199 protein-coding genes, 1 tRNA gene, 2 other RNA genes and 1 pseudogene are annotated in these 224,915 nt (G+C 62.0%); 132 read left to right on the top strand and 71 right to left on the bottom strand.

Annotation, left to right across the window (positions count from 1 at the left end; translation table 11 throughout):
- The 7 genes from JAB6_RS18255 to JAB6_RS18225 form a co-directional block, all read left to right on the top strand.
- Positions 1 to 710 (top strand): amidohydrolase (locus tag JAB6_RS18255; RefSeq protein ID WP_083292792.1); only part of this gene is annotated, 710 nt, incomplete at its 5' end.
- Between the two features lie 84 nt (positions 711 to 794).
- Positions 795 to 1,124 carry an L-rhamnose mutarotase gene (locus tag JAB6_RS18250; RefSeq protein ID WP_070303988.1) on the top strand — a complete coding sequence of 110 codons (330 nt, stop codon included), beginning with the start codon at positions 795 to 797 and terminating at the stop codon, positions 1,122 to 1,124.
- 76 nt (positions 1,125 to 1,200) lie between these two features.
- Entirely contained in the window at positions 1,201 to 1,956 is a 756-nt protein-coding gene (locus JAB6_RS18245) for an SDR family oxidoreductase (RefSeq protein WP_070303987.1), read from the top strand.
- Positions 1,957 to 1,977: 21 nt separating this feature from the next.
- The gene (locus JAB6_RS18240) at positions 1,978 to 2,844 is read left to right on the top strand and encodes a fumarylacetoacetate hydrolase family protein (RefSeq protein ID WP_070303986.1); all 867 of its coding nucleotides are present in this window, start codon (positions 1,978 to 1,980) and stop codon (positions 2,842 to 2,844) included.
- An 81-nt stretch (positions 2,845 to 2,925) separates the two neighbouring features.
- A complete protein-coding gene (locus JAB6_RS18235) occupies positions 2,926 to 4,437 on the top strand; it encodes a sugar ABC transporter ATP-binding protein (RefSeq protein WP_254671678.1) in 1,512 nt (503 codons plus the stop codon).
- Between the two features lie 20 nt (positions 4,438 to 4,457).
- On the top strand, positions 4,458 to 5,432 hold the full coding sequence (locus JAB6_RS18230; protein ID WP_034759656.1) for an ABC transporter permease: 975 nt from the start codon (positions 4,458 to 4,460) through the stop codon (positions 5,430 to 5,432).
- 80 nt (positions 5,433 to 5,512) lie between these two features.
- Positions 5,513 to 6,448, top strand: coding sequence for an ABC transporter substrate-binding protein (locus JAB6_RS18225; RefSeq protein ID WP_070304000.1), 936 nt, complete (start codon positions 5,513 to 5,515; stop codon positions 6,446 to 6,448).
- A 15-nt stretch (positions 6,449 to 6,463) separates the two neighbouring features.
- Here the strand turns inward: JAB6_RS18225 and JAB6_RS18220 are convergent, their stop codons facing one another.
- Positions 6,464 to 7,363: a LysR family transcriptional regulator gene (locus JAB6_RS18220; protein ID WP_070303984.1), complete on the bottom strand. Its 900-nt coding sequence runs from the start codon at positions 7,361 to 7,363 to the stop codon at positions 6,464 to 6,466.
- Positions 7,364 to 7,461: 98 nt separating this feature from the next.
- Between JAB6_RS18220 and JAB6_RS18215 the strand changes: the two genes are divergently transcribed.
- Positions 7,462 to 8,529: an SDR family oxidoreductase gene (locus tag JAB6_RS18215; protein ID WP_070303983.1), complete on the top strand. Its 1,068-nt coding sequence runs from the start codon at positions 7,462 to 7,464 to the stop codon at positions 8,527 to 8,529.
- 121 nt (positions 8,530 to 8,650) lie between these two features.
- On the opposite strand, the gene JAB6_RS18210 is transcribed toward JAB6_RS18215, so the two are convergent.
- Complete coding sequence (locus tag JAB6_RS18210; RefSeq protein WP_175444569.1) at positions 8,651 to 9,595, bottom strand: SMP-30/gluconolactonase/LRE family protein; 945 nt, start codon at positions 9,593 to 9,595, stop codon at positions 8,651 to 8,653.
- Between the two features lie 63 nt (positions 9,596 to 9,658).
- Positions 9,659 to 9,901: a hypothetical protein gene (locus JAB6_RS18205; RefSeq protein ID WP_070303982.1), complete on the bottom strand. Its 243-nt coding sequence runs from the start codon at positions 9,899 to 9,901 to the stop codon at positions 9,659 to 9,661.
- 249 nt (positions 9,902 to 10,150) lie between these two features.
- Here JAB6_RS18205 and JAB6_RS18200 point away from each other — a divergent pair, with 249 nt between their 5' ends.
- The gene (locus tag JAB6_RS18200; RefSeq protein ID WP_070303981.1) at positions 10,151 to 10,393 is read left to right on the top strand and encodes a hypothetical protein; all 243 of its coding nucleotides are present in this window, start codon (positions 10,151 to 10,153) and stop codon (positions 10,391 to 10,393) included.
- 47 nt (positions 10,394 to 10,440) lie between these two features.
- On the opposite strand, the gene JAB6_RS18195 is transcribed toward JAB6_RS18200, so the two are convergent.
- The 3 genes from JAB6_RS18195 to JAB6_RS18185 form a co-directional block, all read right to left on the bottom strand.
- Positions 10,441 to 11,595 carry a sensor histidine kinase KdpD gene (locus tag JAB6_RS18195; protein ID WP_070303980.1) on the bottom strand — a complete coding sequence of 385 codons (1,155 nt, stop codon included), beginning with the start codon at positions 11,593 to 11,595 and terminating at the stop codon, positions 10,441 to 10,443.
- A gap of 181 nt (positions 11,596 to 11,776) precedes the next feature.
- Positions 11,777 to 12,133, bottom strand: coding sequence for a hypothetical protein (locus JAB6_RS18190; protein WP_139143434.1), 357 nt, complete (start codon positions 12,131 to 12,133; stop codon positions 11,777 to 11,779).
- Positions 12,134 to 12,156: 23 nt separating this feature from the next.
- Positions 12,157 to 12,669, bottom strand: coding sequence for a penicillin-insensitive murein endopeptidase (locus tag JAB6_RS18185; RefSeq protein ID WP_175444568.1), 513 nt, complete (start codon positions 12,667 to 12,669; stop codon positions 12,157 to 12,159).
- A gap of 212 nt (positions 12,670 to 12,881) precedes the next feature.
- On the opposite strand from JAB6_RS18185, the gene JAB6_RS18180 reads away from it, so the two are divergent.
- From JAB6_RS18180 to JAB6_RS18170, 3 genes are all read left to right on the top strand, one after another.
- On the top strand, positions 12,882 to 14,486 hold the full coding sequence (locus JAB6_RS18180) for a sensor domain-containing diguanylate cyclase (protein ID WP_070303977.1): 1,605 nt from the start codon (positions 12,882 to 12,884) through the stop codon (positions 14,484 to 14,486).
- Positions 14,487 to 14,620: 134 nt separating this feature from the next.
- Complete coding sequence (locus JAB6_RS18175) at positions 14,621 to 15,466, top strand: hypothetical protein (RefSeq protein ID WP_139143432.1); 846 nt, start codon at positions 14,621 to 14,623, stop codon at positions 15,464 to 15,466.
- Positions 15,463 to 15,912 carry an HD domain-containing protein gene (locus tag JAB6_RS18170; protein ID WP_070303975.1) on the top strand — a complete coding sequence of 150 codons (450 nt, stop codon included), beginning with the start codon at positions 15,463 to 15,465 and terminating at the stop codon, positions 15,910 to 15,912. Before JAB6_RS18175 ends, JAB6_RS18170 begins: the two co-directional genes overlap by 4 nt.
- Positions 15,913 to 16,093: 181 nt before the next feature.
- Here the strand turns inward: JAB6_RS18170 and JAB6_RS18165 are convergent, their stop codons facing one another.
- From JAB6_RS18165 to JAB6_RS29015, 10 genes are all read right to left on the bottom strand, one after another.
- Positions 16,094 to 16,615 carry a GNAT family N-acetyltransferase gene (locus tag JAB6_RS18165; protein ID WP_070303974.1) on the bottom strand — a complete coding sequence of 174 codons (522 nt, stop codon included), beginning with the start codon at positions 16,613 to 16,615 and terminating at the stop codon, positions 16,094 to 16,096.
- A 567-nt stretch (positions 16,616 to 17,182) separates the two neighbouring features.
- On the bottom strand, positions 17,183 to 18,649 hold the full coding sequence (locus JAB6_RS28545; protein ID WP_083292784.1) for a hypothetical protein: 1,467 nt from the start codon (positions 18,647 to 18,649) through the stop codon (positions 17,183 to 17,185).
- On the bottom strand, positions 18,646 to 20,013 hold the full coding sequence (locus tag JAB6_RS28540; RefSeq protein WP_175444567.1) for an AAA family ATPase: 1,368 nt from the start codon (positions 20,011 to 20,013) through the stop codon (positions 18,646 to 18,648). Before JAB6_RS28540 ends, JAB6_RS28545 begins: the two co-directional genes overlap by 4 nt.
- Positions 20,014 to 20,015: 2 nt before the next feature.
- Positions 20,016 to 20,417 (bottom strand): HEPN domain-containing protein, encoded by a 402-nt coding sequence (locus JAB6_RS29020; RefSeq protein ID WP_175444566.1) that lies wholly within the window; start codon positions 20,415 to 20,417, stop codon positions 20,016 to 20,018.
- 510 nt (positions 20,418 to 20,927) lie between these two features.
- Positions 20,928 to 21,288: a transfer-messenger RNA gene (ssrA, locus tag JAB6_RS18155) on the bottom strand.
- Positions 21,289 to 21,455: 167 nt separating this feature from the next.
- Positions 21,456 to 21,784, bottom strand: a transfer-messenger RNA (tmRNA) gene (gene ssrA, locus JAB6_RS18150).
- Positions 21,785 to 22,096: 312 nt separating this feature from the next.
- A complete protein-coding gene (locus JAB6_RS18145) occupies positions 22,097 to 22,801 on the bottom strand; it encodes an HAD family hydrolase (RefSeq protein ID WP_070303972.1) in 705 nt (234 codons plus the stop codon).
- A 68-nt stretch (positions 22,802 to 22,869) separates the two neighbouring features.
- Positions 22,870 to 23,565, bottom strand: a complete 696-nt coding sequence (gene ubiG / locus JAB6_RS18140) for a bifunctional 2-polyprenyl-6-hydroxyphenol methylase/3-demethylubiquinol 3-O-methyltransferase UbiG (protein ID WP_034751812.1) — start codon at positions 23,563 to 23,565, stop codon at positions 22,870 to 22,872.
- 127 nt (positions 23,566 to 23,692) lie between these two features.
- Positions 23,693 to 24,403 (bottom strand): outer membrane protein OmpA, encoded by a 711-nt coding sequence (gene ompA / locus JAB6_RS18135; protein WP_034751810.1) that lies wholly within the window; start codon positions 24,401 to 24,403, stop codon positions 23,693 to 23,695.
- Positions 24,404 to 24,567: 164 nt separating this feature from the next.
- A complete protein-coding gene (locus JAB6_RS29015; protein ID WP_139143430.1) occupies positions 24,568 to 24,921 on the bottom strand; it encodes a hypothetical protein in 354 nt (117 codons plus the stop codon).
- Positions 24,922 to 25,059: 138 nt separating this feature from the next.
- On the opposite strand from JAB6_RS29015, the gene gyrA reads away from it, so the two are divergent.
- The 15 genes from gyrA to JAB6_RS18060 all read left to right on the top strand — a co-directional run bounded on the left by gyrA (position 25,060) and on the right by JAB6_RS18060 (position 42,357).
- A complete protein-coding gene (gyrA, locus tag JAB6_RS18130; protein ID WP_070303971.1) occupies positions 25,060 to 27,738 on the top strand; it encodes a DNA gyrase subunit A in 2,679 nt (892 codons plus the stop codon).
- Between the two features lie 151 nt (positions 27,739 to 27,889).
- Entirely contained in the window at positions 27,890 to 28,474 is a 585-nt protein-coding gene (locus JAB6_RS18125) for a DUF2059 domain-containing protein (protein WP_070303970.1), read from the top strand.
- Positions 28,475 to 28,502: 28 nt separating this feature from the next.
- Complete coding sequence (gene serC / locus JAB6_RS18120) at positions 28,503 to 29,594, top strand: 3-phosphoserine/phosphohydroxythreonine transaminase (protein WP_070303969.1); 1,092 nt, start codon at positions 28,503 to 28,505, stop codon at positions 29,592 to 29,594.
- 179 nt (positions 29,595 to 29,773) lie between these two features.
- Positions 29,774 to 30,844: a prephenate dehydratase gene (gene pheA, locus JAB6_RS18115; RefSeq protein WP_070303998.1), complete on the top strand. Its 1,071-nt coding sequence runs from the start codon at positions 29,774 to 29,776 to the stop codon at positions 30,842 to 30,844.
- Positions 30,845 to 30,993: 149 nt separating this feature from the next.
- Complete coding sequence (gene hisC / locus JAB6_RS18110) at positions 30,994 to 32,100, top strand: histidinol-phosphate transaminase (RefSeq protein ID WP_034751805.1); 1,107 nt, start codon at positions 30,994 to 30,996, stop codon at positions 32,098 to 32,100.
- Between the two features lie 4 nt (positions 32,101 to 32,104).
- Entirely contained in the window at positions 32,105 to 33,013 is a 909-nt protein-coding gene (locus JAB6_RS18105) for a prephenate dehydrogenase/arogenate dehydrogenase family protein (RefSeq protein ID WP_070303968.1), read from the top strand.
- An 18-nt stretch (positions 33,014 to 33,031) separates the two neighbouring features.
- Positions 33,032 to 34,387 (top strand): 3-phosphoshikimate 1-carboxyvinyltransferase, encoded by a 1,356-nt coding sequence (gene aroA, locus JAB6_RS18100; RefSeq protein WP_070303967.1) that lies wholly within the window; start codon positions 33,032 to 33,034, stop codon positions 34,385 to 34,387.
- Positions 34,388 to 34,470: 83 nt separating this feature from the next.
- Positions 34,471 to 35,139 (top strand): (d)CMP kinase, encoded by a 669-nt coding sequence (cmk, locus tag JAB6_RS18095; protein WP_046682679.1) that lies wholly within the window; start codon positions 34,471 to 34,473, stop codon positions 35,137 to 35,139.
- A 118-nt stretch (positions 35,140 to 35,257) separates the two neighbouring features.
- Positions 35,258 to 36,970: a 30S ribosomal protein S1 gene (gene rpsA / locus JAB6_RS18090; protein ID WP_071650172.1), complete on the top strand. Its 1,713-nt coding sequence runs from the start codon at positions 35,258 to 35,260 to the stop codon at positions 36,968 to 36,970.
- A gap of 20 nt (positions 36,971 to 36,990) precedes the next feature.
- On the top strand, positions 36,991 to 37,296 hold the full coding sequence (locus JAB6_RS18085; RefSeq protein ID WP_008446215.1) for an integration host factor subunit beta: 306 nt from the start codon (positions 36,991 to 36,993) through the stop codon (positions 37,294 to 37,296).
- Positions 37,297 to 37,552: 256 nt separating this feature from the next.
- On the top strand, positions 37,553 to 37,855 hold the full coding sequence (locus JAB6_RS18080) for a lipopolysaccharide assembly LapA domain-containing protein (protein WP_034751796.1): 303 nt from the start codon (positions 37,553 to 37,555) through the stop codon (positions 37,853 to 37,855).
- A gap of 46 nt (positions 37,856 to 37,901) precedes the next feature.
- Complete coding sequence (gene lapB, locus JAB6_RS18075; RefSeq protein WP_034751794.1) at positions 37,902 to 39,077, top strand: lipopolysaccharide assembly protein LapB; 1,176 nt, start codon at positions 37,902 to 37,904, stop codon at positions 39,075 to 39,077.
- A 79-nt stretch (positions 39,078 to 39,156) separates the two neighbouring features.
- The gene (locus JAB6_RS18070) at positions 39,157 to 40,524 is read left to right on the top strand and encodes a UDP-glucose/GDP-mannose dehydrogenase family protein (protein ID WP_070303966.1); all 1,368 of its coding nucleotides are present in this window, start codon (positions 39,157 to 39,159) and stop codon (positions 40,522 to 40,524) included.
- On the top strand, positions 40,521 to 41,474 hold the full coding sequence (rfaE1, locus tag JAB6_RS18065) for a D-glycero-beta-D-manno-heptose-7-phosphate kinase (protein ID WP_051991229.1): 954 nt from the start codon (positions 40,521 to 40,523) through the stop codon (positions 41,472 to 41,474). Before JAB6_RS18070 ends, rfaE1 begins: the two co-directional genes overlap by 4 nt.
- Positions 41,475 to 41,652: 178 nt before the next feature.
- Positions 41,653 to 42,357, top strand: coding sequence for a helix-hairpin-helix domain-containing protein (locus JAB6_RS18060; protein WP_070303965.1), 705 nt, complete (start codon positions 41,653 to 41,655; stop codon positions 42,355 to 42,357).
- Positions 42,358 to 42,451: 94 nt separating this feature from the next.
- On the opposite strand, the gene JAB6_RS18055 is transcribed toward JAB6_RS18060, so the two are convergent.
- Positions 42,452 to 44,017: a phospholipase D family protein gene (locus JAB6_RS18055; protein WP_070303964.1), complete on the bottom strand. Its 1,566-nt coding sequence runs from the start codon at positions 44,015 to 44,017 to the stop codon at positions 42,452 to 42,454.
- Between the two features lie 227 nt (positions 44,018 to 44,244).
- On the opposite strand from JAB6_RS18055, the gene JAB6_RS18050 reads away from it, so the two are divergent.
- Positions 44,245 to 45,579, top strand: a complete 1,335-nt coding sequence (locus JAB6_RS18050; RefSeq protein ID WP_254671677.1) for a M20/M25/M40 family metallo-hydrolase — start codon at positions 44,245 to 44,247, stop codon at positions 45,577 to 45,579.
- Here the strand turns inward: JAB6_RS18050 and JAB6_RS18045 are convergent.
- A complete protein-coding gene (locus JAB6_RS18045; RefSeq protein WP_070303962.1) occupies positions 45,576 to 47,333 on the bottom strand; it encodes an FAD-dependent oxidoreductase in 1,758 nt (585 codons plus the stop codon). The genes JAB6_RS18050 and JAB6_RS18045 overlap by 4 nt on opposite strands.
- 252 nt (positions 47,334 to 47,585) lie before the next feature.
- Between JAB6_RS18045 and cysM the strand changes: the two genes are divergently transcribed.
- The gene (cysM, locus tag JAB6_RS18040; protein ID WP_034751785.1) at positions 47,586 to 48,488 is read left to right on the top strand and encodes a cysteine synthase CysM; all 903 of its coding nucleotides are present in this window, start codon (positions 47,586 to 47,588) and stop codon (positions 48,486 to 48,488) included.
- 98 nt (positions 48,489 to 48,586) lie between these two features.
- On the opposite strand, the gene JAB6_RS18035 is transcribed toward cysM, so the two are convergent.
- The 5 genes from JAB6_RS18035 to JAB6_RS18015 all read right to left on the bottom strand — a co-directional run bounded on the left by JAB6_RS18035 (position 48,587) and on the right by JAB6_RS18015 (position 54,457).
- Positions 48,587 to 48,919, bottom strand: a complete 333-nt coding sequence (locus JAB6_RS18035) for a hypothetical protein (protein ID WP_034751784.1) — start codon at positions 48,917 to 48,919, stop codon at positions 48,587 to 48,589.
- Between the two features lie 438 nt (positions 48,920 to 49,357).
- Positions 49,358 to 50,503: a lytic murein transglycosylase B gene (gene mltB / locus JAB6_RS18030; protein ID WP_254671676.1), complete on the bottom strand. Its 1,146-nt coding sequence runs from the start codon at positions 50,501 to 50,503 to the stop codon at positions 49,358 to 49,360.
- Positions 50,504 to 50,511: 8 nt separating this feature from the next.
- Positions 50,512 to 52,533: a DUF3488 and transglutaminase-like domain-containing protein gene (locus JAB6_RS18025; protein WP_070303960.1), complete on the bottom strand. Its 2,022-nt coding sequence runs from the start codon at positions 52,531 to 52,533 to the stop codon at positions 50,512 to 50,514.
- A complete protein-coding gene (locus JAB6_RS18020) occupies positions 52,530 to 53,543 on the bottom strand; it encodes a DUF58 domain-containing protein (RefSeq protein WP_070303959.1) in 1,014 nt (337 codons plus the stop codon). The genes JAB6_RS18025 and JAB6_RS18020 overlap by 4 nt, the downstream gene beginning before the upstream one ends.
- 5 nt (positions 53,544 to 53,548) lie before the next feature.
- Positions 53,549 to 54,457 (bottom strand): MoxR family ATPase, encoded by a 909-nt coding sequence (locus tag JAB6_RS18015; protein ID WP_070303958.1) that lies wholly within the window; start codon positions 54,455 to 54,457, stop codon positions 53,549 to 53,551.
- 211 nt (positions 54,458 to 54,668) lie between these two features.
- Here JAB6_RS18015 and JAB6_RS18010 point away from each other — a divergent pair, with 211 nt between their 5' ends.
- On the top strand, positions 54,669 to 55,595 hold the full coding sequence (locus JAB6_RS18010) for a histone deacetylase family protein (protein ID WP_070303957.1): 927 nt from the start codon (positions 54,669 to 54,671) through the stop codon (positions 55,593 to 55,595).
- A 10-nt stretch (positions 55,596 to 55,605) separates the two neighbouring features.
- On the opposite strand, the gene JAB6_RS18005 is transcribed toward JAB6_RS18010, so the two are convergent.
- Both JAB6_RS18005 and JAB6_RS18000 read right to left on the bottom strand, forming a co-directional pair.
- Positions 55,606 to 55,932: a hypothetical protein gene (locus tag JAB6_RS18005; RefSeq protein WP_070303956.1), complete on the bottom strand. Its 327-nt coding sequence runs from the start codon at positions 55,930 to 55,932 to the stop codon at positions 55,606 to 55,608.
- 162 nt (positions 55,933 to 56,094) lie between these two features.
- Positions 56,095 to 56,880 carry a hypothetical protein gene (locus JAB6_RS18000; protein ID WP_139143429.1) on the bottom strand — a complete coding sequence of 262 codons (786 nt, stop codon included), beginning with the start codon at positions 56,878 to 56,880 and terminating at the stop codon, positions 56,095 to 56,097.
- A gap of 201 nt (positions 56,881 to 57,081) precedes the next feature.
- On the opposite strand from JAB6_RS18000, the gene ylqF reads away from it, so the two are divergent.
- Positions 57,082 to 58,029 (top strand): ribosome biogenesis GTPase YlqF, encoded by a 948-nt coding sequence (gene ylqF, locus JAB6_RS17995; protein ID WP_071650173.1) that lies wholly within the window; start codon positions 57,082 to 57,084, stop codon positions 58,027 to 58,029.
- Between the two features lie 112 nt (positions 58,030 to 58,141).
- Here ylqF and JAB6_RS17990 read toward each other — a convergent pair whose 3' ends face one another.
- A complete protein-coding gene (locus tag JAB6_RS17990; protein WP_070303954.1) occupies positions 58,142 to 58,960 on the bottom strand; it encodes a class III extradiol ring-cleavage dioxygenase in 819 nt (272 codons plus the stop codon).
- 112 nt (positions 58,961 to 59,072) lie between these two features.
- Between JAB6_RS17990 and JAB6_RS17985 the strand changes: the two genes are divergently transcribed.
- Positions 59,073 to 59,963, top strand: coding sequence for a LysR family transcriptional regulator (locus JAB6_RS17985; RefSeq protein WP_070303953.1), 891 nt, complete (start codon positions 59,073 to 59,075; stop codon positions 59,961 to 59,963).
- On the opposite strand, the gene JAB6_RS17980 is transcribed toward JAB6_RS17985, so the two are convergent.
- Both JAB6_RS17980 and JAB6_RS17975 read right to left on the bottom strand, forming a co-directional pair.
- Entirely contained in the window at positions 59,964 to 60,848 is an 885-nt protein-coding gene (locus JAB6_RS17980; RefSeq protein WP_070303952.1) for a hypothetical protein, read from the bottom strand. It lies immediately after the preceding gene.
- Positions 60,845 to 63,097, bottom strand: a complete 2,253-nt coding sequence (locus JAB6_RS17975; RefSeq protein WP_139143428.1) for a M1 family metallopeptidase — start codon at positions 63,095 to 63,097, stop codon at positions 60,845 to 60,847. The genes JAB6_RS17980 and JAB6_RS17975 overlap by 4 nt, the downstream gene beginning before the upstream one ends.
- 230 nt (positions 63,098 to 63,327) lie before the next feature.
- On the opposite strand from JAB6_RS17975, the gene JAB6_RS17970 reads away from it, so the two are divergent.
- From JAB6_RS17970 to JAB6_RS17950, 5 genes are all read left to right on the top strand, one after another.
- Positions 63,328 to 64,863 carry a TonB-dependent receptor gene (locus JAB6_RS17970; RefSeq protein ID WP_070303951.1) on the top strand — a complete coding sequence of 512 codons (1,536 nt, stop codon included), beginning with the start codon at positions 63,328 to 63,330 and terminating at the stop codon, positions 64,861 to 64,863.
- A 146-nt stretch (positions 64,864 to 65,009) separates the two neighbouring features.
- On the top strand, positions 65,010 to 65,681 hold the full coding sequence (locus JAB6_RS17965; protein WP_070303950.1) for a thiol:disulfide interchange protein DsbA/DsbL: 672 nt from the start codon (positions 65,010 to 65,012) through the stop codon (positions 65,679 to 65,681).
- A gap of 11 nt (positions 65,682 to 65,692) precedes the next feature.
- Positions 65,693 to 65,917, top strand: coding sequence for a hypothetical protein (locus JAB6_RS17960; protein ID WP_070303949.1), 225 nt, complete (start codon positions 65,693 to 65,695; stop codon positions 65,915 to 65,917).
- Between the two features lie 81 nt (positions 65,918 to 65,998).
- Complete coding sequence (locus JAB6_RS17955) at positions 65,999 to 66,745, top strand: SDR family oxidoreductase (protein ID WP_070303948.1); 747 nt, start codon at positions 65,999 to 66,001, stop codon at positions 66,743 to 66,745.
- Positions 66,746 to 66,859: 114 nt separating this feature from the next.
- A complete protein-coding gene (locus JAB6_RS17950; protein ID WP_070303947.1) occupies positions 66,860 to 67,390 on the top strand; it encodes an ester cyclase in 531 nt (176 codons plus the stop codon).
- Positions 67,391 to 67,400: 10 nt separating this feature from the next.
- On the opposite strand, the gene JAB6_RS17945 is transcribed toward JAB6_RS17950, so the two are convergent.
- From JAB6_RS17945 to JAB6_RS29375, 7 genes are all read right to left on the bottom strand, one after another.
- Positions 67,401 to 68,318 carry a LysR substrate-binding domain-containing protein gene (locus tag JAB6_RS17945; RefSeq protein WP_070303946.1) on the bottom strand — a complete coding sequence of 306 codons (918 nt, stop codon included), beginning with the start codon at positions 68,316 to 68,318 and terminating at the stop codon, positions 67,401 to 67,403.
- The gene (locus JAB6_RS17940) at positions 68,315 to 69,211 is read right to left on the bottom strand and encodes an efflux RND transporter periplasmic adaptor subunit (RefSeq protein ID WP_070303945.1); all 897 of its coding nucleotides are present in this window, start codon (positions 69,209 to 69,211) and stop codon (positions 68,315 to 68,317) included. Before JAB6_RS17940 ends, JAB6_RS17945 begins: the two co-directional genes overlap by 4 nt.
- 38 nt (positions 69,212 to 69,249) lie before the next feature.
- Positions 69,250 to 69,450 carry a DUF1656 domain-containing protein gene (locus tag JAB6_RS17935; protein WP_034751763.1) on the bottom strand — a complete coding sequence of 67 codons (201 nt, stop codon included), beginning with the start codon at positions 69,448 to 69,450 and terminating at the stop codon, positions 69,250 to 69,252.
- Entirely contained in the window at positions 69,440 to 71,584 is a 2,145-nt protein-coding gene (locus JAB6_RS17930) for an FUSC family protein (RefSeq protein WP_070303944.1), read from the bottom strand. Before JAB6_RS17930 ends, JAB6_RS17935 begins: the two co-directional genes overlap by 11 nt.
- A 10-nt stretch (positions 71,585 to 71,594) precedes the next feature.
- Complete coding sequence (locus JAB6_RS17925) at positions 71,595 to 72,101, bottom strand: MarR family winged helix-turn-helix transcriptional regulator (RefSeq protein WP_034751839.1); 507 nt, start codon at positions 72,099 to 72,101, stop codon at positions 71,595 to 71,597.
- A gap of 73 nt (positions 72,102 to 72,174) precedes the next feature.
- Positions 72,175 to 73,587: an efflux transporter outer membrane subunit gene (locus JAB6_RS17920; protein ID WP_070303943.1), complete on the bottom strand. Its 1,413-nt coding sequence runs from the start codon at positions 73,585 to 73,587 to the stop codon at positions 72,175 to 72,177.
- A 122-nt stretch (positions 73,588 to 73,709) separates the two neighbouring features.
- The gene (locus tag JAB6_RS29375; RefSeq protein ID WP_070303942.1) at positions 73,710 to 74,027 is read right to left on the bottom strand and encodes a DUF4148 domain-containing protein; all 318 of its coding nucleotides are present in this window, start codon (positions 74,025 to 74,027) and stop codon (positions 73,710 to 73,712) included.
- 283 nt (positions 74,028 to 74,310) lie between these two features.
- Between JAB6_RS29375 and JAB6_RS17910 the strand changes: the two genes are divergently transcribed.
- The 3 genes from JAB6_RS17910 (at position 74,311) to JAB6_RS17900 (ending at position 75,624) form a co-directional block, all read left to right on the top strand.
- Complete coding sequence (locus JAB6_RS17910) at positions 74,311 to 74,640, top strand: hypothetical protein (RefSeq protein ID WP_070303941.1); 330 nt, start codon at positions 74,311 to 74,313, stop codon at positions 74,638 to 74,640.
- 115 nt (positions 74,641 to 74,755) lie between these two features.
- Positions 74,756 to 75,073, top strand: coding sequence for a hypothetical protein (locus JAB6_RS17905; RefSeq protein ID WP_034751758.1), 318 nt, complete (start codon positions 74,756 to 74,758; stop codon positions 75,071 to 75,073).
- 74 nt (positions 75,074 to 75,147) lie between these two features.
- Entirely contained in the window at positions 75,148 to 75,624 is a 477-nt protein-coding gene (locus tag JAB6_RS17900) for a DUF2244 domain-containing protein (protein WP_070303940.1), read from the top strand.
- Here JAB6_RS17900 and JAB6_RS17895 read toward each other — a convergent pair.
- The gene (locus JAB6_RS17895; RefSeq protein ID WP_070303939.1) at positions 75,609 to 76,094 is read right to left on the bottom strand and encodes a hypothetical protein; all 486 of its coding nucleotides are present in this window, start codon (positions 76,092 to 76,094) and stop codon (positions 75,609 to 75,611) included. The genes JAB6_RS17900 and JAB6_RS17895 overlap by 16 nt on opposite strands.
- Before the next feature lie 75 nt (positions 76,095 to 76,169).
- Positions 76,170 to 77,210 (bottom strand): L-glyceraldehyde 3-phosphate reductase, encoded by a 1,041-nt coding sequence (gene mgrA, locus JAB6_RS17890; protein ID WP_070303938.1) that lies wholly within the window; start codon positions 77,208 to 77,210, stop codon positions 76,170 to 76,172.
- 121 nt (positions 77,211 to 77,331) lie between these two features.
- On the opposite strand from mgrA, the gene JAB6_RS17885 reads away from it, so the two are divergent.
- The gene (locus tag JAB6_RS17885) at positions 77,332 to 78,921 is read left to right on the top strand and encodes a CYTH and CHAD domain-containing protein (RefSeq protein ID WP_070303937.1); all 1,590 of its coding nucleotides are present in this window, start codon (positions 77,332 to 77,334) and stop codon (positions 78,919 to 78,921) included.
- Between the two features lie 7 nt (positions 78,922 to 78,928).
- On the opposite strand, the gene JAB6_RS17880 is transcribed toward JAB6_RS17885, so the two are convergent.
- The 4 genes from JAB6_RS17880 to JAB6_RS17865 form a co-directional block, all read right to left on the bottom strand.
- The gene (locus tag JAB6_RS17880; protein ID WP_070303936.1) at positions 78,929 to 79,804 is read right to left on the bottom strand and encodes a Kdo hydroxylase family protein; all 876 of its coding nucleotides are present in this window, start codon (positions 79,802 to 79,804) and stop codon (positions 78,929 to 78,931) included.
- Positions 79,805 to 79,939: 135 nt separating this feature from the next.
- Positions 79,940 to 82,912: a sensor histidine kinase gene (locus JAB6_RS17875; RefSeq protein ID WP_070303935.1), complete on the bottom strand. Its 2,973-nt coding sequence runs from the start codon at positions 82,910 to 82,912 to the stop codon at positions 79,940 to 79,942.
- Positions 82,913 to 83,041: 129 nt separating this feature from the next.
- Entirely contained in the window at positions 83,042 to 83,620 is a 579-nt protein-coding gene (locus tag JAB6_RS17870) for a superoxide dismutase (RefSeq protein ID WP_034751750.1), read from the bottom strand.
- Between the two features lie 212 nt (positions 83,621 to 83,832).
- On the bottom strand, positions 83,833 to 84,852 hold the full coding sequence (locus JAB6_RS17865; RefSeq protein ID WP_034751748.1) for a LacI family DNA-binding transcriptional regulator: 1,020 nt from the start codon (positions 84,850 to 84,852) through the stop codon (positions 83,833 to 83,835).
- Positions 84,853 to 85,286: 434 nt separating this feature from the next.
- Between JAB6_RS17865 and JAB6_RS17860 the strand changes: the two genes are divergently transcribed.
- From JAB6_RS17860 to JAB6_RS17835, 6 genes are all read left to right on the top strand, one after another.
- Positions 85,287 to 86,576 (top strand): extracellular solute-binding protein, encoded by a 1,290-nt coding sequence (locus tag JAB6_RS17860; protein ID WP_070303934.1) that lies wholly within the window; start codon positions 85,287 to 85,289, stop codon positions 86,574 to 86,576.
- An 82-nt stretch (positions 86,577 to 86,658) separates the two neighbouring features.
- Positions 86,659 to 87,573 (top strand): carbohydrate ABC transporter permease, encoded by a 915-nt coding sequence (locus tag JAB6_RS17855; protein WP_254671675.1) that lies wholly within the window; start codon positions 86,659 to 86,661, stop codon positions 87,571 to 87,573.
- On the top strand, positions 87,570 to 88,388 hold the full coding sequence (locus tag JAB6_RS17850) for a carbohydrate ABC transporter permease (RefSeq protein WP_070303932.1): 819 nt from the start codon (positions 87,570 to 87,572) through the stop codon (positions 88,386 to 88,388). Before JAB6_RS17855 ends, JAB6_RS17850 begins: the two co-directional genes overlap by 4 nt.
- Positions 88,389 to 88,415: 27 nt before the next feature.
- On the top strand, positions 88,416 to 89,783 hold the full coding sequence (locus tag JAB6_RS17845; protein WP_034751744.1) for a GH1 family beta-glucosidase: 1,368 nt from the start codon (positions 88,416 to 88,418) through the stop codon (positions 89,781 to 89,783).
- A gap of 1 nt (position 89,784) precedes the next feature.
- On the top strand, positions 89,785 to 90,825 hold the full coding sequence (locus JAB6_RS17840; protein ID WP_070303931.1) for an ABC transporter ATP-binding protein: 1,041 nt from the start codon (positions 89,785 to 89,787) through the stop codon (positions 90,823 to 90,825).
- A 107-nt stretch (positions 90,826 to 90,932) separates the two neighbouring features.
- Positions 90,933 to 93,383: a TonB-dependent receptor gene (locus JAB6_RS17835; protein WP_070303930.1), complete on the top strand. Its 2,451-nt coding sequence runs from the start codon at positions 90,933 to 90,935 to the stop codon at positions 93,381 to 93,383.
- Positions 93,384 to 93,477: 94 nt separating this feature from the next.
- On the opposite strand, the gene xseA is transcribed toward JAB6_RS17835, so the two are convergent.
- Positions 93,478 to 94,839, bottom strand: coding sequence for an exodeoxyribonuclease VII large subunit (xseA, locus tag JAB6_RS17830; protein ID WP_070303929.1), 1,362 nt, complete (start codon positions 94,837 to 94,839; stop codon positions 93,478 to 93,480).
- Between the two features lie 334 nt (positions 94,840 to 95,173).
- Here xseA and JAB6_RS29010 point away from each other — a divergent pair, with 334 nt between their 5' ends.
- The 10 genes from JAB6_RS29010 to JAB6_RS17790 all read left to right on the top strand — a co-directional run bounded on the left by JAB6_RS29010 (position 95,174) and on the right by JAB6_RS17790 (position 103,565).
- Positions 95,174 to 95,848 carry a hypothetical protein gene (locus JAB6_RS29010; RefSeq protein ID WP_139143424.1) on the top strand — a complete coding sequence of 225 codons (675 nt, stop codon included), beginning with the start codon at positions 95,174 to 95,176 and terminating at the stop codon, positions 95,846 to 95,848.
- Between the two features lie 308 nt (positions 95,849 to 96,156).
- On the top strand, positions 96,157 to 96,762 hold the full coding sequence (locus tag JAB6_RS17825; RefSeq protein WP_070303928.1) for a MotA/TolQ/ExbB proton channel family protein: 606 nt from the start codon (positions 96,157 to 96,159) through the stop codon (positions 96,760 to 96,762).
- Complete coding sequence (locus JAB6_RS17820) at positions 96,759 to 97,199, top strand: biopolymer transporter ExbD (RefSeq protein ID WP_070303927.1); 441 nt, start codon at positions 96,759 to 96,761, stop codon at positions 97,197 to 97,199. The genes JAB6_RS17825 and JAB6_RS17820 overlap by 4 nt, the downstream gene beginning before the upstream one ends.
- A 74-nt stretch (positions 97,200 to 97,273) precedes the next feature.
- Positions 97,274 to 98,329, top strand: a complete 1,056-nt coding sequence (lpxK, locus tag JAB6_RS17815) for a tetraacyldisaccharide 4'-kinase (protein WP_070303926.1) — start codon at positions 97,274 to 97,276, stop codon at positions 98,327 to 98,329.
- A complete protein-coding gene (locus tag JAB6_RS28530) occupies positions 98,310 to 98,486 on the top strand; it encodes a Trm112 family protein (protein ID WP_010395789.1) in 177 nt (58 codons plus the stop codon). The genes lpxK and JAB6_RS28530 overlap by 20 nt, the downstream gene beginning before the upstream one ends.
- Positions 98,487 to 98,488: 2 nt before the next feature.
- Positions 98,489 to 99,244: a 3-deoxy-manno-octulosonate cytidylyltransferase gene (gene kdsB / locus JAB6_RS17810; protein ID WP_070303925.1), complete on the top strand. Its 756-nt coding sequence runs from the start codon at positions 98,489 to 98,491 to the stop codon at positions 99,242 to 99,244.
- Positions 99,245 to 99,490: 246 nt separating this feature from the next.
- Complete coding sequence (gene adk, locus JAB6_RS17805) at positions 99,491 to 100,147, top strand: adenylate kinase (protein ID WP_034751729.1); 657 nt, start codon at positions 99,491 to 99,493, stop codon at positions 100,145 to 100,147.
- 179 nt (positions 100,148 to 100,326) lie between these two features.
- Positions 100,327 to 102,450 (top strand): sodium-translocating pyrophosphatase, encoded by a 2,124-nt coding sequence (locus JAB6_RS17800; protein ID WP_070303924.1) that lies wholly within the window; start codon positions 100,327 to 100,329, stop codon positions 102,448 to 102,450.
- A 177-nt stretch (positions 102,451 to 102,627) separates the two neighbouring features.
- Entirely contained in the window at positions 102,628 to 103,050 is a 423-nt protein-coding gene (locus JAB6_RS17795) for a hypothetical protein (protein WP_083292778.1), read from the top strand.
- 14 nt (positions 103,051 to 103,064) lie between these two features.
- The gene (locus JAB6_RS17790; RefSeq protein ID WP_070303923.1) at positions 103,065 to 103,565 is read left to right on the top strand and encodes a glycine zipper family protein; all 501 of its coding nucleotides are present in this window, start codon (positions 103,065 to 103,067) and stop codon (positions 103,563 to 103,565) included.
- On the opposite strand, the gene JAB6_RS17785 is transcribed toward JAB6_RS17790, so the two are convergent.
- Positions 103,562 to 105,631 carry a TonB-dependent receptor gene (locus JAB6_RS17785; protein WP_070303922.1) on the bottom strand — a complete coding sequence of 690 codons (2,070 nt, stop codon included), beginning with the start codon at positions 105,629 to 105,631 and terminating at the stop codon, positions 103,562 to 103,564. The two genes, JAB6_RS17790 and JAB6_RS17785, sit on opposite strands and share 4 nt — an antisense overlap.
- Positions 105,632 to 105,877: 246 nt before the next feature.
- On the opposite strand from JAB6_RS17785, the gene JAB6_RS17780 reads away from it, so the two are divergent.
- From JAB6_RS17780 to JAB6_RS17575, 42 genes are all read left to right on the top strand, one after another.
- A complete protein-coding gene (locus JAB6_RS17780) occupies positions 105,878 to 106,300 on the top strand; it encodes a hypothetical protein (protein ID WP_139143423.1) in 423 nt (140 codons plus the stop codon).
- A 158-nt stretch (positions 106,301 to 106,458) separates the two neighbouring features.
- Complete coding sequence (locus tag JAB6_RS17775; RefSeq protein WP_034751723.1) at positions 106,459 to 107,217, top strand: 3-hydroxyacyl-CoA dehydrogenase; 759 nt, start codon at positions 106,459 to 106,461, stop codon at positions 107,215 to 107,217.
- Positions 107,218 to 107,289: 72 nt separating this feature from the next.
- Positions 107,290 to 109,065, top strand: coding sequence for a gamma-glutamyltransferase (ggt, locus tag JAB6_RS17770; protein WP_070303921.1), 1,776 nt, complete (start codon positions 107,290 to 107,292; stop codon positions 109,063 to 109,065).
- A 206-nt stretch (positions 109,066 to 109,271) separates the two neighbouring features.
- Positions 109,272 to 110,441, top strand: coding sequence for a patatin-like phospholipase family protein (locus JAB6_RS17765; protein WP_034751717.1), 1,170 nt, complete (start codon positions 109,272 to 109,274; stop codon positions 110,439 to 110,441).
- A 119-nt stretch (positions 110,442 to 110,560) separates the two neighbouring features.
- Positions 110,561 to 114,724, top strand: a complete 4,164-nt coding sequence (locus JAB6_RS17760; protein ID WP_254671674.1) for a two-component regulator propeller domain-containing protein — start codon at positions 110,561 to 110,563, stop codon at positions 114,722 to 114,724.
- Between the two features lie 86 nt (positions 114,725 to 114,810).
- Positions 114,811 to 115,521: a response regulator gene (locus tag JAB6_RS17755; protein WP_070303919.1), complete on the top strand. Its 711-nt coding sequence runs from the start codon at positions 114,811 to 114,813 to the stop codon at positions 115,519 to 115,521.
- A 93-nt stretch (positions 115,522 to 115,614) separates the two neighbouring features.
- A complete protein-coding gene (locus tag JAB6_RS17750) occupies positions 115,615 to 117,234 on the top strand; it encodes an AMP-binding protein (RefSeq protein WP_070303918.1) in 1,620 nt (539 codons plus the stop codon).
- Positions 117,231 to 119,612 carry a bifunctional salicylyl-CoA 5-hydroxylase/oxidoreductase gene (locus JAB6_RS17745; protein ID WP_070303917.1) on the top strand — a complete coding sequence of 794 codons (2,382 nt, stop codon included), beginning with the start codon at positions 117,231 to 117,233 and terminating at the stop codon, positions 119,610 to 119,612. The genes JAB6_RS17750 and JAB6_RS17745 overlap by 4 nt, the downstream gene beginning before the upstream one ends.
- Before the next feature lies 1 nt (position 119,613).
- Positions 119,614 to 120,414: an SDR family NAD(P)-dependent oxidoreductase gene (locus tag JAB6_RS17740; protein ID WP_070303916.1), complete on the top strand. Its 801-nt coding sequence runs from the start codon at positions 119,614 to 119,616 to the stop codon at positions 120,412 to 120,414.
- Positions 120,415 to 120,427: 13 nt separating this feature from the next.
- Positions 120,428 to 120,940: a MarR family winged helix-turn-helix transcriptional regulator gene (locus JAB6_RS17735; RefSeq protein WP_034751704.1), complete on the top strand. Its 513-nt coding sequence runs from the start codon at positions 120,428 to 120,430 to the stop codon at positions 120,938 to 120,940.
- A 2-nt stretch (positions 120,941 to 120,942) separates the two neighbouring features.
- Positions 120,943 to 121,797: an enoyl-CoA hydratase family protein gene (locus JAB6_RS17730; protein ID WP_070303914.1), complete on the top strand. Its 855-nt coding sequence runs from the start codon at positions 120,943 to 120,945 to the stop codon at positions 121,795 to 121,797.
- Position 121,798: 1 nt separating this feature from the next.
- The gene (locus JAB6_RS17725) at positions 121,799 to 122,950 is read left to right on the top strand and encodes an acyl-CoA dehydrogenase family protein (protein WP_070303913.1); all 1,152 of its coding nucleotides are present in this window, start codon (positions 121,799 to 121,801) and stop codon (positions 122,948 to 122,950) included.
- 35 nt (positions 122,951 to 122,985) lie between these two features.
- Complete coding sequence (locus JAB6_RS17720) at positions 122,986 to 123,378, top strand: RidA family protein (protein ID WP_070303994.1); 393 nt, start codon at positions 122,986 to 122,988, stop codon at positions 123,376 to 123,378.
- Positions 123,379 to 123,501: 123 nt separating this feature from the next.
- Entirely contained in the window at positions 123,502 to 124,236 is a 735-nt protein-coding gene (locus JAB6_RS17715) for a PEP_CTERM-anchored TLD domain-containing protein (protein ID WP_070303911.1), read from the top strand.
- A gap of 65 nt (positions 124,237 to 124,301) precedes the next feature.
- Positions 124,302 to 124,376: transfer RNA gene (locus JAB6_RS17710), tRNA-Arg, on the top strand.
- Positions 124,377 to 124,548: 172 nt separating this feature from the next.
- Positions 124,549 to 126,441 carry an ATP-binding cassette domain-containing protein gene (locus JAB6_RS17705; RefSeq protein ID WP_070303909.1) on the top strand — a complete coding sequence of 631 codons (1,893 nt, stop codon included), beginning with the start codon at positions 124,549 to 124,551 and terminating at the stop codon, positions 126,439 to 126,441.
- Positions 126,442 to 126,619: 178 nt separating this feature from the next.
- Positions 126,620 to 127,282, top strand: coding sequence for a CAAX prenyl protease-related protein (locus JAB6_RS17700; RefSeq protein ID WP_034751828.1), 663 nt, complete (start codon positions 126,620 to 126,622; stop codon positions 127,280 to 127,282).
- A gap of 88 nt (positions 127,283 to 127,370) precedes the next feature.
- The gene (epsL, locus tag JAB6_RS17695; RefSeq protein WP_070303908.1) at positions 127,371 to 128,594 is read left to right on the top strand and encodes an XrtB/PEP-CTERM-associated polysaccharide biosynthesis outer membrane protein EpsL; all 1,224 of its coding nucleotides are present in this window, start codon (positions 127,371 to 127,373) and stop codon (positions 128,592 to 128,594) included.
- 8 nt (positions 128,595 to 128,602) lie between these two features.
- Complete coding sequence (locus JAB6_RS17690) at positions 128,603 to 129,985, top strand: undecaprenyl-phosphate glucose phosphotransferase (protein WP_034751688.1); 1,383 nt, start codon at positions 128,603 to 128,605, stop codon at positions 129,983 to 129,985.
- Positions 129,986 to 130,604: 619 nt separating this feature from the next.
- Positions 130,605 to 131,579, top strand: coding sequence for an EpsD family peptidyl-prolyl cis-trans isomerase (locus JAB6_RS17685; protein ID WP_368072926.1), 975 nt, complete (start codon positions 130,605 to 130,607; stop codon positions 131,577 to 131,579).
- A 55-nt stretch (positions 131,580 to 131,634) separates the two neighbouring features.
- Positions 131,635 to 132,423, top strand: a complete 789-nt coding sequence (epsE, locus tag JAB6_RS17680) for a polysaccharide export protein EpsE (RefSeq protein WP_034751685.1) — start codon at positions 131,635 to 131,637, stop codon at positions 132,421 to 132,423.
- Between the two features lie 59 nt (positions 132,424 to 132,482).
- Positions 132,483 to 133,892, top strand: a complete 1,410-nt coding sequence (gene epsF / locus JAB6_RS17675; RefSeq protein WP_034751682.1) for a chain length determinant protein EpsF — start codon at positions 132,483 to 132,485, stop codon at positions 133,890 to 133,892.
- A 14-nt stretch (positions 133,893 to 133,906) separates the two neighbouring features.
- Entirely contained in the window at positions 133,907 to 134,779 is an 873-nt protein-coding gene (epsG, locus tag JAB6_RS17670; protein ID WP_070303904.1) for a chain length determinant protein tyrosine kinase EpsG, read from the top strand.
- Positions 134,779 to 135,675, top strand: coding sequence for an exosortase B (xrtB, locus tag JAB6_RS17665; protein ID WP_034751676.1), 897 nt, complete (start codon positions 134,779 to 134,781; stop codon positions 135,673 to 135,675). Before epsG ends, xrtB begins: the two co-directional genes overlap by 1 nt.
- Entirely contained in the window at positions 135,672 to 136,355 is a 684-nt protein-coding gene (epsI, locus tag JAB6_RS17660; protein WP_034751674.1) for an exosortase-associated protein EpsI, B-type, read from the top strand. The genes xrtB and epsI overlap by 4 nt, the downstream gene beginning before the upstream one ends.
- A 118-nt stretch (positions 136,356 to 136,473) precedes the next feature.
- The gene (locus JAB6_RS17655) at positions 136,474 to 138,069 is read left to right on the top strand and encodes a hypothetical protein (protein WP_034751671.1); all 1,596 of its coding nucleotides are present in this window, start codon (positions 136,474 to 136,476) and stop codon (positions 138,067 to 138,069) included.
- On the top strand, positions 138,066 to 139,334 hold the full coding sequence (locus tag JAB6_RS17650; RefSeq protein WP_034751668.1) for a lipopolysaccharide biosynthesis protein: 1,269 nt from the start codon (positions 138,066 to 138,068) through the stop codon (positions 139,332 to 139,334). The genes JAB6_RS17655 and JAB6_RS17650 overlap by 4 nt, the downstream gene beginning before the upstream one ends.
- Positions 139,331 to 140,077, top strand: a complete 747-nt coding sequence (locus JAB6_RS17645; RefSeq protein WP_072454473.1) for a glycosyltransferase family 32 protein — start codon at positions 139,331 to 139,333, stop codon at positions 140,075 to 140,077. The genes JAB6_RS17650 and JAB6_RS17645 overlap by 4 nt, the downstream gene beginning before the upstream one ends.
- A gap of 41 nt (positions 140,078 to 140,118) precedes the next feature.
- Complete coding sequence (locus JAB6_RS17640; RefSeq protein ID WP_034751666.1) at positions 140,119 to 141,312, top strand: acyltransferase; 1,194 nt, start codon at positions 140,119 to 140,121, stop codon at positions 141,310 to 141,312.
- 201 nt (positions 141,313 to 141,513) lie between these two features.
- Complete coding sequence (locus tag JAB6_RS17635; RefSeq protein ID WP_070303902.1) at positions 141,514 to 142,656, top strand: acyltransferase; 1,143 nt, start codon at positions 141,514 to 141,516, stop codon at positions 142,654 to 142,656.
- Between the two features lie 412 nt (positions 142,657 to 143,068).
- Positions 143,069 to 145,327, top strand: a complete 2,259-nt coding sequence (locus JAB6_RS17630) for a DUF4962 domain-containing protein (RefSeq protein ID WP_070303900.1) — start codon at positions 143,069 to 143,071, stop codon at positions 145,325 to 145,327.
- A 264-nt stretch (positions 145,328 to 145,591) separates the two neighbouring features.
- Complete coding sequence (locus JAB6_RS17625; protein WP_161781483.1) at positions 145,592 to 146,815, top strand: glycosyltransferase; 1,224 nt, start codon at positions 145,592 to 145,594, stop codon at positions 146,813 to 146,815.
- A gap of 85 nt (positions 146,816 to 146,900) precedes the next feature.
- Entirely contained in the window at positions 146,901 to 147,890 is a 990-nt protein-coding gene (locus JAB6_RS17620; protein ID WP_139143422.1) for a glycosyltransferase family 4 protein, read from the top strand.
- Between the two features lie 46 nt (positions 147,891 to 147,936).
- Positions 147,937 to 149,286, top strand: coding sequence for a phenylacetate--CoA ligase family protein (locus JAB6_RS17615; RefSeq protein ID WP_139143421.1), 1,350 nt, complete (start codon positions 147,937 to 147,939; stop codon positions 149,284 to 149,286).
- Between the two features lie 44 nt (positions 149,287 to 149,330).
- Entirely contained in the window at positions 149,331 to 150,401 is a 1,071-nt protein-coding gene (locus tag JAB6_RS17610) for a glycosyltransferase family 4 protein (protein ID WP_034751652.1), read from the top strand.
- Positions 150,398 to 152,407, top strand: coding sequence for an alginate lyase family protein (locus JAB6_RS17605; RefSeq protein WP_070303894.1), 2,010 nt, complete (start codon positions 150,398 to 150,400; stop codon positions 152,405 to 152,407). The genes JAB6_RS17610 and JAB6_RS17605 overlap by 4 nt, the downstream gene beginning before the upstream one ends.
- 11 nt (positions 152,408 to 152,418) lie before the next feature.
- Positions 152,419 to 153,729: a nucleotide sugar dehydrogenase gene (locus JAB6_RS17600; protein WP_070303892.1), complete on the top strand. Its 1,311-nt coding sequence runs from the start codon at positions 152,419 to 152,421 to the stop codon at positions 153,727 to 153,729.
- The gene (locus tag JAB6_RS17595; protein ID WP_070303891.1) at positions 153,710 to 154,972 is read left to right on the top strand and encodes a glycosyltransferase family 4 protein; all 1,263 of its coding nucleotides are present in this window, start codon (positions 153,710 to 153,712) and stop codon (positions 154,970 to 154,972) included. Before JAB6_RS17600 ends, JAB6_RS17595 begins: the two co-directional genes overlap by 20 nt.
- A 112-nt stretch (positions 154,973 to 155,084) precedes the next feature.
- Positions 155,085 to 156,539, top strand: coding sequence for a mannose-1-phosphate guanylyltransferase/mannose-6-phosphate isomerase (locus JAB6_RS17590; RefSeq protein WP_070303889.1), 1,455 nt, complete (start codon positions 155,085 to 155,087; stop codon positions 156,537 to 156,539).
- Between the two features lie 180 nt (positions 156,540 to 156,719).
- Positions 156,720 to 157,277: an FxDxF family PEP-CTERM protein gene (locus JAB6_RS17585; protein WP_070303887.1), complete on the top strand. Its 558-nt coding sequence runs from the start codon at positions 156,720 to 156,722 to the stop codon at positions 157,275 to 157,277.
- A gap of 87 nt (positions 157,278 to 157,364) precedes the next feature.
- The gene (locus JAB6_RS17580; RefSeq protein WP_034751637.1) at positions 157,365 to 157,943 is read left to right on the top strand and encodes an FxDxF family PEP-CTERM protein; all 579 of its coding nucleotides are present in this window, start codon (positions 157,365 to 157,367) and stop codon (positions 157,941 to 157,943) included.
- A gap of 138 nt (positions 157,944 to 158,081) precedes the next feature.
- Positions 158,082 to 159,110: a TIGR03790 family protein gene (locus tag JAB6_RS17575; RefSeq protein WP_368072925.1), complete on the top strand. Its 1,029-nt coding sequence runs from the start codon at positions 158,082 to 158,084 to the stop codon at positions 159,108 to 159,110.
- 59 nt (positions 159,111 to 159,169) lie between these two features.
- On the opposite strand, the gene JAB6_RS29735 is transcribed toward JAB6_RS17575, so the two are convergent.
- Entirely contained in the window at positions 159,170 to 159,892 is a 723-nt protein-coding gene (locus tag JAB6_RS29735; RefSeq protein WP_070303884.1) for a PEP-CTERM sorting domain-containing protein, read from the bottom strand.
- A gap of 453 nt (positions 159,893 to 160,345) precedes the next feature.
- Between JAB6_RS29735 and JAB6_RS17565 the strand changes: the two genes are divergently transcribed.
- The 4 genes from JAB6_RS17565 (at position 160,346) to JAB6_RS17550 (ending at position 165,558) form a co-directional block, all read left to right on the top strand.
- Entirely contained in the window at positions 160,346 to 163,339 is a 2,994-nt protein-coding gene (locus JAB6_RS17565) for an ExeM/NucH family extracellular endonuclease (protein WP_070303882.1), read from the top strand.
- A 10-nt stretch (positions 163,340 to 163,349) separates the two neighbouring features.
- The gene (locus tag JAB6_RS17560; RefSeq protein WP_070303880.1) at positions 163,350 to 163,988 is read left to right on the top strand and encodes an NF038129 family PEP-CTERM protein; all 639 of its coding nucleotides are present in this window, start codon (positions 163,350 to 163,352) and stop codon (positions 163,986 to 163,988) included.
- 188 nt (positions 163,989 to 164,176) lie between these two features.
- Positions 164,177 to 164,890, top strand: a complete 714-nt coding sequence (locus tag JAB6_RS17555; protein WP_070303878.1) for a winged helix-turn-helix domain-containing protein — start codon at positions 164,177 to 164,179, stop codon at positions 164,888 to 164,890.
- Positions 164,887 to 165,558 (top strand): LuxR C-terminal-related transcriptional regulator, encoded by a 672-nt coding sequence (locus tag JAB6_RS17550; protein WP_070303876.1) that lies wholly within the window; start codon positions 164,887 to 164,889, stop codon positions 165,556 to 165,558. Before JAB6_RS17555 ends, JAB6_RS17550 begins: the two co-directional genes overlap by 4 nt.
- Here the strand turns inward: JAB6_RS17550 and JAB6_RS17545 are convergent.
- The 3 genes from JAB6_RS17545 to JAB6_RS17535 form a co-directional block, all read right to left on the bottom strand.
- The gene (locus JAB6_RS17545) at positions 165,555 to 165,971 is read right to left on the bottom strand and encodes a protease inhibitor I9 family protein (RefSeq protein WP_070303874.1); all 417 of its coding nucleotides are present in this window, start codon (positions 165,969 to 165,971) and stop codon (positions 165,555 to 165,557) included. The two genes, JAB6_RS17550 and JAB6_RS17545, sit on opposite strands and share 4 nt — an antisense overlap.
- A gap of 76 nt (positions 165,972 to 166,047) precedes the next feature.
- Entirely contained in the window at positions 166,048 to 169,200 is a 3,153-nt protein-coding gene (locus JAB6_RS17540; protein ID WP_070303872.1) for a S8 family serine peptidase, read from the bottom strand.
- Between the two features lie 44 nt (positions 169,201 to 169,244).
- A complete protein-coding gene (locus tag JAB6_RS17535; protein ID WP_070303870.1) occupies positions 169,245 to 170,006 on the bottom strand; it encodes an NF038120 family PEP-CTERM protein in 762 nt (253 codons plus the stop codon).
- 465 nt (positions 170,007 to 170,471) lie between these two features.
- Between JAB6_RS17535 and gspG the strand changes: the two genes are divergently transcribed.
- From gspG to JAB6_RS17475, 12 genes are all read left to right on the top strand, one after another.
- On the top strand, positions 170,472 to 170,915 hold the full coding sequence (gspG, locus tag JAB6_RS17530) for a type II secretion system major pseudopilin GspG (RefSeq protein WP_034751618.1): 444 nt from the start codon (positions 170,472 to 170,474) through the stop codon (positions 170,913 to 170,915).
- 36 nt (positions 170,916 to 170,951) lie between these two features.
- Entirely contained in the window at positions 170,952 to 172,157 is a 1,206-nt protein-coding gene (locus JAB6_RS17525; RefSeq protein WP_070303867.1) for a type II secretion system F family protein, read from the top strand.
- Positions 172,154 to 173,848, top strand: a complete 1,695-nt coding sequence (locus JAB6_RS17520) for a GspE/PulE family protein (protein ID WP_070303865.1) — start codon at positions 172,154 to 172,156, stop codon at positions 173,846 to 173,848. Before JAB6_RS17525 ends, JAB6_RS17520 begins: the two co-directional genes overlap by 4 nt.
- Entirely contained in the window at positions 173,841 to 174,659 is an 819-nt protein-coding gene (locus tag JAB6_RS17515) for a hypothetical protein (RefSeq protein WP_139143420.1), read from the top strand. The genes JAB6_RS17520 and JAB6_RS17515 overlap by 8 nt, the downstream gene beginning before the upstream one ends.
- The gene (locus tag JAB6_RS17510) at positions 174,656 to 175,204 is read left to right on the top strand and encodes a hypothetical protein (protein WP_070303861.1); all 549 of its coding nucleotides are present in this window, start codon (positions 174,656 to 174,658) and stop codon (positions 175,202 to 175,204) included. The genes JAB6_RS17515 and JAB6_RS17510 overlap by 4 nt, the downstream gene beginning before the upstream one ends.
- Positions 175,201 to 175,773: a hypothetical protein gene (locus JAB6_RS17505; RefSeq protein ID WP_070303859.1), complete on the top strand. Its 573-nt coding sequence runs from the start codon at positions 175,201 to 175,203 to the stop codon at positions 175,771 to 175,773. Before JAB6_RS17510 ends, JAB6_RS17505 begins: the two co-directional genes overlap by 4 nt.
- The gene (locus JAB6_RS17500; RefSeq protein ID WP_070303857.1) at positions 175,770 to 176,291 is read left to right on the top strand and encodes a hypothetical protein; all 522 of its coding nucleotides are present in this window, start codon (positions 175,770 to 175,772) and stop codon (positions 176,289 to 176,291) included. Before JAB6_RS17505 ends, JAB6_RS17500 begins: the two co-directional genes overlap by 4 nt.
- A complete protein-coding gene (locus JAB6_RS17495; protein ID WP_070303855.1) occupies positions 176,291 to 178,321 on the top strand; it encodes a secretin N-terminal domain-containing protein in 2,031 nt (676 codons plus the stop codon). Before JAB6_RS17500 ends, JAB6_RS17495 begins: the two co-directional genes overlap by 1 nt.
- Entirely contained in the window at positions 178,318 to 178,809 is a 492-nt protein-coding gene (locus tag JAB6_RS17490; protein ID WP_034751600.1) for a type II secretion system protein, read from the top strand. Before JAB6_RS17495 ends, JAB6_RS17490 begins: the two co-directional genes overlap by 4 nt.
- A gap of 3 nt (positions 178,810 to 178,812) precedes the next feature.
- On the top strand, positions 178,813 to 179,205 hold the full coding sequence (locus tag JAB6_RS17485; RefSeq protein ID WP_070303853.1) for a type II secretion system protein: 393 nt from the start codon (positions 178,813 to 178,815) through the stop codon (positions 179,203 to 179,205).
- A 5-nt stretch (positions 179,206 to 179,210) separates the two neighbouring features.
- The gene (locus JAB6_RS17480; RefSeq protein WP_070303851.1) at positions 179,211 to 179,861 is read left to right on the top strand and encodes a type II secretion system protein; all 651 of its coding nucleotides are present in this window, start codon (positions 179,211 to 179,213) and stop codon (positions 179,859 to 179,861) included.
- Between the two features lie 240 nt (positions 179,862 to 180,101).
- Positions 180,102 to 180,599 carry an FxDxF family PEP-CTERM protein gene (locus JAB6_RS17475; protein WP_051991193.1) on the top strand — a complete coding sequence of 166 codons (498 nt, stop codon included), beginning with the start codon at positions 180,102 to 180,104 and terminating at the stop codon, positions 180,597 to 180,599.
- A gap of 95 nt (positions 180,600 to 180,694) precedes the next feature.
- Here the strand turns inward: JAB6_RS17475 and murJ are convergent, their stop codons facing one another.
- A complete protein-coding gene (gene murJ, locus JAB6_RS17470) occupies positions 180,695 to 182,242 on the bottom strand; it encodes a murein biosynthesis integral membrane protein MurJ (protein WP_070303849.1) in 1,548 nt (515 codons plus the stop codon).
- A 297-nt stretch (positions 182,243 to 182,539) separates the two neighbouring features.
- Between murJ and rpsT the strand changes: the two genes are divergently transcribed.
- The gene (gene rpsT, locus JAB6_RS17465; protein WP_010395935.1) at positions 182,540 to 182,806 is read left to right on the top strand and encodes a 30S ribosomal protein S20; all 267 of its coding nucleotides are present in this window, start codon (positions 182,540 to 182,542) and stop codon (positions 182,804 to 182,806) included.
- Between the two features lie 156 nt (positions 182,807 to 182,962).
- On the opposite strand, the gene JAB6_RS17460 is transcribed toward rpsT, so the two are convergent.
- From JAB6_RS17460 to JAB6_RS17450, 3 genes are all read right to left on the bottom strand, one after another.
- Positions 182,963 to 183,406, bottom strand: a complete 444-nt coding sequence (locus JAB6_RS17460) for a DUF192 domain-containing protein (RefSeq protein ID WP_070303848.1) — start codon at positions 183,404 to 183,406, stop codon at positions 182,963 to 182,965.
- A gap of 130 nt (positions 183,407 to 183,536) precedes the next feature.
- Positions 183,537 to 183,815: a hypothetical protein gene (locus JAB6_RS17455; protein ID WP_070303846.1), complete on the bottom strand. Its 279-nt coding sequence runs from the start codon at positions 183,813 to 183,815 to the stop codon at positions 183,537 to 183,539.
- A gap of 110 nt (positions 183,816 to 183,925) precedes the next feature.
- On the bottom strand, positions 183,926 to 184,489 hold the full coding sequence (locus JAB6_RS17450) for a pseudouridine synthase (RefSeq protein ID WP_046682580.1): 564 nt from the start codon (positions 184,487 to 184,489) through the stop codon (positions 183,926 to 183,928).
- A gap of 280 nt (positions 184,490 to 184,769) precedes the next feature.
- On the opposite strand from JAB6_RS17450, the gene icd reads away from it, so the two are divergent.
- Positions 184,770 to 186,023: an NADP-dependent isocitrate dehydrogenase gene (icd, locus tag JAB6_RS17445; protein ID WP_070303844.1), complete on the top strand. Its 1,254-nt coding sequence runs from the start codon at positions 184,770 to 184,772 to the stop codon at positions 186,021 to 186,023.
- A 91-nt stretch (positions 186,024 to 186,114) separates the two neighbouring features.
- On the opposite strand, the gene JAB6_RS17440 is transcribed toward icd, so the two are convergent.
- Positions 186,115 to 186,318, bottom strand: coding sequence for a cold-shock protein (locus JAB6_RS17440; protein ID WP_010395943.1), 204 nt, complete (start codon positions 186,316 to 186,318; stop codon positions 186,115 to 186,117).
- A 321-nt stretch (positions 186,319 to 186,639) separates the two neighbouring features.
- Between JAB6_RS17440 and clpS the strand changes: the two genes are divergently transcribed.
- The 3 genes from clpS (at position 186,640) to JAB6_RS17425 (ending at position 192,753) form a co-directional block, all read left to right on the top strand.
- Positions 186,640 to 186,942 (top strand): ATP-dependent Clp protease adapter ClpS, encoded by a 303-nt coding sequence (clpS, locus tag JAB6_RS17435; RefSeq protein WP_034751577.1) that lies wholly within the window; start codon positions 186,640 to 186,642, stop codon positions 186,940 to 186,942.
- Positions 186,939 to 189,239 carry an ATP-dependent Clp protease ATP-binding subunit ClpA gene (gene clpA, locus JAB6_RS17430; RefSeq protein WP_034751575.1) on the top strand — a complete coding sequence of 767 codons (2,301 nt, stop codon included), beginning with the start codon at positions 186,939 to 186,941 and terminating at the stop codon, positions 189,237 to 189,239. Before clpS ends, clpA begins: the two co-directional genes overlap by 4 nt.
- Positions 189,240 to 189,342: 103 nt before the next feature.
- Positions 189,343 to 192,753 carry a S41 family peptidase gene (locus JAB6_RS17425; protein ID WP_083292774.1) on the top strand — a complete coding sequence of 1,137 codons (3,411 nt, stop codon included), beginning with the start codon at positions 189,343 to 189,345 and terminating at the stop codon, positions 192,751 to 192,753.
- A gap of 5 nt (positions 192,754 to 192,758) precedes the next feature.
- On the opposite strand, the gene JAB6_RS17420 is transcribed toward JAB6_RS17425, so the two are convergent.
- From JAB6_RS17420 to prpR, 5 genes are all read right to left on the bottom strand, one after another.
- Positions 192,759 to 193,478 carry a LytTR family DNA-binding domain-containing protein gene (locus tag JAB6_RS17420; RefSeq protein WP_070303842.1) on the bottom strand — a complete coding sequence of 240 codons (720 nt, stop codon included), beginning with the start codon at positions 193,476 to 193,478 and terminating at the stop codon, positions 192,759 to 192,761.
- Complete coding sequence (locus JAB6_RS17415; protein ID WP_254671673.1) at positions 193,475 to 194,533, bottom strand: sensor histidine kinase; 1,059 nt, start codon at positions 194,531 to 194,533, stop codon at positions 193,475 to 193,477. Before JAB6_RS17415 ends, JAB6_RS17420 begins: the two co-directional genes overlap by 4 nt.
- Positions 194,534 to 194,536: 3 nt before the next feature.
- The gene (locus JAB6_RS17410) at positions 194,537 to 195,409 is read right to left on the bottom strand and encodes an alpha/beta fold hydrolase (protein WP_070303840.1); all 873 of its coding nucleotides are present in this window, start codon (positions 195,407 to 195,409) and stop codon (positions 194,537 to 194,539) included.
- Positions 195,410 to 195,499: 90 nt separating this feature from the next.
- Positions 195,500 to 196,438, bottom strand: coding sequence for a phytanoyl-CoA dioxygenase family protein (locus tag JAB6_RS17405; RefSeq protein ID WP_070303839.1), 939 nt, complete (start codon positions 196,436 to 196,438; stop codon positions 195,500 to 195,502).
- Between the two features lie 24 nt (positions 196,439 to 196,462).
- Positions 196,463 to 198,088: a propionate catabolism operon regulatory protein PrpR gene (prpR, locus tag JAB6_RS17400; protein ID WP_070303837.1), complete on the bottom strand. Its 1,626-nt coding sequence runs from the start codon at positions 198,086 to 198,088 to the stop codon at positions 196,463 to 196,465.
- A 211-nt stretch (positions 198,089 to 198,299) separates the two neighbouring features.
- Here prpR and JAB6_RS17395 point away from each other — a divergent pair, with 211 nt between their 5' ends.
- Positions 198,300 to 201,959, top strand: coding sequence for a bifunctional diguanylate cyclase/phosphodiesterase (locus JAB6_RS17395; RefSeq protein WP_070303991.1), 3,660 nt, complete (start codon positions 198,300 to 198,302; stop codon positions 201,957 to 201,959).
- An 81-nt stretch (positions 201,960 to 202,040) separates the two neighbouring features.
- Here the strand turns inward: JAB6_RS17395 and xth are convergent, their stop codons facing one another.
- Positions 202,041 to 202,805 (bottom strand): exodeoxyribonuclease III, encoded by a 765-nt coding sequence (gene xth, locus JAB6_RS17390; protein ID WP_034751561.1) that lies wholly within the window; start codon positions 202,803 to 202,805, stop codon positions 202,041 to 202,043.
- A gap of 570 nt (positions 202,806 to 203,375) precedes the next feature.
- Here xth and JAB6_RS17385 point away from each other — a divergent pair.
- The 4 genes from JAB6_RS17385 to JAB6_RS17370 are packed head-to-tail and all read left to right on the top strand — an operon-like array spanning position 203,376 to position 204,986.
- Positions 203,376 to 203,747 carry a hypothetical protein gene (locus JAB6_RS17385; RefSeq protein ID WP_034751548.1) on the top strand — a complete coding sequence of 124 codons (372 nt, stop codon included), beginning with the start codon at positions 203,376 to 203,378 and terminating at the stop codon, positions 203,745 to 203,747.
- A gap of 10 nt (positions 203,748 to 203,757) precedes the next feature.
- Positions 203,758 to 203,946 (top strand): DUF1653 domain-containing protein, encoded by a 189-nt coding sequence (locus tag JAB6_RS17380; protein WP_034751545.1) that lies wholly within the window; start codon positions 203,758 to 203,760, stop codon positions 203,944 to 203,946.
- A 33-nt stretch (positions 203,947 to 203,979) separates the two neighbouring features.
- Positions 203,980 to 204,450: a CreA family protein gene (locus JAB6_RS17375; protein ID WP_070303835.1), complete on the top strand. Its 471-nt coding sequence runs from the start codon at positions 203,980 to 203,982 to the stop codon at positions 204,448 to 204,450.
- Between the two features lie 11 nt (positions 204,451 to 204,461).
- A complete protein-coding gene (locus JAB6_RS17370; RefSeq protein ID WP_070303833.1) occupies positions 204,462 to 204,986 on the top strand; it encodes a hypothetical protein in 525 nt (174 codons plus the stop codon).
- A gap of 102 nt (positions 204,987 to 205,088) precedes the next feature.
- On the opposite strand, the gene JAB6_RS17365 is transcribed toward JAB6_RS17370, so the two are convergent.
- The gene (locus JAB6_RS17365; RefSeq protein WP_070303828.1) at positions 205,089 to 206,582 is read right to left on the bottom strand and encodes a leucyl aminopeptidase; all 1,494 of its coding nucleotides are present in this window, start codon (positions 206,580 to 206,582) and stop codon (positions 205,089 to 205,091) included.
- A 67-nt stretch (positions 206,583 to 206,649) separates the two neighbouring features.
- Between JAB6_RS17365 and lptF the strand changes: the two genes are divergently transcribed.
- The 4 genes from lptF to JAB6_RS17345 are packed head-to-tail and all read left to right on the top strand — an operon-like array spanning position 206,650 to position 210,333.
- On the top strand, positions 206,650 to 207,795 hold the full coding sequence (gene lptF / locus JAB6_RS17360) for an LPS export ABC transporter permease LptF (RefSeq protein WP_034751537.1): 1,146 nt from the start codon (positions 206,650 to 206,652) through the stop codon (positions 207,793 to 207,795).
- Entirely contained in the window at positions 207,792 to 208,961 is a 1,170-nt protein-coding gene (lptG, locus tag JAB6_RS17355) for an LPS export ABC transporter permease LptG (RefSeq protein WP_034751534.1), read from the top strand. Before lptF ends, lptG begins: the two co-directional genes overlap by 4 nt.
- On the top strand, positions 208,961 to 209,368 hold the full coding sequence (locus tag JAB6_RS17350) for a sirohydrochlorin chelatase (RefSeq protein ID WP_070303826.1): 408 nt from the start codon (positions 208,961 to 208,963) through the stop codon (positions 209,366 to 209,368). Before lptG ends, JAB6_RS17350 begins: the two co-directional genes overlap by 1 nt.
- On the top strand, positions 209,365 to 210,333 hold the full coding sequence (locus JAB6_RS17345; protein ID WP_254671672.1) for a Stealth CR1 domain-containing protein: 969 nt from the start codon (positions 209,365 to 209,367) through the stop codon (positions 210,331 to 210,333). Before JAB6_RS17350 ends, JAB6_RS17345 begins: the two co-directional genes overlap by 4 nt.
- Here the strand turns inward: JAB6_RS17345 and JAB6_RS17340 are convergent.
- The 8 genes and pseudogenes from JAB6_RS17340 to JAB6_RS17305 all read right to left on the bottom strand — a co-directional run bounded on the left by JAB6_RS17340 (position 210,330) and on the right by JAB6_RS17305 (position 218,110).
- Positions 210,330 to 210,980 (bottom strand): hypothetical protein, encoded by a 651-nt coding sequence (locus JAB6_RS17340; protein WP_070303824.1) that lies wholly within the window; start codon positions 210,978 to 210,980, stop codon positions 210,330 to 210,332. The genes JAB6_RS17345 and JAB6_RS17340 overlap by 4 nt on opposite strands.
- Positions 210,981 to 211,225: 245 nt before the next feature.
- Entirely contained in the window at positions 211,226 to 211,990 is a 765-nt protein-coding gene (gene cobA, locus JAB6_RS17335) for a uroporphyrinogen-III C-methyltransferase (RefSeq protein WP_070303820.1), read from the bottom strand.
- A 28-nt stretch (positions 211,991 to 212,018) separates the two neighbouring features.
- Positions 212,019 to 213,335 carry a sulfate adenylyltransferase subunit 1 gene (locus JAB6_RS17330; RefSeq protein WP_070303818.1) on the bottom strand — a complete coding sequence of 439 codons (1,317 nt, stop codon included), beginning with the start codon at positions 213,333 to 213,335 and terminating at the stop codon, positions 212,019 to 212,021.
- Positions 213,335 to 214,252, bottom strand: a pseudogene (gene cysD / locus JAB6_RS17325) (sulfate adenylyltransferase subunit CysD); the annotation flags it as partial. The pseudogene cysD and the gene JAB6_RS17330, both read right to left, overlap by 1 nt.
- Before the next feature lie 33 nt (positions 214,253 to 214,285).
- Positions 214,286 to 215,002, bottom strand: coding sequence for a phosphoadenylyl-sulfate reductase (locus tag JAB6_RS17320; RefSeq protein ID WP_070303816.1), 717 nt, complete (start codon positions 215,000 to 215,002; stop codon positions 214,286 to 214,288).
- Between the two features lie 11 nt (positions 215,003 to 215,013).
- Positions 215,014 to 215,574, bottom strand: coding sequence for a DUF934 domain-containing protein (locus JAB6_RS17315; RefSeq protein ID WP_034751513.1), 561 nt, complete (start codon positions 215,572 to 215,574; stop codon positions 215,014 to 215,016).
- Positions 215,567 to 217,255, bottom strand: a complete 1,689-nt coding sequence (locus JAB6_RS17310; protein ID WP_070303814.1) for a nitrite/sulfite reductase — start codon at positions 217,253 to 217,255, stop codon at positions 215,567 to 215,569. The genes JAB6_RS17315 and JAB6_RS17310 overlap by 8 nt, the downstream gene beginning before the upstream one ends.
- Positions 217,256 to 217,336: 81 nt before the next feature.
- The gene (locus JAB6_RS17305) at positions 217,337 to 218,110 is read right to left on the bottom strand and encodes a sulfite exporter TauE/SafE family protein (protein ID WP_058049636.1); all 774 of its coding nucleotides are present in this window, start codon (positions 218,108 to 218,110) and stop codon (positions 217,337 to 217,339) included.
- Positions 218,111 to 218,270: 160 nt separating this feature from the next.
- Here JAB6_RS17305 and JAB6_RS17300 point away from each other — a divergent pair, with 160 nt between their 5' ends.
- The 3 genes from JAB6_RS17300 to JAB6_RS17290 all read left to right on the top strand — a co-directional run bounded on the left by JAB6_RS17300 (position 218,271) and on the right by JAB6_RS17290 (position 221,054).
- Complete coding sequence (locus JAB6_RS17300; protein WP_034751505.1) at positions 218,271 to 219,212, top strand: CysB family HTH-type transcriptional regulator; 942 nt, start codon at positions 218,271 to 218,273, stop codon at positions 219,210 to 219,212.
- A 62-nt stretch (positions 219,213 to 219,274) separates the two neighbouring features.
- Complete coding sequence (locus tag JAB6_RS17295; RefSeq protein ID WP_070303812.1) at positions 219,275 to 219,925, top strand: class I SAM-dependent methyltransferase; 651 nt, start codon at positions 219,275 to 219,277, stop codon at positions 219,923 to 219,925.
- Positions 219,926 to 220,106: 181 nt separating this feature from the next.
- A complete protein-coding gene (locus JAB6_RS17290; RefSeq protein ID WP_051991189.1) occupies positions 220,107 to 221,054 on the top strand; it encodes a porin in 948 nt (315 codons plus the stop codon).
- Positions 221,055 to 221,099: 45 nt separating this feature from the next.
- On the opposite strand, the gene JAB6_RS17285 is transcribed toward JAB6_RS17290, so the two are convergent.
- The 4 genes from JAB6_RS17285 to JAB6_RS29575 form a co-directional block, all read right to left on the bottom strand.
- Positions 221,100 to 222,290 (bottom strand): PAS domain-containing sensor histidine kinase, encoded by a 1,191-nt coding sequence (locus tag JAB6_RS17285; RefSeq protein WP_070303810.1) that lies wholly within the window; start codon positions 222,288 to 222,290, stop codon positions 221,100 to 221,102.
- 160 nt (positions 222,291 to 222,450) lie between these two features.
- Positions 222,451 to 223,209 (bottom strand): LytTR family DNA-binding domain-containing protein, encoded by a 759-nt coding sequence (locus JAB6_RS17280; RefSeq protein WP_034751497.1) that lies wholly within the window; start codon positions 223,207 to 223,209, stop codon positions 222,451 to 222,453.
- Positions 223,210 to 223,277: 68 nt separating this feature from the next.
- Entirely contained in the window at positions 223,278 to 224,570 is a 1,293-nt protein-coding gene (locus tag JAB6_RS17275) for a sensor histidine kinase (protein WP_070303808.1), read from the bottom strand.
- Positions 224,571 to 224,661: 91 nt separating this feature from the next.
- On the bottom strand, positions 224,662 to 224,915 hold a 254-nt coding region (locus JAB6_RS29575; RefSeq protein ID WP_217494639.1), incomplete at its 5' end, for a hypothetical protein.

Below are 224,915 nucleotides of genomic sequence, written 5' to 3'. Positions count from 1 at the left end.
CCCGGGATGCAGGAAGCGCCGGCACGGTGCTGGTGCAGTCGCTGCCGACGGCTGCCGATACCGATTACTTGCTGGCGCTGGCGGCAAAGACCAGCTTCATTCGCGCCGTCGTGGGCTGGACCGATTTGCTGGCACCTGACGCAGCGGCGGTGATTGCTCGCCTGGCATCGTACGGCAAGCTCAAAGGCTTGCGCCCCATGCTGCAGGATATCGATGACGATCAGTGGATCGCCAATCCCGCGCTGGCGCCGGCCCTGGCCGCCATGGTGGAACAGGGCTTGCGGCTGGACGCGCTGGTGCTGCCGCGCCACTTGCCCGCGCTGCTGCATTGCGCCCGTGCTTATCCGCAGTTGGCCATCGTGATCGACCATGCGGCCAAGCCGCCGATCGCCGATGCCGGCTTCGGCGCCTGGCGTGAAGACATGGCGTTGCTGGCCGCGCTGCCGAACGTGCACTGCAAGCTGTCCGGACTGGTGACGGAAGCGCGGCCCGGCTGGAACGTGGACGACCTGCGCCCTTATGCCGCACATGTGCTGGACGTGTTCGGCCCCCGGCGCGTGATCTGGGGCAGCGACTGGCCTGTGGTCGACCTGGCCGGCGGCTATGCGGCGTGGCTGGCCGCCAGCGAGGCGCTGCTGGCGCATTTGGGGCAAGAGGACAGGGACGATATTTTCGGACGCAATGCGTGCCGGTTTTATGGTTTTGAATGAGGTGGCGGGCGTGTCTACGAATCACCGCGATGCCAACTGTAGGTTGGCTTAGCCGGTACGGCGTAAGCCAACAAAGGAGTCGTAATGCAAAGAATGGGCATGGTCATCGGCATCGCGCCGGAGCGCATCGTTGAATACAAAACCCTGCACGCCGCCGTCTGGCCGCAGGTGCTGGCCAGACTGGCTGCCGCGCATGTCGGCAATTATTCGATCTTCCTGCGCGAGCCGGAAAACCTGCTGTTCGGCTACTGGGAATACCACGGCGAGGATTTTGAGGCCGACATGGCGACGATTGCCGCCGACCCGGAAACGCAGCGCTGGTGGACCTTTTGCGCACCGTGCCAGGAGCCGCTGGCTTCGCGTGCCGAGGGCGAGCACTGGGCGATGATGGAACAGGTATTCCACGTCAGTTAGCAAAAATCCGGGGTCAGACCCGCCGGGCCTGACCCCAGCCGTTAAGGTGTTGGGTTAAAAAATAAAAGGAGACAACATGACCGCCAGACTACAAGGCAAAATCGCCCTGCTCACCGCCGCCGGCCAGGGCATCGGCCGCGCCACGGCCGAAGCGTTCGTGCGCGAAGGCGCCACCGTGATCGCCACCGATATCAACCAGGCCCAGCTCGACGCGCTGAAGGAAGCGACGGGCTGCACCATCCGCCGGCTCGACGTGACCGATGGCGCGGCGATCACCGCGCTGGCCGACGAGATCGGCCCCGTTGACATCCTGTTCAACTGCGCCGGCTTCGTCGACGGCGGCACCATCCTCGACTGCGACGATGCGGCCTGGGACCGTTCCTTCGACATCAACGCGCGCTCCATGTACCGGTTGATGCGCGCCGTGCTGCCCGGCATGCTGGCCAGGGGCGCCGGCTCCATCGTCAATATGTCGTCCGTGGCGTCGAGCGTGAAGGGCGCGCCGAACCGCTTTATCTATGGCACCTCGAAGGCGGCCGTGGTGGGCATGACGAAATCGGTAGCGGCGGACTTTGTCACGCGCGGCATCCGCTGCAATGCGATCTGTCCCGGCACCATCGAGTCGCCGTCGCTGAAGGAACGCATTGCGGCGCAGGCGGCAGCGACGGGCGTGAGCATCGATGAAGTGCAGGCTGCGTTTGTCGCCCGCCAGCCGATGGGCAGAGTGGGCAGGGCAGAAGAAATCGCCGCGCTGGCCGTCTACCTGGCTTCCGACGAATCCGCCTTTACCACCGGCATGGTCCACGTCATCGACGGCGGCTGGTCCAATTAATTACAACAACGAGAGACACACATGAAACTGATGCGATATGGCGCCAAGGGCGCTGAAAAACCTGCACTGATCGATGCCGATGGCGTCGTGCGCGACCTGTCCGGCGTGCTGTCCGATATCACGGGCGCGACCCTGGGCAAGGATGGCCTGGCGACTTTGGCCGCCCTCGATATCGCCAGCCTGCCGGTGGTGGCGAATCCTGGCCGCATCGCGCCGCCTTGGAAGGGCGTGGGCAAGTTTTTGTGCGTGGGCCTGAACTATGCCGACCATGCGGCCGAATCGGGCATGGCCGTGCCGGCTGAACCGGTGCTGTTCATGAAAGCCACCAGCGCCATCATCGGCGCCAACGATGCCGTGGTGATGCCGCAGGACTCGAAGAAAAGCGACTGGGAAGTGGAGCTGGGCGTGGTGATCGGCACCACCGCGCGCTATGTGAGCGAAGCCGATGCGCTGTCGCACGTGGCCGGCTATTGCGTGGTGAACGATTTGTCCGAACGCGAGTACCAATTGGAGCGCGGCGGCCAGTGGGACAAGGGCAAGGGCTGCGATACCTTCGGCCCGATCGGTCCCTGGATGGTCACAAGCGACGAAGTGGCGGACCCGCAAAACCTGGGCCTGTGGCTGGAAGTGAACGGCAAGCGCGTCCAGGACGGCAATACCAGAACGATGGTCTTCGGCGTGGCCAATCTGGTCAGCTACATCAGCCGCTTCATGACCTTGTACCCGGGCGACATCATCAGCACCGGCACGCCGCCGGGCGTGGGCATGGGCCAGAAGCCGTCGGCCGTGTATCTGAAGCCGGGCGACACCATGCGCCTGGGGATCAGCGGACTTGGTGAACAGCGACAGACCGTGCATGCGTGGAATCCGGAACTGATCGACAGTTAAACGAGTAGCAGACCGGCGTGCCGCCAAGATGCTCAGACATCGGCGCGCCGGCCTATGACAGTGGAGTGGAGGAGACACACCATGAATGAATCCGAAGAGATACTGGCCCTGAACAAGGTCAGCAAGCGCTTTCCCGGCGTGCTGGCGCTCGATAACGTCAGTTTCAGCCTGCGCAAGGGCGAAGCGCATGCGCTGTGCGGCGAAAACGGCGCCGGCAAGTCCACCCTGATGAAGGTGATGAGCGGCGTGTACCAGGCCGACGAGGGAGAACTGGTCTACAAGGGCAAGGTGTGCAGTTTTTCCTGCAGCGTGGATGCGGAGGCGGCTGGCATTGCCATCATCCACCAGGAGCTGAACCTGATCCCGCACCTGAGCGTGGCCGAGAATATTTTTCTCGCGCGCGAACCCGTGCGCGGCATCTTCATCGACCGCAAGAAGATGCGTGCCGATGCGCAGGCGCTGCTGGACCGGTTGAAGCTGCGCATCGACCCGCGCCAGCTGGTGAAAAACCTGTCCTGTGCGCAGCAGCAGATGGTGGAAATCGCCAAGGCGCTGTCGCTCAATACGGAAGTGCTGATCATGGACGAGCCCACGTCGTCGTTGACGGAAAGCGAGACGGGCCAGCTGTTCGACATCATCAATGAACTCAAGCGCAACGGCGTGAGCGTGGTCTACATCTCGCACCGGCTCGAGGAGATGCAGCACATTATCGACAGGGTGACGGTGCTGCGCGACGGTAAATTCGTCTGCACCGACGATTTTGCCGCCACCAGCCTGGACGCCATCGTGGCGAAGATGGTGGGCCGCACCCTCGATGAAAAATTTCCCGACCGCGTCTCGACGCCGACGGCTGAAGTGCTGCTGCGCGTGACCGATTTGCACCGCAAGGATGTCTTCGGTCCGCTGAGCTTCGACTTGCGGCGCGGCGAGATACTCGGCTTTTCCGGCCTGATGGGGGCAGGGCGCACGGAAGTGGCGCGCGCCATCTTCGGCGCCGATCCGCTCACCAGCGGCGCGATCCACCTGGGCGACGTGGCGGTCACGATCGACAGTCCCATCGACGCCATCGGCCACGGCATCGCCTACCTGTCGGAAGACCGCAAGAGCCACGGCCTGGCGATCCGCATGTCGGTGGCGGCCAATCTCACCTTGACGAATGTGTCGGGGCTGGCGAACCGCTTCGGCTTCATCGATTTTGCCAGGGAAGAGGCGGTGGCGCAGCAGTACATCGCGGCGCTGGGCATCAAGACGCCAACCTCGAAACAGATCGCGCGCAACCTCTCGGGCGGCAACCAGCAAAAGATCGTCATCAGCAAATGGCTGTACCGCGAATCGAAAATCATCTTCTTCGACGAACCCACGCGCGGCATCGACGTGGGCGCCAAGTTCGCCATCTACCAGCTGCTCGACAAGCTGGCGTCGGAAGGCATCGGCGTGGTGCTGATCACGTCCGAGCTGCCCGAGATCATGGGCATGACGGACCGGGTGGCCGTGTTCCATGAAGGACGCATCAGCGGCATCGTCAACACGCGCGAGTCGTCGCAGGAAGAGATCATGCATCTCGCATCGGGCCGCCAGGCAGCAATGCATTAACATCAGAAAGCCACAAGAAAATGAACAAAGAACTGATCCAAAAATTCGCCGCGCTGGGCAGCCTGTCGCTGTTGCTGCTCGTGTTTTCGCTGACCAGCAACGCCTTTTTCTCCGTCAGCAACGGCATGAGCGTGGCCTTGCAAGTGACGTCGATCGCCTACCTGGGCATCGCCGCCACCTGCGTCATCATCACGGGCGGCATCGACTTGAGTTCCGGCTCCGTGCTGGCGCTGGCCGGCGTGGCCGCCGCGCTGCTGGTGAAAAGCGGCGTGCCCGTACCGGTCGCCATGCTGGGCGGCGTCGTGGTGGGCGCCATGTGCGGCGCCGTCAACGGTTTCTGCATCACGCAACTGAAGCTGCCGCCCTTCATCGCCACCCTGGGCATGATGCTGATCGCACGCGGCCTGGCGCTGCAGGTGACGGGGGCGCGCGCCATTTCCGGCCTGGGCGAGTCGTTCGGCGAACTCGGTAACGGCGTGCTGTGGCGCATCGAGCGCGACACGGGCGGCACCTTTCCCGAAGTCGTGTTTCCCGGCATTCCGTATCCGGTGGTGCTGATGGTGGTGATCGCCGTGGCCGTCTCCATCATGCTCAGCCGCACCACCTTTGGCCGGCATATCTATGCCGTCGGCTCGAATGCGGAAGCGGCGCGCCTGTCCGGCGTGAAGGTGGGCCGCGTGACCCTGCTCGTGTACACCCTGTCCGGCGCCTTGTCCGGCCTGACGGGCTGCGTCCTGATGTCGCGCCTGGTGACGGCGCAGCCGAACGAGGGCGTGATGTACGAACTCGATGCGATCGCCAGCGCCGTGATCGGCGGCGCCTCGTTGATCGGCGGCATCGGCACCATTTCCGGCACCGTCATCGGTTCCTTCGTCATCGGCATCCTGCGCAACGGCTTGAACATGAACGGGGTATCGAGCTTTATCCAGCAAATCATTATCGGACTGGTCATCTTGCTGACCGTCTGGATCGATCAGAAGCGCAACCGCGCCTGAAGCAGCAAGCAGCACACATGAAGTCAATCCACCAAATCTATAATTATTAAATGAGGACGACAATGAAAACCATCAAAGCCATGTCGCTGGGTCTGTTGACCGCAGCATTTGCCCTGAGCTCCAGCGCCGCCTTCGCCGCCCCGGGCGAGATCGCCGTGATCGTCAAGACAACCAATTCCAACTACTGGCAGAACGTCAAGAAGGGCGCCACGGCCAGCGCGGCAGATGCCAAGGGCTACAGCCTGACCTTCCAGGGACCGGCTTCGGAATCGGCGATTGCCGACCAGGTCAGCATGGTGGAAAACGCCGTCACGCGCAAGGTGGCCGGCATCGTGCTGGCCGCGTCGGACCCGGACGCGCTGGTACCGGCGCTGAAGAAGGCGTGGGAAGCGAAGATTCCCGTCGTGCTGATCGACTCGCTGGTGGCCGACAGCGGCAAGCGCTATTACCAGTCCTTCCTGTCGACCGACAATGAAGCGGCCGGCGAGCAAAGCGCCAAGGCTCTCATTTCGCAGGTCGGCAAGACAGGCAAGATCGCCGTGATGTCGTACGTGGCGGGCGCTGGTTCCGAGACGGGCAGGGTGGGCGGCTTCAAGCGCTATATCGAAAAGAACTCGCAGCTGCAGATCGTCGGCACGTATTACTCGCAGTCGCAGATGGCCACGGCGTTGAACCAGACGACCGACGTGCTGGCCTCGAATCCGGACTTGAAGGGCATCTTCGGCGCCAATGAGCCAACGGCCGTGGGCATGGGCCGCGCCATCGCGCAGGCGGGCAAGGCCGGCAAGGTGATCGCCGTGGGCTTCGACGGCAATGAAGACCTGAAAAACTTCGTCAAGGACGGCACCCTGTATGCGACCGCCGTGCAGGGTTCGTACTCGATGGGCGCGCTGGGCGTGAAAACCCTCGTCAGCCTGATCGAAGGCAAGAAGGTCGCACCGTTCGTCAACACGGGCGTGGTGATCGTCACCAAGGCCAATGTGGAACTGCCGGAAGCGAAGAACGTTTTGTATTGAGTTCCATATTGCGTATCAGCTGATCGTCAGGCGCTGCTTCAATTCAATGAGCAGCGTGCCGGTCTTGGTGGTCAGCTGGCGCGCCAGCGGCCACGCGAGGGACAGCGGCAAGCCTGGCGTGGCGCAGGCCGGTAGTACTTCGACGATGGCGCCGCTGGCCAGGTGCTCGTGCACGAGCCACGTCGCCTGCTGCGCGATGCCCAGGCCCGCCAGCACGGCGGCCGTTTGCGCCTCGGCGTCCCCCACCGTCAGGCGCGGACTGCCCGTCCGCCGTTCCACCCCGTCTTCGCCAGCAAACAGCCATGGCGCCGCCGTGCCATCGCCCCGGCCGTAGGCGATGCAATCGTGGCCATCGAGATCCGCGATGGCGAGCGGCGTGCCGCGCCGCGCTAGGTAGGCGGGGGCCGCGCAAAAGATCAGGCGCTCTTCGCCCAAGGGCATCTGCCCCAGCGTTGGCGGCCAGCTGCCCGGCGCGCCGATGCGCACGGCGATATCGATGCGCTCTTCGAACAGGTCGGCAAAGCGGTCGCTGAAGGCAATCGACGGCTGCAGCTTCGGATATTTTTCGCACAGATCAATCAGCGCCGGCATCACGCGCATGCGGCCATACGACGCGGGCACGCCGATGCGCACCTTGCCTGCCAGTTCCCCATCCTGCTCGGCCAGCACGTTTTCCGCCTCGACCAGTTCCTGCAGCACGCGCTTGCAGGTGGCGTAATAGGCATGCCCCGCGCTGCTCAACTGCAAACGCCGCGTGCTGCGCTCGAACAGGATCACGCCCAGGCGGGCTTCCAGGCGCGCCACGCTCTTGCTCACGGCCGAGCTGCTCAGGTGCAGTCTCTCGGCCGCCCTGGTGAAACTGCCGGCATCGGCGGTGGCAAGAAAAGGCGCGATGCCTTTCAAGTGTTCGGACATGATTGCAGAATATTTTTCATGAATAAGGTGAAATACTATCGCGGATAAGAATTTCTGTCCGCTATATCATGGCTTTTTACACAGGCATTGGAGCATCCATGAACAAGCACGCATTGATTATCGGCGCCAGCGGCGTTATCGGCAGCAATCTGGCCACGCACTTGCTGGCGCAGGGCTGGCAGGTGACGGGCGTCTCGCGTGGCCGCACGCCGGTTCCCGCCGGTTGCGCATGCCTGCCGCTCGATGCCACGGATGGCACGGCGGTCAGCGCCGCTCTGGCGGGCCTGGACGCCAGCCACGTCTTTTTCACGGTCTGGGCGCGCCAGGCCAACGAGCAGGAAAACATCCGTGTCAATGGCGCCATGGTCGCCAATGTGCTGGCCGCGCTGGGTCCCACCGGCCACTTGCGCCATGCGGCGCTGGTCACTGGCCTCAAGCACTACCTGGGACCGTTTGACGCCTATGGCAAGGGCAGCGTGCCCGTCACGCCGTTCCGCGAAGAGCAGGGCCGGCAAGCGGTCGAGAATTTTTACTATGAGCAGGAAGACCGGCTGTTCGACGCGGCCGCGCGGTATGGTTTTACGTGGAGCGTGCACCGCCCGCACACCATCATCGGCTACGCGCTGGGCAATGCCATGAACATGGGCCTGACCCTGGCCGTGTATGCGAATCTGTGCAAGGCCGGCGGCCAGCCCTTCGTCTTTCCCGGTTCGCCCGCGCAATGGCACGGCTTGTCCGACATGACGGACGCGGGGCAGATCGCACGCCACCTGGCGTGGGCGGCCGACAGTCCCGCCGCGCGCAACGAAGACTTCAATATCGTCAATGGCGACGTGTTCCGCTGGAAGTGGCTGTGGCCGCGCCTGGCCGCTTATTTCGGCGTCGAGGCGGCCGATCTGCCCGAGGCGATGGCGCCGCTGGCCGACCGCATGCAGGACGCCCCCGAGCAGTGGCGCGCCATCGCCGAGCAGCACGGCCTGGTGGAGGCTGATGTCAGCCGCCTCGCCTCCTGGTGGCATACGGATGCCGACCTGGGGCGGCCGATGGAAGTGATGACGGACATGGGCAAAAGCCGCAAGGCGGGCTTCCTCGATTACCAGGATACGCAGGATGCCTTCTTCAATCTGTTCGACAAGCTGAAGGCGGAGCGCATCATTCCGCGCTGACCTGGTTGCGGCCAACCATGTCGTCGGCTTACGCCGTTCCGGCTAAGCCGACCTACCGGGCCGTTGTGGTAGTGCGTAGGTCGGCTTAGCGCGCAAGCGCGTAAGCCGACATCTTCACATGCTATTCGGGCTTGCGCCGTTCTTGCGCCCGCTGCCACTCCAGCCCCGGGCGGTCGACGCGGAACTGCAGCAGCCGTCCCTGCACGACTTCCGTCACGTAGGCCGTACGCCCATCGGGGCCGCCGAAGGTGATGTTGCTGGGCTTGGCGCCGGGTACGCTGATTTCGCGCAGGATGCGTCCCTGTGGCGACAATTTCACCACCGTGCCCTTGCCGTAGCGCGTCACGTACAGGTTGCCGTCGACGTCCACGCGCATGCCGTCCATGCCGAAATCGTCGAACTTGATCAGCAATCGCTTGCCGCTCAGGCTGCCGTCCGCGGCGATGTCGTACATCCAGATATTGCGCTGCACGCTTTCATTCACATACAAGATCTTGCCGTCGGGGTTCACCTCGATGCCGTTGGCCGTGCCCATGGTGTCGAGCGCCAGGGTCACCGTGCCGTCCTGCGCGATGCGCCACACGCGGCCCGTGTTTTCCTTCCAGTTCGGGTCGCTCGCATACAGCACGTCGTCGGCCGTGATGGCGATGTCGTTCGGCTGCGTCATGCGCGGCTCGCGCGCGTGGATGGTGAGCGCGCGCGTGGCCGGGTCGACCAGGTAGATCGTGTGCTCGATGTAGTCGGCCAAATACATCTGCCCCCGGCTGCCGAAGCGGATGCCGTTGGCGATGCTGGTGCCGGGCAGGGTCAGGTACACCTCGCCAGTGCCGCCGGGGCTGACCTTGCCGATGGTTTGCTGGCGCGCAAAGTTGACGGCATAGATATTGCCATCCGCATCCACGGCCGGGCCTTCGATGCCCTTGGTAAAGGAATGCGCGGGCGTGAGCGTGGTGGCGAGGAACAGCGCCTCGTGCGCGGGCTGGCTGGCGCAGGCGGACAGGCTGGCCAGCGCGGCGGCCAGCACGGCCGTGCGCAGCGACGGCAGGGCGTATCGGGTATGGTGCATCGGTGTTCTCTGTATGGCAAAGGTGGCGTATGTTACCCGACGCGCGCCAGCCGGGGCGCCTTGCTAGGCGGCCACGACGACGAGGTCGGGGAAGTCGTCCTGCCAGCCGTCCCATTCGTCTTGCAGGTGGGCATGCATGCCGGCGCGTTCCTGCGCCTGATCAAAGGTGTCCGCGCTGGCCAGCAGGAAGTGGGCGATGGCGCGCAGGGTGGCCGGGTCGGCCTGGATGGTCACGTCGGAACAGCGTTGAGGGCGTTCGGACGGTGTGTCTTGCAGATAGCAGTGCAGCGATAAATGGGTGGTCATGGGTGTCAGTGGTCGATGGGCACCACATATGATGCCATGTGCGCGCAGTATCTGTAAGGTGAACGAGCAGCAATTGACGCCGGACGGGCGGAATGGAAAAAGATGCGCGACAGGACTGCGCAATAGCCGGGTTGAGGCGTATGATGGAAATACAGATGTGGTTGCCGCAAGGCAGTGTGACCGATGCTGGCTACACGTCTTGCCGGTTTTTTTTCGTGGTTTTGGCAGTAGTGACAACGAGGAGACATCATGGACAAACCCGAATTCATCCTGGCCGCCAAGGCCATGGAAACGCTGGAAATGTATCAAACGTTTTACGGCCACTCCAGCGAATACCAGGCGCACCAGCAGGAAGTGCTGAAACTGCTGCGCCACAAGGGCGCCTCCCTGCTCGTTTCCGAGCACGGCCCGGCGAAATTCCTGCTGGCCTTTGCCGATGCGCTGGAAGCGGCCAGCTTGCCGGGCGAGTATGTGCCGCTCAGCCGCAGGTAGGACGAGCCCGTCCCGGCAGGGGATGCAGATATCTGCCGGGATAGGCCTTAGCCGCCGTTTCCCCCGCCGCTCAGCGATACCCTGGGCAGGCGCACGGTAAATATCGTGCCGCTTTCCAGGCTGGACTCGGCACCGATGGTGCCGCCATGCGCGCTGGCGATTTCACGCGCGATAAACAGGCCCAGGCCGATACTGGTGGCATTGGGCGCCTTGTGATCGTCAGAAATGGCCAGCTGGACCAACGGATCGAAAATGCTCTTCAGCGACGCTTCCGGGATCTGGCGGCCGAAATTCTTCACTTGCACCACGGCCGTATCGGCATCGCCGCAGGCCGTGATGGTCACCGGCTGGTCGTCGGTGCGGTATTGCGCGGCATTGTTGAGCAAATTGGAAAACAGCTGGGCCAATCGGGCCGCATCGAAGTCGCCGATCATCTCGCCCGTGGTACTCAGTTCAAACTTGCATTGCGGGTGAGCAGCCGAGGCATCCTCGACGGATGTCTTGCAGATTTCCCCCAGGTCGCCCAAGGTGGGTGAAATGGGCATGTGTCCCCCCAGCTGCGTCCTGGCAAATTCCAGCAGATCGTTCACCATGGTTGTCATGGTGGCCGCGCTACGGGCAACCCGTGCACCGATCTGCACCGTGGAAGCGGAGGTTGCGCTCGGCCTGCTCAGCAGCGCACCGGCCATCGTCATCGTGCTCAGCGGACTGCGCAGGTCGTGGCTGAGGATGGCGAGAAAGGTATTGCGGGTGCGGTCGCTCTGCTGCGAGTAGCGTATGGCCGATTCCTGCAGCGCCTGGTCTATCGCTTCATTGAAGCGCAAGATGTCGTCCGTTGCCGTTTTCGACGTCACCGACACCTGTGCCATCCACAGCCGCAGTACGCTGGCCCGCATCGCGCGAAATTCCGCCGTCAGCTGCGGCAGCGTGAAGCCGATCTGCTGGCGCAGCGAGCCGTGCGTGGCGGCGGCCGTTTCCTTGCCCGTTATTTCCGATACGCCCGTGGTCGATTTCTTTTTTCGCTGCGCCGCGTTCTCGATGACATCCATGTCGCGCACGATGGTTTGCAGCATCTGCTTGGCATGATCGCGCAATTCCGCTTTCGAGATGGCGGCCCCCGGAATGGGCAGCGACCTGGCGAAGAGTTCCCACTCTTCCAGGATCGGCTCCAGATGGCCGGTAATAAAGCGCGATAGTTTCACGGTGGACCAATGCGTTGATGGAAGAGGAGCCAGTGTACGCTGTTGAGCTGAGGGATGGGGGATTGGGTTCTGCTCTGGGTGTCATATGCAGGTAGAGTCGCTCAGGCGGAAGAATTCGGCTGGATGTGCGCCGGTACAAGGAGGAGGGCCCTGGTTGTAGCTGTGCCAGGCAGCGCCCAGGCTAGCAGATTGCTCCATACATCCCTTTTCCCGTAAGCAGGTCGAGTCCGAAATAGCATTGGTATGCCGCCCCTTTTGTATGAACGCAGGTAATATCTCCCCTGCGCCGCTCACGGTAGTCAGCCGAGGAACTGCATGCTTGCTCCTGTTTCACATCGGGGCCGAGCTGGGCAAACAGTTCCCGTGCCAATTCCCCTTTGACCATGATTGCCACTTTCCGGTCGTTTCGCGTGGGTGGCAGCATTTCGGACAGCGTTCCGCCGTAGATCTGATAGTCACCGCGCAAGGGGCGTGGTTCGCCAGTCCATGCCGGCGGCTTGTCTGCGGCTTGCGACGGCGAGAATAGAGCGAGCGCCATGGCGCAGCATGCAAGCCGAGTAGTCATCCATGCTCCCTGATTTCAATATGAAGATGGTCGTCGTGTCCTTTCAGAGACCGCACGCGCCCGGCACCGATCGTCTTTTGTATCTCTTCATCGTTAAAGAAGACCTTGGTGACCATTGGGTGCCGCAGAAACAGCTGTATCAATTTGATAGTGGCGCTCCGGTCATACACGCTATCAAAGCGCGACACGCGTGCGGACTGGCCTTGCAGTTTGTCCTTCCGCAAGGGGCGTAGATCCATTTCAATGCCTTTTCTGTGGCTGACATGCTTGTCGTACGCTAATCCTTCGGCAATGCTGATATTCCCGATACTAAATTTTCTATCATCAATTGCCTGCCATTCACGTTCGATGTAAAAGATCAGGGATAGCAAGCTGGGGTGCGCATATTGGGCCATATGGCCGGAATGTGGCATCCGGTGCAGATTGCCATAGACGTAATACCCGGCATCTTCCGGAGCTTGCGGCAATATAAAAAAACCGCGCTTATCCCTCGGCTGAACTTCAAGCATGGTCAACTCCGCTACGCGAAACGGTGGGGGCGTTGGCATTGTTTCGTATTTTTTTCCATCAGGAATTGCGGTGTCGCAAACTATGGCGAACACGGACCGGATTCATCAATGCCATGGTGGTAACTTTTTTATATCGTGTTTGTGACGATGTGTGAGTATGTTGCCACCTATTTGGTGCACACTTTGCCGGATATCAATGAGGGAGTGTACCCATGACCAGGTCACGCAGCTTGCCGCCACGATTGCTGGGAGCAGGCTTCCGTGGCTTTTCCCTGCTGCCGCTGGCTATCTCATTTGTCGTGCTGGTGTGCCTGTCGCTGCTGGCGATCCAGTTATGGACGACCTTGCGCGCGCGGGAGGGGCAACTGCTTGAAGCGTCCCGTGAAAGTGCCAATCTGGCGCAATCTGTTGCGCAGCATGCCTATGACACCATCAAGGAAGCCGATACGGTGCTGGTCGGACTGGTGGAGAGGGTGGAAACAGACGGTGTTACCGGGCTTGAACTGACCCGTATCCACAAATTGCTGGTCAACCGTGTCGCCGAGTTGCCCCAGTTGCACGGTATCTTCATCTATGCCAACGATGGCAGCTGGCTTGTGAACTCTCAGAAAACGCTGTTGAGCAATCTGAATAATTCCGACCGAGATTATTTCAAATATCATCGAACGCATGCTGATCGGGGGCCGTATGTCGGACCTCCTGTGCGCAGCAAATCGACGGGACACTGGATAGTCACGGTATCGCGGCGGATCAATTTGCCTGACGGAAGTTTCGGCGGCGTGGCGCTGGCGACCATCGACATGAATTATTTCAGGCTGTTTTATGAACGCTTTTCGATAGGAAAAAAAGGCGCTATTTTCATTGCGAATGGAAAAGGCATTCTTTTATTGAGAAGGCCGTTCGATGAGAGTTTGCTGGGGCGCGATATTTCAAAGTTCCCGATATTTCATGATTACCTACCCAAAAGTCCCGTTGGCACGGCCGTGGTCCAGTCGCGGGTCGATGGCGTGACGCGTATCAATAGCTACCGAAGAGTCGAGGAATACCCGCTGGTGGTCTCTGCAGCACTGTCGCAGGATGAGGTCCTTGCTTCATGGCGTCTTGATACGATGATTCAAAATACGGTGGGTGGCGTGCTGGTACTGCTGATCGCCTTCATCGGATACCGCGTGGTGCGGCAGATCGATTTGCGGGCCAAGAGCGAGGCGGGACTGGTCGAGGCGCGCAATGAACTGGAAATGGTCAATGAAACCCTGGCCCGCCTTGCCAGTCAGGATGGATTGACGGGACTGGCGAACCGGCGCCACTTCGACCAGTCGCTGCTTGCCGAGTTCAGCCGTGCCCAGCGTGAAGGCAGCTCACTTGGGCTGGTGCTGATCGATGTCGACTTCTTCAAGCAATACAACGATATCTATGGCCATGTGGCCGGCGACGAGTGCCTGAGAAAAATTGGCAAGGTGGTCGGCTACAGCATGCGCAGGCCGGGCGACCTTGCGGCGCGCTACGGCGGCGAGGAGATGGTCATTTTATTGCCAGGAACGGAGTTGCCGGGGGCATTAGCGGTGGCGGAAAGCGTTCGCCAGGCCGTGCAATCGCTGGGAATCGAGCATAGTGGCAGCCCTCCCGGCGTGGTGACGGCCAGCGTCGGCGTGGCGGCTTTTATACCGATGCATCAGGAAAACCGCCCGGTCGAGCTGGTTGAACTTGCTGACAAGGCACTGTACAAGGCCAAGGTATTGGGGAGAAATCAGGTCTGTTATGAATCTTCTAGCGAAATTGCCGCCGAGCAGGCCGCGACTGCTTTTGCGTTTCGATAGCCATTGTTGAAGACGGATGGGCGGGCGCGGCTTTGCGCTGCGTCCTGTGCGGCGCGTGCGCCAGCCTTGTCCATGTACAATCGGCAACATCCGGATCGACGTATCCGCCCCTCCACTGCGGAGTACGCTAGAGCGTGACACAAACATTGCAAACCTGGCTGCAGGCCTGGCGCGAAGCCTTCACGTGCATCGGCCTGGGACTGCGCGATGCGCGTCATGCGGGCCTGTGGTGGCGCTCCGCGCTGTGGTGCATGGCGGTCGTGGCGCTGTGGCTGGGACTGTATGGCTACTTTGGCCGTTTTTTTGTCGAGCTGAGCGCCATGCTGGCGCTGGTGTCCGTCACCGGCTTGCTGGGCCTGGGCGTGATGGATGGCGTCGGGGCGCTGGCCAGCGGGCCTGCAACGGTGTCGCAGATGGGCAATATCGCTGGCGGCCTGGGCAGCGCCGCCAAGGCCATGCTGTCGATAGGCCAGATCGCCCTGGCGTTGCTGGCGCTGGCTGCTTTTTTCTATGTGATGGTCTTTACCGTCGGCGCCATCGGCACGGCGCGCCTGCCGCTGCGCTGGCTGTTGCTGGAGCGCGCCAAGGCGGTGGTGGCGCGGCGCTATGTCGCGTGGGCGCCGCCGGCCGGCTTGGATGTGTCCGCCACGCGTCCCGCCTGGCGGCGGCGCCTGTTGCTGCTGCTTTCCCTGCTGATTCCGGTGTGGGCCATGTGCGTGCTGATCTCGTATTTTCTGGCCTGGAATGTCCAGATGATCTACGGCGCGGCGGCTGAAGAGGTACTCGGCGCGGAACAGCAAGCGGCCTTGCGCCGCGAACAGCGTCCGGCGATTTTCGCCATGGGACTGCTGCTGTGTTTGCTGATGCTCGTCCCGGTTCTTAATTTACTGCTGCCAGCCTTGCTGTGCAGCAGCGTTTGCCATTTGCAGCGCCGCGGCTGGCGCGCAACGGGAACGTCAACCAACGTGGAGTTCAGATGACTGAAAACGCAAGACGCGGCACCCTCGAGCGCGCGATTGAAATCGCCGCCGCCACCCATGCCGGCCAGACGGACAAGGGCGGCGCGCCATACATATTGCACCCCTTGCGCGTCATGCTGCGCGTCGCCCCCGGCGCCCAGCAGATAGTCGCCGTGCTGCATGACGTGGTGGAAGACAGCGACGGCAAAGTCACCTTCGACGACCTGGCGCGCGAAGGATTTTCCCAGGAAGTCATCGACGGCGTGCGCGCCGTGAGCAAGGTCGAAGGCGAGTCGTATGAGGATTTCATCGCCCGCGCGGCATTGAACCCGGTCGGCAAGGCCGTCAAGCTGGCTGATCTGGCGGAGAATAGCGATTTGTCGAGGATAGATAGGCCGACGCAGAAGGATTTGGAGCGGGGGGAGAAGTATCGGAGGGCGATTCAGCAACTCATGTCAGAGCAATGATTCTTGAATGCCGAGATCGTGTCCGAGCGTGAGACCAGAGGCCGGCATCTGTGAAGACGTTGTCAAAAGGCTGAGGTCTTGCGGAAATGGCGGAACTGATCCTGGTCGCCGACATTTCTCTTTTCCTGTGCGCAGGTTTGTTGATGGTCATACCGGTACGTAGTGAACGCGAGCTGAGGCGTCACTCCATTGGAAGCTGGCATACCATGACCACCATTCCAATGGCTACTTTGTCTGTTTGGAAGGGGATTTCGCCGCGCTCTTGAAAACCGTGTTTTGCGTAGAAGCGGCGAGCATTTAAGTTTGTTTTGAGCACATCTAACCATATCAGGCTCTCCTTACGCTCCATCGCCAGATCATGAATGTAGCTCAAGAGCTGCTTTCCATAACCGCGTCCAGCCTCGGATTTGAGGAAGTATATCTTTTGCAGCTCCAGGCCCACTTCGCCGCTGATAGGCGCCGGTTTCGACAAGTTGACCTTGGCGAAGCCGACGACTTTTCCGCTTTCATCGGAAGCGACAAGCCAGACTTGGTTCAATGAAGTCAGCGAATTCTCAAGCGTGTTGTAAGAAAAATCTTGGTCCAGGAAATCCGATATTCCGGTAGCGGACCAAATATCCGAAAAATGCTCACGGTAGGTCTGGCAGCCGATTTCCTGTAGAGCGCGCACATCTGCCATTCCAGCTTCACGGATATTAATCATATTCTTTCGGTTTGGTCAGAAATGGAGATGCAATGGTATTGTAAATTGCATCATTTCGTTGGGACTTTGTGGGCAGAGTCTTGCAGTGAACGGATTTCATTTTGGTTCTTGATGAGCTGTGGGGCCGAAGGTCAGGTTTGCTATTCGAACGGGCGAGGGTCATCGGGCGAGGGGCAGGTCCGACATTCATACACGACCTGAGCGGTTGATGTTGTCATTAGGAAAAGCTGCCTGCGGCGCAAAAGCTAGCCAGAAGAATCGGAGAGGGTTGCGCTTGCAAGCGTAACCCGGTTTGCGGCACCGAGCTGCGCTCGCCGGAGGCCCCGCAAAACCCCCGCGCCCGTACCGGACGCGGATTCGATGCCCGCGTTCTGCATGCATGGAATAAATAAAAAGGGCCTCCCCGCCAAAACGGGGAAGCCCTTTTTATTTATTCGACGGCGTCAATCAAACTCTTGAATTATTGCCATATAAATCAATTACTTAAAAACCATCTTAGATTTGACTCTTTATAAATACCCCACAAATACCCCCAAAAGCAATTGAAATGGGTAAGGCGTCATAGGACTACACTGGCGTCGTGCCGCCCTTTTTCAACAATCTTGCCGCTACTCTAAATAAGTCCGGCATATCTAACCGTTCATCCTTTCGTCGAAACATAACGCCAATTCGTTCCAAAGCAAGAAACAAATCTTTTTCCGTAGCCTTAGTTCCAGCTGGAAACGGTGGCAAGTAGTTATGCTCTACTGAATCTAAGACCAGCTGCTGTAAGGTTTTCGCAATTTTCCAAACTCTGAAAACTTCAACCTCATCTTGAGGCAAAAGCAACCCAGCTAAGGGAGCTAGGACTCCCTTAATCCAAGGAAATTCTTGATGAAGTTGATCAACTCGCGTCTTGGATGCAGCCCTTAATCCATGTCGAATTCCGTCAGCTGTTATTGATCTGTCATCAGGAGGATTTCCGTGCTTCGCAGCGGAAATCATCAAGCCCAAAAAACTTCGTGGCGTAACCTCATCAAATGCATCAGACAAATGCACAGCGGGCCAGTCGTATGTCTTTCCTTTTTTAAATCCATACTGACCATCAGCCATATATGCTCCGGCTAGCCTTTGCATAATCGTTGCTTGACTAACTTCGTCAAAACTTAGTGGCCAACGTCGCGTCAAAATGGAACTTGTAGTCGGCAAAGCAACCGATTCTTCTCGCAAAAGTTTTCTAAAAGATTGATTAGCGGAAGTCACTTTGGTACGAGCTAATCTCGAAAACAGAAGCCCGTACAAATCTCGGCGAGACCATACAAGTCGAACTGCACCAGTACGAAGCTTTGGCAACTCGACAAACCTGAGGCCGTCATCATCAATCTGATCTGGACGCAGGAACAACTTGAGTTTAATGCCGCGATACGCCCGCATTGCCCAAACCACCTCTAACAATGCCTCAGTTAACATCCTGCGACGAGGCCAACTGGTTGCCATAACGTCCAATGCATCGTAGACAATTAGTAAAGTAACACCATCCTTACGAAATTGCCTTTCGTATCGACTAAGTTCCTTTTCACGATCCTCCCAGTCCGAACACAATTCCATCAACGACGATAGTTTAGACTTTGCTTTCCCGGTCGCATCTTGGGCGGCGCGTAAGATAGTCGCCCACCAAAATAGTTTCGCTACAGATGCGTCGGCATTAGACGGAATACTGCCATTCAATGCGTCTACACCTATCCCATTAGCGCCGCCAACTCCGGTAAATCCAAATTTTACGTCTATGGCATCAAGCCCTAACCGAGGATATGCTTTCGCTGCAACTTGGCGCGTATCATCTTGCCCAAGCACCCCGGACCAAAAACTTTTTCCCGCCCCACGAGGCCCCACAACAATAGGAGTAGCGGGATCAAGGGCTGCGGCATGGTTTTCGGGTGCGTACATGTCCTCCAATCGAGGCACGTAGGCTCCCACTGCATCGTTAGATACGTCTGCGGGGATCTCAGCTATAGCAGAACGAATTGCTCGAAAATCCTTCGGTTCAATATTCAAACAACACCTCCGACATCATTCAACATTACCGTCTCAATCTTCTTTAAAACAGCTTCATAAGCTTTGGTGTACACGGGAAGTGAAAGCAAGTCTCTTCGAGCATTGGGGTTAAATAAGCGGAACTGTTCATCGTGCAATACATAGGTTACATCTACAGCCTTAACCTCATCGTCTACTTCAATTTCTTCAACGGCATCTTCATCTTCCCACGGGACATCATTAAAGGGGCCGGCTGGTATTGGAACCTCATTACTCGACGTCTTGCGTGGAGCAATCAAGTCGGATTTGATAAACAAATCCTGACAATTTTCTACAAAGGACAGTCTCTCCGAGGCATCATCAGAAGCCTTACCTTGCACCATTGAAATAGAATTAATCCATTGCGAGTCACCGCCGTCTTTGATGCTAATCCGACTCAAATGACTAAGTAATGCAGTATAGCCTTGGAAAGTTTGAGGTTCATCTAGACCAAAGAGGAGTACATGGGCACCCAAACCCAAAATTGCCGAGGCAGTAGTTTCATGAAGTCCAGCGCGTGCATCTATTAAAATTACGTCATATCTAGTTAGATCACTAAAGTAATCAACAATGCCTTTTACCTCATCTAGGATCGTAGACGTTGTACCATCCTCATTAATTTTCTCTGCATATGCCCTAGCAATTTTAGATAGGACGTCGCCAGGATTATCTAAAGAACGCCGACCAAAAGCAGGAATAACGTCAATTCTTCCATGACGGTCCGCTAGGGAAGAGGGGCCAACCATATCAGCCATAAATTCATCGTCTAGCTTAGACACACCACTTTCAACCATTGCATCTATCATCCCAAAATCTGGTGTAGTCCCAGAGTCAAGGAGTATCGCACCTAGACCTGGGGCTTCCATATCAAGATCTATCGCTAAAACACGTTTTCCCTGAGCCGCCAAGTCGGCAGCTACGACCGCTAATGTAGTTGTACGGCCTACCCCTCCTTTAAGGCTAGCAAAAACGAATCGCGACGGTGGAGCGGCGGGCATTTCAGGAGGGCGCAACCAGTCCGCACCTACTAATCTCCGATCAATAACCTTCACCGAGATTGTCGCTACGCTGACGTGGAGTGGCGCTTCCTTGAAGAGTGCCGCTACCCCATAGTCATCGATATCTGCGGCAACGCGATCCGTTCGTGCATACGCACATAGGTCTGCCCGCAGTCGAACGGAAAGTTTCTTCACATCCGTTTCAGGCCTGGCTGAATTGAAAAAGAATGCAAGTTTCCCTGTGGTATCGCGGAGTACAAGCCCGTCGACCATAGTCTGCTCATCAAACAGTTCTATAACCGCGTTTACTAAAATTGGAAGACTTTCGTCAAATCGAACATTATTCATTATTAGGTTCCCATCGCCGCAACAGCCTGACGTGCTTGCTCCGCCCAGCTCTTGACCCATTGCGGCTGAATTTCGCTGCCATGAGAATAGCGCATCAAAGTGGACCAATTACTCATGAAGCGGTCGCTATCTATAAACTTCAAAAGCGGCGAACTTCGCCTTCCGCTTAGCGTATCTCGTAGTTGGGTGCGCAGTTCAGGAAAGTGCAGATAGAAGGGATCGTTTCGACGTTCGGAAGGTTCAAGAGGCCTTATACCTGCATCTATCATCATTGCTTTCACTGCGCATTCCGCCGCAATTCCATAAAGGTAGCCAGCTACGTCGGTTCGTGAACCGGAGGAAAGTTCCTCCGCCGCTTCCAGATGACGGTGGGCAGAGCGTTGCAAATTCGGAGGAAAGGCCATTAACAAAACTTTCGAACACAGTAGCTTGCAAGGTTCTAACGAGCTCACTTGCATCAATGAACATGCCAGCTGTCTCACGCTCAAGCAATAGGCACCACACTTCATGTGCACGAAAACCGTTGGAACTGACACTCTCAAAAATATTGTTATTTTAGCGTATGGCTGCTCACAAGACGTCGAAGTAGGCAAATATTTCCTGCCGTTGTTCAAATGAACTTTTTCCCGCTCTACGAGGGAGCGAGGGTCAGGTCCGGCATTCGTACACGGCCTGAGCAGTCGATATTGCCGTTAGGGAAAACCGCCTGCGGCGCAAAAGCTAGCCAGAGGAATCGGAGAGGGTTGCGCTTGCAAGCGTAACCCGGTTTTGCGGCGCCGAGCTGCGCTCGCCGAAGGCCCCGCAAAACCCCCGCGCCCGTACCGGACGCGGATTCGATGCCCGCGTTCTGCATGCATGGAATAAATAAAAAGGGCCTCCCCGCCAAAACGGGGAAGCCCTTTTTATTTATTCGGTGGTGGAGACGGCGGGAATCGAACCCGCGTCCGCAAGCACTCCACAGACAGTTCTACATACTTAGCACTATCATTTAATTTAACTCAGCCAGCACGGATGTGCACGTTATGGGCAAGCGAGTTACCTATTATTTAGTCGGACGCTAAGTAACCCAGCATACGACGAGTCCCTGTAAATGACTCTAGAGCTTTTGACGGCCCACCCCAGGGACGAGGTGTTCTAGAGCTAACAGCGATTAAGCTGCCAGTGCGTACGAGTTATCGTTTGCAGTTAAGTTTTTTCAGGTTGTATTTACGAGGTAGCCCGCCCTCGGTATGCCCTGCGCTGCTTTGCAACCCACGTCGAAACCAGGTCGTCCCCACAGAACCTTCATTGTAGCGCAATCTGCCCACTCTTGCTTGGTGCATTCGCGGTAAGGAACGAGGCATCTTCGAATCGCTTGAGTCAGACGAATCGGAGAGGCTTGCGCCGGCAGGCGCAAGCCGGTTGTGCGGCGCCGGGCTGTGCCCGCCGAAGTCCCGCACAACCCCCGCGTCCGCAAGCACTCTACAGACAGTTCTACATACTTGGCACTATCATTTAATTTGACTCAGCCAGCACGGATGTGCAGGCTATGAGCAAGCGAGTTACCTATTATTTAGTCGGACACCAAATAACCCAGCATCAGACGAGCTCTGTGGTGACTCTGGAGCTTTTGACGGCCCACCCCAGGGACGAGGTGTTCTGGAGCTAACTGCGATCAAGCTGCCAGTGCGTACGAGTTATCGTTTGCAGTTAAGTTTTTTCAGCTTGTATTTACGAGGTAGCCCGCCCTCGGTATGTCCTGCGCTGCTTCGCAACCCACGTCGAAACCAGGTCGTCCCCACGGAAGCTTCTGTGTAGCGCAATCTGCCCACTCTTGCATGGTGCATTCGCGGTAAGGAGCGAGGCAGCTTTGAATCGCTTGAGCCAGACGAATTGGAGGGGCTTGTGCTGGCAGGCGCAAGCCGCGCATCCGCAAGCACTCCACAGACAGTTGTACCACCCTACAGGTAAGTGCTGGGGTCAGTCGCTTCGCGATTGGAATACGCCCCCATTGGGGCGTATTCCCCCGGCGGGTCTGACCCCGGATTTTTGTTGCTGGTCGAAACAGGTGTTTGTGGCGTGCGTGAGTTTTCAGAAGTAAGCCTCAAGCCGCCAACTGCCGCTCTTGCGCCGCCTTCACCACGCCAGTCACCAGCTCCAGCAAGGCCAGCGGCGTATCGAGCAAATGGTCGGCGTTCCAGTGCTGCGGCTCGACGGCGCCGCAGTAGCCCCAGGCGCAGGCGACCGTGCGCATGCCGGCGGCGCGGCCGGCATGGATGTCGCGCAGGTCGTCGCCCACGTACCAGCAGTCTTCCGGCGCCAGATCCAGGCGGCGGGCCGCTTCCAGCAGGGGGGCGGGGTGCGGTTTCGGGTGGGGCATGGTGTCGCCAGAGATCACGCAGCCGGCGGCGCCCAGGCCGATCTGGCCGACCAGCGGGTCCGTGAAGCGGGCGGCCTTGTTGGTGACGACGCCCCAGGCCAGGCCCAGAGCGGTCAAGCCTTCCAGCATGGCGGGGATGCCGTCGAATAAACGGCTTTCCACGGCCAGGGCCGCTTCGTAATTGTTCAGGAAACCGTCTTTCAGGGCTTCGTAGCCGCTTTCGCCAGGAGCTATCCCATACGACGCGCCTATCATGCCGCGCGCGCCGGCCGAGGCCGTGGGGCGCAGGATGTCATACGGGGTCGGCGCCAGGCCGGCGCGCGCGCGCAGCAGGTTGATGGCCGCCGCCAGGTCGGGCGCGGTGTCGGCCAGGGTGCCGTCGAGGTCGAACAGGATGGCGCGCGGGGCTGGCAGATGGTCAGTGATCATGGCGGGCAAAGTGTGTCAAGTGGGAATGAAAAATGGCGGCCGCAGCCGCCTTGTATTGTGCGTGATTGTTACAGCGGCCGGGTGCAGGCCACCAGGTAATTGACGCTGGTATCGCTATTAAGTGAGTAAATCTTGGTCAGCGGATTGTAGCCCATGCCGCGCATGCTGTTGACGTCCAAGCCGGCGCTGCGCAGGTATTGCGACAGCTCGGCCGGGGTGATGAATTTGTCATAGTCGTGCGTGCCTTTCGGCAGCAGACGCAGCAGGTATTCGGCGCCCAAGATGGCGAACAGATACGCTTTCGGGTTGCGGTTCAGGGTCGACAGGAAGACGTGGCCGCCCGGTTTGACCAGCGCGGCGCAAGCCTTGACGATGGCGGCGGGGTCCGGCACGTGCTCGAGCATTTCCATGCACGTCACGACGTCGTACTGGCCCGGCTCTTCCTCGGCCATGGCTTCTGCGGCGATCAGCTTGTAGCGTACCTTGGCGCCTGATTCCAGGCTGTGCAGGTCGGCCACTTTCAAGGCCTTGTCGGACAGGTCGATGCCCGTCACGTCGGCACCCTTGCGGGCCATCGATTCGGCCAGGATGCCGCCGCCGCAGCCGATGTCGATCACGCGCTTGCCGGCCAGCGGCACTTTCGCGTTGATCCATTCCAGGCGCAGGGGGTTAATTTCGTGCAGGGGACGAAACTCGGAAGTGGGGTCCCACCAGCGGTGGGCCAGCTCACTGAATTTTTGGATTTCGAGAGGGTCGGCGTTCATAGGTCGAATAATAGCGGCAATTTTACAATTGGGCAGCCACGGACGAAAAAAAACCCCGCCGTAGCGGGGTTTTTCATGCTGTTCTTGACTTGCGCGATGACTTGCGGCAAGTCCAGGGGTTCAGCAATTACTTGTTGCGGGTACCAACAACTTCGATTTCCACGCGACGGTTTTTCGCACGGCCTTCGGCAGTTTTGTTATCAGCAACAGGTTGTTTTTCGCCTTTGCCTTCGGTGTACACGCGGTTGCTTTCAACGCCTTTGTTGACCAGGTAGGCTTTGACAGCATCAGCACGACGTACCGACAGTTTTTGGTTGTAAGCATCGGTGCCGACGGAGTCGGTGTGACCCACAGCGATGATGACTTCCAGGTTGATGCCACCCAGTTGTGCGGCCAGCTCGTCCAGCTTGGACTTGCCTTCTGGCTTCAGCGTAGCTTTGTCGAAATCGAAGAATGCATCAGCAGCGAAGCTGACTTTTTCCGAGGTAGGAGCAACTACGACTGGCACTGGCACGACTGGTGCTGGTGCTGGAGCAGGTACGACTGGTGCTGGAGGAGCCACGCATTTGCCGTCTTGCAGGGTTTCTGGCTCTACGCACAGTGGTACGTCGCAACCTGGCACTGCGTCAGCAGGTGTCCAGTAGCCGGTACGCCAGCACAGGCCGAATGGGTCACGCACGATTACGCCGCGAGCATCTTGCACATAAGCGCTTTTTGGGCTTGGTGCTTTGATGTCAGTGGTAACTGGCGCGAATGGTGGGGAGGTTGGGGTTTGGGCCGAAGCCGAGCCAGCAATCACTGCGGATGCAGCGAAAAACAGCGTTACAAATTTATTCATTCTTTTTTCCTTTCGGGGGGTGATATCCGCAGAACAACACTGCGCTACTGGTGCTACGTGCCAAGATTTTATCATGTAGACCATATGCGCTCGTTTCAGATTGCGAAACTAGCAATTAACTTCCCAGTCATTTTGCCACACGCATCAGGGGCACACGACCGTGGTTAAATCAAAGCCTGCCCGATTTTAGACCGTGCGTTGTTTTTGCGCAACGAAAATGCCCATTTGTAACGCATCTGTAACAATTGATCGCTTTTTTTGCCTCTTTTAAGGGCAGATGTCTTGAACTGACATTGCCATTGTGCATTATCGACAGGGCAACATGCACGGCTCCGATGCAAACTGCCAATCTTGCCGGTATGGCCAATTTGTACAGGTAGCTGGGCGCGCATGCTAAAATCGTGCGCTTGACTGTTAAGAGTGTCGAGCAAATGCCCACGGCGGCACTGCATGGCCAGCACGTACCCTTGCGGTACGCGTACTGGCCGCGCCGCCAGCCCGCCGATTTGTTCTGGCACTCTGCGACATGGAAGCCGGGCCACGCCAGTAGCGCGCGGCGCGGCGTCCACGACGACAGCCACCCAGGATATGCAGTATTGCGTCATACATTGCGTAACAGATAAGTTAACCACAGCCTGAGATCAGTCGAACCGCCAATGGATCAATTCGCAAAAGAAACAATTCCTATTTCCCTCGAAGAAGAGATGCGCAAGAGCTACCTCGATTACGCCATGAGCGTGATCGTCGGTCGCGCCTTGCCCGATGCGCGCGATGGCTTGAAGCCAGTGCACCGCCGCGTCTTGTTCGCGATGCATGAAATGAATAACGTGTGGAACCGCCCTTACGTCAAGTGCGCCCGCGTGGTCGGCGAAACCATGGGTAAATACCATCCCCACGGCGATGCCTCGATCTACGACACACTGGTGCGCATGGCGCAAGATTTTTCGCTGCGCTACATGCTCGTCGATGGCCAGGGCAACTTCGGTTCCGTCGACGGCGACGGCGCCGCGGCAATGCGTTACACCGAGTGCCGCCTGGACAAGATCGCCAGCGAGCTGCTGGCCGATATCGACAAGGATACCGTCGACTTCCAGCCCAACTACGATGGCAAGGAAAAGGAACCGACGGTCTTGCCGACGCGTATCCCGAATCTGCTGATCAATGGCTCGTCCGGTATCGCGGTCGGCATGGCGACGAACATTCCGCCACATAACATCACCGAAGTCATCGACGGCGCGCTGCACGTGCTGCGCAATCCCGAGTGCACGATCGATGAATTGATCGAGCTGATCCCGGCGCCGGACTTCCCGACGGCCGGCATCATCTATGGCGTGTCCGGCGTGCGCGACGGCTACCGCACGGGCCGTGGCCGCGTCGTCATGCGCGCCAAGACCCACTTCGAAGAATACGGCAAGGATGGCGGCCGCATCGCCATCATCGTCGACGAGCTGCCATTCCAGGTCAACAAGAAATCCTTGCTGGAACGCATCGCTGAAAACGTGCGCGACAAGAAGCTCGACGGCATTTCCGACATCCGCGACGAATCCGACAAGTCGGGCATGCGCGTGGTGATCGAGCTGAAACGGGGCGAAGTGCCGGAAGTGGTGCTGAACAACCTGTACAAGCAGACCCAGTTGCAGGACACCTTCGGCATGAACATGGTGGCACTGGTCGATGGCCAGCCCAAGCTGCTGAACCTCAAGCAGATGCTGCAATGCTTCCTGTCGCACCGCCGCGAAGTGGTGACGCGCCGTACCGTGTTCGAACTGCGCAAGGCGCGCGAACGCGGCCACGTGCTCGAAGGCCTGGCGGTCGCGCTGGCCAACATCGATGACTTCATCGCCATCATCAAGGCCGCGCCGACGCCGCCGATCGCCAAGGTCGAGCTGATGGCCAAGGCCTGGGATTCGTCCGTCGTGCGCGAAATGCTGGCCCGCACGGGCGACGGCACGACGCCGGGCGGCGTGGACGCCTACCGTCCGGAAAACCTGCCGAAGCACTACGGCATGCAGACGGATGGCCTGTACAAGCTGTCGGACGACCAGGCGCAGGAAATTTTGCAGATGCGCCTGCAGCGCCTGACCGGCCTGGAACAGGACAAGATCGTCAACGAGTACAAGGACGTGATGGAACATATCGCCGACTTGCTCGACATCCTGGCCAAGCCGGAACGCGTCACCGTCATCATCACCGATGAAATGACGGCCGCGAAGAACGAATACGGCGCAGGCAACAAGGACGTGCGCCGCTCGCAGATCGAGTTGAATGCGACCGACCTGGAAACGGAAGATCTGATCACACCGCAGGACATGGTCGTGACCCTGTCGCACACCGGCTACATGAAGGCCCAGCCGATCACCGAATACCGCGCGCAGAAGCGCGGCGGCCGCGGCAAGCAGGCGATGGCGACGAAAGAGGAAGACTGGATCGACCAGCTGTTCATCGCCAATACGCACGACTACATCCTGTGCTTCTCGGATCGTGGCCGCATGTACTGGCTGAAGGTGTGGGAAGTGCCGCAAGGCTCGCGCAATTCGCGCGGCAAGCCGATCGTCAACATGTTCCCGCTGCAGGACAACGAAAAGATCACCGTGATCCTGCCGCTGTCGGGCGAGAACCGCACGTTCCCGGAAGACCATTACGTCTTCATGTCGACCAGCCTGGGCACCGTCAAGAAGACGCCGCTGAAGGACTTCAGCAATCCACGCAAGGCCGGCATCATCGCGGTCGACCTGGACGACGGCGACTTCCTGATCGGCGCGGCGCTGACCGACGGCCAGCACGACGTGATGCTGTTCTCCGATTCGGGCAAGGCAGTGCGCTTCGACGAAAACGATGTGCGTCCGATGGGCCGTACGGCGCGCGGCGTGCGCGGCATGAACCTGGAAGAAGGCCAGCACGTGATCGCCCTGCTGGTGGCCGAGAACGAGCAGCAGTCGGTGCTGACGGCAACGGAAAACGGTTACGGCAAGCGTACGCCGATCACCGAGTACACGCGCCATGGCCGTGGCACGAAAGGCATGATTGCCATCCAGACCAGTGAGCGCAACGGTAAAGTGGTTGCCGCGACCCTGGTCGATACCAGCGATGAAATCATGCTGATCACCACCGGTGGCGTCTTGATCCGCACCCGCGTGTCGGAAATCCGCGAGATGGGCCGCGCGACGCAGGGCGTGACCCTGATCGCCGTGGAGGACGGCACCAAGCTGTCCGGCCTGCAGCGCGTGGTGGAAACGGATATCGACGAAGTCGAGCTGACGACGGAGGCGGACGCCGCGCCTGCGCCGGCGGCGGCTGACCCAGCCGATCCTGTCGATCCGGCACAGCCGGAGTAAGATGATTGGGGCTCTTTCGGGAGCCCCAATTGCTATTGGCGCGTGCTTATGCCGCCAGCAGAATTGCGTAGGTCGGCTTAGCCCGTCGGGCGTAAGCCGACAGGTCTTCCGGCCGCCACCCTTTTACCAGTCATTCAAGACCCCGCACGCCATGAGAAAAATCGTCGCCACCTTCTTCGCCGCGTTCTCGCTGGCCTTCCTCGCGACCCTGCCGGCCCTGGCCCAGAGCACGCAAGCCACGCCCGCGCGCCAGGCGGCGCCCAGCCCCGCCATGAAAGTAGCCGTGCGGCGCATGCTCGACGCGATGCAGTTCCCGCAACTGACGCGCAGCATCTTCGACCAGATGCTGCAATCGGTGCCCGCCATGATCCGCCAGTCGGCGCAGCAGCAAATCAACACCAACCCGAAACTGGACGAGCAGCGCAAGGCGCGCGCGCTGGCCAGCGCCGAGGAAGAAATCCCCCTGGCCATCGCCACCCTGACGCAGGTACTGGCCGACCCGACCCTGATCGACGAGCTGGGCGACGAAATGGTGCCCCTGTACGCGCGCTTTTACACGGTGCAGGAAGTCGAGCAGCTGACGGCCTTCTACAAGACGCCGCTGGGCCGCAAGATGCTGGCCACCATGCCGCAACTGTCCGCCGAATCGATGGCCATCAGCCAGCGCGTGCTGATCCCCCGCGTGAATGCCGTGCTTGACCAGGTCATGCGGGCGGCCACGCAGTCGCCCCAATAAGATTTTCATTTTTGCCAAGGATCGTATCGTGACCCATATCTACAATTTTTCAGCCGGCCCCGCCGTCCTGCCCAAGGAGGTGCTGGCGCAAGCGGCCGCCGAGATGCAGGACTGGCATGGCAGTGGCATGTCGGTGATGGAAATGAGCCACCGTGGTCCCGAATTCATCTCCATTTACAAGCAGGCCGTGGCCGATCTGCGCGAACTGCTGGCCGTGCCCGATAACTACAAGATCCTGTTCCTGCAGGGCGGTGGCCTGGGCGAAAACGCCATCATCCCGATGAACCTGGCGGGCCTGGCCGCGCAGCAGCCGGCCACCGTCGACTTCGTGCATACGGGTTCGTGGTCGGGCAAGTCGATCCAGGAAGCGGCCAAGTACGCTAACGTCAACGTGGCCGCGTCGTCCAAGGCCGCCCATTTCGCGGGCGTGCCGCCCGTCTCCGAATGGAAGCTGACGCCAGGCGCCGCCTACCTGCACATCTGCACCAATGAAACCATCGACGGCGTGGAATTCCAGCAGGCGCCGAACGTGCCGGCAGGGACCACCATCGTGGCCGACATGTCCTCGCACATCCTGTCGCGCGTGATCGACGTGTCGCAATATGGCGTCATTTTCGGCGGCGCGCAGAAAAATATCGGCCCGGCCGGCCTGACCCTGGTCATCGTGCGCGAAGACTTGCTGGGCAAGGCGCTGCCGATCTGCCCGTCCGCTTTCGACTGGACCGTCGTGGCCGAACATGAGTCGATGTACAACACGCCGCCCACCTACGGCATCTATATTGCCGGCCTGGTTTTCCAGTGGCTCAAACGCCAGGGTGGCGTTGCGGCCATGGAACAGCGTAATATTGAGAAAGCGGCTCTGCTGTACGCAGCGCTCGATGCGGACGACTTCTACCAGAACCGGGTCGAGCCCGCATACCGCTCGCGCATGACCATCCCGTTCTATCTGCGCGATGAAAGTCTGAACGACGCATTCCTGGCTGGCGCCAAGCAGCGCGGCCTGCTGCAACTGAAGGGCCACAAGTCCGTCGGCGGCATGCGTGCATCGATCTATAACGCGATGCCGATCGAAGGCGTGCAAGCCTTAGTCAATTATTTGAACGAGTTTGCCGGACGCTAGAATGCCTGCCAAAAAGTCCAGGGCGTTGTTGCATTGCCTTGTCGTACATTCGTACTGCCAGCGGCAACGCGCCTAGCCCTGATCATTTTGTCCGGCATTCTCATGAGCAAGCGCGCCGGCCCGCCGCCGGCGCAGGCCGTGCGGCCATGATTGAAGTACAGCTGACGAAACAAACCACCATGACCGATAAATTGAAACCGCTGCGCGAACAGATCGATGCGATCGACGCGCAAATCCTCGAACTGCTGAACCGCCGCGCGCAAATCGCCCAGGAAGTAGGCCACGTGAAGGCCGAAACGCAGGCGCCCGTGTTCCGTCCCGAGCGCGAAGCGCAGGTGCTGCGCGGCGTGGCCGAGCGCAATCCCGGCCCCATGGGCGACCGCGAAGTGCAGACCATCTTCCGTGAAATCATGTCGTCCTGCCGCTCGCTGGAAAAGCGCGTGACCGTGGCGTATCTGGGCCCGGCCGGCACCTTCAGCGAACAGGCCGTGTATCAGCAGTTCGGCAGCGCCGTCGAAGGCTTGCCGTGCGCGTCCATCGACGAGGTATTCCGTTCCGCCGAGGCGGGCACGGCGGACTTCGGCGTCGTGCCGATCGAGAATTCCTCGGAAGGCGCCGTCAACCGCACGCTGGACATGATGCTGCAGACTAGCCTCATCATCAGCGGCGAAGTGGCGATCGCCGTGCACCACAGCCTGATGACGAAGAGCGGCAATATGGAGGGCGTTACGTCCATCTGCGCCCATTCCCAGGCGCTGGCGCAGTGCCAGGTGTGGCTGAACCAGAATTATCCGCACGTGGCGCGCCACGCCGTGGCCTCGAACGCCGAGGCGGCCCGCATGGCCGGCGAAGATGGCACGGTGGCGGCGATTGCCAGCGAACTGGCCGGTGCGCAGTACAAGCTGGGCGTGGTCAAGGGCCATATCCAGGACGACCCGCACAACCGCACGCGCTTTGCCGTCGTGGGCACCTTGCAGACGGCGCCGTCGGGCAAGGACCAGACCTCGCTGGTATTGGCCGTGCCGAACAAGGCGGGCGCCGTGTACCAGTTGCTGGCGCCATTGGCCAAGCACGGCGTGTCGATGACGCGCTTCGAGTCGCGCCCGGCGCGCATGGGCAGCTGGGAGTATTATTTCTATGTCGACGTGGAGGGCCACGTGCATGACGCCGCCGTCGCCCAGGCGCTGGGCGAGCTGCAGAGCAATGCGGCGTTTTTCAAGGTGCTGGGGTCGTATCCGGTCAGTCTGTGACTTCGATTGATGCCTGTGGTGGTGTCGGATTACGCTGCGCTAATCCGGCCTACCCGACATACGGTAAGCTGTAGCTTGGGTTAGCGCAGCGTAACCCAGCAAACCACCTCCATTGACTGCCATTCATTCACCAACTTTTAAAGAACACCATGTCTAAAAATATCGGTCCAGAATACGTCCGCGCCATCGCCCCTTACCAGAGCGGCAAACCGATCGCGGAAGTCGCGCGCGAATTCGGCCTCGACGAGGCAGCCATCGTCAAGCTGGCATCGAATGAAAACCCGTACGGCATGCCGGAGTCGGCGAAGCAGGCGATGATCGCCGCCATCGATGACCTGGGCCGCTATCCGGACGCCAACGGCTTCGACTTGAAAGCCGTGCTGTCCAAGCGCTACGACGTGCCTGCCGACTGGATCACCCTGGGCAATGGCAGCAACGACATCCTGGAAATCGCCGCGCACGCGTTCGTGCAGCATGGCCAATCCGTCGTGTATTCGCAGTATTCGTTCGCCGTGTACGCGCTGGCCACACAAGGCCTGGGCGCGCGTCACATCGTCGTGCCCGCGCAAGCCTACGGCCATGACCTGGACGCGATGGCGGCGGCGATTGCCGACGACACGCGTCTGGTCTTCATCGCCAACCCGAACAACCCGACCGGCACCTTCCTGACGGCCGCGCAGCTGGAAGCGTTCCTGCAAAAAGTGCCGGCGCATGTCGTCGTCGTGCTGGATGAAGCGTACAACGAATTCCTGTCGGCCGACGACCAGTACGAGTCGACGGCGTGGGTGCGCCAGTATCCGAACCTGGTGGTGTCGCGCACCCTGTCGAAGGCCTACGGCCTGGCCGGCCTGCGCATCGGCTTTGCCATCGCCCAGCCCGTGCTGACGGACCTGATGAACCGCATCCGCCAGCCGTTCAACGTCAACTCGCTGGCGCAGGCCGCCGCGATTGCCGCCCTGAACGACAAGGCCTTCCTCGAGCAAAGCGCGCGCAACAACGCGGCCGGCTACCAGCAGTTCACGGAAGCGTTTGCGCAATTGGGCCTGGAATACGTGCCATCGCACGGCAACTTCGTGCTGGTGAAGGTGGGTGACGACGATGAAGCGGGCGCGCGCGTGAACCTGGCGCTGCTCAAGCAAGGGGTGATCGTGCGTCCCGTCGGCAGCTACGGCTTGCCGCAATGGCTGCGCATTTCCATCGGCCTGCCGCAGGAAAACGCCATCTTCATCGCCGCGCTGACGAAAGCGCTGGCCTGACGATATGACGACGCCTGCACTGAACAAGGTAGTGATCTTTGGCGTAGGCCTGATCGGGGGCTCGTTCGCGCGCGCCCTGAAACACGCGGGCGCGGTTCAAACCGTGGTCGGCATGGGCCGCTCGCCGGCCTCGATGGCGCGCGCGCTCGAGCTGGGCATCATCGACGCCATCGGCTGCGACATGGCGCAAGCCTTGCATGGCGCCGACCTGGTGCTGCTGGCCGCGCCCGTGGCGCAGACGGGCGCTATTTTGACGTCCATCGCGCCGCATCTGCAGCCGGGCACCATCGTGACCGATGCGGGCAGCACGAAGAGCGACGTGGTGGCGGCCGCGCGCGCGGCGCTCGGTGGCAAGGTGGGGCAATTCGTGCCCGGCCACCCGATCGCGGGGCGCGAGACGAATGGTCCTGATGCCGCCATCATCGACCTGTATCAAGGCAAGAAAGTGGTGCTCACGCCGCTGGCGGAAAACGCCGCGGACGACGTGGAACGGGTGGCGGCCGCGTGGCGCGCCTGCGGCGCCATCCTGCACACCTTGAGCCCCGAAGAACATGACAAGGTGTTTGCCGCCGTCAGCCATCTGCCGCATCTGCTGGCCTTTGCGCTGGTCGACGACATCGCCAACAAACCGCACGCGGGCCTGCTGTTCCAATACGCGGCCAGCGGCTTTCGCGACTTTACGCGCATCGCCGGTTCATCGCCGGAAATGTGGCGCGACATCAGCCTGGCCAACCAGCCGGCGCTGCTGCACGAACTGGACGCCTACCTGGCGCAGTTGACGACTTTGCGCGCCCACCTGGCCGCGAACGACGGCGCCGCCATCGAGGGTGTGTACGCGAACGCCCAGCACGCGCGGCAGCAATGGATCGAGGCGATTGAAACGGCGGAAGTACCGGCCGCGCCCACACGATAAATACTCAAGGATTCCAGCATGACCCAGACCAAGCACTACCCCCACCATATCGATTTGAAGCCGGTGATGCATGCCGAAGGCACGGTGCGCCTGCCCGGCTCGAAAAGCATTTCCAACCGCGTGCTGCTGCTGGCCGCGCTGGCCAAGGGCACGACGAAGATTATCGACCTGCTCGCCTCCGACGACACCTTCGTCATGCTGACGGCCTTGACGTCGCTGGGCGTCAAATGGACGCAGGATGAATTGACGGGCGACCCGGCCACAGCCCACCAGGTGCACCACGTGGAAGGCTGCGGCGGCGTGTTCCCGCACCATGAGGCGGACCTGTTCATGGGCAACGCCGGCACGGCCATCCGTCCGCTGACGGCGGCGCTGGCCGTCATCGGCGGCGATTACACGCTGCACGGCGTATCGCGCATGCACGAGCGGCCGATCGGCGACCTGGTCGACGCGCTGAACGCCGTCGGCACGCAGATCGAATACACGGGCGAGCAGGGCTTCCCGCCGCTGCGCATCCGCCGCGGCCACATCCACGCGCAGCGCATCGCCGTGCGCGGCAACGTGTCGAGCCAATTCTTGACGGCCTTGCTGATGGTGGCGCCGCTGATGGCGCGCGACCATGCTGTCACCATCGACGTGACGGGCGAGCTGATTTCGAAGCCGTACATCGAGATCACCCTGAACCTGATGCGCCGTTTCGGCGTGACGGTCGAGCATGACGGCTGGCAGTCGTTCACCGTGCAGCCGGGCCAGCAATACCAGAGCCCGGGCACGATCCACGTGGAGGGCGACGCTTCGTCGGCTTCGTATTTCCTGGCGGCCGGCGCCATCGGCGGCGGTCCCGTGCGCGTGGAAGGCGTTGGGCGCGACAGCATCCAGGGCGACGTGCGCTTCGTCGAAGCCTTGCAGCAGATGGGCGCGATCATCACCATGGGCGAGAACTGGATCGAAGCGCGTTCAAACGGCGTGCTGAAAGCCGTCGACATGGATTTCAACCACATTCCCGACGCGGCCATGACGATCGCCGTGGCCGCCCTGTACGCGGACGGCACCAGCACTTTGCGCAATATCGCCAGCTGGCGGGTGAAGGAAACGGACCGCCTGGCCGCCATGGCCACGGAGTTGCGCAAACTCGGTGCCGAAGTGGAAGAGGGCGCGGACTACCTGCGCGTGACGCCGCCGGCCGAAATCCAGGCTGCCACCATCGACACGTATGACGACCACCGCATGGCCATGTGCTTTTCGCTGGCCTCGCTCGATGGCGCCGCGCGCCGCGGCAACGAGATGCGCATCAACGACCCGAAATGCGTGGCCAAGACCTTCCCCGAGTATTTCGCCGCGTTTGCGGGGATTGCCAAAGACAGTCTTATTTAACCGAAGGCAAATTTGGGGTCAGACCCGTCGGGTCTGACCCCAGCTCTTGTTTTTGGGTTTAGTTTTTTTAAAGTGACAAAATAATGCCGACCTCCCACATCCCAGTCATCGCCATCGACGGCCCCACCGCTTCCGGCAAGGGCACGGTGGCGCACCGCGTGGCCGACAAGCTGGGCTTTCATTACCTGGACTCGGGCGCGCTGTACCGCCTGACGGCCTTGAGCGCGCTGCGCCGCGGCACGGACTTGCGCGACGAGCACGCGCTGGCCAAGCTGGCCGAACACTTGCCTTGTCACTTTGCCAATGGCGAGATCCTGCTGGCGCAGGAAAACGTCACCGAGCAGATCCGTGCCGAAGAAGTGGGCAATACGGCGTCGAAGATTGCCGTGTTGCCAACGGTGCGCCAGGCCCTGGTCAGCTTGCAGCTGGGCTTTCGCAAGACGCCGGGCCTGGTGGCCGACGGGCGCGACATGGGCACGGTGATCTTCCCGCACGCCCAGTTGAAGGTGTTCCTGACGGCCAGCGTCGAGGCGCGCGCGCAACGGCGCTACAAGCAATTGATAGACAAGGGTTTTTCTGCTAATATGGAAGACCTTCTGATGGATTTGCAGGCGCGGGACGAACGTGATACTCACCGTGCGATTGCGCCGCTGGTCCCTGCGGAAGGGGCGCATGTCCTCGATACGTCGGAAATGACGGCAGATGTTGCCGTCGAAACCGTGTTGAAATGGTATGCCGCTGCAGCAAAATAGCGTGTTGTTGTGCTATGTGGTGCCCGTTGACGGCTCCTGGCCTGTCCGGGTGTGTCAAAAACCTAACCCAGTTTAAGTCGCATCGTGCGATCTCTGCTGGATAACCTGTGTGAACCCTATGTCTACTGTTACAACTAACGAATCTACCGGTATGGAAAGTTTTGCTGCGCTCTTCGAGGAATCGTTGTCGCGTCAAGATATGCGCTCCGGCGAAGTTATTTCCGCTGAAGTCGTGCGCCTCGACCACAATTTCGTGATCGTGAACGCTGGCCTCAAATCCGAAGCATTCATCCCTGTCGAAGAATTCAAGAACGACCACGGCGAACTGGAAGTCAAAGTTGGTGACTTCGTTTCCGTGGCGATCGAATCGCTGGAAAACGGTTTCGGCGATACCATCCTGTCGCGCGATAAAGCCAAGCGTCTGGCTTCGTGGCTGGCTCTGGAAAAAGCGATGGAATCGGGCGAAATCGTCGTCGGTACCGTCAATGGTAAAGTCAAAGGCGGTCTGACCGTGTTGACCAACGGCATCCGCGCATTCCTGCCGGGCTCGCTGGTTGATACCCGTCCTGTCAAAGACACGACCCCATTCGAAGGCAAAACCCTCGAATTCAAAGTGATCAAGCTGGATCGCAAGCGTAACAACGTGGTTCTGTCCCGCCGCGCCGTCATCGAAGCTTCGATGGGCGAAGAGCGTCAGAAACTGATGGAAACGCTGAAAGAAGGCACGGTCGTGACCGGCGTCGTCAAAAATATCACCGACTACGGCGCGTTCGTGGATCTGGGCGGTATCGATGGCCTGCTGCACATCACCGACCTGGCATGGCGCCGTGTACGTCACCCGTCGGAAGTACTGACGGTTGGCCAGGAAATCACCGCCAAAGTCCTGAAATACGATCAAGAGAAAAACCGTGTTTCGCTGGGCGTGAAACAACTGGGCGACGATCCTTGGACCGGTCTGTCCCGTCGTTACCCACAAAGCACCCGTCTGTTCGGTAAAGTAACGAACCTGACCGACTACGGCGCGTTCGTTGAAGTGGAACAGGGTATCGAAGGTCTGGTACACGTTTCCGAAATGGACTGGACGAACAAAAACGTTGCTCCTAACAAAGTTGTCCAACTGGGCGACGAAGTAGAAGTGATGGTTCTGGAAATCGACGAAGAGCGTCGTCGTATCTCGCTGGGTATGAAACAGTGCAAAGCCAACCCTTGGGATGACTTTGGCGTTACCCACAAGAAGGGCGATAAAGTCCGCGGCGCGATCAAATCGATCACCGACTTCGGCGTGTTCATCGGCCTGGCCGGCAACATCGACGGTCTGGTGCACCTGTCCGACCTGTCCTGGACCGAAACCGGCGAAGAAGCCGTGCGTCGCTTCAAGAAAGGTGACGAACTGGAAGCCATCGTTCTGGCCATCGACGTTGAGCGCGAGCGCGTTTCCCTGGGCGTCAAGCAACTGGAAGGTGACCCATTCAACAACTTCGCAGCCATGAACGACAAAGGCTCGCTGGTAACCGGTACCGTTAAATCGGTTGAGCCTAAAGGCGCCGTGATCCAACTGTCCGAAGAAGTTGAAGGCTACCTGCGCGCTTCCGAAATCTCGCGCGACCGCGTTGAAGATGCTGGTACGCACCTGAAAGTCGGCGACACCGTTGAAGCAATGGTGCTGAACATCGACCGCAAAGCCCGTGGTATCCAACTGTCGATCAAAGCGAAAGACAACGTTGAAACCCAGGAAGCAATGCAGAAGATGGCAGCTACCGACAACAACGCAGCTTCGGGCACCACCAGCCTGGGCGCCTTGTTGAAAGCTAAGTTCGATAACAAGAACTAAGACTTCGCGGATACTGGCAGATGACAAAGTCCGAGCTGATCAACCGCCTCGCTGAGCGTTATTCTCAGCTGGTGGCGAAAGATGCGGAGTATGCCGTCAAGACCATTCTCGATGCGATGACCAACGCCCTGGCGACCGGTCAGCGTATCGAGATCCGCGGTTTTGGCAGTTTTGCCCTGAACAGCAGGCCCCCGCGCATCGGCCGCAACCCGAAATCCGGCGACAAGGTGATGGTTCCCGAAAAACGGGTACCCCACTTCAAGCCGGGCAAACAGTTGCGCGAGCGCGTGGACGCGATGGTCGGGCAACCGATTATCGAGGATTAATCGTCTGCTGGAAGGCGGAAAATAAAGAGCGGCGTCCTTGGATGCCGCTTTTTTTTGTTAATATGCTGTAGAGCACTGCTTAAACCTACTGCGCGGCGCGCTTTGCGGCCGGCGATGCTCACCGTACTTCAGTACGGTTGCGCTTCTCGGCCACAAATCACTGCCGCTCGCTACGGTTTGATCAGCACTCTACGTTTGCGCCATTTGCCATTTGCCATGTCGCACTGGTATTTTTTTGTTCACTCTGGACCTATCGATGAAAATCATCTCCACCATCGTTGGCTGTGTTCTTTTCGTCCTGTTCTTCAGTTTTGCGCTGAAGAATGCGCAGGTTGTCGACCTGCATGTTTTCCTCAATTATGAAATTCGCGGCCCCCTGGTCCTGATGCTGCTGGGCTTTTTTGTCGCTGGCGCGAGCCTGGGCGTACTGGCCCTGACGCCGACCGTGTTCCGTCACCGCCGCGAAGCGACCAAGCAAAAAACCACCATTGCCGCGCTGCAGACCGTTGGCGTGGCCAGCAATGTCCAGCCGCAACCGGACAGCGTGAGCGCGCAGTAAGCGCCGCCGTCGCTCCTATCTCTCTTACTCGAATAAAAACAATCGCATGGATTTTGAACTCTGGTGGCTATTGGGTATCCCGATGTTTTTCGCGCTGGGCTGGATCGCCGCGCGCGTGGACATTCATCAACTGGTGTCCGAATCGCGCAGCCTGCCGCGCAATTATTTCAAGGGCTTGAATTTCCTGCTCAACGAGCAGCATGACAAGGCCATCGACGCCTTCATCGAAGTCGTCAAGCTGGACCCGGAATCGGCCGATATGCACTTCGCGCTGGGCAATCTGTTCCGCCGCCGCGGCGAAACGGAGCGCGCGATTCGCGTGCACCAGAACTTACTGGCGCGCCCGGACTTGCCGCTGGAACAGCAGGGCCACGCCGCCTACGAGCTGGGCATGGATTACCTGAAGGCGGGCTTGCTGGACCGTGCCGAAGAAACCTTCAACAGCCTGATCGACACGCAATATGCGGCCCAGGCGCGCCGCGCGCTGCTGGAAATCTACCAGCGCGAAAAGGAATGGCCACGTGCCATCGAAGCGGCCGTGGGCTTGCAGGAATCGGGCGCCGGTGCGCGCCAGAAAGAAATCGCCCAGTTCTATTGCGAACTGGCGCATGACGCCCTCGTGCACATGAAGCCGGACGACGCCATGCCGCTGCTGGAAAAAGCCCTGCAGACGGACCGCAAGAGCGTGCGCGCCACCATCCTGACGGGCGACGTGCTGCTGGCGCGCGGCGACGTGGAAGGCGCGCTGACCACCTGGCGCCGCGTGGAGCAGCAAAGCGTGCCGCACGTGGCCCTGGTGGCGCAGCGCCTGATGGATGGCTATACCAAGCTGGGCCGTCCACAGGAAGGCGTCAACCTGCTGCGTTCCTACCTGGAAGAAGCGTCGTCGATCGACCTGATCGAAGTCGTCTTCAAGGCCGTCATCGAGCTCGACGGCGTGGAAGCGGCGAAGCAGCTGGTCAGCGCCGAGCTGCGCCGCACGCCGACCCTGCTGGGCCTCGATAAACTGCTGGAAGCGCGCATGATGGATGCGCCGGCCGCGATCTGGTCCGAGCTGTCGATGGTGAAAAACCTCGTGCACGGCTACACGCAGAAGCTGGCCCGCTACCAGTGCAGCCACTGCGGCTTCAAGGCGCGCCAGTTCTACTGGCACTGCCCTGGCTGCAACAAGTGGGAGACTTACCCACCACGCCGCACCGAAGAACTCAATGTCATGAACTGATTCGTACACGTCACCTTGCCCTGAGCAATGTGGCGTGTACTTCTATGTAAGACCTGCTTTTTATCCATACGGTACATCCATGAAAATCACTATTATCGGCACCGGCTATGTTGGCCTCGTGACCGGCGCCTGCCTGGCGGAGCTGGGCAACGACGTCTTTTGCCTCGACCTGGACGCACAGAAGGTCGCCTTGCTCAACAGTGGCGGCATTCCCATCCATGAACCGGGCCTGGAAGAAGTCGTGGCGCGCAACCGCGCCGCCGGGCGCATGACCTTTTCCACCGACATTGAAGCGGCAGCCGCGCACGGCGTGATGCAATTCATCGCCGTCGGCACGCCGCCCGACGAAGACGGCTCGGCCGACCTGCAATACGTGCTGGCCGCCGCGCGCGGCATCGGCAAGTACATGACGGACTTCAAGGTCATCGTCGACAAGTCCACCGTGCCCGTCGGTACGGCCGAAAAAGTACGCGCCGCCATCCAGGGCGAACTCGATGCGCGCGGCGTGGCCGCCACGTTCTCGGTCGCGTCGAACCCGGAATTCCTCAAGGAAGGCGCGGCCGTCGAAGACTTCATGCGCCCCGACCGCATCGTCATCGGCGTTGACGCCACGCCGGAAGGCGAGCGCGCGCGCGAATTGCTGAAAAGCCTGTACGCGCCGTTCAACCGCAACCACGAACGCACTTACTGGATGGACGTGCGCTCGGCCGAATTCACGAAGTATGCGGCCAACGCCATGCTGGCCACGCGCATCTCGTTCATGAATGAACTGGCGAACCTGGCTGACAAGGTCGGCGTCGACATCGAAGCCGTGCGCCACGGCATCGGCTCCGACCCGCGCATCGGCTACAGCTTCCTGTACGCCGGTTGCGGCTATGGCGGTTCGTGCTTCCCGAAAGACGTGCAGGCGCTCGAGCGCACGGCGCGCGGCCACGGCCAGGAATTGCTGATCCTGCGCGCCGTCGAAGCCGTCAACGACCAGCAGAAGCAGGTGCTGGGACGCAAAGTGGTTACTCGCTTCGGCGAAGATCTGACGGGCCGGCATTTCGCCGTGTGGGGACTGGCCTTCAAGCCGAATACGGACGACATGCGCGAAGCGTCGGCCCGCGTGCTGCTGGCCGACTTGCTGGCGCGCGGCGCCACCGTGGCCGTATACGACCCCGTCGCCATGGCCGAAGCGCGCCGCGTGCTGCAACTGGACTTGACGCCGGAGCAATTGGCCAAGGTGCGCTTTGCCGACAGTTCGAAAGATGCGCTGAAGGACGCCGATGCGCTGGTCATCGTGACCGAATGGAAAGCCTTCCGCAGCCCCGACTTCGAGCAGGTCAAGGCGCGCCTGAAGCAGGCCGTGATCTTTGACGGACGCAATCTGTTCGAGCCGGCCGTCATGGCCGAGAACGGCATCGAATACCACGGGATCGGTCGCTCGATCCTGACGCGCGCATGAGCGCCCAAGAGGTGGTCGCCTTGACGGCGCCGGCCGCATTGGCCCAGGTACGCCTGCTGGTGGTGGGCGATGTGATGCTGGACCGCTACTGGTTCGGCGACGTCAGCCGTATTTCGCCGGAAGCGCCCGTGCCCATCGTGCGCATCGAGAAGCGCGAAGAGCGCCTGGGCGGTGCTGCCAACGTGGCGCGCAACGCGGCCGCGCTGGGAGCGAAGACGAGCTTGCTGGGCGTGGTCGGCGACGACGAGGCCGGCAGCCAGGTCGAACGCCTGCTCGAGGGCGGCGGCATCCACAGCTATCTGCAGCGCGATGCGGCCATTTCCACCATCATCAAGCTGCGCGTGATCGGCCGCCAGCAGCAGATGCTGCGCATCGATTTCGAGGATGCGCCCAGCGATACGGTGCTGCGCGACAAGCTGGCGCAGTTCAATGCCCTCTTGCCGCACTACGACGTGGTGATCCTGTCGGACTACGCCAAGGGCAGCCTGGTGAACGTGGCCGAGATGATCAAGGCGGCCCGTGCCGCCGGCAAGATCGTCATGGTCGACCCGAAAGGCGATGATTTCAGCCGCTATACGGGAGCGTCAGTGCTCACTCCGAATAAATCGGAACTGCGCCGCGTGATCGGCAACTGGAGCACGGAAGAGCAACTCACGGAACGCGCGCAGCAGATGCGCGCGCAGCTGGGCCTGGACGCCTTGCTGCTGACCCGTTCCGAAGAAGGCATGAGCTTGTACACGGCCGATGAGGTGCTGCACATGCCCACCGATGCGCGCGAAGTGTTCGACGTCTCGGGCGCCGGCGACACGGTGATCGCCACCATGGCGGCCATGCTGGGCGCCGGCATGGGCCTGGGCGAGGCCGTACGCACGGCCAACCGGGCTGGCGGCATCGTCGTCGGCAAGCTGGGCACGGCCACCGTCACCCGCGACGAGCTGTTCCCGCAGTAACTATGCCGCTGTATTCCGCATCTCACCTGCGCCAGTCTGTTTGATCTGGCGCAGGTTTTCCCGTCCTTCCGCTGTCCCGTCTTGTCAACCGTATCACGCCACAGCCGTTAAAGCCGTTAAGGCGCTGCTCTTCCCTTGCGTTCGAGTCAACTTGAAACCACACCACGGAGAGATACCCATGTTCAAAAAAATACTGCTGGCCATCGCCACCTTGATTGCGACGATGGGCTTTGCCTTTGCCCAGGTCGATGTCAACAAGGCGGACCAGGCGGCACTCGACAGCGTCAAGGGCATCGGCCCCGTCACATCGAAAGCCATCATCGATGAACGTGCCAAGGGCGGCGCCTTCAAGGATTGGGCCGATTTTGAAACCCGCGTGAAGGGCATCGGCCCGAAAAGTTCCGTGAAACTGTCGGAAGCGGGCTTGCAAGTGAATGGCCAGTCCATGTCCGGCGCGCCAGCGGCGCCCGCTCCGGCGCCGAAAGCTGCCGCAGCTAAAAAGGAAGCTGCTGTGAAGGAAGTTGCAGCGAAAGAAGCCGCAGCGAAGCCAGCTGCTGCGACCGACACCGCTGCGGCGCCAGCCAAGACAGCCGCTGAAACGAAGAAAGAAGCTGCTGCCGCGAAGAAAGAAGCCAAGGCCGCCGCTGCCGCCGCGAAAAAAGAAGCAGCCGCCGCCAAGGTCGTCCCTGCCGCCGCCACTGCGCCAGCCGCCGCCGATGCCGCCCCCGTGAAAACGGCTGCCGAAACGAAGAAGGAAGCGGCCGCCGCGAAGAAGGCGGCTACTGCAGCGAAAAAAGAAGCCAAGGCTGCGGAAGCGGCTGCGAAGAAGGAAGCCAAGCTGGCTGCGGCCGATGCGAAGAAGGCCGAAGCCGAGAAAAAGTAAGCGTGTTGCTGTAAGGCGTGCTGCGTGGTGGTGCCGCGCAGCACGAGAAGAAAACCCCGCGTGGTACCGGCCGCGCGGGGTTTTTTTTATGCGGCTACAGCTGCGACTCGATCGGCAGCCAGCGCATCACCGACACCAGCGTGCGGCGCCAGAAGCCCGTTTCCGGGTCCTGCGTCCACACTTTGGCGGGTACTTCGGTGGCATCGGACCAGCGCAGGGCGCCGTTGTCGAGGAATAAACGGTAGCTGGTGTCGCTCGCGGTCGAGTGCAAAAACAGTGTGCGCATGTCCGCCGCCAGCGCGGCATCGTCGAACAGCACGCCCATTTCCGTGTTCAGCTGGGCCGAGCGCGGGTCGAGGTTGAAGGAGCCGACGAAGCCCCGCTGGCCATCGACCACCACGGCCTTGGTATGCAGGCTGGCGCGGCTCGAGCCCATCAGGCTGATGCGCTTGCGGTGCTGGGTCTTCAATTCAAACAGGTCGACGCCGCCGCCCAGCAGCATCTGGCGGTAGCGCGCATAGCCCGCATGGACGAGGGCCACGTCGGTGGCGGCCAGTGAGTTGGTCAGCACCTGGACATTGACGCCGGCGGCGACCTTGCCGGCCAGGGTCTGCGTCAGTTCCGTGCCGGGCACGAAGTATGGCGAGGTCAGCAGCGCTTCCTCGCGTGCGTCCGTCAGCAGGGGCAGCAAGCTGTGCATCAGCCAGTGCTCGCTGCGCTGCAAGCTGGCCACGGGTGCGGCTTTTTCCGGCGGGTCGGACAATACTTGCACTTGGGTACTCCAGTGCAGGCGCACGCGGCCATCGAGGTGGGCCTGCAGCTGGCCCGCATCGGTCAGCTGGCGCAGGTAGGGTGAGGCGCCCAGTTCGCCCGTGAGCGCGTCGAGGCGGGTGCGCACAGCCTGCAGTTCAGCCGCGCCCGCGTCCTTGCCAGCGTGCAAGGCGCCGATGGGGATGACGGCGCGGCTGTTCCAGAAGCGGTCGAAGATGTCGCTCGTCTGCCGCACGGCGGGCCCCACCAGCAGCAAGTCGGCATCCTGGAAATTGACTTGCTCGGCCGCATCGAAGTATTCGTCGCCGATATTGCGCCCGCCGACGAGGGCGACCCTGCCGTCGACGATCCAGGCCTTGTTGTGCATGCGCCGGTTCAGGCTGACGGCGCGCAAGGCCATTTCCACGGCGCGCATCCAGATGCCGTCGCGGTTGCGGCCCGGATTGAAGATGCGCACATCGATCAGCGGGTGGCTGTCGAGCGCGAGGATGGCCGCGTCCTGGCCCCGTGCGTTGATATCGTCGAGCAATACGCGCACGCGCACGCCGCGGTCGGCCGCGCGCAGCAGTTCGCGCACCAGCAGGCGTCCCGTGACGTCGTTATGCCAGATGTAGTATTGCAGGTCGAGACTGCGGCCCGCTTCGCGCGCGCTCAGGGCGCGCAGGGCGAACGCTTCCAGATTGTCGTCGATCAGGGCCGTGCCGCTGTGGTCCGGGCGCTGCGCCAGCTGCGGCGCCAGCACGCGGTCGAGCAGGGTGGCATCGATCGCCACGGGCAAGGCCGTGCCCGGCGCCCCCAGCGAGCGTTCGGCGAAGCGTCCGTAGCTGTACAGGGCGGCGATGCTGAGCACGGCAAACAAGGTGGCCAGCAGCAGCAGTTTGACGAGCATGCGGCGCACCGTCAGCGGACCGCGCGCAGGCTGAGGCTGCGGCTTGCGGGGTGATGGGTGGTCAGGCGCATGCGGTGTCTTTCGTGAGCGGGGCAACAGCCGATTGTAGCAGTTTCTATAATGCACGATTTTCGTCCAGGAACATCCTTGCCCGTCGTCAAAAATGCGAGAATGGCCAGCTCAATCAATCATCGGGGGATGCACGCATGGGACGGATTTTGACGGCAATGACGGCAGCAATGCTGTCGGCGGGCGCGGCGGCGGCGCCGGGCGCCGAACCGGCGCAGCAGCAGATCAGGCAGGTGGTGGCCGACATTTCGCCACAGCGCATCGAGGCGCATGTGCGCAAGCTCGTGGGTTTCCAGACGCGCCACACGATGTCCTATACCGTGTCCGACACGCGCGGCATTGGCGCGGCCCGGCGCTGGATCAAGGCCGAGCTGGAGCGCTGTGGCGCGCAGGCGGGCGGACGGTTGCAGGTGGCGTTCGACAGCCATATCGCGCCCGTGTCGAAACGCATTGCGCGGCCGACGGACATCGTCAACGTGGTGGCGACCTTGCCCGGCACTCAGCCGCAGTCGGCCGGGCGCATCTATGTCGTCAGTGGCCATTACGATTCGCGCGCCACCGACGTGATGGATGCGCAGGGCGACGCGCCCGGCGCCAACGATGACGCGTCCGGTACGGCGGCCGTGATCGAGACGGCTTGCGCCATGGCGCGCTACCAGTTCGACGCCACCATCGTCTTCATGGCCGTGGCGGCCGAGGAACAGGGACTATTGGGTTCCGGCCATTGGGCGCAGCAGGCAAAATTGAAAAATCTCAATATCGCCGGCATGCTCAATAACGACATCATCGGCAGTTCGCGCGCGGAAGACGGCACGGTCGATGGCGGCCAGGTGCGCCTGTTTGCCGAAGGCATCCCGGCCGTGAAGGAGATGAGCGACGGCGTGCGCGCCCTGGTGGCGACGGGCGGCGAAAACGATTCGATTTCGCGCCAGCTGGCGCGCCATGTGAAACAGGTGGGCGAGCGCTATGTGCCCGGCTTTACGGTCAACGTCATCCAGCGCGCCGACCGCTACCTGCGCGGCGGCGACCATATGCCTTTCCTCGCGCAAGGGTACGCGGCGCTGCGTTTCACGGAACCGCACGAAGATTTTGCCCATCAGCACCAGGATGTACGCGTGGAAAACGGCGTGCAGTACGGCGACTTGCCGCAATTCGTCGACTATGACTACGTGGCGAAAGTGGCGCGCGTGAATGCGGCGGCGCTCGCGTCGCTGGCCTTGGCGCCGGCCGCGCCCGCCGGCGTGCAGGTGCGGACGGCCCAGCTGGAAAACGCCACCTCACTGGTCTGGCAGCCGAATACGGAACCGGACCTGGCCGGTTACCGCATCGTCTGGCGCGCCACGACGGCGGACCAGTGGCAGGGCGCGCAGGACGTGGGCAATGTCACCGAGGCCAGGGTGAAGCTGTCGAAAGACAACTATTTCTTTGGCGTCCAGGCCATCGACCGCGACGGCAATGTCAGCGTGGCCACGTATCCCATGCCCTTGCGTTAAGCGCTGTTGACGGGCAGGCGCGCAAGAAAGCCGTGAATCTGGGAAACGACGGCAGCGCCTTCGCCGACGGCGGCGGCCACGCGCTTGGTGGAGCCGGCCCGCACGTCGCCGATGGCAAATACGCCGGGCACGCTCGTTTCCAGCGCGGCCCGGTCGGGCAAGTCTGGCGGATAGATTGCGTGGCCGTGGGCGCGGCATTCGGCGCGCGTGACATCGAAGCCCGTGCGGATAAAGCCCTGTTCGTCGACGGCCACGGCGCAGTCGTGCAGCCAGTCCGTGTTCGGGTCGGCGCCGACGAAAAGAAACACGCGGCGCACGGCGCAATCGGCTTCCTCGCCCGTGCGGTTGTTGCGCCAGCGCACCTCCGTCAAGCCATCGTCGTCGCCTTCGAGGGCGATGATTTCCGTGTGCGTGTGCAAGGTGATGTTGGGCGTGGCGGCGATGCGCTCGATCAGGTAGCTCGACATGCTGGCCGCCAGGCCTTCGCCGCGGATCACCATGTGGACCTTGGCGGCGTGGCCGGATAAAAACACAGCCGCCTGGCCGGCCGAATTGCCGCCGCCAACGAGGATGATCTCTTCCTGCCGGCACAGCTTGGCTTCGATGGGCGAAGCCCAGTAATACACGCCCCGCCCTTCATACGTTTTCAGGTTGGCCAGCGATGGGCGGCGATAGCGCGCGCCGCACGACAGCACGACCGTGCGGGCGCGTACCTGCGTGCCGTCGCACAGATTGACGCGCAGCGGCCAGGTGTCGCACAGCAAGTTGGCGGCGCTGGCCGGCGTGGCGATCTCGACGCCGAATTTTTGCGCCTGCACATAGGCGCGTCCCGCCAGCGCGCGGCCGGAGATGCCGGTGGGAAAACCCAGGTAATTTTCAATGCGCGCGCTGGCGCCTGCCTGGCCGCCGTACGCGCGTTGCTCGAGCGCCAGGACCGATAGCCCTTCGGACGCCGCATACACGGCCGTGGCCAGGCCGGCGGGTCCGGCGCCCACCACCAGCACGTCGAAAATCTTGTCGCCGGACAAATCGGGCAGCATGCCCAGGCAGCGTCCCAGTTCCGCATTGCTGGGATTCTTCATGATCTTGCCGTCAGGGCAGACGACCAGCGGCCATTCCTGCGGCGTGGGCTGGTAGCGTTCGGCCAGCGCGGCGGCGGCCGCATCCGTGGCTGGATCGAGCACCGTGTGCGGGTGGCCATTGCTCGATAAGAAACTTTGCAGGTGGAACAGATTGCCATTGCCGCGCGGTCCCACCAGCACGGGGCCGCCTGAATTCGATTCGATCAGCGCGACGCGGCGCAGGATCAGGGCGCGCACGATGCGTTCGCCCATTTCCGCCTCGGCCACGATCAACGCGCGCAGCGATTCCGAACTGATGTCGAGCAATTCCACGGCGCCGACGGCGCTGCCGTTGACGAGGGTGGGGCGGCCCGACAATTGCGCCACCTCGGCAATAAAGTGACCAACGCCCACTTCGCGCAGCACGGACGCCTGTCCCATCACTTCATGGCGCTTGATGCTGACCCGTCCGGACAGTATCACCAGCATGCCGAAGCTGCTGCTACCCGCCTCGAACAGCGTCTCGCCATCGGCAAAGTGATGGCGCGTGCCATAGCGCTGCAAGCGCTGCAGTTCGGGCGCATTGAAGACGGGCGAGATCTGGTGGCTGCGGCCGTGCAAGTCGAGCGTGGCGAACTGGACGGGATCGTCCTGCGTCGTTTCGGGAATGAATTCAGGTGTGCTGCTGGCCATGGCGAGTCCGTTCGGAGGCTGAATAAGCAAATAACAAAAATAACTAACAGTGACGAGTCTAGCGCATGCGGCGCGCGCCTGCCGCAATACCCCTTGCGCACGCCCGGAAATGGCAGCGCGGCAGGCGCCATGCGGCCAGTGGCGGCGTAGCCGGACGCACAAACGGGCCCGGCGGCTGCCGCCGATCAGCGATACGCCGTCCAGCATCTCATATTAGAATGGGTCTTTGTTGAATCTACTCAAACAGACACGATGGCTTACAAGACACTTGAAGATACGATAGGCAATACCCCGCTGGTGCAGCTGACGCGCTTGCCGGGTGCCGATGCGCTTGCGCGCAACAACGTCATCCTGGGCAAGCTGGAGGGCAATAATCCGGCCGGCTCCGTGAAGGACCGCGCGGCCATGTCCATGCTCAAGCGCGCTGAAGAGCGCGGCGTCATCAAGCCGGGCGACACCCTGATCGAGGCGACCAGCGGCAATACGGGCATCGCGCTGGCCATGGCCGCCGCCTTGCGCGGCTACAAGATGCTGCTCCTGATGCCCGATAACCTGAGCGTGGAGCGCCGCCAGAGCATGGCCGCCTACGGCGCCGACATTTTATTGACGCCGAAGACGGGCGGCATGGAATATGCGCGCGACCTGGCCGAACAGATGCAGAAGGATGGCCGCGGCGTGATCCTTGACCAGTTCGCCAACGAAGACAATTCGCGCGCCCACTATGAAAGCACGGGCCCGGAAATCTGGCGCGATACGGAAGGTCGCGTCACGCACTTCGTCAGCGCCATGGGCACGACGGGCACCATCATGGGCGTGTCGCGCTATTTGAAGGAACAGAATCCCGCCATCCAGATCATCGGCGCCCAGCCTGAGGAAGGTTCGCAGATTCCCGGCATCCGCAAGTGGCCGGAAGCGTACTTGCCGAAAATCTACGACAAGTCGCGCGTGGACCAGGTGGAATACGTGAGCCAGGGCGTGGCCGAGCGCATGGCGCGCAGCCTGGCGGCGGAAGAGGGCTTGTTCTGCGGCATCTCGGCCGCCGGCGCGTGCGAAATCGCGCTGCGCATTTCACAGACGGTGGAAAATGCGACCATCGTGTTTGTCGTGTGCGACCGCGGCGACCGCTATCTCTCGACCGGCGTGTTTCCTGCCTGATAGTTAATACGGGAAATATATCGGCCAGAACGGCCTGAGAACTGCTGGAAATACCCCCTCCCCATGGCGGGGAGGGAAAACCTGCAAAACTGGCAGGATCAGCCTTGTGGCGTTTCGCCTTCTTTTGGCTTGAATTGCTTGTCGCTGATACGGAATTTGTTACGACGGTCACCCATCAGGTAACGCAGGTCGCGGATGCTCAGGTCGCTGACTTCGTGCATGCGGATCAGCAGCGATGCGCCGACCGGCAGGCGGTGGTGGCGGATTTTACTGATGACCGGTGGCGCCACTTCCAGCGCGCGGGACAAGGCTGCGTCGTTTTTCAGGCGCAGGTTTTCGATCAGGGTATCGAGCAGTCTGTTTGGGTTGTACTGAAGCAGATCGTCGGAGTCCGAATCGCTGTTCATATCAATGCCGACTTGGTTTGTCATGATGTTATTGTTCCTTCTGTAGTTGCACTGCAAAGTAAAAAACACTCGGAGCTCGCTCTTGCTGCGTTCATGTTCATTCTTTACTAAAAGGAACGAATTCACACACGGTACGATCCGGGATACAGTTTTTCATGATATATACACAATTGTACAACAGGATTCAATTTCAGGCGGGAAAGCCCAATAATCTTGCTTGGTACAGAACCGGCGTTGTCTAGCTGCAACACCTATTTATTCTTTATTATGCTCTATGATAGAACAAAAATTGTACTTTGACAAAAGTTAAGTATAAAACCATTACTGCATTCCGTGCCGCACAAAGGCTGGCGAGCGAGGCTGGCACATGTTATCGGGCCTACCATAGACCTGTTTGCTGGTCGATTCAATATCCCTTACGCTTTCTTACAAGTAATATTATAACTTTACACTGACTTTCGGTTAGCGTGCGCGCACTTGACTGATGGCTTTGCCCAAGTCGATCACTGACATGGCATAAAAATAACTTCTGTTGTACTGAGTTATAGCAAAGAAGTTATTGGTTGCCAAGTGATACTCAGTTGCTTCTGAACCATTTTGCAAGTCGATCAAGCCGAACAGCATGTTCTGGGGCGTGGACGGGGCGGCACTCACGCTGGCTTCCTGCAATTCCCCCAGCCGGTACTTCGCTTGCAAGCCCTGGCCAATGAACTTTTCCCACGCGCGGCTGGCCGAAACGGTGACGGGATAGGTGCTGATGGCTGGATCATCGCGGCGCCAGCCGTGCTCGACGAGGAAGTGCGCGACGCTGCCGATGGCGTCGGATGTGGAATTGCGCAGGTCGATGTGGCTATCGCCATCGAAATCCACCGCATATTTCATGATGCTGCTAGGCATGAACTGGGGCAAGCCGATGGCGCCCGCATACGAGCCGAGCAGGGTCAGGGGATCGATGCCATCCTTGCGCGCGTACAGCAGCGCGTTTTCCAGCTCTCCCTTGAAAAATTCCATGCGCGCGGCGCGGGTCGGGCTTTCCGGATAGGAAAACGCGAGGGTCGTCAGCGCATCGAGCACGCGGAAACGGCCCGTGTTGCGTCCGTACACGGTTTCCACGCCGATGATGCCGACGATGATCTCGGCCGGCACGCCATATTCGCGTTCGGCGCGTGCCAGCGCTTCCGCGTTCTCTTCCCAGAATTTCACGCCCGCATTGATGCGCACCGGTTCGATGAAGCGGGAGCTGTACGCTTGCCAGTTCTTCGGCTTGCCGGGCGGCGCGGGCTTCATCAGTTGCACGGTTGACTCGACATAGCGCACCTTGCCGATCAGGGTATCGAGTTCGGCGCGGTCAAAGCCGTGTTTGGCGGACATGTCGTCGAGAAAGGCGCGTACTTCCTTCCAGTTGGCATAGTCGACAAATTCGCCTTCGAAGTCGAATTTCGCCGGTGCCTTTTTGGCTGCTGCCTTGGCGGGCGGCGCTTTGGCCGCGCGCACGGCACGGGCGCGGTCGGCAGCGGAAATATTGCTGTTTTCGCCAGCGTGCGCGGTGGCCAGGCACAGGGGAAGGGAGAGGAGCAGGGACAGGGCGGGGTATTTGATCGGTAACAAGGAGCGTCTCATCGGCATTGGGTTAACAGGCGGCGCAAGTGGCGCCGCGCGCGGAGTTGTTCGTCTGGGCTGGCATTACCATACTTCATCGCGGCATAGATTGCCAGAAACTGTGCGATGGCGGCATGCATCTCGGGTGTAGTCTTGCCCGCGGCCAACCGGGCAGCATAACCGTGCGGGCCTTCGTGCGGCGCACGGCTGTACCCGCGCCGCGCCTGTAAATGGCAAAACTGCGCATACAGGGCGTCAAGCGGATCGCCTTGCCGCGCGTGCCGCCACCAGACCAGTGCGCCCGCCACGGCGGACAGCAGGGCCAGCACGGCGCACGCGAGCGCCAGCTTTTTCGCCGGCACGTTTTTCAAGCCATTGAGCATGGTGCGCTGGCGCTGCGGCGTGGTGTCGAGCACCCAGCTGCTCCAGGCGTGCTCGGCCTGCTGCCATTGCTGGCGCCACGCGGCAACCGCCCCTTGCGCGCCGCCATCGAGGCCGGCCAAGGCGCGCCACGCCGTCAGCGGCGACGGGGCCGGCGGCAGGGCGGCGTCGAGGTTGCGCTGCGTGCGCAGGGGGGCGACGGCGCTTGTCGGGTCGACGCGCACCCAGCCCCGGCCCGCCAGCCACACTTCGCTCCACGCATGGGCGTCGGACTGGCGCACCGTCAAGCTGTTGTCCGTACCGTTGCGCACGCCGCCTTGGTAACCGGTGACGACGCGCGCGGGTATGCCCATGGCGCGCATCAGCACGACAAAGCTGCCCGCGTAATGTTCGCAAAAGCCCGTCTGCGTGCCAAACAGGAAGTCGTCGACGCCCTGCTTGCCCAGCAGCGGCGGCTGCAGGGTGTAGCGGAACGGCGCGCGGCGGAAGTGCCCGAGAACGGCGGCGATCGCGCCGGCGGGCGGCAGCGCCCGCGCGCCGCTGCCGCGCAATGCGCGGGCCCAGGCCACGCTGCGCGGGTTGCTGCCAGCGGGCAAGGCCAGCCATGGCTGCTGCTGTTCTGGCGACAGGTTTGCCTGCAGCCGGTAGCGCGGCTGGGAACTGACGCGGTAACGCACGGTCGAAGTAATAGGCTGTATGGTCAGCACTTCCAGCGCGGACGACACGACGTACGGATTGCCGGGCAAGCGTTCGATGCTGCGCGGCACGTCGAGCGCGAAGATGCGCCGCTGGCCGCTTGCTTGCAGGGTGACTTCGTAGTGGCTGGGCTGGCCTTCCAGCGCGATATCTATCCGGCTGTCGCTGGCAGGCGCGCGGCCCTTTGCGCCCCGGCGCGTCCAGGTGGCGCCGTCGAAGTCGCCCAGCACTACGCCGCGCCAATACAGCTGGTCTTGCGGCGGGAGCGGTGTGGAAAAACGGGCCGTGAAGACGGGTTCGCTTGACAGGGCCAGCGAGGCGATGGCGCCCGGCTGCATGCTGTCGGACAAGCCCGTACGTGCCTGCGCGCCTTCCGGTGCCGTTCCCCACAGGGGGCCGTCCGCGCGCGGCAGGGCAAGAAACATCACGGCCGACAGGGGGATGGCCAGCGCCAGCATGCGTCCCAGCAAATTTAACCGTTGCGCCAGGCGGGGCTGCACGGCGCCGTACTGGGCAGACAACAGGCCGGCCAGCAGGACGATGACGGTGGCCAGCATCCAGGCGGCGCTGAGGATGCCTTGCGCATGGAAGAAATTTGCCAGCAGGAGGAAAAAACTGAGGAAAACAAAGACGAAGATGTCGCGCCGGCCATGCATTTCCAGCGATTTCAAGGCCAGCAGCAAGGCCAGCATGGCCACGCCGGGATCGCGTCCCAGCACGGTGCCATAGCTGGCGTAGACGCCGGCGATACCGAGCAAGGCCAGCGGCGCGAGCAGGGCCAGCCGCGGCTGGCGCTTGCCCCGCACGGTGATGACGGCGCGCCACAGCAGAAGGGCTGCTGCGGCGGCCGACAGCCACGGAGGCAGGTGCAGCGCGTGCGGCGCCAGCACCATGGCGGCGGCCAGCAACAGCAGCACGATGTCGGCCTTGTCGCGCGGCAAGTTGCTCAGCCAGGCTTTCATGGCGTCGCCTGAGCTGGCGGAAAATCGTGCCGCCAATCGTGCGGCGAACCGTGTGGCGAACCGTGCAGGGCCAGCGCGCGCAGGCAGGTGTCGCGGTGGCTGGCGCCCAGGGCCGACGCGACAGTCAGCGTGTCCAGGCGCAAGCCATATGGCAGGCCTGTGCGTTCCGCCTGCAGCACCCAGGCGGCCAGGCGCGACAAACGCGCTTCCGGCGCCAGCGCGTGCAGGGAAGCGTGCTCGAGCATGATGCTGCCATGGGCTGCGCCTGCGGGAGAGTCGGCGGCAGGCTGGAATTGCTTGCTGAATACATGCTCGCCATCATGGCGGGCGATCTGGCGCCAGGCCAGGCGGTGCAAGGGGTCGCCGGGCTGGTAGGCGCGCACGCCTGCCAGTTCCAGGGCGCCATCTTGCGTACGTGGCTGCCGTGCCTGCTGTAGCGTGCCGGCAGGCAAGGGCAGCGGCGGCGCATTGTGTTCGGGCTGCGGATACACGAGCACGCGCGCCTCTGGCTGCCAGTGGCACCAGGCAAGGAACAGACCGAGCGGAAAACTGCCGGACAGGCGCACGGGCGGGGCAATCAGCCATCCCCGTTGCTGCGCGGCCACGACGATGTTGACGGCCGTTTCCCCGTGGGCGGCGATGTCGGCCAGGCTGGGCGCTGCCGCCGAATCGCGGATGGCCACGTGGATGGCATGGCGCGGGCGCGCGCTGCGGTTGATCAGGCGCAAGGTGAACGTGGCCTGGCTGCCCGCGAACACGGGGCTGCCCGGCGTGGCGGCCAGGGCCAGGCCCGCCAAATTGCGGCTGGCAAACAGCATGTCGGCGATGGCGCAGGAGGCCGAGAAATACGTGAGCGCATAGCCCAGGCCCAGGCGGTAATTGACGGCGGCGATCCACAGCGCCAGCAGCAGCGCGGCAAACGCCAGGCCCGCGCCCGAGGGACGGATGTGCACGCGCTGCGCGCCCAGCCAGGGGCGCGCCGGAAGCCATTGGATAGTGCGCCAGCGCATGCCGATCAGACGGGGATACTCAACAGCATGTGCTGCAGCAGGCTGCGGCTATCGACGGCCCCTTGCGCGGCATGCAGGCGGTGGGCGCAGACGGGCAGCAGCACGGCTTGCACGTCGTCGGGCGTGACATGGTCGCGGCCTTCCAGGGCGGCCCAGGCGCGCGCCGCCTGCAGCAGGGCCAGCGCGGCGCGCGGGCTCAGGCCATCGGCAAACACACCGGGCGCGCGCGTGGCATGCACGAGGGCCAGCACGTAGTCGACGACGGCAGGCGCGGTGTGGATGGCGCGCAGGCCCGCTTGCGCCTGCAGCAATTCTTCCGCGTTCATGACGGCAGGCAAGGTGTGCAGCATGGCGCGGCGGTCGGCGCCCAGCAGCAGCGCCCGTTCCGCGGCCGCATCGGGATAGCCAAGGGTCACGCACATGAGAAAACGGTCGAGCTGCGATTCGGGCAGGGGGAAGGTGCCCAGCTGGTGCGCGCAGTTCTGCGTGGCGATGACGAAAAACGGCTGCGGCAGCGCGTGCGTGACGCCATCGAGCGTCACTTGCCGCTCTTCCATCGCTTCGAGCAAGCCCGATTGCGTCTTCGGCGTGGCGCGGTTGATCTCGTCGGCCAGCAGCACTTGCGTGAACAGGGGGCCGGGATGAAAGATGAAGCTGCCGCTGCCCCGGTCATACACGCTCATGCCGGCCACGTCGGCGGGCAGCAGGTCGCTCGTGAATTGCTGGCGCTTCCATTGCAGGCCCAGCGAGATGGCCAGCGCGTGGGCCAAAGTCGTCTTGCCCACGCCGGGCACGTCTTCGATCAGCAGGTGGCCGCCGGCCAGCACGCAGGCGAGGGTCTGGCGGATCTGCAAGTGTTTGCCGACGAGAACTTCGCCGATCTGCTGTGCGGCCTGGTGTATTTTCGAAAACATGCTATTTCTATCACAGTAAGACGGATTATTTAATTTACAATCGCTTTGGCCAGGTCAAGCCGTGCCGCCCGCCCGTGCCGTGCACGTGGTAGATTAGTGTAGTAGCGGCACAGACCGGCCAGTGATTTTATGCGAGAACGCGCAGGGCGAACAGGAATGCCATGCAGTGTTCCCGGAGAATGGACAGAGACAGAGGTAACCAGTACAGCGCATGAGCACAGCCATTTATACCCATCCCGATTGCCAGCGCCATGAAATGGGCGACTGGCACCCAGAATCGCCGGCCCGCTTGCAGGCCATCAATGACCAATTGATACTCGCGCACATCAGCGACCTGGTCGAGCACCGCGACGGCGTGCGTGCCCAATTGTCCGATATCGAGCGCAACCACAGCGCCACGGCCATCGGCCTCGTGCGCGATAATGTGCCGCAGGAGGGCGACTACTATCCGCTCGACGGCGACACCTTGCTCAACGCGCACAGCTACGAGGCGGCGCTGGCGGCCGCTGGTTCGGCCGTGGCAGCCACGGACGCCGTCATCGATGGCGAGATCAGCAACGCCTTTTGCGCGATCCGCCCGCCCGGCCACCATGCGCGGCCCAGCGAACCGATGGGTTTTTGTCTGTTCAACAATGTCGCCATCGCCGCCAAGCATGCGCTCGACGTGCGGGGGCTCGAACGGGTCGCCATCGTCGACTTCGACGTGCACCATGGCAATGGCACGGCCGAGTCCGTGGCAAATGATCCGCGCATCCTGATGGTGAGCTTTTTCCAGCACCCGTTTTATCCGTACAGCGACGTGGAATCGTATACGGACACGCGCGTCAACGTGCCCGTGCCGGCCCGCTCGAAAGGCGACGCCGTGCGCCAACTGGTGCTCGACCACTGGCTGCCCGCGCTGCACCGGCAGCAGCCGCAGATGATTTTCATTTCCGCTGGTTTCGATGCCCACCGCGAAGACGACGTGGGCGGCATGGGCCTGGTCGAGGCCGACTATACGTGGATGACGCAGCAGATGATGGCCGTGGCCAGTCAGTACGGCAAGGGCCGCATCGTCAGCTGCCTCGAAGGGGGCTACAACCTGTCGTCTCTGGGCCGCAGCGTGGCGGCGCACGTGAAGGCGCTGGCGGAATTGTAAGGGGCCCGCGCTACAGCAACGTGGGGCGGCTGCTGGAATTCGTGTGGCGGTGCGTCTGATAGTCGAGCGCGTCGCCGGCCATGAAGCGGTGCCAGGCTTGCGTGTAGACGAGCGATGATTTATCCGCATCAAAACTGTCGAGTTGCAACATGTCGCGGTGGTGCTTGATTTCATTGACCAGTTGGTCATACAGCATTTGCAAGCCATAGCTGTCGGCGCTCTGGCGTTTCAGGCGCTCTTCCAGCTGTGCTACTTGCCCCTGCAACTGCCGGCATTCCTTCTTCCAGTCATTGCGCAGCACGCGCTTGGGTGCCTTGCCAGTGTGTTCCATCATCATATCGAGCTATTCCCCATCGCCTATCTCCCCGCATCTGGCGGGAGCCAGCCTGGAAATTATTGCTTTTCATTTAAGAGGCGATATTAGAGCACACTTTTTTATTACTCTCAGTAAATAAAAGAATCCTTGCGGAAATACTTGACCTGGCTTTCAGCGCGTGTATCACTGGCGAAACGCTGCAGCCGGGGCGGCTTGCGCCATGTTGCCGTCATCGGCATACGTGAGGGTCAGCAGGGTGTTGTCGTCCCAGCTCTGGTCGTGCAACGGCGGCACATAGCGCTGGCGGTCTTCCGTGATGCGGACGTCCAGCGTGCGCTCGCCCGAGCGCGCCTGCACGGCAAGCAGCTTGCGGAACACGGGATACGGCACGTGTATCAGCGACGAGTGGCACGGTCCGCCGGCCATGCGGAACAGGTTGCGCCGCACAAATGACAAGTCATCCTGCTCGACAGCCCAGCGTATTTCGCATTCCAGGCGCAAGTCGCCCAGGCGGCGCACGTTCGCGGGCAGACCCGGCGTGTGGATGTCGGCGCGCCAGCGCAGGGTGTCACGCTTCTTGTTGCTGATCAGGTCGGCATTCGCGTCGTAGGCGGTCTTGTCGCGCGTCAAGGTGAAGCCGCCGTCCGCCGCCAGCGGCACGGGGATCGACAGATTGTCGGCCGACAGGTGCAGGGTCACGCCATCGAGCCTGGCCTTCGGCGTGGCGGGGATCAGCATGAAGCGCAGCGGCGCGCCCGGCGCCAGGCGCTGGTGGTCGGCATACGCGTCGAGTCCCTTGAGCATGGTGCGGTAGGGGCGCAGGTCGGGATCGCGTGTGCCTTGCACATCGACAATCTGCTGCATTTCCTGGAGCACTGCATCGCCCGGCGCCGCCGCTTGTTCCTGGGCCATGGCGGGCAAGAGGCAGGCGCAAAGGGGAGTGAGGAGGAAAAAACGGGGAAGATGCATGGAATGCGTGCCAGGTAGAACTTGCAATGGGGAAACCGGCCAGGCTGGACGGACTGCGGATCTTATCATTCGAGTAACTGCTAAATTATCACCAATTGTCTCGTTCGCGTCGCACGGCTGGCGCTGGCGGCGGAAAATGGGACGTCGTGGCGGCAACCACGTAAAATAGCGGATTGACTGAACGATTTTGAAAGCAAGAGCATGGCGATACAATGGTACCCAGGACACATGAACGCGGCCCGCAAGAAAGCGGCCGAAACCATGGAAAACACCGATCTGGTGATTGAAGTGGTGGACGCGCGCCTGCCGGCAGCCAGCTGCAATCCCATGGTGGACGAGCTGCGCCTGTTCCGCCAGCGCCCTTGCCTGAAAATCCTCAACAAGACCGACCTGGCCGACCCTGCCGCGACAGCCGCCTGGGTCGCATATTTCAATGCCCAGGAAGGCGTGACCGCGTATGCGATGACGACCAAGAAGCCGGGCGACGTGGCGCGCATTCCGGACCTGGCCAAGTCGCTGGCGCCGCACCGCGGCGTGCCGACGAAGCCGTTGCGCATCATGATCATGGGCATCCCCAACGTGGGCAAGTCGACCCTGATGAACGCGCTGCTGAAAAAGCGCGTGGCCAAGGTGGGCGACGAGCCGGCCGTGACGAAAATGCAGCAAAAGCTGTACCTGGACAAGAACACCATTCTCGTCGACACGCCCGGCATGCTGTGGCCGAAGATCGCCATCCCCAGCGATGGCCTGATGCTGGCCGCCAGCCACGCCATCGGCTCGAACGCGCTGATCGAAGAGGAAGTGGCCGTCTTCCTGGCCGAGGAGCTGCTCAAGCGTTACCCGGACTTGCTGGCAACCCGCTATGGCACCAAGATCGGCGAAGTCGATGCCATCGGCGTGGTCGAAGGCATCGCCGCCAAGCGCGGCTTCCGCATCAAGGGCGGCGACTATGATTTCGAGAAAGCGTCGCACACCTTGCTGCTCGACTACCGCAGCGGCATCCTGGGACGTATCTCGCTGGAAACGCCGGACACGCGCGCGGCCCTGATGGCCCAGCACGCGGCCGAGATGGCTGAAAAAGCGGCCAAGGCGGCCGAGATCGCTGCCGAGAAGGCGAAGAATGCGGCGCGGGGCAAGCGCGGGACGTAATTCACTAAAAGCCGCTAGTTCGCGGCTTTTTAAAATTCTGGGGTCAGACTCCCGGTGCCGTTGGCGCTGAACCAGCCGTTAGCGGTGTTGAGGGTCTGACCCCGGCTCGTTGCTAATTTCCGCCAGTCGTTCCAAACCGGAAACTCGTCACCGCCAGCGCCCCAAAAAAATCCTCCTCGTGATACGCCACGTGCGCCGCTTCCTGCTCGGCCGCGCCGAGCGCCACCATCAGCGGCAGCAAATGGTCTTCCTGCGGATGGGCCTGGCGTGCGCCCGGTGCCTGGTCCCAGGCCAGCAGCTGCGCCAATCTCTGTTCCGGCGGCAAGGCCATCGTCTGGCGCAGCCAGGCGTCGAACTGGTGCGAGGCGACGGCGCCCGCCTGGCCGAACTGGCGCAGGTTATGGTAAGACAGGCCGCTGCCCAGTATCAGCACGCCCTGGCGGCGCAGGCTGGCCAGCGCCCGGCCCACCTCGATGTGGGTGAGCGGGTCGTAGCCGTGTTTCAGCGACAGCTGCACCAGCGGCACGTCCGCCTGCGGGTAGACGGGGAACAGGGCGCTGAAGGTGCCATGGTCGAAACCGCGCTCATGGTCGAGGCGCGCCGGATGGCCGGCCGCGTCCAGCAACTGTTTTACCTGCGCCGCCAATTCCGGCGCGCCGGGTGCCGGGTACTGGATTTGATAGGTGTGCGGCGGAAAGCCCGAATAGTCATAAATCATGCCCGGCCGGGGGCTGGCCGAGACGAGAAATTGCGCTCCTTCCCAGTGTGCCGTGACGACCAGCACGGCTTTCGGACGCGCGCCGATCTGGCGCGGGATATCCTGCAACGACGCTTCGAGCACGTCGTAGCGGCCGCCGAACTGGTCTTTCATGAACGGCCAGGGGCCGCCGCCGTGCGACAGGAAATAAGTGGGGAAGGTGTGCTCTTGCATGGCGGCTCCGTAGTGGAATGGCTGATGCTATCGATGATAGTCATGCCCAGCCAGTTGATCAAGATCGCCATTATTGATATATCATTTCCATTTTGTTGATGATCGGGCAGTCATGGATACCTTGCGCAGCATGCGCGTGTTTCGCGCCGTGGTGGAACTGGACAGTTTCGTGCGCGCCAGCGAGCGCCTCGATCTGTCGCCGGCCATGGTCAGCAAGCACGTGATGCATCTGGAGCGCCACCTGGGCGCGCGCCTGCTGAACCGCAGCAGCCGCCACCTGAGCCTGACGGAAATCGGCAAGGTGTATTTTGAACAGTGCCGCGACATGCTCGACAACCTCGACGAGGTGGAAGCGACGGTGGGCCGCACGACGGTGGTGCCGCGCGGCATGCTGCGCCTGAGCGCCCCCGTCTGGTTCGCCAACGCCATCTTTACGCGCACCCTGGTGGCCTACCGCGAGCGCTTTCCGGAAGTGACGTTCGACATCGACTTGAGCGGGCGAGTGGTCAACCTGGTGGAAGAGGGCTTCGACCTGGCCCTGCGCGTGAGCCAGGCGCCGTCGCCGGCCCTGATTGCGCGGCCCATCGGCAGCATCGCCTTTCACCTGGTGGCCGCGCCCGCCTATCTGGCGCGCGCCGGCCAGCCGCAGCTGCCGCAAGATCTGGCGCAGCACGCGATGATCAGCTATTCCTTGTTGGCGAACGGCAATGAGCTGGCCTTCGACGGGCCGCAGGGGCGCGAGACGGTGAAATTCTCGCCCGTCCTGCAATGCAATAACGAAAGCCTGCTGCACGCGGCCGCGCTCGACGGCATGGGCATCGCGCTGCTGCCATCGTGGCAGACGGATGCGGACCTGGCGGCCGGGCGGCTGGTGCGCCTCTTCGACGGCTACCAGCTGGCGGGCGGCAAGGTGTATGCCGTCTACACGAGCCGCCGCTACCTGTCCTCGAAAGTGCGCACCTTCATCGACTTCCTCGCCGATGAAGGGCGCCTGGGAGCTTGATCACGCGAGCGAACGCTTGACGCTGATCAGCGCGAACAGGCGCGCGCTGCGCATCCACGCCAGCACCAGCGCCGCCAGCTGCGTCGCCAGCAAGCCGGCCACGATGGCCAGCGGACCCGGGCCGGCCAGGTTCAGGCGCGCCACGCCCAGCAGCGCATACAGGGCCAGTCCCAACACGGTGATGGCGAGGTAGATGGCCAGGCAGGCCAGCGGACGCCGGCGCAGCATGCCCAGGCCGCGCCACCACGCCTTGACGGCCGACGTACGGCGCCGGTCGACGGCCAGCGCCGCGCGGCCCGCATCGAGCGTGGCGCAGGCCAGCAGGAACAGCACGCCCGCGAACAGCAAGGCCAGGTGACGGGCCAGGTCGGCGTCCGCTTCCAGGATGGCTGTCGCCGCGTGCTTGTCGGCCAGTTTCAGCGCGCCGGCACCGATCGCCAGCGCGAGGCCCAGCGGCACGATGCTCCACAACAGCATGCGCAGCATGCGGCCGTATGCGCTGAAGGCGCCCGTCAGCAGCGCGCCGAAGCCCAGTGGCGCCGGCGCGCGCGCGGCCGTCACCACCAGGCCGCTCAGCAGCGGCGACAGCAGCAGGGTCAGGACGACGCCGGCGATGGCGGCCTGGCTGATGGCGGCGCCATTGCGGCTGGCATTGGCTGCCAGATCGGCCAGGGTCATCAGGTCGAGCTGCTGCGCCAGGGCCGCCGCATGCACGGCCTGATCGAGGCTGGCGCTCAAGGTGCGCCAGAGCGGGATGACGGCAACGATGGCGGGGATCAGCAGCAGGCCGGCCCATAGCAGCAGCAAGCGCCATTGCAGGGCGGCGCGGCTGGCGCGCGTGGTCAGTGTCAGGCCGCTGGCCCGTGTCGTGGAAGTGGCGCTCATACGGTGGCAATCAGGGAAAAGAGGTATTGGAAGGCGGCGGCGAGGTCGACGCTCCAGCGCCGCGCGGCGGACTTGTCGGCTTTCAGGGTGCGGCTGTCATCGAGCTTGTTGACGTCGAGGTAGTGCACGCGGTCGGGGTCCAGTTCGGCCGAGACGGCCTTCACGGGCTTGCTCCAGGTGTAGCGCTGCCACAGCTGGTCGTTGTCCCACACCACGCGTTCGGAGGTGCCGTCGGCGAACTTCACCAGCAGCACCTGCGGCACGGGCGCGCCGCGGCGGCGCAGCACCACGCTGGTCAGATACGGATAGGGACCCGTGCCTGGCTTGGCGTCCGGGTGCGCCTTGTCCCACGCCTCGCGCACCTTGTCCTCTTCTTGTTCCAGCGCCTCGGGCGTGCGTTCCACGCGCTTGCCGTTCACCAGCGCCATGCCGGCCAGCGGCGTCTGCTCGTCGCTGGTAAAGCTGCCGATGCGGTCGTCGATATTCGCGCTGGCATACACTTGCTGCGCGAAGACCTGTTCCACGATGCGCCGCTGGCCCGTCGCTTCGGCCAGCGCTTCGCACAAGTCGGCCACGCTCGGGTGGCGGAATTTCCACTGTTCATAGTAGGCCTTGAAGCCCCGTTCCATGGCCTCGCTGCCGATGCGCGCTTCCAGGTCGCGCAGGGTGGTGGCCGTGCGGGTGTACACGGGGCCCACGCCCTGCAGGCGGTCCCACGCGTTCTGGCCCAGCGGGTCGGCCGCGTCCTGGCGCGGTGCGGCCGTGCGCTCGAACTCGAAGACCTTGAAGGCGGGAGCGAAGCCCAGGTGCTTGAGCAGGGACGTGGTGGCGTGGATATCCTGATTGCGTGCGCGCAGCATGCGCTGGTCCCAGTACTCGTTCAAGCCTTCGTCGAGGATCGGTTCCTCGAACTCGTTCGAGGCCAGTATGCCGTAGAAATAGCCATGGCCGAATTCATGGATGGTGACGAAATCGAGGCCGAATTCGGCCGCCGTCTTCGGCTGCAGGCCGGCGTAGCCCGAGGCCGTGAAGAAGGTCGGGTATTCCATGCCGCCCGCTTCGGCCGCGTTAAATGGCGGAATCACCACCGTCAGGGTCTTGTACGGATACGGGCCCAGGGTGCGCGAAAAATACGTGAGTGTATCCTTGGCAGCCTGCAGCGCGGGCGCCGCGTTCGACGCGTACTCGGGCGGGTACAGCACCTTGATGGCCACGGGCGGGCTGCCAGGGCCGCTCCAGCTGCCCAGCAGCGGTTGCGCGCTGCGCTTGTCGGCCGTCCAGGCGAAATCGTGCACGTCGCCCTGCACATAGTGATGCGTGAGCATGCCGTTCTTTTCCTGCGGCGCGCCCTGCAGCTCGCCCGTGGCGCCCACCGTGTACTCCTTGGGCACGGTCAGCTTCACGTCGTAGTGACCGAAGTCGGCGTAGAACTCCGAGTTCAGGTGGAATTCATGCGCGTTCCAGCGCGGCGCCGTGGCGCCCCGTTCGCCGGGCAGTTCCAGCACGGCGATCTTGGGAAACCACTGGCCCACCAGGTGGAAGCTGCCGAAATAGCCGGTGCGCGCGATGACGCGCGGCAGCTGGTCGAAGAAGCCGATGTCGAGCGTCGTCTCGGCGCCCGGCGCGACGGCCTGCGGCAAGTCGACGCGCACCACCGTGCGGTCGGTGGCCGGGCCGTTGTCGGGCTGGACGAAATGCCAGGGCGCCCTGGCGCCGTTCTGCGTCATGCTGCGCAGTTCGATGTAGCCCCACTCGCCGTCGCGCGTATCGACGCCCGAGCGGAAGCCCGTGTCGAGCTTGCGCTTCTCGGTGAAGAAAGTCGAATGCTCGCCTTCGAACGCGTTCAGGTACAGGTGCAGGTAGACGCTGCTGACGGCTTGCGCGCTGCGGTTGCGCCAGCGCAGTTTCTGCCGGCCGTCGATCGTATGCTTGACGGGATCGAGAGTCGCTTCGATCTGGTAGTCGACCACGCGGTCCGACAGGATCGCTTGCGCGCCCGTGCGCGCACCGCCCCAGGCGTTGCTGGCGCTGGGCGTGGTGACGGCCGACGCATGCGGCGAAGCGAGGGCGATGCCGTCGGCCGATGGTGCCAGCGGCAGGGGTGCGCTGGCGGGCTTGCCCTGATCCGGCTGGGCGAACAGGTCGGCTTGCAGGGCCAGGCCGGCCAGCAGCAGGGCGGCGATGGAAAGGGCCTTGAGCTTGCCCGGGATGAGGGAAATGCGGCGGCGCGGTGTGCTACGACTTTCCATGCGTGACTCCCACAGTGACTTCTGATTGATGATCTTCAAATGCAGTCGGCTGCGCCCAGGATCGCCGGGCGTTCCTTAATATACCTGTAAAAATTACAAATAAGCAATGAATTGTGCTGGCAGCTTTGCCGGCTGTTGCGGCGCCGCGCGCCGTGCGTATAATGATTCGCTTTTGCCATCCCTCCTGCTGCCGTGCGTGCGCGCCCCGGTGGCGCACCCAGCTTTCCGCCATGATGCCTGCCCCTTCCGCCCTGACCATCGCCATGCGCACCCTGCTGTTGTGCGCCCTGGCCATGCCGGCGTGCGCGCAGGAAGGCGCGGATGGCGGCGCGGCCGGCGTCACGCATGGCGACTTGTCCGCCGAACTGGCGCAGGGCGGCCAGCACAGCGTGCGCGGCGCCTTGTCGCGCGACCAGGGCGGCATGGTGCTCGACGTGGCCATCGACGGCCTGCGCAACGGCAATTACCGCGACGGCAGCGTGTTTCACCAGCGCGGCTTCAACGGCGGCGCGGAATGGAAGCTGCGTCAGGGCCGCTTCGGTTTCAGCGCCGACCAGCTGAACCAGGACACCCGCTATCCCGCGCCCGAGGCGCCGTTCCTGGCCTTGCTGGCGGCCCGCCCGGAAGACCTGTACCGCTATGAAGTGCGGCGCGCCAGCGCCTTCGTGCAGCGCTATGTGGGCAGTTTCGAGCTGGGCGTGGAACTGTCGCAGCGGGAAAAACGCGCCACGGCCCACTATGCGGGCGAGGACGGCAGCAGCGAATCGACGTACAGCAGCCGCCGCCGGCAGCTGGCGCCACGCCTGCGCCATTACGGCAAGGTGGGCGGCGTGGGCACGGATACGGAAGTGGGCCTGGACCTGATGCAGTGGCAGCGGCGCTCGGGCCGCGCGGGCGATGCGCAGCGCCGCCAGTATTCGCGCGCGCTGCTGCTGCGCGAAGAGCTGGCCTTTGGCGGTGCGTATGCGCCGCGCCTGCTGCTGGGACTGCGGCATGAACAGTTCCAGCTCGACCCGGCCGACATGCCCGCCGGCGGCAGCGACTGGGAAAATCAGAATGCCTGGGACGTGCAGGGCAGCCTGCAGCTGCGCCCGCAACTGAGCGTGTATGCGAAGGCCGCGCGCAGCTACCGCATCGACGACGATGGCTATACCCGCGCCGGCTACCGCCCGCTGGCGGGACAGCTGCGGCGCGAAATGGAAGTGGGCGCCACCTTTGGCGATGCGGCGCGCAGCGCTTCCGTGCGCGTGTTCAGCGAGCGCCTGAGCAACCAGATCGTCTTCGACCAGAACCTGGGCCAGCTGGGCTTTGCGGGCAACCTCGATCCCTCGCGCCGCGACGGCGTCGCCATCGAGGCCAGCATGGCGCTGGCGCGCGACTGGCGTCTTGACGGGCAGCTGCGGCAAGTGCATGCGCGCTATGACGATTACGCCTACGATGGCCCGGACATCGCTCTCGTGCCCAAGACCCTGGCCAGCCTGCGCCTGTACTGGACGGGGCAGGCGGGCGCCAGTGCCGATGTGGGCGTGCAATGGCTGCGCGCGCTGCGCTATGGTCCCGATTTCGCCAGCAGCTGCCTGGCGCAAGTACCCGCGTTTGCCACCGTGGACGGACGCTATGTGCGCAAGCTGGGCGCCTGGGAGCTGGAACTGGCCGGCAGCAACCTGGCCAACCGCCGCCATTACGGCGATGCGCCGGGCTGCCGCTCGAGCATTTACCTCAATGACGCGCGCCAGTTGCGCGTGTCGGCGCGCTACCATTTTTGAGGCAGGGGCGCGGCGGGGCTTAAATGCGGCTTAAGCGGGCGCAAACGGAGCGGATAAAAGCGCTTTTTTTCCGGCCGGGCGACATCGTCCGGCGCAAAAAGTGGTAATCTCGCCCCGTTCACGACCACTTATGATGAAGGATTTATATGCGTTTTCTGCGTTTCTTGCGTCCCCTGCTTGCCGCCGTCACCCTGGTGGCGGCCACCGGCGGCGCCATGGCGGCCGATACCGGCTTTACCACGCTCACGACGCCAGTGCGCACGGACACGGGCAAGAAGGTGGAAGTGGTCGAGTACTTCATGTATTCGTGCCCGCACTGCTACGTGTTCGATCCGCTGATGCACGACTGGGTCAAGAAGCAGGGCGACAAGATCGCCTTCCGCCGCGTCCACCTGGCCGCCACCGGCCCGAAAGACCCGCAGGCGCACGCCTATGCCACGCTGGAAGCGATGGGCCAGCTGGACCAGTTCCACGACAAGATCTTCCGCGCCATCCACGTCGAGCGCAATCGCCTGAATCGCGATGACGCCATCCTCGACCTGCTGGTCAAGAACGGCATCGACAAGGCGAAATACCTGGACATGTTCAACTCGTTCGGCGTGCAGACCAAGCTGAAACGCAACGAGCAGCTGATCACCGCCAGCAAGATCGAGAGCGCGCCGACCATCGTCATCGATGGCCGCTTCGTGACGTCGCCGGCGCAGCTGTCGCGCCCGGGCCAGTCCGAACCGCAAACCCAGGCCGCGACCCTGCGCGTGATGGATGAACTGGTGGCGCGCGTGCTGAAAGAGCGCGCACCGGCGCCTGCGAAGAAGTAAGCGGAGACGTCATGAAACAGCTGCCCTGGACCCTGTGCGTACTGGCCCTCGCCCTCGTGGCGTGGCTGGCGATTGCCATCGTCAACGTGGAAAACCAGCGCAATGCGCTGGCCAGCAAGGCATGCGTGGACCCCGCGTTCAAGAACGAGGTCGATGCGAAATGCCTGGCGTCCGTGCAGTCGCGCGAACACTGGTGGCAGCATCTGACGTACGCCATGACGCATTTCCGGAATTGAATGTGTCAGTACGAAAAACCCGCCGCGCGCGGGTTTTTTTTCGTCCGCGTATGATGAAGCCACAACTATTCAGGAGGGACGATGAAGGAAGTGATCTTGATTACCGGCAGCAGCCGCGGCATCGGTGCGGCGACGGCGCTGCTGGCGGCGCGCCAGGGCTATGCCGTGTGCATCAACTATGTGCGCGACGCGCAGGCGGCCGAGGCACTGTGCGCGCGCATCGTGGCCGACGGGGGCGAGGCCATCGCCGTGCAGGCCGATGCCAGCGATGAAGCGGACGTGGCGCGCCTGTTTGCGGAAGTCGACGAGCGCCTGGGGACGCTCACGGCGCTGGTCAACAATGTGGGCGTGCTGGAGCAGAAATGCCGGCTCGTCGACATGTCCGCGCAGCGTCTCGAACGCGTGCTGCGCACCAACGTGATCAGTTATTTTCTGTGCTGCCAGCAGGCCGTGCGGCGCATGTCGACGGCCCATGGCGGGCAGGGCGGGCGCATCGTGAATGTGTCGTCGGCGGCGGCCCGCCTCGGCTCTCCGGACGAATACATCGATTACGCGGCTTCGAAAGGCGCCGTCGATACCCTGACCCTGGGCCTGGCGAAGGAAGTGGCGGCCGAGGGCATCCGCGTCAATGGCGTGCGGCCCGGCATCATCTATACGGAGATCCACGCTTCGGGCGGTGAACCGGGACGGGTGGCGCGCCTGGCGCCCGGCGTGCCGATGCAGCGGGGTGGCCAGCCTGAAGAAATCGCCGACGCCATTTTGTACCTGCTGGGGCCGGGCGCCAGCTATGTGACGGGCAGCATCCTCGACGCGGCGGGCGGGCGCTGATTTTCAAATCCTGCAAGTAATTGCTTCAAGTGCGGGGCCAATTATCAAGTACGGCAAGCGAGTCCAGAATGGCGGTGTGCCATGTGCACGCCGATCAACTCATTTGGAACTACTATGCCCGCTTTTGCCCCCGCCCTCCTGGCCCTGTCGCTGCTGGCCGCCGCGCCAGCCCATGCCGCCATGGATTTGCCCATGCCGGCCCACCTGTCCGGCGCGAAAGCCGATGCCACCGTGGCGCTGGCCGCGCGCCGCTATGCCGCGTTCTGGCAAAGCGGCGATCCGGCCCTGGCGCGGCTGGCGCTGGCTGACGATTTCACCGACCGTACCTTGCCCGCCGGCCGGCCGCAGGGCTTGGCCGGTCCGCTGCAGGCGTCGCAGGTATTCCATGCGGCGGTGCCGGATTTGAAGGTCGCCATCGAGCAGATGCTGGTGGCGGGCGACCGGGTCACCTTGCGCCTGCATTTCACGGGCCGCTTCACGGGCGTCTTCCCCACGCCGCAGGGCCCCTTGCAGGGGCAGGGCCAAGCCATCGATTTCCATGCGTTCGATCTGTATCGCGTGAATGCGCAGGGACGCATCAGCGACAACTGGCACCTGGAAGACAATCTGACCCTGCTGCGCCAGCTGGGCGTGCTGGCGCCGTGATGGCGGCCCGCTAACCGTGCGCCTGCAGGTCGGCGAACTGCCGCAGCAGGAACTCGGCCAGCAGGGTGACGCGTGGCGGCTGGAAGCGGCTGCGCCGGTACAGCAGGTTCAGGGGGACGCTGTCGGCAAAGTAATCGTCGAGCACCGTTTGCAAGTGCCCCGCGCGCAGGTCGTCGCCGATGTCGAGCAGGGATTTGTAGGCATAGCCATGGCCGGCCACGGCCCAGCGGCGGATGATTTCGCCGTCGTTGCTGTGCCAGTCCCCCTGCAGGCGCAGGCTGTGGCGCTTGCCGTTTTCGCGGTAGCGCCATTCCTGCGGCGCGCCGTCGCCGGCCTTGAGCACGAGGGTCGGCAGCGATGCCAGGTCGCGCGGCGCGGCCGGCACGCCGACCCTGGCGGCCAGCGCGGGCGCCACGCACACGACGCGCCGGCCCGGGTGCAGCAGGCGCGCCACCATGTCGCTGTCGGGCAGCTCGCCGTAGCGGATGGCAAGGTCGACGTCGTCCTGCACCAGGTTGGCCGTGGCGTCCGTCAGGGTCAGCGCATGGCGCACCTGCGGGTGCAGCGCGGCAAAGCGGTCGAGCATGGGCAGCAGCAACTGGCGGCCGATGTCGGACGGCGCCGAAATGCGCACCACGCCGCGCACGGCGCCGCCGCCCGCGTGCAAGCCGTCTTCGGCCTGCGCCAGCAAGTCCAGCGCCTGTTCGCTGTAGCGGCGGTAGTGCAGGCCTTCTTCCGTCAGGCGCAGCTGGCGCGTGGTGCGTTCGAACAGGGTGGCGCCCAGCGCCGCTTCCAGGCGCGCAATGGCGGCGCTGGCGGCGGCCGGCGACAGGCCGTGCTTGCGACCGGCCGCGGAAAAACTGCCCAGCGCCGCGGCGTCGAGGAACAGGGCGATTTCCGCCAGGCGTCCGGCGCCGCCGCGTATCATGCGGGGTGCGCGGCCGCTGGTTTCGGCGCCGGTGCAGAGTGGGGCGTGATCACCACGGTGCACGTGGTGCCGGCCACCAGCAGTTGTCCTTTCGGCTGCTCGTCGATGTGGATGCGCACGGGCACGCGCTGCGCCAGGCGCACCCAGTTGAACGTGGGGTTGACGTCGGCCAGCAGTTCGCGGCCCGTGGCGGCGTCGCGGTCGGTGATGCCGCGCGCGATGCTCTCGATGTGGCCATGCAGCGTGCCGCCGCTCATCAGATTCATTTCCGCCTTGTCGTCCTGCGCCAGCATGCCCAGCTTGGTCTCTTCGAAGTAGCCGACGACGTAGTACGAGGCGCTGTCGATGACGGCCAGCTTGGCCGCGCCGACGGCGGCAAAGTCGCCCTTGTGCACGTTCAGGTTCGTCACGTAGCCGCTGACGGGCGCACGCACGGTGGTGCGCTCCAGGTTCAATTGCGCCAGCGCGCGGGCGGCCATGGCGGCCTGCACTTGCGAGGTGGCCGAGGTGGCGGCGAACGCCGCGCTTTCGCGGCTTTCCGTCGAGATGATGCTGGCGTCAAGGCCTGCGCGGCGCTGCGCTTCCTTGCCGCGGCGGCCCTGTTCCGTTTTTTGCGCTGCCAGCACGGCGTCGGCCTGCGCCAGCGCGCTCGCATAGCGTTCCTTGTCGACGACGAACAGGATATCTCCCTTTTGCACGACCTGGTTGTCGCGTACCAGCACGTCCGTGACGGTGCCGGCCACGTCGGCGCTGATGTTGACGATGTCGGCCTTGATGCGGCCGTCGCGCGTCCACGGCGACTCCATGTAGCGGTCCCAGACAGTCTTGCCTATCCACAGGGCGGCTGCCAATAGCAGCACGGTGATTGCATAGCGGGTCAGTTTGCTTACCATGTCGGCAGCCTTTCCTTGATCGGGTTGAACGGTTTTTTTTATTTGTAAAGCGATAGCGCCAGCGCGCCGAAGATGGCGATGAAGATGCACAGCCGCGCCAGCGACGGGTGCCACACCATGCGGTACACGCCCAGCCAGCCCAGCACGCGGTCGAGCAGGGTTTGCAGGGCTATGCTGAGGAGGAACAGGGGCAGCAGGGTAGGAATCAGAATTCCGAACAGGGCGAATTCACGCGGCATGGTGGTCTCCGGCGCCAGGCGCCATGTGGTCGAGCAATGAGGTATAGATCGAGTGCAGGTCGGCCAGCGCCGTCTGCAGGCGCGCGCTGCGCTCGCCGGTCGCATCGGCTTCCGTCTGGGCCGTGCGCACGACGGCGCCCGCCTGCAGGGTGGCCGCCAGCGCCGCCTGCAGTGCCGTATCGCTGCGCGTGCGCAGCCAGCCGGCGATGTGGTCCACGCACTGCTGCAGCGCGTGGCGCGTGGCGCCTGGCCGGGCGGTGGCGATCAGTTCGCGCAGTTCGATCACGGAGTGGCCGATTTCCAGCAGGGTCAATGCCTGGCGCACGACGGCGCGCGTGGCTTCGCCCGGCGCCGGGCCGGCCGCCGCATTGAGCTGGCTGAGCAAGTCGCGCACGCGGTTGTCGAAACGGTGTTTGACACGGCGCGCAGGCGCCGTGCAGGCATGCAGCGCTTCGCGCCACAGGGCACGGCCGATGTGGTCCTTGTGGCCCATCGTGTGCTCGGGCAGCAGCACGGCAAACACGAGGGCGGCCAGCATCAGTCCCACGATCAGGGCCATGCCCGTGTTGAGGAAAGCCGCGCCATCGACATGCATCACATTCGTCGGCGCCATCTGCGTGATGAAGGTCGACACGCCCAGGCCCACGCCCAGCTTGGCGGGATTCGTCATCAGGTACAGGCCGACGGCGAGAAACGGCGCAAAACTGAGTACCAGCATGGGGAAGCCGTCGCCGTGCACCAGCACGAAATACACGCAGATGAGCGACAGCGGCATGGCGATCAGAAAGCCCGCCAGCACCTGGCGGATCATCATGATCGGGCGCGGCGAGGACGAGGCCAGCGCGCAGAACACGGCCGCCATCAGCATCGCCGTGCTGGCGTAGGGCCAGGCGAGGAAGTAGGCGCCCAGCGCCAGCAGGGCCAGGCTGATGCCGGCGCGCGCGCCGCTGGCAAGCACCAGTGCGGGCGGCGTCTTCGGTGCATATGCCTGCGGCGTGCTCACGTCCAGCGGCGTGTCGTGCACGAGGCTGAAATACACTTCGTGAAAGCGGCTCATGTCGCGCGCGAAGCGCTCGAGCAATTCGCACACGGTGTCGAAATCGATGCGCTGCGCATGCGCGATGGCCGCGCCATCGATGTCCGCGCGCGCCTGGCCCAGCGCCGTTTGCAGATGCCGCTGCATGGTGTCGAGCGAGTCTTGCGAAGGCGTCGCTTGCAGCGCTTCGGCGACGATGGCGTACAGGGGCGCGCAGGCCTGCATGACCTGCGTCTCGCCATCGCGCTGCAGGCGGTCGAACAGGCGGTGGAAGGTATAGAAGGTGGTCAGCGCCGTCATGAAGGTGGCGTTGAAGGCGTGCAGCTTGCGGTTTTGCGCACGCACGTGACTGACCTTGCTCGTCACTTCGAACAGGGCGGCCGAGCGGCCCAGTTCCAGCGCCGCCACGTCGGCGGCAAACTGCAGATGCGTCAGTTCCACTTGCGCCGGCGTGAGTTTTTGCTGCAGCACATCCTGGCAAAAGGTGAGGAATTTGCCGTAGCGCGCCTGCACCGTGCGCATCACCTGCGTGCCCTGGTGGCGCGGCAGCAGCACGCTGGAGACGGCTGCCGAGCAGATGATGCCCAGGCTCACTTCAGCCACGCGCGTGACGGCCAGCGAGAAGACCTGCATCGGCTGCTCGATGGCGGGCAGCACGATCATGCAGGCCGTGTAGCCGGCCAGTACGTACACATATGACTGGGCGTTGCGGTGCAGGGCCGAGCCGCTCGTGCACAGGCCCACCCACAGGGCCAGGCCAGCGAACAGCAGCACGGGCTGCTGCGGGAACAGGCCGATCAGGGTCAGTGCGGCCGTGCAGCCGAGCAGGGTGCCGCACAGGCGGTAAAAGCTTTTTTCCAGCACCATGCCGCTGCTGGGCAGGGCCAGGATGATGGTGGTGGTCATCGCCGTGCTCGGTGAATCGAGGCCCAGGCGGTAAGCCAGCCACAGCGCGCAGAACGCGGCGATCAGGGTCTTGCCGACGTAGATCCAGCGTTCGCCTTCCGTCGCGCGCCAGTCCTGCAGCGCCAGCGCCAGCCAGCGGGCCGCCCGGGGCAGGGGGCCGTCTATAGGTGTTGTTGCTGTGGCTGGCGTCATCGATAGGCTATCAGTTCTGGTTGTTGAGATTGTTCAAATTGCGCAGCTGGCGCATGTACAGCTTGTCGAGCACTTGCAGCTCTTCTTCCGTGAACCCTTCGTACAGGGCCGAGGTTTCCTGGTACACGTCGGGCAGCGCCGTTTCGATCAGCGCGCGGCCCTTGTCGGTCAGCGAGATCATTACCGAACGGCGGTCGCCGGGACGCGTGCCCCGATGGATCAGGCCACGCGTTTCCAGGTCGTTGCACACGCGCGTCAGGTTGGCCGGCTTTTCATGGCAGGCCATGCCCAGGGTGCAGGCGTTCGAGGTTTCGTCGTCCGTGCCGTACAGCACGGCCAGCACCATGTAGCTGGCATCGACCAGGTCGTGCTTTTTCAGCGCGGCGTTGGTCAGGTCCTTCATGCCTTTTTGAATGTGGTACGTCATGCGCAATAAACGCATCAGTTCCATGGGGAAGCCTGGCATGCGCGTGCGGATGTTTTGCAGCCGCTTGGCGGTGGCGTCAAAAGCGGTCATGTCATATTCCTTCATGTGTGAATAAAGTTCCGATTGTATCTTGTTGAGCTAGGGCAATGCCAGGATTGCAAGCTTATATGCCGCCTCCCAGTGCATTCATCAAGGAAACGTACAGATCGAGCTCGCGCGCCCCATTTTGCGCCTGCTGCTGTTCTTCCGCCAGCAGCGCCACTTGCGTGTTGAGCATGGCGATGGCGTCGCTCATGCCCGCCTTGTACGCCTTTTCCGCCAGGTCGCGCGCGCGCTGCGCCGTGGCCAGCGCCTGCGCGGTCAGCTCGTGTTGCTTGGCCAGCGACTGCGCCTTGGTGACGGCGTTGGCCACGTCCGACATGGCGTTGATGACGGTGGCGTTGTACTGCTCCACGGCGACGTCGTACACGGCTGTCTGGCTGCCCAGCTGGGCGCGCAGACGGGCGCCGGCAAAGATGGGCAGGCTCAGCGCGGGCGAGGCGCCGCGGATCTGCGAATTGGCGTCAAGAAAATGGCTGAAGCCGAAGGCCTGGAAGCCGGCAAACGCCACCAGGTTCACGTTCGGGTAGAACTCGGCCTTGGCCGCGTCGATGCGCTGCGCCGCCGCTTCGACCCGCCAGCGCTGGGCGGCGATGTCGGGCCGGCGGCCGATCAGGTCGGCCGGCAGGGCGGCGGGAATGGCCAGCGGCTGGTCCAGGCGCAGCACAGGGCGCGTGAGCGCCGCACCCGCTGCCGGGCCCTTGCCCGCCAGGGCCGCCAGCTGATTGCGCAGCAGGGCCAGCGATTCGGCCGACTGTTCCAGCTGGCGGCGTCCGGCCGGCAAGGTGGTTTCGATCTGCGCCACGTCGATGTCGGTACCGATACCGGCCGCCTTGCGCTGGCGCGTGATGTCGAGGATGCGGGCGCGCTGCGCCAGGCTGCGTTCGATCACGTCCTGCAGCTGGAATTCATACGACAGCTGGATGTAGGTGCGCACCAGCGCCGTTTCCAGCGCCAGGCGGGCCATCTGCGATTCGGCCGACGCCATCTGCACGTCGCCCAGGGCGGCGGACAGGGCGGCGCGGTTGCGGCCCCACAGGTCCAGGTCATACGAAGCCGTGACGGTGGCCTGGTTACGCCACGCGTAATTGCCGGCCAGCGGCGCCGGCGTGCTGCCGTGCTGCGAATACAGTTCGCGGTTGATGGAAACATTCGCGTCGGCCTGCGGACGGGTCTTGTCCTCGGCGGCACCGGCCAGCGCCTCGGCCTGGCGCACGCGCGCCTGGGCGCCGCGCAGGGTGGGGCTGTCGGCCAGCGCCTGCTCCATCAAACGGTTCAATTGGGGGTCGTGCAAGTCTTGCCACCATTGCGTACGCGGCCAGGCGATCGCTGCGCTGGCGGCGGCATCCATGGCCTGGTTCGTCTGCAGCTTGTTGGCGTCGAGCATGGCCGATTGCGGCGCGATATGGCCCATGTCGGCGCATGCGCTCAAGGCAAGGATCAGGCTGGCGGCAAGCAAACGGCGGTGCAGGGACATGCAGGAACTCCGGAAGAAGGTGTTGGGGTACTGCTGACAGCTCGCCGCGGTGAGCGCCGGGAGTGGCCCGGGTGCTGCGCCGCAACTGAGTTGTTACTGACTGAAACCGGCTGACTGGTTTCTTATTGCACGACGTGTTTTGCCGTTTGCGCGACGTCAAAGTCCGCTTCCGTTTGCGGGATCAGACCAGCTTTGCGGGCGGCGTAGAACTCGGCCATGACTTGCTCGCGCGTCACTTGGCTGGCGGCGGTGGCCGGTGTTTTCGGATAGTCGACTTCGCTGGTGGCGATTTCGCCGGCGTTGCGGGCACGGACGTATTCGGCCGTGACTTGTTCGCGCGACAATTGCTGGCCCGTGGTGGCAGGCGCGGCGCTTTGGGCGAAAGCCGAAGTCGCGGTGGTGACGGCAAACAATGCTGCGATAAGGGATTTGGCTTGCATGATAAGACTCCAAAATGTGCTTGATGGCTGGGTGGATGGGCCGGATCGCCACGTACCGGTCGGTTCGGCGGCATGGCGCTGGTGGGCGCCGTGCCGGCGATGAAGCAGTTTCTGGGTGAGAAGATGCTTACTTGAATTAACTATAGCAATGAATAGTACATTTGTGAAGTAATTTATGAAAATAGTTGTGCGCCGCCGCATTCCTTGGGGAAAATGCCGTGCAGGCGTGCGCCGCTGGCCGGGCCAGGGGAGTAAGCTGGTTTTTTTGTTAACGGAGGCCGCCATGAGCAGCAGTTCACTCGATCCGGACAATTTGCCCGTCATCCCCGACCGCGTCCTGGGCAGCGGCCATGGCAAGGGGGCGCTGGGCCCCAGCGACAGTTCCGACAGCGGCAGCGACATGCAGGGCGTACCGGGCCAGGACCCGGAAGAGCTCGATAACGACAGCGATGCCGCGGGCACGGGCGAGCGGGCCGGCGTGGAGCCGCGCAATACGGCGCCTGACGGCGGCGACATCGACGTCGACCACGTGGAAAGCATGGCGCCCGTGCGGCCGGCAGAGGACGGCGATGGCGAACCCGGCGCTCCCCAGGCGCCAGTGCCACGGCCCTGATGCCAGAGGCCGGCCGCAAATTGCCGCCGCTGTGGCGCCATCAGCGTAAAATGGCGGCAAGGCGGCGTGCGCGCCGCCATGGCCAGCCGGCCGGCACAGGATAGGATGTCAGAGGATGCAAACGCAGATGTCGCAAGAGAAAGAAAAAGACTTGATGTCGATGTACCGCGAGACGCGGCCACGCGAGTTTTTTGGCGAAAAAAGTAATACCAATCACCTGGCCTGGAGTTTGCTGGTGGTCTTGCTGGCGCTGGCGTTCTGGCTGATCGTGGCCCTGGCGGCGGCGGAAAACCAGCGCTATGCCCTGGAAACGAAGGCTTGCCAGGATCACGTGTTTCCCACGGAAATCGACACGTCTTGCCTGAAACAGGTCAAGTCGCGCGATCACTGGTGGCAGCACGTGGGCCATGCGCTGGTGCGCATGGGCGCCTGACCCTGGCGCAAGCTGGCTGAACCTGGCGGCGGCGAAGGCCGCTGCGGTGATGGAGCGATAGTGCGGGAGGCGCCATGCCACGCGATCACTCGCGCGAGCAGCCGCAATGGCTGCTGGCGCGCCACAGTGCCTTGACGGCGCGCCAGTTGCTGCGCGCCTATGGCTTGCTATGCCTGTTTTCCCTCGTCATTGCCGCCGCCTTTGCGCTGCGCGGCCTCTGGTACATTCCCGTCTTTTCGTTCGTTGAACTGGGCTTGGTGGCCACCGCCCTGCTGCATTACCTGCGCCACGCGCGCGACTATGAACACATCGCCCTGCGCGATGGCGAGCTGATCATCGAACAGGTCAGCGGCGGGCATTGCCGGCGCCACCACTTTGCGCCGTGGCGCACGCGCATCGCCATGCCGCAAGGGCCGCGCCAATTGATACACATCAACGATATGTATGATGCTACCCGGCACGTGGCGGTGGGCGTCTTCGCCACGCCCGAACGGCGCCGGCAAGTCGCGCAGGAACTGGGCGCGTTGCTGCCGCCCTATTTGGGCCCGTAAAACTGGAATGTCTGTACCACCAGCAAGGTAGTAGGGAAGCCCGTGATGGTCTTGAATTCCTTCACGCCCGTGATCTTGTAGGCGCCGGCCTGGAACGCTTCCCCTTCCGCCCAGCTGTGATCCTTCATGGCAAACTGCAGCAGGCGTTTGTCGTTATAGCGGTAGCTGAAGATGGTGTAGGCGCCGACGCGGCTGGTGACGACGAAGTTTTCATCCTGCGCGTTGGCGATGAGCAGGATGCCCGGATAGCGCCCGATGCCCGCCTCCTCGTTCTGGATTCTCAGGATCACATCGGTAAAACTGCATTCGGCGTCGCGGATCTTGTCGCGCTTCGTGGCGATCTGCATCACCTCGTCGTAGCTCTTGTTGTGCACGATCGACCATTGCGGCGAGTCGCAATAATTGGCCGCGCGGGCGTTGGCTGCGCAGGATAGCAGCAGGCAAAAGGTGATGGCGGGGATGGCGTGCATGGAATCTTGTCGCGGAAGTTGGGGGCGGCGGCAGTCTACCTGCCCGCTGCCGCCGCCACAAGCGCAGGACGGTGATCAGGTCGCCCGCGACGGACCTTCCCACAGATTGATATGGCCTTCGCGCGCCTGCACGTCGATGGCGGCCAGCTCGTCGGCCGTGAACGACAGTTGCTGCAGCGCGGCCACGTTTTCGCGGATTTGCGCGCTGCTGCTCGCGCCGATCAGGGTCGAGGTGACGCGGGGATCGCGCAGCACCCAGGCCAGCGCCATCTGCGCCAGGGTTTGCCCACGCTGCGCGGCGATCTGGTTCAGGGCGCGCACGCGGGCCAGGTTTTCCGCGCTCAGATGCTGTTGCATCAGCGAGCCGCCGCCGGGACGGTTGACGCGCGCATCCTGCGGCACGCCATCGAGGTACTTGTCGCTGAGCAGCCCCTGCGCCAGCGCCGTGAACGTGATGCAACCGATGCCTTCCTGCTGCAGGGTATCGAGCAAGCCGTCTTCCTCGATCCAGCGGTTGAGCATGTTGTAGGCAGGCTGGTGGATCAGACACGGCACTTTCCATTCCTTCAGCAGGGCGGCCGCCTCGGCTGTCTTTTGCGGCGAATACGACGACAGGCCCACGTACAGCGCCTTGCCCTGCTGCACGGCGGTGGCCAGCGCGCCCATGGTTTCTTCCAGCGGCGTGTCGGCGTCGTAACGGTGCGAGTAAAAGATGTCGACATAGTCGAGGCCCAGGCGCTTCAGACTTTGGTCCAGGCTGGCCAGCACGTATTTGCGCGAACCGCCGCCCTGGCCGTACGGCCCCGGCCACATGTCCCAGCCCGCCTTGGTGGAAATGATCAGTTCATCGCGGTAGGGCAGGAAATCATCGCGCAGCAGCTTGCCGAAATTGCTTTCCGCGCTGCCATACGGCGGGCCGTAATTATTGGCCAGGTCGAAATGCGTGATGCCCAGGTCGAACGCCGTGCGCAGCATGTCGCGCTGCGATGCCAGATTGTTGCTGTCGCCAAAGTTATGCCACAGTCCCAGCGACAGCAGTGGCAGTTTCAGCCCGCTGCGCCCGCAAGTGCGGTATTGCATGCTGTCGTAGCGGTTCTCGGCGGCGTGGTAGGTCATGGCATCTCCTCGTTGAATGAAGCGCTTATTTTCGCGCAAAATCAAGGTCCGTGTGCGTGCGCCGTACGCGTGGCCGCACGCGCCTTACAATGGGCGATCAGGAGTCTCGCAAGGAGCGGTCATGGAAATTGAATTGAAATTATTGCTGGCACAGCAAGATGTATCGCGTTTGCGCGCGCACCCGCTGCTGGCGCAATCCACGCAAGGTGAGCCGCAACTGTTGCAGATGCACGATATCTATGTCGACACGCCCGATCTGCAGCTGTGCCGCCACCAAGCGGGCTTGCGCGTGCGCCAGGTTGACGGACGCTGGGTGCAAACCCTGAAGGCGGGCGGCACGGTCAGCGGCGGTTTGCACAGCCGCCACGAATGGGAGGGCGAGGTGCCGGGGCCGCAGCCGGACCTGGCCGCGCTCGACTCAGTCATTGGCCGCAAGCAGCCCATCCGCGCGCTGCTGCGCCAGGACGCCATCCGCGACGCTTTGCGGCCCGTGTTTACCACGCGCATCGAGCGCACCGTATGGCAGTTGCGCACGCCGCAGGGCGACGAGATCGAATGCGTGCTGGACCAGGGTGTCATTGAAAGCGGCGCGGATGGCGCCGATGGTGCCGCGCGCAGCGTGCCCGTCAGCGAGATCGAACTGGAATTGAAGCAGGGGCAGGCCTCCAGCCTGTTCGATGTGGCGCTGGCCCTGCTGCAGGACGTGCCGCTGCAGCTGGGCCACATGAGCAAGGCGGAGCGCGGTTACCGGCTGGCCGCATCGCATCCCTTGCAAGCCGTCAAGGCGCAGCCTTTGCGGCTCGATGACGGCATGACGGTGCAGCAAGCCTTCATCGCTATCTGCGGCAATTGCCTCGAGCAGGTGAGCGGCAACCAGGATGGCGTGGCGGGAGGCGAGGACGTGGAAAGCGTGCACCAGATGCGCGTGGGCCTGCGCCGTTTGCGCTCGGCGTTGGGCATGTTCAAGTCGCTGCTGGTGCTGCCGGACGTCTTGAAGGGCGAACTCGAGTGGCTGGGCGGTGCGCTGGGCGAGGCGCGCGACTGGGATGTGTTGGCGGGTAACACCCTGGCGCAGATCAATGGCGAGGCGGCCACGGATGCGGCGGCGCTGGCGGAGGCGGCGCACGCGCAGGCGCGCCTCAAGCACGAACTGGCTGCCCAGGCTGTCACCTCGGCGCGGTACACGGCCTGCATGCTGGGCTTGCAGCGCTGGCTGCAGGCGCGCGCCTGGCGCGACAGCTGTTCCGCGCGCCAATTGCGGCGCCTGGATGCGCGCGTTTCGCCATTTGCCCGCGCGACCTTGCGCAAGGACCAGCGCCGCCTGATAAAGCGTGGCAAGCGTTTGCTGCATGCGACGCCGCAGCAGCGCCACCGGGTGCGCATCGCGGCCAAGAAGACGCGCTATGCGACGGAATTTTTTGCCTCGCTGTTTGCGGGCAGGGCCGTGCATCCGTATGTGGGGCGGCTGTCGGCCTTGCAGGATGAACTGGGCTGGCTCAACGACGTGCAGGTGGCCGACCGGCTGCTGCGGCAATTGCCCGAAGTTCCGGCCGACCAGACCGGCCAGACTGACCAGTCGGCCCAGGACCGGTTGCGGCTGCATGCTGCCTTCGTGCGCGGCTATCTGGCGGCGCGCGCGCAGGCGCAAGGCAGCGATGGCCGCATGCACAAGGCCTGGCGGCGCTTCAAGGCGGTCCGCTTGCCGGCCTGAGCCCCGGCTAGGCCAGCGGGCGTTGCAACTGGCGCTCGAGGATGGCCAGCGGCGACTTGTGCGGAGCGGCCATGGCGTGCACGGGCAGCAGCCAGGTTTGCTCCAGCGCATGCTGTCCCCGCAGGGCAGCGTGCGATACCGTGTCGCTGAAGACGATCCACGTCTGGCCCGGCGCGAACGCATGCGTGTACTGTTCCACCTGCGCCTGGTAACCGAGGTCGGCCTTCATGGCGTCGTGCAGCTGCAGCATGTAGTGGTCGTAGGCCGTGCGCCGCGATTTGGTGACGCGCAGCCATTGCAGCATGGCCGCCAGCACCGGTTGCGGACGTTTCGCGACGGGCAGGAAATGCTGCGCCACCTGCTCGAATGGCGCGCCCAGTTTCCACACGCGGGGCGCATCGCGCGGATGGATGTTGGTGAACACGCGCAGGATGCGCCGGCCCTGCGTGGGCGAGGAGGGAAAGCTGTCGACGTGCAGGCGTGTATCGTCCTTGCGCCACGAGGTCACCCTGCCGGCAATTTCCACGGGCCGAAAGCTGCCCTTGCCTTGCTGCAGATGAGCCGAATAGCCAGGCAGCAAGCCGGCCAGCAGGCGCTGCGTGTGCCGCGCATAGCGCTGCATCAGCGCGGCCAGCAGGGTCGCATCGTAGGCGTCTCCGTGGCCGCGCACGCCGCGCGCCGGTTCCCAGCTGATGTTCTTGGCGCTGCCGGCGCTACCCACGGCGCCGTTCAGCAGCGCATGCTCTTCCTGCCGCAGAGAAAAGCCCAGCGCGGGCAGCAGCAGCACCTGCCCATCTTCGAGTGCCTGCTGCGCCGCCGCCTGCTGCGCGGCGCTGCCGCGGGCGTCCCACCGGTCCAGGGAGATATCGATGAGTTTGCTCATGGCACAAACGGGTAAGACATCGGAGCGGCCAGTATGGGCGCTTGCCGCCCGCTCCCGTTTGCGCTGGCGCAGATGCAGTTCACGGTGCGGCGCGATCGCGGTTCACATAAAACCAGCCCGGCGGCCGGCGCGCCCTCAGTAAGCGAGGCGGCCCGGCACGCTCACTTCGATCTGCGTGCCGGCGCCGGGCCGGCTGTCGATGCGCAGGCTGGCCGCGATGCCGGCGGCGCGCTCGCGCATGCCGACCAGGCCCCAGTGGCCGGGCCGCTGGCCCGTTTGCGCCACGGCGTCATCGAGGCCGCAGCCGTCGTCGCGCACGCGCAGGGTGAATGCCTGCTCCGCATAGTCGAGTTCCAGCACGATGTTGGCCGCTTCGGCATAGCGCGAGGCGTTGAACAGCGCTTCGCGCGCGATCGCATAGATCTCGTCATGCACGCGCGGCTGCAGGCGCCGGCAGGTGCCGCTCACATGCACGGTGAACGCGTGCGCGCGGTGCTCGGCCAGGCCCTTGCCGAATTGCTGCAGCGCCAGGCGCAGTTCGTCCGGTTCGGCCGAGGCGCGCAAGTCCATGATCTGGTCGCGTCCTTCGATCAGCAACTGGTCGGCCAGGTTGAGGGTGCCGTCGAGGCGCGCCCGTTCGCGCGTGCCCTTGGGCAGCATGTCCGCATGCGCATGGAATGACAGGATCAGGCCCTGCACGCTTTGCAGCAGGGTGTCGTGCAGCGAACGGGCGATGCGCGAGCGTTCGGCCAGGCGTTCCTGCAAGCGTTCCTGCAGCCGCTCCTGCATGTCGCGCGTCAGGTGGCGGATGCGCAGCACGTAGCCGCCATACAGCAGCAGCGCGGCGCCCAGCGCCAGCAGCACGATGAACCACGGCGTTTGCACGAAGGCGGGCGCGATGACGATGGCTAGCCCTGTCCCTTGCGTGTTCCACACGCCGTCTTCGTTGGCGGCCGTGACCTCGAAGCGGTAGCTGCCGGGCGCGAGGTTGGTATAGTAGGCTTCGCGGCGTCCGACCGCTTCTTGCCAGCCGGCATCCACGCCCGTCAGTTTGTAGCGCAGGCGCACGCGTTCCGGCATCGACAGGCTCAGGGCCGTGAAGCCGATCTGCAGGGTCTTGCTGCCTTGCGGCAGGTGTTGCGGCTTGCCATCGTCCAGCGCGTAACGCACGCCATTGGCCAGCAGGCTGTGGATCTGCACGGGCGGCGCCAGGGCGTTGCGGCGGATATGCAGCGGGTCGAGCATGCCGATGGTGGCCGAGGTGGAAAACCACAGCTTGCCATCGGGCGCATGGATCAGCGACGGCACGGGGCGCAGCTGCGAGGCATGGCCCTGCAAGCCGTCGAGCGCGTCGAAGCGCTCCGAGGCGACGGCGCTGCCGTCGCGCATCCACGCGGCCAGGCTGGCGGCGCCGATATGGGCTATGCCGTCCGCGCCATGCAGCCACAGGTCGCCGTCCGGCAGGCGCACGATGCCCGACACGCCGCGAAATACCGTGCCGCGCGCGCCGCGCAAGGTGTGGAAGCGGCCGGCGCGGTACAGGGCCACGCCGTTTTCGCCGCCGGCCCACATCGTGTCGCCATCGCGGTACAGCTGCAGCACGGTGCCCACTTGCAGGCCCTCGGCGGCGCCGAGCCGCCTGACGGCGCCCGCGCGCTGGCCGTCGGCCACCAGGCTGATGGTATTGTCGGCATGGCCCAGCCAGACGGTGCCGGCGCCATCCATCGCCATGGCCGTCGTCAGCACCGTCGGCAAGCCCGACAGGCCGCCGTTGGCGATCCATTTCCCTTCGCTCCGGCGAAACAGGCCGCCACCGGAAAACGAGGCCCACAGGGCCCCCGAGCGGTCTTGCTGCAGCGCCTGCGGATCGAGTCCCTGCACGGGCGTCGCCACGCGCGTCATGGCGCCGTTGCGCGCGCGATGGTGGAGTTCCTGCTCGTTGCCCAGCCACAGCGTGCCGTCGGGCGCCCAGTGGCTGGCCGCCAGCGCCCCTTTCAGGATCACTTTTTTCATGCCATCGGCCGTAAAGCTGCGCACGTCGCTGACGTAGTCGCCGATCCACACGTCGCCGTCGGGCCCCGGCAGCATGCCGGGATGGTCGAAGGGCACGGCCACGGCCAGGGTCTTCAGGCGGTTCGGCCGCAGCCGGTCCAGGCCCGTCGAGGTGCCGAACCACAGATTGCCTTCGCGGTCCTGGAACGATGTCTGCGGCAGCGGGCCGCTGATGCCGTTCTGGCGCGTCAGGCGCTGGGCCGGCAGGCTGGGGCCGGAAGGGTCGAACTTGCGTTCGATGCCATCGGGCTGCATCAGCCACATGGTGCCGGCGCGGTCGAAGCGGATGCTGTTGCCCCTGGCGTCGGGCCGGATGGGCGCATCGCCGCGCGGCGCGCTGGTGCGCACGCGGTAGTAGTTGCTTTGCGCATCGACGGCCCAGATGGCGCCATCTGGCGCTTCATCCATGCCGGTGAGGATGGTGCGCGGCCAGGCGTGGGAAAAGCGCGTCTCGCCCGGCTTGCGGAAGTAGGCGCCAAGCATGGTGCCCACCCACTGCGTGCCATCGCGGGCGAACAGGATCTGGTAGACGCGCTTGTCGGGCAGACCCACGTTGGCCGCTTGCGCAACGAAACGGTCCGCGCCCGGCGCCAGGCGCGCCGCGCCATCGCGCGTGCCGACCCAGATGGCGCCGTCGGGTGCCACTTCGATGTGGAACACGGCGCCCGGCGGCAAGCCGTCCGCTTCGCGGTAGGTGCGCGTGCCATCCTTGCGAAAGACGCTGACGCCGCCGAGGCGGTAGCCGACCCACACGGCGCCATCGGCCGGCGTGGCCAGGCCCAGCACATTGCTCGACGGCAGGCGGTGGCCGTACACGCTGTCGACCCTGTCGAAGCGCACGCTGTCGTAGCGGTACAAGCCGGTGGCCGTGGCGATCCACAGCCAGCCATCGTTGCCCTGGGCGAATTTCAGCACATCGACGGGCGCGCCTTGCAGGGCGCCCCAGGCGTTGTGCGTGTAGTCGGACAGCAGGGGCGATGGGGCGGCTGCGCACGCGTGCAGGTGGCACGCCAGCAGGGGCAAGATCAACAGGCGGCGCAGCAGGCGAGCGGACATCGGGGCAGAGGGAGATAGCGGTGGCGGGGCAGTGATTGTAGCGCAGCGCCGTGCCTTTCAGCAGGCAAAAAAAAGCCTGCGCGGGATGGCGCAGGCTTCTTTTCGCCCTACGTTGACAGGAACTGGCGCTTACGCGAAGTTCTTGGCAACGAAGTCCCAGTTGACCAGGCCCCAGAACGTTTCCACGTACTTGGCGCGCAGGTTGCGGTAGTCGATGTAGTAGGCATGTTCCCAGACGTCGCAGGTCAACAGCGGCTTGTCGCCGGTGGTCAGCGGGCAGCCGGCGTTCGAGGTGTTGACGATGTCGACGGAGCCGTCGGCTTTTTGCACCAGCCAGGTCCAGCCCGAACCGAAGTTGCCCACGCACGACTTGGTGAATTCTTCCTTGAACTTGTCGAACGACGACCATTTGGCGTTGATCGCGTCAGCCACGGCACCCGCAGGTGCGCCGCCGCCGGCCGGCTTCATGCCGTTCCAGTAGAAGGTGTGGTTCCATACCTGGGCTGCATTGTTGAAGATGCCGCCCGACGATTTCTTGATGATTTCTTCCAGCGACAGGTTCTCGAACTCGGTACCCTTGATCAGGTTGTTCAAGTTGGTGACATACGCCTGGTGATGCTTGGCATAGTGGTATTCCAGGGTTTCTTTCGAAATATGCGGCGCCAGAGCGTCCATTTCATATGGCAGTGGTGGCAGAGTATGTTCCATGTGATGTCCCTTTATGGTGAGTGTTCGGAGTCTTCCAGCCTGTGGCCGGAGGGTTGAGCCAAGCTTGCTTGAAGCAGGCATTCTTGCTGAACGAGCCACTATTGTAAAGCGGATGCGCCATTGCTGCAGATTCCGGCACGCGTCGCGGATGCCTTTGGCGTAGTGATTCTCGTTCAGCCTGAATCGGGCGGAAAAGTTCCCAGCCGCAAGCCTCAACGGATGCGCCGGGTGGTCTCGCGAACGATCAGTTCCAGCGGTGGAATGGCCGCCTGCACGGCCTCGCCATTGATCAGCCCCAGCAGCGCTTCCGTGGCGATGCGGCCGATGTCGTACAGGGGCTGGTGGATGGTCGTCAGCGGCGGCGTCGTGTAGGACGAGCCGGGCAAGTCATCGAAACCGACGAGCGAGATATCGTCGGGCACGCGGATGCCCTTGCGGTACAGACACAGGCGCACGCCGTAGGCGGACAGGTCATTGGCGGCGAAGACGGCGCTGAATTGCTGCTGTGTATCGAACAAATGGTTCATGGCCAGCATCCCGCTTGCCTCATGGAAATCACCTTCCACCATCAGCTTCGGGTCGATGGCGATGTCCGCTTCGCGCAGCGCGCGCTGGTAGCCCGTCAGGCGCTCGGCCGCATCCGTGTTGTTGGCGGGGCCGGCCACGAAGGCGATGCGGCGGTGGCCCAGTTCCACCAGATGACGCACGGCCAGGTAGGCGCCGTATTCGTTGTCGAGTTTAAAACCGATGGCGCTTTTCGTGGCCAGCAGGCGGCCCGTCGAGACGATGGGCCGCTGTTGCGAGAAATCGAGCACGCTCTCGTCCGAAATGCGCCCCGACAGCAGGATGATGCCGTCGACCTTTCTTGCCAGCAGCAAGCGGATGCGGTCCGCCTCTTCCTGCGCATTCCAGTGACCGCTGACGATGACGGAGGCGTAGCCCGTGTCCTTCAAGCCGTCGTCCACGCCACGCAGGCTTTCGTCGAAGAAGGGGCTGGAAATATCTTGCACCACGATGCCGATGGTCATCGAGCGGCCCTTCTTCAGGCCCTGCGCCATTTGGTTCGGCGCGAATTTCATGTGCGCAATGGCCGCCAGCACGGCGTCGCGCTTGTCGTCGGAGACCCTGGCCGTGCCATTGAGGATGCGCGAGACGGTGCTGGGCGACACGCCAGCCTGGCGGGCCACGTCGAGCAGGGTGGAAGGGGGAGCAGCGTGGGCGCTATCGTTCAAGGTGATTCCTGGGTATCAAGATGGCTGGTCCTCAGTGCTCTGAAAACCTTTTCATCGAAAGATTACCATAAATGCCCACAGGGGACCGTCGCTCGGGGTAGGTCGGGTTAGCCCGCAGGGCGTAAGCCGACACAGCGTAGCCAACAATGCCTCGGACCATGCCTCTTGCGCCAACAATGTTGTCGGATTACGCGCGTAGCGCTAATCCGACCTACGCTTGAAAACGTTTTCACAAAAAACAACAGCAAGCTCGGCAGCCCGATTTTTTGCCTTTTTCATAGGAGAATACGCGCCATGGCGTGGGCCTTGCCACACTGCCCTCAATAAAAATGACAACTTTTTCGATTGACTTGATTTTCTTTGCGGTGTTAAATGGACACATGTTGTGAAAACGTTTTCAAGATAGAAGACGCTCAATAAACGGAGATGAAATAATGAAGTCAAGCATCCTTGGCGCCGCCCCTCTGGCGGCGCTGACCCTGGCCGCCGGTGTGGCCGCCGCTCCCGCCGCCGTCCCGCCGGCCGCACCGTTGCCGGCGCTGGCCCCGGCCACGATTACCGTCGCCTCGTTCCCCGACCTGGACCGCGCCGTGAAAACAGCCTTGCCCCTGTGGGAAAAGCTGTATCCGCAAGTGAAGGTCAAGCTGGTCAGCCTGCAGATCGACGACCACCATAACTCGATGACGACGGCGCTGGCGGCCGGCGCGCGCCTGCCCGACGTGATGGCCATCGACTTCCGCTATGTCGGCAGCTTCGCCGAATCGAAGGGCATGGAAGACCTCTTGCTGCCGCCATACGGGGCAGGGCAGTACCGCGCCCAGTTCGTGCCATTCACGTTCGTGCAGGCGACCAGTTCGCGCGGCACCCTGGGCGCCATGCCGGCCGACCTGGGACCGGGCACCTTGTTCTACCGCAAGGACTTGATGGACAAGGCGGGCATCAAGGAAACCGATCTGACGCAATCGTGGGAGTCATATATCGCCGCCGGCAAGAAGCTCAAGGCCGCCACCGGCACCTATCTGCTGGCCGGCGCCAGCGACCTGGCCGATATCTATATCCGCGCCAATTTGAAAGATGGCGAAGGCATCTATTTTGGCGACAAGGGCCAGGTGCTGGTCGACTCGCCCCGCTTCGTCAAGGCGTTCGAACTGGCCAAGGCGGCGCGGGTCGCCGGCATCGATGCGCGCACCGTGGCCTGGACGGGCGAGTGGGCCGAAGGCTTCAAGCGCGACAAGGTGGCCAGCCAGATGATGGGTTCGTGGTTGAGCGGCCACCTGGCCAAGTGGCTGGCGCCCGATTCCAAGGGCCAGTGGCGCGCGGCGAGCCTGCCGGCCGGCGCGCTGGCATCCTACGGCGGCTCGTTCTACGGCATCCCGAAAAAGGCGGCGAATAAAACCCAGGCCTGGGAATTCATCAAGTTCATGACCGTCAACAAGGATATCCAGCTGCACTCGCTCAAAGAGATCGGCGCCTTCCCGGCCCTCAAGGCCGCGTATGCGGACCCGATGATGGACGAGCCGCAGCCGTATTTCGGCGGCCAGAAGACGCGTTTGCTGGCGCGCGACACGGCGGCGAAAATCCCCGTCATCCGCGTCGACAAGTTCGACGCCGTGGCGCGCGACATCGTCAACATGGAACTGGAAAGCGTGCTGGCGCAAAACAAGGATATCAAGACGGCCCTGGCCGACGCCAAGGCCCTGATCACCCACCGCGCGCGGCGCTAGGAGCAGCATGACTACTTCCATGCCTTGTACCGATGGCGCGCCCGCTGCAGCTGCAGCGAGGCCCGCCAGGAAACGCTTCAACATGAAGAAGTGGGCTCCGTATATTTTCATCAGCCCCTTCTTCATCCTGTTCGCCGTCTTCAGCCTGTTCCCGCTGCTGTTTTCCATCTATCTGTCGTTCAACCAGTGGGAAGCGGCCAGCGGCGTGGAAGCCATGCAGTGGGTGGGCCTGGACAACTACAAGTACGCCTTGAGCGACCCGTGGTTCTTGCGCTCGCTGGGCAATACCGTCTGGCTGGCGCTGGCCTCGGGCGTGCCGCAGCACCTGGTCGCCATTCCGCTGGCAGCGTTCATCCACAACAGCTTCAAGCGCTCGCGCAACCTGGTGATCGGCATTTACTTTTTACCGTTCATCACGTCCAGCGTGGCCATCGCCATGGTCTTCAATACCCTGTTCTCGCGCGATTATGGCCAGATCAATGTGCTGATCCAATGGTGCGCCAGCCTGCCGTTAATCGGTGGCCTGTTCCCTGCCGAATCGATCGACTGGCTGGGCAGCTCGCTGTTCATCAAGCCGGCCGTCGCCTTCGTGATTTTCTGGCGCTACCTGGGCTGGAACCTGGTGCTGTATCTGTCCGCGCTGCAGGTGATCCCCAAGGATTTGTATGAAGCGGCCACCATCGACGGCGCGTCGAAACGCCAGCAGTTCTGGTACATCACCTTGCCGCAGCTGCGCCCCATGATCTACCTGGCCGTCACACTCACCATCATGGGTAACCTGCAGCTGTTCGAGGAACCGTTCGTGCTGGTGGCCGAATCGAGCGGCGTAAGCCAGTCGGTGATGACGACGGCCATCTTCGTCTACAAGACGGCGTTTTCCTCGGGCGACTTCGGCACGGCGTCGGCCATTTCCTGGCTGCTGTTCCTGATCATCGCCAGCACCACCTGGGTCAACAACCGCATCTTCAGCCGCAATGAACGCAAGGAGGTCCGATGAAAACCACCTGCTGGACGGCCTACGCCATGGTGGCCATCGGCGCCCTGATCATGGTCGCGCCGTTCTACTTCATGTTCGTCTTCGCCACGCACACGAGCGCCGAGATCTACAGCCTGCCGCCGCCGCGCTGGTTCGGCACGGCCCTGCTCAACAACCTGGAATTGCTGCAGGAGCGCCTGCCGTTCTGGCGCAATATCGGCATCAGCCTGTACGTGGCCCTGATGACGACGGCGCTGACCTTGTTCTTTTGCTCGCTCGGCGGCTATGCGTTCGCCATGTACGAGTTCCGCTTCAAGCGGCCCCTGTTCACCCTGGTGATGGCGTCGATGATCATCCCCTCGTTCATGAACATGATTCCGACCTTCATGCTGATGGATTTCCTCGGATGGCTGGACCAGCCGCGCGCCCTGTACGTGCCTGGCGCGGCCGGCGCATTGGGGATTTTCCTCATGCGCCAATACATCGGCACGGCGATTCCGAAGGATCTGATCGAGGCGGCGCGCATCGACGGCTGCGGCGAATTCGCCATCTACTGGAGAGTCGTGCTGCCGCTGATCGGTCCCGCCATGGGCACCCTGGGCCTGATCACCTTCATCAACTCGTGGAACAACTTCATCACGCCGCTGGTCGTCATGCGCTCGGTCGAGAACTACACGATCCCGCTGGCCCTGCGCAGCATGCAGGCGCCGAACAACACGGAGTGGGGCGCGCTGATGACGGGCGCCGCCATCGCCGTGCTGCCGCTGCTGCTGATGTTTTTTGTCGCCTCGAAGCGTTTAATTGAAGGACTGACCCAGGGCGCCGTCAAAGGCTAGCACTTTTTTTCATCCACTCACACTGACATGACCACCATGCATAACGACGATATTGACACCAACTTTCCCGCCACCTTCACCTGGGGCGTGGCCACCAGCGCCTACCAGATCGAGGGCGCCGCCGCCATCGACGGCCGCGGCCCATCCATCTGGGATACCTTCAGCCATACGGATGGCAAGATCATCGACGGCAGCAATGGCGACGTGGCCTGCGACCACTATCACCGCTACGCGGAGGACGTGGAGCTGATCGCCAGCCTGGGCGTGAACGCCTACCGCTTTTCCATGTCCTGGTCGCGCGTGCAGCCCACGGGTTCCGGCGCCTGGAACGAGGCCGGCTTCGATTTCTATGGGCGCCTGCTCGACGCCCTGGCCGCCAAGGGGCTCGATGCCCATCTGACCCTGTACCACTGGGACTTGCCGCAAGCCTTGCAGGACGAGGGCGGCTGGCTCAATCGCGCCACCTGCTACCACTTTGCCGCCTACGCGGCCGAAGTGGCGCGCCGCTTCGGCCACAAGGTCGCCAGCATCGCCACCCATAACGAACCGTGGTGCACGGCCGTGCTGGGCCACGGCACGGGCCAGTTCGCGCCCGGCATGGCCGACCCGGCCGCCGCCGTGCAAGTGTCGCACCATCTGCTGCTGTCACACGGCCTGGCCATGCAGGCGATGCGCGCCGTCAATCCGCCCGCGAAACTGGGCATCGTGCTCAATCAATGGACGGCCACCCCGGCCACCGACAGCGCCCAGGACCGCGAGCTGGCCGAACTCGAATATGCGCGCTCGGTGCAGTGGTATATGGACGCCATCTTCAAGGGCCGCTACCCGGCGCTGGCCCTGAAACACGTCGACGCTTCTGCTTTAGCTATTTTTGAAAACGATTTCATAGATATCAAGCAGCCCATCGATTTCCTTGGCGTGAACTACTACACGCGCGCTTTCATGAGTGCCGAGACGCCGCCGCGCAAGCCCGAGTGCAAGCTCGGTGTCAACGACATGGGCTGGGAAACCTATCCGCAAGGCTTGACGGAACTGCTCGTCGGCCTGCACCGCGAATACCGGCTGCCGCCCGTCTACATCACGGAAAACGGCATGGCCGTGGCCGACAAGCCCGTCGACGGCAAGATCCACGACGCGCCGCGCATCGAGTACGTGCAGCTGCACCTGGACGCCTTGCGCGCCGTGATCGCGCAGGGCATCGACGTACGCGGCTATTTCTACTGGAGCCTGATGGACAACTTCGAGTGGAACTCGGGCTATGCCAAGCGCTTCGGCATGGTCTACGTCGATTACGCCACGCAGCAGCGCAGCTTCAAGGACAGCGCCCTGTGGTACCGCGACTTCATCGCCGCGCAGCGCGCGTCCCACGCCGCCGTGCTGGCCGAGGAGCACTGACATGGCCGCCATTTCCCTGCGCGGCATCCGCAAGACCTATGGCGACGGCCCGGAAATCGTCAAGGGCCTGGACCTCGATATCCACGACGGCGAATTCATGGTCTTCGTCGGGCCATCCGGCTGCGGCAAGTCGACCCTGCTGCGCATGATCGCGGGACTGGAAGACATCAGCGCGGGCCAGTTGCGCATCGGCGACCTGCTGGCCAACGACGTGGCGCCGGCCGAGCGAGGCATCGCCATGGTCTTCCAGAGCTACGCGCTGTACCCGCACATGACGGCGCGCGACAACATGGGCTTTGCCTTGAAACTGGCCGGCAAGCCGGAAGCGGAAGTGCGCGTGGCCGTGGGCAAGGTGGCCGAGATATTGCAGATCACGCACCTGCTCGACCGCAAGCCCAAGGCCTTGTCGGGCGGCGAACGCCAGCGCGTGGCCATCGGCCGCTCCATCGTGCGCCAGCCCAAGGTGTTCCTGTTTGACGAGCCGCTGTCCAACCTTGACGCCTCGCTGCGCGTGCAGACGCGCATCGAACTGGCCAAGTTGCACCAGGAACTGGGCACCACCATGATCTACGTGACGCACGACCAGGTCGAAGCCATGACCCTCGGTGACCGGGTCGCCGTCTTCCACGGCGGCCACCTGGAGCAGGTGGGTGCGCCGCTGGACTTGTACCGCCAGCCGGCCAGCCAGTTCGTGGCCGGCTTCATCGGCGCGCTGCGCATGAATTTCTTGCCGTGCGCCGCCGTGCCCGCACTGGCCAGCCAGCTTGGCGGCGAGGCGGGCATGCTGGTCGGCATACGCCCTGAACACCTGCGCCTGGTGCCGCGCCAAGAAGGCTATGGCGCCACGGTGACCCTGATCGAGCAGCTGGGCGACGCGCAGATCATTCACGCGATGCTGGACGGCAGCCCGCACGCGGTGGCCATCAAGCTGCACGGCGAGGCGCGCCACGCGCTGGCGCAGGGGAGCGCCATCGGCTTTGCGCCGGAAGAAGGCCATGCCTTTCTATTCGACACGGCCGGTCGCGCCGTGGCTACCCATTGACCCCGCACGGAGGCGACATGACTTCAGATTGACACCCAAAAAATGTGCAGCAATAGCCAAAGAGCTATGTGATCATCAATCAACCAGCGGTACAGGAGACAACAACAATGCAACAGCTCAAACCCAATACCATCGCCCTCAGCCTGGCGCATGCGACCTTCGCCCAGTTCATCTTGCTGGGCAGCGGCGCCGCCATGGCCCAGGAGGCTGCAGCCACCGACGCGGCAAAGCCGGCCGCCGAACAGATGGACCGCATCGTCGTCACGGCCACGCGCCGCAATACCTTCGTGCAGGAGACGCCGCTGGCCGTCACCGCCTTCAACCAGGACACCCTGCAAAACAACCAGGTCAAGGATCTGGCATCGCTGGCCACCATGGTGCCCAGCCTCGTCGTCGAGCAGCATGGCGACTCGGGCGGCGTGCACGTCTACATGCGCGGCGTCGGTTCGGCCAACCACACGGAGCTGGGCGACCCGGCCGTCGCCTTTTATGTCGATGGCGTGTATTCGCCGCGTCCCCAGGGCGCCACGGCGCTGATGTACGACTTGTCGCACGTCGAGGTGGCGCGCGGACCGCAGGGCACGCTGAACGGCCGCAATTCCACGGCCGGCGCCGTCAACCTCGTATCGGCCGCGCCTAGCACGGCCAAGTTCATGGGGTCAGCCGGCATCACGGTGGGCGACAAGCGCCATCTGCAGACGCAGGGCATGATCAATATCCCGTTTTCCGACGACGTGGCGCTGCGCATCGCCGCCATCAAGGATAGCCACGACGGCACGGTGGACTTCCGCCGCGGCTCGAACGTCATGCCGGGCACGGCCAAGTATGGCGCCGGCGACCAGATGGGCGTGCGTGCCTCCTTGCTGTGGAAGTTCACGCCGCAGCTGCGCGGCACCTTCATCGCCGACTACTTCCTCGACCAGGGCGCCGGCAACGTCTACCTGGCGGCTGAACCGAAACGGGGCGAGAAGCTGCGCTCGGCCCTGATCGACACGCCGGGCACCCTGGACCAGTCGATTTTGACCTACAAGGGCAAGCTCAATTACAAGCCGACGGACGCGCTGGACTTCACGTACCTGGGCAGCTGGAGCCGCTACAAGCGCCAGAACAGCAACGACTCCGATGCGGGCCTGTTCCCCGGCTTCAAGTCGGAGAACCGCACGGACTGGGCGCAGTTCGACAGCTATTCGCACGAGCTGCAGGCGCGCTCGGACGACGACGCGCCGTTCCAGTGGGTGGCCGGCCTGTTCCTGTTCAATGAAAAGAACAAGGTGCGCTTCGATATCGACCGCAGCCAGATTTCGCAGGCGGCCGTGCAGCAGGATATCGCCAACGGCGCCGTGATCTTCGTGCAGCCGACCGTGGGCCAGTATGCGTCGTCGATGTCCTTCATCCAGGGCGACCGCCAGCTCAAATCGAAAGCCGTGTTCGGCCAGGTCAGCCAGCAAGTGACGGACCAGATCAAGCTGACGGCCGGCGCGCGCTACACGAAAGACCATAAATTCGACATCGGCGGCAAGAACTGGGCATGCCCGAACTGGCCCGCCAACACCCCGCTGGGCACCACGGTCCTCACTGCCGACCAGCTGCGCCAACTCGTCACGCCGGGCACGGGCCTGGCCAACACGCACAATATCGGCCCGGGCGGCGCCATCACGGCCGCCACCTGCGGCAATACGCCGGGCGACAATACGGCCGACCTGAAATACGGCCAGGCCACCTGGCTGGGCCGCATCGAGTACAAGCTGCGCCCCGACATCCTGCTGTTCGGTTCCGTGACGACGGGCTTCCATTCGCCGGCCATCGGCGACGGCGGCGCCACCACCAAGCCGGAAAAACTGACCAGCTATGAAATCGGCTTCAAGTCGGACTTGCTGAACCGCGAACTGACGCTGAACCTCGATGCCTTCCTGATGAAGTACAAGGACAAGCTCGAGTCGCAGGTGGTCAACAGCGTGCTGGCCAACTTCAACGCGGCCGGCGCCACCGTCAAGGGCCTGGAAGCGGAGTGGGTGTGGCGGCCAACGAAGGTCGACCGCCTGACGGGCAACGCCACCTGGTTGAAAGCCGTGTACGACGACTTCATGTCCTGCGACGTTGATGCGGCGCGCGCGAATGGCCAGTCCTGCGGCTCGACGGCGCCATTGGTGAACGTGGGCGGCAGCACCATGAAGCATGCGCCGAAGTTTTCCACCACCGTGCAGTACGAGCATGATTTCAATGTCGCCGGCGGCCAGATCACGCCGCGCGCTTCGGTGCACTATGAAACCATGTCGTACGTGGGGGCGGGCGCGTTCAACGGCGACGTGCCGGGCCATGCCGGCGTCAAGCGCCAGGAAGCCTACACGACCCTGGACCTGAGTCTGCGCTTCCAGCCGGCGAACAAGGCCTACACGGTGGAAGCGTTCGTGCAGAACGCCACCGACAAGGCGGTCAAGCTGGACGTCAATGAAATCTGCACGGACGTGGGCATGCCATGCCAGCCGACGCAGCAGATCTACGGCGCCTTCTACAACGCGCCGCGCACGTTTGGCGCGCGCGTGTCGATGAAGTTCTAAGTCAGGTAGTGTGAAAGAGCAGTTGCGGTAGCAGTCCACTCAGTAGGGAAGGTGTTGGGCCGGGGTTCTTCCCCGGCCTTTTTTATTCCAACGCTTATTCCAGGCTGGCTTGCACGCTGCCGATGCCGACCTGCGCGCTGCCTTCGGCCAGGCGCACGTTGACGTTCTGGCGCGCCTGCAGTTGCACCGGCGAGCGCACGATATTCCCCTTCTCATCGCGCAGTATCGCGTAGCCGCGTTCCAGGGTGCGCTGGGGATTGAGCAGTTCCAGCTGCGCCGCCAGGCCGTCGAGGCGGTGGCGCCGCTGGCCCAGCTGCTGCGCCATGGCCGCGCCGCTGCGCCGCTGCATTTCTACGAGCCGCGTGCGCGATGCCGTGACGTCGGGCCGCAGGTTGGCCCAGCGCGAGCGCAGGCGTTCGAGCGCGTACTGCGACTGGTTCACGGGCGCGCGCGCCGCATGCGTCATGGCCGTCGACAGGGCCAGCAGCTGCAATCGCTGCTGCTGCAGCTGCGCCTTCGGGTTGAGCAGGCGGCGGCTGTGGCGGTCCAAGGTTTGCGCCGCGTCATCGAGGCTGCGGCGCATGGCGCGGCGTAGGTCGGCCGCATCGGCGCGCAGGGATGCCATCCAGTCGGCGCGCGGCGTGGCCGCCAGTTCGGCCGCCGCCGTCGGCGTGGCCGCGCGCAGGTCGGCCGCGAAGTCGGCGATGGTGAAATCCGTCTCGTGTCCCACGCCGCTGATCACGGGCATGGAGCAATCGGCAATCGCATGCGCGACGGTTTCATCGTTGAACGACCACAGATCCTCGATGCTGCCGCCGCCACGGCACACGAGCAGCACGTCGCACTCGGCCCTTGTCGATGCCGTGCGGATGGCGTGCGCGATCTTTTCCGGCGCCTGCTGTCCCTGCACGGGTGTCGGGTACAGAATGATGTTGACGTGCGGCGCGCGGCGCTTGAGCGCGATCAGCACGTCGCGCAGGGCGGCCGCCTGCGGGCTGGTGACGATGCCGATGCTGCGCGCGAACATGGGGATGGCGCGCTTGCGTTCCTGGTCGAACAGGCCTTGCGCTGCCAGCTTTTCCTTCAGGCGCTGGAACGCTTCGTACAGGGCGCCCACGCCGGCGCGGCGGATGGCTTCCACGTTGATCTGGTAATCGCCGCGCGCGCCATACAGGGTGACGAGGGCGCGCACTTCGACCTTGTCGCCTTCGCGCGGCGTGAAGCCCGCGTACTGGGCGCGGCCGCGGAACATCACGGCACGGACCTGGGCGCCATCGTCCTTTAAGGTGAAGTACCAGTGGCCGGAAGCGGCGCGCGTGAAGTTGGAAATCTCGCCGGCGATCCAGGTCAGGGGGAACGAGCGCTCGAGCAGGCGCGCGACGGCCTGGTTCAGGGCGCTGACGGTCAGCACGGGTGGGGCGGCAAAGCCGCTGTCAGTCGGGTTGTCGGTCATCATAAAGCTGGGAGCGGGAAGGGAACTGTCCACATATTATCGGCGAGGTCATGCTTATGTCATATATCGCGCAAAACAACAAGTTCTATTTCTAAGTAATTGATTTCATGACGAATTCCCGTATGCCTGATTTGCGTGCAGAGGGAAAAAATCCTTTAATATCAAGCACATCAGTGTAGCCCCTGCCACTTACGCACAAAGTTATCCACAGAAAGTGTGCGGAACTTTTTGCCTTGGACAAACATGGCTGGGCTGGCCTTGTCCGAGCGATAAAAGTGCCTTGCTACATTTTTGCGCACGGAAATAAAGTGCCTATGAATCAAGCGCTTAGTATGCCATGCATGGCCTTGCGCACAATCTTATCCACAAAAAATGTGCAGAACTCTGGCGCGGCACCGGATTTATCCACGGGAAGGCCCATAGCATGGCTTGCCTTAATTTTGCGCAGCATAAAAATAGTCTTACAAATCAAGGGTATAGCATCGTACCGTGCGCCTTGCTCACAATCTTATCCACAGAATGTGTGCAAAACTGCATAAACCGTTTCGTGGTTTGTCCGGGTTTTCCACCGTGTGAGCATGTTGAATTGCTGCCTTATTTTTCAGCAGAGAAAAAAATCCCTTTAGAATCAATGCTCTTGCATGGAGTCAATCGGCTTGCTCACAATCTTATCCACACTTTATGTGTGGAACTGCGCTGGCGGTGGAAAACTGCTGTTTTGAAGTGGAATCGGACCGTGAAAAACACGCTTTTCAGCCAATGCCACATTTTTATGCATGGCAATAAAAACGATATAAATCAATGTACTTGGCGCGTATCCTTACGCTTGCGCACAATCTTGTCCACAGATTGTGTGCAGAACTTTGAGGGCCTGTCTGGCGCCGATTGCGCGCTGCCTGCCACTTTTTTACGCATTGATTTAATTTCCTTTAAAATCAATGACTTGATTACATTCCTCGGCTTTGCGCACAATCTTGTCCACAGTAAATGTGCAGAACTCTTCAAATATTAACTTATTGACATTGACTACTGCCGATAAGCTGCTATGCCTGTATTTTGCGCAGCACGATAATTCCCATGTAAATCAATGACTTGCATGCTGTACTTCATGCTTGCTCACAATCTTATCCACACAAAGTGTGCAAAACTGGGCTCCCGCCAGCGCGCTGGGGACAGGTACCATGCAGGCGCCACTTGCCGCCGGCGCGGCAACGCGCTACATTGCGCCATTCCTGCGCGCACGTACAATCGGTCTTTGGCGCTCGGTACAATACAGGCTGTTCGGGCGCTCCATCGCCTTCCCTTTACCAGGAGTTTCTTTTGCTCGCTATATTTCAAGCCGCTGGCTGGCCCATCTGGCTGTTGTTGATCGCTTCCATCGTCGCCCTGGCCCTGATCATCGAGCGCCTGCTGTATTTGCGCCGCGCCAAGATACTGCCCCGCAAGCTGTTCGATGAAGTGGTGCAGGTGTATCGCAGCGGCAAGATCACGCCGGACACGGTGGCCAAGCTGGAAAGCAATTCGCCGCTGGGCGTGGTGCTGGCCGCCGCCTTGCGCAATGTCGACGCGCCGCGCGATGTGATGAAGGAGTCGATCGAAGAGGCGGGCAGCGGCGTGGCCCACACGCTGGAACGTTTCCTGACGACCTTGGGCACGATCGCCACCCTGGCGCCGCTGATGGGTCTGTTCGGCACGGTGGTGGGCATGATTGAAATCTTCGGTTCGCAAAACGCCAGCGGCTCGAATCCCGCACAACTGGCCCACGGTATTTCGGTGGCCCTGTATAACACGGGCTTCGGCCTGGCCATCGCCATGCCGACCCTCGTCTTCTACCGCCACTTCCGCGCCCTCGTCGACAGCTTCGTCATTGACATGGAGCAGCAAGCGGTCAAGTTTGTCGACATCGTCCACAGTGGCCGCAAATGAACTTCCGCAAAGGCAAGGGGCGTGAAGACCCCGAAATCAACCTGATCCCGTTCATCGACGTGCTGCTGGTGATCCTGATCTTCCTCATGGTCAGCACCACCTACAGCAAGTTTACGGAGCTGCAGATCACCTTGCCGACGGCCGACGCCGAGCAGGCGAAGGAGAAGCCGCAGCAGATCGACGTCACCATCGACGCCAAGGGCAACTACACGGTCAACCGCGAGCCCATCTCGTTCCGCGACGTGGCCGGCCTGGCCGACGCCCTGCAGAACGCGGCAAAGGCAGCCAATGGCGGCAAGGTCCCGGCGCAGACGCCCGTGGTCGTGGTCAACGCCGACCAGTTCGCCATGCACCAGATGGTCATCCACGTCATGGAAGCGGCCCGCCTGGCCGGCTATGAAAAGCTGACGTTCGCGGCGCAAGCTGGGGGCAAGTAAGCTTCGACCGTTACCGGCAACAAAATTGGGGTCTGACCCGCCGGGTCAGACCCCAGCCCTTTACTCCTCCCCCCATGCCCACATCCTCCCCCGCCAAGCTTGAAACCACACTGACCCGCGCCTGGCTGACGCGCGGCCCGCTGGCGTGCGCGCTGTGGCCCGTCTCCCTGCTGTTCGGCGCTTTGAGCAGTGTCAGGCGAGGCCTGTACCAGGCAAACCTCCTGACATCCGCGCGACTGCCCGTGCCCGTCGTCGTCGTCGGCAACATTTTTATCGGTGGCACGGGCAAGACGCCGCTGACGATCTGGCTGGTGCAAGCCTTGCGCGACGCGGGCATGCGTCCGGGCGTCATTTCGCGCGGCCATGGCAGCGCCGACCGTTCGCCGCGCGCCGTCACCGCTGCTTCCACGCCGCAGCAGGTGGGCGACGAGCCGCTGCTGATCTTCCAGCGCGGCGGCTGCCCCGTGATGGTGGGGCGCGACCGCGCGCAAGCGGGCAGGGCGCTGCTGGCCGCGCACCTGGACGTCGACGTGCTGGTGACGGACGACGGCTTGCAGCATTACGCCTTGCGGCGCGACGTGGAAATCGTGCTGTTCGACGGCCGCGGCGCGGGCAATGGCTGGCTGCTGCCGGCGGGCCCGCTGCGCGAATCGCCGCGCCGCCGGCGCGACGTGACGGTGATCAATGCGCCCGAGCTGGCGCCGGATCTGGTGGCCAGGGTCGCGCCGCAGGGCGGGCTGGTGGTGCAGATGCTGCTGGCCGGCGGCGTGGCCGAACGCCTGGTGAACCGAAGCGAAAGCGTGGCGCTTGCAACCCTGGCGGCCAGCGGCCAGCGCATCGTGGCGGCGGCCGGCATCGGCAACCCCCAGCGCTTCTTTGCCATGCTGCGCGCCGCCGGATTGGACTTCACGGAACTGCCCTTGCCCGATCATCACGACTTCCTCGACCGGCCATTTGCGGCGCTCGACACGGATGTGATCTTGATCACCGAGAAGGATGCAGTAAAATGTGCGCAAATTGAATATCTCAAAGACGACCCGAGACTGTGGGTCGTCCCCGTCAGTGCGCGCATCGATAGCGCGCTGGCCCAACAAATTGTGGAGAAATGTCGTGGACGCTCGACTGCTTGATATCCTGGTCTGCCCTGTTTGCAAGGGTCCGCTTGAACACGATAAGAAGGCGCAGGAACTGATTTGCCGCGCCGACCGCCTCGCTTATCCGATCCGCGATGGCATCCCCATCATGTGGGCGGACGAAGCGCGCACCCTGCAAGACGCAGTGGAATAACGATGGCGTTCATCGTCATCATCCCGGCCCGCCTGGCCTCGACGCGCCTGCCGGGCAAGCCGCTGGCTGACCTGGGCGGCAAACCCATGGTGGTGCGCGTGGCCGAGCAGGCAGCCCTGTCGGGCGCCGCGCGCGTCATCGTCGCCACCGACCACGAATCCATCCGCACCGCCTGCGCCGCGCATGGCGTGGAAGTGTGCATGACGCGCAGCGACCATCCGTCGGGCACGGACCGCATCGCCGAAGTGGCGCGCACGCTCGAGCTGCCGCTCGATACCGTCGTCGTCAACCTGCAGGGTGACGAACCGCTGATCGATCCGGCCTTGCTGGCCGCCTGCGCGGCGCAGATCAGCGCCGCCGTCCCCATGGCCACGTGCGCCCATCCGCTGCACGATGTGGCCGATGCGTTCAACCCGAACGTGGTCAAGGTCGTGCTGGACAAGAATGGCCGCGCCTTGTATTTCTCGCGCGCGACGATTCCGTGGCACCGCGACGGCTTCGCGCAGTCGAAAGACAGCCTGCCGGCCGGCTATGTGCCGCTGCGCCATATCGGCCTGTATGCCTACAGCAATGCATTCCTGCAAGAGTATCCGCAATTGTCCGCGTCGCCGCTGGAAGCGATCGAGGCGCTCGAGCAGTTGCGCGTGCTGTGGCACGGTGTTGCCATCGCCGTGCATGTCACGGACTCGGCCCCGGCCGCCGGTGTCGACACACCGGAAGATCTTGCCAGGGTGCAAGCCCACTATCGCGCCCAGTAAGCGCGTTACCCGCAAAACGGCAGGCGTGCAAATATAATTTTGTGCGCCTGCAGCAAAAACCACATTTTGAAACGTCTGCTTCGCTAATTGCTGGCTTTGATCAATCAGGGCATAGCAATTCGACAGCAAACTGGCGTTCCGGGGATTTTTTGTGGTAAGTTTCGTAGGGAAAGATAGCCATAGCAACATCATCTAAAAATAATTACACATACCACCATCCAAAATCTGTTTTTTAGGAACTTTTCAATGCGTCTGATACTTTTAGGAGCACCCGGTGCCGGCAAGGGCACCCAAGCTAACTTCATCAAAGAAAAATACAATATTCCACAAATCTCCACGGGCGACATGCTGCGCGCGGCGATCAAGGAAGGCACGGAACTGGGCCTGGCAGCGAAAAAAGTCATGGATGCGGGCGGCCTCGTGTCGGACGACATCATGATCGGCCTGGTCAAGAACCGCCTGCAGGAAGCCGATTGCGCCAATGGCTATCTGTTCGACGGCTTCCCGCGCACCATCGCGCAAGCGGATGCCATGAAAGATGCCGGCATCAATGTCGACTACGTACTGGAAATCGACGTGCCTGACGCGTCGATCATCGAGCGCATGGATGGCCGCCGCAGCCACCCGGGTTCGGGCCGCGTGTACCACGTCAAATTCAATCCGCCAAAAGTCGACGGCGTCGACGACATCACGGGCGAGCCCCTGATCCAGCGCGACGACGACAAGGCGGAAACCGTCAAGAAGCGCCTGGACGTGTACCACAACCAGACCAAGGTTTTGCTCAACTACTACAATGACTGGGCCAAGTCCGGCCTGCCAGGCGCGCCGAAATACCGCCGCATCGCCGGTGTCGGTCCGGTCGAGCAAATCCGCGACAGCGCATTTGCCGCCCTGGCGGAATAAGCAGTGTTTGAAAAGCGGACCTGAGTGTCCGCTTTTTTTGTGCCCGCGCTTCAGGCGGGCGCCGTATCGTTTTCGTGGTTCAGTTTTTTTGCAGGTCGTGTTTTCCTGGCTGCGCGTGCCTACCCGGTGCGGTCTGCAGCTGTTGGCAATGACGTCGGATAAAAACAGAAGGGGACGATATGGCAGCCAGTTTGTGGTTTGCGGTAGCCTGCGGCGTGGTCGCAGTCATTTACGGTTTGGTGTCGCGCAGCTGGATCCTGAGGCAGGATCCCGGCAACGCGCGCATGCAGGAAATCGCGCTGGCCATCCAGCAGGGCGCGGCCGCCTACCTGGCGCGCCAGTACCGCACCATCGCCATCGTCGGCGTGGTGCTCCTGATCGCCATCTATCTGCTGCTCGGCCTGCATACGGCGCTGGGCTTCCTGATCGGCGCCGTGCTGTCGGGCGCCTGCGGCTTCATCGGCATGAATGTCTCGGTGCGGGCCAATGTGCGCACGGCGCAGGCGGCCACGCATGGCATCAACCAGGCGCTGAACGTGGCTTTCAAGGGCGGGGCGATCACCGGCATGCTGGTCGTCGGACTGGGCCTGCTGGGCGTGACCCTGTTCTACTGGCTGCTGGTGACGACGGGCGCGCCGGGCCTGACCCAGCATGATTTGATCAAACCGTTGATCGGCCTGGCCTTCGGCGCCTCGCTCATTTCCATCTTCGCGCGGCTCGGCGGCGGCATCTTCACCAAGGGCGCCGACGTGGGTGCGGACCTGGTGGGCAAGGTGGAGGCGGGCATCCCCGAGGACGATCCGCGCAACCCTGCCGTCATCGCCGACAACGTGGGCGACAACGTGGGCGACTGCGCCGGCATGGCGGCCGACCTGTTCGAAACCTATGTCGTGACCCTGATCGCCACCATGCTGCTGGGCGCCTTGCTGATGGCAGAAGCGAGCAGCACGGCCATCATCTATCCGCTGCTGCTGGGCGCCGTGTCCATCCTCGCTTCCATCGTCGGCTGCTCGATGGTCAAGACCAAGCCGGGCGCGAAAATCATGTCGGCCCTGTACACGGGCCTGTGGTGGGCCGCCGGCCTGTCCCTGGTCGGCTTTGCCGTGGTCACGTGGCTGCTGTGGCCCGACGACGCCATGCGCTACAAGATGCTGGGCGCCACCGTCGTCGGCATCGTCCTCACGGGCCTGATGGTGTACATCACCGAGTACTACACGGGCACGGATTTCAAGCCCGTGCGCCACATCGCCGAAGCGTCGACGACGGGCCACGGCACCAACATCATCGCCGGCCTGGGCGTATCGATGAAGTCCACCGCCTATCCGGTGCTGGCCGTCTGCGTCGCCATCCTCGTCTCGTATCAATTGGCGGGCCTGTACGGCATCGCCATTGCGGCCACGGCCATGCTGTCGATGGCGGGCATCATCGTCGCGCTCGACGCGTATGGCCCCATCACGGACAACGCGGGCGGCATCGCGGAAATGTCGGGCCTGCCCGACTCCGTGCGCGCCATTACCGATCCGCTCGACGCCGTCGGCAACACGACCAAGGCCGTCACCAAGGGCTATGCCATCGGCTCGGCAGGCCTGGCCGCGCTGGTGCTGTTTGCCGACTACACGCATGCGCTCGAATCCGTGGGCCAGCACATCACGTTTGATCTGTCGAACCCCATGGTCATCGTCGGCCTCTTCATCGGCGGGCTGATACCATATTTGTTTGGCGCCATGGCGATGGAAGCCGTGGGCCGCGCGGCCGGCGCCGTGGTAGTCGAGGTGCGGCGGCAGTTCCGCGACATCAAGGGCATCATGGAAGGCACGGCGCGGCCCGAATACGACAAGGCCGTCGACATGCTGACGGCGTCGGCCATCCGCGAAATGATCGTGCCCTCCTTGCTGCCCGTGGTGGTGCCCATCGTCGTGGGCATGCTGCTGGGGCCAGCGGCGCTGGGCGGCCTCTTGATGGGGACCATCGTCACGGGCCTGTTCGTGGCCATCTCGATGACCACGGGCGGCGGCGCCTGGGACAATGCGAAGAAATACATCGAGGATGGCCACTTCGGCGGCAAGGGTTCCGATGCGCACAAGGCGGCCGTCACGGGCGACACGGTGGGCGACCCGTACAAGGACACCGCCGGTCCGGCAGTGAACCCCCTGATCAAGATCATCAATATCGTCGCCCTGCTGCTGGTGCCGCTGCTGCCGGCCACGGGCTGGCTGGCGGTCAAGGCGCCGGCGCCCATCCACGCGCCCGTGCCGCCCATCCTGGCGCCGGCCACACCGGTGCAAAGCTTGCCTGCGCAATAAACCCCACGTCAAACAGCCCCGTTTCCAGGGGCTGTTTTTACGTCGGGCATGTCAAAATTTCCTGATTTCCATATCGTGTACGTATCAAAAGTGAGCAAATGTTACACCGCCTTGCCTGCGCCGGCCGTCTGCCAATAATGAGGGAATCACTTCAGGCAGCAGAAGGCAGGAGGCATCATGGACAAGGCAGACAAACGGCGCTGGCTGATGCGGGGGCTGGCCGTGGCGGTGGGGCTGGCGCTGGCCGGCAGCGCCTGGGCCGATCCTGGCAGGCATGGACGGCACGGTGGACACGGCTTCCATGGCCATCATGGTCATCACGGACACGGCCATTTCCGTGGCCGCTCGCATGTCGGCGTGTGGCTGGGTTCTAGCTGGGGCTACGGGCCGGGGTGGTACGGCGACCCGTGGTACCGCCATCCGTACGGACGGACGGTCGTGGTACAGCCGCTGCCCGTCGCGCCGCCCGTGTATGTCGAGCAGGGCGGGGTGCCGACGGCGCCGATGTGGTACTACTGCCGTCAGCCGCAAGGCTATTATCCCTACGTGACAAGTTGTACATTGCCGTGGCGCGCCGTGGCGCCGGGCAGCGTGCGCTGAAAGCGAGGTGCGACATGAACGGGAAAACAGGCGCAGTGTGCGGGGGCGTGCTGGCGCCCCTTGTGCTGGCGGCATGCACGGTGATGCCGCAAGGGCCATCGGCCATGGTGTTGCCCGGCACGGGCAAGAGTTTCGCGCAATTCCAGGGCGATGACGCCCAGTGCCGCGGGTATGCGCAGGCGCAGCTGGGCGGCGGTTCGGCGCAGCAGGCTGCGGCCGACAGCGGCGTGCGCAGTGCGGCCCTGGGCACCTTGCTCGGTGCGGTGGCCGGCGCCGCCATCGATGGCGGCCATGGCGCCGGCGTGGGTGCCGGCACTGGGCTGGTCTTTGGCGCGCTGGCCGGCACGGGCGCGGCCGACAGTTCGGCGTATGGCATGCAGCGCCGCTATGACTACGCCTACCAGCAATGCATGTACGCGAGCGGCCACAAGGTGCCCGTGGCCGGGCAGATGCTGAGCAGCGTGCCGGCCAATGCCGCCACGCCGCCGCCAAATACGCCGCCGCCCCGCTATTAGAAGCGCGACGTCAGGCCGACGAACATGCGCCGTCCCGGCACGTAATAGTCGACCAGTCCATCGGCCAGCGGGCCTTTCTTGAACAGGTTTTCCACGCCGCCGCGCACGGTCCATTGTGGCGTGACCTTGTACGACACGACCGTGTCGACGATGGTGTAGGCCTTGTTGGCCGCCTGGCCCGCGTCGAGTTCCTTGCCCGTGTACTGGGCCGATACTTCGCCGAACAGCTGGTCGTTGACTTGCCAGCCCAGGGCCGAGTACCACGACAGTTTTGGCGTCGACAGCAGGTTGGCGCCCGTCGTCAGGTTTTTCGCTTCCGCCATGTAGGTCACGTTGTTACGCCAGTTCAGGTTTTTCGTCAGCGGGATGGTGGCCGTCGCTTCCACGCCGCTGGTGCGCGCTTTCTGGATATTCGTCATCTTGGTCCACCACTGCTTCTGGTAAAAGCCCAGCGGCGCGTAGTCGATCTTGTTCTTGAAATCCGTGTGGAAGTACGTCACGCCCACGTCCCAGCCATTCTGTTCCCACGCCACGCCGATTTCGCCGGCCGTGCTCGTTTCCGGCTTCAAGTCCGCATTGCCGGCCATGTAGCAGCCGCCCGTGATGTAGCCCAGGGGTTTGAGGCTGCCGCAACCGCGTCCGCCCGACTGCGTGGCCGCCGCCGGCGAGTTTTCCTTCAGGCTCGGGGCGCGGAAGCCTTGCGACACGCCGCCCTTGATGGTCCAGGCGGGGGCAGGGTGGTACACCAGGTACAGGCGCGGGCTGTAATGGTTGCCGAACTTGCTGTGGTGGTCGAGGCGCAGGCCGGCCGTGGCCGTCAGGTTGTCGCGCAGGAACAGCTGGTCTTCCGCAAACAGGGCCGATGTGGTGCCGGACAGGGTGGCGCCGCTCACGGGGTTGCCCAGGTAGTCGGTGGGGATGGTGCCGATGGTGTCCGTGTTCGTCAGTTCCTGGTGCTTCCATTGGCCACCCATCACCAGCATCTGCTCGATGCCGCCCCAGCCGACCCGTTTTTCCAGGCTGGCGTCGAGGGTGCTGTCCTTGGATTTTGCCACCGTGCCGACGACTTCGTTGTCGAAATCGTTGTGGTACAGGTTGACCATGGCCTTGCCGAAGTCCCAGCGGCCTTCATAGCCGATGCTGGCGCTCTTGCGTATCAGCTTGCTGGCGCCCCAGGCGCCGAACAGCGGGTAGCCGTCCGCGTCGAGCGTGGTCGAATCCGTCGATTGCTGCTTGCCGTAGCTGGCGTCCAGCGTCAGGTTCTGTTTCTTGTCCAGCGCCCAGCTCAGCTGGCCCGTGACAGTCTGGTTGCGTTCGCCGCCGATGCCGCCCGATTTGCCGATGGCTTTTTCATCGGGATTCTGGCGCGTCTGGCCCACGCCCAGGCGCATGCCGACCGTGTCCGACAAGGGGCCGGCCAGGTTCACGCCCAGCTGGTGCGCCGTGCCGCGGCCGCTGTCCTGCGGCTGCGTGTAGTTGGCCGTGGCCGAACCGTTCCACTTGCCCGGCACCTTGCGCGTGATGATGTTGATCACGCCGCCCATGGCGTCCGAGCCGTACAGCGAGGACATGGGGCCGCGCACCACTTCGATGCGCTCGATCATGTCGGGCGAGATCCAGTTCAAGTCCTGGCGGCCCAGGTCCGGGCGGTAAGCCGTGTCGGCCGAGCTGCCCACGCGCTTGCCGTCGACGAGGATCAGGGTGTATTTGTCGGGCAGGCCGCGCAGCTTGATCTTCGATTCTTCGCCTACCGGGCTGGTGCCGCCCGTCACGCCGGGGATGCGGCGCAGCAGGGTGTTGAGGTCGTACACGGGCTGGCGCTCGATTTCCTCGCGCGTGATGACGCTGATGCTGGCCGGCGCATCCTTGATGTCGATGGCCGTGCCGGACGCGGTGACGACAACCGTGTTCATGGTGGGATCGGCGGCCACATTGCCTTCGGCCCAGGCGCTGCTGACGGCCAAGGACAGCAGGCAGGGCAGGATCAGGGTGGTGCAATGGCGGGGACGGGCGGGAATGGCGGCTGGGACTGCGAAGGTTGCGAAGGCGGGACTGCGCTTGGTCATGGTGAACTTTCCGGATGTTGTTTTTTCCTGGCTGCCTTCCGGGTGGCTCGGGTATGAATGATTGAAAATGCAATAAACTGCGCTCCCATTCTGCTAATGAGAATAAGAATCGTTCTTATTGTAATGCTATCCTGGCAAGAAGGAAAGTGATGAGAGGAAATAAAACACCGTTGCAGCATATGCATGGCATCTGGCGCCGCGTGTGCCAATAATGAAAGCGGTATGATCGATGCATGGGGAGGTGGCATGAAGACGATGATCAAAACCATACCGGCGCTGGCGTGCGCCCTGCTGCTCGTTGGCGGCCATGCAGGCGCCCAGGAGCAGGCCGTTTCCGATGATTTGCCCGTGTGCCAGCTCGATCCGCGCGACAGCGGCAAGCTGGCCGTCGAACCTTGCCGCCCGGCGCCGCCCGTGCAGCCGCGCCGTTCCGTGCCGCAAGTGATCGGCCGCATGCCGGCGCAGCCCGAGCCTCCCGTCGTGCCCATGGCGCCCCTGCCGCCCAGCCCGGCCGTGCCCATGCCCCGTGCGCCGCAGCCCATCGGCGCCTGCGACACGGGCGGTTGCCGCGATGCGGCCGGCGCGCGCTACAACGGCGCGGGCAATGCCACGCTCGACGCCAACGGGCGCATCTGCCATCGCAATGGCGCTTTCATTCAGTGTTTTTAGCCTATCCGTTCTCTAACGCTGCAAGTTTTCGCTTGGTGCGCTCAAAAATGGCTACAATTGTCGCCGACATTACGTTTACGTAAACGTAACTATGGCACCATGTAACCATCAGGCGCCGGGAACACGGCCCTTATTACTCAGCATACTCAGGAGATTTCATGCAGATTCAAGACAATGTATTCATCATCACGGGCGGCGCATCGGGCCTGGGCGCGGCCACGGCGCGCATGCTGACGGCGGCGGGCGGCAAGGTCGTGCTGGCCGACGTGCAGACGGAGGCGGGCCAGGCGCTGGCCGCGGAACTCGATGGCGTGTTCGTGCAATGCGACGTGACGTCGGAAGAAGACGGCCTGGCCGTGGTGGCGGCCGCTACCAAACTCGGTACCTTGCGTGGCCTCGTCAACTGCGCCGGTGTGGCGCCGGCCGTGAAAACCGTGGGCAAGGATGGCCCGCACCCGCTGGCCCTGTTCCAGAAAGTCGTCAACATCAACCTGGTGGGCACCTTCAATATGTGCCGCCTGGCGGCCGACGCCATGGCCAAGCAGGATGCCACCGCTGAAGGCGAGCGCGGCATCATTATCAACACGGCGTCCGTGGCGGCCTACGATGGCCAGATCGGCCAGGCAGCCTACGCCTCGTCGAAGGCGGCCGTGGTGGGACTGACCTTGCCGATGGCGCGCGACCTGTCGCGCAACGGCATCCGCGTGATGACGGTGGCGCCCGGCATTTTCGAAACGCCAATGCTGCTGGGCATGCCGGCCGAAGTGCAGGATGCGCTGGGCAAGATGGTGCCGTTCCCATCGCGCCTGGGCAAGCCCGGTGAATACGCGCAGCTGGTGAAAGCCATCGTGGAAAACGTCATGCTCAATGGCGAAACGATCCGCCTGGACGGCGCGATCCGCATGCAACCGAAGTAAGCCCTAGACGAGGGTGCAGCGCCGTGGCCGGCATTTGAGGTAGCATACCCGGGTATCTTTACCGGAGTAAGCATGATCACATTGAAGCCGCTGGCGCTGAGCCTGACCTTGCTGGGAGCACTCGCTGCCAGTCCCGTATTTGCCGAGGTGCCGCAAAAGGCGCCGGAAGTCGCCACCGCGTATGCGGAAAAATCGGGTTGGGCGGCGCAGAAATTCATGGTCGCCGCCGCCAATCCGCTGGCTGCCGATGCGGGCTACCAGATGCTGAAAAAGGGCGGCAGCGCCATCGACGCGGCCATCGCCACGCAGCTGGTACTGACCCTGGTCGAGCCGCAATCGTCGGGTATCGGTGGCGGCGCATTCCTGCTGTACTCCACGGCCAAGGGCGTGCAGGCGTTCGACGGACGCGAAACAGCGCCGGCCGCCGCCGATGAACACCTGTTCCAGAATCCGGACGGCAGCCCCGTCTCGCGCGCCACGGGCGTGGTGGGCGGGCGTTCCGTGGGCGCGCCGGGCGTGCTGCGCATGCTGGAACTGGCGCACAAGGAACACGGCAAGCTGCCGTGGGCGACCCTGTTCGGCCCCGCCATCAAGCTGGCGCACGGCGGCTTTCCCGTCAGCCAGCGCCTCAACGGCTTGCTGAACTGGGACCAGGCCTTGAAGCGCGATCCTGTCGCCGCCGCGTATTTCTATGACAAAGAGGGCAAGGCCTGGCCCGTCGGCCACGTGCTGAAGAATCCCGAACTGGCGCGCACCCTGCGCGAGATCGCCCGCGGCGGCGCCGACGCTTTTTACAACGGCCGCATCGCGCGCGACATCGCCGCCAAGGTGGCGTCTCACCCGACCAACCCGGGCAAGCTTACGGCGACCGACATCGCCGGCTACAAGGCCAAGGTACGCGAGCCCGTCTGCAGCGATTACAAGGCCTGGACCGTGTGCGGCATGCCGCCGCCATCGTCGGGCGGCATCGCCATCGCGCAGATGTTGGGCATCCTGGAGGTCAAAGACATCCGGCCGTATGCACCCGTCGACGGCGTGCTCGATGCGCAAGCGATCCACCTGTTCTCGGAAGCGGGGCGCCTGGCCTACGCGGACCGCAACCGCTACGTGGCCGACACGGACTTCGTGCCGCTGCCGGGCAATGGCGTCGCCTCGATGCTCGATAAAACCTACCTTGCCCAGCGCGCCGCGCTGATCGGTGAAAAATCCATGGGCAAGGCCAAACCTGGCACGCCGCCCGGCATGCAGGTGGCGTGGGGCATGGACAACGCCTTGCAGCGCCCGTCGACCTCGCACCTGGTGGCCGTCGACGCTTTTGGCGGCGGCCTGTCGATGACCACCAGCGTGGAAGACGCGTTCGGTTCGCGCCAGATGGTCGACGGCTTTTTGCTCAATAACCAGCTGACGGATTTCTCGTTCGATTCGCGCGATGCGGACGGCCCGATCGCCAACCGGGTCGAAGCGGGCAAGCGGCCGCGCAGCGCCATGTCGCCCACCCTCGTGTTCGAGAAGGGCACGCACAAGCTGGTGCTGGCCACGGGTTCGCCCGGCGGCTCGTCCATCATCAATTATGTGGCCAAGGTGCTGGTCGGCACCATGGACTGGGGCTTGAACGTGCAGCAGGCGATCAGTCTGCCGAACTTCGGCAGCCGCAACGGCCCGACGGAACTGGAAAAGGGCCGTGCGCCGGCAGCGCAAGTCGAGGCGCTGCAGGCGATGGGCCACGAGGTGCGCGTGATCGAGCAGAACTCGGGCTTGCAGGGCATCATGCGCCTGAATGCGCATGGCAAGGATTTCTGGTTTGGGGGGGCGGATCCACGGCGTGAAGGCATGGTCAGGGGCGATTAGGGGCACCGGACCAAACCTACTGCGCGTCGGTATAGGCGGCCTGCGATGCTCACCGTACTAGAGTACGGTTGCGCTTCTTAGCCGCCTCTCCCTTCCGCTCGCTACGATTTTGTCCGGCGCCGTGCTGCCAACAATATACCTGCAGGAACTGGCGTCTACCTTCCAAACTTTTCCACAAAGCATCCAGACCCTGCTAATCTGCCGGCATGGGAATGCAAAATAAAACAGGCTTGATACTCACGGGAGGAGGCGCCCGTGCCGCCTACCAGGTGGGCGTGCTGCAGGCGATTTCAGCAATACTGTGGGAAGCGGGCTGGGCGCCGGCGCGCAACCCGTTCGACATCATCTGCGGCACTTCGGCCGGTGCCATCAACGCCACGGCGCTGGCCTGCCGCGCCGATAACTTCGGCGAAGGCGTGCAAAAGCTGCTCGACGTGTGGCAGCACATCGAAGTCGAGCAAGTGTACCGCGCCGATTCGCTGGGCGTGATCCGCTCGGGCGCGCGCTGGCTGTCTCTGCTGTCGTTCGGCTGGCTGCTGCGCCAGTGGCATGCGTCGCCGCCCAGTTCCCTGCTCGACAATACCCCGCTGGTCAGCCTGCTGCACCGCATGCTCGACCTGCCGCGCCTGGACGCGGCCTTGGCCGACGGCCTGCTGCATGCGCTGGCCGTGACGGCGTCGTCGTATTCGGGCAGCCGCCACATGACGTTTTACCAGACGGCCGAGGATATCGCGCCGTGGGTACGCACGCAGCGCCTGGCCCTACCGGACCAGATCGGCGTGGAGCATTTGCTGGCCTCGGCCGCCATCCCCTTTATCTTCCCCGCCGTGCCCCTGTACGTGGGCGGCCAGCGCGAATACTGCGGCGACGGTTCCATGCGCCAGCTGGCGCCGATCTCGCCGGCCATTCACCTGGGCGCGAACAAGGTGCTGGTGGTGGGCGCCGGGCGCATGACGGAGCCGGCACCCGCCGCGTCCGAAGCGGCGCGCTACCCGAGCCTGGCGCAGATCGCCGGCCACGCGCTCTCGTCGATCTTCCTCGACGGTCTGGCCGTCGACATCGAGCGCCTGAACCGCATCAACCTGACCCTGTCGATGCTGCCGCCCGAGTTGCTGGGCAAGACGGCCTTGCGACCGGTGGAATTGCTGGTCATCGCGCCGTCCGAGCGGCTCGACGCCATCGCCAGCCGGCATATCGGCAGTTTGCCGCGTCCCATCCGCACCATGTTGTCGGGCATCGGCGCGGCAGAAGCGCGCGGCGCGGCGCTGGCATCGTATTTATTGTTCGAATCGACGTATACTAACGAGCTGATCCGTCTTGGACAGCGCGATACGCAGGCCCGCAAGGACGATGTACTGGCGTTTTTTGGTTCTTGAGACGGCCCTTGGAGCGGTGTGCGGGTTTTTCGCGTTTTTTTGACAGGACGATTGTGCGGGTATTTCGACGTGTTTGCGATGTTGCCTTACTGTTAATTCTGCTGATGGGAGGTCCCGCCATGGCGGGGCCTGCGCCCACCTTGCGTTTCGACCAGCTCAGCGTCGACCAGGGCCTGGCGCAGGAATCGGTGCTGGCCATCGCCCAGGACCGGCAGGGCTATATGTGGTTCGGCAGCCAGTCTGGCCTGAGCCGCTACGACGGCTACCGCATGGTCGTCTACAAGAATATCGAGGGCGACAAGACCAGCCTGGCCGACAACTGGGTCGGCGAACTGCACGTCGATAGCCAGGGCCAGCTATGGGTGGGCACGGACAATGGCCTGGACCGCTTCGACGCCGCTAGCCAGACCTTCATCCATTACGGCCCGGCCGAAAAGAGCAAGCGCGGCAACGGCAACCGGCATATCCACGCCATTCTCGACGATGGCGCGCGCGGCTTCTGGATCGCCACCTCGGACGGCTTGCAGCATTTCGATCCCGCCACGGGCGCTTTCCGCACCTGGCACCATGAAGAGGGCAACCCGCACAGTCTGGGCGACAATGAAATCAAGGCGCTGGCGCTGGACGCGCAACAGCGCCTGTGGATAGGCACGGTGACTGGCCTGGACATGCTGGCGCCGGGCAGCGAGCGCTTCGAGCATTTCGCCGTCGATGCGGCGCCCGGCTCGAAGTACAACGTGATCCAGTCGCTGCTGATCGACCGCCAGCAGAACCTGTGGATCGGCACCATGGCCGGCGCCGAGCGCTGGCGCCTGGGCGCGGCCGGCCAGCCGCCGCAATCGAGAGTGCGCTTGGGCGAGAAACATGGCTTCTCCGCCATCCGCGTGGCCAGCCTGTACCAGGATGTCGACGCCACCGTCTGGCTGGGCAGCAATGCCGATGGCCTGTTCCGCTGGCTGCCCGAAAGCGACACCTTCCTGCAATACCGCCACCAGACGGGCGACAAGTTCAGCGTCGCCGACAACCAGCTGTCGTCGTTGTACCGCGACCGCGCCGGCACCTTCTGGGTCGGCTCCTGGTACAACGGCGTGAGCCGGGTCGACCTGGGCAGCGGCGGCTTTTCGCGCATGGCGCGCGCCCCCGGCGATGTGGGCGCGCTGGCGGACAAGAAAGTGCGCGCCGTGGCCGACGCGGGCAACGGCAAGCTGTGGCTGGCCACCAAGGGCGGCCTGAAACTGTACGACACGCGCGACGGTAGCTCACGCCTGTTCGACCTGCGCAGCGCGCCCGGCATGTCGCGCGACGAGCAAGTCACGACCCTGTACAAGGCGCCGGACGGCGTGCTGTGGGTGGGCGGCTCGACGGGCTTGCACCGCTTTGATCCGGCCTTGGGGCGTTTCTTCACCATGCGCTTTGCCGCCGGCGATCCGAACAGCGACACCATCCGCAATATCGTCAGCGACCGCAGCGGCATGCTGTGGGTCTCGACGCGGGGCGGCGTGCACCGCTTCGATCCCGTCAGCCGCCGTTTTACCACGTACCGCCACGACCCGGCCGACCCGAACAGCCTGTCCGACAACATGGTGCGGCCCGTGCTGGAAGACGGCAAGGGGCGGCTGTGGATAGGTTCCTTCCACGGCCTGGACTTGCTGGACCGCGCCAGCGGCCGCTTCCGCCATTTCCGCCACGACCCGCAAAACCCGCAGAGCCTGAGCCACGACGAAGTGCATTTTCTGCACGAGGACAAGCGCGGCGTGCTGTGGGTGGGCACGGCCAATGGCCTGAACCGCATGGACATCGACGCCAAGGGCGAGATCCGTTTCCGCCGTTTCCTGCGCAAGGATGGCATGGCCGACGATGCCGTCGCCAGCATCCTCGGCGACGACAACGAGCAGCTGTGGCTGAGCACGAATAGTGGCATCACGCGGCTCGACATGCGCAGCGGCCTGTTTCGCAACTACGACAGCGCCGACGGCACGGTGGAAGGCTCGTACTTCGATGGCGCGGCCCTGCGCGCGTCCGATGGCACCATGTATTTCGGCGGCTTCAACGGCATGACGGCGTTCATGCCGCAGGATATCCACGACAACCGCGTGCCGCCGCTGGTGGCCGTCACGGAACTGCAGATCTTCAACAAGCCGGTGGGCATCGGCCGCGGCGAGTTCGCGCATGTGCTCAAGACGGCCATCGACCATACGCGCGAGCTGGTGCTGACCAGCCGCGAAAGCGTCTTTTCGCTGGAATTCGCGGCCCTGCATTTCGCCGCGCCCCAGCGCAATATGTTCGCCTACCGGCTCGAAGGCTTCGACCAGGACTGGGTCATGACCGATGCGGGCCGGCGCTTTGCCACCTACACCAACCTCGATGCGGGCAACTATGTGTTTCGCGTCAAGGCGGCCAACAAGGACGGCGTGTGGAACGAGAGCGGCACCACTTTGGCCATCACGATCTTGCCGCCGTTCTGGAAAACCTGGTGGTTCCGCACCCTGATGGCGGCGCTGCTGCTGGGCGCCGTGTATGGCGCCTACCGCCAGCGCGTGCGTACGCTGCGGCGCCAGCAGAACGAACTGGAAAAACTGGTCGGCGAACGCACGGCCGAGTTGCAAAGCAAGGAAATCGAAGTGCTGGCCCAGTCGGAAAAGCTGGCGCAAGTCAACAGCAGCCTGACGAAAAACGAGGAAAGCCTGCGCCAGGCCAAGCGCAAGGCCGAGGATGCGACGCGCCAGAAGTCGGAATTTTTGGCCAATATGAGCCACGAGATGCGCACGCCGCTGGCCGGCGTGATCGGCATGCTGGGCTTTGCCCTGCGCGACGAGCAGCTGCACGACGCCACGCGCGAGCAGATCCTGCGCGGCCAGGCCAATGCCCAGTCGCTGCTGGTGATCATCAACGACTTGCTCGATTTTTCCAAGATCGAGGCGGGCAAGCTGAGTATCGAAAACATCGACTTCGCGCTCGGCGCGGCGATCGAGACGGTGGTGACCCTGTTCGAAGAGCAGGCGGCCGCGCGCAGCATCGGTTTCTCCATCGATTTCGCGCCCGACCTGCCGCCCTTCGTCGTGGGCGACCCGACCCGCTTGCGCCAGGTGCTGGTCAACCTGGTCGGCAACGCCTTCAAGTTCACCCAGCGCGGCGGCGTCAGCGTCTGCGTCGAGCGGGCCGGCGTGGCCAGCGGCAGGGGCGGGCGCCGTGTCAACCTGATCCGCTTTACCGTCAGCGACAGCGGCATCGGCATCGATGCCGATGCGATGGCGCGCCTGTTCCAGAAGTTCGAGCAGGCCGACGCCAGCACCACGCGGCGCTACGGCGGCACGGGCCTGGGCCTGGCCATCTGCCGCCAGCTGGTCGAACTGATGGATGGCGAGATCGAGGTGGCCAGCACGCCGGGGCAGGGCAGCACGTTTGCCTTCACCTTGCCCCTGGCCGATGGCGTGGCGCCGCCGCTGGTGCCGCAGGTGGCACTGGCGCCGCACAGCCACCAGCTGCGCGTGCTGTGCGCGGAAGACTTCCCCACCAACCAGATCATCATCCGCGTGATGCTCGAGGAACTGGGACACCGGGTCGACGTGGTCGCCAACGGCGTGCTGGCGGTGGCGGCCTGCGTGCATACGCGCTATGACCTGATCCTGATGGACGGGCGCATGCCGGAGATGGACGGCGCCACGGCGACGCGGTTGATCCGCGTGGGCGGCTGGCCGGACCAGCCCGTGCGCGACCAGGAGCTGATGATCGTGGCCCTGACGGCGAACGCCAGTGAAGAAGACCGCAGCCGCTATCTTGGCGTCGGCATGGATGATTTCCTCAGCAAGCCGGTGGACGAGGCGGCGCTGCATGGCTTGCTGGCGCGCGCCATCGAGCGCCAGCTGCAGCGCGGTTTCATGCTGCCGCGCATGCCGTCGAACGCGCCGCGCGGCGCCGCGCGGGGGCAGGCCGAACTCGATGCCCTGTTCGGCATCGCGCCGGCAGTTCCTGTTCCGGCGCCTTCCCAGTCGGTCCGCAGCGGCGAGCTGCAACGGCGTATCCGCGTCGCCTTCGTCGCCGACCTGGAAGGGCGTTTGCGCGAACTCGACGCCGCCCTGGCGGCGCAGGACCGCGATAACGCCGGGCGCCTGCTGCACGGCTTGAAGGGCAGCGCCGCCTATCTCGATGAAACGCAGCTGCACATGCTGTGCACGGAAATGGAAGAGGCGGCGGATGGCGGGCGCTGGACGCAGGTGGCCCTGCATTTGCCGCAATTGCGCGCACTGTTGGCGCAAATAGCCGTTTCGGGTCAAGAAATGTAAAATAGGCAATGCCGGCCTTCGGGCGCGCGGCGAAACTGGGTAGAATACGGCCAGGCACCTTGACGCTGCCGCCAATGGAGAAAGCAATGAAAGTACTGGTGGTTGACGATGATGTCGTGTCGCGCATGGTATTGATGCATTTGATCGACAGCTGCGGCGTGCACGATATCGTGGAAGCCGAAGATGGCGCGGCGGCGTGGGAGCAGCTTGAAGGCGGCTTGCGTCCCTCGCTGTGCTTTTGCGACTTGCGCATGCCGCGCCTGTCCGGCATGGAGCTGCTGCAGAAAATCCGCTCCGACAGCGCGCTCGACGCCATGCCGCTGGTGCTCGTTTCGTCGGCGAATGACCAGGACACGGTGCGCGACGCCGTGCAGGCCGGCGCTGCCGGCTACATCGTCAAGCCCTTCCAGCCGGAGCAGGTGCGCCAGCATATCGATGCCTGCTTCGACGTTTCCGCCTTGTCGGCCGAGGCGCCGCGCGACACCTTGCAGCGGCTGGGCATCGACGGCGAACGCCTGCTGGCGTATCTGACGGGCTTCCAGGGGCAGATCGGCGCCGCCAGCGAACAGGTCGACGCCTTGCTTGCCCGCGGCGAACCAGCCCAGGCGCGCCAGCAGCTGGAACGGCTGCACCTCGGTTGCCGCACCTTGGGACTGCATGGCGCGGAAGCGGGCATGAGCGCGCTGCTGCAATCGGCGGTGCTTGACGGCGGCCAGATGCAAACGGCCCTGGCCGCACTGGCGCGCAGCGTGGCACAGCAGGCGCGTTTGCTGCAGCAACAGGACAGAGACGACTGAATCTGCTGTTTTCCGCTTGCCGGAAAAATACTTTAGGTTTAAAGTATCTGCTTCCGGGCTTTGTGCACGCGCCCGCTACCCGCCAGGATGAGCATGAGCAGCGACCCTTCGCCTACCACAGCATCTCCCCAGGACGACTTTGCGCGCACGCATTTGCCGCCGCGCGCACTCTGGCCGCAGCTGTGCCTTGATTTGCCCGAGCTCCAGTATCCGGCGCGCCTCAATTGCGTCGCCGCGCTGCTCGATGCGGCCGTGGCCAACGGCGGCGGCGAGCGTACCGCCATCCTTGCCGACGGCCAGCGCTGGAGCTACGCCGAGCTGGCGCGGCAAGTCGACCGCATCGCCCATGTGCTGCGCGCCGACCTGCGCCTGATCCCCGGCAACCGCGTGCTGCTGCGCGGCGCAAATACCCCGATGATGGCCGCCTGCCTGCTGGCCGTGCTGAAAGCCGGCTGCATCGCCGTGCCCACCATGCCGCTGCTGCGCGCGCGCGAACTGTCCACCATCGTGGCCAAGGCGGAAGTGAATGCCGTGCTGTGCGCGCAGGGCTTGCGCGCGGAACTCGATGGAGTGCCCGGCTTGCCGGCCATGCTGTGCTTTGGCGCCGCCGATGCGGAACTCGAACAGCGCATGGCGGCCCACGCTGCGCCGTTTGCCGCGCACGACACGGCGGCCGAAGACGTCTGCCTGATCAGCTTTACCTCGGGCACGACGGGCGTCCCCAAAGGCACCATGCACATGCACCGCGACCTGCTGGCCATCTGCGACTGCTTCCCCCGCTCCATGCTGCAGGTGCGTGCCGACGACATTTTCATCGGCACGCCGCCGCTGGCGTTCACCTTCGGCCTCGGCGGCCTGCTGCTGTTCCCCCTGCGCTTTGGCGCGGCCACCGTGCTGCTGGAAAAGCTCACGCCCGAGGGCCTGCTGCGCGCCATCGGTGCTTACGGTGCCACCATCTGCTTCACGGCGCCCACCTTTTACCGCCAGATGGCGCCCCTGACCGCTCAGCACGACTTGCGCAGCCTGCGCTTGTCCGTATCGGCCGGCGAGGCGCTGCCGCTGGCCACGCGCGACGCCTGGCAGGCTGCCACCGGGCTGGCCATGACGGACGGCATCGGCGCCACCGAGATGCTGCACATCTTCATTTCCGCCACGGGCGAGGGCATACGCCGCGGCGCCATCGGCAAGGCCATACCCGGCTACCAGGCATGCATCGTCGACGATGCGGGCGTGCCGCAGCCGCCCGGCGTGACGGGCCGCCTGGCCGTGAAAGGCCCCACCGGTTGCCGCTATCTGTCCGACCCGCGCCAGCGCGAGTACGTGCAGAATGGCTGGAACCTGACGGGCGACACCTTCGAGATGGATGTGGACGGCTATTTCTATTACCGCTCGCGCAGCGACGACATGATCGTCTCGGCCGGCTACAACATCGCCGGCCCGGAAGTGGAAGAGGCGCTGCTGCGCCACCCTGCCGTGGCCGAATGCGGCGTGGTCGGGCGCGCCGATGCCGAGCGTGGCCAGATCGTCGAGGCGCACGTGGTGCTGAAAGACGGCAGCCAGGCCAGCGAGGCGCTGGCTGCCGAACTGCAGGACTTCGTGCGCCAGCAGATCGCTCCCTATAAATATCCGCGCGCCATCCGCTTCCTGCCTTCGCTGCCGCGCACGGAAACGGGCAAGCTGCAGCGCTTCAAACTTCGCACGGACACCCCATGAATATTGTCTGCATCGGCGGCGGCCCCGCCGGCCTGTATTTCAGCCTGCTCATGAAAAAGCAGAACCCGGATCACCGCATCACTGTCATCGAGCGCAACCGCCCGTACGACACGTTTGGCTGGGGCGTCGTGTTTTCCGACCAGACCCTGGGCAACCTGGCCAACGCGGACGAACCGACGGCGCGCGCCATCCTGCAGGCGTTCAACCACTGGGACGATATCGAGATCCACTTCAAGGGCCAGACCGTGCGCTCGGGCGGCCATGGCTTTTGCGGCATCGGCCGCAAGCGCCTGCTCAACATCCTGCAGGCGCGCTGCGAGGAGCTTGGCGTGCAGCTGGTGTTCGAGACGGAAGTACAGGACGACCAGGCCATCGCGAAGCAGTACGGCGCCGACATGGTGATCGCCAGCGATGGCTTGAACAGCCGCATCCGCACGCGCTATGCGGCCAGCTACCAGCCCGAGATCGAGCAGCGCCATTGCCGCTTCGTCTGGCTGGGCACCCGCAAGAAATTCGAGGCCTTTACATTTGCCTTCCGTCAGACGCCGCACGGCTGGTTCCAGGCGCATATCTATCAATACGATGGCGACACTTCCACCTTCATCGTCGAGACGCCCGAACACGTGTGGCGCGCGGCGGGGCTGGACAGCATGAGCCAGGAAGCAGGCATCGCCTTTTGCGAAGCGCTGTTCGCCGAAGAACTCGATGGCCACGGTTTGCTGAGCAATTCGCCGCACTTGCGCGGCTCGGCGCAGTGGATCACCTTCCCGCGCATCGTCTGCCGGCAATGGGTGCACCGGCAGGATGGCGTACCCGTCGTGCTGATGGGCGACGCGGCCCACACGGCCCATTATTCGATCGGCTCCGGTACCAAGCTGGCGCTGGAAGACGCCATCGAGCTGGCGCGCTGCTTCGGCCAGCATGCCGAGACGGCTGCTGCGCTGGTCGCCTACCAGCAGCTGCGCGCCATCGAAGTGCTGAAAATCCAGAGCGCGGCGCGCAATTCCATGGAGTGGTTTGAAAACGTCGAGCGCTACAGTGCCATGGAAGCGCCGCAGTTCGCCTATTCCATGCTCACGCGCAGCCAGCGCATTTCGCATGAAAACCTGCGCCTGCGCGACCCTGCCTACGTGGCCGATTATGAACAGTGGCTGGCGCGGCGCGCGGGCGAGCAGGCCGGCGTGGAGATGGGGGACGAAGCCTTGCCGCCCATGCTTACACCGTTCCGGCTGCGCGGCGTGCTGCTGAAAAACCGCATCGCCGTCTCGCCGATGGCGCAGTACAGCGCCGTCGATGGCGTGGCGGGCGACTACCATTTGATGCACCTGGGCGCGCGCGCCATGGGCGGCGCGGGACTCGTGTTTGCCGAGATGACATGCGTGTCGGCCGATGCGCGCATCACGCCCGCCTGTCCCGGCATGTACAGCGAAGCGCACACGCAGGCGTGGCGCCGCATCGTCGATTTCGTGCATGCGAACAGCGATGCGAAGATCGCCCTGCAACTGGGCCACGCGGGCGCGAAAGGCTCGACGCGGCCCATGTGGGACGGCATCGACCAGCCGCTCAGCGAGGGTAACTGGCCCTTGATCTCGGCCTCGGAACAGCAGTATTTACCGGGCGTGTCGCAGGTGGCGCGTACGGCCACGGAAAGCGACCTGGCGCGCATCGAGCAGGACTTCGTGCGCGCCACCCTGGCCGCGGCCGTCGCCGGTTTCGACTGGCTGGAACTGCATTGCGCGCACGGCTATCTGCTGTCGAGTTTTATCTCGCCGCTGACCAACCACCGCAGCGACGAATATGGCGGCAGCCTGGAAAACCGCTGCCGCTATCCGCTGCGCGTGTTCCGCGCCATGCGCGCGGCCTGGCCGCAGGATAAACCGATGAGTGTGCGCATCTCGGCCCACGACTGGGTCGAAGGCGGCATCACGCCCGACGATGCGGTGCGCATCGCGCGCCTGTTCAAGCAGGCGGGAGCCGACCTGATCGACTGTTCCTCGGGCCAGGTGAGCAAGCTCGAACAGCCCGTGTACGGACGCATGTTCCAGGCGCCGTTCGCCGACCGCGTGCGCAACGAGGCGGGCATCGCCAGCATGGCCGTCGGCTCGATCTTCGAAGCCGACCACGCCAACAGCATCATCGCCGCCGGACGCGCCGACCTGTGCGCCGTGGGCCGGCCGCATCTGGCCAACCCGGCCTGGACCTTGACGGAAATGGCGCGCATCGGCTACAGCGGCGCCGGGGCAGGCGCAGCGTGGCCGAAACAGTACCGCCCTGGCCAGCAACAGCTGGAACGCAATCTGCAGCGCGAACGCCAGCTGGCCGCCGCCAACACGGGCCTCACCCCGCAACAAGTGGCCGCGCGGCTGCTGGAAGGATGACATGAGCAAGGAACGACTGGATGGCGCATTGGCCGACAAACATGCGCTGGTGACGGGCGCCGGCAGCGGCATTGGCCTCGCTTGCGCGGGTGCCTTGCTGGACGCGGGCGCCAGGGTCACCCTGGCCGGGCGCGACGGCGCGCGGCTGACGCGCGCGCGCATGCAGCTGGAAGAGGCGGGCCACGCGGGCAGGGTGGCCATCTGCTTGCTCGACGTGGCCGTGGAAGTATCCGTGCAGGCGGGCTTCGCGCAGGCGGCCGCGCATTTCGGCCGCGTCGATATCCTGGTCAATAACGCGGGCCAGGCGCATGCGGCGCCTTTCGGCAAGACGGACGCCGCCATCTGGCAGCAGATGCTGGCCGTGAACCTGACGGGTGTGTACCACTGCTGCCAGGCGGCCATGCCGGCCATGCTGGAAGCGGGCTGGGGGCGCATCGTCAACGTGGCGTCGACGGCGGGCTTGAAGGGGTATCGCTATGTCAGCGCCTATGTCGCGGCCAAGCATGGCGTGATCGGCCTGACGCGCGCGCTGGCGCTGGAAGTGGCGCCGCGCGGCGTCACCGTCAACGCCGTCTGTCCCGGCTACACGGAAACGGACATGGTGGCGCAGGCCGTGCAAAACATCGTGCGCAAGACGGGGCGTGGCGAAGACGCGGCGCGCGCGGAACTGGCGGCGTCCAATCCGCAGCAGCGGCTGGTGCAGCCGCAGGAAGTGGCCGATGCGGTGGCGTGGCTCTGCCTGCCCGCGTCGTCCGCCATGAATGGACAATCGATCGCCGTCGCCGGCGGCGAAGTCATGTAACTGAATGAAGACCATGGATAAAGAACCCGAAAATTTGCACGACGAACCCGTGCTGGACCTGGCGAGCCGGCTGACGCAGGACCACCACCAGTCGCTGAAATTGTGGCTGCGCATGCTCTCGTGCACGGTGAAGATTGAAAATGAGGTGCGCACGCGCTTGCGCGCCACCTTCGGCATCACCTTGCCCCGCTTCGACTTGATGGCGCAGCTCGAGCGCTTTCCCGATGGTTTGCGCATGGGCGAACTGTCCAAGCGCATGATGGTCACGGGCGGCAATATCACGGGCATCACCGACCAGCTGGAGCAGGAAAAGCTGGTGGTGCGCGTGGTCGATCCGAAGGACCGCCGCTCGTACAGCGTCAAGCTGACGCCAGCGGGCCGGCGCGCCTTCGACGAGATGGCGCGCGTGCACGAAGGCTGGATCGCCGAACTGCTGCACGGCGTGACGCCCGACGACAAAACCCAGTTGATCGACCTGCTGTCGCACATGAAGCAGCAACTGAATGACACCTCAATAAAGGACTGACCATGCGCCACCTCCCCGGCCAGCCGCAAGACCTGCCAGGCAACCGTGCCAGCCTGGCACATTACGCGGCGCGGCATTTTCTGTTTGCCGTCGACGCAGGCGTTGCCACACTTACCCTGCACCGCCCTGAGCGCAAGAATCCGCTCACTTTTGACTCGTATGCGGAATTGCGCGAGCTGTTCCGCGCGCTCGCGCATGCGGACGACGTCAAGGCCGTCGTGATCACGGGCAGCGGCGACAATTTCTGTTCGGGCGGCGACGTGCACGACATCATCGGCCCGCTGACAAAACTCGACATGCCCGGCCTGCTGGCGTTTACCCGCATGACGGGCGACGTGGTGAAAGCCATGCGCGCCTGCCCGCAACCCATCATCGCCGCCATCGACGGCATATGCGCGGGCGCCGGCGCCATGCTGGCGCTGGCTTCCGATATCCGCATCGGCACGGCGCGCAGCAAGACGGCCTTCTTGTTTACCCGCGTGGGCCTGGCCGGCTGCGACATGGGCGCCTGCGCCTTGCTGCCGCGCGTGATCGGCCAGGGCCGCGCCGCCGAGCTGCTGTACACGGGACGCTCCCTGGCCGGCGCCGAGGCGGAGCGCTGGGGCTGGCTCAACCGCCTCGTCGAACCGGAAGAATTGGCAGAGGCGGCGCAGCTGTTCGCCGCCGGCCTGGCCAGCGGCCCCACGTTCGCGCACGGCATGACGAAAAAAATGCTGCAGCAGGAGTGGAACATGGGCGTCGATGAAGCGATCGAGGCGGAAGCGCAGGCGCAGGCCATTTGCATGGCCACCAACGATTTCCACCGCGCCTATCACGCTTTCGTGGCGAAGAAAAAACCACAATTCGAGGGTAACTGACATGCGTGACATGAGCTATCTGGACTGGCCATTTTTTGAAGCGCATCATGCAAAGCTTGAGTCCGAGCTCGATGCGTGGGCGACGCAGCACCTGGACGACGCCCATGTTGCCGATGTCGATGCGGCTTGCCGCGCGCTGGTGGCGCAACTGGGGCAGGGAGGCTGGCTCGCGCATGCCACAAGCGCCGATGGCAAGATCGATACGCGTGCCATTTGCCTGATCCGCGAAACCCTGGCGCGCCACGATGGCCTGGCCGATTTCGCCTTTGCCATGCAGGGACTCGGTTCGGGCGCCATCGGCCTGTTCGGCAGCTTGGACAACAAGGCGCGCTATTTGCCGGACGTAGCCAGCGGCAAGCGCATCGCCGCCTTTGCCCTGTCCGAGCCGCAGGCCGGGTCCGACGTGGCGGCCATGGCGTGCGCGGCGCGCCGCGACGGCGACGACTACGTGCTCGACGGCGAAAAGACGTGGATCTCGAACGGCGGTATCGCCGACTTTTACGTGGTGTTTGCCCGCACGGGCGAGGCGCCCGGCGCGCGCGGCATCAGCGCCTTCATCGTCGACGCCGACAATCCCGGCCTGGAAATCGCCGAACGCATCGCCGTGATCGCGCCGCATCCGCTGGCGCGCCTGCGCTTTGCCAATTGCCGCGTGCCCGCGTCGCAGCGCCTGGGCGAAGCGGGGCAGGGCTTCAAGGTGGCGATGGCGACACTCGACGTGTTCCGCACATCGGTGGCCGCCGCCGCCCTGGGCTTTGCGCGGCGCGCGTTTGACGAAGCGCTGCGCCACGCGACGTCGCGCCAGATGTTCGGCCAGACCCTGGCGGACTTCCAGCTGACGCAGGCAAAACTGGCGCAGATGGCCACCGGCATCGACTCTGCCGCCTTGCTCACCTACCGCGCCGCCTGGCAGCGCGACCAGGGCCGCAAGGTGACGAAGGAAGCGGCGATGGCCAAGCTGACGGCCACGGAAACGGCGCAGCAGGTGATCGATGCGGCCGTGCAACTGTTTGGCGGCATGGGCGTCGTCACCGGGCATCCGGTCGAGCGCCTGTACCGCGAAATTCGCGCCTTGCGCATCTACGAGGGCGCCAGCGAAGTACAGCAATTGATTATCGCGCGCGAACTGCTGCGCGAGGCGGGGAACGCATGAGCAGCATGAACCGCATGAACAACGAGGAAAACAATATGCAAGTGTTACAACCAGCGGGCTGGGCCAGGCCGCGTGGCTATGCGAACGGCATCGCCGCCAGCGGGCGCACGGTGTACGTCAGCGGCATGATAGGCTGGGATGCGCAGGGGCAATTTCATACGGACGATTTTGCGGGGCAGGTGCGCCAGGCCTTGCAAAATATCGTCGCCGTGCTGGCCGAGGCGGGCGCCTTGCCCGAACACATCGTGCGCATGAACTGGTATGTACTGGACAAGAAGGAATATGTGGCGGCATATCCACAAATTGGCGTTGCCTACAGGGAAATCATCGGCAAGCATTTTCCGGCCATGACGGCCGTGCAGGTGGCGGGACTGATCGAGGACAGAGCGAGAGTTGAGATCGAGGTGACGGCGGTGTTGCCTGGTTGAATTATTTTTTGTTAATATTGCACTTTTTGCGATAAAATAAGGAATATAAAAACATTATCTGTTATGTTATATTTAGCAACCGGAAAATACACCGGTTCCAAATACTGACAGTCGAGGTAGCAGATGCAAAACAAATTCAGAACGGCAAGTGCCTTCCTGCTGGCGGTGGCTGGCGCGGGTTTCTGCTTGAGTGCGCAGGCCGCCTCTGGGCCTTCGCTGCTGTCTCCTACCTATCAGGGACAGCTGGAAACCTGGCTGGGCGAAGGGCACTTGAAGCTCGATGCGATCTATACCAAGTCGGCAGGCGACACGTCGCTCGACTTTCACAAGGCGTCCGATGGCAAGGGGCGCACTTTTTCCGTCATGGAGGCCACGAATTCATCGGGCAAGACGTGGCTGGTGGGCGGCTATAATCCGCAAAGCTGGAGCTCCACCGATGGCACGCATGTCACCATGGACGACAGCCAGCGTACCGCCTTTCTGTTTAATTTGACGTCAGGCTTCATGCTGCCGCAATTGAAGCAGTATTTCAACGGCGACGGTATCGGCAAGGACCAGACCTACAATCAGGCCAACTACGGACCTACTTTTGGCTATGGGCATGATTTGTATGTGCCGCAGGACCTCACGCATGGAGGCAGTTCCTTCCTCTATACCTATAATTATCTGGGCCAGCCATCGACCGGCGTCAGCCTGCTCGACGGTTCCATCTGGCATAGCAATGATGTGACCTTCGGCGCCATCCAGGTATTTTCCATCAGCGCCGTACCGGAACCGGCCACCTATGGGCTGATCCTGGCAGGATTGTTTGTATTGCTGATGCGCCAGCGCGGCAGGGCCACGTCACGCGTTGTGTGAAGTGGCACCGCCCGCTTGCCACGCTGTCAATGGCAGGCGCTTGCCTGTATAATGCCGCTGCGCGTGTCGCCATCGTACAATGGATAGTACAAGGTCCTCCTAAGACTTAAATGCAGGTTCGATTCCTGCTGGCGACACCACGTTTCCACGCAACGCGCGTCGGCAGCCTGTGATATTCCAGGCGGTAGTTACTGGTCGATGGCGATTGAAGTCCGAGTTATCGGTACAATGCGTGCTTCATTCATCCAATCGGCGACTGTTTTGCACACCACGCGGTGTGCGCGAGACGGCGCCCGAGCACTCTTACTCATTATGGCTGTCATTTCTCTTTCATCGGCGCAACTTGCGTTCGGTCACGTCGCGCTGCTCGATCACGCGGAATTTTCACTGGAAACCTCGGAACGGGTCGGCTTGATCGGCCGCAACGGCACGGGTAAATCGTCGCTATTGAAGGTTATTTCGGGCAAGTTCAAGCTCGATGACGGCTTGTTGGTGATGCAGCAAGGCATCAAGATCGCGTATGTGGAGCAGGAACCGCAATTCGACCCGGAGATGTCCGTGTTCGACGCCGTCGCTTCCGGCATGGGTGAATCGCAGGCGTGGCTGAAGGAGTACGATGCGTTGACCGGTCAGTTTGGTCAGGGCAATGACGACGAACTGATGGAACGCATGCACGACATCCAGGTCAAACTCGATGCGGCCGATGCGTGGAGCTTGCCGAACAAGGTGGAAACTGTGCTCGACCGTTTGAACCTGACGGGCGATATGCTGATGAAAACCCTGTCCGGCGGGATGCAAAAGCGCGTGGCCCTGGCGCGTGCACTGGTGTCGGCGCCCGACGTGCTGCTGCTCGATGAGCCGACCAACCATCTGGACTTCAGCTCCATCCTGTGGCTGGAAGGCTTGTTGCGCGACTTCAAGGGCAGCGTGCTGTTCATTACCCATGACCGCTCCTTCCTCGACAACGTCGCCACGCGCATCATCGAACTCGACCGCGGCCGTTTGCTGTCGTATCCGGGCAACTTCACGGCTTACCAGACCCGCAAGGCGGAGCAGCTGGAAATCGAGGAAGTGGAAAACGCCAAGTTCGACAAGTTCCTGGCGCAGGAAGAAGTGTGGATACGCAAGGGCGTCAAGGCCCGCCGCGTGCGCGACGAAGGCCGCGTGCGCCGCCTGGAAGCGCTGCGCCTGACGCGCAATGCGCGCCGCGAACAGCAGGGGCAAGTGAAACTGGACGTATCGGCCGGCGAACGCTCGGGCAAGATCGTGGCGGACCTGGAAAACGTCTCGAAGATCTATGGCGACAAGGTCATCGTCAAGGATTTCAGCGCCACCATCCTGCGTGGCGACAAGGTCGGCCTGATCGGCGCCAACGGCGCCGGCAAGACCACCTTGCTGAAGATGATCCTGGGTCAGGAAGAGTCGGACACGGGCACCATCCGCCTGGGCACCAAGCTGCAGGTCGCGTATTTCGACCAGATGCGCACGCAGCTGAACGAAGAGGCGAACCTGATGGAAACCATCGCGCCAGGCAGTGACTGGGTCGAGATCAATGGCCAGCGCCGCCACGTGATGACGTATCTGAACGACTTCCTGTTCGCGCCGGAACGCGCCCGTTCGCCCGTCAAGTCGCTGTCCGGTGGCGAGCGCAACCGTTTGCTGCTGGCGCGCCTGTTCGCCAAGCCGGCCAACGTGCTGGTGCTCGATGAGCCGACCAATGACTTGGATATCGATACCCTGGAATTGCTGGAAGAGTTGCTGGAAGAATACACCGGCACTGTCTTCCTCGTCAGCCATGACCGCACCTTCCTCGACAACGTGGTCACGCAAGTGATCGTCGCCGAAGGCGAGGGCAAGTGGCGCGAATTTGTCGGCGGCTACACGGACTGGGAGCGCGTGCGCACCTTGCCGATCGCCACGGCGCCAGCCAGCAAGCCGGCCGTCAAGGTCGAAGCTGCCGCCCCTGTTGCCAAGCAGAAAAAGCTCAGCTACAAGGAACAGCGCGAACTGGAAGAGTTGCCGAAACTGATCGCCAAGCTGGAAGACGAGCAATCGGTGCTGGCCGCCGAACTGTCGCATCCGGACTTCTACAAGAAGACGCCGGCCGAAGGCAAGCGCCTGAACGCGCGCGTGGCCGAGATCGAAGGTGAACTGCTGGAAGCGTTGGAAAAGTGGGAGCAGATCGAGGCGCGCAGCAATGCCTGATTAGTTTCTTGCATCCTCTGTTGTAATTTAAGTTAGGATTACTTGCCACGGCAACGGTTCTGCTTGATATAATTATATAATTATATTTTTTACATCGGAGGATGCATGTTTGTCATCGAAAACACGCGCTCCGGACCACTGCGTCCGGCGCGTGGTTCCACCTCCGGTGCGCATCAGCATGTTTGACCGCGCCGCCTTGCCCCGCGTAGCGCCGTTCCTGGCCTACCTCTCCTTTATCTTTATCGCCGACATGCTGGGCCGGGCGGGCTATGCCGCGCACGATTTGCGCTGGCTGTACGCCGTCAAGATCGGTGTCGTGCTGGGCATGTTGTTGTACTGGCGCCGCAGCTATACGGAACTGGCCTGGGTGCCATTGGGTGCGCGCGCGCTCGCCGTGGCGCTGGCGACCGGCATTGTTGTTTTTCTGCTGTGGATCAACCTGGACGCAGGCTGGATGACGATCGGCAGCGCCGACGGCTTCGATCCCCGCGATGACGGCCGCATCGAGTGGACGCTGGTGGTGCTGCGCATCGCCGGCGCGGCGCTCGTGGTGCCTGTGATGGAAGAGCTGTTCTGGCGCTCCTTCCTGTTGCGCTGGATCGATGCCCCTGACTTTCTGCGGTTCAACCCGCGCCTGGCGAGTGCGAAGGCCTTTGTTATCACCGTGGTACTGTTTGGCTTCGAACACAATTTGTGGCTGGCGGGTATCGTTGCGGGCGCCGCCTATAGCTTGCTGTACATGCGCAGCCAATCGCTATGGTCGCCCATCCTCGCCCATGGCGTGACGAATGGCGTGCTGGGCCTCTGGATTGTTTCCGGTGGACACTGGACTTACTGGTAATATTACCAACTAACTGTTTGCTCTTTCAAAGACAATACCCATGTTGAATTCCTTGCCTCATAGCCCAGCGTCTGCCGGGCAACCCAGAATGCAACGCAACCGATTGGCCCTGGCCATGGTGCGCATCTTGCCCACCTCGCTGATGCTGCTTGGCGGCGCGACCTGCAGCGTACCGGCGTGGGCGGCGATCAGCGACACGATTTCCCCCTTCATTGCGACAACTTATTCATATGATAATAACTTGTTCCGGCTGGACGACAGTGCTGCCGGGTTCGACGGTACGCGTTCCGATACTTCGCGCCAGGTGCAAGCGGGATTTCTGGTTAGGCGGCCGATCGGGCGGCAACTGTTGACGGGCCAGGTAAAGTGGTCGCGCGTCTATTTCGATCACTTTGATCAGCTCGACTATACGGGCAAAGATTATCTCGCCGATCTGGAATGGCATATCGCCAACCATCTCGAAGGCCATGTCGGCGGCAGTTATTCGCAGACCTTGACGCCGTTCAGCGACTTGCAAAGCACGGAGCGCAACCTGCGTACGATACGCCGTGAATATGTCAATGGCGGCTGGCGCTTCCATCCCAGCTGGCGCGTGCGCGGCGGTTTTTCGCGTGACAAATATACCTATGATTCCATCGCGCAGAAAATTTCGGAGCGCCAGGAAGATGCGTACGAGCTCGGCCTTGATTACCTGCCGGCCAGCGAGAGCCGCATCGGGGTCCAGTTGCGCCATCTCAAAGGCACATATCCAAACCGGGCCAGCCTGGCAGCCTTTGGGGTGGAGCAAGGGTATGAACAGGATGAGGTCAAGGCCAATATCTATTGGCGCGTTAGCGGCATTACGCAAGTGCAGTTGCTCGGCGGCTGGGTGAAGCGCAAGAACCAGCTGTTCAGCGGGCGCGATTCCAGTGGCGCCAATGGACGCGTGATCGTGTATTGGGCGCCGCTTGGAAAAGTGCGGTTTACTGGCAGCTTGTGGCATGAGTTTGCCGCTGTGGAAAATTCATTGATTACCAGCAGCTTGAATAACGGCGCCAGCCTGGCGGCGGCCTGGGACATTTCCGCGAAGGTCAGGATGGATGCCCAGGTGCGGCGCGAGAAGCGCGATTTTTCCGCCGCAAGCGGCCTGTCCTTGCCTATCGATGTCAGCGATACGACACGGACCGCGACCGTGGGCCTGACTTATGCGCCACGGCCGAATATCCAGCTGGGCGTAAACGCCTTCCGCGATGCACGCAGAGGCGCTCCGCTCATCAATACCAGCAGTTATCACGCCAACGGCATTTCCTTCAATGCCAGTGCCCAGTTCTGAAGAGCATCATGACGGTTAATGATATACCCTTGATTTCGTTTTTCCAGCGCATACTCGACCCATTGATCATCATGGGCACGCTGTATCTGCTGGCCGCCTTGTCAGGTTCGCCATTTACCGGTTACTCGCTGGTATTGATGATCCTTGCATTCTTTATTTCATCATCCGTATTCCAGTATGTCGATCCCTATCGTACCTGGCGCAGCGGTCGCATGCTGGCCTATGCCCGCGATATTTTTGTCAGCTGGGGCATCACGGCCCTGATCCTGGTATTCCTGGGCTCGGCGACAGGACTGGCGTTTCATTTTGACCGCGAGCTGGTACTGGCCTGGTTCCTGTTGACGCCGTTCATATTGCTGCTCAGCCATCTGGCCGCGCGGCGCATGGTGGCCGATCCCGGGCGCGACAGCGAAGTGCGCTCCGTCGTCATCATCGGTGCCAATGACGCCAGCCTGAAGTTTGCCGCTACCGTCGAGCGTAATCCGAATCTGTTCATGAGCGTGCGCGGTTTTTTTGACGACCGCACCGATGACCGCTGGCCTGAGACGATGCGCGAGCCCATGCTGGGCAGGATGGCCGATATCGCTGCCTATGTGCGCGAACACAATATCAAGATGATATTCATCAGCCAGCCTATTTCAGCCCAGCCGCGCATCCGCAAGATGCTCGATGAACTGCAGGATACGACGGCATCCGTGTATTTCTTGCCGGATATTTATATCTTCGATTTGATGCAGGCGCGCTTCGACAATGTGGGCGGCATGCCGGTGATCGCCATCCGCGAGTCGCCGTTTACCGGTTTTAACAGCATGGTCAAGCGGGGCAGCGACATTGTGTTGGGCTTGTTGATCCAGATCATGCTGCTGCCAGTAATGCTGCTCATCGCCATCGCGGTCAAGGTAACGTCGAAGGGGCCGGTGATTTTCCGCCAACGGCGCTATGGTCTGTATGGCGAAGAAATCATCGTCTATAAATTTCGCTCGATGACGGTCAGCGAAGACGGCGACAAGGTGGTGCAGGCAACCAAGAATGATCAGCGTGTGACGCGCATTGGCGCTTTTCTGCGCCGTAGCTCGCTCGATGAATTGCCACAGTTCATTAATGTTTTGCAGGGACGCATGAGCATAGTCGGCCCCCGCCCACACGCGGTCGCCCATAATGAGCAGTACCGCAAATTAATCAAGGGTTACATGCTGCGCCACAAGGTCAAGCCCGGCATTACGGGCTGGGCCCAGGTCAACGGTTTGCGCGGCGAGACGGAGACCCTGGACAAAATGGAAGCACGCATCCATTTTGACCTCGATTACCTGCGTAACTGGTCGCTGTGGCTCGATTTGTGGATCATCATGCGAACGGTGAAAGTCGTGCTGAAGCGTGACAATGCGCATTGAGTGACAGGCGGAGGGAAAATGATCTGCAATTTAGTTTGCGCTCAATCAATACGCGATAAAATATGTGTAATAGGTAGCGTTGGGCGCAGTCAGGTATAACCCAGGTGGAAGGAAGCTCGGTGATACGCAAACCGTACACGGCAGAGTGCGCTGGCGATGCATGCTCCTGGCAGCTATGGCTACCCATTGGCGGGCAACCTGCCCCATCACTGTTGCTCAGCGGACGTTGTTTGCGACCTCTTGGGCTCTTTAATCGGCCTCATCCTCGCCGTCATACACTGTTAGCGGCCGTAAGCTCAGCCGCTTGTCACCAAGATATATTACGAAGGCCAAGGCGCTATCGCTCTTAAACGATCCACATTGAAGAACATTTTCTTAGTGCAACTTATTTTCTAGTCGACAATGGAAATAGTTGTATTAAAAGCTTCTTAATAGATTTTTAAGCAAATTGTTTCCATTTTAGCTTGCATCTTGTGTATCATATTTACAATATTAATAATTGTTTGCATGGCTTGCTAGTCGCTGGTGGCTTGTGTCATTTTGGTAAAAAATATCTTTTTTGCCATCGCGCTGCGTTGTAGTAAATTGCATTTTAAATAATGAATCCGAAGGAGTAATCTTGAATCATTTTCGCAACTATCGTTTGACCATGCCCAAACCGGCCGCCAACACCCGATTGTTGTGCGCGGTGCTGGTCCTTTTTGCTGCTGCCGGATTGTCCGCTTGCGGAGGTAAGGAAAAAAAGGCCGGTCAGGCATTGGCGAGCGTCAACGGCGAGGAAATCACAGTGCTGCAATTGAATGAAGAATTGCAGCGTGCCAATGTTCCTGCGGTACAGCAGGAAGCGGCAAGCAAGCAATTGCTGGAATCGTTGATCGACCGCCAATTATTGCAGAACGAGGCGATCAAGGACAAGGTCGACCGCGATCCGAAGGTCGTGCAAGCCGTTGAGCGGGCCAAGGCGTTGATCGTTGCCCAAGCCTATATGCAAAAACGTATAGGCACCATCAACAAGCCTTCGCCGGCGGAAGTGGAAGATTACTTTAACAAGAATCCACAGTACTTTACCCAGCGCAAGCAGTTCGACATGCGTGAACTGATTATTGCCTCGGCCGACATGAACGACGACTTGAAAAAAGCGATGGATGCGGCGAAAACGCTGGAAGAGGTTGCGGTATGGCTAGATGCCAACAAGGTCAGATATGCCCGTACGCAACTGTCTCGCACCAGTGCTGATCTCGCTCCTGAATTGAGCAGCAAACTGGCCGGGATGCCAAAAGGCCAGTTGTTCATTATCCGCGAAGGTGATCGCACCCTGCTGATTTCCCTGGCCGACATCAAGGATAACCCGGTGACGCTGGCGCAAGCGGCGCCACAGATCGAGCAGTTCCTTTTCAATAAGAAGAACAAGGAAGCAGCGGACGCCGAGTTGAAGCGTTTGCGCGCCAGCGCCAAGATCGAGTATCTGAACAAGACGGACAAGCCGGCTGCGGCGTCCGCCTCAGCCGCTGTTGCCGCTTCGGCGCCAGCGGTGGCGGCACCAGCGGCCGACAGTAGCGACGTGAATGCGCGCGGCGTGGCAGGCCTGAAATAAGAGCGGGCAGGGATCTTTCGGATTAATAGAAGTTTTTAAAAGGATAGAGCAAATCATGAAACGACTTGCGATGTGGGCAGCCGCCGTACTGATGGCTTGCAGTGTTGGTGTGGCAGGGGCCGCCGAAGTGTTGCTCGGCGCTGGCGATGTATTGAAAATTTCCGTGTATGGCAGTCCTGACCTGGGTTTGGAGACGCGTGTCAGCGAGGCCGGCAGCATTACCTTCCCGCTCGTTGGCAGTGTCGCCGTAGGGGGCTTGTCCGTTGCCGCTGCAGAAAAGAAACTGGGGCAGGCACTGGAGAGCGGTGGTTTCCTGCGCAAGGCGCAGGTCAATATCATTGTCACTGCCTTGCAAAGTCAGCAAGTTTCCGTGCTTGGGCAAGTAAATCGCCCGGGCCGTTATCCGATTGAAGGCAAGCGCAGCCTGCTCGATATCCTCGCCATGGCTGGCGGCCAGAACACGGATGGAGGTGATGTCGTTAGCCTGATCCGCAAGCGCGGCGGCACAACCACCAAGGAAACCATTGATATCGTCGACATGATGCGCAGTGCCGATCTGGCCCGCGACTTCGACCTGACCGGCAACGATGTGCTGTACGTCGAACGCGCACCGCGTTTCTACATTTACGGCGAAGTACAGCGTCCCGGGGCATTTCGCCTGGAACGTTCGATGACGGTCTTGCAGGCTCTGTCAGTTGGTGGTGGTTTGACGCAGCGCGGTACCGAACGTGGCGTACGCATCAAGCGCCGTGATGCGGCAGGTGTCATGCAAATACTCGACGCCAAGCATGACGACATCATCCAAATCGATGACGTGGTGTATGTCAAAGAAAGCTGGTTCTAAGTTGAGTGGTGCCGGCGCTATGGCCAGGCTGGCTTTGTTTATTAATATGAGAGTTGACCATGAATTTCCACCAGTTTCTACTCGTCTTGCTTGCCCGCAAACGGATTTTACTATTCACTTTGCTTATCACAGTCGGGGCGACGATGGTGGTGAGCCTGTTGTTGCCCAAGACGTATAAAGGCACGGCATCCCTGCTGATCAACTACAAGGGCGTCGATCCCGTCACGGGTCTGGCATTGCCGATGCAGTTGTTGCCAGGTTATATGGCGACGCAAATCGATATTATCAGCAGCAAGAATGTGGCGCTGAAGGTAGTGGATAATCTGCGTCTGGCGGAAAATCCTGCGGTCGTTGCCCAGTTTAATGAAGCCACGCAAGGTAAGGGTACCGTGCGCGATTGGCTGGCGGATCTGCTGCTGGCGAAGCTCGAAATCGTGCCGTCGCGCGAAAGCAGCGTGGTCGATATCAGTTTCAAGGGTAACGATCCGCAGTTTGTCGCCGTTATTGCGAATGCATTTGCCGATGAATACCAGAAAACCAGCATTCAGCTGAAAGTCGATCCCTTGAAAAAGGTGGCTGTGTATTTCAATGAGCAAACGAAGCTGCTGCGCGACAGTCTCGAAGTGGCGCAAAGCCGCTTATCGAAGTACCAGCAGGAACATGGCATCGTCAGCGTCGATAACCGTCTTGACGTCGAATCGAACCGCTTGAATGACCTGTCGGCACAGCTCGTGGCTGCACAAGGCCAGGCGATGGAAGCATCCTCGCGTCAGCGCATGGCCGAGGGCAATGCCGGTTCCGATTCGCCGGACGTGGCGTCGAACCCGTTGGTGCAGAATCTGAAGCTGAGTTTGGCAACGGCCGAATCGAAGCTGGCCGAGATGGCGCAGCGCTTGGGGCGCAATCATCCCCAATATGAAAGCCTGAACGCCGAAGTCGAGCGCATGCGCCGGGAACTGGCGGATGGCACGCGCGTGACGTCCAATTCGGTCAGCAAGAATGCCGGGATCCTGCAACAGCGCGAAGGTGCCGTGCGTGCGGCGCTGGCGGCGCAAAAGGACAAAGTTCTGGAATTGAACCGTACCCGCGACGAAATGGGCGTCTTGCAAAAAGATGTGGAAAGCGCACAGCGCGCCTTCGATATCGCCTCGCAACGCTTCTCGCAAACCCGTATTGAGGGGCAATCGGAGCAATCGGATATCTCCTTGCTCAATCCTGCCGTGGCGCCGATCAGGCCGGCCGGCCCGAAAGTGATGTTGAACACGCTGTTGGCCTTGTTCCTGGGCGGCTTGCTGGGCGTGGGGTTTTCCTTGCTGGCCGAGATGCTGGACCGTCGCGTACGTTCAGAAACCGATTTGAGCGATTTGTTGCAATTGCCTGTACTCGGCTCTATCGACTGGAGCGCGCCGACGCGCCCGCGCTTGAACCGCTTCAAATCGTTGTTGCCTCGCAGCTTGCGTCTTAATTAAGTATTGGAAATAATATGAATCCAGCATTGCAACCGCTAGTATCCGCGGCGCCGCGGACAGCCGATTCCAGCATCGGTGGGCTTTTGCTCGCATCAGGTAAGATCACGCCGGAAAGTGCCGAACGTGTTCTGCGCATGCAAAAGGAATTGGGCATCCGTTTTGGCGAAGCTGCCCAGCGCCTCGGTCTGGTGACGGAGGCGGATATCCAGCAAGTCCTCGCGCGCCAGTTCGACTATCCCTATCTGCAACAGGGGGAGGGCAAGTATTCCGACAAGCTGATCGCTGCTTATCAGCCGTTCAGCCCGCAAGTGGAAACGCTGCGCGCCATCCGCAGCCAGCTGATGCTGCGCTGGATGGCGTTGGGCCGCAAATCGCTGGTGGTGGTTGGCGTCAACGATGGAGACGGCACCAGCCTGTTCGCGGCCAACCTGGCCGTGGTGTTTTCCCAATTGGGCGAACAGACTTTGCTGGTTGACGCGAATCTGCGCAACCCGAGCCAGCACGAGATCTTTGGCCTTGCGGGACGCCAGGGCTTGTCGGATATCCTGGCTGGACGTGCTGAGCGCGATGTGATTACGCGCATCGAATCGTTCGTCGACCTGTCCGTGCTGGGCGCCGGCACCTTGCCGCCGAATCCCCAGGAACTGTTGAGCCGTCCAGCGTTTTCTTCCTTGCGCACGGAACTTGAGTTGTCATATGACGTGGTGCTGTATGACTCGGCGGCATTTTCGCTGGGCTCCGACGCTCTGGCGCTTGCCGCCCGGACGGGCGGCGTCCTGCTGGTGGCACGCAAAAATCACACGCCTGTCGGCGACATCAACGCCATGACCGAGCAGATGCTGCACAGCGGTGCACAGGTGATCGGCTCGGTACTGGTCGATTTCTGATGAATACCAGCACTCGGCTGAACCTGGCATCTGCCTTGCCGCGGCGCGACCAGTTGCTGGAATGGTTGCCTATTGTTATTGGTTTTGCGGCGCTGTATATCCCATCATTTTATACCTTGTTTACTGGTATCTGGATGACCGAAGAGCAGGCGCATGGTCCCATTATCCTGGTACTGTCGGTTTGGCTCATCTGGCGCCAACGCGAGCAGATATTGGCTGCTGCCGAGCATGACCGTGCACCTGTAGCCGGCTGGCTGCTTTTTATCGCCGCGCTGCTGATTTATATCGCCGGTCGCTCGCAGCAGATTCTTGCCTTCGAGATTGGCTCATTCGTCATGCTCACGGCATCCATCCTGGTGCTCAAGCTGGGAGTGGGCGCGCTACGCGCCGCCTGGTTCCCATTCTTCTTCATGCTGTTCATGATTCCGTTGCCAAGCTCGGTCGTCAGTACCTTGACGTTGCCAATGAAGATGGCCGTGTCGTATGTGTGCGAGCATATCCTGTTTTGGGCAGGCTATCCGATAGCACGTACAGGTGTGATCCTGCAAATTGGCCAGTATCAGCTGTTGGTCGCCGATGCTTGCGCTGGACTACAAACCTTGCTCACGCTCGAAGCCTTGGGGTTGTTTTACTTGAACCTCGTGCGCCATACCTCGGCTATCCGCAATATCGGTCTGGCGATCCTGATTATCCCTATTTCCTTTACGGCCAATGTCATGCGCGTCATAGCATTGACGTTGATCACTTATTATTTTGGCGATGCGGCAGGGCAGGGTTTCCTGCATGGTTTCGCGGGCATGGTGCTGTTCGTGAGCGCCTTGGTGCTGATATTGAGCCTTGATTCTTTACTGCAATGGATAGCGCGGCAGTGGAACGCCCGAAAGGTGGCATTATGAAGAAGCGTTCGATAATTGGTCTTACCATGGGTGGCCTGATGCTGATCGCTGCCTTGTGCACCAAGGCGGTCACGCCAACATTGCGTCTGTCCGATACCCGTCCAAAAATCATTCTCGGCACGGCGATTCCAACGAAGTTTGGCGATTGGCAGGAAGATGCAAGTCAGGTCGCGGCAGTGGTCAATCCCACCACCGTGGCTGAACTTAATAAAATCTACGCTGAAACGTTGTCGCGCACTTATGTTAATCGGCAAGGTAATCGCATCATGTTGTCGATTGCTTATGGCACCGACCAGCGCGATAACTTGTCCGTACATTTTCCAGAAGGTTGTTATGGCGGCCAGGGCTTTGCAGTCGGCCAAACCAGTCAAGTCGTCTTGCCGACGGTCGCAGGAGGTATTGCGACGTCGCGTACAGTGGCAACGCTTAATTCCCGCGTCGAACCTATTACATATTGGGTTGTCGTTGGCGACAAGGCCGTGCCCAATTCGTGGGAAGTCAAAAAAGTCAAACTCGCTTACGCGTTGCAGGGGATGATTCCTGATGCGACATTGATGCGCGTGTCGAGTATCGGCGAGGATATCGAACAAGGCTATCAACTGCAGCAATCATTTATAGATCAATTGTTGCAATCCATGCCCCCCGACTTGCGCGGCCATTTTTCTGGTACCTCGCACTAAGGTAATCCTGGCATAGACGCTGTACGCGATTGGCTGGCATAGCTAATCGCTACAGCAGACAGTACTTCTAACGGTTCACATTATTGAGTCCAGCGTACGCGCTGTGTATGGAACACATATGAGTTTTTCTATCCATAAACTGGGGTTGAGGACAGGTAATGCGCGGAATGCGCAGTCCCAGCGTCGCAAGGCCAGGCAGGGCATGCCTGTCTTTACTGCTGTCCTGTTGGCCCTGGCTGGATTAGCGACGGCGCTTTTGCTTGGAATGGTCATCGCCCTGGGAGCGATTCAGCTAACTATCATGTTGGCTGGCTTGCTAATCTTTATACCGATCCTGCTGTTTGTCGATACTAAAAAACTATTGCCGCTATTGTTTATAGTTGTGTTCTTTGTCTCTGGCACGGCACAATATTTTTTCAATCTGCGTCTGGCGACCTGGATGGCCAGTGGCTTGGCTGCGCTCTTCTTCGCCCGGACGATTCTGGAAAAAACACTGGCCAATCATTTGGTCAAGGATCAGTTCGGTGACAGTTTTTCCGGCGCCACGCGTATTGTTGCTGCAGCCTGGATTTATCTGGCGTTCTATGCGTTTAGTATTTTTATGGGCCATGCGTCCACCGTTCAGTTAATTTCCGTCCTACGCTTCTGTTTGCCCATGTTTGGCGTTCTTTTTGCCATGTACTGGTTTCAATGGTCTGATCGGCGTTTGCTTGTACTGTGGGGAGGGATCGTGGTGATTGCGGTGGCACAGTTGCCATTGGCTCTGTACCAGCATTTTTTTAATATAGCGTCCATGGGCTGGGATAGCGTAGTGGGTTCTTTCGGTGGCAACATGAGCCCAGTACTGGTGCTGTTTACAGTTGTGGCGATGCTCTACGTGCTAGCGCGGTGGGTACAAGGCATCACTCCGGTTTCGCATGTGGTTGGCATGTTCATCATTGGCCTGGCTATTATTCTGCTGGGCGAAGTGAAGGCGGTCTTTATTTGGTTGCCCCTTGGCGTGTTCTGGGTGGTGCGGCGTAAGGTTTTGAAAAATATCCTGGTTTTCGTTATGTTCGTGGCGTTGATGTGCAGTATTAGCTCTGGCATCTTCATGGCTTATCACGCCTTGTACTGGGGGAGCCATACGAAAACCGACACCATGGAAGAAAAGGTCAACAGTGTCGGTGGCTATGTGGTGGATCCCAATGGCATCAATTATGTTACAGGGGAAATTAGTCGCGGCGCGTCGTTGGCGCTGTGGTATCAGGATCCGGTTCCGACTATCCAGGAACGCTTGATTGGTTATGGCCCCAGCGCAAGTTCAACGAGTCAGAACGTTGGGCGTGGCTATGTCGCGGCACGTTATCGTAATTTGCAAATTGGCGCAACTGGACTGGCGAGCTTGCTTTGGGATGTGGGCATACTGGGAACTTTGGTTTATCTTTCCATTTTCATATTGGGGATACGGCAAGGCGCACGGTATGTGGCGCACAGCCAAGCCGGTCCCGAGCGCCTGGCGATGGCTGATGCCAGTACTGTGACCCTGATATTGCTTGTCAGTACGCTGATCTACAATCGGACCATGATTGATGAACCCTCCATACAGTTGCTGTGCTATTTTTCGCTAGGCTGTATCGTTCAATTTTCTCGGTATGGCAAGCCTGCAGCTGATTCGGCGAAGCTGCCTCCCCAGCGCACCCCGGGCCACACCCCGCATGGCGTTCTGGCATGACTGTATCGAGCAAGGTATTTAATAACCTGGTCAAAAATAGCTCCATGATGTTCTTGCTGAATGTGGCTGGAGCCGGAGTGAGCGTTATTACCATTCCTGTCATGCTTGCCATTGTGGGCGTGGAGTCATATGGTCATTTGGTACTTGTGCAATCGATCGCTCTGGCGGTATTTACCGTCTGCGGATTTCAGTACTGGCAAGGCATGCTGGTAGCCATGCCGGGGCATAAAATTGATGCCGCCACCTTGCGTGTCGCCGTTGTAAGAAGCCTACGCTATGAAATGCTCGCGATGGCTGCTGTAATACTGGTGGTGGCGGGGCTGACTCTGTTTTCCTTGCCCCAATTGAAAGAGTTTTCCACTGTAAATTTATTGTTACTATCCCTGGCTGCGGTTTTTCCCGTCATTGGTACCCATACCGCATACTTCCGGTTGGTCAATCAATACAAGGTGTTGATGTATGCGGGTTTCCTGGCCAATTTACTCAAGCTACTTGTATTGGTCGTAGTGTCCCGGTATCAGCCCACGCTGTCGAGTATGGTGCTGGCCTATACACTGCCGGAGGTCATTCGGTGTGTGGTGTTGTTTGTGCTGATTTTTCGCAATCGTAGCGGCATTGACGGTGCCTTGCCCTGCACTGATTTGCGCCCGGCACGCCTGATCGAGGCGGGGAAATGGGGTACCTTGCAGGCGATCTGTGATTTACCTGTGGCGCAACTCGACCGTATCATCATTGGATTGACACTGCCGGGTTACAACCTGGGCGTTTTCAGTATCTTGAAGCGTATCTATTCGCTGGTCAATATGGCCACGGCGCCATTTTATTCGACATCGATTCCCGAGTTTGCTGCCTGTGCCAATGCAGGCGATCTGAAGGGGGCGTTCGAATTGTGGATCAAGACGATGAAGATGCTGTTTGTGGTAACTGCTTCTGCTGGTGCCATCTGTTATTTGAGTAAATTTATCTGGATGCCATTGGTCTTTCCTGTACTGCAAGATTATGTGCTGGAGTTCGCAGTGGTTCTCTTGACGGCTGTGATGGCTGGCACTTTCGTGACAACGCATTCGTTTTACTGGGCGTTGGGAAAGCTGCGCCAATCGACGATTATCTCAGTAGGCACAAATCTTCTGTATTTGTTGGAGTTGTCAATATTGACGATGTATTTTGGCCTGTTTGGTGCGGTACTTTCCTTTCTGATTCACGTCACATTCGTCGCTGCAATCAAAATTATCTTGCTACGAAAAATTGCTCTGAGAAATCAATGATTCCTAAAGTTATACATTACTGTTGGTTTGGCCGTGGTGAGATGAGTGTACTGCACCGTCGCTGTGTTGAGTCATGGAAAAAATATTGTCCAGAATATGAGTTGAAATTATGGAATGAGGACAATGCCAATATCGACAATGATTATTGTCGAGAGGCCATCATTCAAAAAAAATGGGCTTTCGTTGCCGATTGGGTACGTTTTGACGTATTGTCCAAATATGGTGGTATCTACCTCGATACGGATCTGGAGTTGATTACTTCACTCGATCTTGTGCTGAACTTGCATGGATGCCTGATGGCCCGCGAAACCTGCAAGGACGTGGGGGCGGGTTATGGTACCGGGTTTCTCGCATGCGAAGCCGGCAATCCTGTGATGATGACTGCCCGTGAACTGATTTTGGGTGAATTGATAAAACAGCGGCTCTTTGCCACATCACCGGTGGTGCTGAAAAAAGCGGTGGAGCTTGATCTCGGCGGGAATAGCACGCAATTGGATCCAGTTACTTTTTATCCGTTTAATCCATATGATCGCAGTAATTCGCAGAACGCCATGCAGTTGATGTACAGCGATATTACCGCTCAGACTATTGGCATCCATCACTATGGTTTGAAAGCATCGTGGGTGGACAGCCGCGTTAAACGGCTGATCTTCAAGATAGTCAAACGCATGGCGCTGCAGCGTCGTTGGGATATTTCCTTTAAGCCATTTGACCACGTAAACAGTATTACTCATACAGCTTAACGACACTAGGCCATATTTCTATATTTGTTCTGAAAGTAATAATGGACGTTGTAAGTTTTTTGCCTGCCGTGGCGAGTCTGCTGCTGGCATTATTTTGTTGTGCTCTCATTGTTAAAAAATGGGGGGCACCACCACTTGCCGGACGCTATGGAGCGATCGATGGCTTGCGTGGTTACCTGGCATTTTTTGTCTTTCTGCACCATGCTTGCATATGGTACTTTTATGTGCGCTACGGTGCATGGAACGTACCGCCATCACCGCTCTATACAAATTTTGGACATGCCAGCGTTGCCATGTTTTTCATGATTACTGGTTTCTTGTTTTATGCAAAACTACTTGCTGCACGTGGTCGGGGAGTAGACTGGGGGAAACTGTATATTTCCCGGATTTTGCGCCTGACACCGCTGTATCTGTTTGCCATGGTGCTCTTGTTTATAACGGTCGCTTGTCTTTCTGGTTTTCGCATGCAGGAAACATTGCCCACGTTATTGAAGCATGCCGCACAATGGTTGATGTTTACCGCGCTGGAGGCGCCAGACCTGAACGGTATTAAAAATACCACTCATATTATGGCCGGCGTCACATGGTCGCTGCCATACGAATGGCTGTTTTATCTCCTGTTACCATTATTGGCCTTACCCCTGCGCATCATGCCGCCGTGGCCGTATTTGCTAGCAAGTATCTTGGTATTTTTGACTGTGCTGGCAGCTGCGATAATAAGGCAGGCCCCTGTACATCACTTTTTGGCATTCTTGGCGGGAATGATTGCTGCCGTGTTAGTTCTTTTACCTACCTTTTGCCGATTTTGTGCAAGCCGGCTTGCAAGCATTCTCACCGTTGTATGTATCGGAACCGCTTGCCTGGCCTTTGCTTCCGCGCATGAAATTGGATCATTATTGCTTCTATCCATCGCCTTTGCCATGATTGCGGGCGGGACCAGCATATTTGGCACGCTGCATACTGCCGTATCACGCACTTTCGGTGAATTCGCATATAGCATTTACTTGCTGCATGGTTTGTTGCTGTTCGTGACGTTTCATTTTGTAATCGGTCGCGAACATGCCATGACATTTTCTCCCTTGTTGCATTGGTCGGTCATCTTGTTGTTGACTCCGTTACTGATATGTATTTGCTTCATGACATTTAAACTCATCGAGCAGCCGGGTATGCGACACGTCAATGCAGTAGCAGCATATTTTCGCCGGGTATCCCGTCATGCCAAATCAAGTGTCTGAGGCGCTTACCGCAAAAGTACGGCCGACGCCCGCTACCAATTGAATCGCGTTTGACCCGTCTTGGACAAAGCAGTTGGCCGATAGTGGGTGGCGTGCCGCCTGATGGCCAACGTATCGTTGCCGATGTCCCTGCTTGCAAGGCTCCGAATGCCTGCAGCTTGAGAGGCGAATTTTTTTAACCTTCGTTAGTCGAGCTAGTCTATGCAGAGAATTCCTTCGAATACGTCAATTTGGCTCAACGTAATGCGTGCGTTGGCTGCCCAAGCTGTTGTTATCGGGCATGCCAATTACCTCTTCTTTGACCATGCGGAAGGCACAGGTGGTGCGCTTGCATGGCTGGTGGGCCTGTGCAGTTCCGGAGCCCACAAAGCGGTCATCATGTTTTTTGTCATGAGTGGTTTCCTGATTGGCGGGCCAGTCATCGAGGCAATGCGATCACAACGCTTCGATTCGTTCAAGTATTTCATCGATAGATTGACCCGATTGTGGATAGTGATCCTTCCCGCCTTATTAATGACAGCCTTGCTCGATGGACTGGCCTTCAGCTACGGTGGAGGAGAAGCTTTGCTGGCCAGCCGCACTCCATTTTTTCCTGAGTGGTGGAGCAGCTTGGAACCGGATTCTATCAAGACATTTGTACTAAATGCATTCTTCATGCAAATGATTATCGGTTTTCAGTATGGGACGAATCTTTCGCTATGGAGTATTTCCAATGAATTCTGGTATTACCTCTTATTGCCGGCGGCCTTCGGTATATTTGTTTTCAAGAGAAATGCAAAAGTTTTATGCGTGCTTTTGACTCTTTTTATCGGTTTTCTTTTTATTTATTCGGCAAAACCAAATGATGAGGGGAGGCCGTTGACCTATTTTATGATGTTTGTAATTTGGATGATGGGGGCGGCTGCTTATTGTTTTTACGAAAATATACGGCGGCGTTACCTCGCGGCTTTTTTTCTTGTTGTCGCATTTTTTATGTTTATTGTTTTTAAACGTATTTACCCAGACGCCCTTGGTTATGATTTCGCGCTTGGTTTTTTTACGGTTTTCCTTGTTATGATATCAAAGGATATTCCTGCAAATTATCTGAAAAGAATATCCGATTTTTTTTCCGGCTACAGCTTTTCTTTGTATGCACTACACCTGCCATTGACTTTTTGCCTCATGAGTTTCGATCCCCAGCTGGCGTTGCCACAACCTATTCGCTACGATACGGTGCTGCGTTTCACGCTGTATCTGTTAGCCATTAATGGTGCATCGATTCTCCTATGGGCCCTAACCGAGCGGCACACGGCTGCGGTGAGACGGTTTGTGTTTGCAAAACTGATAACCCCGCGCGTTGCTTAAGATTGGATATGTGCTCTTTTCATATTTTATGCTCTCAGAGTATGTTGTTAGTCGCTGTGGAATATGTGGTGAAATATGTAAACATTTTCATTAAGTTATCATTTTCCATTCGCCGCATTTAATTTATCTTGAAATATTTCATCAGAAATAAAATTTTCTTATAATGTTTTGTTTGTTGCAATTGTTGTGCTGAAGTTTTTTATTTTATCCCTTGTTATGACTATTGTTGGCTTCGGACAACGCCATAATCTTATATCCGGTGTATAGTTGGGCGATTAAGAAGCAGGTGAAATAGCGCTTAGATGCTAATGCATGAAGATTATGCGGTTTGTATTTTATGCGGCAGCCTGACAGGCCCGATGCGGCGATATCGCTTCCTGTAGCATCCGATTGTTTTTTGTAGGAGCCAATAATGGTTAATCATAAGTTATTTTTTTCGGTTGGCCTTGGGCTGGCGCTGAGTGTGATGGCTGGATCCAGCCAGGCTGATTGGGCCGAGTCGAAAGAGGTGTTCATTGTCCGGCCTGCGCCTGTCGATCGGCAGATACAGGCGCAAAACCCGCCTGCGTTTGCGTGGGCACAATATCCGGGTACAACTGCGCCCCCGTCCTATGTTGTTGAAGTTCAAAAGAGTGGTGTCGTGTTTGCCACTTACACGACCAAGCGTACCTTTTACCTGCCGACGACGGCATTTGGTGCCGGCCAGTACAGCTGGCGCGTGCGTCCCAGTACCAATACCGATTGGTCGACGCCACGCACCTTTTCGATTGATAGCACTTCACAAACGTTCGAAGTACCTGACAACGAGTTAATCAGGAGCAAAGTGCTGGCGCATCCTCGCCCTCGCCAGCAGCGCGCAGATTTCCTGCCGTTGAGTGCATGGACGCCGGCCATGCGCACAGCGCGCGGGGCTGCCCTGACTCGGCTTACGGCACAGGTCAACAGTCTCATGCCGGGTGGCACCCGTGCGCTGGCCGCGCCATCGGATTCACTTTGGCCAGTGACGACAAGCACGCCATCCGCGGCGCGCACGGCGTATGTCACTCAGGTTTCTCAAGCCATAGGTAGCGCAACCAACCAAATGTTGGGTGCGGCACTGTTGTATCAACTGACAGGTGAAAACAAGTATCTGCAGGAAGCACTGACACGTGGTGATCAGTTGGCAGTACTTGATCCTGCGGGCATGACCAGTTATGTCAATCATGATATGGCGACACGCAGCATCATGTTGACATTGGCTAAGTCCGCGGACTTGCTATCGGTCGAGCTGAACAAGGATCCGCAGCGTAAAGCACTCTGGATGGCGGCCATTACTGCGCGGGTCACTCCCATGTATGCTGATCTGATCAAAAATAATTACAGATTAGATCAAACCCCCTTCGATGCTCATGGCGTGATAGCGCTCGGCTATCTGGCAGTGATTTCCACGCTCACGATGGGTGATATCCCTGCTGCAACTACCTGGTTTGATTTCTCTTTCCGTTCCTATGTCAACGCGGTGTATGCCTGGAGTGGTCCCGAGGGCGGCTATGCCAATGGTACCTCCTACGCAATGTTTAATACTGAGTATGCCCTGCAGTTATGGCAGCCGATGGCTGAAGCGACTGGAGTGAATATTTTCACCAAGCCGTGGAGTAATGGTTTTGCGCGTTATCTGATGCATTTCCTGCCGCCAGGTGCGCCAGGACAGGTATTTGGCGATCAGCATGAGGGTGATATCTATAATTTTGTATTGAAGGGTTTCGCATCGCGCTTCAAGACACCTCAGGCTGCCTGGTATGTCAAGAATATCGTTGGCGAAGAGGCCGATCTGACTTTGTTTCAGGCGCCTTATCCTCTGCCTGTTGAAACAGTGACTGAGGCGCCTGTGCCGCCACCCAATGCCGCCCTGTATCCAACTATCGGTTGGGTAGCCATGCATAGTAATCTGGCGGACCGTGCTCGTACGTCCGTGTACTTCAAATCCAGTCCCTATGGTTCCTATAATCATGGCCATGGCGATCAGAACTCGCTGGTGATCGATAGTGGCGGGCGCCGTCTGCTGATTGAGTCCGGATATGAGGACTTTTATTATTCGCCGCTGGTCATGTCTTGGTATCGCCAGACCAAATCGCATAATGCCATTACGTTCAATAATGGCGTAGGCCAGCTAATCAACGATAACGTCAATAACCTGAGCCGAAATGGCAAGATCACGGCATTTTCGACGACCCCGACGTTGGATTATGCAGCCGGTGATGCGACACCAGCTTATGGTGGAGCGTTGACTTCGGCGGTGCGCAAGGTATGGTATTTGCGTGGACAAGACGCGGTGGTGGTGGTGGACAAGCTATCCGCGCCAACAGCGTTGTCCTTCGAATGGAATCTGCATGCGGGCGGACCGATCGCGAAGGAGAGTGCAACCGCCGTGAAGATTACCAAAGTTGATCGTACCCTGTGCATTACTTCATTGGGCGGCGAGACCAATAGCTACCAGCCACGCTCGGGGCCACCGCCAGCCCCAGGTAAAATCGAAGATCATGGTGCCTTTGTGAAAACGGGTGTTGCGCAGACTGGCGAATTCATTGTTTTGCTCGATGTCGGCTGCAAGCGTCCGAAGACTACTTTAACCACCACGGCCACTGGCAAGCAGTTGGTGGTTGGAGGACAGACGATCATGATTACGAACTAGGAAGTCCCGGTTATAGGCCAAAGATCCTTTATTCGTTGTAAAAAAACCTGCTGCGGCAGGTTTTTTTATGTGCGAATGAGGAATGGTAATGCAAGCGAAAGTGGGGGAGAGGCGAGATTTTTTTGTCAATGAAACTAACTTTTTTGTTAATTATTTACCTTGGCGCGGGTATGATATGCCTGTTCTTTGAGATCGATAGCCGCGTAGCTGCCATCGATCTTTCTTCAGCGTCTTTCATTGACGGGCTTATATGGGATGTTTGCCTTGAAATCACACAAAGTATTTAGATTATTGCAACTTGTACCTGAACCCTTGCCAACCTTCCGTGTCGATGTGGCCACCCTTTTCGGTAAATACCTGCCGCTTCATGGCGTGATATGTGACATTGTTGGCCGGGCTGGCAAGGGGGAGCTGGTGGAAGGTGCTTATATGACACAGGTGCGCCCCGCCGAATATTCCGGTCGCTTGCGCCGGGAGTGGGCATTTTTCAAGCTGTGCCTCGGCCGTGTATTGGCGACCAGTAAAAAGCAGTGTGACTTGATCCAGGTGCGAGATATGGTCTCCATCGGTCTGCTGACGATGCTTATGGCCCGTTGCAAGGGTATCCGGTTTGCATATTGGGTATCATTTCTGATGAGTGAAGGACGCATCGCGCGTGCCCGATCCTCAATTGCCGCTGGCAGGGGCAAGCGCTACTACATCGTGTTGCTGAAGGGGCTGGTTGAACGCTTTCTGCTGTACAAATTTGTGCTGAAATGGGCAGACCATGTTTTTGTGCAAAGTGAAGCGATGAAGCAATTGATGGTGGAACGAGGTATTGCTATAGATAAGATCACGGCCGTACCGATGGGTGTCGACATGGAAATGCTGCATGCAGATGCATTGGCGCCACGCCGCCTGGCCGGCTGGGAAGACGTCCCCGTGCTTGCTTATCTCGGCACGCTGGATAGTTCGCGCGAGCTGACTGTGCTGCTCGATGCGCTGCTGCTTCTGCGCCGCCGCCAGCCATCGGCACGCTTGCTATTCATCGGCGATTCGCCGACGGCATCCGATGTGCCCGCCTTGATGGCTTACGCGGCGCGCCTTGGTATTGCCGATGCCATTCATGTGACGGGCTGGCTGCCGTCGCTGCAGGCGCTGGCCCTGCTGCGTGGCGCCGACGTGGCGCTTTCCTATGTGCCGCGCGGCGCGCTGTTCGATTACAGTTCGCCAACCAAGCTGCTCGAGTACCTTGCGCTGGGCATGCCTTGCGTGGGCAATGACAGTCCGGATCAGGAAAATGTGTTGCGCGCCAGCGGTGCCGGCTACCTGGCGGCCAGCACCGCCGAGGCGATGGCGGAGCAGATCGGCGTCATTTTTGCCGACCTGCCTGCCGCCCGTCTGCTTGCGGCCGCTGGCCCGGCCTTTATTGACGAACAGCGCAGCTACCGGGTTCTGGCCAGCCGCCTCGCTGCCGTGTACAAAGAAGGCGTTGCTCAAAAGCCATAATATTGTAACAATTCTGTGCACTGCAGCAAAATGCTAGGCGATGTCGCTATGCTATGTGATAATGTTTTTTTGAAAATGTTTTCTGATGATTCAAATAATCCTTTCTCAAGCTGGCGGCTACCAGGACGTTGTCGCCTATCTGCAGCAGCAGGGGGCCCACGTCAGTAACATGGGGCCGGAACGTGGCCGTGGCTCGTCGTTTCGCGGAAAACTGTCGATCCTGGCAGCCATGGTGTCGCCCAAGCTGTGGGGCGTGCGCAAGCTGTGGGGCAGCGATGATATCGTGCTGCTGATCGGTTGGCAGGCGCTCCCCATCCTGGCGATGATACGCTGCGGCCTGGTGAAGCGCCCGCGCAAACTGCTGGTAATGGCGTGTTTCGTCCATTCGGTGCGGGCGCGCCGTGGTCTCAACCTGCTCTGGCGCGCACTGCGCTTCCCCGGAATGGGCTTTATCGCCTTCTCGAAAGGGGAGGGAGATAATTTGATCCAGGCCGTCGGCATGGCGCCGCAAGACGTGTATTTTCACCTGTGGCGGCAGGAACTCTATGGTTTTGGCGGCGCCGCGGCAGCGGTCGAGGGCGACTATGTGTTCGCCGGCGGTTATTCCAACCGCGACTATGACTTGCTGTTGCAGGCCATGGCGGGCGTCAGCGCCCCGCTGGTGGTGGTGGCTGCGGAACGCAATCATGTCGCCGTGCCGGCGCAGTCGCGCATGACCCTGCACCTCGATTTGCCGGAGGCGCAGTTCGAGAGCCTGCTTGCCGCCAGCCGCGTGGTTGCCATGCCCTTGAAAAGCCAGGGCGAGGCCTGCGGGCAAAGCGTGCTGTTGCGGGTGTTACGCAACCGCAAACCGCTGGTGGCGACGCGCCATGAGGCGATCGAGGCCTATCTGGGCAGCGATTATCCGGGCTTCGTCCCGCATGACGATGTCGAGGCCATGCGCGCGACCCTCGAGCGTGCCGTCGAGGACGCCACATTCCGGAAAGCATTGAGCGATGCGATCATGCAAGCCGAATCCCGCCTGGCCAAGGTCGGCAGTCCAGGTGAAGAAATACATCGTTTCCTGCTGAGCTGATGCCTTCCATTCCACTCCTATCGGATACCCCGTTGCGGGAGCCATTGTGACTATGTCTTCAATCAAGAACGAACTGCGCTTCGGCATGCGAGCCATGTTGCGCGATAATTTTTTGTTGCGGCGTGCCATGGACCGCCTCGCTGTACATGAGCGCATGAGCGTCGACGAGCTGTCGCACTATTCCCAGCTGCGCCTGCATGCGAGCATGCGGCACGCCATACGAACGCTGCCGCATTACGCGGCCATGCCGACCGGTTTTACGCCAGCCCAGGCGGCACAGGTATTGCGCGAGCATTTTCCCGTGATCGAGAAGGCGACGCTGCTGGCGCACCGCGCCGCGCTGTACCCGCATCTGGGCCGCAAACGGCCGTGGCAGGCGGCTGGCCAGACCAGTGGCACGACCGGCACGCCGCTGACGATTTTTCGCAGCATGCAGTCGGTGCTGATGGAAAACGCCTTCATCCAGCGCCACTGGAGCTGGTCCGGCTACACGCCCCAGGTGACGCGCGCCACCCTGCGTGGCGACATGGTGGCCGGCATCAACCAGACCAGTCCGCCATTCTGGTTCTGGAACCGCTATAACCGCCAGTTGTTGCTGTCGTCGCGGCACCTGACCGAGGCGTATGCCGATGCGATCATCGATCGCCTGGAACAGGCGGCGCCTGCCATGTTGCAAGCCTATCCATCGACTGCCTACACGCTGGCCGGCTTCTTGCAGCGGCGAGGACGCCGGCTATCCATTCCGTATGTCTTTACGGCATCGGAACCGCTGTATCCGCATCAGCGTGCATTGATCGTCGAGCGCCTGGGCGCCACCATCATGGATATGTATGGCATGGCGGAGCGCGTGGCGTTCGCTACCGAATGCGAACATGGAAACATGCATTTGAACAGTGATTATTCGCATGTTGAAATCCTGGACGAGCATGGCGAGGCAACGGACGGAGAAGGCTTCGTGGTGGGAACGACTTATCATAATCTGGCCATGCCGCTGCTGCGTTACCGGCTCAGCGACCGGACCCGCTGGAAGCCCGGCCACTGCGATTGCGGCAGGCCGTTTCCCATGATCGAGCCCGTTACCGGCAAATTTGAGGACAGCATTACCGGCAGCGGCGGTGCGGTGATCAGCCCATCCGTCCTGACGTTTGCCTTCAAGGGCGTCGACAACATCCTCAAGTCGCAAGTGGCGCAAGTGGGTGCTGCGCGCTGGGAAGTACGCCTGCTGCCCGGCCCCGCCTTTTCCGACAGCGATAAGCGCAAGCTGCTCGACAATATCCATACCATGGTCGATTCCGGCGTCAGCGTGGATGTGGTACTGAAGGCGGACTTGCCCAATACGGCGGCGGGGAAATTCCGTTGGGTGGTCAATGAGACGAGTGCCCGGGCAAATGGCTAGCGCCCCGCCGGCTGGCGGAAAATGACAAAATTACCGGATTCGACATGAAAAAAATTCTGATGGTCGGCACCAGCCTGAGCACCATGGGCGGCATTGCCGCCGTGGCGCGCGTGTACGAGGGCGCCGGCCTGTTCGAGCGCTATCGTGTGCATTACCTGGCCACGCATTGCGATGGCGGACCCATGGCCAAACTGCGCATCATGCTCTGGGCCTATGCGCGCTTCCTGGGTATGCTGCTGAGCGGACAGGTAGGCCTGATCCACGTGCATGTCGCCTCGCACGCGAGCTTCTGGCGCAAGTCGGGATTTTTCCTGCTGGCCTTCCTGTGCCGCGTGCCCAGCATCCTGCACTTGCATGGCGGCGGCTTTGCCGCTTTTTACGAGCGGCAGTGCGGTCCCTTGCGGCGCGCCTATATCCGCTACATTTTCAATCATGCGTCGCGCGTGCTGGTATTGTCGAGCGGCTGGCAGGCCTGGGTGCGCGGCATGAGCCGCAATCCGCATGTCGAGATCATGTTCAATCCGGTGTCGCTGCCGCCCATTGCCGCGCCATGGTCTGCGCGGCAAGCGGGAAGCGTGTTGTTCCTGGGTAAACTAGGCCAGGCCAAGGGGGTAGATGACCTGCTGCAGGCATGCGCCGAATTGACGCAGCGTTGTCCATCGCTGCACCTGGCCTTAGGCGGCGATGGCGATCGTAGTGCCGTGCAGCAACAGGCCGATGCGCTGGGAGTGGCGCAGCACGTCGACTTGCTGGGCTGGGTACAGGGCGAGCAAAAGACGCGCCTGCTCAATAGTTGCCGCATCTACGTCTTGCCTTCGTATTTTGAAGGCTTGCCGATGAGCATTTTGGAGGCGATGGCCTGCGGCGTGCCCGTGATTGCCACGGCGATCGGCGGCATTCCCGAGGCAATACAAGATGGGGTGGAGGGATACCTGCTCGCGCCCGGCGACGTCAAGGGACTTGCCGAGCGGATCGCACGCTTGCTGGAAGACGATGCGCTGGCGCAAAGAATGGGCGCTGCGGGGCGCAGCAAGGTGGAACGTCAGTTTTCCACGGCGGCGGTTTTGCCGCGCCTGGAACAAATGTATACCGACTTGGGGTTGAATGCCGTATGACATCGTTAGCATGGAAAATCAACCGTTTGAAATTGATGGGCGCCCCCGAAATTGCCTGGCGCGTACAGCAATTGCTGCAAAAGAAGGCCAGCAAGTTTGGCATCGGCTTGCTGCGCAGCGTGCCGGCACCGCAATTGAAACGTATGGGCCTGCCATTCCTGGCCGGCGATGGCCGCGATATCGATAGCGCCGCCTTGCGCGCCGCGGCCGATGCCGTGCTGGCGGGCCGCTGGAATGTGTTTGCCCTGCGTGGCGCGGCACTGGGTTTCCCACCGCAATGGAACCGCGACCCGAAGACGGGTACGGTGGCGCCGCTGACCCTGGGCAAGCAGATCGATTACCGCAACGAAAAAGTGGTCGGCGATATCAAATACTTGTGGGAACCGAACCGGCACTTGGAACTGGTGGCGCTGGCGCAGGCATGGAAAGTGACGGGCGAGCCGCGCTATGCCGATGGCGCGCGTAGCTTGCTGCAGTCGTGGTTCGAGCAATGCCCGTATCCCATGGGCGTGCACTGGACCAGTTCGCTTGAGCTGGCGCTGCGCCTGCTGAACTGGGCCTGCGCCTGGGAATTGCTGGGCGGCCTGGCGTCGCCGCTGTTCCAGGGCGAGGCGGGCCAGCGTTTCCTGCAACAGTGGCTTGCGGCGATCTACCAGCATGCGCACTTCATCGCCGGTTATTTTTCGCGCCACTCGTCGGCGAACAACCATCTGTTCGGCGAATACATGGGTTTGTTTGTGGCCAGTAGCGTATGGCCTTGCTGGCCGGAAAGTGCGAAATGGCAGGCGCTGGCGCGCAAGGGGCTGGAAGAGGAGGCGCTCAAGCAAAATACGCCCGATGGCGTGAACCGCGAGCAAGCCGTCTATTATCAGCATGAAGTGATGGACATGATGCTGCTGTGCCAGAGGATCGGGCAGGCCAACGGCGCCGGCTTTTCCGCGGCGTACTTGCAGCGCCTGGAGCGCCTGGCCGATTTCATCACCGCGCTGATGGACGTGGACGGCAACGTGCCGATGACGGGCGATGCCGACGATGCGCAGATGGTGCGCCTGGCGCACGACGATGGCTGGCATCGCTACCGTTCGCTGCTGGCCAGCTGTGCCGTGTTGTTTGGCCGCGCCGACTTCAAGCGCAAGGCCGGCCATTTTGACGACAAGAACCGCTGGCTGTTCGGTGTGGCGGGTTTGCGACAGTGGCAGGCGCTCGACGCCAGCGGGGCCGAAGCGCCCGTCATGGCGTTTCCCGAAGGCGGCTATTTCCTGCTTGGCAGCCATTTCGGCACACCCGATGAGGTGCGCCTGGTGGCCGATTGCGCACCGCTTGGCTATCTGTCCATTGCCGCGCATGGGCATGCCGATGCGCTGGCATTTACCCTCTCCGTGAGCGGGGAAGAGTTGCTCACCGATCCAGGCACCTACGCCTATCACACGCAAAAAAAATGGCGCGACTACTTCCGCAGCACGCCCGCGCATAACACGGTAGCCGTCGACGGCCTGGACCAGTCTGAAATCGGCGGCAATTTCATGTGGCTGAAAAAAGCCAATGCGCGCATGATTGCCCATGAAACGGATTCCGAAGTGCAAGTTTTCGAGGGCGAGCACGATGGCTACGGCCGCCTGGCCGATCCCGTGCTGCACCGGCGTCGTATCGAGTTCAACTTTAATAATAAATGCATTGTTGTAAAAGACATATTACAATGTACAAATGTACATGATATTTCCGTGCATTGGCAGTTCGGCGACCACTGCGTGGTGACCGTTGACGAGGGGCAATTGCGGGCACAGGGATTGCGGTCCGGATTGCGCATGCGCTGTTCGCATGGAACGCTGGACGTATTGCGCGGTAGCGATACACCGCCTGGCGGGTGGATATCGCGCCGCTTCGACGAGAAATCACCGATTGCCAGTGCCGCCTGGCGCATGAGGGTGCAGGGAACAACTGAAATCGTGACGCACATCGAGCTGATGCCGCAGGCGTCGCCGGCTGATTCGCCGGCTAATTATTAAGGGAGCATATTTTGAAAATCAGTATTTTTGGCCTCGGCTACGTGGGTGCGGTCTCTGCCGGTTGCCTGGCAACGGATGGGCATGAAGTGATCGGCGTCGATCCGAACAGGACCAAGGTGGAGCTGATCAACCAGGGCACCACGCCCATCATCGAAAAAGACATCGGCGAGATGATCGCCGCCACTGTGAAAAGCGGCCACTTGCGCGCCACGTTCGACGTGCGCGACGCCGTCTTCAGCTCGGACATGTCGCTCATCTGCGTGGGTACGCCTTCGCAGCTCAATGGCAACCTGGACCTCAGCCACGTGCGCAAGGTGTGCCAGGAGATCGGCGCCGCCATCCGCGAAAAAGACAGTTTCCACGTCGTCGTGGCGCGCTCGACCATGCTGCCAGGCTCCATGCGTTCGCTCGTCATTCCTACCCTGGAAGCGGCCTCGGGCAAGGTGGCCGGCGTCGATTTCGGCGTGTGCAACAACCCGGAATTCCTGCGCGAAGGCACGGCCGTCTACGATTACTACAATCCGCCGAAGACGGTGATTGGCGAGTCCGATGAAAAGGCTGGCGCGCTGTTGGTGCAGCTGTATGAAAAGATGGATGCGCCGCTGGTGCGCACGGACGTGGAAACGGCCGAGATGGTCAAGTACACGGACAATACCTGGCATGCCGTCAAGGTGGCGTTCGCCAATGAAATCGGCAACATCTGCAAGGCGGTCGGCATCGATGGCCACAAGGTGATGGAAATCTTCTGCCAGGACACCAAGCTGAACCTGTCGCCGTACTACATGAAGCCGGGCTTCGCCTTCGGCGGCTCCTGCCTGCCGAAAGACGTGCGCGCGCTGACCTACAAGGCGCGCAGCCTGGACCTCGATTTGCCTCTGCTCAATTCCATCTTGCCGTCGAACCAGCGGCAAGTGGAAAAAGGCATCAAGATGATTGTCGACAAGGGCGCGCGCAAGGTGGGCATCCTGGGCTTCTCGTTCAAGGCCGGCACGGACGACTTGCGCGAGTCGCCGCTGGTCGACGTCATCGAGTACCTGCTGGGCAAGGGCTACGAGCTGAAGCTGTACGACAAGAACGTCAACCTGGCCGCCCTGACTGGCGCCAACCAGGATTACATCCTCAACCACATCCCGCACATTTCCAAGCTGATGGTGACGAACATGCAGGACGTGCTCGATTTTGCCGACACCATCGTCATCGGCAATGGCGCGGCCGAATTCAAGACCGTGCCTGGCAGCCTGCAGCCGCACCAGCACATCGTCGACCTGGTGCGCATCAGCAAGGATCAAAGTGGAGAACAATATGACGGCATCTGCTGGTAATCAATTGGCAGGGCAGCCGCGCCGTGTGCTGATCCTGGTGGAAAACCTGCCGTCGCCGTTCGACCGGCGCGTGTGGCAGGAAGCGACCACCCTGCATGCGAACGGCTATGAAGTGTCGATCATCTGCCCGACGGGCAAGGGCTACGAGTCGCGCTACGAAGCCATCGACGGCATCCATATCTACCGCTACAACCTGCCGCTGGAAGCGGAAGGGGCGAAGGGGTACCTGGTCGAATATTCGCTGGCGCTGTTCCACACTTTCCGCCTGGCGTGGAAAGTGCACTTCGCGCGCGGCTTCGACGTCATCCACGCCTGCAATCCGCCCGACCTGCTGTTCCTCATCGGCGGCTTCTTCAAGTTGACGATGGGCAAGCGTTTCCTGTTCGACCACCACGACATCAATCCGGAGCTGTACGAAGCCAAGTTCGGCCGGCGCGATTTCTTTTATAAACTGATGGTGCTGTTCGAGCGCTGGTCGTTCCAGAGCGCCGACGTGTCGATCGCCACTAACGAGTCGTACAAGAAGATCGCCATCGAGCGGGGCGGCATGAAGCCCGAGGATGTCTACGTGGTGCGCAGCGGACCCAAGCTGGACCGCTTGCGCGTGCTGCCGCCCGTGCCGGAACTCAAGAAGGGCCGCACTTACCTGGTCGGCTATGTGGGCGTGATGGGGGCGCAGGAAGGCATCGATCTGCTGCTGCAGGCGGCGCAATACATCGTGCAGACTTTGAAGCGCGAGGATGTGCACTTCGGCCTGGTGGGCGGCGGCACGTCGCTGGAACAGATGAAGCAGATGGCGCAGGACATGGGCATCGCCGACTATGTGACGTTCACGGGACGCGTGCCGGACCAGCAATTGCTGGAAATGCTCAACACGTCCGACGTATGCGTGAACCCGGACGTGGCCAACGACATGAACGACAAGTCGACCATGAACAAGATCATGGAATACATGGCATTGGGAAAACCGATCGTGCAATTCGACCTGGTCGAAGGCAAGGTGTCGGCGCAGCAGGCGTCGCTGTATGCCTTGAAGAACGACCCTATCGACATGGCACGCAAGATCGTCGAATTGCTCGACGACCCGGCCCGCCGCGAGCAGATGGGCGCGTTTGGCCGCCATCGCGTGATCAACGAACTGGAGTGGGAATATGAAGCGCCCAAGCTGCTGGCCGCGTATGCGCGCCTGTTTCCCGCCGCCGCGCCCCCCGTTCCCGTGACCTTGAGCAAGGATGGCGGCTGATGGCGCCGGACAAAAGCGCCGCGCGCGGCGTGCTGGGTGGCATGCTGATCGCCTGAACGATTATAGTGTCGAGCGTGCATGCTCCTCAATAAACTGCTTTTGAAATGAAACCATGAAAATTTACCCAGTCATCCTGTCCGGCGGTTCGGGCACCCGTTTGTGGCCGCTGTCGCGCGCCGTGTTGCCCAAGCAACTGTTGCCGCTGGTAACGGACAAGACCATGTTGCAGGAAACGGCGTTGCGCGTGAGCAGCCTGTCGAACCGCCGTGCCGGCGATAGTGCGCTGGCCGAGTTTGAAGTCATGCCGCCGCTGGTGGTGTGCGGCAATGAGCACCGCTTCATGGTGGCCGAGCAGCTGCGCGAGATCGGCTTGCCGCCGCTGGGTATCTTGCTCGAACCGGTAGGGCGCAACACGGCGCCTGCCGTGGCCGTGGCCGCGCAATACCTGCTGGCCATCGATCCGCATGCGCTGATGCTGGTCTTGCCGGCCGACCATGTCATCACCGACGTGGCCGCGTTTCACCAGTCCATCGCCGAGGCGGCGCTGCTGGCGGCCGACGGCGCGCTGGCCACCTTCGGCATCGTGCCGACGGCGCCGGAAACGGGCTATGGCTATATCCGCAGCGGCGCACCCGTGAGCCCTGGTGCCATCGGTTGCAAGGTCGAGCGTTTCGTGGAAAAGCCGGACCTGGCCACGGCGCAGTCGTTCCTGGCTGCCGGCAATTATTTCTGGAACAGCGGCATGTTCATGTTCCGCGCCGAACGTTATCTGGGAGAACTGGGGCAATTCCAGCCCGCCATGCTGGCCGCCTGCGAGGCGGCCGTGCGCGACGGCTACCGCGACCTCGATTTCTGCCGCCTGGAAGAGAAGGCCTTCGCCGCCTGTCCGTCCGATTCGATCGACTATGCCGTCATGGAGCATACGGCGCATGCGGTGGTGCTGCCGGCCGCCATCGGCTGGAGCGATGTCGGTTCCTGGTCAGCCCTGTGGGAAGTGCAGCACGGGGATGCCAACGGCAACGTGGTGCGCGGCGACGTGTATCTCGACGGCGTGAGCAATTGCCTGGTGCGCGCCGAGCGCCGCATGGTGGCCGTGCTGGGCGTGCAGGACTTGATCGTGGTGGAAACGGACGACGCCATCCTGGTCGCGCACAAGGACCAGGTGCAGCGCGTGAAACAGGTCGTCGATCACTTGAAACAGGCGGGGCGCAGCGAACACGTGCAGCACCGCAAGGTGTACCGCCCATGGGGCAGCTATGAAGGCATCGATATCGGCGAGCGCTTCCAGGTCAAGCGCATCACGGTCAATCCGGGCGGCAAGCTGTCCTTGCAGATGCACCATCACCGCGCCGAGCACTGGGTGGTCGTCAGCGGTACGGCCAGCGTCACCTGCGGCGAGAAGGTGACTTTGCTGACGGAAAACGAATCGACGTACATTCCCATCGGTATGACGCACCGGCTGGAAAACCCGGGTAAATTGCCGCTGCACCTGATCGAAGTGCAATCGGGCAGCTATCTGGGCGAAGACGACATCGTGCGGCTGGAGGATGTCTACCAGCGCGCCTGATGCGCGGTTTTTACGATATCTGCACTGTGAAACTATTGGCTTAAAGAATGATGCTATAAAGTAACTCATCATTAAACAATAGTTAACATAAAAAATTGCTTTATGCTATGATTCTGCCTGGTTTGATTAGATAAATACATGCGGGTGCAATGCTACCCGCAGTTACGTTGGTGGAATCGCATGAAGAAAAATATTTGCTCGGTGCTCGCAACGCTGGCGTTTGCCTGTTCAGCTGTATTCTCGCAGGCAGCTTTTGCCGCGCCGGTGGACATCAGTTCGCTGCCAGGTGCCGTGAAGCTGTCCACGGGTGGTTCATTGACGTTCAGCGACAAGTTCAAGAATAATCAGAAAAACAATTTCTTCAATGATTTGTTTACGTTTGACGTGGCGCACGCCAGCGATCTGAGCCTGGTCTTGACGTCGCGCAGCAGCAGCGCCTTGAATGGCCTGAATCTGACGGGTTTTGGCTTGTACAGCAGCGTCAACAATGCGCAATTGCTGGGAGGCGATCAACTGCTGAGCGGCATAGACGACAAGTGGACCTTGTCGTACGCGAATCTGGCAGCCGGTTCCTACTACCTGAAAGTCAGCGGCAATGTCGTGTCGAACACGGGCGCCGCTTTCAGTGCCAACGGCAGCCTGGTGTCGGCCGTGCCTGAGCCTGGCACGTATGCCATGCTGCTCGCTGGCCTGGGTCTGCTGGGCTTCATGGCGCGCCGTCGCCAGAACGCCGGCTGAGCAAGGCGAACGGCGTCCGTTTGCCCCTCCATTCGCATTTTATTCCGCGGCCAGCCTGAGCTGGCCGCAGCACTCTTGGTGAAAAGTATGAAAAAATTTCTTCAATCCCTGTTTGTGGCAGCCATGTTTGCCGGCAGCAGCCTGGCGGCCCACGCCGCCCCGGTCGATATCAGCCATGCACCGGTAGATCTGACGCAAGACTTGCTCGATTACTCGAGCGCTGAGTTGCTGGGTTCTTTCTCGCTGGCGGCAGGCCAGTTGGCTGGCGCGCAAAATAACTTTTTCAGCGACAAATATACCTTTAGCGTAACGGGTTTCAATGACCTGAGCGCACTGGCGACCTCGCTCAAGCCCAGCGCCAATTCCGGCCTGACCTTGACCGGCTTCAGCCTGCGCAATGCCGGCGGCGTACTGTTTCAGGGTACGCTCGATCTGATCAACTATACGGCGCAGGACCAGGCCTGGAGTTTGGCATCGGGCGGCACGCCGCTGGCGACCGGCAATTACTTCCTGCAGATCGATGGCTATGTGGCCTCGTCCGCTGGTGGCAGCTATAGCGGCAACCTGGCGGTAACGCCGGTGCCGGAACCGGAAACCTACGGCATGCTGCTGGCCGGCCTGGGCCTGGTCGGCTTCGCGGCGCGCCGCCGCAAGCTGCAAGCCTGAGCGCGTCTGTTGCATTGATGAAATGGAGGCTGCGGCCTCCATTTTTTTCGCCTGTCGATTGCTGGGCGCTATAATCATCGGGCATAGCTGGCGGCCGCCACATGGCGGCTTCGATCTTCTTCAACGGCGATATTGACCTTGCATAAATCTCTCTTCCTTTCGCTGGCGCTGGCGCTGGCTGCCGGCATCGCCCATGCCGATGCACCATCCATGCCGCCAGGATTGAATGCGCTGCAATTGGCAGTCGTGATCAATGACGCCGAACCAAACAGTATCGTGGTGGGTGAATATTACCGCCAGGCGCATGGCATCCCGCCTGCGAACGTTGTGCACGTGAATATCCCGAATCGCCCGCGCAAGCTCAGCATGGATCAGTTCGCGCAGTTGAAGGAGCGCATTGACGCGCAATTGAAGCCCCATATCCAGGCCGTGCTGATGGTGTGGAGCGCGCCTTACGCGGTCGAATGCAATTCCATCACTTCCGCCTATACCCTGGGCTACGATGCGGGGCAATGCGCCAAGACGTGTGACGCCGGCAAGCCCAGCACGTATTTCAACAGCAATGTGCCGCAGCCATTTACGCAGATGGGCATGCGCCTGTCCATGTTGCTGCCCATCGATTTTGTGGAAGAGGCCAAGGCTGTGGTGGATCGCGGGACGGTCAGCGGTTTTTCCGTGCCCGCCGCCAGCGCGTATTATCTGACCACCAGCGAAAATGCGCGCAACAGTCGTGCCGCTTTTTTCCCGCCTGCCGGGATCGTTCGCCAGCGCAAGCTGACGGTCAAGAATCTGAAGGCTGATGTGCTCGACGGTGCACAGGACATCATGGTCTACCAGACCGGCATGGCCAAGGTCGCCAAGCTCGATACCTTGCGCTTTCTGCCAGGCGCCCTGGCGGATCACCTGACTTCGTTCGGTGGCGATCTGCAGGGGACGGCGCAAATGAGCAGCCAGCGCTGGCTGGAGGCGGGCGCGACGGCCAGCTACGGTACCGTCAGTGAACCGTGTAACTATTGGCAGAAATTCCCGAATTCGACAGTCTTGTTGCGGCGCTACCTGACGGGCATGACGGCGTTGGAAGCGTACTGGGGAAGTGTGGCGTGGCCGGCACAAGGATTGTTCATCGGCGATCCACTGGCGGCCCCCTACAGGGCATTCCGACGTTAACAGCGCTCGCTTGCGTTGCTGCCAGATAAATAAAAAAAAGCTCTTGCGAGCCTTTTTGATTAGGTTTTAGCCGTGCGTTTTCGGCGTCCCATGAAGGCCACCAGCCCCAGGCCGGCCAGCAGCATGGCATACGTTTCCGGTTCAGGAACAGCCAGTACCGGCGGCAATATGGTGTTGGGAGTAACACCGCGGCCTTCGATGCCGCCGCCAGCACCACCGGAGCCAACGCCACCGCCGCCTGCTGCCGCGGGAGTGGGCGTGTCGGAGGACGTCAGCAGAGACGCATACTGTTCCGGCATCGCCCGTCCCACACCACGGTAGCCTTCGCTGCCGCTAAACGGTTCCAGTCTTTCTTGCGCAACAAAATCGCGCGTACCCGAGCTATAGTCAAAACCATCTTGCTTGATGCCTCTTCCCAAGCCTTTGGTACGCGTACTTGCATCTGTATCGAACTGGCTCAGATCATGGCCGCGACTGTCGAAATGCGGCTTGCGCAATACTTGCGAAGATTCTTCGCCACCGAATTCGGGCGTGGATCCTTTGCCGTCGTTGGTGCGCCAACCCATGCCAATGGCACCATTTGCCAAACGGCACGCGCTATATGTGCTGTTCATGTCTGCCTCGCTGGCGTTGCCGTTGGTGCCGGCATTGTTTGCTTCGCAGCGTTTATTGTCCGCAGCGGCTGGTGCCGCTGTTTGCGCTGTCGCGTAACCTGCGCTCAATGCCAGGGTGGCGGCAATTGTCAGCAGGGATAGGTGGACGACGGGGGTGAATTTTTTCATGGTTTGATCTCGCTAGGGTTTTCATGCCGACAGGGCGCTGCGCGCTCCATGATCTCGACGCAATAAAATTAGCAGTACATTCAAATAGCGCATCGATTGTGCGTGGCGCAGGGCGTGGACTGGGCCCTTTGCATATCTATTTACTGGCGTGTTGCTACTGACTGGGCAAGCTTTATAAACTTGCAAGGAATAAAACTTATTTAATAGAAATATATCATATTTTTGAGCAATTTGCTGTGCTTGCTGAAGTCTGACGGTCAAATGTTGTTGCCTAGCTACTTGGATGAAGGATGGGCGGCTGGACTTTTACTCCATTCGGCTTAATCAAATGTCATCAAGTCGTCATCCCGGGCCTTTAATATGCAAATAACAAGTCTGAAATACTTTTGTTAATTATGGCGCGCCGGCCGATCATGTGGGGCCGGCGTCATCTATTTACCGACCGGGATCCTCATGCACAACTCGTTTTCCCCCTTGCGCACGCCGCTGCGCCTGACCGTCATGGCCGCCGTGCTGGCCAGCCTGTCCGTGCCAGCCCTGGCCGCTTCCGATATCGTCATCAGCCAGGTGTATGGCGGTGGCGGCAATTCGGGGGCGCTGTACCGCAATGATTTCATCGAAGTTTTCAACCGCGGCGCCAGCCCCGTGAACCTGGGCAACTGGAGCGTGCAATACGCGTCCGCCGCTGGCACGAGCTGGGCCGTGACGGCCTTGCCGGCTATCGATTTGCAACCAGGCCAGTATCTGCTGGTCCAGCAAGCCAAGGGCGCGGGCGGCACGCAGGACTTGCCCACGCCGGACGCCACGGGCAGCCTGGCCATGTCCGGCACGGCGGGCAAGGTGTTGCTGAGCAATAGCAAGACAGCCCAGACGGGCGCCAGCCCCACGGGCGCCGCCATCGTCGACCTGGTCGGTTTCGGCACGGCCAACGGTTTTGAAGGCGCCGTGGCGCCCGCACCATCGAATACCCTGTCGATTGCGCGCGCGAATGGCGGCTGCGGCGACACGGACGACAATAGCGCGGACTTCGCCACCGGCAGCGTGACGCCGCGCAATACGGCTTCGCCGCTGAATGTGTGCGGCGGTCCCGTCGTGCATCAGATTATTACCAGCTGCCCGGCTAATCTGGCCTTGGCTGTGGGCAATGGCGGCAGCGCCGTGCTGCGCGCATCCGACGTCGATGGCGTCGTGAATGCGGCCACCCTGAGCTCGCCCGCCGTGGCCGGCATCAGCCTGGCCAATTTCAGCGCGGCCGGCGTGGCGGGCGAGAGCGCCAGCGTGAACCTGCTGGTGGCCGCTGGCGTGCCGGTGGGAAATTACCCGGTCATCGTGAATTTCAGCAACGACCAGCAGCAGACGGCGTCGTGCAAGGTTGACGTGGCCGTGCAAGGCCTGGCCGCCATCAGCCACACGATCCCGCAAATCCAGGGCAGTGGAGCCAGCAGCCCCTACGCCAATTCCGTGCAGACGACCGAGGGCGTGGTGACCTTGAAAGTGGGCACCGGCTTCTTTATCCAGGATGCGGCCGGCGATGGCGACCCGTCGACGTCGGACGGCATCTTCGTGTACACGGGCGCGACGGCTACCACCGTGCAGCCGGGCGAACTGGTGCGCGTGACGGGCACGGTGGTCGAATACACGCCATCGGGCGCGAAAAATTCCTATACGGAATTCAAGGACGTGACGGCCATCCTCACGCAAAGCGCGGGCCACAGCGTCGTGCCGGCGAATGTGAGCTTGCCGAACGACAACCTGGCGGCCGTGGAAGGCATGCTCGTGCGCTTCACGCAACCGTTGACCGTGTCGCAAAACGCCTATATGGGCGCGCGTGGCGAACTGAGTCTGTCGGCGGGACGGCGCGAAGTGCCGACCAACCGCTACCCGGCCGGCTCCGCCGAGGCGCAAGCCTTGATCGCCGCCAATGCGAACAATCTGATCGTGCTCGATGACGGCATTTTTGTTGCACCGCCAACGATACCGTATATCGGCCAGGACAACACCGTGCGCAGCGGCGACACGGTGGCCGACCTGACGGGCGTGGTGGACTTTGGCGCCATCGGCGGTGGCGGCGCCGCCTACAAATTACAGCCGACACAGACGCCGCAATTCTCGCGCGACAACCCGCGCACGGGCAGCCCGGAACTGCCGTCCGGCAACGTCAAGGTGGCCAGCGCCAACGTGCTGAATTTCTTTACGACCTTTACGAATGGCAACAATATCTTTGGGCAGACGGGGCAGGGCTGCACCGTGGGCACTTCGACCACGAAGAGCAATTGCCGCGGCGCCGACAATCTGGCCGAGTTCGTGCGCCAGCGCGACAAGATCGTCGCCGAGCTGAAAGCCATCGATGCGGACGTGGTCGGCTTGATGGAAATCCAGAACAATGGCGAGACGGCCGTCACCTACCTGGTCGAGCAACTGAACGCGGCCATCGGCGGCGTCACGTATGCGGTGGTGCCGAAGCCGGCCGCCACGGGCACGGACGCCATCCGCGTGGCCATGATCTACAAGCCTGCCAAGCTGGGCCTTGTGGGCGGCGCCTTGTCGGACGCCAACGCCATCAACAACCGTCCACCGATGGCGCAAACTTTCCGTGCCGGCAATGGCGAGAAATTCTCGTTGATCGTCAACCACCTGAAGTCGAAGGGCAGCTGCCCTTCGAGCGGGCTGGACGCCGACCAGAACGATAGCCAGAGCTGCTGGAACGCCACCCGCGTGCAGCAAGCCCAGCGCCTGATCGGCAGCTTCGTGCCGCAGGTGGCGGCCGCTGCCGGCGACGCGGACGTGCTGGTCATCGGCGACCTCAATTCCTATGGCGCGGAAGACCCGATCCAGGCCATCACGGGCGCCGGCTTCGTCAATGAACTCGAGCGTTTCGTGCGGCCGTCCGGCATGCCATATTCGTACGTGTTTGGCGGCCAGAGCGGCTACCTCGACCATGCGCTGGCCAGCGCTTCGCTGAGCCCGCAAGTGGCCGGCGTGGCCGAATGGCATGTGAATGCGGACGAGCCGGAAGTGATCGACTACAACATCGACTCGGCCAAGCCGCAAGACCTGTACAACGCCTTGCCGTACCGCGCCTCGGACCATGATCCCGTCGTCATCAGCATGGACTTGCAGCCCGCCTACCGCGACATCACGGCCGGCGTGGCGCAAGCGAGCTCGGGCCTGGCCTACAACCGCGCGACGCAAAAATACACGGGCACGTTCTCGTTCACCAACACGGGCACGAGCGTTTTGAACGGCCCGTTCCAGGTGGTGTTCGGCGGCTTACCTGCCGGCGTCAGCCTGGCCAATGCCACGGGCAGCCATGCGGGCGCCGCCTACGTCACCGTCAACGCGGCCAGCCTGGCGCCGGGCGCGACGGCTTCGTTTGCCGTCAGTTTCACCAATCCGTCGAAAGTGACGATCACCTACTCGGCCAGCATTTTCGCCGGCAACTTCTAAGGACACCATCATGTTGACAACGACATTCAACCTCACCCTGCGCCGCGCCGTCCTGGCTGCCGTGCTGGCCGCCAGCTCCAGCCTGGCGTTGGCGGGTCCGCTTGGCTACCACGTGGAAATCGACACGAGCCAGTTCTCGGGCGCCGGTTTCCTCGACTTCGCCTTTATTGCCGGCAACAGCCCGGCGCCGGGCGCCAGCGCCGTGCTCAGCAATTTCTCGGGCGCGTTCGGCGCACTGGAATCGATGGAAGGCAATGTCAGCGGCAGCTTGCCCGGCACCTTGACCTTCGGCAATAGCGGCGCCTACAACGACTGGTTCCACAACGTGACCCTGGGCGGCAAGTTCGGTTTCAATATCGTCTTTGGCGGCGACTTCCTGAACACGGCCGGCAACGCGGGCACGACGTTTGGCGTGGGCTTGCTCGACTACACCGGCATGGCTTACCTGGGCAATGTCAATGGCAACCTGGTGCAGTTCGAGCTGACGCCGATGACTGGTGGCTTGCCCGCCAGCATCGCCGGCAGCACGTATGCGAGCATCGCGTCGATCTCGGCCGTGCCGGAAGCGTCGGAATGGATGATGCTGACGGGCGGCCTGGCGCTGATCGGTTTTACCCTGCGCCGCCGCCAGCCTGTCGCACGCGCCTAATCTTCTCAGACTAAACACAGCGCGCCTGCGGGCCGCTGTGTTTTTTTTCGTCTATTTATTCGCAATAGCTATAAATCAGGAAACTAAATTGTATTAGTCACCGTTTTACGCTTGATGCATAGTAAAAAACTTGTCGGGCAGTCTAGTATTTTTATGACTGCTGCCAACTTTTTTCGGGAGATGCATCGATGCCTGGCCATATCCTGGTGCTGGACCCTGCGCCTGCCATGCAGGCGCTGCTGGCGCATAACCTCGCGGGTGCCGGCTACCGGGTCAGCTGCGCCCTGGATGCGCGCGGCGCGCTGGCGCTGCTGGCGGGCGATCCGCCCGACGTGCTGTTGCTGGAATGGGAACTGCCCGATGCGTCCGGCATCGCGTTGCTGCGCCAGGTGCGCCAGGATGGCGTGCTGTGCGACTTGCCCATCATCATGATCAGCACGCGCGACAGCGAACAGGACAAGGTGCTGGCGCTGGAAAGCGGCGCAGATGATTATCTGTGCAAGCCTTTCGGTCCCCGTGAGATGCTGGCCCGCGTGCATGCGCTGCTGCGCCGGCGCGCGCCATCGGCCTTGCGCACAGGCGCAGGCACGGCCGGGGCTGCCGCCTTGCGGCTCGACCCGCACACCCTGCGCGTGACGGCGGGTAAGGTGCCCATCCACCTTGGCCGCGTGGAATTCAAACTGCTGCATTTCCTCATGGACCATCCGGGCAGGGTGCATAGCCGCGCGCAACTGCTGGATCAGGTGTGGGGCCATGCCGCCTACCTCGACGAGCGCACGGTCGACGCCCACGTGGGACGCTTGCGCCACGCCTTGCAGCCGGGCGGTTGCGGCCACCGCATTGAAACCGTACGCGGCAGCGGCTACCGCTATCTGGCGTTTGATACCGCCGTGTGCGCATGATGCTGCTGACGGGGCGGGAGCAGGAATACCTGCTGCACGCCATCCTTGGCGCGCATGGCATCGCCGTGCCCGGCGATTTCTTTCTGTGGAGCCAGGGGCCGCTGCAAACGCTGTTGCCGCACGATATATTGATGTGCGCGCAACTGGATGTGGGCGGGGCCGTGCTGCGCAGCGAAGCCTGGCACAGCGCCGCGCCAGATCACGCGCAGCTGCGCGAGCGCCAGGCCCAGCTGGCGCACCTTGCGCTGGCCTGGCGCGCGGGTGGCCAGAGGGCGGGCGTCATCGACGGCGTGCTGGTGCATGGCAGCGCGGGCGACGCCGGCGGCAGCTTTTTTGCCTTGTTCGCCGTGAAGCCGGCGGACGCGGCGCGCCAAGCGTATGCGCTGGAGTTGCTGCTGCCCTATCTGCACGTGCACTGGCTGGCGCTGCCAGGCAGCCAGCGTGCATCCGTGACGGGCCCGGCTGCCGCGCGCGCGGCCAGTGCGCGCGAGCTGGAAGTGCTGCATTGGGTGCGCGAGGGGAAAAGCAATGACGAAGTGGGGCAAATCCTCGGCATCAGCGGCACCACCGTGAAAAGCCATTTGCAGCGCATCTATAAATTATTGGGAGTAAGCAACCGCATGCAAGCCGTGTCGCGCGGCATCGCGCTGCGCCTGCTCAGCCATTAGCGCTGGTCCCGCGGCCGGGCCTGACTCTTTTCATTACCGCCGTCTTGCGTGTGTTCGATGCTGCCGGGCGATACCCGCGCCACGTCCGGGCTCGCTTGCAGGCGCGCCACTTCGGCTGGTGTCAGCATGGCGGCAAAGCCATTGAAGGCCGCCGTGTAGCGGTATTGCACGGGGACATCTGGCACCAGCGCCAGCACGGCGCGCTGCTGCGCTTCCAGCTGGGCCGTGTAGCGCCGCGCCGCATCGCTGTGGGTATCTAGCCCATGGACGCCGTCCGCTTGCGAGGCCAGCGGCGGGGCGCGCAATTGCACTACGTAGGACTGCCGCGCCGCGGCAGCCTGCGCCGCGACAGGCAGGGCATGCATGCTGGCCATGCCGGCCAGGATGGCAATGCAGAGGCGAAAGGTGGACATGCGCCGATTGTACGCGCGTCGCGCATAAAAAACGCGCCCCGCAGGGCGCGCCGTGTTACTGCGTGGAGCGATAGCGTTACAGCTTGGCGTCCGCCCTCACGTTGCGCTGGCTGGGGACGGCCAGCGGCAACGGGTTGTTGGTCTCTACCGACAGTACGGTGGTGGACGCTGCCGCGCTGTTGCCATCAAGGAAGACTACGCCGCCCAGGTAGCGTTTGCCCGTTTCCAGTCCCGACCAGCTGATGCCGGCCGTGGCGCTGCCGCCCACATATACCTTGGTAGGCAGGGTGGCTTTCAGGTTGCCGCCCTTGTCGGCTGTCGTGACGACGGCCGACGACAGGCCGAAGCCGGTCGAGACGCCATTTGCCAGTTCATAGCCGATCACGCAGACCTTGTAGCTGCCTGCCGCCGGGGTGGTCACGGTGATGGCTTCGTTCGAGCCGGCCGTGGCCGAGGTGGCGACCGTCGCGCCGGCGCTGTTGAGCAGCAGCATGTCGAGGTCATTGCCGGTGCCTTCCGTGGTGTCCCGGTCGAAGATTTCGAAGCGCGCCACGACGGTGCTGGCGGGAATGCTGACATTGACCGCGCGCACGCCGCTGCCGCCCGCCTTGCACGCGTCGGCCATCTGCGCCAGCGTTTCCACGCTGCCCGGCGCGGCCTGGCTGATGGTTTGCTCGCTGCGCGCTACTTCCTTCAGGCCGCCCGTCGCCGCGCCGACCTTGCCGGCAAAGCCGGTGGACAGGGTCAGCGAACGCAGGCCGCTGACTTTGTCGGCCTGCAGCAATGCCGGCGACTGCACCGCGCGGCCCGAGCGGGCCGTGACGGGGCTGCGCACCGTGTGCACGCCGTCGCTCCACACGAGGGCGCCATACTGCCAGGCATTGTCCGGCGCCGTCGTGCGCGTCAGGGTCACGGTGAAGGACTTGGTTTCACCGGGTGCCAGCGCCAGGGTGGCAGGCGCCACCGCCACGCTGTAACCGCTGAGCGAGGCGCTGGCCGTGTAGGTGGCGCTGCTGCTGCCCACGTTGGTGACGCGGCGCGTCACCGTTTGCGTGCCCAGCACGTTGCCGATGGTGATGGACGGCATGTTCAGGTTGTAGCCGGCCAGGGTGCCGCCCGCGCATTCGGCCGTCATGCCGACGCCGCACATGTATTTCTTGTAATCGGCCAGGCTGGCGTCATACACGAGGCCGGGATCGGTCGCCTTGTTCGGCGTCACGTGGCCGGCGCCCTGGCCCCATGGCAGGATGCCGCGCGCGTCGCCGGCCTGGATGTCGGGCAAGGTGGCGCTGCCGGTCGTCATCAGGGCCGACTTGATGGCGGCCGGGCTCCAGTCCGGATGCTGCTGGCGCAGCAGGGCGGCCAGGCCGGCCACGTGCGGGCTGGCCATCGAAGTGCCTTGCAGGAAGATGTAGGCTTGCGGCGGTACCAGGCTGCCATCCTGCACGGCGTCGCGCTGGGCGCGCGACAGGGCAGGCGTGCCGCCGGCCAGGATGTCCACGCCAGGCGCGGTGACGTCCGGCTTGAGCAGGTTGGCGTCGTACAGGTTCGGGCCGCGCGACGAGAAGTCGGCCACCACGGGGGCGGCAGGGCCGTTGCCGTTGGTGACGAAGCGCGAAATGGCGGCCGTGGCCGTGCCCGTTTGCGCCTGGGCGTTGATCAGTGCGCCATCGGCGGCGCTCACGTGCACGGCCGGCAGCACGTGCGGGTCGGACACCAGGCCCACGCCCGTGTCGACCAGCACCATGCCGGCGCCGCCCGCTTCGAGCACGGCGATGCCCTTGTCGGTGCGCGCCGTGGTGCCGCGCAGGCAGCTGACGACCTTGCCGGCGACCTTGGCCGGGTCCAGCAGGGCCACGCCGCCGTTGTCGCCGGCGCGGTAGCACAGGGCCAGTTTTTGCGCATCGGCGCCGGGCAAGCCTGCATCTTGCGCGCGGATCAGGGGGGTGGCCGGCAGCGGGTTGTAGTTGAGCGAGGCGCCCGTGTAGCTGGCGCCGTTGCTCAAGGTTACCTTGGCCTGGTTGGCGCGGTTGTGCGTCGAGGCTGCCACGGTGGTGATCCATGGGCTGACGTGCGCCACCGTGTTCGCCGGTCCCGCATTGCCGGCCGAAGCGGCAACGAAGACGCCTGCATTCGACGCGTGCAGGAAAGCTTGCTCGACCGGGTCGTTGACGGTGCCGCCGCCGCTGATCGAGTAGTTGATCACGTGGACGCCATCCTGCACGGCTTTTTCAATCGCCGCCACGCTGTCGCCGCCGTAGCAGCCGTTCTTCGCACCGGTCGGCTGGGTGGCCAGGTTGTACGACCAGCATACCTTGTAGACGGACAGGCGGGCGCGCGGCGCCACGCCGGAAATGGCGCCCAGCGGCGAGCCGTTCACGGTCACGGGCACGCCCGCATTGCCGCCCGCGGTGGACGAAGTGTGCGTGCCGTGGCCGCCTTCGCCATTCGGGTCGCCGATGGAATCGCGCGGCGAGGTGAATTCGCTCCAGTGCTGGATCTTGTCCGTCTCGGTCAGGCGCACGGCGTTGAAATATTGCGCACCCAGCAATTTGTTGTTGCAGTGGTCGGACGTAAAGCCTTCGCCTGCCTGGCAGCTGCCCTTCCAGGCGGCCGGCGGCGCGCCGTAGGCCAGGGTGGCGTTCGGGTCGAAGGTCGGGGCGCCGTTGGCGTCGACCTTGTCCGCATACGACAGGTTTTCCGGCCACACGCCGCCATCGACGATGCCGATGATGATGTCTTCGCCCGCATGCTGCTTGCCGCCCAGCTGGCTCCACAGGCCGCCCGGCTGGTCCAGGCCCAGGAAAGTGGGCGTGTAGTTCGTTTGCAGGGCGCGCGGTTCGTCGGGGGCGATACTGGCCACTTCGCCGCTCGCTTGCAGCTGGCGCACTTCGGCGTCCGTCAGCAGGGCGGAAAAACCGTTGAGGACGATCTTGTACTGGTATTGCACGGGCGCGGCGGCGATGAGCGCTTGTACCCGGGCCTGTTTCTGTTCAAGGTAGTCGCCGTACAGCTGCACTTGCGTGCTGGCCAGGTCGAGGCGGCCGCCGGCGGCAGGCTGGGTGGCGCCCAGGCCTTCCACCGAGCCGGTGTAGGAAGCGATCGGTTTGTCGGTCAGTTGCACGATGTAGGGGCGGCGCAGGTCGTCGGCGTGGGCCTGGAAGCTGAGGCTGGCAAACAGGCTCAGCACGGCGAGCGAAATGGGACGCAAGGCGGGACGGAATGTCATGTAGGGTTTCCTGTATCGGTATCGGAGTCAAAAAGAGGCGGCAATCAGGCTTGCTTGCTGCGGCGGCGCGCAGCGAATCCGACACCGGCCAGGCCCAGCAGCAGCATCGCGTAGGTCGATGGCTCCGGTACCGAGGCGACGATATTGTCGAGTGCAAACTGGCCCTTGTTGCTCGTGAAGGCGTTGCAACTGCCGGCCATGTTGCAAGTGAATCCGAAGAAGGCCAGCGAGGCGAATTGCTGGCTGCCGAAGTTGGCGCTGGTGTTGTAGCGCTGGAACTGGAAGTTGCCGCCGATGGGGCCGCCTAGCTGATAGGTTTCATAGATGGAAGAACCGTTGGCGTAGAAGCCTTGCACGCGCAACAGACCCGCTACGGCCGGATAGGTGACGCCCTGGGCGTAGCCGATGAAGCTGGCGTCGAAGCCCTGCAGGCTGACGCTGCCGCCCGTCGTCAGCGGATCGAGGTAGACGATGCCGTCGTTGAGGGATGCATAGTAATTGCTCGTATTGTTGGTCGGGCACGCCATGCCGCAGGCGGCCGGATCCGTGCCGTCGAATACGGCGCCGACCAGGTCGCCATAACTGGCACCGGCGGCATTCGAGGCGCCCGTCAGCAGGAATTTGCCGAATTCCAGGGAGTCGCCATGGCCGACGAACTGGCTGTCGACATTGTCAAAGTTGATCACGTCCGCGATGGCGGCGGGAGCCCAGGCGGCGGACAGGGCCAGGATGGCGGCGCCGGTCCACTGCTTGGCCGAGAAAGGACTTGCTGCGGCAGTTGCCTTCGAATGCACAATACGAGTCATGAATTTTCCCTTGGTGATTATGTAGGATGCAATATGTTTTGCGTCTGGGATGCTCTTTTCTGCGTGGACGGATAAGACCAATACGTAGAAAATTGACTTTTACTATAGCAAAAGAGGCAATTTAATTGTTTGATATTCTTGCAAATTTAATTTGAAAGTTACAAATAATGAATGAATAAAATTCATCACTTACTATGATTTGGTAACCAGGAGTAGATAGTTTCTGCATTGAAAATAGTTGAATCATCAACCAGCCAGGCAAGCGCGCGCGGCGCCGTGGCGGTTTCGCGCACACTGGATGGTTTCCGCAGGAATTTGTTGTTCACAGAGCAAAGAAAAGATTGTATTAACCATAACCGGCATGGTAGGCTGATAAGCATCAGGCAAGCGCGTGTCGCCCGTGCATGGCCATCCGCCGCGCGCAGCGACGCAATGTATTGAAGGTAGGCAATAAGGAGTTACCGGATGCATGCAGCACACAGGCAGAACCTTGCGGCAACGCGCCATGCGCGCGGCTTTACCTTGCTCGAATTGCTGGTCGTCATCGTGATCATCGGCTTGCTGGCGGCCTATGTCGGCCCCAAGTATTTCGCCCAGCTGGGCAAATCCGAAGTGACGGTGGCCAAGGCGCAGATCGAGGCGTTTGAAAAATCGCTCGACACCTACCGCCTCGACGTGGGGCGCTATCCGACCACGGAAGAAGGCCTGGCCGCGCTGCTGGTGGCACCGCCCGCCGCCGGCACGCGCTGGAATGGCCCCTACCTGAAAAAGGCCGTGCCGCTCGACCCGTGGGGCCATGCCTATCAATACCGCGCGCCGGGCAGCAAGGGCGAATATGACATCGTCTCGATGGGCAAGGATGGTCAGCCGGGCGGCAGCGGCGAGAACGCCGACATCAGCTCGCAATAGCGCCAGCGCCATTCTTTTTCCTACGGACAAGCCATCATGCAGTTCGAAGTACGCGCGCTTTCCACGGACCAGGCCGTAACTACCTTGCAGACGTGCGTGATCGACGGCCGCGACGAAGCCGACGCGCGCCGCCAGGCCGAAGCGCGCGGCCTGTTTGTCAGCGCCATCCGCCCCTTGCGGGCCACGCCGTTCAGTGCGGCCGGGCGCCAGCGCGCGCGGGCCTTGCCCCTGCTGCTGTTCAGCCAGGAATTGCTGGCGCTGCTGCAAGCGGGTCTGGGCATCGTCGAAGCGCTGGAAGCCTTGCTGGAAAAGGAAGCGTCGCTGGCCACGCGCAGCGTGCTCACGCGTCTGCTCGAAGGCTTGCGCGAAGGCAAGCGCTTTTCCGCCGTGCTGGGCGAGCAATCTGAACTGTTTCCTCCCTTGTATATCGGCATCGTCAAGGCGGCCGAGGGCACGAGCGACTTGCCGCGCGCGCTGTCGCGCTACATCGACTACCAGCAGCGCATCGATGCGGTGCGGTCCAAAATCGTCAGCGCCGCCATCTATCCCGCCATCCTGCTGGCCGTGGGCGGCGGCGTCAGCGCCTTCCTGATCAGCTATGTGGTGCCCCGTTTCGCCGAGGTCTACCAGGGCGCGGGACGCAACCTGCCATGGATGTCGCAAGTGATGCTCAGCTGGGGCCAGTTCGTCACGCAGCATGGCGTGCTGCTGTTGCTGGGGTTGGCACTCGTCGGCAGCATCGTGTTCACTGCCGTGCGGCGCGTGCTGCGCAACGGCGGCGTGGCGCGCCTGCTGGCGAAACTGCCCGGCATCGGCGAGCGCGTGCGCATCTATGAACTGTCGCGCCTGTACCTGACCCTGGGCATGCTGGCCGAGGGCGGCATCACCATCGTGCAGGCGATTGCCACCGTGCAGGCGATGGTCTCGCCGGGCATGCAGGCATCGTTGCAGGGCGCGCGCGGCGCCATCGAGGCGGGCCAGCCGCTGTCGTCGGCGTTTGAGCAGCATCAATTGACGACACCGATTTCCCTGCGCATGCTGCGCGTGGGCGAGCGCACGGGCGACATGGGCCCCATGCTGACGCAGTCGGCCGCCTTTTATGACGGTGAAATCAGCCGCTGGATCGACCGTTTTACGCGCACCTTCGAACCCTTGCTGATGGCCGCCATCGGCCTCGTCGTGGGCGCCATCGTGATCCTGCTGTACATGCCCATCTTTGACCTTGCCGGCGATATTTCATGAACCAGATTTCTTCCGTTCCCGCCGCCATCGACCCCGCGCTGCTGCAGCGCGCGCGCATCCTGAGCCGGCAATCGAAGCGTAGCCTGGTCGAGGAATTGCAGGAGCTGAGCGGCATCGAGGCGCGCGCCGTGGTGCGCGAACTGGCGCGCCCGTTCGGCCTGGACGTGCTGGAAACGGCCGACATGCTGGCCTTGTCTCCCGCCTTCGATGTGCTGCCCCTGTCGCAGGCGCTGGCGCGTCACAGCGTGCTGCTGCGCGCCGCCGGCGGCCAACTGGTGGGCGTGATCGCCGACCCGTTCGACCTCGACCTGCAAACCTGGCTGAGTGCGCGCGCCGGGCAGGGCGTCTTGAGCATCCATCTGGCGCTGCAGGCCGACATCGGCGCCTACCTGTCGAAGCAGGAAGAGTCGGCGCGCGCCGTCGACAGCCTGCTGCCCGGCGCCGCCAGTGACGCGCGGCGTGATGGCAAGACGGCCGCCGTGCTGTCGTTTGCCAGCGTGTCTGAAGCGGCCAGCCCTGCCGTCAAGCTGGTCAACTCGACCCTGTATGACGCGCTGAAGGCGGGCGCGTCGGACATCCATCTGGAAAGCACGGCCGGCGGCCTGGCCGTCAAGTACCGCGTTGACGGCGTGCTCGATCACGCCACGTCCGTCAACGGCATCGAAGTGGCCGAGCACATCATCTCGCGCCTGAAAGTGCTGGCCGAACTCGATATCGCCGAGCGCCGCGTGCCGCAGGACGGCAGCTTTCGCGTCGAGTCGGGCGGGCGCGAAATCGATTTGCGCGTCTCCATCATGCCCAGCATCCATGGCGAGGATGCCGTCATCCGTATCCTCGACAAGCGCGCCATGATCGAAGCCTACGGCGCGCTGACTCTGGAAGCGCTGGGCTTTGACTCGCCATCGCTGGTCGCCTTGCGCGCGCTGGCGCAGGAAGCCTACGGCATGCTGCTCGTGACGGGACCGACCGGCTCGGGCAAGACGACGACCCTGTATGCGGCGCTGACGGAAATCCACAACGGGCGCGAAAAGATCATCACCATCGAAGACCCCGTCGAATACCAGCTGCCCGGCATTCTGCAAATTCCCGTCAATGAAAAGAAGGGGCTGACCTTTGCCAAGGGCTTGCGCTCGATCCTGCGCCACGACCCCGACAAGATCATGGTGGGCGAGATCCGCGACCGCGAAACGGCGGAAATTGCCGTGCAATCGGCCCTCACGGGCCATTTGGTGCTGACTACCGTGCATGCAAATAATGTATTCGACGTGTTCGGCCGTTTTACGCATATGGGCATCGACCCGTATGCGTTTGTCTCGGCCCTGAACGGCATCTGGGCGCAGCGGCTGATCCGCACCAACTGCCCCCATTGCGCCACCGAGTACACGCCTGACGATGCCGAGCTGGCCAGCGTGGGACTGGCGCGCGCCGACGTGGCGGAGTATCAATTCATGCAGGGCAAGGGCTGCGGCGATTGCCGCGGCACGGGCTACAAGGGGCGGCGTTCTATCGCCGAAATTCTCGTGCTGACCGATGAAATCCGCGAATTGATCGTCGATAAAAAACCGATCCGCCAGATCAAGGCGGCCGCGTATGCGAACGGCACGCGCAGCCTGCGCCTGGCGGCGCTGGAACTGGTCAAGCGGGGCGCCACCACCATCACGGAAATCAAGAGGGTCACCCTGCATGCGTAGAGGTCTTGGACAAGGATTGCGCCTGGGCGTGGCGGCGGGCAAGGTGAGCCTGTGGCGCAGCAGCCGCTGGCGCGCGCCCGCATGGACCTCGCTGGGCGAAGCCGCGTATGCGCCGGACGACACGCCGCATGGCGACTTTGCCGCCCTGGGCCAGGCGCTGGCGCAGTTGCTGCCAGCTGGCGAGTACGCGGGCTGGCCCTTGTCCGTGGTGCTTGACGATGGACTGGCGCGCTTGTGGCAAGTGGACATGCCGCAAGGCGCAGCGCGCCTGGCCGACATCGAGGCGGCTGCCGCGCTGCGTTTCCAGTCGCTGTATGGCGATGCGCCGGGCTTGTGGCACAGCAGCAGCGCCTGGGATGCGCGCGCGCCGTTTTTCTGCGCCGTGCCCCGTGCGCTTCTGACACAGCTGACGCGCGTGGCCGCAGCACGCAAGCTGGCCCTGATTTTTATTACGCCGCAATTCGCGCGCCACTGGAACCGCTGGCACGGCGCCTTGAAGCCGGGCGCCTGGTTTGGCCAGTTGCAGGAGAACGCCCTGACCCTGGGCGTGCTGCACGATGGTTATTTGCGCGCCGTGCGCGCGCTGCCCGTGCCGCCTGGCGCTGGCAGGGACTGGCTGGCGCAGACCTTGGCGCGCGAGGCGCTGCTGCAAGGCGTATCCGCACCGGCGCTGTTGCAGCTGTGCGGCGCGCCGCCGCCCGCATGGCTGACGCCGGCGAAAGAATTCCACTGCCAGGTTTTTTCCGCGCCGGACGGGGAAGCCGCCCTGTCGCCGGCCGCCCGGCTGGCGCATAGCGGAGGCGTGGCATGACGCGCCTCGATATCGATTTCGCGCCGCCAAACTGGCGCCGCAGCCTGCACCGCGTGCCCGCGTGGGCGTGGTGCGTCGGCGCGCTGGGCGTGGCGCTGGCCGTCACGGCGGCGTACAGCGGCAGCGCCGCGCTGCAGCGCCAGCAGTTGCGCGAGGGGCAGTTGCAGCGCGCGCAGCAGCGCGTGCTGGCCGCCACGCAGGGACCGGCGCCGGTGGTGACCACGCCGATCGCGCCCGCGCAGGCGGCGGCCGTGAATGCGGCCATCCTGCAATTGAACCTGCCGTGGCGCGACCTGCAGGATGCGCTGGCCAGCGCCACGCCGCCCGCAATCGCGCTGCTGGCGCTGGAACCGGACGCGCGCAAGCGCGTGCTGAAGATCACGGCGGAAACGACCAGCAGCGACGCCATGGTGGCGTATGTGGCGCAACTGAAGCAGCAGGAGCTGTTCGGCACGCGCGTGCAGCTGCTGCGCCATGAAATCAACGCGCTCGATCCGAATAAACCCTTGCGCTTCCAGCTCGAAGCGCGCTGGGGCACGCCATGATGGCCATCGACCTCAACAGCTTGCGCCTGCGCGCGCAGCTGCTGTTGCGCCGCCTGGGTGTGCCAGCCTGCTTGGCCGTGGCGCTGCTTGCGCTGGGCGTAGCTGCCTGGGTCTGGGCCTGGCAGCAGCGCGCCGTGGCGGCGCAGCTGGAAGCGCGGCCCTTGCCGCAGCCAGCGCTGGCCGTGGTGGCCGCCGCACCGCCGGCGACAGCCAGCGAAAACCTGGCGCGCTTTTATGCCGCGCTGGGACAGCAGCGCCATGCCGAGCAGCAGGTCAAGCAGCTGTTCGACCTGGCCGCAAAAAACGGCTTGCTGCTGGCGCAGGGCGAATACAAGAGCGGCTACGACAAGGCCAGCCGAGTTGCCACCTACCAGGTGACCTTGCCGCTGAAGGGCAGTTATGCGGCCGTGTCGCAGTTCGCGTTGCAAGCGCTGCGCGCCGTCCCCTTCGCCTCGCTCGACGAACTGAGTTTTCGCCGCGAGCAGATCGCCGATACGCAACTCGAAGCGCGCTTGCGCCTGACCTTTTACCTGACCGATACGCCTGGCGATGCGGGAGAAACGCCATGACCCCGCGCCATTATCTGATGCTGGCCGGCGTGCTGGGCGCGGGCGCCTTGCTGCTGTTCGGCGAGCGCCAGCCCGTGGCCGACGTGGCCGAGGCGGTGGAGCGGGCCGTCGCGCCCGCGCGCCATGCTGCGGCCAAGGCGCCAGCCGCGCAGCCGGCCATCCTGGCCCTGCTGCCGCGCAGCGAAGTGGCGGGCGAGGATGGCGATACCTTTGGCGGCGCCGGCGCTGTCTTCCAGAGCCAGAACTGGAATCCGCCGCCGCCGAAAATGGCGGTGACGGCCGCGCCGCCGCCTCCGCCTCCAATGGCGCCGCCGCTGCCTTTCGTCTACCTGGGCAAGGCGGCCGCCGATGGCGCCTGGGAAGTGTTTCTGTCGCGCGCCGACAAGACGTATATCGTGCGCGCCAATACCGTCATCGATGGCGCCTACAAGGTCGTGACGATCGCGCCGCCCGTCATGACGCTCACTTATCTGCCGTTGAACCAGGTTCAGCAGCTCAACATTGGAGTTTCCGAGTGATGTCTCGTTCCTTTTCATCGGCGCTGCTGCTCTTGTTGCTGTCCGGTTGCGCAGGGCAGCAAGCCTACCGCGACGGGCGCGAGCTGATCGCGCAAGACCAGGTGCCGGCCGGCCTGCAAAAGCTGCAGGAAGCGCTGCAGCAAGACCCCGGCAATGCGCAATACCGCAGCGCCTATCTGCAGGCGCGCGAGCGGGCGACCGGCATCCGCTTGCAGCAGGCCGAGCGCCAAGCGCAGGCGGGGCAGGGCGAACTGGCGCGCGCCTCCTTCATGAGCGTGCTGGAAATCGATGCGCAGAACGAACGGGCCAACAGCGGCTTGCGCGCGCTTGAACGCGAGCAGCGCCAGGGCAAGCTGCTGGCCGAAGCGCAGAAGGATATCGACGCCAAGCGCTACGACCCCGCGCGCCAGCGCCTGAACGCCATCCTCACGGAGCAGCCGAACCATGCGGGCGCGCGCACGCTGCTGCGCGAGGTCGACGACAAAACGGCGCCGCCCGTGGTCGAGTCGGGCCTGGCCAAGTCGTACAAGCAGCCGATCACGATCGAGTTTCGCGACGCGCCGTTAAAACAGGTATTCGAGCTGATCGCGCGCCGTTCCGGCCTCAATTTCGTCTTCGACAAGGACGTCAAGGCGGACGCGAAAACCTCGATCTTCCTGAAAAACAGCACGGTGGAATCGGCCGTCTACTTCCTGCTGGTGACGAACCAGCTGGAGCAGCAGGTGATGGATGCGAACACGATCCTGATCTATCCGAACGTGGCGGCGAAATTAAAGGAGTACCAGGAAGTGCTGGTGAAGACCTTCTTCTTGGCGAATGCGGACGCCAAGCAGGTGGCCAACACGCTCAAGACCATTTTGAAGACGCGCGACGTGGTGGCCGATGAAAAGCTCAACCTGGTCATCGTGCGCGACACGCCCGAGGCGATCCGCCTGGCCGAGCGCCTGATCGCGCTGCAGGACGTACCCGAGGCGGAAGTGGTGCTGGAATTGGAAATCCTCGAAGTCAAGCGCAGCCGCCTGATGGAACTGGGCGTGGCCTGGCCATCGAGCCTGACCCTGACGCCGCTTTCCACCTCGGGCGGAATCGGCCTGACCATCAGCGACCTGAATAAGCTGAACCAGCGCACCATCGGCGTGAGCGACCTGTCCGTGACGGCCAACGCCAACAAGACGGACGGCGACGCGAACATCCTGGCCAACCCGCGCATCCGTGTGCGCAACAGGGAAAAGGCGAAGTTCGTCATCGGCGACAGGGTACCCGTGGTGACCACCACGATTTCGCCGGGCACGGGCGGCTTCGCTTCCGAGTCGATCAGCTACCTGGACGTGGGCCTGACGGTAAACGCCGAGCCGACCATCTATTTGAACAACGAGGTGGGCATCCGCATCTCGCTCGAGGTGAGCAACCTGGGCGCGGCCACCACCACCCGCAGCGGCTCGACCCTGTACCAGATCGGCACGCGCCAGGCGTCGACCATGCTGCAGCTGAAGGATGGCGAAAACCAGGTGCTGGCGGGCCTGATCAACAATGAAGAGCGCAGCTCGGGCAACAAGGTGCCTGGCCTGGGCGACATCCCCGTACTGGGGCGGCTGTTCGGCAGCAGCAAGGACGACAGCCAGAAGACGGAAATCGTGCTGTCGATCACGCCGCACCTGGTGCGCACCGTGCAGCGTCCGGAAGCGAAGGAATCGGAATTCTCGGCCGGCACGGAAGGCAGCTTCCGCCGCCGTCCCGACATGGCGGCCAAGGCGCCCACGCAGATGCCGGGCACGGTGATCGTGCGTTCCGGCCCGTCAGCCGTCGGCATGCAGCCGGCGCCGGCGCAGCCGATGATGACGCCAGGCCAGGTGCCATCGACTTTGCCGCAGAGCGTGCCGGCGCCGGAAGTGGCGCCGTCGCCCGAGCCGTCTCCGTCGTCTTTGCCGATATCGTCGGGTCAGCCCGTACCGCTGCAGGCGGCGCCCTTGCCGCTGTCGTCGAGCCAGCCGGTACCGGTGGCGCCGCCACCGCCACCGCCTGCCAAATGAGACTGGCGCATGCGCAGAGGGGGCAGGGAGGTTTTACCCTGATCGAACTGCTGGTGACCCTGGCCATCCTGGGCGTGCTGGCCACCCTGGTCATTCCCGTCACGCAGGTGACGGTGCAGCGGCGCCAGGAGCAGGAATTGCGGCGCGCACTGCGCGAGATCCGCCAGGGGATCGATGCGTATAAACGGGCTGGCGACGAGGGCCGAATCGTGCGCGCGACAGACGCCAGCGGTTATCCGAAAAGCCTGGAACTGCTGGTCGAGGGGGTGGCGGACCAGCGCAACCCGAAGCGCAGCAAGATGTTCTTTTTGCGCCGCGTGCCGCGCGACCCGTTCAATGGGGATGCTGGCCTCAGTGATGCGCAAACGTGGGGCAAGCGCAGCTACGCCAGCGAGGCGGCCGAGCCGCGCGAGGGCGACGATGTCTACGATGTGTACTCCACGTCCGGCAAGACCGGCTTGAACAACGTGCCTTACCGTCTATGGTGAACCATGGCCGCTGAAAACACCCAAGTCCGCACGCGCGGCTTTACCCTGATCGAATTGCTGGTGGTGCTCGGCATCGTGGCTTTGCTGCTGACCCTGGCTGTGCCTCGCTACTTTCCCAGCCTCGACAAGGCAAAGGAAACCGTGCTGGCGGACAATTTGCGCAATTTGCGCACGACCATCGACCAGTTCCACGGCGATACGGGGCGCTATCCCGATTCGCTGGAGCAACTGGTGGAAAAGAAATACCTGCGCGCCATGCCCATCGATCCCATCACGGACAGCGACAGCAGCTGGCTCATCGTACCGCCGCCCGACGATACGCCGGGCCAGGTGTATGACGTGAAAAGCGGCGCGCCCGGCAAGGACCGCAGCGGCACACCGTTTGCCGACTGGTAGCGGCCATGCACCGTTCTGCGCGCCGCCAGCGCGGTTTTACGTATCTGGGCCTGATCATTCTGGTGGCCATCCTGGGCATGGTAGGGGCGGCCGGGCTGAAGATGGGTTCCTTGCTGCAGCGCCAGGCGGCCGAGCAGGAATTGCTCGACATCGGCGCGCAGTTTTCGGATGCCCTCTACAGTTATGCGGCCGCCACGCCGCCGGGCCAGCCGCAACAGCCGCCCAGCCTTGCCGCCTTGCTGCGCGATCCCCGTACGCCCCAGTTGCGCCGGCATCTGCGCAAGCTGTTTGTCGACCCCATCACGGGCCGCGCCGAGTGGGGCTTGCTGTACCAGCCCGGCAGCAACGGCATCATTGGCGTGCACAGCCTGTCGCAGGCGGCGCCATTAAAGGTCGGCAATTTCGAGGCCCGGTTCGCCGGCTTCGAAGGCAAGGCGCATTTCTCGGAATGGCGCTTCATGGTCGATGCCCGGGTGTCTTCCGTGCCGTCCGCGGGACCGGCAGCTGTGCCGGCGAGTGATGAGGCCGGCATCGCGCCTGCCTTGCCGGTGCCACCGTTGTTTTCTCGCCCTGTTACTCCACCGCAAGAACAATCGCCATCAGCGCCAATTGAGCAGCCAGAACCGCAAAATTCAGATGAAAACACTGCCGAGTAGGCGTTTTCACCTTAAAACGTAACAAAAATAAATGTATGCGCCGGTAACTATTATTGTGTGGAAATTAATAGATAGCGGCAAATAGTTCATTTCGAAAATACTTATCTCATATGAAACTTCGATAAAATATTTATAAGTAATTTGATGTGATTATGCTACCATTCTGTTCAGTACTTCCGGTACTAAAACTATTGGTGGCCTGCGCATTGCAGCCATAAATTACTTTTTAAGGGATAAACTATGAAATTGAAATTTATCGCTGCAGGTATCATGGCAGCAGCATCGTTCAGCGCATCGGCAGCAACCTATGACCTGGGCATCCTGGATCCAACCGGTTCCGATACCCTGTCGGCTTTCACGACCAAGTTCGCCATCAATTCGGATATCAATGATTCGTGGACTTTCCAGTTGCTGGCCCCATCGTCGACCTCGTTCGGTGCATTGCAAACGTTCTCCGTTGCTAACGGCGCGATCAAGGATTTCGCTGCTACTCTGGTCGGCTATGGCGACCTGACCAAGAGCACGGCTAGCGGCATCCAGAATCTGAGCTGGGCAGGTCAATTGGCTGCAGGCACCTACACGGTGCAAGTCACGGGCCTGACCCTGGTGAAAAATGTTCAGTACGTAGGCACGGTTTCGGCCCTGCCAGTACCAGAACCAGAAACCTATGGCATGCTGCTGGGCGGCCTGGCGCTGGTTGGCGCCGTGGCCCGCCGCCGCGCCAAGAAAGCTGACTAAGCTTACGCTGCAATGAAAAAAACCCGCTTCGGCGGGTTTTTTTTCGTCTGGATCAGCTGCTTGATGCAAGACGCCGGCAACAGCATCCTGCGCAATCACGCGTGGCGCTTGAAGTCGCGGAAGCGGAAGCCAACTATAAAGAGAGTGGCAAAGTACGCCACGCCGCACAGGGCCACCACCAGGGCCAGCGCGCCTGCCCGCAGCAACGGATGGGCTTGCATGGCGATCCAGTCGATGCGCACGGCGCCCGCATACGCCACGCCACCCATCACGATGAGTGCCGGCAGCAGGCGCAGGAAGAACTTGGCCCAGCCCGGTTTCGGCTGGTAGATGCCGCGCCTGCGCAAGCCCCAGTACAGGAAGCTGGCGTTCAGGCAGGCGCCCAGGCCGATCGACAGGGCCAGGCCGGCCACGGCGATGTAGGGCACGAACAGCAGATTCATCAGCTGCGTGGCGATCAGCACGCCGATGGCGATCTTCACGGGCGTACGGATGTCCTGGCGCGCATAGAACGCGGGCGCCAGGGTCTTGACGAGGATGATGCCGATCAGGCCCAGGCTGTAGGCCACGAGTGGCTGCGTCGACATGGTCACGGATTCGGCCGTGAACTTGCCGTAGTGGAAGAGGGTGGCGATCAGTGGCGTGGCCAGGGTCGCCATGCCGACGGCGGCGGGCAGGGCCAGCAGGAAAGTCAGGCGCAAGCCCCAGTCCAGCAAGGCCGAGTATTCCGTCTTGTCGCCATCCACGTTCGCCTTCGACAGGCTGGGCAGCAAGATGGTACCCAGGGCCACGCCCAGCATGGCGGTGGGGAATTCCATCAGGCGGTCCGCATACGACAGCCAGGAAATGCTGCCCTCGGCCAGGCGCGACGCGATGCTCGTGTTGATCATCAGGCTGATCTGCGCGGCCGAGACGGCGAACACGGCTGGTCCCATCTTCTTCAGTACGCGGCGCACGCCGCCGTCGGACAGGCCGATGGCGGGATTGATCGACAGGCGCGGCAGCATGCCGATCTTGATCAGCGCAGGAATCTGGATGGCCACCTGCAGCAGGCCGCCGGCGAACACGGCAATGGCCATGGCGTAGATCGGCTGTTTCAAATAGGGCGCGAGGAACAGCGAGGCGGCGATGAATGACAGGTTCAGCAGCACCGGCGTGAACGCGGGAATCTTGAATTCGCGCCAGGTATTCAAGATGCCGCCGGCCAGGGCGACGAAGGACATGCAAGTAATATAAGGGAACATCAAGCGCGTCATCCACACGGCCGCGTCAAAAGCGCCCGCATCCTTGGTCAGGCCCGTGGCGATCAGATACACGAACCAGGGCGCGCCGATGATGCCGATGGCGGACACGAGCAGGGTGGCCCAGACGAGCGTGGTGGCCACGTGGTCGGCCAGCTGCTTGCTCGCTTCCTGGCCGTGCTGGTTCTTGTATTCAGACAAGATCGGCACGAAGGCTTGCGAGAACGCCCCCTCGGCAAACAAGCGGCGCAACAGGTTGGGGATGCGGAAGGCAACAATGAAGGCGTCCGTGTAGGCGCCGGCGCCAAAGGCGCGCGCGAACAGGCTTTCGCGCAATAATCCGGTTACACGGGACAGCATGGTCATGCTGGAGATGGCGGCGAGGGTTTTAAGCAAGTTCATGGGGGCAGATTATAGCCGGGCGCGGTACCGTTAAACGGTTAAAATATGGTAACAATTGCCGCCGATTCGCCCTTGCCAGCCCCATTTTCACGTGTTTTTGGCGTGACACACGGTTTTTTGATTTGCCCCCGCTTGAAAATATCGCTATAATCGAAGGCTGTACAGAATTCTGTTACGCAGACACTAATGTTTGACAGGCACTGGTTTGGCACACATGGTTCGGCAGACGCACAGAACGCACCGGTTGGCAAACACTAATGTTTGCAAACGCACTTTGACCCTGTTTTAGGAAATTCCATGGCAAATACCGCACAAGCGCGCAAACGCGCTCGTCAAGCAGTTAAGCAAAACGCACACAATTCGTCCCAACGTTCGACCTTGCGCACGGCTATCAAAGCTGCTCGCAAAGCGATCCAGGGCGGCGACAAGGCAGCTGCTGCTGCAATCTTCCAAGCATCCGTGTCGACCATCGACCGTATCGCTGACAAGAAGATCATCCACAAAAACAAGGCAGCTCGCCATAAGAGCCGTCTGGCAGCTGCTTTGAAAGCACTGTCCGCTTAATATTCGCCAGCAGGCAAGCCACCACGGTGGCCTTGTCTGTGCCGGTACGCTGGCACTGGTTGAAAAGCAAAAACCCGCAGATTCGTTCTGGCGGGTTTTTTCGCGTTTTTATTCGGATTTTTAAGGCCGCATCCGCTAGCGGCCCGCCGCCATGGCCTAGCGCGCCGCCGGCAAGTTGCCGATGCTCATGCCTGGTTTGATGTTCTTTTGCTTGAACCAGCCCAGATGCATTTCCAGCGCATAGCGCACAGGCACGGTCTTCGTGGAGCAATGGCTGTCGAGCGTGTGCGGCTGCATGTCTTCGATGTTGACGATCTTGCCGCTGGCATCGATAAAGGCCACCGACAGGGGCAGCGGCGTGTTTTTCATCCACATGCATTGCGTGGATGGGTTGCCAAAGACAAACAGCATGCCTGCATTGGCCGGCATCTTTTCACGGTACATCAAGCCCTGTTCGCGCTGCTCTTCCGTGGCGGCCACTTCCGCCTGGATCAAATGCATGCCGGCCGACAGTTGCAAGCTCTTTGTTTGCGCCTGGGCCATGCTGGCGCAAGATAGCAGGGCGATGGACAGGCTGAGACGGCAAAGGGAATTTTTCATGGGGCGGGACGGTGGCTGCGAAGCGGCGATTAAGCCACGCTGGCGGCCGGCTGGTCAAGCATGCTGCCCGGCCGCATCGAAAGCGTGGGGTTACAGCAACATGCTCGCCATCGTCAGCCCGGGACTGCGCTTATTTCACGGGCTTGCCCGCTTCAGCGGCTGGCTGCTTCGTCTTGCGCGCCTGGGGAATCAGGCGCGGCGCATCGGTTGCGGCCGATGCGTTGACGGAGGCGGACGCCGGCGGCACGGGCTTGCTGGCGTCGGTGGCGGCCGAGGCGTGGCTGGCTGCCGATGCGGGTGGCGGCTTGACGGCATCGGTCGCGGCGGATGCGTGCACCTGGGCGCCCGACTGGGCCAGTGCGGCGCCGGCAAGCAGGGATGCGGCCAGGGTCGAAATTATTTTTTTCATCATCTTTCCTTTTCCGTCATGTTGAGGTTAGATGATTTTAATGCATTATCTAAAAATAAATAGTGCTTATTGGAAAAATTCGCTACCGTCGCCGCTCTTTCTTGTGCTGCTTAGGCCTTGCCAATGTTTTCGGCTGGCACTTCGCACCATTCGCCGGGCATCAATGGATGGCTGGCCAGCGAGAACGGGCCGATGGCGCTGCGCACCAGGCGCAGGGTGGGCAGGCCGACGGCCGCCGTCATGCGCCGCACTTGGCGGTTTTTTCCTTCTTTCAAGGTGATCGCCAGCCACGAGGTCGGCTTGTCGGCGCGCGCGCGGATCGGCGGATTGCGGGGCCACAGCCAGTCCGGCTCGGCGATGCGCACGGCCTTGCACGGCTTGGTGATGAAGTCGCCCAGGTCCAGCGGCGCCTGCAGGCGCGCCAGGCTGGCCGCATCGGGCACGCCGTCGACCTGCACCAGGTAGGTTTTCGCTTCCTTGCGGTCCGGGTGGCTGATTTCATGCTGCAGGCGGCCGTCGTCCGTCAGCAGCAGCAAGCCTTCGCTGTCGGCGTCGAGCCGGCCGGCCGGATAGATGCCGGGGATGGTGAGATGGTCGGCCAGGGTGGTGCGGCCGTCCTGCGGCGAAAACTGGCACAGGACCTGGAATGGTTTATTGAAGAGAATAAGTGGCATGCTGGATAAATGGATGCAAACGATGGTGGCTGCTGGTCGGCGCCGCAAAAGCGTGGCGCCCTGTAAGATACTGGTGCATAATGTGAAACGTTAGTCTTATGTCTTATAGAAGACTATGGCGATGCGCTTCTTTGGCGATGCGGATGGCCCGGGTGTTCTTTCCCTGCTAAAGTGCGTTGTTGCCGCCCTGTTCGGACTTGTTTTTGTAAACTCTGCAACCGCAGAGCGCGTCGCCGGCCTGTGTTGCCCGCCAGCGGTGTGTCCCACTTCGGAGATCACGATGTATCAACATATCACTGTACCTGCTGACGGCCAAAAAATCACCGTCAACGCCGATTTTTCGCTGAATGTACCAGATAATCCCATCGTTCCCTTCATTGAAGGCGATGGCACGGGCATCGATATCAGCCCGGTCATGATCAAGGTGATCGACGCTGCCGTGGCCAAGGCCTACGGTGGCGCGCGCAAGATCAGCTGGATGGAAATCTACGCGGGCGAAAAATCGACGAATGTGTACGGCCCCGATGTGTGGCTGCCGGAAGAAACACTGGAAGTACTCAAAGATTACGTGGTTTCCATCAAGGGCCCGCTGACGACGCCTGTCGGCGGCGGCATCCGTTCGCTGAACGTGGCCTTGCGCCAGCAGCTCGATCTGTACGTCTGCCTGCGCCCCGTGCGCTACTTCACGGGCGTGCCGTCGCCCGTGAAAGAGCCGGAAAAGACGGACATGGTGATTTTCCGCGAAAACTCGGAAGATATCTATGCCGGCATCGAATACCAGCAAGGCTCGCCCGAAGCCAAGAAATTGATGGATTTCCTCGTCAATGAAATGGGCGTGACGAAGATCCGCTTCCCGGCCACGTCGGGCCTGGGCATCAAGCCCGTGTCCATCGAAGGTACGGAGCGCCTCGTGCGCAAGGCCATCCAGTACGCGATCGACAATGACAAGCCATCCGTGACGATCGTGCACAAAGGTAACATCATGAAGTACACGGAAGGCGGCTTCCGCGACTGGGCGTATGCGCTGGCGCAAAAGGAATTTGGCGCCGAGTTGATCGATGGCGGTCCATGGTGCAAGTTCAAGAATCCGAAGACGGGCCGCGACATCATCGTCAAGGATTCCATCGCTGACGCGTTCCTGCAACAGATTCTGCTGCGTCCGGCCGAATACAGCGTCATCGCCACCCTGAATTTGAACGGCGATTACATTTCCGACGCGCTGGCGGCGCAAGTGGGCGGCATCGGCATCGCGCCGGGCGCCAACCTGTCCGACTCCGTCGCCATGTTCGAAGCGACGCACGGCACGGCGCCGAAGTACGCGGGCAAGGATTACGTGAATCCCGGTTCCTTGATCTTGTCGGCGGAAATGATGCTGCGCCATATGGGCTGGCTGGAAGCGGCCGACCTGATCATTTCCTCGATGCAGAAATCGATCGCCTCGAAGCGCGTCACCTACGATTTCGCCCGCCTGATGGAAGGCGCCACGCAAGTGTCGTGCTCCGGTTTCGGCGACGTGATGATCGAGCACATGTAAGAGACGTGGAGCGGGGCGCCGAGCGCGCCCTGCGGACGAAAAAAAACCCCGTTCGAAAACGGGGTTTTTCACATCTGAGGGCCGGCGATGCTTAGGCTGCTTGGATGTTGGAAGCTTGCTTGCCTTTAGGGCCTTGCGTGACTTCGAATTGAACTTTTTGACCTTCTTTGAGGGTCTTGAAACCGTTCATGTTGATTGCGGAGAAATGAGCAAACAAATCTTCGCCGCCATCATCTGGAGTGATGAAGCCAAAACCTTTGGAATCATTGAACCACTTAACTGTACCTGTTGCCATAAAAAGAACTTTCAAAATTAAAACAAATCACACGAGCCATAAAAGCAAGAAGCTTCTTGCCCCCTCCTCGACGTCTCACTTCTTATCAAGCTGTACATTACTGCAACAGTCGATACAGCATTGTTGGCGGAATAAATAATGAAGTCAAGCGCTTTTCCATCGATATTGCCAAATTCTTCACGACAACCAAAAAAGCAACTCTTGATTTTGACGGCAAGGTCGCCATCTGCGCACTATTAAGAAAACGCGTAAGATTGAAAACAATTGGAAAGGCGTAGATATTGCGCATGACAACCACTGTGAAAGCATTAGAATAAGCGTATGGCAACCAAGCACGACACAGAAACCCTGCTGGAGCGGCAAGTGCTGAAGCCGCCACCGCTCTACCAGGTGGCCTTGCTCAATGACGACTACACCCCGATGGAATTCGTGGTGGCCATCATTCAGGAGTATTTCAACAAGGACCGTGAAACGGCGACGCAAATCATGCTCAGTGTTCATCGCTACGGCAAAGGAGTGTGCGGCGTGTTCTCTAAAGATATAGCGTGTACCAAAGTGGAGTTCGTTTTAACGCATGCGCGCAAGGCGGGGCATCCCCTGCAGTGCGTGATGGAGGAAGTATGATTGCGCAGGAATTAGAAGTAAGTTTGCACATGGCGTTTGTCGAAGCTCGGCAGGCACGGCACGAATTCATCACGGTTGAGCATTTACTGCTGGCACTGCTGGACAATCCCTCCGCTGCCGAGGTGTTGCGTGCCTGCGCGGTCAATATTGAAGACCTGCGCAAGACCCTCACCAATTTCATCGGCGATAACACGCCGACCGTGCCTGGCACGGGCGAAGTCGACACCCAGCCGACGCTTGGTTTCCAGCGCGTGATCCAGCGCGCCATCATGCACGTCCAGTCCGCCTCGAACGGCAAGAAGGAAGTCACGGGCGCCAATGTGCTCGTGGCCATCTTCGGCGAAAAGGATTCGCATGCTGTTTACTACCTGCACCAGCAGGGCGTGACGCGCCTGGACGTGGTCAATTTCATCTCGCACGGCGTGCGCAAGGACCAGTCGACGGAAAGCGCGAAAGCCTCCGAAGGCGTGGAAGAAGCGCCCGTCGATGGCCAGCCGAAGGAAAGCCCGCTCGACCAGTTCACGCAAAACCTGAACAAGGCCGCTGCCGAAGGCAAGATCGATCCGCTGATCGGCCGCGAGGAAGAAGTCGACCGCGTGATCCAGATCCTGTGCCGCCGCCGCAAGAACAATCCGCTGCTCGTCGGCGAGGCGGGCGTGGGCAAGACGGCCATCGCCGAAGGGCTCGCTTACCGCATCACGCAAAGCGACGTGCCGGAAATCCTGCAGAATGCCGTCGTGTATTCGCTGGACATGGGCGCCTTGCTGGCCGGTACCAAATACCGCGGCGACTTCGAACAGCGCCTGAAAGCCGTGCTGAAACAGTTGAAGGACAATCCGAACGGCATCCTGTTCATCGACGAGATCCACACCATCATCGGTGCGGGCTCGGCGTCGGGCGGCACTCTCGATGCGTCCAACCTGCTGAAACCGGCACTGGCCAACGGCCAGCTGAAGTGCATCGGCGCGACCACGTACACGGAATTCCGCGGCGTGTTCGAGAAAGACCATGCGCTCTCCCGCCGCTTCCAGAAAGTGGACGTCAACGAGCCGACCGTCGAGCAAACCGTGCAAATCTTGCGCGGCCTCAAATCGCGCTTCGAAGAGCACCATGGCGTGAAATACTCGGCCTCGGCCCTGTCGACGGCGGCTGAACTGGCGGCGCGCTTCATCAACGACCGCCATCTGCCCGACAAGGCGATCGACGTCATCGATGAAGCGGGCGCGGCGCAGCGCATCTTGCCGAAGTCGAAGCAAAAGAAAACCATCGGCAAGGCCGAGATCGAGGACATCATCGCCAAGATCGCGCGCATTCCGCCGCAAACGGTCAACCAGGACGACCGCAGCAAGCTGCAGACGATCGACCGCGACTTGCGCAATGTCGTGTTCGGGCAAGATCCCGCCATCGACGCGCTGGCTTCGGCCATCAAGATGGCCCGTGCCGGTCTGGGCAAGACGGACAAGCCGATCGGCTCCTTCCTGTTCTCCGGTCCGACCGGCGTCGGCAAGACCGAGGTGGCCAAGCAATTGGCGTTTATCCTCGGTATCGAGCTGATCCGTTTCGACATGTCGGAATACATGGAACGCCACGCCGTCAGCCGTTTGATCGGCGCGCCACCGGGCTATGTCGGTTTCGACCAGGGCGGCTTGCTGACGGAAGCGATCACCAAGAAGCCGCATGCGGTCTTGCTGCTCGATGAAATTGAAAAAGCCCATCCGGACATTTTCAATATCCTGCTGCAAGTCATGGATCACGGTACCTTGACGGACAACAATGGCCGCAAAGCCGATTTCCGCAACGTGATCATCATCATGACGACCAATGCGGGCGCGGAAAGCTTGCAAAAGACGTCGATCGGCTTCACGAATTCGAAGCAGGCTGGCGACGAGATGGCCGACATCAAGCGCATGTTTACGCCGGAGTTCCGCAACCGTATCGACGCGACCATCAGTTTCCGTGCGCTGGACCAGGAAATCATCCTGCGCGTGGTCGACAAGTTCCTCATGCAGCTGGAAGAGCAGTTGCACGAGAAAAAGGTCGAAGCCGTGTTTACCGAGAAGCTGCGTGCTTTCCTCGGCAAGAAAGGCTTCGATCCGCTGATGGGCGCGCGGCCGATGGCGCGCTTGATCCAGGACATGATCCGCAAGGCCCTGGCCGACGAGCTGCTGTTCGGCCGCCTGGTCACCGGTGGACGTGTCACCGTCGACCTCGACGACAAGGACCAGGTCTTGCTGGAATTCCCGGAACCGCCGGACGCGGCACCGACGGCTGCGCCGGAAACGGTGGAAGTAGAGTAATCGGCTCCTTCGCCAAGTGCGATCCAGAAACCCGCCCACGCAAGTGGCGCGGGTTTTTTTACGTCTTTGTGGGCAATAAAGAAGGTTTTCTTTGGTCGTAGTTATGCCAGAATTGCTGTCCGGTATCGACATGATGTCCGTGCCGCCTGACCGCTATCTGGATGCCCACATGAAAATTTCCCGCAATCTTGCCTTGCTCCTGTTGTCCGCCGGCCTGCTGGCTGACGCGGCTGCGGCCGCTCCTGCTGCCAGCTATTTCCGTTTTCCCGCCGTGCGCGGCGACACCGTCGTCTTCACGGCCGAAGGCGATTTGTGGAAAAGCAATCTGCGCGGTGGCGCGGCGCAGCGCCTGACCACGCATCCCGGCTATGAAACGAACGCGGCGATTTCGCACGACGGCCAGTGGCTGGCGTTTTCCGCCGCCTACGAAGGGGCGCAGGAAGCGTATGTGATGCCGTTGGCAGGCGGCTTGCCGCGCCGCATTTCGTATGACAATGGCGGCGTGCTGGTGCTGGGCTGGACGGCGCAGGGCGAGGTGCTGGTCAGCACGCAAAATACGGATGGTCCCGCTTCGCGCCGCATCGTCGCCGCCATCGATCCCGTGAAACAGACGCGGCGCGTATTTCCCGTGGCCGACGCCAACGACGCCGTGCTCGACGACTCTGGCAAGACGCTGTACTTCACACGCTTCGGCCTGGCCATGACCAACGACAATGTGCGCAACTACCGGGGCGGCGCGCATGCCACCCTGTGGCGCTATGAGCTCGATGGCAAGGGCGAGGCCGTGCGCATGCATACGGAGCCTGCCGTGTCGGCGGGCAACAACAAGCGCCCCATGTGGTGGCAGGGCCGCGTCTATTACATCAGCGACGAGGGCGGCAGCGACAATCTGTGGAGCATGCTGCCCGACGGCTCCGACCGCCGCGCCTTGACGACCCACACGCAGTGGGATGTGCGCAATGCGCAGCTGGGCGATGGCAAGATCGTGTATCAATTGGGCGCTGATTTGCACGTGCTGGACCTGGCTGCAGGCACGGACTCGCCGCCATTGCCGATCAGCCTCGTGTCCGACTTCGACCAGCAGCGCGCGCGCCAGATCCGTTCGCCGCTCGACACCCTCTCCAATGTGCAGCTCTCGGGCAAGGATGAGCGCATCATCCTGACGGCGCGCGGCAAGGTCAGCATCGCCGGCACGGGCAGCCTGCGCCGTGTCGACATCGCCATTCCCGATGGGGCAAGGGCGCGCGACGCCGTCTTTTCCAGCGACGAAAAATCCGTGTTCGCCATCGTCGACACGAGCGGAGAGAATGAAATCTGGAAATACGCCGCCGATGGCTCGGGCAAGGGCGAGCAGCTGACGACGCAGGGCGATAACCACCGCTGGAAACTGTACCCGTCGCCGGACGGGCGCTGGCTGGCCCACACGGACAAGAAGGGCCGTTTCTGGCTGCTGGACCTGACGACCAGGGGCAATCAGCTGATCGACGATGCGGGCAAGGCGGGCGTGGACAAGCACGACGAAGTGCAATGGTCGCCCGACAGCCGCAACCTGGCCATCGTGCGCGTGGCCAGCAACGAGCAGCGCGAGCAGATCGGCCTGTATAACCTCGCATCGAAACAGCTGCAGTTCGTCACCAGCGACCGCTACACGTCCGGTTCGCCCGTGTTTTCGCCCGACGGCAAGTGGTTGTACTTCCTGTCGGCGCGCAATTTCCAGCTGGCCAACGGCTCGCCATGGGGCGACCGCAACATGGGTCCCGTGTTCGACAAGCGCGTCGGCGTGTATGCGCTGGCGCTGCAGCCGGGCAACCGTTTCCCGTTCCAGCCCGACGATGAGCTGAGCCGTCCTGGCGTCAAGCCGGCCGAGACGGACGATGAAAAGGCGGCCGAACAGGCGGCGGAAAAGGCATTGGAAAAGGCCGGCGGCAAGTCGGCCGTGAAGAAAGCGCCGGTCGCCTTGCCGGCCATCGTCAGCCAGGGCCTGGCCGAGCGTTTGTATGAAGTGCCGCTGGCGGCGGGCAACTACAGCGCGCTGGCCGCCGACGACAAACGCCTGTATTTCCTCGAGCGCGACAGCGGCGAGAACAAGTCCAGCCTGAAGACCTTAGCGATTGGCAATACCGGCTCCAAGCCGGAACTGCTTGTGGCCAATGTGCGCGAATTCGACCTGGCGCAAGATAAAAAGCATTTGTACTACAGGACGGCGGCAGCCACCGGCCCGGGCGAGATGCTGGTGATCGAGGCGGGCGCCAAGCTGCCGGCCGACCTGTCGAAATCCAAGGTCAAGGTCGACGACTGGACGTTTGTGTCGAATCCGCGCCTGGAATGGAAGCAGATGTTCAACGATGCCTGGCGCCTGCACCGCGACTTCCTGTACGACGCGAAGATGCGGGGCGTGAACTGGAAGGCTGCGCGCGACAAATATGCGCCGCTGGTCGAGCGGGTCACGGACCGCGCCGAGCTCAATGACGTGCTGGGCATGATGGTGGCCGAAGTGGGCGCCCTGCATTCGCAGATCCGTCCCGGCGAATTGCGCCGCACGGAGCAGGAAGGCACGCCGGCGGGCCTGGGCGCCGTGCTGGCGCGCACCAGCGAGGGCTACCGGGTCGAGCATGTCTACCGCAGCGAAGCGGAATTGCCGTCGGCGCGCGCACCGCTGTCGCGCCCCGAAGTGGATGTGAAGGTGGGCGACGTGATCACGGCCGTCAACGGCAAGGACGTGCTGGCCGCGCGCGACATCAGCGATTTGCTGTTGAATCAGGCCGACAAGCAGGTGCTGCTGCAAGTCAAACGGAGCAAAGGCGCGCCGCGCGCCGTCATCGTCACGCCCGTCAACATGGCGAAACAGACGGCGCTGCGCTATGGCGACTGGGAATTGAGCCGCGCCGAGCAGGTGGCTGCCGCCTCGCAGGGACGCATCGGCTACCTGCACCTGCGCGCCATGGGCGCCAATGACATCGCCTCGTTCGCGCGCGATTTTTACGCGAATATCAACCGCGAAGGCTTGATCATCGACGTGCGGCGCAATAACGGCGGCAATATCGACAGCTGGATCATTGAAAAACTGCTGCGCAAGGCCTGGGCTTACTGGGCGCCGCCTGGCGTGCAGCCATCGTCGAACATGCAGAACACCTTCCGCGGCCATTTGGTGGTGCTGGTCGATGAACTCACGTATTCCGATGGCGAGACCTTCGCGGCCGGCATCAAGGCATTGAAACTGGCGCCGCTGGTGGGCAAGCGCACGGCCGGCGCCGGCGTCTGGCTCAGCGACAATACGCGCCTGGCCGACAACGGCATGGCGCGCGTGGCGGAAAACGGCCAGTTCGGCATCGATGGCCAGTGGCTGATCGAAGGCGTGGGCGTGGTGCCGGACGTGGAGGTGGAAAACCCGCCGCACGCCACCTTCAATGGCGCCGACCGCCAGCTGGAAGTGGCGCTCGACATGCTGGCGAAAAAGCTCAAGGAGCAGCCGCGCCCCGCCTTCCAGGCGCAGCCTATCCCCGCGCTGAAGTAAGGCGGCTACAGGCCGCAGGCGGCCTTGAACTGCTGCGCGCGGCGGCGCGACACCTCGACCACGCTGCCGTCCTGCAGGTGCAGGGCTAGGCCATCGGCGGCGTTCGGCGCCAGCTGCGCCACCTGCGCCAGGTTGACGATCTGGCGCCGGTTGGCGCGCAGGAACAGGGCGGGATCGAGCTTTTCTTCCAGCTGGTTCAGGGTGCGCAGCATCAGCGGCCGCTGCGCGCCGAAATGCACGCGCGTGTAGTTGCCTTCCGATTCCAGCAGGCGGATATCGCCAAACGCGACGAACCAGCAGCGTTCCCCATCCTTGATGAATACCTTGCGCGGCGCAGGCGGCGGCACGGCTTGCACCCGCGCGCCGGCGCGCGCCAGCGCCGTGGCCAGGCGCGCCGCCTGCACGGGTTTTTGCAGGTAGTCGAGGGCGCTCACCTCGAACGCCTGCAGCGCGTACTGGTCGAAGGCCGTGCAAAAGATGACGTCGGGCGCCTCATCGAGCGCGGCCAGCAGGTCGAAACCGGAGCCGCCCGGCATCTGCACGTCGAGCAGCAGCAGGTCGGGGCGCAGCTTGCCGATCTGCGCGACGGCATCGGCCGCGCTGGCCGCCTCGCCGACGATCTCCACGGCGCCGTGCTGCACATGCGGCGCCAGCAGCCGGCGCAGCTCGGCGCGCGCCAGGCGCTCGTCATCGACCAGCATGACCTTGAGCGGCGCTCCATTCATGGCGGCTCCGGCAGGTCGATGGTGGCGTAGATCCAGCCCGCCTCTTGGCGCAAGGCCAGGCTGGCGCGCTCGCCGCAGGCCAGCTGCAAGCGCTGGCGCGCATTGCGCAAGCCGATGCCGGTGGAGCCGGACGCGCCGCGCAGTTGGCCCGTGTTGGCCACCTCGATCTGCAACGTACCCGTGCCAGCGCTGCGCTGCGCGGCAATGCGGATGTCGCCGCCATCGGCGCTCGCTTCGACGCCATATTTGACGGCGTTTTCCACCAGCGTTTGAACGGCCATGGGCGGCACGCGCACATGTTCCAGAGTGGGCGCGCTGATCTCGATCGCGAAGCTGACGCGCAGGCGTTCCTCGAAGCGTATCTGCTCGATGGCCAGGTAAGCGCGCACGGCGTCCAGTTCGGCCGCCAGCGGCACGGTGGCGTGCTGGCCCGACTGCAGCGCGTGGCGCATCAGGCCCGCCAGCTGGTCGATCATGTGCGCGGCCGCGTCGCGGTCTTCGAAGATCAGCGCGCGCACGCTATTGAGGCTGTTGAAGAAGAAATGCGGATTGACTTGCGCCTGAAGGGCGCGCAGTTCCGCTTCCCGCCCATGCAGCTGCAGGCGCAGGGTTTCCGCTTCCAGGTGGGCGGCGCGCCGCAGCGACAGCGCGGTAAAGTAAAACACCGTCCAGGTCAAAAATACCCCGAACCAGAACAGCAGCGCACCGGGCAGCCAGGCCAGGCCGCGCAGGACATCGGGCGGATACATGACGTGGAAGGCGGCCGTCACGCTGGCCGTCTGGATGGCGGCCAACAGCAATAATGATGGCAGCACGCGTGTCCAGCGCATGCCGCTCGCCACCCAGCCGCGCCGGAGCAGGACGCCATGCCACAGGTGCGACAGCAGCAGCCCGCCCAGCGAACCCCAGCAGGCAATCGCCACGACGATACGCAGCTGCGAGGAGCCGCCATACACGCTGTTGAACAGGGCGAGTGCACCCCAGCCGGCCAGCTGGAAGGTCCAGTACCAGTTGATCCTGGCCAGCAGCGGCGGCCCGTGCAAGGGTGCGTTCACCGCCTAGTCCAGGAACTGTTCGATGCGCGCAACCATCCAGTCCGGCTGGTCGTACATGATGAAGTGGCGCGCCGTGTCGGCCAGCGCGATCTGCACGCCGGGCAGCTGTGCATACTGCCGCTGGAAGGTCGCTTCGATGGCGGCGCGCGGCGCGTAGTCCTTGTAGGCGATCCAGGTGCCCAGCACCAGGGTCGGCGATTTTATTTTCGCCACGTCCTGGCGCAGGTCGCTGGCCATCAGGGTGCCCATGGCCTTGATCACCGTCTCGCGGTCCGAGCGCTGGCCCCAGCCGATGATGCGCTCCACGTCGGCCGGCGCGCTGGCCATGCTGGTCACGGCGCGGCGCTGGCTGGCGGCGTAGGTGGCGCCATCCTGCGCGCGCATGGCCGATTGCATCTGCGTCGCCATGGCTTGCAGCTGCGGCGGCGTGATGGAGGGCAGCTGCGTCGCGCCCAGCGCCGGCAGCGAGTCGACGATCACCAGCTTGCCCGTTTGCGCCGGATGGTCGATGGCCATTTTCAGGGCCAGGAAGCCGCCCAGGCTATGCCCGATGATGGCCGGCTGGCCCAGTTTTTTCGCCACGATGTAGTCGGCCAGCTGGTGTTCCGCCTGCGCCAGCAGGTCGCCTTCGATGGGCGCCACGCCGGCAAAGCCGGCCAGGGTCAGCACATAGCATTGGCGCTTGGCTTGCGGACCGCACAGGCGGGCCACCGTGCCTTGCCAGACTTCGCCCGATGACGCCAGGCCGGGAATCAGGATCAGCGGGCGGCCCTGGCCCGTGACCTCGGCCGTGAAGGCTGTGGGCGCGGCGGCCTGGCCGGCCCCCGCCAGCAGCACGCTGGCGAGCAGGATACAAGTGTGCAGTGTTCGTTTCATTGGGTACTCCTCCTTGACGACCATGCTAGCGGCGCCGGCGTGCGGCCGCCAGCGCCGCGGGATGAGCGGCGGCAGGGCGGGATGAGTGGTTCATATCCACACATCCTGGTCCTGGCAATGGTCGGGGAGGTAGGTCAGGTATTGCACCATGCGCGGCGCCGGGCCGCGGTTGGGCGTGGCGCAATGGGGCAGGGCCTGGTGCCAGATGATGAAATCGCCGGCCATGCCGTCGACGGGCACGGGCCGCAAGTTGTCGACGGCCCATTCGCGCGGCTGGCGGCCCGGCGGCACTTGCCGCAGCCAGTCGGCCATGTGGTGCTGGAAGCCGGGCACGCAGTGAAAGGCGCCATGCTGCGCGGGACAGTCGCTCAGGTACAGCATGCCTTGCAGCTTGAAGGGTACCGGCTGTTGCAGGCTGACGTCCCAGTGCAGGGCGCTGCCCAGGAAACGGTGCTGCGGCGTTTCCGGCGGATTGAAACTGACCTTGTCGATGCTGGCGTAGATGCCGGTGCTGGTACCGGCGCTGGTGTCATATAGCTGCTGGCAGGCGTGGCGGATGTGCGTGCTGTGGCGGTTTTCCTCGAGGGCCCGATGGTCGGAAAACTGCAGCATCAGGCCCCGCTTGCCCGGGTGCGGCTGGTACCACGATGCCGGATCATCGGGGCTGGCGACCAGGTATTCCCAGATGGCCGCCCGGGCAGCTGCGCACTGCGCGCGCGGCACGGCGCCGCGCAGCACGAGATAGCCGTGCTCCTCGAAATGGCGCAGCTCGGCGGCGGACAGCACGTCCTGGTGAGGGCTGGCGGCGTGCGCAGGACGCACGCGCGTGCGGCCAGCCAGCCACGCCTGAAAGGCTTCCATGGTAGGGCGTTGCTGGAACAGGAACTGCATGGCGTCTTCCATCGAAATGCCGCGCGCGTACAGCGCCTTGATGTCGCGGTGGTCGCGCGCCAGCCCCTGGTTGCCGCTCGCGCCACCATGTCCCGTGCAGCGTTGCCATAACTCGTGCAAGTGGGGCCAGTCGTCCATGGTGAGTAGGGAATGGTTAAAAAATCAGCCGGCGCGCAGGCGGCGCCACAGCGTGGTGCGGCTGATGCCGAGGTAGTGGGCGGTGGCGTCGCGGCGCCCGCCGAAGCGCGCCAGCACGGCGCTGGCGCTTTCGACTTCCAGGCGAGGCGGCACGGTGGCGGCAGGCGCCGGCGGCACCGCCGGCGTGCCGGCAGCGTTGGCCAGTTCCGGAGCCACGCCCAGCACGAAGGCGGGCGTCAGCGCCTGCAGCGGTTCGGCGGCCAGGAACAGGGCCAGGCGCTCGGCCAGGTTGCGCAGTTCGCGCACGTTGCCGGGCCAGCCGTAGCGGCGCAGCAGCGGCGCGCAAGCCTGGATTTCCGCGTGCAGGTTGGGGTGCGGACGGGCGCCCAGCGCGGCCAGCGCGTTTTTCAGCGACCATTCGGCCAGGCCGGGAATATCGCTGGCGCGTTCGCGCAAGGCGGGCAAATGCAGGCGCAGCACGGCCAGGCGGTAGAACAGGTCGGCGCGGAAGCGGCCTTCGCGGATGCGCTGCTCCAGGTCGCAGTGTGTGGCGCTGATGATGCGCACATTGATGGCGATGGGTCGCGTGCCGCCCACGCGCACCACTTCGCGCTCTTCCAGCACGCGCAGCAGGCGCGTTTGCAGGGCCAGCGGCATTTCGCCGATTTCGTCGAGGAACAGGGTGCCGTGGTTGGCCGCTTCGAACAGGCCCGCATGGCCGCCACGGCGCGCGCCCGTGAAGGCCCCGTCCTCGTGGCCGAACAGCTCCGACTCGAGCAGGGACTCGGCGATGGCGCCGCAATTGATGGCGATGAAGGGCCGGTTCGCGCCCAGGCTGCGCGGACTTTCGCGGTGAATGGCCTGCGCCACCAGTTCCTTGCCGCTGCCCGTCTCGCCCTGGATCAGCACCGTCGCCGGCGAGCGCGCATACAGCACCACCGACTGGCGCAGCGCTTCCATCGCTTCTGATTCGCCGCGCAGATCGTGCAGGCCGTGCCGTGCGCGCAGGGTGTCGGCCACCACCGCGCGGCGGCCCCGCGTCGATTCGATCTGCGTCAGGCGCGCCAGCTCCAGCGCATCGTCGAAGGCGCGCCGGATGGCCGTGGCCGAATACACGAAGACGGCGGCCAGCCCGGCCTCTTCGGCCAGGTCGGTGACGAGGCCCGCGCCGACGACGGCTTTCACGCCGGCCGCCTTCAGTTCATTGATCTGCGCGCGCGCGTCTTCCTCGGTGGCGTAGGTGCGCTGCGCGATCTGGAAGCCGAAGGTGGCGGCAAATTCGGCCAGTTCCGGCATCGGGTCCTGGTAGGTGACGACGCCGATGTGCGGCGAGATGCGCCGCGCGCGCGCCAGCGCCTGCATCACGTCGTAGCCGCTGGCCTTGGCGATGATGACGGGTACCGACAGCCGGCCTTTCAGGTAGGCGCCGTTCGAGCCGGCGGCGATGACGGCGTCGCAGCGCTCCGTGGCCATGCGTTCGCGGATATGGCGCACGGCGTCGTCGAAGCCTAGGTTGATCGGTTCGATCGTCGCCAGGTCATCGTACTCGAGCGTGATGTCGCGGAACAGGTCGAACAGCCGCGAGACGGAGACGGTCCAGATGACGGGTTTGTCGCGGTGATCGAGCGGAGGTTGGGGAGGGCGGCGCATGCTTTATTCTAAACGATTTGTTTCATTTTCTTGCCATGCAACGCGGTTGCAACAATCGTGTTGCAAGTGGTCTGTGGCGTTTCAGATATTGCCAATGAGGAATATGAAAAAACCCCGGGAAACTGGTTTATGATCTGACAGCACCATGATGCTTGTGAGAATTTTTGCCCAGGCACATGTTTATCTCGTCCTTAACCGTCCCATGGTGTCCATGAACCGCGTACCGACCAGTCCCGATTTCATCGCCGATGCCTTGCAGTTGATCGCCTTGCCGGCCTGCGCCTGCGATGCCTGCGGCATGGTGGTGGCGGCGAATGGCGCGTTGCAATCCTTGCTGGGCACGGATATAGCGGGCCGGCTGCTGGCCGACTGTTTTACGGACGCCTACCGTGCATCGAGCACGAGCATGCTGCGCGGCGCGCTCGGTGCGGCCGGGCGCGAGCGGCAGTGGGACAGCAGCCTGCAAGGGGTGTCGGGCGCCATCGCCGTGCAGGTCTGGTCGAGGCCGCTGCTGGTGGACGACGGCTTGCCGGGTGCGACCCTCGTGTTTGCCGACATCCGCGTGCAGCAGCGCGACCAGCAAGCCTTGCGCAAGTCCATGCTCGAGCAGCAGGCCATCCTGGAAAGCGCGGCCGTCGGCATCATCTTTTCCAAGGGCGGCTTCATCGAGGAGTGCAATATCCGCGCCGCCGAGATGCTCGGCTATGCGCGCCACCAGCTGACGGGCATGCCGGGCGCGGTGCTGTACCGCTCCGCCGAGCATTGCCGCGCCCTGGGACTGGAAGCGGCGCCGCTGCTCTCGAAGGGCAAGCCATACCGCACGGAGCTGGAATTGCGGCGCCAGGACGGCAGCTTGTTCTGGAGCCGTTTGCACGGGCGCGCCGTCGATCCCCTCAATACGCATGACGGCACGGTCTGGATCATCGAAGATATCAGCGACCACCGGCGCGATGAAGACCAGCTGCGCCGCGCCATGCTGGAAATGCAGGCCGTGATGGACAACGCGCCGCTGGCCATCGGCTTCCAGCGTGACAAGGGCGTGCTGCGCTACAACCGGCGCTTCGCCGAATGCTTCGGCTTCGATGGCGACAGCGGCGTAGGCCTGGCCGTCGCCGACCTGTATCCGTCGCGCGCGGCGTACGAGAGCGTCGTGCGGCAGGCCGCGCCCCTGCTGCGGCGCGGCCTGCCGTTCCAGGGCGAGATGGAAATGCGCCGCCGCGACGGTTCCACGTTCTGGGCGCTGGCCTACGGCTATGTGCTGAATCCGGAAAACCAGTCCGACCGCGCGCTGCGCGACACGATCTGGCTGTTCGATGACCGCAGCGCGCAGAAGGCGGCCGAGGAGGCGACGCGCCAGCTGATGCTCGAGCAGCAGGCCATCCTCGACAATGCCTCCGTCGGCATCCTGTTTTCGCGTTCGCGCCTGATCCTGCGCTGCAATCCCCGCTTCGCCGAAATGTTCGGCTACACGCAGGATGAGATGATCGGCCTGCCCGCCGCCGAGCTGTTTCCCTCGCCCGCCGCCTACGAGGCATTCGGCGTGCAAGCCACGCCGCTGCTGGGACAGGGCTTGCCTTACGAGCAGGACGAATCGCTGTTCCGCCGCCGCGACGGCAGCCTGTTCTGGTGCCGCATCCGCGCCAAGGCCGTCGACCAGACGCACAGCGAGCAGGGCGCCATCTGGATCCTCGAAGACATCACGGCCAGCCGCCAGGCGCAGATGGAAGTGGCGGCCATCATGACGAATGCCTCGGTCAGCATCCTGTACACGAAGAACCGCCAGATCACGCGCTATAACCTGGGCTTTGCCGCGATGTTCGGCTACAGCGGCGACGAGGCGCTGGGCTTGCCCGGGCGCGCGCTGTACGTGTCGCAGCAATCGTACGATTTGCTGGGCGCGGCCGCGTTTCCCTTCCTGTCTATCGGCAAGCCGTTCCAGACGGAAGTGGAGATGATGCGCCGCGACGGCAGCACTCTGTGGGCGCAGCTGATCGCCTATGTCGTCAATCCGGACGACCCGGCCGCCGGCACCATCTGGATCATCGAGGACCGCACGGAAGCCAAGCGCGCCGAAGAATCCCTGCGCAACGCGCTGCTGGAAAACCAGGCCATCCTCGACAGCGCCGTGCTGGGCATCTCGGTGATAGAGGGCGGCTACAATTTGCGCGCCAACAGCAAGATGGAAGAGCTGTTCGGCTATGGCCCGGGCGAGATCAACGGCCTGTCGGTGCAGGCCCTGTATCCGGACGTGGCCGCGTGGAAGGTGGCGCGCGGCGAGACGGCGCGCGATTTCGAGGCGGGCAGGGTCCACATGTCGGAATACCAGCTGGTGCGCAAGGATGGCAGCCGCTTCTGGGCGCGCCTGTCCGGCCGGCCGTTCGACCTGGCGCATGCGCATGGCCGTTCCGTGTGGCTGGTCGACGACGTGACGGCGCGCCGCGAGGCGGCCGAGGCGGTGCGCCGCGCGCGCGACGAACTGGAATTACGCGTGCAGGAACGCACGGCCGAACTGGCCGGCGCCAATCTGCTGCTGCAAGGCGAGATCGCCGAGCGGCGCCAGGCCGAGGCGCGCGTGCACCACATGGCCTACCATGACAACCTGACGGGCTTGCCGAACCGCGCGCTGCTGTCGGACCGGCTGGAACGGTCCATGCTGGCCTCGCAGCGCTCGGGGCGCAAGCTGGCCGTGATGTTCATCGACCTCGATCGCTTCAAGACGATCAACGATTCGCTCGGTCACATGACGGGCGACTTGCTGCTCAAGGAAGTGGCCGCCCGGCTGTGCGGCGCCGTGCGCGCCAGCGACACGGTGGCGCGCCTGGGCGGCGACGAATTCGTCGTGCTGGTGCCGGGCATCCGCAGCGGCGACGAAGCGGCGCGCGTGGCTGAAAAGATCATCGAAGCGCTCACGCCCGCCTTTCCGCTCGACGGCCATGTGCTGCACGTGACGCCGTCGATCGGCATCTGCGTGTATCCGGACGATGGCAGCGATGTCGACGCCCTGATGCGCCATGCCGATGCGGCCATGTATCACGCCAAGGGCAATGGCCGCAACAACTACCAGTTCTTCACGCAGACGATGAACCAGGCGGCGGCCCTGCATTTTGATCTGGAAAGCAGCTTGCGCACGGCGCTGGCGCTGCGGCAATTCGAGCTGGTTTACCAGCCGATCATCGATATCGCCACGCGCCGCCTGCACGGCATGGAAGTGCTGCTGCGCTGGCGTCGTCCCGGCCACGGCCTGGTGCTGCCGGACCGCTTCATTCCCATCATGGAGGAAAACGGCTTGATCGTGCCCGTGGGCGAGTGGGTGATGCGCCAGGCATGCGAGCAAAGCATGGCCTGGCAGCGCATGGGCTTGCAGCCCGTGCCGCTGGCGGTGAACCTGTCGCCGCGCCAGTTCATGCACAAGGGCCTGGTGGCGGCGATTGGCGCCGTGGTGCGGGAAACGGGCATCGATCCGGCGCTGCTGGAATTCGAGATCACCGAGACGGCGCTGATGCAGCACGGCGAGCATACGCTGGAGATTCTGCGGCAGATCAATGGCATGGGCCTGCGCCTGTCGATCGACGATTTCGGCACCGGCTATTCCAGCCTCGCTTACCTGAAGCGCTTCCCCGTGAAGAAGGTCAAGATCGACCGCGCCTTCATCAAGGACCTCGAGCACAGCGCGGAAGACCGCGCCATCGTGGCGGCCATCATCGCGCTGGCCGACAGCCTGCAATTGTCGGCCGTGGCCGAAGGGGTGGAAACGGAAGAACAGTTCGCGCTGCTGCAGGCGAACGGCTGCCGCTATGCGCAGGGCTATCTGTTTTCCGCGCCGGTTCCAGCTGCCAATGCGCAATCGCTGCTGGGACGTCTTCCTGCTTAGTCGATCGTCGCGATGACGGGTGTATGGTCGGACGGCTGTTGCCAGTTGCAAGTGGTCCCCTGTCGATGATGCCCGTATCGGTCAGTCGATAGTGGCAACGACTGGCGCATGGTCGGACGGCTGTTCCCATTTGCGGGGCACGCGGTCGATCACGCAAGCCTTGCAGCGGCCAGCCAGGGCGGGCGAGAGCAAAATATGGTCGATGCGCAGGCCCTTGTTCAGGCGGAAGCCCAGCTGGCGGTAATCCCACCAGCTGAACGATTTGTCCGCCTGTTCGAACAGGCGGAAGGCGTCCGTCAGGCCGATGTCGAACAGACGCTGCAGGGCGGCGCGTTCCTTGTCCGAGACCAGTACCTGGCCAGCCCAGGCGACAGGGTCGTGCACGTCGCGGTCGTCGGGCGCGATATTGTAGTCGCCGACGACGGCCAGCTGCGGGTGCTGCAGCGCTTCTTCGGCCAGCCAGTCGTGCAGGGCGGACAGCCAGCCCAGCTTGTATTCGTATTTGTCCGAGTCGACGCTCTGGCCGTTCGGCACGTAGGCGCAAACGACGCGCACCCCGCCGATGGTGGCGGCCAGGATGCGCTGCTGCGCATCTTCATAGCGGGGATTGTTCTTGACCACGTCGGTGATCGGCAGCTTCGACAGGATGGCCACGCCGTTGTAAGTCTTCTGGCCGCTGAAGACCACCTGGTAGCCAGCCGCCTCGATCTCGGCGACGGGGAACTTGTCATCCGTGAGCTTGGTTTCTTGCAGGCACAGTATGTCGACCGGGTTGTCGGTCAGCCATTGCAGCACTTGCGGCAGGCGCACTTTGAGCGAGTTGACGTTCCAGGTGGCGAGTTTCATGGGAAAAATCCTTGCTTGAATAGGTGGCGATAGGCGCGAATCTTACCGCATGCGTGTCGATGGCGTCCTGCCCGGCTTACCGGGCATGGGCTTTATTTACCAGCAGGAAAAAAGGGGTGCCAATAAAGTATTTGTATTTAACCAATCGTGGCGCATGAATATTATGTTTTTGTGTATCATTGATCAACCCCTATGTTTGATTTGGCATAAGTGGCTGGCGTGGCAGGCTGCGTCTCGCTGTTTAGCGCGACAAAGGTGTAAAGTTTCTCGCTAAAACGCAATAAAAACTACTAAAATGGCACAATGTAACAACTGTGTCATACGGCTTTGTTACAGCCCAGTTAAGAACCGAACAGGAAGCAGTTGTAATTAGTTGTAATTGCTATTCCGATTACATGACCACTGTGCCGGGGACGGAGTGTCAATTCCATCCCTGGCGCCGCCAGACTTGTTATATAAATTGCAGTACTGTATCTATGAGACTGTTTTGCGACATCAATAGATGGTACTATTTTGAAATGTTGCAGTTTTAATAGTGAGACTTGCGCGTAGCATTTGCAAAGGAAGAAAATGCGAACTGCATTTGAAGCGTGGGCGCAGCGTGACGGCCACATTGTGCGGCGAAGAGAAGACAAACCGGATGAGTACCTGATTTTCGAGACCCAGCGCCGCTGGGTTATCTGGCAGGCCGCTCTGACGCATGGCAAGACGGCTGCCAAGCCGCGCGTGAGCGCGGCCGAAAAGGCGGCGAAAGCCCAGCGCGCGCTGGAAATGTCCTCCGATGAAGCGACCGTGCGCAACAAGGTGCTCAATGAGGTGCTCGATGCCTTCAGCGGCGCCGATGGCGCGGCCGGTATGGAAGGCATACTGAAAGTGATCCAGGGCCTGAAGCAGAAGCAGAAGGCGCTGGCCGACGACAAGAGCGAAGATTCAACGGCTTGAGGGGACGGCGATGCGTTATCGGCACTACAAGGGCGGCATTTACGAACTGGTGTGCGAAGCCACGCTGGAAGCGGATCTGACGCCGATGATCGTCTATCGCGCCGAGGATGGTTCCATCTGGACCCGGCCGAAAGACGTGTTCTTTCAACTGATCGAAGTCGAAGGCGTCATGGTTCAGCGTTTCGCTCCCATCAACTGATGGCCGCCCGCGTGCGTGCCCGGGATTTTCTTCATGCGTAAATTGCTGCCTGCCGCTTTGGTGCTGGGCTTTGCCTGCGCCGCGGCACATGCCGAAACCATCGGTTCGGTCGACACGGTGTTCAAGCTGATCGGCCCTGACCACAAGATCGTCGTCGAAGCGTATGACGATCCGCGCGTTGCCGGCGTCAGCTGCTATCTGTCGCGCGCCAAGACCGGGGGGCTGAAGGGTGCCGTCGGCCTGGCCGAAGACAAGGCCGATGCGTCCGTGGCTTGCCGCCAGGTGGGGCCGCTGCAATTCAAGGGCAAGCTGCCGCGCCAGGAAGAAGTGTTTACCGAGCGTGCCTCGATCTTCTTCAAGCACGTGCGCGTCGTGCGCATGGTCGACAGCAAGCGCAATGCGCTCGTCTACCTCGTGTATTCCGACCGCCTGATCGAGGGCAGTCCGAAGAACAGCGTCACCGCCGTCGCCGTGCCCGGCGAGCAGCCGATTCCCGTCCGTTAAGCGAGCTACCCATGCGCATGCCATCGTCTGCAGCCCTTGCCGCCAGGACGCTGCTGCTGTTTGGCCTGGGCGGCTGCGCCACGTTGACGGGCAACACCGAGCAGATGGTGCTGGTGCAAACCATCCAGGACAACCGCGAGCTGACGGGCGCCGGCTGCATCCTCAGCAACGACGTGGGCAAGTGGTTCGTCACCACGCCCGGACGCATCACCATCCGCAAGAGCCAGGAACCGTTGAAGGTCGATTGCCGCAAGCATGGCTCTCCCGCCATCGCGACGGACGACCATATCGATCCCAAGCTCAATGGCAGCGTCTGGGGCAATGTCATCCTGACCCTGGGCGTCGGCTATTTCGTCGACCGCAACACGGGCGCCGGCTTCGACTACCCATCTATTTTGACCATCGTCATGCAAGACCCGGCGCGCCTGGCGCCGCCGCCTCCGCCCGTTGCCGTGAAACCGCCGCCCGCCGTGCCGGAAACGGTGGTGCAGCCCAAGGTGGCGCCATCGCCGTTGCCCAATCCCGTCGTCTACTGATTAATACGCCACACATGAAAAAGCCGCCAGGGTCAGTTCAGACCGTGGCGGCTTTTTTGCCTCGTATTGCCAGCAGCTGGGCGCTGCCGGCAAGGCGTCAACTTAGACCCGGTTGATCAGGAACGTCGTCAGCAGGGGTACTGGACGGCCGGTCGCGCCTTTTGCGCCGCCCGATTTCCATGCCGTGCCGGCGATGTCCAGATGCGCCCAGGTGTACTTCTTGGTGAAGTTTTCCAGGAAGGCCGCTGCCGTCACCGAACCGCCGCCTGGCGTGCCGATGTTGGCCAGGTCGGCGAAGTTCGACTTCAGCTGCTCGTTGTACGCCTCTTCGATCGGCATGCGCCATGCCGTGTCGCTCGACTGCTTGCCCGCTGCCAGCAATTCATTGGCCAGCTGGTCATGCGCCGCATCGCTGCGCGTAAACAGGCCGCTGTTGTGGTGGCCCAGGGCCACGACGCAAGCGCCCGTCAGGGTGGCGATATCGACGACGGCTGCCGGCTTGAAGCGTTCGGCGTAGGTCAGCGCGTCGCACAGCACCAGACGGCCTTCGGCATCCGTGTTCAGCACTTCGATGGTCAGGCCGTTCATGGAGGTGACGATGTCGCCCGGCTTGGTGGCGCGGCCCGACGGCATGTTTTCGCACGCGGCGATGACGCCGATGACGTTCAGCTTCAGGTTCATTTCGCCGATGGCGCGGAAGGTGCCCAGCACCGAAGCGGCGCCGCACATGTCGTACTTCATTTCATCCATGCCAGGACCGGCCTTGATCGAAATGCCGCCCGTGTCGAAGGTGATGCCCTTGCCGACGAGGACCACTGGCGCATCCTTGGCCTTGCCGCCCATGTGCTTCAGGACGATGAATTTCGGCGGCTGTTCGCTGCCGTTGGTGACGGACAGGAAGCTGCCCATCTTCAGCGCTTCGAGCTGTTTGCGGTCCAGCACTTCGACTTCGAACTTGTAATCCTTGGCCAGCTGCTTGGCCGTGTTGGCCAGGTAGGTCGGGTTGGCGATGTTCGCCGGCAGGTCGCCCAAGTTGCGCGTCAGGTCGGAACCGTTGGCGATGGCGATGGCTTGCGCCAGCGCGCCGCGCGTCGCTGCCGTTGCGGGAGCGGCCAGGACGATCTTGCGCACGCCTGCCGGCGCCGGATCTTTTTTGCTTTTTTGCGAGTCGCAACGGTATTCGCTGTCGTGGGCGGCTTGCACCACGCAACGGATTGCCCAATTTACGTCGCGCTCTTTCACTTCAGCCAGCGGTAATGCGATAATGGCGTCCGCAGCGCCCAGCGAGCCGAATGCCTTCAGTGCGGCTTGTACGCCGGTTGTGAAGCTTTTTTCGCTGACAGTATCATCGCTGCCCATGCCTACCAGCAGAACACGTTCGGCGGCGACGCCATAGACTGCGCGCAGCAGCAAGGTGCTGCCAGGCTTGCCGCTGATGTCGCCGGACTTCAGCGCAGCCGAAATCGCACCCTTGCTGTCCAGCGATTTTGCCGCTGGCGACAGTTTTTTGTTTTCGAATACCGCAACCGCGATGCATCCGCTTTTGGCCGTGCCGAGGGTGCTCTTGGTATCGAATGCTTTTATGCTAAAGTCCATTTGGTTCTCCGTTTTCATTTACTAGTAACGTGTTACTCAACTAACTGACCCGAATTATAAACTCCGAATGATCTTTCAACGCGCCCTTCGACGTGAATTGGCTAGTGCCGCCGGGGCCACCTTCACAGTTTTGTTCAGCATCCTGCTCACCTGGATGCTGATCGGTATTCTCGGCAAGGCGGCGGGCGGCAAGATCGCGTCGTCCGACGTCATGTCCCTGATGGTTTTTTCCGCCCTGATGCAGCTGCCCACCATCATCATCCTCACCGGATTCATTTCGGTGCTGATGGTCGTCACCCGCAGCTACAAGGAGTCGGAGATGGTGGTGTGGTTCGCCTCCGGCCTGAGCCTGTCGCGCTGGATCTGGCCCGTGCTCAGCTTCGGCCTGCCGCTGGTGCTGGCCACCGGCGTCCTTAGCCTGTACGCCACGCCATGGGCGCAAAAGAAAAGCGATGAATATGTGGCGCGCTTTGAAAAGCGCGAGGACCTGCAGAAAGTCACGCCGGGACAGTTCCGCGAATCGGCCGGCAGCAACCGTATCTTCTTTGTCGAGGGCGTCAGCGGCGAGAAGAACGTGGTGCAGAACGTCTTCGTCAATACCGTCGATGAAAAAGGCAGCGCCGTCGTCGTCGTCGCCAGGGAAGGCGTGATCAATACCGACGCCAAGGGCGAACGCTTCCTCGTGCTCAAGAGCGGCCGCCGCTACCAGGGCGTGCCGACGCAGGCGGACTTCCAGACCATGGAATTCGAACAGTACATCATGCGCATCGAGAGCAAGCAGCAGGAGATGGGCGCGGACCTGGGCGTGCGCGCCATGAGCACCATGGCGCTGGTCGAGGCGAACAACCAGTTCACCATGGCCGAATTGCTGTGGCGGGTCAGCGCGCCCCTGATCGGCCTGATGCTGATCCTGCTGGCCATTCCACTGGGCTTTGTCAATCCGCGCGCCGGCAGTTCGACCAATCTGATCATCGCGCTGCTGATTTTCTTTACGTACAGCAACCTGATCAAGGTCATCGAAGCGAGCGTGAAACAGGGCCGCATGACCTTCGGCCTGGCCTGGTGGCCGCTGCACCTGCTGGCGGCGCTGGCCGTGGTGGTGCTGTTTGCGTGGCGCCTGAATGTGAACCACCGCTATCATCCGCTGGTCCTGCTGGCGGCTTTCAAGCGCGCGCGCCGCGCCGGCAATACAAGTAAAGCGGCACCGAAATGAAGATTTTACAGCGCTATTTTGCGGTCTCGATATTCCAGGCGGTGCTGTTCGTGCTGCTGGCCTTTTTGGCACTGCAAGCCTTCATCGACCTGACGGGCGAGCTGCCCAAGGTAGGCCGCAACGGCTACACCATCCAGTATGCCTTCCTGTATGTGCTGGTACTGGTGCCGGGGCATGTGTACGAGGTGATGCCCATCGCGGCGCTGATCGGCACCATCTACACGATGGCGCAGTTTGCCGCCAGTTCCGAATTCACCATCATGCGCGCTTCGAGCATGTCGACGGCGATGGCGGCCGGTTTCCTGTTCCGCATCGGTATCGTCTTCGTCGTCATCACCTTCATCTTCGGCGAGTTGATCACGCCGCGCACGGAGCCGCTGGCCGAGCGCCTCAAGCTGACCTCGCGCGGCGCGGCCGTGTCGAGCGAGTTTCGCTCTGGCCTGTGGACCAAGGACATGGTCAAGAGCGATGGCTTGACGGGCACCGTCACCGGCTCGCGCTTTTTCAATGTGGGCGAAGCGCGTCCGGACGGCCAGCTGAAAAACGTCAAGCTGTATGAATTCGACACCGATATGCGCTTGCGCACCCTGACCGTGGCCAAGGGCGCGACGTATCAGGGCAATAATATCTGGCGCCTGACCGATGTGACGGAAACCTCGTTCTCGAACAGCGCGGCCACCGCGCCAGGCTTCGAGCCGAAGCTGGCGAACTACTATGGGCAGGAAACGAGCTTGGTGCGCACGGTGCAAAGCGCCAGCAAGGACATGACGTCGGAAGTGACGCCGAAGATCCTGACGGTGTCGGCCTCCGATCCCGAGCGCATGTCGGCCAGCGAACTGGCCGTGTACACGCGCCACCTGGCCGAGAACAAGCAGGAAACAGAGCGTTTCCGCATCGCCTTCTGGAAAAAGCTGATCGATCCACTGGCCATTTTCGTGCTGATGGCGCTGGCGCTGCCGTTCGCCTACATGCATACGCGTAGCGGCGGCATCAGCCTGAAGATTTTCATCGGCATCATGATCGGCGTGAGCTTCATGCTGGTCAACACCCTGTTCTCGCATCTTGGGCTGCTCAGCACCTGGCCTGCCTTCCTGACGGCGGTGGCGCCGAGCGCCCTGTATCTGCTGCTGGCGCTGGGCGCCCTGTGGTGGGTGGAGCGGCACTGATGGAGACGAACGTGAAACAGGCACTGATCTTGTTTGCCCATGGCGCGCGCGCCGCATCGTGGGCCGCGCCGTTCGAGCGCCTGCGCGACCTGACACAGGCGCGCATGCCCGGTACCTGCGTGCACCTGGCTTTCCTGGAACTGATGACGCCACGCCTGCCCGAACTGGTGGCGACCCTGCTGGCCGAGCTGCCCAATGGCGCCATCCTGGACGTTACCGTGGTGCCCGTGTTCCTGGGGCAGGGCGGGCATGTGCTGCGCGACCTGCCGCTGCTGCTGGAGGAACTGCGCCAGCAGCATCCGGCACTGCGCCTGAAGGTGGTCGAGGCGGTCGGCGAGAACGCCAGTGTGCTGGCCGCCATCGCCGATTACTGCGTGGCGGCGCCAGGCTCCAGCCCTATCCCTTGAGCGGTATCGACATCGTCTACCTGTGGGTAGACGGCGCCGATCCCGCTTGGCGCGCGCGCCGGCAGCACGCCTATGCCGCCTGGGCGCAGGCGCATCCGGGCCAGCTGGCCCTGCACGGCAACGTGGCGGGGCGCTACCGCGACAACGGCGAACTGCGCTACAACCTGCGCGCGCTCGAGCGTTTCTTCCCAGGCCACGGCCATATCTACCTGCTGACGGACCGGCAAGTGCCCCACTGGCTGCGTGCTTCACCGCGCCTGACGGTGATCGACCATGCGAGCCTGATGCCCGGTGCATCGCTGCCCGTGTTCGACTCCGGCCATATCGAATCGTATCTGCACCATATTCCGGGCCTGTCCGAACGCTTCCTGTATCTGAACGACGACGTATTTTTCGGCGCGCCGTTCGAGCCCTCGTTCTGGTTCGGGGAGGAAGGGGAGGAGCGTTTGAGTGTGTTTACGGAGAGCGCTCTGTCCGATGACGTGCAGGGCTTGCGCGCCGACGTGGCCGCGCCCGTCAATTGCGCTGCCTTGTCGCGGCAATGGCTGTCGGCGCAGTACCCCGAATACCTGCATGAACCGCGCCTGTATGCGCATGCGCCGCGGCCCATGCTGAAAAGCGCGCTGCATGCACTGGAAGGGCTGGCGCCGGACATGTTTGCCGGCGTGCGCGCGACGGTGTTCCGCTCGTGGCAGGTGCCGGCATTGTTGCCCGACCTGGTGCCGCGCTGGATGGTGCATCAGGGATTTGCGCGCTCGCGCATGCTCGACCCGCTGCATATCGCCAGCGGCGATGTGGCGGCGCCGCGGCAGCTCGAGGAGCTGGCGGCGCGCTTCGGCAGCTTGCCGTTTTTCTGTATCAACGATACCTGCGACGAGGCCGAGGACGACGACCCGCGCCTGCTGCGCGTGGCCGCTACCTTGCAGCGGCTGCTGCCGCTGCCATCCTCATTTGAAAGTGCTTAAGCCGTTTTTTTCTTCGGCGCCAGGCTGATGCGGGCGGCGGCCGTGCTGTCGGACAGCGAAGCGAGGAATAGCAGCAGATAGGCGCCCAGTTCGAAGACTTCCTCGCCCAGCAGCGCGTAGGCGTCGGGCATGCCATGGAAGACCTTTTTGTCGAAAGGCCAGCCGGCAACCATCAGCAAGCCGCCGATGGCCGTCAGGATGGTGATGCGCATGCTGAAAATCAGGCCCGCATGGGCAAACACCTTACGCGCGCGCGGCGCGAAGAAGATCAGCAAGCGTATCAGGATCAGCAACTCCACCACGCGCAGGGCTTTTTCCAGTTGCGCCCAAAAGGGCGCCGTGCCGAACTGGTCGATATCGAGTTCGCGCAGCAGGAAGCCGAACAGCAGCGCGCACAGGCCTGCATGCATGAGGAAGCGCAAGGACTGGCGGTCAGTCTCTTGCCAGGCGCGCACGCCGTGCACGGTGCAAGCGAGAGCCAGGAACAGCGCCTGCAGCCATTCCAGCAAATGGTTTTCGTCGTCGATATTCGGGAACACCGTCCACAGGGCGATGGAGGCGAGCATGCTGAGCAGCACAGCGCTGGCGACGCCGACATTGCTGCGGCTGAGCGAAGTCAGGGCTTCGCGCATGGAGTTGAAATTCATCTGTGATCGTAAGGCTAAAGTTGCGCGGCGCGGTATTGCAGCCTGCGGGCGCAGCTTTTTTCGGGGAGATTGCCAGGGCTCCCGTCAGCCGGGAGGCCGCATGGCAAGCGCTATGGCGGGGTGAAGCGTGAGTTTATTGCTATCACGCAACAACTTCTCGAGAAAAGATGCGTGAGCATCGTATCATGTTTCCCCGGAAGACGTCGGTTACTGACTTTAAAGTCGGTAAAATACGCTGTGTTTATTCAAGCATGGCGCGCCAGAATGGCGGCCGTTTCTTCGATGGCCTGGTGCGCGCGCACGGCCATGGCGTCGCCCAGCATCACCAGCACGGGGCCGTGGTTGTCGCCCAGACCATGCGCCAGGGCGCCCAGCGTCAGGCGCACGATGCGCTGGTCCGGGCGGCTGCAGTTTTCAATCACCACCACCGGGGTGTCGGCACGGCGGCCCTGGGCCAGCAGGCGCTGGGCCGTGGCGATGGCTTCGCGGCCACCCATGTATTGCACCAGGGTGTCACAGTCGGGGATGCGCGTCTGGTCCGGTTCGCCTGGCGCCGTGCTGGAAGTAAAGAAGGCGACGCTGCGCGACACGCCCCGTTTGGTCAGCGGCTGCTGTGTAGCGGCCGCGGCCGCCAGGGCCGTGGTAATGCCGGGCACCACTTCGACGGCGATGCCCGCTTCTTCCAGCGCGCGCAATTCCTCGTCGGCGCGGCCGAACAGCATGGGGTCGCCCCCTTTCAGGCGCACGACGACGGCGTGCTTGCGCGCGTTGTCGACCAGTTGCTTGTTGATGAACGCCTGCGCCGTCGACAACTGGCCGCAGCGCTTGCCGACCAGAATCTTTTGCGCCTGCGGGCACAGCTCCAGCATCTCTTCGGTGACCAGTGCGTCGTGCAGCACGACGTCCGCCTGTGCCAGCAGGCGCGCGCCGCGCAAGGTCATCAGGTCTTGCGCGCCGGGCCCGGCGCCGATCAGGTAGACCTTGCCGGGGAGAGATGGGGAGCTGTTCATGTGGCTGCCTTTCCTGGACGATACGGGATTAGAGCCGAACCATGCCGGCCGCGACGGTCTGGTGGGTGACTTCATCGATCAGGATGAAGGCGCCGGTGGCGCGGATATCGGCATACGCGTCGGCCGCCAGCGCCTGCTGCACGTTCAGGCTGATGCGGGCGATGTCGTTGAGCTTCAAGCCTTCGGCCGGATGGCGCTGCTGCGTATTGATGTCGAGGATCGATTCGATCGCCGTCACCTTGGCCGCCGTCTGCTTGGTGCCGTGCTTGATCCAGTACTTGCGGCGCAAGTCGAGCGCGTCTTCCGACAGCCAGCACACGTCGGCCACCACTTGTTTCAGCAGTGTGGCAGGGCGCTCGCTGCTCGCCAACAAGTCGCCGCGCGAGATGTCGAGGTATTCATTGAGCAGCAGGGTCACGGACTGGCCCACCACGGCGGTGCTCAGCGAGCCGTCCAGGGTGACGATATCCTTGACGGTTGCCGTCTGGCCCGATGGCTGCACCACGAGGGTGTCGCCGATGCTGACCTTGCCCGCCTCGATGCGGCCCATGTAGCCGCGGAAGTCGTTTGCTTCGTGGCCGTTGTGGCGCGCCACCAGCTGCACCGGGAAGCGGAAGGGCGTGTCGTGCGATTCGTCGTAGACGGACAGCGATTCGAGCAGCTCGATCAAGGTCGGGCCCGTGTACCAGCCCAGCTTGTCGCCGCGTTCGACGACGTTGTCGCCGGTGAGTGCCGACAGCGGGATCGGCGTGATGTCCTTCAAGCCCAGCGACTGGGCGAATTCGCGGTAGGCGGCCACGATGCGGTTGTACACCGTTTCATCGTAGTCGACGAGGTCCATCTTGTTGACGGCCACGACCACGTGCTCGATCTGCAGCAAGTGGGCAATCGTCGAATGGCGCTTGGTCTGGATCAGCAATTCCACGCTGCCGTCATCGCCCAGTTTCACTTTCGACACGTCGATCAGGATGATGACGGCATCGGCGGTGGAGGCGCCCGTCACCATGTTGCGCGTGTATTGCTCGTGGCCCGGCGTGTCGGCGATGATGAACTTGCGTTTCGGCGTGGCAAAGTAACGGTAGGCCACATCGATCGTGATGCCTTGCTCGCGTTCTGCTTCCAGGCCGTCCGTCAGCAGGGACAGGTCGACCGTGTCGCCCACCGTGCGCTTGTGCTTGGAGCGCGACATGGCGTCGAGCTGGTCGGCGAAGATGCCCTTGCTGTCGAACAGCAAACGGCCGATCAGCGTGCTCTTGCCGTCATCGACGGAACCGGCCGTGATGAAGCGCAGCATGCCGCGCTCCAGGCTGTCGGTGAGGTTGGTGTTCTGGATTGCTGCGTTCATTAGAAATACCCTGCTTTCTTGCGTTTTTCCATCGAGGCTTCGGAAGTCTGGTCATCCATGCGGGTGGCGCCCCGCTCCGTGATTTGCGTGATTGCCGTTTCGGCGATGATGGCGTCGACCGTGGCCGCGTCCGACGAGACAGGGCAGGTGCACGAGATATCGCCCACCGTGCGGAAGCGCACGACTTGCGTTTCGACCGTCTCGCCTTCGCGCGGCGGCGTCAGATCCGTCAGCGGCACCAGCAAGCCATTACGCGGGATCACCTGGCGCTCGTGCGCGAAGTAGATCGGCGGCAATTCCAGTTGCTCGCGGGCGATGTATTGCCACACGTCCAGCTCGGTCCAGTTGGAGATCGGGAAGACGCGCATGTTTTCACCGGGATGGACGCGGGTGTTATACAGATCCCACAGTTCCGGACGCTGGGCTTTCGGGTCCCAGGCGCCGAATTCGTCGCGGAACGAAAAGATGCGTTCCTTGGCGCGGGCTTTTTCTTCGTCGCGGCGGGCGCCGCCGATGCAGGCGTCAAAACCGTGTTCGGCGATGGTTTCCAGCAAGGTGACGGCTTGGGCCGCGTTGCGCGAATCCGTGGCCGGGTTGCGCAGACGCACGGTGCCGCGCTTGATCGAGTCTTCCACGGAGCCGACGATCAGGCGTTCGCCCAGTTCCGCCACTTTCTTGTCACGGAAAGTGATGACTTCGGGGAAGTTGTGGCCCGTGTCGATATGCACGAGAGGGAATGGAAACTTGCCTGGGCGGAAGGCTTTTTCGGCCAGGCGCAGCAGGACGACGGAATCCTTGCCGCCGGAAAACAGCAGCGCAGGGTTGGCCGATTCGGCCGCCACTTCGCGCATGATGTGGATGGCTTCCGATTCAAGGCTGTCGAGGTGACGCTGGTTCAAAATATTGCTCATATGGGTGCTTTCTTGTTCTGCTGAGTCTGTTGTGTCTGTTCAGGCTGCCACGGATTTGATGCGTATCAGTTTGCCGTCCACCATGTGCAGGCCGCATTCCTTCGAATCCGGGTTTTCCCACCACCAGCGTCCGGCGCGTACATCTTCGCCCGGCTGCACTGCGCGCGTGCACGGTTCGCAGCCGATCGACGGGTAACCCTGGTCGTGCAGCGCGTTGTACGGCACGTCGTTGGCGCGGATGTAGGCCCACACGTCTTCTTCCGACCAGTCCGCCAGCGGATTGAATTTTGTCATCGCGTGCGCCGCGTCATCTTCCTGCACGTGCAATTCGGCGCGCGTGGTGGACTGCGCGCGGCGCTGTCCCGTGACCCAGGCCTTGTTGCCGGCCAGGGCGCGGCCCAAAGGTTCGACCTTGCGGATGCGGCAGCATTCGCGGCGCATCTCGACGCTGTTGTAGAACGCGTTCAGACCGTTCTGTTCCACGTAAGCGGCCACGGCTTCCGGTTGCGGGCGGTACAAGGTGATGTCGTGGTCGTAACGGGTCTTGACCTTGTCGAGCACGGCCAGGGTTTCCTGGTGCAGCCGGCCTGTTTCCAGGGAAAAGATGCCGATGGGCAGCTTCGCCTTGAGTATCATGTCGGTCAGCACCATGTCTTCGGCTGCCAGGCTAGAGGCGAACACGGCCGGCGAAAAGTCCGCGGCGATACGTGTCAGCGTTTGCTGGGTGGCGTCAATTAAAGTAGAGAGGTCGCTCATGGCTCGCTTTCTCAGATGCCGGCCGCGTTGTCGAGGTCAGGATTCTGGCCTTCGCGCTGGTGGCGGCGGAACAGCGGCGACTTTTGATCCCACGACGCCTGGTAGGTTTCCGAGAACACAGACAAACCTTTCAGGGCGTCATGGATGCTGCGGTCGGGGCGTGTCGCATACGCGTCAAAGCCGACCCGGTGCATCGAGAACAACTGGTCGCGCAGCACGTCGCCAATCGCGCGCAATTCACCCTGGAAACCGAGGCGGGCACGCAGGTTGAACGCGATGGAATAGCCGCGGCCATCCGTGAATTTCGGGAAGTCCACGCCGATGACGGGCAGTTGCGACACGTCGGCGGCCAGTTCTTCCGGGCGCTCGTCGCTGGCCAGCCACACGCCGATGTCGGGCAGGCGGGCCGCCAGGGTTTCGCGCTGGGCTTGCCATACGAGCAGCGGCACGATGACCTTGCCGGCTGGCACGACGACCGTTTCCGGCGTGTCGTTTTCATCGAGGCGCAGCAAGCCCCAGGTATTCGGCACCACGGCGGCGTTCTTGATGATTTCTTCGCGTACTTCAAACATATTCGTCTTCTCCCACCAGGTTGCCGACGGTGATCGGCGTTGCATATACGTGTTCCTTGAACGGCGCCAGGCCCAGGCGCTGGGCCGTATCGACGAAGCGCTCGCCTTCGTGGCGGTCGCGCACGTAGACGTGCAGCAGGCGGCCGATGACTTCAGGCATCTGCAGGGAAGAGAACGATGGCCCGATGATCTTGCCGATGGCCGCATTGTTGCCTTGCGCGCCGCCTATCGACACTTGATACCATTCGCTGCCATCCTTGTCGACGCCGAGGATGCCGATGCTGCCCACGTGATGGTGGCCGCAGGCATTGATGCAGCCGGAAATATTCAGTTCGATCTCGCCGATGTCATACTGGAAGTCGATGCTGTCGAAACGTTCCGCGATGGCAGCCGCGATCGGCAGCGACTTGGCGTTGGCCAGCGAGCAGAAATCGCCACCGGGGCAGCAGATCATGTCCGTCAGCAAGCCGATGTTCGGCGTGGCCAGACCATGCGCCTTGGCTTCCTGCCACAGCGTGAACAGTTTCGACTGCTCGACGTCGGCCAGCACCAGGTTTTGCTCATGCGTCACGCGCAGTTCGCCAAAGCTGTAGCGGTCGGCCAGATCGGCCACGAAGTCGATCTGCTCGGCCGTCGCGTCGCCGGGCGGCACGCCCGTTTTCTTCAGGGACAGCACCACGGCCACATAGCCTGGGCGCTGGTGCGGCTTGACGTTGCGCGCCAGCCAGTTGACATAGGCCTTGTTTTCCGCATGTTCGTTCTTGTAGTCGAGTTCCGGCAAGGCCAGGTAGGCGGGTGGATTGAAGAAGTCCGCCACGCGCTGCATTTCCTCGGCCGTCAGGGTTTCCGGACCGTCTTTCAAGTCGACCCACTCGGCCTCCACCTGGCGCGTGAATTCTTCCACGCCGATGGCTTTCAGCAAAATCTTGATGCGCGCCTTGTATTTGTTGTCGCGGCGGCCGTGCAAGTTGTACACGCGCATGATCGCCTGGATATACGTCAGCAAATGCTGCCACGGCAGGAAGTCGCGCACGACGCTGCCCAAAATCGGCGTGCGGCCCATGCCGCCGCCGGCCATGACCTTGAAGCCCACTTCGCCGGCTTCGTTGCGCACGGCCGTCAAGCCGATGTCGTGCACGGCGATGGCGGCGCGGTCTTCCTCGGCGCCATTGATGGCGACCTTGAATTTACGCGGCAGGGCGATGAACTCGGGGTGGAAGGTGCTCCACTGGCGCAATACTTCCGCGTACGGGCGCGGATCGATGATTTCATCGGCCGCGACGCCGGCGAACGGGTCCGATGTTGTATTACGGATACAGTTGCCCGACGTCTGGATCGCGTGCATTTCCACGGAAGCGAGGTCCGTCAGGATATCGGGAGTCTGCTCCAGCTCGATCCAGTTGAACTGGATGTTCTGGCGCGTCGTGAAGTGGCCATAGCCGCGGTCGTACTTGCGCGCGATGTGCGCGAACATGCGCATCTGCTTGGCCGACAGCAAGCCGTACGGCACGGCGATACGCAGCATGTAGGCGTGGCGTTGCATGTACAGGCCGTTTTGCAGGCGCAGCGGAATGAATTCCTCTTCCGTCAGTTCATTGGCGATACGGCGCGCAACCTGGTCTCGGTACTGGGCGATGCGTTCTTTGATGATGAGGTGGTCGTACTGATCGTAATGGTACATATCAATTCCTAAAAAAGCCGGGGTGCTGGAAGATTGCCTGGGATTATGTTCTTGATACTGCTCTTGTCACTTGTTCGGTCATTAATAGATTAGCTTCACTGCCACGCCGGTCAAGGTCATCGCCAGCAGCACTCTTAAAAACTTTTCCGGCACGGAGCGGGCGACCCAGGAACCGAGCGTAATGCCGGGCAGGGAGCCGACCAGCAAGGAGGCCAGCAATTCCCAGTGGATGGAGCCGAGCCACCAGTGGCCCAGGGCGGCGATGGCCGTCAGAGGCACGGCATAGGCGATATCGGTGCCCGCCACTTCGGCCGAGCTCATGCGTGGATACAGCATCACCAGCAGGGTCGCGCCGATGGCGCCGGCGCCGATGGACGAGACCGTCACCAGCACGCCCAGCACGGCGCCGGCAATAATGGTCGCAGCGGCAAGCTTATTGCCTTGTAATTGTTTCTCGGGGTGCGCATTGATCCAGGCCAGCATGCGGCCCTTGAAAATCAGTGCCACGACGGTCAGCAGCACGGAGCCGGCGATCGAGTAGCGGATGATCTGGCCGATTTCCGGCGACAGGGTGCCGAACGATTTGAGCGCCAGGGTCGCGAGGACGGCGGCGGGCAGGGCACCGATGCACAGGCGCTTGACGATATCCCAGCGGATGGTGCCGCGCAGGCGGTGCGTCAGGGTGCCGGCGCTCTTGGTGATCGAGGCGAACGCCAGGTCGGTGCCCACGGCCACGGAAGGCGGCACGCCAAACAGCAGGGTTAACAGCGGCGTCATCAGCGAGCCGCCGCCCACGCCAGTCATTCCTACGAGTAATCCTACGGCAAATCCTGAGACTATATAAGACAAAGTCATGCTTGCACCCCCAAAGTACCCGCAATAGTAATAAACTTAGTGTTTATTCCAAACTACTAAGTACGCATTTGCTTATATGCGATATGCGTATATGCATGAACGCAAAATCATGGGTGGGGCGGAAACTCGGCAAATCACGGCAATCTAGGGCAAACCAGCAATGAATCTCCATCAACTGCGCTTCGTGCGCGAAGCGGTCCGGCAGAATTACAACCTGACGGACGCCGCCAAGGCCCTATTCACGTCGCAACCTGGCGTATCGAAAGCCATCATCGAGCTGGAGGAAGAGCTGGGCGTGGATATTTTCACGCGCCATGGCAAGCGCATCCGCGGCTTGACGGAGCCGGGCCGCCTGGTGCTCGAGTCGGTCGAGCTGATCATGCAGGAAATCGACAGCATGAAGCGCATCGGCAAGGAATTCGCGGCGCAGGACAGCGGCAGCTTTACGATTGCCACCACGCACACGCAGGCGCGCTACACCTTGCCCAAGGTCGTGCAAGCCTTCATGCTGAAGTTCCCGAAGGTCAGATTATCTTTACTGCAAGGCAATCCTCGCCAGATCGCCGAGATGGTGCAGCGCGACCAGGCGGACCTGGCCATCGCCACGGAATCGATCGCCGCCATCGATGGCTTGATTACCTTGCCATGCTATCAATGGGAGCACGTGGTGGTGGTGCCCGTCGACCATCCGCTGCTCAAGTCGAAGTCCGTGACCCTGGAAGAAATCGCCGCTTTCCCCCTGATTACCTATGACAGCGCATTCGCCGGACGCAACAAGATCGACCACGCTTTCGTGCTGCGCGGCCTGAAACCGGACATCTTGCTGGAAGCCATCGATGCGGACGTCATCAAGACTTATGTCGAGTTGGGCATGGGGATTGGTATCATAGCGGGTATGGCCTTCGATGCCGAGCGCGACAAAGGCTTGCGCGCCATCCCTGTCGGCCATCTGTTCGGCATGAATGTGTCGCGCGTGGCCGTCAAGCAGGGCGCGTATTTGCGCAGCTATATCTATACCTTTATCGAGTTGCTGACACCGACCCTGAACCGCAAGCTCATCGAGCAGGCGATGAGCGGTGATAAAGAGCACTACGAACTATAAACAATGCATGAAATCGGCCGGGCGAGTTGCCTGGCCAAGATTATTTAAGAAGAGAAGAAACAATGATTACCGATCAGCTTGCCAAATATTACGCCACCATCGCGCAGCAGTACGAGCGCGTCTATGACAAGCCCGAACGCCAGGAAGACCTGGAAGTGTTGCGCGACAAGGTCGCCGACGTGCTGGAAGGCCACACCGTGCTGGAGCTGGCTTGCGGCACCGGCTACTGGACGGAAGTGGTGGCCGAGTCGGCCGACTCCGTGCTGGCCACCGATATCAACGATGAAATGCTGGCGCTGGCCCAATCGCGCGGCTTGCCCGAGAACGTCAGTTTCGCCAAGCTCGACGCCTTCAACTTGCCCGATGACTTGCTGGGCAAGTTTACGGCCGTGTTCGCCGGTTTCTGGTGGTCGCACGTCAAGCGCGAAGACCAGGACAAATACCTGAAGCAATTGCGCAGCAAGCTGGGCAAGGACATTCTGCTGGTGCTGATCGACAATTCCTATGTCGATGGCAGCAGCACCGTGATCGCGCGTACCGACCTGGAAGGCAACACCCACCAGTTCCGCACGACGGACGCGGGCGAGCGCTATGAAGTACTGAAGAATTTCCCATCGGATAGCCACCTGCGCAAGAAGTTTGCCCACTCGGCCCGCGAAATCCGCATGAAGCGCCTGGAATACTACTGGCTGCTGAGCTGCCGTCTGAAGTAAGCTGTTGCCGCAGGAACCGCCTCCGGGCGGTTTTTTTTCGTCTGTTGTTTTTATCTGACATGACGTTGTGCCAAAAAGCAACATCTTGTCGATGTCATATTGTTGAAGTATTTGGTGGGCATGATTCGGTTCAGCAGCTAAGCAGCACCACTCTTGTCCAACCTAATGTAGAGAATCTCAAGTGAAAAAAATTACTCTGGCAGCATTGATCATCGGCACCTTCGCAGCAGCTACGGCACAAGCACAATCGAACGTCACCGTGTACGGCCTGGTTGACCTCGGTATTGCCAAGACCACTGGCCAGCCGACGGTACAACGCGAAAACAATGCTTCGCGCCTCGGTTTCAAGGGTACGGAAGATCTGGGTGGCGGCCTGTCCGCAATTTTCAACCTGGAAAGTGAATTCCTGGCTGACACCGGCGCGCAAAAAGGCGTGTTGTTCGACCGTCAAGCCTACGTGGGCTTGAAAGGCGCTTTCGGTACCGCCATCCTGGGCCGCACCAAGAACCTGGTCGATGGCACCATCGCCCGCGTCGACCCATTCAACACCTACGGCGTGGTCGGCAAGAACAATGAAACCCTGCTGCGTTCGGGCGTCGGCACGTCGCGCGTCAACAATGCCGTGACCTACAACAGCCCAAGCTTTGACGGTTTCGTGGGCAGCCTGCAATACGTGCTGAGCGAAGTCAACAGCGCTGACGCAGGCGTGATCGGCCTGGCAACCTACGACAATGGCCCGATCAGCTTGCACGCCGGCTACGAAAAAGCCGTGCAAGCGACGGCAACGGCTGCCAAGCCTGACCTGTGGTCCATCGGTGGCGGCTATAAATTCGGCCCAGCGAAGATCACGGCGGCCTATTCGAAAGGCGACACCAAGGTTGCCACGACTGGCGAATTCAAGTCCTACCTGATCGGCCTGAACTACACGGTTGGCGGTGGCGATGCCAAAGTGTCGTACGGCAAGCAAGAGCAAAGCAACAACAAGTTCAAGGATCAGGACACCATCAAGGAATTCGGCGTTGGTTACGACTACCACCTGTCGAAGCGCACCGATGTGTACGCTTACGCTGGCCGCGAGCGCGTCAAGTCGCTGACTTCGTACCAGATCGGTCTGGCACACAAATTCTAAGCATCATTCGATGTGATGAAGCAAAGGCGCCTGCGGGCGCCTTTTTTATTGCATCGCCGCGGCGGCCGCCTCGGCATGCATGGGCAGCGAGATTTCGATGCGCGTGCCGCCCAGTTCGCTATCGGTACCGATATGGATATTGCCATTCAAGCCCCATACCCGTTCACGCATGCCCAGCAAGCCAAGTGCCGTGGCTTTTTCCAGGTCGTGTTCGGCAATGCCGCGGCCATCATCCTGGATGGTGATCGCCAGCGAGGAATCGATGCGGTGCAGGGCGATGGTGATGTGGCTGGCCTCGGCATGGCGCGCGATATTCGTCAACGCTTCCTGCACGATGCGGTAGATGGCCGTGCTGCGCGCGTCGTCAAGCACGAGGTCGGCTTCGTCGGCCAGCAAGTCGAAATGGATGGCGCGGCGCAACAAGAAGTCGTGGCGCAGTTTTTGTAGCGCAAAATACAATCCCCCTTCATCGAGCGCGCGCGGACGCAGGTTGCTGGCGATGCGCCGCAGCGAAGTGATGGCCGTTACCAGCAAGCCGTCCATGCTGTGCAGCAACGCTTGCAGGGAGGCGGTGGTGTCCGTGTGCTGGCGCACGAGGGTCAGGTCGACGCGCAAGGTGGCGAGCAATTGCCCCAAGTCATCATGCAGTTCGCGCGCAATATGCTTGCGTTCTTCTTCGCGGATGGTTTGCAGCGCGCTCGACAATTCACGCAATTGCGAAAAGGAGCGGGCCAGCTGTTCATGCATCTGCTGGCGCGCGCTGATGTCGCGCACGATGATGGTAAACACGCTCTGGCCATCTTCCTGCATGGACGAGAGCGAGCCTTCGAGGGGAAACATGGCGCCATCGCTGCGCCTTCCCGTCAAGGTGTAGTCGGTGGCGCGCCGGCCCGTCAGGCGCAGCTCCAGGCTGATGTCGTCAAACGGCGGATCGCCATCGTGCGTGCCCAGGCTGCCGAGGGTACGCAAGTCGCGCAGGATGTAGTGGCCCAGGGGCATGCCGCACATGGCGGCCGGCGTGTCGTCGAACAATCTGGCCGCCGCCGCGTTCGCATGCAGGATGATTTGCCGGCTGTCGATACTGATGATGGCGTCGCTGGCGCTGTCGATGATGGCCTGGCCGCGCGCCTGCTGTTGCCGGCGGGCTTTCAGTGGAGGAAACAGGCACAGCAAAAGCGCCGCCGCCATACCCAGCGGCAAGATGCGCAGCAGCGCGGGACTGCCTCGGTCGGGCATTGGGGTCTCCTTGCGAACGTGGGCGAAGGCAGGCAGTGCAGGAATGACGGGCGGGACTTGATATAGCCTATGCCTGCTGGCGCGGCGTGGTTTGATGTGGCGCAGAAAGGGGGCAGAAGAGAGGCATGCGCCGCGCCGGCCTGGACCGGGCGGCGGAGACTTACATTTGCTTGAACAGGTGCAGGAAGCTGCGGCTCACTTCGAGCTTGTCGGACTTACCTTTGATGAGGACCAGGTGGCGGCCGCGGATGTCGCGCGTCACGCCTTCGATGGCATTCACATTGACGAGGGTGGCGCGGTGGATTTGCCAGAACAGCGAAGGATCGAGCTCTTCAGCCAGGTCGCGCACGGGTTTGCGGATCAGCGCCTCGTACTTGGCTGTCTGCACGCACGTGTATTTCTCGTCCGAACGGAAGAACAGGATCTCTTCCACGGGAATCATGCGCAAGTCCTGGCCGATGCTGGCCTGTATCCATTGCAAATACGTGGGCTTGGCCGTGATTTTTTCCGCCAGCTGCGACAGCATGGCCGTGACGCTGCTGTTGACGTCCAGGGCCGGCTTGTTCAAGTGCGTTTTCAGGCGCTCCACCGTCACCAGCAAGCGCTCGTGCTCGGGCGGCTTGAGCACGTAATCGACGGCGCCCCGTTCGAAGGCTTCGACGGCGTGGCTGTCATAGGCCGTGACGAAGACGATATGCGTCTTGCTGCCGATCACTTGCGCCGCTTCCATGCCCGTCTTGCCCGGCATGCGGATATCGAGGAAGGCAAAGTCGGGCTTGAGTTGCTCCACCAGTTCGATCGCTTCGTCGCCATTCTTGGCTTCGCCGATGATTTCCAGTTCAGGCCAGGCCTGGCCCAGGCGCAGGCGCAGCTGGTCGCGCATCAGTCTTTCGTCGTCGGCAATAATAGCGGTAGGCATAAGTCTCAAGTGTGAACGGGCGAAGATTGATTATTCAATGATTTAGCGTTTTTATCAACTACTCTGTCTTATTTGGACAATTGATAGGGCACTTCGATCACGGCGCACACGCCGGACGGTTGATTTGGCGTAATGGTCAAGCTGCCCTGGTCGCCATGCAGCAGTTTCAAACGCTCGCGGATGGTGGGCAAACCGAGGCCCGTGCCATCGCTGGGCACCACGCCAAAGCCCAGGCCGTCATCGGTGACCGTCACGCGCAGCTTGCTGTGCGCCACTTCGGCCACGATGCGCAGGGTACCGCCTTCCGGTTTGACTTCCAGGCCGTGCTTGATGGCATTTTCCACCATCGATTGCAGCATCATGGGCGGGAAGGCGGCGCTGCGCAGGCCATCGGGAATCTGGAAATCGACGGTCAGGCGTTCTTCCATGCGCATTTTCAGCAGGTTCAAATACGCTTGCACCATGTCCGCTTCACGGCCCAGGTTGGTAATAAGGGCGTTGTCGCGCATTTGCGGCAGCACGGCGCGCAGATATTGAATCAGGCTGCGCTGCATCTTGGCCGCGCGCGGCGGATCAACCTGGATCAGGTGTTCGACGGAGGCAAGCGTGTTGAACAGGAAGTGCGGCTCGACTTGCGCCTGCATCATCTGCATCTTCGCTTCGCTGAGCTGGCGCTGCATGGATTCGCGCTCGGCCGCTTCGTTCGCCGTGACGGTTTCCGCTTCCGCGCGTTTCTTGCCGCCGACCAGGGCTTTCATGGCGAACAGGGCCAACACCAGCAAGGAGACAAAGCTCTTGAACCAGGTCGAGGCTTGCTGGTGATAACGCGACACTTTTTGTTCAGCCGCATCATCGACGGCTTCTTCGATGGCATTTGACAGCTCTTCGCCGATTTGCGGCGGCAATTCAATATGGACTTCTTCGCCCGATGCATTGGTGGTCACCGGATAGCTGGGTTTGGCGGGGGCGGCCGGCGGTTCAGGCGGTGCCGGCGGCACGGCACTGACTTGCGCGTCCGCCTCGGCGGCGTCGGCCGGATCGCTGGCTGCATCGGCCGCGCTGCTGCGCCGGTTCTTGCTGTTGCGGGGATTGAAATGGATGCCCGTATCGTCGATCAGGATATTGGTTTCGCCCGAGCCCTTGCTGCTGCGTTTATGCGACTTGATGACAACTTCTTCGTCCGGGCCGGACGAGAACAATTCATCTTGCAAAATGGAACCGGCGATCAGGGCCAGTGCAGCGAACAGGAAGAATTTCCACCAGGACAGTTGGGTGACCCAGGTCGTCGTCGCGTCGAATGCCCGTTGCAACCAAGCGAGGATGGTTTTCAACAATTCGGGCAGGCTGGAAATCGGAAGCATGGGGGCACTTTCAAGTACAAGAGTTAATCAACGCAGCGGGCAAGTTTAACCGCTTGTTGCGTAGCGTCAGAGTCTGATGTTGCCACTGTGCCTAAAGACCACGAACTACGCCAGCCGATTGCGACAGGCTGCACAAAAAGGCGCTTGAAGTGAAGGCAAGGCTTGCTGGGCGGTGAGGGGCGGTAAATAGCGCTTGCGGGGAATGTGAGGCAGGGCTATAATTTGCCCCCTCGCTGAACGACGCATGCAAATGCTGAGTAAAGTAGAGAAAAAGAAGGAGTTGACGATTGTGCTGAAATGCTTCATACTCTTCCTTCTTCGCAGCTGACAAACACAACGCTTTGT

This window comes from Janthinobacterium sp. HH104 (genome assembly GCF_001758715.1).
In the GTDB taxonomy this organism is placed as follows: domain Bacteria; phylum Pseudomonadota; class Gammaproteobacteria; order Burkholderiales; family Burkholderiaceae_D; genus Janthinobacterium; species Janthinobacterium aestuarii.
Note: the sequence above shows the minus strand (reverse complement) of the source record. Positions and strands in the feature narration are given on the sequence as shown.

Bases quoted from the DNA above. Each gene is read 5' to 3' on its own strand.
- JAB6_RS18250 (WP_070303988.1), top strand. From the start codon at position 795: ATGCAAAGAATGGGCATGGTCATCGGCATCGCGCCGGAGCGCATCGTT.
- JAB6_RS18245 (WP_070303987.1), top strand. From the start codon at position 1,201: ATGACCGCCAGACTACAAGGCAAAATCGCCCTGCTCACCGCCGCCGGC.
- JAB6_RS18240 (WP_070303986.1), top strand. From the start codon at position 1,978: ATGAAACTGATGCGATATGGCGCCAAGGGCGCTGAAAAACCTGCACTG.
- JAB6_RS18235 (WP_254671678.1), top strand. From the start codon at position 2,926: ATGAATGAATCCGAAGAGATACTGGCCCTGAACAAGGTCAGCAAGCGC.
- JAB6_RS18230 (WP_034759656.1), top strand. From the start codon at position 4,458: ATGAACAAAGAACTGATCCAAAAATTCGCCGCGCTGGGCAGCCTGTCG.
- JAB6_RS18225 (WP_070304000.1), top strand. From the start codon at position 5,513: ATGTCGCTGGGTCTGTTGACCGCAGCATTTGCCCTGAGCTCCAGCGCC.
- JAB6_RS18220 (WP_070303984.1), bottom strand. From the start codon at position 7,363: ATGTCCGAACACTTGAAAGGCATCGCGCCTTTTCTTGCCACCGCCGAT.
- JAB6_RS18215 (WP_070303983.1), top strand. From the start codon at position 7,462: ATGAACAAGCACGCATTGATTATCGGCGCCAGCGGCGTTATCGGCAGC.
- JAB6_RS18210 (WP_175444569.1), bottom strand. From the start codon at position 9,595: ATGCACCATACCCGATACGCCCTGCCGTCGCTGCGCACGGCCGTGCTG.
- JAB6_RS18205 (WP_070303982.1), bottom strand. From the start codon at position 9,901: ATGACCACCCATTTATCGCTGCACTGCTATCTGCAAGACACACCGTCC.
- JAB6_RS18200 (WP_070303981.1), top strand. From the start codon at position 10,151: ATGGACAAACCCGAATTCATCCTGGCCGCCAAGGCCATGGAAACGCTG.
- JAB6_RS18190 (WP_139143434.1), bottom strand. From the start codon at position 12,133: ATGGCGCTCGCTCTATTCTCGCCGTCGCAAGCCGCAGACAAGCCGCCG.
- JAB6_RS18185 (WP_175444568.1), bottom strand. From the start codon at position 12,669: ATGCTTGAAGTTCAGCCGAGGGATAAGCGCGGTTTTTTTATATTGCCG.
- JAB6_RS18180 (WP_070303977.1), top strand. From the start codon at position 12,882: ATGACCAGGTCACGCAGCTTGCCGCCACGATTGCTGGGAGCAGGCTTC.
- JAB6_RS18170 (WP_070303975.1), top strand. From the start codon at position 15,463: ATGACTGAAAACGCAAGACGCGGCACCCTCGAGCGCGCGATTGAAATC.
- JAB6_RS18165 (WP_070303974.1), bottom strand. From the start codon at position 16,615: ATGATTAATATCCGTGAAGCTGGAATGGCAGATGTGCGCGCTCTACAG.
- JAB6_RS28540 (WP_175444567.1), bottom strand. From the start codon at position 20,013: ATGAATAATGTTCGATTTGACGAAAGTCTTCCAATTTTAGTAAACGCG.
- JAB6_RS29020 (WP_175444566.1), bottom strand. From the start codon at position 20,417: ATGGCCTTTCCTCCGAATTTGCAACGCTCTGCCCACCGTCATCTGGAA.
- JAB6_RS18145 (WP_070303972.1), bottom strand. From the start codon at position 22,801: ATGATCACTGACCATCTGCCAGCCCCGCGCGCCATCCTGTTCGACCTC.
- ubiG (WP_034751812.1), bottom strand. From the start codon at position 23,565: ATGAACGCCGACCCTCTCGAAATCCAAAAATTCAGTGAGCTGGCCCAC.
- ompA (WP_034751810.1), bottom strand. From the start codon at position 24,403: ATGAATAAATTTGTAACGCTGTTTTTCGCTGCATCCGCAGTGATTGCT.
- gyrA (WP_070303971.1), top strand. From the start codon at position 25,060: ATGGATCAATTCGCAAAAGAAACAATTCCTATTTCCCTCGAAGAAGAG.
- JAB6_RS18125 (WP_070303970.1), top strand. From the start codon at position 27,890: ATGAGAAAAATCGTCGCCACCTTCTTCGCCGCGTTCTCGCTGGCCTTC.
- pheA (WP_070303998.1), top strand. From the start codon at position 29,774: ATGACCGATAAATTGAAACCGCTGCGCGAACAGATCGATGCGATCGAC.
- hisC (WP_034751805.1), top strand. From the start codon at position 30,994: ATGTCTAAAAATATCGGTCCAGAATACGTCCGCGCCATCGCCCCTTAC.
- JAB6_RS18105 (WP_070303968.1), top strand. From the start codon at position 32,105: ATGACGACGCCTGCACTGAACAAGGTAGTGATCTTTGGCGTAGGCCTG.
- aroA (WP_070303967.1), top strand. From the start codon at position 33,032: ATGACCCAGACCAAGCACTACCCCCACCATATCGATTTGAAGCCGGTG.
- cmk (WP_046682679.1), top strand. From the start codon at position 34,471: ATGCCGACCTCCCACATCCCAGTCATCGCCATCGACGGCCCCACCGCT.
- rpsA (WP_071650172.1), top strand. From the start codon at position 35,258: ATGTCTACTGTTACAACTAACGAATCTACCGGTATGGAAAGTTTTGCT.
- JAB6_RS18085 (WP_008446215.1), top strand. From the start codon at position 36,991: ATGACAAAGTCCGAGCTGATCAACCGCCTCGCTGAGCGTTATTCTCAG.
- JAB6_RS18080 (WP_034751796.1), top strand. From the start codon at position 37,553: ATGAAAATCATCTCCACCATCGTTGGCTGTGTTCTTTTCGTCCTGTTC.
- lapB (WP_034751794.1), top strand. From the start codon at position 37,902: ATGGATTTTGAACTCTGGTGGCTATTGGGTATCCCGATGTTTTTCGCG.
- JAB6_RS18070 (WP_070303966.1), top strand. From the start codon at position 39,157: ATGAAAATCACTATTATCGGCACCGGCTATGTTGGCCTCGTGACCGGC.
- rfaE1 (WP_051991229.1), top strand. From the start codon at position 40,521: ATGAGCGCCCAAGAGGTGGTCGCCTTGACGGCGCCGGCCGCATTGGCC.
- JAB6_RS18060 (WP_070303965.1), top strand. From the start codon at position 41,653: ATGTTCAAAAAAATACTGCTGGCCATCGCCACCTTGATTGCGACGATG.
- JAB6_RS18055 (WP_070303964.1), bottom strand. From the start codon at position 44,017: ATGCTCGTCAAACTGCTGCTGCTGGCCACCTTGTTTGCCGTGCTCAGC.
- JAB6_RS18050 (WP_254671677.1), top strand. From the start codon at position 44,245: ATGACGGCAGCAATGCTGTCGGCGGGCGCGGCGGCGGCGCCGGGCGCC.
- JAB6_RS18045 (WP_070303962.1), bottom strand. From the start codon at position 47,333: ATGGCCAGCAGCACACCTGAATTCATTCCCGAAACGACGCAGGACGAT.
- cysM (WP_034751785.1), top strand. From the start codon at position 47,586: ATGGCTTACAAGACACTTGAAGATACGATAGGCAATACCCCGCTGGTG.
- JAB6_RS18035 (WP_034751784.1), bottom strand. From the start codon at position 48,919: ATGACAAACCAAGTCGGCATTGATATGAACAGCGATTCGGACTCCGAC.
- JAB6_RS18025 (WP_070303960.1), bottom strand. From the start codon at position 52,533: ATGAAAGCCTGGCTGAGCAACTTGCCGCGCGACAAGGCCGACATCGTG.
- JAB6_RS18020 (WP_070303959.1), bottom strand. From the start codon at position 53,543: ATGCGCTGGCGCACTATCCAATGGCTTCCGGCGCGCCCCTGGCTGGGC.
- JAB6_RS18015 (WP_070303958.1), bottom strand. From the start codon at position 54,457: ATGTTTTCGAAAATACACCAGGCCGCACAGCAGATCGGCGAAGTTCTC.
- JAB6_RS18010 (WP_070303957.1), top strand. From the start codon at position 54,669: ATGAGCACAGCCATTTATACCCATCCCGATTGCCAGCGCCATGAAATG.
- JAB6_RS18005 (WP_070303956.1), bottom strand. From the start codon at position 55,932: ATGATGATGGAACACACTGGCAAGGCACCCAAGCGCGTGCTGCGCAAT.
- JAB6_RS18000 (WP_139143429.1), bottom strand. From the start codon at position 56,880: ATGCATCTTCCCCGTTTTTTCCTCCTCACTCCCCTTTGCGCCTGCCTC.
- ylqF (WP_071650173.1), top strand. From the start codon at position 57,082: ATGGCGATACAATGGTACCCAGGACACATGAACGCGGCCCGCAAGAAA.
- JAB6_RS17990 (WP_070303954.1), bottom strand. From the start codon at position 58,960: ATGCAAGAGCACACCTTCCCCACTTATTTCCTGTCGCACGGCGGCGGC.
- JAB6_RS17985 (WP_070303953.1), top strand. From the start codon at position 59,073: ATGGATACCTTGCGCAGCATGCGCGTGTTTCGCGCCGTGGTGGAACTG.
- JAB6_RS17980 (WP_070303952.1), bottom strand. From the start codon at position 60,848: ATGAGCGCCACTTCCACGACACGGGCCAGCGGCCTGACACTGACCACG.
- JAB6_RS17975 (WP_139143428.1), bottom strand. From the start codon at position 63,097: ATGGAAAGTCGTAGCACACCGCGCCGCCGCATTTCCCTCATCCCGGGC.
- JAB6_RS17970 (WP_070303951.1), top strand. From the start codon at position 63,328: ATGATGCCTGCCCCTTCCGCCCTGACCATCGCCATGCGCACCCTGCTG.
- JAB6_RS17965 (WP_070303950.1), top strand. From the start codon at position 65,010: ATGCGTTTTCTGCGTTTCTTGCGTCCCCTGCTTGCCGCCGTCACCCTG.
- JAB6_RS17960 (WP_070303949.1), top strand. From the start codon at position 65,693: ATGAAACAGCTGCCCTGGACCCTGTGCGTACTGGCCCTCGCCCTCGTG.
- JAB6_RS17955 (WP_070303948.1), top strand. From the start codon at position 65,999: ATGAAGGAAGTGATCTTGATTACCGGCAGCAGCCGCGGCATCGGTGCG.
- JAB6_RS17950 (WP_070303947.1), top strand. From the start codon at position 66,860: ATGCCCGCTTTTGCCCCCGCCCTCCTGGCCCTGTCGCTGCTGGCCGCC.
- JAB6_RS17945 (WP_070303946.1), bottom strand. From the start codon at position 68,318: ATGATACGCGGCGGCGCCGGACGCCTGGCGGAAATCGCCCTGTTCCTC.
- JAB6_RS17940 (WP_070303945.1), bottom strand. From the start codon at position 69,211: ATGGTAAGCAAACTGACCCGCTATGCAATCACCGTGCTGCTATTGGCA.
- JAB6_RS17935 (WP_034751763.1), bottom strand. From the start codon at position 69,450: ATGCCGCGTGAATTCGCCCTGTTCGGAATTCTGATTCCTACCCTGCTG.
- JAB6_RS17930 (WP_070303944.1), bottom strand. From the start codon at position 71,584: ATGACGCCAGCCACAGCAACAACACCTATAGACGGCCCCCTGCCCCGG.
- JAB6_RS17925 (WP_034751839.1), bottom strand. From the start codon at position 72,101: ATGACCGCTTTTGACGCCACCGCCAAGCGGCTGCAAAACATCCGCACG.
- JAB6_RS17920 (WP_070303943.1), bottom strand. From the start codon at position 73,587: ATGTCCCTGCACCGCCGTTTGCTTGCCGCCAGCCTGATCCTTGCCTTG.
- JAB6_RS29375 (WP_070303942.1), bottom strand. From the start codon at position 74,027: ATGCAAGCCAAATCCCTTATCGCAGCATTGTTTGCCGTCACCACCGCG.
- JAB6_RS17910 (WP_070303941.1), top strand. From the start codon at position 74,311: ATGAGCAGCAGTTCACTCGATCCGGACAATTTGCCCGTCATCCCCGAC.
- JAB6_RS17905 (WP_034751758.1), top strand. From the start codon at position 74,756: ATGCAAACGCAGATGTCGCAAGAGAAAGAAAAAGACTTGATGTCGATG.
- JAB6_RS17900 (WP_070303940.1), top strand. From the start codon at position 75,148: ATGCCACGCGATCACTCGCGCGAGCAGCCGCAATGGCTGCTGGCGCGC.
- JAB6_RS17895 (WP_070303939.1), bottom strand. From the start codon at position 76,094: ATGCACGCCATCCCCGCCATCACCTTTTGCCTGCTGCTATCCTGCGCA.
- mgrA (WP_070303938.1), bottom strand. From the start codon at position 77,210: ATGACCTACCACGCCGCCGAGAACCGCTACGACAGCATGCAATACCGC.
- JAB6_RS17885 (WP_070303937.1), top strand. From the start codon at position 77,332: ATGGAAATTGAATTGAAATTATTGCTGGCACAGCAAGATGTATCGCGT.
- JAB6_RS17880 (WP_070303936.1), bottom strand. From the start codon at position 79,804: ATGAGCAAACTCATCGATATCTCCCTGGACCGGTGGGACGCCCGCGGC.
- JAB6_RS17875 (WP_070303935.1), bottom strand. From the start codon at position 82,912: ATGTCCGCTCGCCTGCTGCGCCGCCTGTTGATCTTGCCCCTGCTGGCG.
- JAB6_RS17870 (WP_034751750.1), bottom strand. From the start codon at position 83,620: ATGGAACATACTCTGCCACCACTGCCATATGAAATGGACGCTCTGGCG.
- JAB6_RS17860 (WP_070303934.1), top strand. From the start codon at position 85,287: ATGAAGTCAAGCATCCTTGGCGCCGCCCCTCTGGCGGCGCTGACCCTG.
- JAB6_RS17855 (WP_254671675.1), top strand. From the start codon at position 86,659: ATGAAGAAGTGGGCTCCGTATATTTTCATCAGCCCCTTCTTCATCCTG.
- JAB6_RS17850 (WP_070303932.1), top strand. From the start codon at position 87,570: ATGAAAACCACCTGCTGGACGGCCTACGCCATGGTGGCCATCGGCGCC.
- JAB6_RS17845 (WP_034751744.1), top strand. From the start codon at position 88,416: ATGACCACCATGCATAACGACGATATTGACACCAACTTTCCCGCCACC.
- JAB6_RS17840 (WP_070303931.1), top strand. From the start codon at position 89,785: ATGGCCGCCATTTCCCTGCGCGGCATCCGCAAGACCTATGGCGACGGC.
- JAB6_RS17835 (WP_070303930.1), top strand. From the start codon at position 90,933: ATGCAACAGCTCAAACCCAATACCATCGCCCTCAGCCTGGCGCATGCG.
- xseA (WP_070303929.1), bottom strand. From the start codon at position 94,839: ATGATGACCGACAACCCGACTGACAGCGGCTTTGCCGCCCCACCCGTG.
- JAB6_RS29010 (WP_139143424.1), top strand. From the start codon at position 95,174: ATGCATGGCCTTGCGCACAATCTTATCCACAAAAAATGTGCAGAACTC.
- JAB6_RS17820 (WP_070303927.1), top strand. From the start codon at position 96,759: ATGAACTTCCGCAAAGGCAAGGGGCGTGAAGACCCCGAAATCAACCTG.
- lpxK (WP_070303926.1), top strand. From the start codon at position 97,274: ATGCCCACATCCTCCCCCGCCAAGCTTGAAACCACACTGACCCGCGCC.
- kdsB (WP_070303925.1), top strand. From the start codon at position 98,489: ATGGCGTTCATCGTCATCATCCCGGCCCGCCTGGCCTCGACGCGCCTG.
- adk (WP_034751729.1), top strand. From the start codon at position 99,491: ATGCGTCTGATACTTTTAGGAGCACCCGGTGCCGGCAAGGGCACCCAA.
- JAB6_RS17800 (WP_070303924.1), top strand. From the start codon at position 100,327: ATGGCAGCCAGTTTGTGGTTTGCGGTAGCCTGCGGCGTGGTCGCAGTC.
- JAB6_RS17795 (WP_083292778.1), top strand. From the start codon at position 102,628: ATGGACAAGGCAGACAAACGGCGCTGGCTGATGCGGGGGCTGGCCGTG.
- JAB6_RS17790 (WP_070303923.1), top strand. From the start codon at position 103,065: ATGAACGGGAAAACAGGCGCAGTGTGCGGGGGCGTGCTGGCGCCCCTT.
- JAB6_RS17785 (WP_070303922.1), bottom strand. From the start codon at position 105,631: ATGACCAAGCGCAGTCCCGCCTTCGCAACCTTCGCAGTCCCAGCCGCC.
- JAB6_RS17780 (WP_139143423.1), top strand. From the start codon at position 105,878: ATGAAGACGATGATCAAAACCATACCGGCGCTGGCGTGCGCCCTGCTG.
- JAB6_RS17775 (WP_034751723.1), top strand. From the start codon at position 106,459: ATGCAGATTCAAGACAATGTATTCATCATCACGGGCGGCGCATCGGGC.
- ggt (WP_070303921.1), top strand. From the start codon at position 107,290: ATGATCACATTGAAGCCGCTGGCGCTGAGCCTGACCTTGCTGGGAGCA.
- JAB6_RS17765 (WP_034751717.1), top strand. From the start codon at position 109,272: ATGGGAATGCAAAATAAAACAGGCTTGATACTCACGGGAGGAGGCGCC.
- JAB6_RS17760 (WP_254671674.1), top strand. From the start codon at position 110,561: ATGGCGGGGCCTGCGCCCACCTTGCGTTTCGACCAGCTCAGCGTCGAC.
- JAB6_RS17755 (WP_070303919.1), top strand. From the start codon at position 114,811: ATGAAAGTACTGGTGGTTGACGATGATGTCGTGTCGCGCATGGTATTG.
- JAB6_RS17750 (WP_070303918.1), top strand. From the start codon at position 115,615: ATGAGCAGCGACCCTTCGCCTACCACAGCATCTCCCCAGGACGACTTT.
- JAB6_RS17745 (WP_070303917.1), top strand. From the start codon at position 117,231: ATGAATATTGTCTGCATCGGCGGCGGCCCCGCCGGCCTGTATTTCAGC.
- JAB6_RS17740 (WP_070303916.1), top strand. From the start codon at position 119,614: ATGAGCAAGGAACGACTGGATGGCGCATTGGCCGACAAACATGCGCTG.
- JAB6_RS17735 (WP_034751704.1), top strand. From the start codon at position 120,428: ATGGATAAAGAACCCGAAAATTTGCACGACGAACCCGTGCTGGACCTG.
- JAB6_RS17730 (WP_070303914.1), top strand. From the start codon at position 120,943: ATGCGCCACCTCCCCGGCCAGCCGCAAGACCTGCCAGGCAACCGTGCC.
- JAB6_RS17725 (WP_070303913.1), top strand. From the start codon at position 121,799: ATGCGTGACATGAGCTATCTGGACTGGCCATTTTTTGAAGCGCATCAT.
- JAB6_RS17720 (WP_070303994.1), top strand. From the start codon at position 122,986: ATGCAAGTGTTACAACCAGCGGGCTGGGCCAGGCCGCGTGGCTATGCG.
- JAB6_RS17715 (WP_070303911.1), top strand. From the start codon at position 123,502: ATGCAAAACAAATTCAGAACGGCAAGTGCCTTCCTGCTGGCGGTGGCT.
- JAB6_RS17705 (WP_070303909.1), top strand. From the start codon at position 124,549: ATGGCTGTCATTTCTCTTTCATCGGCGCAACTTGCGTTCGGTCACGTC.
- JAB6_RS17700 (WP_034751828.1), top strand. From the start codon at position 126,620: ATGTTTGACCGCGCCGCCTTGCCCCGCGTAGCGCCGTTCCTGGCCTAC.
- epsL (WP_070303908.1), top strand. From the start codon at position 127,371: ATGCAACGCAACCGATTGGCCCTGGCCATGGTGCGCATCTTGCCCACC.
- JAB6_RS17690 (WP_034751688.1), top strand. From the start codon at position 128,603: ATGACGGTTAATGATATACCCTTGATTTCGTTTTTCCAGCGCATACTC.
- epsE (WP_034751685.1), top strand. From the start codon at position 131,635: ATGAAACGACTTGCGATGTGGGCAGCCGCCGTACTGATGGCTTGCAGT.
- epsF (WP_034751682.1), top strand. From the start codon at position 132,483: ATGAATTTCCACCAGTTTCTACTCGTCTTGCTTGCCCGCAAACGGATT.
- epsG (WP_070303904.1), top strand. From the start codon at position 133,907: ATGAATCCAGCATTGCAACCGCTAGTATCCGCGGCGCCGCGGACAGCC.
- xrtB (WP_034751676.1), top strand. From the start codon at position 134,779: ATGAATACCAGCACTCGGCTGAACCTGGCATCTGCCTTGCCGCGGCGC.
- epsI (WP_034751674.1), top strand. From the start codon at position 135,672: ATGAAGAAGCGTTCGATAATTGGTCTTACCATGGGTGGCCTGATGCTG.
- JAB6_RS17655 (WP_034751671.1), top strand. From the start codon at position 136,474: ATGAGTTTTTCTATCCATAAACTGGGGTTGAGGACAGGTAATGCGCGG.
- JAB6_RS17650 (WP_034751668.1), top strand. From the start codon at position 138,066: ATGACTGTATCGAGCAAGGTATTTAATAACCTGGTCAAAAATAGCTCC.
- JAB6_RS17645 (WP_072454473.1), top strand. From the start codon at position 139,331: ATGATTCCTAAAGTTATACATTACTGTTGGTTTGGCCGTGGTGAGATG.
- JAB6_RS17640 (WP_034751666.1), top strand. From the start codon at position 140,119: ATGGACGTTGTAAGTTTTTTGCCTGCCGTGGCGAGTCTGCTGCTGGCA.
- JAB6_RS17635 (WP_070303902.1), top strand. From the start codon at position 141,514: ATGCAGAGAATTCCTTCGAATACGTCAATTTGGCTCAACGTAATGCGT.
- JAB6_RS17630 (WP_070303900.1), top strand. From the start codon at position 143,069: ATGGTTAATCATAAGTTATTTTTTTCGGTTGGCCTTGGGCTGGCGCTG.
- JAB6_RS17620 (WP_139143422.1), top strand. From the start codon at position 146,901: ATGATTCAAATAATCCTTTCTCAAGCTGGCGGCTACCAGGACGTTGTC.
- JAB6_RS17610 (WP_034751652.1), top strand. From the start codon at position 149,331: ATGAAAAAAATTCTGATGGTCGGCACCAGCCTGAGCACCATGGGCGGC.
- JAB6_RS17605 (WP_070303894.1), top strand. From the start codon at position 150,398: ATGACATCGTTAGCATGGAAAATCAACCGTTTGAAATTGATGGGCGCC.
- JAB6_RS17595 (WP_070303891.1), top strand. From the start codon at position 153,710: ATGACGGCATCTGCTGGTAATCAATTGGCAGGGCAGCCGCGCCGTGTG.
- JAB6_RS17590 (WP_070303889.1), top strand. From the start codon at position 155,085: ATGAAAATTTACCCAGTCATCCTGTCCGGCGGTTCGGGCACCCGTTTG.
- JAB6_RS17585 (WP_070303887.1), top strand. From the start codon at position 156,720: ATGAAGAAAAATATTTGCTCGGTGCTCGCAACGCTGGCGTTTGCCTGT.
- JAB6_RS17580 (WP_034751637.1), top strand. From the start codon at position 157,365: ATGAAAAAATTTCTTCAATCCCTGTTTGTGGCAGCCATGTTTGCCGGC.
- JAB6_RS29735 (WP_070303884.1), bottom strand. From the start codon at position 159,892: ATGAAAAAATTCACCCCCGTCGTCCACCTATCCCTGCTGACAATTGCC.
- JAB6_RS17565 (WP_070303882.1), top strand. From the start codon at position 160,346: ATGCACAACTCGTTTTCCCCCTTGCGCACGCCGCTGCGCCTGACCGTC.
- JAB6_RS17560 (WP_070303880.1), top strand. From the start codon at position 163,350: ATGTTGACAACGACATTCAACCTCACCCTGCGCCGCGCCGTCCTGGCT.
- JAB6_RS17555 (WP_070303878.1), top strand. From the start codon at position 164,177: ATGCCTGGCCATATCCTGGTGCTGGACCCTGCGCCTGCCATGCAGGCG.
- JAB6_RS17550 (WP_070303876.1), top strand. From the start codon at position 164,887: ATGATGCTGCTGACGGGGCGGGAGCAGGAATACCTGCTGCACGCCATC.
- JAB6_RS17545 (WP_070303874.1), bottom strand. From the start codon at position 165,971: ATGTCCACCTTTCGCCTCTGCATTGCCATCCTGGCCGGCATGGCCAGC.
- JAB6_RS17540 (WP_070303872.1), bottom strand. From the start codon at position 169,200: ATGACATTCCGTCCCGCCTTGCGTCCCATTTCGCTCGCCGTGCTGAGC.
- JAB6_RS17535 (WP_070303870.1), bottom strand. From the start codon at position 170,006: ATGACTCGTATTGTGCATTCGAAGGCAACTGCCGCAGCAAGTCCTTTC.
- gspG (WP_034751618.1), top strand. From the start codon at position 170,472: ATGCATGCAGCACACAGGCAGAACCTTGCGGCAACGCGCCATGCGCGC.
- JAB6_RS17525 (WP_070303867.1), top strand. From the start codon at position 170,952: ATGCAGTTCGAAGTACGCGCGCTTTCCACGGACCAGGCCGTAACTACC.
- JAB6_RS17520 (WP_070303865.1), top strand. From the start codon at position 172,154: ATGAACCAGATTTCTTCCGTTCCCGCCGCCATCGACCCCGCGCTGCTG.
- JAB6_RS17515 (WP_139143420.1), top strand. From the start codon at position 173,841: ATGCGTAGAGGTCTTGGACAAGGATTGCGCCTGGGCGTGGCGGCGGGC.
- JAB6_RS17510 (WP_070303861.1), top strand. From the start codon at position 174,656: ATGACGCGCCTCGATATCGATTTCGCGCCGCCAAACTGGCGCCGCAGC.
- JAB6_RS17505 (WP_070303859.1), top strand. From the start codon at position 175,201: ATGATGGCCATCGACCTCAACAGCTTGCGCCTGCGCGCGCAGCTGCTG.
- JAB6_RS17500 (WP_070303857.1), top strand. From the start codon at position 175,770: ATGACCCCGCGCCATTATCTGATGCTGGCCGGCGTGCTGGGCGCGGGC.
- JAB6_RS17495 (WP_070303855.1), top strand. From the start codon at position 176,291: ATGTCTCGTTCCTTTTCATCGGCGCTGCTGCTCTTGTTGCTGTCCGGT.
- JAB6_RS17490 (WP_034751600.1), top strand. From the start codon at position 178,318: ATGAGACTGGCGCATGCGCAGAGGGGGCAGGGAGGTTTTACCCTGATC.
- JAB6_RS17485 (WP_070303853.1), top strand. From the start codon at position 178,813: ATGGCCGCTGAAAACACCCAAGTCCGCACGCGCGGCTTTACCCTGATC.
- JAB6_RS17480 (WP_070303851.1), top strand. From the start codon at position 179,211: ATGCACCGTTCTGCGCGCCGCCAGCGCGGTTTTACGTATCTGGGCCTG.
- JAB6_RS17475 (WP_051991193.1), top strand. From the start codon at position 180,102: ATGAAATTGAAATTTATCGCTGCAGGTATCATGGCAGCAGCATCGTTC.
- murJ (WP_070303849.1), bottom strand. From the start codon at position 182,242: ATGAACTTGCTTAAAACCCTCGCCGCCATCTCCAGCATGACCATGCTG.
- rpsT (WP_010395935.1), top strand. From the start codon at position 182,540: ATGGCAAATACCGCACAAGCGCGCAAACGCGCTCGTCAAGCAGTTAAG.
- JAB6_RS17460 (WP_070303848.1), bottom strand. From the start codon at position 183,406: ATGAAAAATTCCCTTTGCCGTCTCAGCCTGTCCATCGCCCTGCTATCT.
- JAB6_RS17455 (WP_070303846.1), bottom strand. From the start codon at position 183,815: ATGAAAAAAATAATTTCGACCCTGGCCGCATCCCTGCTTGCCGGCGCC.
- JAB6_RS17450 (WP_046682580.1), bottom strand. From the start codon at position 184,489: ATGCCACTTATTCTCTTCAATAAACCATTCCAGGTCCTGTGCCAGTTT.
- icd (WP_070303844.1), top strand. From the start codon at position 184,770: ATGTATCAACATATCACTGTACCTGCTGACGGCCAAAAAATCACCGTC.
- JAB6_RS17440 (WP_010395943.1), bottom strand. From the start codon at position 186,318: ATGGCAACAGGTACAGTTAAGTGGTTCAATGATTCCAAAGGTTTTGGC.
- clpS (WP_034751577.1), top strand. From the start codon at position 186,640: ATGGCAACCAAGCACGACACAGAAACCCTGCTGGAGCGGCAAGTGCTG.
- clpA (WP_034751575.1), top strand. From the start codon at position 186,939: ATGATTGCGCAGGAATTAGAAGTAAGTTTGCACATGGCGTTTGTCGAA.
- JAB6_RS17425 (WP_083292774.1), top strand. From the start codon at position 189,343: ATGCCAGAATTGCTGTCCGGTATCGACATGATGTCCGTGCCGCCTGAC.
- JAB6_RS17420 (WP_070303842.1), bottom strand. From the start codon at position 193,478: ATGAATGGAGCGCCGCTCAAGGTCATGCTGGTCGATGACGAGCGCCTG.
- JAB6_RS17410 (WP_070303840.1), bottom strand. From the start codon at position 195,409: ATGAAACGAACACTGCACACTTGTATCCTGCTCGCCAGCGTGCTGCTG.
- JAB6_RS17405 (WP_070303839.1), bottom strand. From the start codon at position 196,438: ATGGACGACTGGCCCCACTTGCACGAGTTATGGCAACGCTGCACGGGA.
- prpR (WP_070303837.1), bottom strand. From the start codon at position 198,088: ATGCGCCGCCCTCCCCAACCTCCGCTCGATCACCGCGACAAACCCGTC.
- JAB6_RS17395 (WP_070303991.1), top strand. From the start codon at position 198,300: ATGAACCGCGTACCGACCAGTCCCGATTTCATCGCCGATGCCTTGCAG.
- xth (WP_034751561.1), bottom strand. From the start codon at position 202,805: ATGAAACTCGCCACCTGGAACGTCAACTCGCTCAAAGTGCGCCTGCCG.
- JAB6_RS17385 (WP_034751548.1), top strand. From the start codon at position 203,376: ATGCGAACTGCATTTGAAGCGTGGGCGCAGCGTGACGGCCACATTGTG.
- JAB6_RS17380 (WP_034751545.1), top strand. From the start codon at position 203,758: ATGCGTTATCGGCACTACAAGGGCGGCATTTACGAACTGGTGTGCGAA.
- JAB6_RS17375 (WP_070303835.1), top strand. From the start codon at position 203,980: ATGCGTAAATTGCTGCCTGCCGCTTTGGTGCTGGGCTTTGCCTGCGCC.
- JAB6_RS17370 (WP_070303833.1), top strand. From the start codon at position 204,462: ATGCGCATGCCATCGTCTGCAGCCCTTGCCGCCAGGACGCTGCTGCTG.
- JAB6_RS17365 (WP_070303828.1), bottom strand. From the start codon at position 206,582: ATGGACTTTAGCATAAAAGCATTCGATACCAAGAGCACCCTCGGCACG.
- lptF (WP_034751537.1), top strand. From the start codon at position 206,650: ATGATCTTTCAACGCGCCCTTCGACGTGAATTGGCTAGTGCCGCCGGG.
- lptG (WP_034751534.1), top strand. From the start codon at position 207,792: ATGAAGATTTTACAGCGCTATTTTGCGGTCTCGATATTCCAGGCGGTG.
- JAB6_RS17350 (WP_070303826.1), top strand. From the start codon at position 208,961: ATGGAGACGAACGTGAAACAGGCACTGATCTTGTTTGCCCATGGCGCG.
- JAB6_RS17340 (WP_070303824.1), bottom strand. From the start codon at position 210,980: ATGAATTTCAACTCCATGCGCGAAGCCCTGACTTCGCTCAGCCGCAGC.
- cobA (WP_070303820.1), bottom strand. From the start codon at position 211,990: ATGAACAGCTCCCCATCTCTCCCCGGCAAGGTCTACCTGATCGGCGCC.
- JAB6_RS17330 (WP_070303818.1), bottom strand. From the start codon at position 213,335: ATGAACGCAGCAATCCAGAACACCAACCTCACCGACAGCCTGGAGCGC.
- JAB6_RS17320 (WP_070303816.1), bottom strand. From the start codon at position 215,002: ATGAGCGACCTCTCTACTTTAATTGACGCCACCCAGCAAACGCTGACA.
- JAB6_RS17315 (WP_034751513.1), bottom strand. From the start codon at position 215,574: ATGTTTGAAGTACGCGAAGAAATCATCAAGAACGCCGCCGTGGTGCCG.
- JAB6_RS17310 (WP_070303814.1), bottom strand. From the start codon at position 217,255: ATGTACCATTACGATCAGTACGACCACCTCATCATCAAAGAACGCATC.
- JAB6_RS17305 (WP_058049636.1), bottom strand. From the start codon at position 218,110: ATGACTTTGTCTTATATAGTCTCAGGATTTGCCGTAGGATTACTCGTA.
- JAB6_RS17300 (WP_034751505.1), top strand. From the start codon at position 218,271: ATGAATCTCCATCAACTGCGCTTCGTGCGCGAAGCGGTCCGGCAGAAT.
- JAB6_RS17295 (WP_070303812.1), top strand. From the start codon at position 219,275: ATGATTACCGATCAGCTTGCCAAATATTACGCCACCATCGCGCAGCAG.
- JAB6_RS17285 (WP_070303810.1), bottom strand. From the start codon at position 222,290: ATGCCCGACCGAGGCAGTCCCGCGCTGCTGCGCATCTTGCCGCTGGGT.
- JAB6_RS17280 (WP_034751497.1), bottom strand. From the start codon at position 223,209: ATGCCTACCGCTATTATTGCCGACGACGAAAGACTGATGCGCGACCAG.
- JAB6_RS17275 (WP_070303808.1), bottom strand. From the start codon at position 224,570: ATGCTTCCGATTTCCAGCCTGCCCGAATTGTTGAAAACCATCCTCGCT.